Origin of the sequence: Streptomyces sp. NPDC088732, from assembly GCF_044751205.1 — a bacterium.
Taxonomy (GTDB): Bacteria; Actinomycetota; Actinomycetes; order Streptomycetales; family Streptomycetaceae; genus Actinacidiphila.
In genome coordinates this window covers 115,343-337,400 of the sequence record NZ_JBIVLI010000007.1, presented here as the reverse complement: position 1 = coordinate 337,400, position 222,058 = coordinate 115,343, and the positions used below count along the sequence as shown (strand labels likewise).

The 222,058-nt window shown below is 71.2% G+C and carries 210 protein-coding genes, 1 tRNA gene and 1 pseudogene (1 of these 212 only partly in view); 127 read left to right on the top strand and 85 right to left on the bottom strand.

Annotated elements, in window-relative coordinates:
- Positions 1–171: 171 nt before the first annotated feature.
- The 6 genes from ACIP9H_RS15610 to ACIP9H_RS15585 all read right to left on the bottom strand — a co-directional run bounded on the left by ACIP9H_RS15610 (position 172) and on the right by ACIP9H_RS15585 (position 6,720).
- Positions 172–1,101, bottom strand: a complete 930-nt coding sequence (locus ACIP9H_RS15610; RefSeq protein WP_401581114.1) for an RNA polymerase sigma factor SigF — start codon at positions 1,099–1,101, stop codon at positions 172–174.
- Positions 1,102–1,144: 43 nt separating this feature from the next.
- A complete protein-coding gene (locus ACIP9H_RS15605; RefSeq protein ID WP_319665704.1) occupies positions 1,145–1,558 on the bottom strand; it encodes an anti-sigma regulatory factor in 414 nt (137 codons plus the stop codon).
- Positions 1,559–1,764: 206 nt separating this feature from the next.
- Positions 1,765–2,274 carry a GNAT family N-acetyltransferase gene (locus ACIP9H_RS15600; RefSeq protein ID WP_360907187.1) on the bottom strand — a complete coding sequence of 170 codons (510 nt, stop codon included), beginning with the start codon at positions 2,272–2,274 and terminating at the stop codon, positions 1,765–1,767.
- Positions 2,275–2,284: 10 nt separating this feature from the next.
- On the bottom strand, positions 2,285–3,175 hold the full coding sequence (locus ACIP9H_RS15595; RefSeq protein ID WP_401580515.1) for a 1-aminocyclopropane-1-carboxylate deaminase/D-cysteine desulfhydrase: 891 nt from the start codon (positions 3,173–3,175) through the stop codon (positions 2,285–2,287).
- Between the two features lie 68 nt (positions 3,176–3,243).
- Complete coding sequence (locus ACIP9H_RS15590) at positions 3,244–5,946, bottom strand: SpoIIE family protein phosphatase (RefSeq protein ID WP_401959413.1); 2,703 nt, start codon at positions 5,944–5,946, stop codon at positions 3,244–3,246.
- Between the two features lie 147 nt (positions 5,947–6,093).
- Complete coding sequence (locus tag ACIP9H_RS15585; protein ID WP_401959401.1) at positions 6,094–6,720, bottom strand: histidine phosphatase family protein; 627 nt, start codon at positions 6,718–6,720, stop codon at positions 6,094–6,096.
- A 264-nt stretch (positions 6,721–6,984) separates the two neighbouring features.
- Between ACIP9H_RS15585 and ACIP9H_RS15580 the strand changes: the two genes are divergently transcribed.
- Positions 6,985–7,224, top strand: coding sequence for a hypothetical protein (locus ACIP9H_RS15580; protein ID WP_401580509.1), 240 nt, complete (start codon positions 6,985–6,987; stop codon positions 7,222–7,224).
- Here ACIP9H_RS15580 and ACIP9H_RS15575 read toward each other — a convergent pair.
- Together ACIP9H_RS15575 and ACIP9H_RS15570 are read right to left on the bottom strand one after the other, a co-directional pair.
- Positions 7,188–8,510: an RNA polymerase sigma factor gene (locus ACIP9H_RS15575; protein ID WP_401580507.1), complete on the bottom strand. Its 1,323-nt coding sequence runs from the start codon at positions 8,508–8,510 to the stop codon at positions 7,188–7,190. The two genes, ACIP9H_RS15580 and ACIP9H_RS15575, sit on opposite strands and share 37 nt — an antisense overlap.
- A gap of 61 nt (positions 8,511–8,571) precedes the next feature.
- Positions 8,572–8,937, bottom strand: coding sequence for a YciI family protein (locus tag ACIP9H_RS15570; protein ID WP_401959399.1), 366 nt, complete (start codon positions 8,935–8,937; stop codon positions 8,572–8,574).
- A gap of 346 nt (positions 8,938–9,283) precedes the next feature.
- On the opposite strand from ACIP9H_RS15570, the gene ACIP9H_RS15565 reads away from it, so the two are divergent.
- The 3 genes from ACIP9H_RS15565 (at position 9,284) to ACIP9H_RS15555 (ending at position 12,241) form a co-directional block, all read left to right on the top strand.
- Positions 9,284–10,615 carry a polysialyltransferase family glycosyltransferase gene (locus ACIP9H_RS15565; protein ID WP_401580504.1) on the top strand — a complete coding sequence of 444 codons (1,332 nt, stop codon included), beginning with the start codon at positions 9,284–9,286 and terminating at the stop codon, positions 10,613–10,615.
- Positions 10,616–11,244: 629 nt separating this feature from the next.
- On the top strand, positions 11,245–11,691 hold the full coding sequence (locus tag ACIP9H_RS15560) for a helix-turn-helix domain-containing protein (protein ID WP_401580502.1): 447 nt from the start codon (positions 11,245–11,247) through the stop codon (positions 11,689–11,691).
- 289 nt (positions 11,692–11,980) lie between these two features.
- Positions 11,981–12,241: a hypothetical protein gene (locus tag ACIP9H_RS15555; RefSeq protein WP_360907169.1), complete on the top strand. Its 261-nt coding sequence runs from the start codon at positions 11,981–11,983 to the stop codon at positions 12,239–12,241.
- 77 nt (positions 12,242–12,318) lie between these two features.
- Here the strand turns inward: ACIP9H_RS15555 and ACIP9H_RS15550 are convergent, their stop codons facing one another.
- On the bottom strand, positions 12,319–12,684 hold the full coding sequence (locus tag ACIP9H_RS15550) for a hypothetical protein (protein WP_401580500.1): 366 nt from the start codon (positions 12,682–12,684) through the stop codon (positions 12,319–12,321).
- Positions 12,685–12,979: 295 nt separating this feature from the next.
- Entirely contained in the window at positions 12,980–13,330 is a 351-nt protein-coding gene (locus ACIP9H_RS15545) for a hypothetical protein (RefSeq protein WP_401580498.1), read from the bottom strand.
- Positions 13,331–13,603: 273 nt separating this feature from the next.
- Here ACIP9H_RS15545 and ACIP9H_RS15540 point away from each other — a divergent pair, with 273 nt between their 5' ends.
- From ACIP9H_RS15540 to ACIP9H_RS15505, 8 genes are all read left to right on the top strand, one after another.
- Positions 13,604–13,819 (top strand): hypothetical protein, encoded by a 216-nt coding sequence (locus ACIP9H_RS15540; RefSeq protein WP_319665718.1) that lies wholly within the window; start codon positions 13,604–13,606, stop codon positions 13,817–13,819.
- A 44-nt stretch (positions 13,820–13,863) separates the two neighbouring features.
- Positions 13,864–14,076 carry a hypothetical protein gene (locus ACIP9H_RS15535; protein ID WP_360907163.1) on the top strand — a complete coding sequence of 71 codons (213 nt, stop codon included), beginning with the start codon at positions 13,864–13,866 and terminating at the stop codon, positions 14,074–14,076.
- Positions 14,077–14,143: 67 nt separating this feature from the next.
- On the top strand, positions 14,144–15,988 hold the full coding sequence (locus ACIP9H_RS15530; protein WP_401580497.1) for a hypothetical protein: 1,845 nt from the start codon (positions 14,144–14,146) through the stop codon (positions 15,986–15,988).
- A gap of 60 nt (positions 15,989–16,048) precedes the next feature.
- Positions 16,049–16,741 (top strand): hypothetical protein, encoded by a 693-nt coding sequence (locus tag ACIP9H_RS15525; RefSeq protein WP_401580495.1) that lies wholly within the window; start codon positions 16,049–16,051, stop codon positions 16,739–16,741.
- 127 nt (positions 16,742–16,868) lie between these two features.
- On the top strand, positions 16,869–17,171 hold the full coding sequence (locus tag ACIP9H_RS15520; RefSeq protein WP_401580493.1) for a transposase: 303 nt from the start codon (positions 16,869–16,871) through the stop codon (positions 17,169–17,171).
- Positions 17,168–17,863: an IS3 family transposase gene (locus ACIP9H_RS15515; RefSeq protein WP_401581111.1), complete on the top strand. Its 696-nt coding sequence runs from the start codon at positions 17,168–17,170 to the stop codon at positions 17,861–17,863. The genes ACIP9H_RS15520 and ACIP9H_RS15515 overlap by 4 nt, the downstream gene beginning before the upstream one ends.
- A complete protein-coding gene (locus tag ACIP9H_RS15510) occupies positions 17,860–18,102 on the top strand; it encodes a hypothetical protein (protein ID WP_401580492.1) in 243 nt (80 codons plus the stop codon). Before ACIP9H_RS15515 ends, ACIP9H_RS15510 begins: the two co-directional genes overlap by 4 nt.
- Positions 18,103–18,339, top strand: coding sequence for a hypothetical protein (locus ACIP9H_RS15505; protein WP_401580490.1), 237 nt, complete (start codon positions 18,103–18,105; stop codon positions 18,337–18,339).
- 96 nt (positions 18,340–18,435) lie between these two features.
- Here ACIP9H_RS15505 and sodN read toward each other — a convergent pair whose 3' ends face one another.
- Positions 18,436–18,831: a superoxide dismutase, Ni gene (gene sodN, locus ACIP9H_RS15500; RefSeq protein WP_018563636.1), complete on the bottom strand. Its 396-nt coding sequence runs from the start codon at positions 18,829–18,831 to the stop codon at positions 18,436–18,438.
- A gap of 138 nt (positions 18,832–18,969) precedes the next feature.
- Between sodN and sodX the strand changes: the two genes are divergently transcribed.
- Positions 18,970–19,404, top strand: coding sequence for a nickel-type superoxide dismutase maturation protease (sodX, locus tag ACIP9H_RS15495; RefSeq protein ID WP_401580488.1), 435 nt, complete (start codon positions 18,970–18,972; stop codon positions 19,402–19,404).
- On the opposite strand, the gene ACIP9H_RS15490 is transcribed toward sodX, so the two are convergent.
- Positions 19,308–19,937, bottom strand: coding sequence for a CGNR zinc finger domain-containing protein (locus ACIP9H_RS15490; RefSeq protein WP_401580486.1), 630 nt, complete (start codon positions 19,935–19,937; stop codon positions 19,308–19,310). The two genes, sodX and ACIP9H_RS15490, sit on opposite strands and share 97 nt — an antisense overlap.
- 79 nt (positions 19,938–20,016) lie before the next feature.
- On the opposite strand from ACIP9H_RS15490, the gene ACIP9H_RS15485 reads away from it, so the two are divergent.
- The gene (locus tag ACIP9H_RS15485; protein WP_401580485.1) at positions 20,017–20,790 is read left to right on the top strand and encodes a class I SAM-dependent methyltransferase; all 774 of its coding nucleotides are present in this window, start codon (positions 20,017–20,019) and stop codon (positions 20,788–20,790) included.
- A gap of 95 nt (positions 20,791–20,885) precedes the next feature.
- Here the strand turns inward: ACIP9H_RS15485 and ACIP9H_RS15480 are convergent, their stop codons facing one another.
- The 3 genes from ACIP9H_RS15480 to ACIP9H_RS15470 are packed head-to-tail and all read right to left on the bottom strand — an operon-like array spanning position 20,886 to position 23,598.
- Positions 20,886–21,674, bottom strand: coding sequence for an amino acid ABC transporter ATP-binding protein (locus ACIP9H_RS15480; protein ID WP_401580483.1), 789 nt, complete (start codon positions 21,672–21,674; stop codon positions 20,886–20,888).
- Positions 21,674–22,630 (bottom strand): amino acid ABC transporter permease, encoded by a 957-nt coding sequence (locus ACIP9H_RS15475; RefSeq protein WP_401580481.1) that lies wholly within the window; start codon positions 22,628–22,630, stop codon positions 21,674–21,676. The genes ACIP9H_RS15480 and ACIP9H_RS15475 overlap by 1 nt, the downstream gene beginning before the upstream one ends.
- Before the next feature lie 26 nt (positions 22,631–22,656).
- Positions 22,657–23,598: an ABC transporter substrate-binding protein gene (locus ACIP9H_RS15470; RefSeq protein WP_401580480.1), complete on the bottom strand. Its 942-nt coding sequence runs from the start codon at positions 23,596–23,598 to the stop codon at positions 22,657–22,659.
- 495 nt (positions 23,599–24,093) lie between these two features.
- Here ACIP9H_RS15470 and ACIP9H_RS15465 point away from each other — a divergent pair, with 495 nt between their 5' ends.
- Complete coding sequence (locus tag ACIP9H_RS15465; RefSeq protein WP_401580479.1) at positions 24,094–25,323, top strand: NADP-dependent malic enzyme; 1,230 nt, start codon at positions 24,094–24,096, stop codon at positions 25,321–25,323.
- Between the two features lie 99 nt (positions 25,324–25,422).
- Entirely contained in the window at positions 25,423–26,385 is a 963-nt protein-coding gene (locus ACIP9H_RS15460; protein ID WP_401580478.1) for a zinc-binding dehydrogenase, read from the top strand.
- Between the two features lie 66 nt (positions 26,386–26,451).
- Here the strand turns inward: ACIP9H_RS15460 and ACIP9H_RS15455 are convergent, their stop codons facing one another.
- The 3 genes from ACIP9H_RS15455 to ACIP9H_RS15445 form a co-directional block, all read right to left on the bottom strand.
- A complete protein-coding gene (locus tag ACIP9H_RS15455) occupies positions 26,452–27,357 on the bottom strand; it encodes a helix-turn-helix transcriptional regulator (RefSeq protein ID WP_401959392.1) in 906 nt (301 codons plus the stop codon).
- Between the two features lies 1 nt (position 27,358).
- Positions 27,359–28,234, bottom strand: coding sequence for a DUF4097 family beta strand repeat-containing protein (locus tag ACIP9H_RS15450; protein ID WP_401580474.1), 876 nt, complete (start codon positions 28,232–28,234; stop codon positions 27,359–27,361).
- A 259-nt stretch (positions 28,235–28,493) separates the two neighbouring features.
- Positions 28,494–28,673 (bottom strand): DUF6104 family protein, encoded by a 180-nt coding sequence (locus ACIP9H_RS15445; protein WP_360907133.1) that lies wholly within the window; start codon positions 28,671–28,673, stop codon positions 28,494–28,496.
- A 166-nt stretch (positions 28,674–28,839) separates the two neighbouring features.
- Between ACIP9H_RS15445 and ACIP9H_RS15440 the strand changes: the two genes are divergently transcribed.
- The 9 genes from ACIP9H_RS15440 (at position 28,840) to ACIP9H_RS15400 (ending at position 41,886) form a co-directional block, all read left to right on the top strand.
- The gene (locus ACIP9H_RS15440; RefSeq protein ID WP_401580472.1) at positions 28,840–29,181 is read left to right on the top strand and encodes a CU044_2847 family protein; all 342 of its coding nucleotides are present in this window, start codon (positions 28,840–28,842) and stop codon (positions 29,179–29,181) included.
- Positions 29,178–31,256, top strand: a complete 2,079-nt coding sequence (locus ACIP9H_RS15435) for a trypsin-like peptidase domain-containing protein (RefSeq protein ID WP_401580471.1) — start codon at positions 29,178–29,180, stop codon at positions 31,254–31,256. The genes ACIP9H_RS15440 and ACIP9H_RS15435 overlap by 4 nt, the downstream gene beginning before the upstream one ends.
- 151 nt (positions 31,257–31,407) lie before the next feature.
- Positions 31,408–32,445: an AAA family ATPase gene (locus ACIP9H_RS15430; protein ID WP_401580469.1), complete on the top strand. Its 1,038-nt coding sequence runs from the start codon at positions 31,408–31,410 to the stop codon at positions 32,443–32,445.
- Positions 32,446–32,451: 6 nt separating this feature from the next.
- Positions 32,452–35,700 (top strand): SAV_2336 N-terminal domain-related protein, encoded by a 3,249-nt coding sequence (locus ACIP9H_RS15425; RefSeq protein ID WP_401959389.1) that lies wholly within the window; start codon positions 32,452–32,454, stop codon positions 35,698–35,700.
- A gap of 71 nt (positions 35,701–35,771) precedes the next feature.
- Positions 35,772–35,996, top strand: coding sequence for a YxD-tail cyclophane-containing RiPP peptide (locus ACIP9H_RS15420; protein WP_401580465.1), 225 nt, complete (start codon positions 35,772–35,774; stop codon positions 35,994–35,996).
- A 138-nt stretch (positions 35,997–36,134) separates the two neighbouring features.
- A complete protein-coding gene (locus ACIP9H_RS15415) occupies positions 36,135–37,406 on the top strand; it encodes an FxsB family cyclophane-forming radical SAM/SPASM peptide maturase (protein ID WP_401580463.1) in 1,272 nt (423 codons plus the stop codon).
- 64 nt (positions 37,407–37,470) lie between these two features.
- The gene (gene fxsT, locus ACIP9H_RS15410; protein WP_401580461.1) at positions 37,471–40,452 is read left to right on the top strand and encodes an FxSxx-COOH system tetratricopeptide repeat protein; all 2,982 of its coding nucleotides are present in this window, start codon (positions 37,471–37,473) and stop codon (positions 40,450–40,452) included.
- Between the two features lie 14 nt (positions 40,453–40,466).
- Complete coding sequence (locus ACIP9H_RS15405; protein WP_401580459.1) at positions 40,467–40,655, top strand: hypothetical protein; 189 nt, start codon at positions 40,467–40,469, stop codon at positions 40,653–40,655.
- Between the two features lie 25 nt (positions 40,656–40,680).
- Positions 40,681–41,886: an FxsB family cyclophane-forming radical SAM/SPASM peptide maturase gene (locus ACIP9H_RS15400; RefSeq protein ID WP_401959386.1), complete on the top strand. Its 1,206-nt coding sequence runs from the start codon at positions 40,681–40,683 to the stop codon at positions 41,884–41,886.
- A 90-nt stretch (positions 41,887–41,976) separates the two neighbouring features.
- Here the strand turns inward: ACIP9H_RS15400 and ACIP9H_RS15395 are convergent, their stop codons facing one another.
- The 4 genes from ACIP9H_RS15395 to ACIP9H_RS15380 form a co-directional block, all read right to left on the bottom strand.
- Complete coding sequence (locus tag ACIP9H_RS15395) at positions 41,977–45,855, bottom strand: multifunctional oxoglutarate decarboxylase/oxoglutarate dehydrogenase thiamine pyrophosphate-binding subunit/dihydrolipoyllysine-residue succinyltransferase subunit (RefSeq protein ID WP_401580452.1); 3,879 nt, start codon at positions 45,853–45,855, stop codon at positions 41,977–41,979.
- Positions 45,856–46,063: 208 nt separating this feature from the next.
- Positions 46,064–47,158 (bottom strand): ATP-binding protein, encoded by a 1,095-nt coding sequence (locus ACIP9H_RS15390; RefSeq protein WP_401580450.1) that lies wholly within the window; start codon positions 47,156–47,158, stop codon positions 46,064–46,066.
- Complete coding sequence (locus ACIP9H_RS15385; RefSeq protein WP_401580448.1) at positions 47,155–47,901, bottom strand: response regulator transcription factor; 747 nt, start codon at positions 47,899–47,901, stop codon at positions 47,155–47,157. Before ACIP9H_RS15385 ends, ACIP9H_RS15390 begins: the two co-directional genes overlap by 4 nt.
- Positions 47,902–47,962: 61 nt before the next feature.
- The gene (locus tag ACIP9H_RS15380) at positions 47,963–48,646 is read right to left on the bottom strand and encodes a spermidine synthase (protein WP_401580446.1); all 684 of its coding nucleotides are present in this window, start codon (positions 48,644–48,646) and stop codon (positions 47,963–47,965) included.
- Between the two features lie 135 nt (positions 48,647–48,781).
- On the opposite strand from ACIP9H_RS15380, the gene lon reads away from it, so the two are divergent.
- Positions 48,782–51,223 (top strand): endopeptidase La, encoded by a 2,442-nt coding sequence (gene lon / locus ACIP9H_RS15375; RefSeq protein ID WP_401959383.1) that lies wholly within the window; start codon positions 48,782–48,784, stop codon positions 51,221–51,223.
- Between the two features lie 270 nt (positions 51,224–51,493).
- Positions 51,494–51,916, top strand: a complete 423-nt coding sequence (locus ACIP9H_RS15370) for a MarR family winged helix-turn-helix transcriptional regulator (protein WP_401580443.1) — start codon at positions 51,494–51,496, stop codon at positions 51,914–51,916.
- A 279-nt stretch (positions 51,917–52,195) separates the two neighbouring features.
- Here the strand turns inward: ACIP9H_RS15370 and ACIP9H_RS15365 are convergent, their stop codons facing one another.
- Positions 52,196–53,050 (bottom strand): hypothetical protein, encoded by an 855-nt coding sequence (locus ACIP9H_RS15365; protein ID WP_401580442.1) that lies wholly within the window; start codon positions 53,048–53,050, stop codon positions 52,196–52,198.
- Positions 53,051–53,439: 389 nt separating this feature from the next.
- On the opposite strand from ACIP9H_RS15365, the gene ACIP9H_RS15360 reads away from it, so the two are divergent.
- The 5 genes from ACIP9H_RS15360 (at position 53,440) to ACIP9H_RS15340 (ending at position 58,820) form a co-directional block, all read left to right on the top strand.
- Positions 53,440–55,947, top strand: a complete 2,508-nt coding sequence (locus tag ACIP9H_RS15360) for a nitrate- and nitrite sensing domain-containing protein (protein WP_401959380.1) — start codon at positions 53,440–53,442, stop codon at positions 55,945–55,947.
- Positions 55,947–56,483, top strand: coding sequence for a roadblock/LC7 domain-containing protein (locus ACIP9H_RS15355; protein ID WP_401959376.1), 537 nt, complete (start codon positions 55,947–55,949; stop codon positions 56,481–56,483). Before ACIP9H_RS15360 ends, ACIP9H_RS15355 begins: the two co-directional genes overlap by 1 nt.
- Positions 56,483–56,887, top strand: coding sequence for a DUF742 domain-containing protein (locus ACIP9H_RS15350; RefSeq protein ID WP_401580437.1), 405 nt, complete (start codon positions 56,483–56,485; stop codon positions 56,885–56,887). The genes ACIP9H_RS15355 and ACIP9H_RS15350 overlap by 1 nt, the downstream gene beginning before the upstream one ends.
- A 1-nt stretch (position 56,888) precedes the next feature.
- Entirely contained in the window at positions 56,889–57,491 is a 603-nt protein-coding gene (locus ACIP9H_RS15345; RefSeq protein WP_401580436.1) for a GTP-binding protein, read from the top strand.
- A 93-nt stretch (positions 57,492–57,584) separates the two neighbouring features.
- Positions 57,585–58,820, top strand: coding sequence for a styrene monooxygenase/indole monooxygenase family protein (locus ACIP9H_RS15340; RefSeq protein WP_401959373.1), 1,236 nt, complete (start codon positions 57,585–57,587; stop codon positions 58,818–58,820).
- A 513-nt stretch (positions 58,821–59,333) separates the two neighbouring features.
- Here the strand turns inward: ACIP9H_RS15340 and ACIP9H_RS15335 are convergent.
- The 8 genes from ACIP9H_RS15335 to ACIP9H_RS15300 form a co-directional block, all read right to left on the bottom strand.
- On the bottom strand, positions 59,334–60,119 hold the full coding sequence (locus tag ACIP9H_RS15335) for an alpha/beta fold hydrolase (protein ID WP_401959372.1): 786 nt from the start codon (positions 60,117–60,119) through the stop codon (positions 59,334–59,336).
- Between the two features lie 98 nt (positions 60,120–60,217).
- Positions 60,218–61,222, bottom strand: coding sequence for a zinc-dependent alcohol dehydrogenase family protein (locus tag ACIP9H_RS15330; RefSeq protein WP_401580431.1), 1,005 nt, complete (start codon positions 61,220–61,222; stop codon positions 60,218–60,220).
- An 85-nt stretch (positions 61,223–61,307) separates the two neighbouring features.
- Positions 61,308–61,892, bottom strand: coding sequence for a TetR/AcrR family transcriptional regulator (locus ACIP9H_RS15325; protein WP_401580429.1), 585 nt, complete (start codon positions 61,890–61,892; stop codon positions 61,308–61,310).
- A gap of 123 nt (positions 61,893–62,015) precedes the next feature.
- Positions 62,016–63,164 carry an NlpC/P60 family protein gene (locus tag ACIP9H_RS15320; protein WP_401580427.1) on the bottom strand — a complete coding sequence of 383 codons (1,149 nt, stop codon included), beginning with the start codon at positions 63,162–63,164 and terminating at the stop codon, positions 62,016–62,018.
- A gap of 128 nt (positions 63,165–63,292) precedes the next feature.
- On the bottom strand, positions 63,293–64,861 hold the full coding sequence (locus tag ACIP9H_RS15315; protein WP_401580426.1) for a chitinase: 1,569 nt from the start codon (positions 64,859–64,861) through the stop codon (positions 63,293–63,295).
- A 131-nt stretch (positions 64,862–64,992) separates the two neighbouring features.
- On the bottom strand, positions 64,993–65,259 hold the full coding sequence (locus ACIP9H_RS15310; protein WP_360907087.1) for a hypothetical protein: 267 nt from the start codon (positions 65,257–65,259) through the stop codon (positions 64,993–64,995).
- Positions 65,260–65,293: 34 nt separating this feature from the next.
- Positions 65,294–66,046, bottom strand: coding sequence for a TetR/AcrR family transcriptional regulator (locus ACIP9H_RS15305; RefSeq protein ID WP_401580424.1), 753 nt, complete (start codon positions 66,044–66,046; stop codon positions 65,294–65,296).
- A gap of 31 nt (positions 66,047–66,077) precedes the next feature.
- On the bottom strand, positions 66,078–66,980 hold the full coding sequence (locus tag ACIP9H_RS15300; RefSeq protein WP_401580422.1) for a diiron oxygenase: 903 nt from the start codon (positions 66,978–66,980) through the stop codon (positions 66,078–66,080).
- Positions 66,981–67,032: 52 nt separating this feature from the next.
- Here ACIP9H_RS15300 and ACIP9H_RS15295 point away from each other — a divergent pair, with 52 nt between their 5' ends.
- Positions 67,033–68,130 carry a ferritin-like domain-containing protein gene (locus ACIP9H_RS15295; protein ID WP_401580421.1) on the top strand — a complete coding sequence of 366 codons (1,098 nt, stop codon included), beginning with the start codon at positions 67,033–67,035 and terminating at the stop codon, positions 68,128–68,130.
- Positions 68,131–68,133: 3 nt separating this feature from the next.
- Here the strand turns inward: ACIP9H_RS15295 and ACIP9H_RS15290 are convergent, their stop codons facing one another.
- Together ACIP9H_RS15290 and ACIP9H_RS15285 are read right to left on the bottom strand one after the other, a co-directional pair.
- A complete protein-coding gene (locus tag ACIP9H_RS15290) occupies positions 68,134–69,600 on the bottom strand; it encodes a penicillin-binding transpeptidase domain-containing protein (protein WP_401580419.1) in 1,467 nt (488 codons plus the stop codon).
- Entirely contained in the window at positions 69,597–70,997 is a 1,401-nt protein-coding gene (locus ACIP9H_RS15285; protein ID WP_401580417.1) for an FtsW/RodA/SpoVE family cell cycle protein, read from the bottom strand. The genes ACIP9H_RS15290 and ACIP9H_RS15285 overlap by 4 nt, the downstream gene beginning before the upstream one ends.
- 95 nt (positions 70,998–71,092) lie before the next feature.
- Between ACIP9H_RS15285 and ACIP9H_RS15280 the strand changes: the two genes are divergently transcribed.
- The 3 genes from ACIP9H_RS15280 (at position 71,093) to ACIP9H_RS15270 (ending at position 73,817) form a co-directional block, all read left to right on the top strand.
- Positions 71,093–71,776, top strand: coding sequence for a pentapeptide repeat-containing protein (locus ACIP9H_RS15280; RefSeq protein ID WP_401959368.1), 684 nt, complete (start codon positions 71,093–71,095; stop codon positions 71,774–71,776).
- Between the two features lie 92 nt (positions 71,777–71,868).
- Positions 71,869–72,456 carry a pyridoxamine 5'-phosphate oxidase family protein gene (locus ACIP9H_RS15275; protein WP_401580415.1) on the top strand — a complete coding sequence of 196 codons (588 nt, stop codon included), beginning with the start codon at positions 71,869–71,871 and terminating at the stop codon, positions 72,454–72,456.
- A 152-nt stretch (positions 72,457–72,608) separates the two neighbouring features.
- Entirely contained in the window at positions 72,609–73,817 is a 1,209-nt protein-coding gene (locus ACIP9H_RS15270; protein ID WP_401959366.1) for a transglycosylase family protein, read from the top strand.
- Positions 73,818–73,867: 50 nt separating this feature from the next.
- On the opposite strand, the gene ACIP9H_RS15265 is transcribed toward ACIP9H_RS15270, so the two are convergent.
- Both ACIP9H_RS15265 and ACIP9H_RS15260 read right to left on the bottom strand, forming a co-directional pair.
- A complete protein-coding gene (locus ACIP9H_RS15265) occupies positions 73,868–74,314 on the bottom strand; it encodes an SRPBCC family protein (protein WP_401580411.1) in 447 nt (148 codons plus the stop codon).
- A 106-nt stretch (positions 74,315–74,420) separates the two neighbouring features.
- Positions 74,421–75,482 carry an ATP-grasp domain-containing protein gene (locus tag ACIP9H_RS15260; RefSeq protein WP_401580409.1) on the bottom strand — a complete coding sequence of 354 codons (1,062 nt, stop codon included), beginning with the start codon at positions 75,480–75,482 and terminating at the stop codon, positions 74,421–74,423.
- 294 nt (positions 75,483–75,776) lie between these two features.
- On the opposite strand from ACIP9H_RS15260, the gene ACIP9H_RS15255 reads away from it, so the two are divergent.
- A complete protein-coding gene (locus ACIP9H_RS15255; protein ID WP_401580407.1) occupies positions 75,777–76,781 on the top strand; it encodes an alpha/beta fold hydrolase in 1,005 nt (334 codons plus the stop codon).
- Positions 76,782–76,837: 56 nt separating this feature from the next.
- Here the strand turns inward: ACIP9H_RS15255 and ACIP9H_RS15250 are convergent, their stop codons facing one another.
- Both ACIP9H_RS15250 and ACIP9H_RS15245 read right to left on the bottom strand, forming a co-directional pair.
- Positions 76,838–77,542, bottom strand: a complete 705-nt coding sequence (locus ACIP9H_RS15250; RefSeq protein WP_401580405.1) for a 4'-phosphopantetheinyl transferase family protein — start codon at positions 77,540–77,542, stop codon at positions 76,838–76,840.
- A complete protein-coding gene (locus ACIP9H_RS15245; protein ID WP_360907065.1) occupies positions 77,539–77,946 on the bottom strand; it encodes a RidA family protein in 408 nt (135 codons plus the stop codon). The genes ACIP9H_RS15250 and ACIP9H_RS15245 overlap by 4 nt, the downstream gene beginning before the upstream one ends.
- A gap of 151 nt (positions 77,947–78,097) precedes the next feature.
- Here ACIP9H_RS15245 and ACIP9H_RS15240 point away from each other — a divergent pair, with 151 nt between their 5' ends.
- Positions 78,098–78,313: a DUF6296 family protein gene (locus ACIP9H_RS15240; protein ID WP_360907063.1), complete on the top strand. Its 216-nt coding sequence runs from the start codon at positions 78,098–78,100 to the stop codon at positions 78,311–78,313.
- Positions 78,314–78,492: 179 nt separating this feature from the next.
- Here the strand turns inward: ACIP9H_RS15240 and ACIP9H_RS15235 are convergent, their stop codons facing one another.
- On the bottom strand, positions 78,493–79,008 hold the full coding sequence (locus ACIP9H_RS15235) for an FBP domain-containing protein (RefSeq protein ID WP_401580402.1): 516 nt from the start codon (positions 79,006–79,008) through the stop codon (positions 78,493–78,495).
- 749 nt (positions 79,009–79,757) lie between these two features.
- Between ACIP9H_RS15235 and ACIP9H_RS15230 the strand changes: the two genes are divergently transcribed.
- The 3 genes from ACIP9H_RS15230 (at position 79,758) to ACIP9H_RS15220 (ending at position 85,871) form a co-directional block, all read left to right on the top strand.
- Positions 79,758–80,831: a terpene synthase family protein gene (locus ACIP9H_RS15230; protein WP_401580401.1), complete on the top strand. Its 1,074-nt coding sequence runs from the start codon at positions 79,758–79,760 to the stop codon at positions 80,829–80,831.
- 39 nt (positions 80,832–80,870) lie between these two features.
- A complete protein-coding gene (locus ACIP9H_RS15225) occupies positions 80,871–81,869 on the top strand; it encodes a LuxR family transcriptional regulator (RefSeq protein ID WP_401580399.1) in 999 nt (332 codons plus the stop codon).
- A gap of 255 nt (positions 81,870–82,124) precedes the next feature.
- Complete coding sequence (locus tag ACIP9H_RS15220) at positions 82,125–85,871, top strand: S8 family serine peptidase (RefSeq protein ID WP_401580398.1); 3,747 nt, start codon at positions 82,125–82,127, stop codon at positions 85,869–85,871.
- A gap of 69 nt (positions 85,872–85,940) precedes the next feature.
- On the opposite strand, the gene ACIP9H_RS15215 is transcribed toward ACIP9H_RS15220, so the two are convergent.
- The 4 genes from ACIP9H_RS15215 to ACIP9H_RS15200 all read right to left on the bottom strand — a co-directional run bounded on the left by ACIP9H_RS15215 (position 85,941) and on the right by ACIP9H_RS15200 (position 89,354).
- The gene (locus tag ACIP9H_RS15215; RefSeq protein WP_401580396.1) at positions 85,941–86,798 is read right to left on the bottom strand and encodes a serine hydrolase; all 858 of its coding nucleotides are present in this window, start codon (positions 86,796–86,798) and stop codon (positions 85,941–85,943) included.
- A 203-nt stretch (positions 86,799–87,001) separates the two neighbouring features.
- Positions 87,002–87,631 (bottom strand): alpha-ketoglutarate-dependent dioxygenase AlkB, encoded by a 630-nt coding sequence (locus ACIP9H_RS15210; protein ID WP_401580395.1) that lies wholly within the window; start codon positions 87,629–87,631, stop codon positions 87,002–87,004.
- 37 nt (positions 87,632–87,668) lie between these two features.
- Positions 87,669–88,562 (bottom strand): sigma-70 family RNA polymerase sigma factor, encoded by an 894-nt coding sequence (locus ACIP9H_RS15205; protein ID WP_401580393.1) that lies wholly within the window; start codon positions 88,560–88,562, stop codon positions 87,669–87,671.
- 75 nt (positions 88,563–88,637) lie between these two features.
- Positions 88,638–89,354, bottom strand: a complete 717-nt coding sequence (locus tag ACIP9H_RS15200; RefSeq protein WP_401580392.1) for a DUF2470 domain-containing protein — start codon at positions 89,352–89,354, stop codon at positions 88,638–88,640.
- Between the two features lie 296 nt (positions 89,355–89,650).
- Between ACIP9H_RS15200 and ACIP9H_RS15195 the strand changes: the two genes are divergently transcribed.
- Entirely contained in the window at positions 89,651–90,856 is a 1,206-nt protein-coding gene (locus ACIP9H_RS15195; protein WP_401580390.1) for a helix-turn-helix transcriptional regulator, read from the top strand.
- On the opposite strand, the gene ACIP9H_RS15190 is transcribed toward ACIP9H_RS15195, so the two are convergent.
- The 3 genes from ACIP9H_RS15190 to ACIP9H_RS15180 all read right to left on the bottom strand — a co-directional run bounded on the left by ACIP9H_RS15190 (position 90,819) and on the right by ACIP9H_RS15180 (position 93,757).
- A complete protein-coding gene (locus ACIP9H_RS15190; RefSeq protein ID WP_401580389.1) occupies positions 90,819–91,373 on the bottom strand; it encodes a hypothetical protein in 555 nt (184 codons plus the stop codon). The two genes, ACIP9H_RS15195 and ACIP9H_RS15190, sit on opposite strands and share 38 nt — an antisense overlap.
- A 79-nt stretch (positions 91,374–91,452) precedes the next feature.
- Positions 91,453–92,739: an MFS transporter gene (locus ACIP9H_RS15185; RefSeq protein WP_401959359.1), complete on the bottom strand. Its 1,287-nt coding sequence runs from the start codon at positions 92,737–92,739 to the stop codon at positions 91,453–91,455.
- Between the two features lie 49 nt (positions 92,740–92,788).
- Positions 92,789–93,757, bottom strand: a complete 969-nt coding sequence (locus ACIP9H_RS15180; RefSeq protein WP_401580386.1) for a GlxA family transcriptional regulator — start codon at positions 93,755–93,757, stop codon at positions 92,789–92,791.
- A gap of 150 nt (positions 93,758–93,907) precedes the next feature.
- Here ACIP9H_RS15180 and ACIP9H_RS15175 point away from each other — a divergent pair, with 150 nt between their 5' ends.
- From ACIP9H_RS15175 to ACIP9H_RS15165, 3 genes are read left to right on the top strand one after another with little or no spacing between them, the layout of a single operon-like run.
- Complete coding sequence (locus ACIP9H_RS15175) at positions 93,908–94,546, top strand: HD domain-containing protein (RefSeq protein ID WP_401580384.1); 639 nt, start codon at positions 93,908–93,910, stop codon at positions 94,544–94,546.
- A gap of 25 nt (positions 94,547–94,571) precedes the next feature.
- On the top strand, positions 94,572–95,828 hold the full coding sequence (locus tag ACIP9H_RS15170; RefSeq protein WP_401959356.1) for an MFS transporter: 1,257 nt from the start codon (positions 94,572–94,574) through the stop codon (positions 95,826–95,828).
- 21 nt (positions 95,829–95,849) lie between these two features.
- On the top strand, positions 95,850–96,770 hold the full coding sequence (locus ACIP9H_RS15165) for an NADP-dependent oxidoreductase (RefSeq protein WP_401959354.1): 921 nt from the start codon (positions 95,850–95,852) through the stop codon (positions 96,768–96,770).
- Positions 96,771–96,788: 18 nt separating this feature from the next.
- Here the strand turns inward: ACIP9H_RS15165 and ACIP9H_RS15160 are convergent, their stop codons facing one another.
- The 3 genes from ACIP9H_RS15160 to ACIP9H_RS15150 all read right to left on the bottom strand — a co-directional run bounded on the left by ACIP9H_RS15160 (position 96,789) and on the right by ACIP9H_RS15150 (position 98,636).
- Complete coding sequence (locus tag ACIP9H_RS15160) at positions 96,789–97,262, bottom strand: VOC family protein (protein ID WP_401959352.1); 474 nt, start codon at positions 97,260–97,262, stop codon at positions 96,789–96,791.
- Between the two features lie 86 nt (positions 97,263–97,348).
- Positions 97,349–97,612 (bottom strand): hypothetical protein, encoded by a 264-nt coding sequence (locus ACIP9H_RS15155; RefSeq protein WP_401580375.1) that lies wholly within the window; start codon positions 97,610–97,612, stop codon positions 97,349–97,351.
- Between the two features lie 127 nt (positions 97,613–97,739).
- The gene (locus ACIP9H_RS15150) at positions 97,740–98,636 is read right to left on the bottom strand and encodes a LysR family transcriptional regulator (protein WP_401959351.1); all 897 of its coding nucleotides are present in this window, start codon (positions 98,634–98,636) and stop codon (positions 97,740–97,742) included.
- A gap of 252 nt (positions 98,637–98,888) precedes the next feature.
- Here ACIP9H_RS15150 and ACIP9H_RS15145 point away from each other — a divergent pair, with 252 nt between their 5' ends.
- The 3 genes and pseudogenes from ACIP9H_RS15145 (at position 98,889) to ACIP9H_RS15135 (ending at position 101,039) form a co-directional block, all read left to right on the top strand.
- Positions 98,889–99,677 (top strand): SDR family NAD(P)-dependent oxidoreductase, encoded by a 789-nt coding sequence (locus tag ACIP9H_RS15145; protein WP_401959349.1) that lies wholly within the window; start codon positions 98,889–98,891, stop codon positions 99,675–99,677.
- Between the two features lie 49 nt (positions 99,678–99,726).
- Positions 99,727–99,939 (top strand): annotated as a pseudogene (locus ACIP9H_RS15140) (carboxymuconolactone decarboxylase family protein); the annotation flags it as partial.
- A 230-nt stretch (positions 99,940–100,169) separates the two neighbouring features.
- On the top strand, positions 100,170–101,039 hold the full coding sequence (locus tag ACIP9H_RS15135) for a hypothetical protein (protein WP_401580367.1): 870 nt from the start codon (positions 100,170–100,172) through the stop codon (positions 101,037–101,039).
- 72 nt (positions 101,040–101,111) lie between these two features.
- Here ACIP9H_RS15135 and ACIP9H_RS15130 read toward each other — a convergent pair whose 3' ends face one another.
- Complete coding sequence (locus tag ACIP9H_RS15130; RefSeq protein ID WP_401580365.1) at positions 101,112–102,491, bottom strand: S8 family serine peptidase; 1,380 nt, start codon at positions 102,489–102,491, stop codon at positions 101,112–101,114.
- 921 nt (positions 102,492–103,412) lie between these two features.
- Complete coding sequence (locus ACIP9H_RS15125) at positions 103,413–103,637, bottom strand: DUF397 domain-containing protein (protein ID WP_401959412.1); 225 nt, start codon at positions 103,635–103,637, stop codon at positions 103,413–103,415.
- 784 nt (positions 103,638–104,421) lie between these two features.
- On the opposite strand from ACIP9H_RS15125, the gene ACIP9H_RS15120 reads away from it, so the two are divergent.
- The 3 genes from ACIP9H_RS15120 to ACIP9H_RS15110 all read left to right on the top strand — a co-directional run bounded on the left by ACIP9H_RS15120 (position 104,422) and on the right by ACIP9H_RS15110 (position 108,597).
- Positions 104,422–104,634 (top strand): hypothetical protein, encoded by a 213-nt coding sequence (locus ACIP9H_RS15120; protein ID WP_401959347.1) that lies wholly within the window; start codon positions 104,422–104,424, stop codon positions 104,632–104,634.
- A gap of 11 nt (positions 104,635–104,645) precedes the next feature.
- A complete protein-coding gene (locus ACIP9H_RS15115; RefSeq protein WP_401959346.1) occupies positions 104,646–105,413 on the top strand; it encodes a hypothetical protein in 768 nt (255 codons plus the stop codon).
- A 637-nt stretch (positions 105,414–106,050) separates the two neighbouring features.
- Positions 106,051–108,597: an N-6 DNA methylase gene (locus tag ACIP9H_RS15110; RefSeq protein ID WP_401959344.1), complete on the top strand. Its 2,547-nt coding sequence runs from the start codon at positions 106,051–106,053 to the stop codon at positions 108,595–108,597.
- A gap of 375 nt (positions 108,598–108,972) precedes the next feature.
- On the opposite strand, the gene ACIP9H_RS15105 is transcribed toward ACIP9H_RS15110, so the two are convergent.
- Together ACIP9H_RS15105 and ACIP9H_RS15100 are read right to left on the bottom strand one after the other, a co-directional pair.
- Positions 108,973–109,812 (bottom strand): hypothetical protein, encoded by an 840-nt coding sequence (locus tag ACIP9H_RS15105; RefSeq protein WP_401959342.1) that lies wholly within the window; start codon positions 109,810–109,812, stop codon positions 108,973–108,975.
- A gap of 46 nt (positions 109,813–109,858) precedes the next feature.
- On the bottom strand, positions 109,859–110,947 hold the full coding sequence (locus tag ACIP9H_RS15100) for a DUF1152 domain-containing protein (RefSeq protein ID WP_401959340.1): 1,089 nt from the start codon (positions 110,945–110,947) through the stop codon (positions 109,859–109,861).
- Positions 110,948–111,032: 85 nt separating this feature from the next.
- Between ACIP9H_RS15100 and ACIP9H_RS15095 the strand changes: the two genes are divergently transcribed.
- From ACIP9H_RS15095 to ACIP9H_RS15025, 15 genes are all read left to right on the top strand, one after another.
- On the top strand, positions 111,033–111,773 hold the full coding sequence (locus ACIP9H_RS15095) for a GntR family transcriptional regulator (protein WP_401959338.1): 741 nt from the start codon (positions 111,033–111,035) through the stop codon (positions 111,771–111,773).
- A 279-nt stretch (positions 111,774–112,052) separates the two neighbouring features.
- Positions 112,053–112,499 (top strand): ATP-binding protein, encoded by a 447-nt coding sequence (locus tag ACIP9H_RS15090; protein WP_401959337.1) that lies wholly within the window; start codon positions 112,053–112,055, stop codon positions 112,497–112,499.
- 101 nt (positions 112,500–112,600) lie between these two features.
- Positions 112,601–113,329, top strand: a complete 729-nt coding sequence (locus tag ACIP9H_RS15085; protein WP_401959335.1) for a GntR family transcriptional regulator — start codon at positions 112,601–112,603, stop codon at positions 113,327–113,329.
- Between the two features lie 137 nt (positions 113,330–113,466).
- A complete protein-coding gene (locus ACIP9H_RS15080; RefSeq protein ID WP_401959334.1) occupies positions 113,467–113,820 on the top strand; it encodes a hypothetical protein in 354 nt (117 codons plus the stop codon).
- A 5-nt stretch (positions 113,821–113,825) separates the two neighbouring features.
- Positions 113,826–115,202 carry an FtsK/SpoIIIE domain-containing protein gene (locus ACIP9H_RS15075; RefSeq protein ID WP_401959333.1) on the top strand — a complete coding sequence of 459 codons (1,377 nt, stop codon included), beginning with the start codon at positions 113,826–113,828 and terminating at the stop codon, positions 115,200–115,202.
- A gap of 81 nt (positions 115,203–115,283) precedes the next feature.
- A complete protein-coding gene (locus tag ACIP9H_RS15070; protein ID WP_401959331.1) occupies positions 115,284–115,490 on the top strand; it encodes a hypothetical protein in 207 nt (68 codons plus the stop codon).
- 3 nt (positions 115,491–115,493) lie between these two features.
- Entirely contained in the window at positions 115,494–116,117 is a 624-nt protein-coding gene (locus ACIP9H_RS15065) for a DUF2637 domain-containing protein (RefSeq protein WP_401959330.1), read from the top strand.
- A 16-nt stretch (positions 116,118–116,133) separates the two neighbouring features.
- Positions 116,134–116,319 carry a hypothetical protein gene (locus ACIP9H_RS15060; RefSeq protein WP_401959328.1) on the top strand — a complete coding sequence of 62 codons (186 nt, stop codon included), beginning with the start codon at positions 116,134–116,136 and terminating at the stop codon, positions 116,317–116,319.
- Positions 116,319–116,510, top strand: coding sequence for a mobile element transfer protein (locus ACIP9H_RS15055; protein WP_401959326.1), 192 nt, complete (start codon positions 116,319–116,321; stop codon positions 116,508–116,510). The genes ACIP9H_RS15060 and ACIP9H_RS15055 overlap by 1 nt, the downstream gene beginning before the upstream one ends.
- Positions 116,511–116,520: 10 nt before the next feature.
- The gene (locus ACIP9H_RS15050; protein WP_018563555.1) at positions 116,521–116,715 is read left to right on the top strand and encodes a hypothetical protein; all 195 of its coding nucleotides are present in this window, start codon (positions 116,521–116,523) and stop codon (positions 116,713–116,715) included.
- A gap of 14 nt (positions 116,716–116,729) precedes the next feature.
- Positions 116,730–117,011, top strand: coding sequence for a SpdD protein (locus tag ACIP9H_RS15045; RefSeq protein WP_401959324.1), 282 nt, complete (start codon positions 116,730–116,732; stop codon positions 117,009–117,011).
- Complete coding sequence (locus tag ACIP9H_RS15040; RefSeq protein ID WP_401959323.1) at positions 117,008–118,462, top strand: replication initiator; 1,455 nt, start codon at positions 117,008–117,010, stop codon at positions 118,460–118,462. Before ACIP9H_RS15045 ends, ACIP9H_RS15040 begins: the two co-directional genes overlap by 4 nt.
- Positions 118,463–118,482: 20 nt before the next feature.
- A complete protein-coding gene (locus tag ACIP9H_RS15035; RefSeq protein ID WP_026251821.1) occupies positions 118,483–118,656 on the top strand; it encodes an AlpA family transcriptional regulator in 174 nt (57 codons plus the stop codon).
- Entirely contained in the window at positions 118,653–120,026 is a 1,374-nt protein-coding gene (locus ACIP9H_RS15030; protein ID WP_401959322.1) for a tyrosine-type recombinase/integrase, read from the top strand. The genes ACIP9H_RS15035 and ACIP9H_RS15030 overlap by 4 nt, the downstream gene beginning before the upstream one ends.
- 1,252 nt (positions 120,027–121,278) lie before the next feature.
- Positions 121,279–121,869: a hypothetical protein gene (locus tag ACIP9H_RS15025; protein WP_401959410.1), complete on the top strand. Its 591-nt coding sequence runs from the start codon at positions 121,279–121,281 to the stop codon at positions 121,867–121,869.
- A gap of 57 nt (positions 121,870–121,926) precedes the next feature.
- Here the strand turns inward: ACIP9H_RS15025 and ACIP9H_RS15020 are convergent, their stop codons facing one another.
- Together ACIP9H_RS15020 and ACIP9H_RS15015 are read right to left on the bottom strand one after the other, a co-directional pair.
- Complete coding sequence (locus ACIP9H_RS15020; protein ID WP_401959321.1) at positions 121,927–122,574, bottom strand: hypothetical protein; 648 nt, start codon at positions 122,572–122,574, stop codon at positions 121,927–121,929.
- A 194-nt stretch (positions 122,575–122,768) separates the two neighbouring features.
- The gene (locus ACIP9H_RS15015) at positions 122,769–124,469 is read right to left on the bottom strand and encodes a DUF6119 family protein (protein WP_401959319.1); all 1,701 of its coding nucleotides are present in this window, start codon (positions 124,467–124,469) and stop codon (positions 122,769–122,771) included.
- 233 nt (positions 124,470–124,702) lie between these two features.
- Here ACIP9H_RS15015 and ACIP9H_RS15010 point away from each other — a divergent pair, with 233 nt between their 5' ends.
- Entirely contained in the window at positions 124,703–125,599 is an 897-nt protein-coding gene (locus ACIP9H_RS15010) for an FkbM family methyltransferase (protein WP_401959409.1), read from the top strand.
- A gap of 76 nt (positions 125,600–125,675) precedes the next feature.
- Positions 125,676–126,242: a hypothetical protein gene (locus ACIP9H_RS15005; RefSeq protein WP_401959318.1), complete on the top strand. Its 567-nt coding sequence runs from the start codon at positions 125,676–125,678 to the stop codon at positions 126,240–126,242.
- A 20-nt stretch (positions 126,243–126,262) separates the two neighbouring features.
- Here ACIP9H_RS15005 and ACIP9H_RS15000 read toward each other — a convergent pair whose 3' ends face one another.
- Both ACIP9H_RS15000 and ACIP9H_RS14995 read right to left on the bottom strand, forming a co-directional pair.
- Positions 126,263–127,018: a glycosyltransferase family 2 protein gene (locus ACIP9H_RS15000; protein ID WP_401959316.1), complete on the bottom strand. Its 756-nt coding sequence runs from the start codon at positions 127,016–127,018 to the stop codon at positions 126,263–126,265.
- Positions 127,019–127,082: 64 nt separating this feature from the next.
- Entirely contained in the window at positions 127,083–127,874 is a 792-nt protein-coding gene (locus ACIP9H_RS14995) for a GntR family transcriptional regulator (protein ID WP_401959314.1), read from the bottom strand.
- Between the two features lie 577 nt (positions 127,875–128,451).
- Here ACIP9H_RS14995 and ACIP9H_RS14990 point away from each other — a divergent pair.
- The 13 genes from ACIP9H_RS14990 to ACIP9H_RS14930 all read left to right on the top strand — a co-directional run bounded on the left by ACIP9H_RS14990 (position 128,452) and on the right by ACIP9H_RS14930 (position 139,715).
- On the top strand, positions 128,452–128,748 hold the full coding sequence (locus ACIP9H_RS14990; protein WP_401959312.1) for a hypothetical protein: 297 nt from the start codon (positions 128,452–128,454) through the stop codon (positions 128,746–128,748).
- Entirely contained in the window at positions 128,745–129,716 is a 972-nt protein-coding gene (locus tag ACIP9H_RS14985) for a DUF2637 domain-containing protein (RefSeq protein WP_401959310.1), read from the top strand. The genes ACIP9H_RS14990 and ACIP9H_RS14985 overlap by 4 nt, the downstream gene beginning before the upstream one ends.
- Positions 129,713–130,336, top strand: coding sequence for a GGDEF domain-containing protein (locus ACIP9H_RS14980; protein WP_401959308.1), 624 nt, complete (start codon positions 129,713–129,715; stop codon positions 130,334–130,336). Before ACIP9H_RS14985 ends, ACIP9H_RS14980 begins: the two co-directional genes overlap by 4 nt.
- Positions 130,336–130,722: an RRQRL motif-containing zinc-binding protein gene (locus ACIP9H_RS14975; protein WP_401959307.1), complete on the top strand. Its 387-nt coding sequence runs from the start codon at positions 130,336–130,338 to the stop codon at positions 130,720–130,722. Before ACIP9H_RS14980 ends, ACIP9H_RS14975 begins: the two co-directional genes overlap by 1 nt.
- A 233-nt stretch (positions 130,723–130,955) precedes the next feature.
- The gene (locus tag ACIP9H_RS14970) at positions 130,956–133,208 is read left to right on the top strand and encodes a cell division protein FtsK (RefSeq protein ID WP_401959306.1); all 2,253 of its coding nucleotides are present in this window, start codon (positions 130,956–130,958) and stop codon (positions 133,206–133,208) included.
- Positions 133,209–133,348: 140 nt separating this feature from the next.
- Positions 133,349–133,600, top strand: a complete 252-nt coding sequence (locus ACIP9H_RS14965; protein WP_401959304.1) for a hypothetical protein — start codon at positions 133,349–133,351, stop codon at positions 133,598–133,600.
- Between the two features lie 16 nt (positions 133,601–133,616).
- Positions 133,617–133,808 carry a hypothetical protein gene (locus ACIP9H_RS14960; RefSeq protein ID WP_401959302.1) on the top strand — a complete coding sequence of 64 codons (192 nt, stop codon included), beginning with the start codon at positions 133,617–133,619 and terminating at the stop codon, positions 133,806–133,808.
- A 12-nt stretch (positions 133,809–133,820) separates the two neighbouring features.
- Complete coding sequence (locus tag ACIP9H_RS14955; RefSeq protein WP_401959301.1) at positions 133,821–134,288, top strand: hypothetical protein; 468 nt, start codon at positions 133,821–133,823, stop codon at positions 134,286–134,288.
- A gap of 86 nt (positions 134,289–134,374) precedes the next feature.
- Entirely contained in the window at positions 134,375–135,097 is a 723-nt protein-coding gene (locus ACIP9H_RS14950; protein ID WP_401959299.1) for a DNA methylase, read from the top strand.
- On the top strand, positions 135,094–135,981 hold the full coding sequence (locus tag ACIP9H_RS14945; RefSeq protein ID WP_401959298.1) for a bifunctional DNA primase/polymerase: 888 nt from the start codon (positions 135,094–135,096) through the stop codon (positions 135,979–135,981). The genes ACIP9H_RS14950 and ACIP9H_RS14945 overlap by 4 nt, the downstream gene beginning before the upstream one ends.
- Positions 135,982–136,162: 181 nt before the next feature.
- Positions 136,163–137,713 (top strand): YfjI family protein, encoded by a 1,551-nt coding sequence (locus ACIP9H_RS14940; protein ID WP_401959296.1) that lies wholly within the window; start codon positions 136,163–136,165, stop codon positions 137,711–137,713.
- 359 nt (positions 137,714–138,072) lie between these two features.
- Positions 138,073–138,264 (top strand): helix-turn-helix transcriptional regulator, encoded by a 192-nt coding sequence (locus ACIP9H_RS14935; RefSeq protein WP_401959295.1) that lies wholly within the window; start codon positions 138,073–138,075, stop codon positions 138,262–138,264.
- The gene (locus ACIP9H_RS14930) at positions 138,261–139,715 is read left to right on the top strand and encodes a tyrosine-type recombinase/integrase (protein ID WP_401959293.1); all 1,455 of its coding nucleotides are present in this window, start codon (positions 138,261–138,263) and stop codon (positions 139,713–139,715) included. The genes ACIP9H_RS14935 and ACIP9H_RS14930 overlap by 4 nt, the downstream gene beginning before the upstream one ends.
- Positions 139,716–139,769: 54 nt before the next feature.
- Here the strand turns inward: ACIP9H_RS14930 and ACIP9H_RS14925 are convergent, their stop codons facing one another.
- Positions 139,770–140,822 carry a DUF4365 domain-containing protein gene (locus ACIP9H_RS14925; RefSeq protein WP_401959291.1) on the bottom strand — a complete coding sequence of 351 codons (1,053 nt, stop codon included), beginning with the start codon at positions 140,820–140,822 and terminating at the stop codon, positions 139,770–139,772.
- Between the two features lie 551 nt (positions 140,823–141,373).
- Positions 141,374–141,445: transfer RNA gene (locus tag ACIP9H_RS14920), tRNA-Arg, on the bottom strand.
- A 209-nt stretch (positions 141,446–141,654) separates the two neighbouring features.
- Here ACIP9H_RS14920 and ACIP9H_RS14915 point away from each other — a divergent pair.
- From ACIP9H_RS14915 to ACIP9H_RS14795, 25 genes are all read left to right on the top strand, one after another.
- Positions 141,655–142,080 carry a response regulator gene (locus ACIP9H_RS14915; RefSeq protein WP_401959290.1) on the top strand — a complete coding sequence of 142 codons (426 nt, stop codon included), beginning with the start codon at positions 141,655–141,657 and terminating at the stop codon, positions 142,078–142,080.
- A gap of 66 nt (positions 142,081–142,146) precedes the next feature.
- A complete protein-coding gene (gene nrtL / locus ACIP9H_RS14910) occupies positions 142,147–143,121 on the top strand; it encodes an ArgS-related anticodon-binding protein NrtL (RefSeq protein WP_401959289.1) in 975 nt (324 codons plus the stop codon).
- Between the two features lie 19 nt (positions 143,122–143,140).
- Positions 143,141–144,532: a diaminopimelate decarboxylase gene (gene lysA / locus ACIP9H_RS14905; RefSeq protein ID WP_401959287.1), complete on the top strand. Its 1,392-nt coding sequence runs from the start codon at positions 143,141–143,143 to the stop codon at positions 144,530–144,532.
- A 126-nt stretch (positions 144,533–144,658) separates the two neighbouring features.
- Positions 144,659–145,993 (top strand): homoserine dehydrogenase, encoded by a 1,335-nt coding sequence (locus ACIP9H_RS14900; protein ID WP_401580328.1) that lies wholly within the window; start codon positions 144,659–144,661, stop codon positions 145,991–145,993.
- A 7-nt stretch (positions 145,994–146,000) separates the two neighbouring features.
- Positions 146,001–147,089 (top strand): threonine synthase, encoded by a 1,089-nt coding sequence (thrC, locus tag ACIP9H_RS14895; RefSeq protein WP_401959285.1) that lies wholly within the window; start codon positions 146,001–146,003, stop codon positions 147,087–147,089.
- Between the two features lie 263 nt (positions 147,090–147,352).
- On the top strand, positions 147,353–148,276 hold the full coding sequence (thrB, locus tag ACIP9H_RS14890) for a homoserine kinase (protein ID WP_401580325.1): 924 nt from the start codon (positions 147,353–147,355) through the stop codon (positions 148,274–148,276).
- Positions 148,277–148,669: 393 nt separating this feature from the next.
- Positions 148,670–150,616: a transcription termination factor Rho gene (rho, locus tag ACIP9H_RS14885; RefSeq protein ID WP_401580323.1), complete on the top strand. Its 1,947-nt coding sequence runs from the start codon at positions 148,670–148,672 to the stop codon at positions 150,614–150,616.
- A 348-nt stretch (positions 150,617–150,964) separates the two neighbouring features.
- Positions 150,965–152,092 carry an LCP family protein gene (locus tag ACIP9H_RS14880; protein ID WP_401581104.1) on the top strand — a complete coding sequence of 376 codons (1,128 nt, stop codon included), beginning with the start codon at positions 150,965–150,967 and terminating at the stop codon, positions 152,090–152,092.
- A gap of 123 nt (positions 152,093–152,215) precedes the next feature.
- On the top strand, positions 152,216–152,440 hold the full coding sequence (gene rpmE / locus ACIP9H_RS14875) for a 50S ribosomal protein L31 (protein ID WP_319659968.1): 225 nt from the start codon (positions 152,216–152,218) through the stop codon (positions 152,438–152,440).
- 115 nt (positions 152,441–152,555) lie between these two features.
- On the top strand, positions 152,556–153,644 hold the full coding sequence (gene prfA / locus ACIP9H_RS14870) for a peptide chain release factor 1 (RefSeq protein WP_360909893.1): 1,089 nt from the start codon (positions 152,556–152,558) through the stop codon (positions 153,642–153,644).
- A 14-nt stretch (positions 153,645–153,658) separates the two neighbouring features.
- The gene (gene prmC, locus ACIP9H_RS14865) at positions 153,659–154,504 is read left to right on the top strand and encodes a peptide chain release factor N(5)-glutamine methyltransferase (protein ID WP_401580322.1); all 846 of its coding nucleotides are present in this window, start codon (positions 153,659–153,661) and stop codon (positions 154,502–154,504) included.
- Between the two features lie 31 nt (positions 154,505–154,535).
- Positions 154,536–155,183, top strand: a complete 648-nt coding sequence (locus ACIP9H_RS14860; protein ID WP_401580321.1) for an L-threonylcarbamoyladenylate synthase — start codon at positions 154,536–154,538, stop codon at positions 155,181–155,183.
- Positions 155,180–155,803, top strand: coding sequence for a protein-tyrosine-phosphatase (locus tag ACIP9H_RS14855; protein WP_401580319.1), 624 nt, complete (start codon positions 155,180–155,182; stop codon positions 155,801–155,803). Before ACIP9H_RS14860 ends, ACIP9H_RS14855 begins: the two co-directional genes overlap by 4 nt.
- A gap of 128 nt (positions 155,804–155,931) precedes the next feature.
- The gene (gene glyA / locus ACIP9H_RS14850; RefSeq protein ID WP_401580317.1) at positions 155,932–157,233 is read left to right on the top strand and encodes a serine hydroxymethyltransferase; all 1,302 of its coding nucleotides are present in this window, start codon (positions 155,932–155,934) and stop codon (positions 157,231–157,233) included.
- A gap of 117 nt (positions 157,234–157,350) precedes the next feature.
- A complete protein-coding gene (locus ACIP9H_RS14845; protein ID WP_401580315.1) occupies positions 157,351–158,652 on the top strand; it encodes an MraY family glycosyltransferase in 1,302 nt (433 codons plus the stop codon).
- Between the two features lie 254 nt (positions 158,653–158,906).
- A complete protein-coding gene (locus tag ACIP9H_RS14840; protein WP_401580313.1) occupies positions 158,907–159,320 on the top strand; it encodes a hypothetical protein in 414 nt (137 codons plus the stop codon).
- A 210-nt stretch (positions 159,321–159,530) separates the two neighbouring features.
- On the top strand, positions 159,531–160,361 hold the full coding sequence (atpB, locus tag ACIP9H_RS14835) for a F0F1 ATP synthase subunit A (protein ID WP_360909958.1): 831 nt from the start codon (positions 159,531–159,533) through the stop codon (positions 160,359–160,361).
- Positions 160,362–160,439: 78 nt separating this feature from the next.
- Entirely contained in the window at positions 160,440–160,682 is a 243-nt protein-coding gene (gene atpE, locus ACIP9H_RS14830) for an ATP synthase F0 subunit C (RefSeq protein WP_018563527.1), read from the top strand.
- Between the two features lie 43 nt (positions 160,683–160,725).
- Positions 160,726–161,271, top strand: coding sequence for a F0F1 ATP synthase subunit B (locus ACIP9H_RS14825; protein ID WP_401580310.1), 546 nt, complete (start codon positions 160,726–160,728; stop codon positions 161,269–161,271).
- Positions 161,268–162,083 carry a F0F1 ATP synthase subunit delta gene (locus tag ACIP9H_RS14820; protein ID WP_401580308.1) on the top strand — a complete coding sequence of 272 codons (816 nt, stop codon included), beginning with the start codon at positions 161,268–161,270 and terminating at the stop codon, positions 162,081–162,083. Before ACIP9H_RS14825 ends, ACIP9H_RS14820 begins: the two co-directional genes overlap by 4 nt.
- 88 nt (positions 162,084–162,171) lie before the next feature.
- Positions 162,172–163,743: a F0F1 ATP synthase subunit alpha gene (atpA, locus tag ACIP9H_RS14815; protein ID WP_360909875.1), complete on the top strand. Its 1,572-nt coding sequence runs from the start codon at positions 162,172–162,174 to the stop codon at positions 163,741–163,743.
- A gap of 2 nt (positions 163,744–163,745) precedes the next feature.
- A complete protein-coding gene (locus ACIP9H_RS14810; protein WP_401580306.1) occupies positions 163,746–164,663 on the top strand; it encodes a F0F1 ATP synthase subunit gamma in 918 nt (305 codons plus the stop codon).
- A 2-nt stretch (positions 164,664–164,665) separates the two neighbouring features.
- Positions 164,666–166,108 (top strand): F0F1 ATP synthase subunit beta, encoded by a 1,443-nt coding sequence (gene atpD, locus ACIP9H_RS14805; protein ID WP_360909871.1) that lies wholly within the window; start codon positions 164,666–164,668, stop codon positions 166,106–166,108.
- Between the two features lie 122 nt (positions 166,109–166,230).
- A complete protein-coding gene (locus tag ACIP9H_RS14800) occupies positions 166,231–166,608 on the top strand; it encodes a F0F1 ATP synthase subunit epsilon (protein ID WP_360909956.1) in 378 nt (125 codons plus the stop codon).
- Positions 166,609–166,702: 94 nt separating this feature from the next.
- The gene (locus ACIP9H_RS14795; RefSeq protein WP_401581101.1) at positions 166,703–167,155 is read left to right on the top strand and encodes a DUF2550 domain-containing protein; all 453 of its coding nucleotides are present in this window, start codon (positions 166,703–166,705) and stop codon (positions 167,153–167,155) included.
- A 109-nt stretch (positions 167,156–167,264) separates the two neighbouring features.
- Here the strand turns inward: ACIP9H_RS14795 and ACIP9H_RS14790 are convergent, their stop codons facing one another.
- The gene (locus tag ACIP9H_RS14790; RefSeq protein WP_401580304.1) at positions 167,265–167,918 is read right to left on the bottom strand and encodes a response regulator; all 654 of its coding nucleotides are present in this window, start codon (positions 167,916–167,918) and stop codon (positions 167,265–167,267) included.
- Between ACIP9H_RS14790 and ACIP9H_RS14785 the strand changes: the two genes are divergently transcribed.
- Positions 167,917–168,300, top strand: coding sequence for a hypothetical protein (locus ACIP9H_RS14785; protein ID WP_401580302.1), 384 nt, complete (start codon positions 167,917–167,919; stop codon positions 168,298–168,300). The two genes, ACIP9H_RS14790 and ACIP9H_RS14785, sit on opposite strands and share 2 nt — an antisense overlap.
- 29 nt (positions 168,301–168,329) lie before the next feature.
- Here ACIP9H_RS14785 and ACIP9H_RS14780 read toward each other — a convergent pair whose 3' ends face one another.
- A complete protein-coding gene (locus tag ACIP9H_RS14780; protein ID WP_401580300.1) occupies positions 168,330–168,902 on the bottom strand; it encodes a cob(I)yrinic acid a,c-diamide adenosyltransferase in 573 nt (190 codons plus the stop codon).
- A gap of 171 nt (positions 168,903–169,073) precedes the next feature.
- Here ACIP9H_RS14780 and ACIP9H_RS14775 point away from each other — a divergent pair, with 171 nt between their 5' ends.
- The 3 genes from ACIP9H_RS14775 to ACIP9H_RS14765 all read left to right on the top strand — a co-directional run bounded on the left by ACIP9H_RS14775 (position 169,074) and on the right by ACIP9H_RS14765 (position 173,242).
- A complete protein-coding gene (locus ACIP9H_RS14775; RefSeq protein ID WP_401580298.1) occupies positions 169,074–169,922 on the top strand; it encodes a 3-hydroxyacyl-CoA dehydrogenase family protein in 849 nt (282 codons plus the stop codon).
- A gap of 203 nt (positions 169,923–170,125) precedes the next feature.
- On the top strand, positions 170,126–170,449 hold the full coding sequence (locus tag ACIP9H_RS14770; protein ID WP_018563514.1) for an STAS domain-containing protein: 324 nt from the start codon (positions 170,126–170,128) through the stop codon (positions 170,447–170,449).
- 213 nt (positions 170,450–170,662) lie between these two features.
- The gene (locus tag ACIP9H_RS14765; RefSeq protein ID WP_401580296.1) at positions 170,663–173,242 is read left to right on the top strand and encodes an ATP-binding protein; all 2,580 of its coding nucleotides are present in this window, start codon (positions 170,663–170,665) and stop codon (positions 173,240–173,242) included.
- Between the two features lie 83 nt (positions 173,243–173,325).
- Here the strand turns inward: ACIP9H_RS14765 and nucS are convergent, their stop codons facing one another.
- Positions 173,326–173,988: an endonuclease NucS gene (gene nucS, locus ACIP9H_RS14760; protein ID WP_401580295.1), complete on the bottom strand. Its 663-nt coding sequence runs from the start codon at positions 173,986–173,988 to the stop codon at positions 173,326–173,328.
- 186 nt (positions 173,989–174,174) lie between these two features.
- On the opposite strand from nucS, the gene ACIP9H_RS14755 reads away from it, so the two are divergent.
- Positions 174,175–174,567: an SCO5389 family protein gene (locus tag ACIP9H_RS14755; protein ID WP_319659947.1), complete on the top strand. Its 393-nt coding sequence runs from the start codon at positions 174,175–174,177 to the stop codon at positions 174,565–174,567.
- A 54-nt stretch (positions 174,568–174,621) separates the two neighbouring features.
- On the opposite strand, the gene ACIP9H_RS14750 is transcribed toward ACIP9H_RS14755, so the two are convergent.
- A complete protein-coding gene (locus ACIP9H_RS14750) occupies positions 174,622–175,647 on the bottom strand; it encodes an LLM class flavin-dependent oxidoreductase (protein WP_401580293.1) in 1,026 nt (341 codons plus the stop codon).
- A gap of 214 nt (positions 175,648–175,861) precedes the next feature.
- Here ACIP9H_RS14750 and ACIP9H_RS14745 point away from each other — a divergent pair, with 214 nt between their 5' ends.
- Positions 175,862–176,185 carry an ATP/GTP-binding protein gene (locus ACIP9H_RS14745; protein ID WP_360909850.1) on the top strand — a complete coding sequence of 108 codons (324 nt, stop codon included), beginning with the start codon at positions 175,862–175,864 and terminating at the stop codon, positions 176,183–176,185.
- A 16-nt stretch (positions 176,186–176,201) separates the two neighbouring features.
- On the opposite strand, the gene ACIP9H_RS14740 is transcribed toward ACIP9H_RS14745, so the two are convergent.
- The 7 genes from ACIP9H_RS14740 to mce all read right to left on the bottom strand — a co-directional run bounded on the left by ACIP9H_RS14740 (position 176,202) and on the right by mce (position 185,806).
- On the bottom strand, positions 176,202–177,074 hold the full coding sequence (locus ACIP9H_RS14740) for an ABC transporter permease (RefSeq protein ID WP_401580291.1): 873 nt from the start codon (positions 177,072–177,074) through the stop codon (positions 176,202–176,204).
- Positions 177,071–178,159: an ABC transporter ATP-binding protein gene (locus tag ACIP9H_RS14735; protein ID WP_401580289.1), complete on the bottom strand. Its 1,089-nt coding sequence runs from the start codon at positions 178,157–178,159 to the stop codon at positions 177,071–177,073. The genes ACIP9H_RS14740 and ACIP9H_RS14735 overlap by 4 nt, the downstream gene beginning before the upstream one ends.
- 208 nt (positions 178,160–178,367) lie before the next feature.
- Positions 178,368–179,138, bottom strand: a complete 771-nt coding sequence (locus ACIP9H_RS14730) for an ABC transporter permease (protein ID WP_401580287.1) — start codon at positions 179,136–179,138, stop codon at positions 178,368–178,370.
- A 1-nt stretch (position 179,139) separates the two neighbouring features.
- Positions 179,140–180,150 carry an ABC transporter ATP-binding protein gene (locus tag ACIP9H_RS14725; RefSeq protein WP_401580285.1) on the bottom strand — a complete coding sequence of 337 codons (1,011 nt, stop codon included), beginning with the start codon at positions 180,148–180,150 and terminating at the stop codon, positions 179,140–179,142.
- Between the two features lie 116 nt (positions 180,151–180,266).
- Positions 180,267–181,199, bottom strand: a complete 933-nt coding sequence (locus ACIP9H_RS14720) for a cellulose-binding protein (protein WP_360909840.1) — start codon at positions 181,197–181,199, stop codon at positions 180,267–180,269.
- Between the two features lie 103 nt (positions 181,200–181,302).
- Positions 181,303–185,199, bottom strand: a complete 3,897-nt coding sequence (gene scy / locus ACIP9H_RS14715; protein WP_401581098.1) for a polarized growth protein Scy — start codon at positions 185,197–185,199, stop codon at positions 181,303–181,305.
- Between the two features lie 178 nt (positions 185,200–185,377).
- Positions 185,378–185,806, bottom strand: a complete 429-nt coding sequence (gene mce / locus ACIP9H_RS14710) for a methylmalonyl-CoA epimerase (protein WP_401580283.1) — start codon at positions 185,804–185,806, stop codon at positions 185,378–185,380.
- A 172-nt stretch (positions 185,807–185,978) separates the two neighbouring features.
- Between mce and ACIP9H_RS14705 the strand changes: the two genes are divergently transcribed.
- Both ACIP9H_RS14705 and meaB read left to right on the top strand, forming a co-directional pair.
- Positions 185,979–187,154, top strand: coding sequence for an acetyl-CoA C-acetyltransferase (locus ACIP9H_RS14705; RefSeq protein WP_401581096.1), 1,176 nt, complete (start codon positions 185,979–185,981; stop codon positions 187,152–187,154).
- 286 nt (positions 187,155–187,440) lie between these two features.
- Positions 187,441–188,397: a methylmalonyl Co-A mutase-associated GTPase MeaB gene (gene meaB, locus ACIP9H_RS14700; RefSeq protein ID WP_401580281.1), complete on the top strand. Its 957-nt coding sequence runs from the start codon at positions 187,441–187,443 to the stop codon at positions 188,395–188,397.
- 38 nt (positions 188,398–188,435) lie between these two features.
- Here the strand turns inward: meaB and ACIP9H_RS14695 are convergent, their stop codons facing one another.
- The 5 genes from ACIP9H_RS14695 to ACIP9H_RS14675 form a co-directional block, all read right to left on the bottom strand.
- Positions 188,436–188,912 carry a MarR family transcriptional regulator gene (locus tag ACIP9H_RS14695; RefSeq protein WP_360909834.1) on the bottom strand — a complete coding sequence of 159 codons (477 nt, stop codon included), beginning with the start codon at positions 188,910–188,912 and terminating at the stop codon, positions 188,436–188,438.
- A 64-nt stretch (positions 188,913–188,976) separates the two neighbouring features.
- Positions 188,977–189,756 (bottom strand): AIM24 family protein, encoded by a 780-nt coding sequence (locus ACIP9H_RS14690; protein WP_360909832.1) that lies wholly within the window; start codon positions 189,754–189,756, stop codon positions 188,977–188,979.
- Positions 189,753–190,403 carry an AIM24 family protein gene (locus ACIP9H_RS14685; protein WP_401580279.1) on the bottom strand — a complete coding sequence of 217 codons (651 nt, stop codon included), beginning with the start codon at positions 190,401–190,403 and terminating at the stop codon, positions 189,753–189,755. The genes ACIP9H_RS14690 and ACIP9H_RS14685 overlap by 4 nt, the downstream gene beginning before the upstream one ends.
- Positions 190,403–191,041 carry an AIM24 family protein gene (locus ACIP9H_RS14680; RefSeq protein WP_401959274.1) on the bottom strand — a complete coding sequence of 213 codons (639 nt, stop codon included), beginning with the start codon at positions 191,039–191,041 and terminating at the stop codon, positions 190,403–190,405. Before ACIP9H_RS14680 ends, ACIP9H_RS14685 begins: the two co-directional genes overlap by 1 nt.
- Positions 191,042–191,044: 3 nt before the next feature.
- Entirely contained in the window at positions 191,045–191,881 is an 837-nt protein-coding gene (locus ACIP9H_RS14675) for a DUF2127 domain-containing protein (RefSeq protein ID WP_401580275.1), read from the bottom strand.
- A 223-nt stretch (positions 191,882–192,104) separates the two neighbouring features.
- Here ACIP9H_RS14675 and ACIP9H_RS14670 point away from each other — a divergent pair, with 223 nt between their 5' ends.
- Together ACIP9H_RS14670 and ACIP9H_RS14665 are read left to right on the top strand one after the other, a co-directional pair.
- Entirely contained in the window at positions 192,105–192,467 is a 363-nt protein-coding gene (locus ACIP9H_RS14670) for a DUF3817 domain-containing protein (RefSeq protein ID WP_401580273.1), read from the top strand.
- Entirely contained in the window at positions 192,464–192,760 is a 297-nt protein-coding gene (locus ACIP9H_RS14665; protein WP_401959272.1) for an MTH1187 family thiamine-binding protein, read from the top strand. The genes ACIP9H_RS14670 and ACIP9H_RS14665 overlap by 4 nt, the downstream gene beginning before the upstream one ends.
- A gap of 83 nt (positions 192,761–192,843) precedes the next feature.
- Here the strand turns inward: ACIP9H_RS14665 and ACIP9H_RS14660 are convergent, their stop codons facing one another.
- Positions 192,844–193,818 carry a DUF5937 family protein gene (locus tag ACIP9H_RS14660; protein WP_401959270.1) on the bottom strand — a complete coding sequence of 325 codons (975 nt, stop codon included), beginning with the start codon at positions 193,816–193,818 and terminating at the stop codon, positions 192,844–192,846.
- Positions 193,819–193,902: 84 nt separating this feature from the next.
- On the opposite strand from ACIP9H_RS14660, the gene ACIP9H_RS14655 reads away from it, so the two are divergent.
- Positions 193,903–195,120 (top strand): MFS transporter, encoded by a 1,218-nt coding sequence (locus ACIP9H_RS14655; RefSeq protein WP_401959269.1) that lies wholly within the window; start codon positions 193,903–193,905, stop codon positions 195,118–195,120.
- Positions 195,121–195,177: 57 nt separating this feature from the next.
- Here the strand turns inward: ACIP9H_RS14655 and ACIP9H_RS14650 are convergent, their stop codons facing one another.
- Positions 195,178–196,803, bottom strand: coding sequence for a M4 family metallopeptidase (locus ACIP9H_RS14650; RefSeq protein ID WP_401580268.1), 1,626 nt, complete (start codon positions 196,801–196,803; stop codon positions 195,178–195,180).
- A gap of 414 nt (positions 196,804–197,217) precedes the next feature.
- Here ACIP9H_RS14650 and ACIP9H_RS14645 point away from each other — a divergent pair, with 414 nt between their 5' ends.
- The 3 genes from ACIP9H_RS14645 (at position 197,218) to ACIP9H_RS14635 (ending at position 200,006) form a co-directional block, all read left to right on the top strand.
- On the top strand, positions 197,218–197,724 hold the full coding sequence (locus ACIP9H_RS14645) for a MarR family winged helix-turn-helix transcriptional regulator (protein ID WP_401580266.1): 507 nt from the start codon (positions 197,218–197,220) through the stop codon (positions 197,722–197,724).
- A gap of 86 nt (positions 197,725–197,810) precedes the next feature.
- The gene (locus ACIP9H_RS14640; protein ID WP_401580264.1) at positions 197,811–198,146 is read left to right on the top strand and encodes a DUF3817 domain-containing protein; all 336 of its coding nucleotides are present in this window, start codon (positions 197,811–197,813) and stop codon (positions 198,144–198,146) included.
- A 159-nt stretch (positions 198,147–198,305) separates the two neighbouring features.
- Positions 198,306–200,006, top strand: a complete 1,701-nt coding sequence (locus ACIP9H_RS14635) for a methylmalonyl-CoA mutase (RefSeq protein WP_401580263.1) — start codon at positions 198,306–198,308, stop codon at positions 200,004–200,006.
- A gap of 102 nt (positions 200,007–200,108) precedes the next feature.
- Here the strand turns inward: ACIP9H_RS14635 and ACIP9H_RS14630 are convergent, their stop codons facing one another.
- Complete coding sequence (locus ACIP9H_RS14630; protein WP_401580262.1) at positions 200,109–201,272, bottom strand: DUF3103 family protein; 1,164 nt, start codon at positions 201,270–201,272, stop codon at positions 200,109–200,111.
- Positions 201,273–201,575: 303 nt separating this feature from the next.
- Positions 201,576–202,190, bottom strand: coding sequence for a TetR/AcrR family transcriptional regulator (locus ACIP9H_RS14625; protein WP_401580260.1), 615 nt, complete (start codon positions 202,188–202,190; stop codon positions 201,576–201,578).
- Between the two features lie 189 nt (positions 202,191–202,379).
- On the opposite strand from ACIP9H_RS14625, the gene ACIP9H_RS14620 reads away from it, so the two are divergent.
- The 4 genes from ACIP9H_RS14620 to ACIP9H_RS14605 all read left to right on the top strand — a co-directional run bounded on the left by ACIP9H_RS14620 (position 202,380) and on the right by ACIP9H_RS14605 (position 206,612).
- Positions 202,380–203,336 (top strand): tetratricopeptide repeat protein, encoded by a 957-nt coding sequence (locus tag ACIP9H_RS14620; protein WP_401580258.1) that lies wholly within the window; start codon positions 202,380–202,382, stop codon positions 203,334–203,336.
- Positions 203,337–203,974: 638 nt separating this feature from the next.
- On the top strand, positions 203,975–204,601 hold the full coding sequence (locus ACIP9H_RS14615) for a DUF6230 family protein (protein ID WP_401580256.1): 627 nt from the start codon (positions 203,975–203,977) through the stop codon (positions 204,599–204,601).
- 96 nt (positions 204,602–204,697) lie between these two features.
- Positions 204,698–205,300, top strand: a complete 603-nt coding sequence (locus tag ACIP9H_RS14610) for a DUF6114 domain-containing protein (RefSeq protein WP_401580254.1) — start codon at positions 204,698–204,700, stop codon at positions 205,298–205,300.
- Positions 205,290–206,612 carry a hydrogenase expression protein HypF gene (locus tag ACIP9H_RS14605; protein ID WP_401959265.1) on the top strand — a complete coding sequence of 441 codons (1,323 nt, stop codon included), beginning with the start codon at positions 205,290–205,292 and terminating at the stop codon, positions 206,610–206,612. Before ACIP9H_RS14610 ends, ACIP9H_RS14605 begins: the two co-directional genes overlap by 11 nt.
- Positions 206,613–206,729: 117 nt before the next feature.
- On the opposite strand, the gene pyk is transcribed toward ACIP9H_RS14605, so the two are convergent.
- From pyk to pta, 3 genes are all read right to left on the bottom strand, one after another.
- Complete coding sequence (pyk, locus tag ACIP9H_RS14600; RefSeq protein WP_401580250.1) at positions 206,730–208,154, bottom strand: pyruvate kinase; 1,425 nt, start codon at positions 208,152–208,154, stop codon at positions 206,730–206,732.
- A gap of 108 nt (positions 208,155–208,262) precedes the next feature.
- Positions 208,263–209,414 (bottom strand): acetate kinase, encoded by a 1,152-nt coding sequence (locus ACIP9H_RS14595; RefSeq protein WP_401580248.1) that lies wholly within the window; start codon positions 209,412–209,414, stop codon positions 208,263–208,265.
- Positions 209,411–211,543 (bottom strand): phosphate acetyltransferase, encoded by a 2,133-nt coding sequence (gene pta / locus ACIP9H_RS14590; RefSeq protein ID WP_401959262.1) that lies wholly within the window; start codon positions 211,541–211,543, stop codon positions 209,411–209,413. Before pta ends, ACIP9H_RS14595 begins: the two co-directional genes overlap by 4 nt.
- Before the next feature lie 176 nt (positions 211,544–211,719).
- On the opposite strand from pta, the gene ACIP9H_RS14585 reads away from it, so the two are divergent.
- Complete coding sequence (locus ACIP9H_RS14585) at positions 211,720–212,745, top strand: ATP-dependent 6-phosphofructokinase (RefSeq protein WP_401580244.1); 1,026 nt, start codon at positions 211,720–211,722, stop codon at positions 212,743–212,745.
- Positions 212,746–213,022: 277 nt separating this feature from the next.
- Here ACIP9H_RS14585 and ACIP9H_RS14580 read toward each other — a convergent pair whose 3' ends face one another.
- Together ACIP9H_RS14580 and ACIP9H_RS14575 are read right to left on the bottom strand one after the other, a co-directional pair.
- Entirely contained in the window at positions 213,023–213,706 is a 684-nt protein-coding gene (locus tag ACIP9H_RS14580; protein WP_401959260.1) for a response regulator, read from the bottom strand.
- On the bottom strand, positions 213,703–215,343 hold the full coding sequence (locus ACIP9H_RS14575) for an ATP-binding protein (protein ID WP_401580239.1): 1,641 nt from the start codon (positions 215,341–215,343) through the stop codon (positions 213,703–213,705). Before ACIP9H_RS14575 ends, ACIP9H_RS14580 begins: the two co-directional genes overlap by 4 nt.
- A 142-nt stretch (positions 215,344–215,485) precedes the next feature.
- Between ACIP9H_RS14575 and ACIP9H_RS14570 the strand changes: the two genes are divergently transcribed.
- Positions 215,486–216,850 (top strand): cation:dicarboxylate symporter family transporter, encoded by a 1,365-nt coding sequence (locus ACIP9H_RS14570; protein WP_360909950.1) that lies wholly within the window; start codon positions 215,486–215,488, stop codon positions 216,848–216,850.
- Positions 216,851–216,974: 124 nt separating this feature from the next.
- Positions 216,975–217,697: a poly-gamma-glutamate hydrolase family protein gene (locus tag ACIP9H_RS14565; RefSeq protein WP_401580237.1), complete on the top strand. Its 723-nt coding sequence runs from the start codon at positions 216,975–216,977 to the stop codon at positions 217,695–217,697.
- Positions 217,698–218,520: 823 nt separating this feature from the next.
- On the opposite strand, the gene glgB is transcribed toward ACIP9H_RS14565, so the two are convergent.
- Positions 218,521–221,181 carry a 1,4-alpha-glucan branching enzyme gene (glgB, locus tag ACIP9H_RS14560; RefSeq protein WP_401580236.1) on the bottom strand — a complete coding sequence of 887 codons (2,661 nt, stop codon included), beginning with the start codon at positions 221,179–221,181 and terminating at the stop codon, positions 218,521–218,523.
- A gap of 37 nt (positions 221,182–221,218) precedes the next feature.
- A protein-coding gene (locus ACIP9H_RS14555) for a maltokinase (RefSeq protein ID WP_401959257.1) crosses the window boundary here: on the bottom strand, positions 221,219–222,058 show its 3' portion. It continues 621 nt past the right edge of the window; 840 of the gene's 1,461 nt are visible here — the last part of the coding sequence; its start codon lies off the right edge, out of view; its stop codon occupies positions 221,219–221,221.

Genomic DNA, 222,058 nt, shown 5'->3' with positions numbered 1-222,058 from the left:
CCGTGAACGTCTCCACCCACACGCGCTCAGCCCGTAACACCCCAGCCATACAGAGAAGATGCCCAGCTCAGAGCCTTGTGCAACACCCTTTAGGGACCGTTTCGAAATCCCCCAGCTACCGCTGGGAGGTGCCCCCGGCGTCGGCCGCCCGGAGGGCGACCGACGCTGCCGTCACTCCTCGACGAGGAGCTTGTCGCGCAGCTGCGCCAGGGTGCGGGCGAGCAGCCGGGAGACGTGCATCTGGGAGATGCCGACCTCCTGCGCGATCTGCGACTGCGTCATGTTGCCGAAGAAGCGCAGCAGCAGGATCTTCTTCTCGCGCGGCGGCAGCTGCTCCAGCAGCGGCTTGAGGGACTCCCGGTACTCCACGCCCTCCAGGGCGTCGTCCTCGGCGCCCAGGGTGTCGGCCACGGCCGGCGACTCGTCGTCGGTGTCGGGCACGTCGAGCGAGAGCGTGCTGTAGGCGTTGGCGGATTCGAGGCCTTCGAGGACCTCCTCCTCCGTGATCTTCAGATGCTCCGCCAGCTCGTGCACGGTCGGGGCCCGGCCGTGCCGCTGGGAGAGCTCGCCGGTCGCCGTCGTGAGCGCCAGGCGGAGCTCCTGGAGCCGCCGCGGGACGCGCACGGCCCAGCCCTTGTCCCGGAAGTGGCGCTTGATCTCGCCGACCACGGTGGGGGTGGCGTACGTGGAGAACTCCACCCCGCGGTCGACGTCGAACCGGTCGACGGACTTGATCAGGCCGATCGTGGCGACCTGGGTGAGGTCGTCCAGCGGCTCGCCGCGGTTGCGGAAGCGCCGGGCCAGGTGCTCCACCAGCGGCAGGTGCATCCGCACCAGCTGGTTGCGCAGCTCGGCCCGCTCCGGGGAACCCAGCGGAAGCTTGCCCAGCTCCACGAAGAGCGCACGCGCCCCGGCCCGGTCGTGCGGGTCGTGGTGCCCGTGCTGCTCCTGTTGCTCCTGCTCCATGCGACCCGCCTGATCCGCCAGATCCGTCTGCTCGGGCGCGTCCTTGTCGTCGGGACGGTCCGCCGGTCCACCGCCGGGATGGGGCCGTGCCTCGTCCTGTCGCGCCGCAGGGGCGGGTACGGGGCGGCCCCTCACCCCGGGCGTACTGCCTTCCAGATCGTTCACGGCGATTCCCCCGTTACAGCTGTCCCGGTCCTGCACCGCGCTTCTTGTGCAGAGCGATGCTCACGGTCTTGTCCTCGGCCACGCTGGAGTCCACCTCGCCGGCCAGGGCGGAGAGCACCGTCCAGGCGAAGGTGTCGCGCTCCGGGGCGCGGCCGTCGGTCGTGGGAGCCGACACGGTCACCCACAGTGCGTCCCCGACCAGGCGGAAGACGCAGCTCAGCACGGACCCCGGGACGGCCTGCTGGAGCAGAATCGCGCACGCCTCGTCAACGGCGATGCGCAGGTCTTCGATCTCGTCGAGGGTGAAGTCCAAGCGGGCCGCGAGGCCGGCGGTCGCCGTACGCAGCACCGAAAGATAGGCCCCCGCCGCGGGCAGCCGGACCTCGACGAAGTCCTTCGACCCGGGCTCGCCTGCGATCTCGGACACCCTCACCTCCAAGGTGGCACTCGCACTGCCCTCATCGGCACTGCACTGATCTGGTTCGGTTCGCCAGCGACGCTATCGCGATCCGTACCCCGGTGTCGCCCGGACGGAGCACGGCCGCCGCCATGAATGAGCCCCGGCCCGGCACCCCATGGCTGTCACCCATAGTAGGCGCATGCGCACGCACCGTGGGTAGGGGGCGAGGGGTCTCAATTCGAAAGAGAAGTCGCTTTGTTGACACGGGCCTGCTCCGCGAGGGTGCGCAGCGGTTCGCCGGTCAGCCGCTGCACCGTCCATCCGTCCTGGGGACGGGCGCCCATCGCACGGTAGAACGCGATCGACGGCTCGTTCCAGTCCAGCACGGACCACTCGAAGCGCTCGTAGCCCCGCTCGACGCAGACGGCGGCCAGCTCGGCGAGAAGCGCCTTGCCGTGGCCGCCCCCGCGCGCGGAGGGGCGCACGAACAAGTCCTCAAGGTACACGCCGTGGGTGCCGGTCCAGGTGGAGAAATTCAGGAACCACACGGCGAAGCCGACCACGGCGCCGGTGTCGTCGTCCTCGGCGATGAACGCGAAGACCGCGGCCCCGGGTCCGAAGAGCGCCTCGTGCAGCTGCGCGGGGGTCGCCCGCGCGCTGTCCGGCTCCCGCTCGTACTCCGCGAGTTCGCGGATCATCGAGTGGATCTCCGGGATGTCGCCGGGCGCCGCGGATCGGATCATGCGGCCAAGGCTAACCGCTCGGCCGGCCCGTCACGACGGCGGCGAGGACCGTCCCCTCGGCGAAGGCCCCTTCGGCGGCCAGAGAGAACAGGCCGTGCAGCATCTTGGCGACGTACACGGGGTCCGGCACGAAGCCGTGGCGCGCGCCGAAGTCCTCCGCGAAGGCGTCGAGGGCGGGCGTGCGGCGGGCGTAGCCGCCGTGGTGGAAGCGCTCCTCCAGGTGCCAGTCACCGCGCCGCCCGCCGAAGGCCGCCTCCTGGAGGCGGCCTATGTCCTCCCGCAGGAATCCGCCGCCCTTGAGGACGGGAAAGCCGATCGCGCGCTGCTCCGGACCCAGTCCCGCGGCAAGCCCCGCCAGGGTGCCGCCCGTGCCGCAGGCGACGCCCACGACGTCCGCCGCGCCGCGCAGTTCCTCGCCGAGTGCCACGCACCCTTGTGCCGCCAAGGCGTTGCTGCCGCCCTCGGGCACCACATAGGCGGGGCCGAACCGCTCCAGGAGCCCCGCCAGGACCTCCGGCTCGTCCTTGCGGCGGTAGGTCGCGCGGTCCAGGAAGTGCAGGCGCATGCCGTCGGCGGCGGCACGGGCGAGCGAGGGGTTCAGCGGGCGCCGGACGAGCTCCTCGCCGCGCACGACCCCGACGGTGGCCAGTCCCAGCAGGCGGCCCGCGGCGGCGGTCGCGCGCAGGTGGTTGGAGTAGGCCCCGCCGAACGTCAGCAGCACCTGGTGTCCCTGGTCCGCCGCGGCGCGCAGGTTCAGGTGGAGCTTGCGCCACTTGTTGCCGGGCACCTCCGGGTGGATCAGGTCGTCCCGCTTGACGAGCATGCGCAGCCCGCGCCCCGTCAGCCGCTCGTCGCCGGTCAGCTCGACAAGAGGGGAGGGCAGCCGGACGTCCACGATCACCGCCCCAGTGTGACGTCACCGGGAACCGGCCGGGAGTCGGGAGCAGCCCCCGGCGGGGCCGCTCCGGCTCAGCGGGCGGCCGTGTCGAGGGCGTTCGCCAGCCCCGCGGCCGCCTCCCCGGCGTTCCACTCCTGCAGCGGCTGCTCGGCCCACAGGACCTTTCCCTCGGGGGTGTAGCGGGTGCCCCAGCGTTCGGCGATCTGGGCGACGAGGAACAGGCCCCGGCCGCCCTCGTCGGTCGTGGCCGCGTACCGCAGGTGCGGCGAGGTGCTGCAGCCGTCGGAGACCTCGCAGGTCAGGGCGCGGTCGCGGAGCAGCCGTACGGAGATCGGCGGGGAGCCGTAGCGGATGGCGTTGGTGAGCAGTTCGCTGAGGATCAGTTCCGCGCCGAAGCTCAGCTCGCACAGGCCCCATTCCTCCAGCCGCTCGGTCACCGCGGCCCGCATGCCCGCGACGGCGGCCGGGTCGAGCGGTACGTCCCACTCGGCGACGTGGCAGGCCGGGGTGCGGCGGGTTCGGGCGATCAGCAGGGCCACGTCGTCCTTGGGCCGGCCGGGCAGCAGCGCCTCCAGCACGGCCCGGCAGCTCTCCTCCGGCGGCCGCTCGGGGTGCGCGGCCAGCGCCCGGCGCAGCATCTCCATGCCGACGTCCAGGTCGCGCGCGCGGTCCTCGATGAGCCCGTCGGTGTACAGCACGAGCTGCGTGCCCTCGGCGAGCTCCAGTTCGGCGGTCCTGAACGGCATGCCGCCCAGCCCCAGCGGCGGGCCGGCGGGCAGGTCGGGGAACTCCACGGCGCCGTCCGGGCGCACCAGTGCGGGCGGGTGGTGCCCGGCCCGCGCCATGGCGCAGCGCCCGGTGACGGGGTCGTAGATCGCGTAGAGACAGCTGGCGCCCATGACGCCGGCGCCGATCTCGGTGTCGGACTCGTCCTGGTCGATCCGGCCGACGAGGTCGTCGAGGTGGCCCAGCAGCTCGTCGGGCGGCAGGTCGAGGGTGGAGAAGTTGTGCACCGCGGTGCGCAGCCGGCCCATGGTGGCGGCGGCGTGCAGTCCGTGGCCGACGACGTCGCCGACGACGAGCGCCACCCGGTTGCCCGGCAGCGGGATCACGTCGAACCAGTCGCCGCTCACGCCCGACTGGGCCGGCAGGTAGCGGTGGGCGACGTCCAGGGCGCTCTGCTCCGGCAGGGCGCGCGGCAGCAGGCTGCGCTGCAAGGTGACGGCCAGGGCGTGCTCGCGGGTGTAGCGGCGGGCGTTGTCGATGTTGATGGCGGCACGCGCGACCAGTTCCTCGGCCAGCGAGAGGTCCTCCTCGTCGAACGGCTCCGGCTTCTGCGAGCGCCAGAAGTTGACCACGCCCAGGACGACGCCGCGGGCCTTGAGCGGGGTCGCGATGAGCGAGTGGATGCCGTAGCGGACGATGCTGTGCGTCCGCTCGGGGTCCTGGGCGAGCCAGCCGGGGTCCTCGCCGAGTCTGCCCACCACCTCCGAGCGCCCGGTGCCGAAGCCGCGCGCCTGCGGGGTGGACGGCAGGAAGTCGATCAGCGTGCCCAGCGGGTACAGCGGGGCGTCGTCGCGGATGCCGTTGACGGCGGTGCGGCGCATGTCGACCGCGTTCACTCCGGTGGGCTCCTCGCCGTGCAGGACGGGGTCGGCGAGGTCGACGGTCACGTAGTCGGCGAAGCGGGGGACCGCGACCTCCGCCAGCTCCTCCGCGGTGCGGACCACGTCGAGGGTGGTGCCGATGCCCAGCCCGGCGTCGTAGAGCAGTTTGAGGCGTTCGCGGGCGACCTCGGCGCGGCCGGCGAGCGCCTGGAGCTCGGTCGAGTCGCGCAGCGTCACCACTGAGCCCGACAGGACGCCGTCGGCGTGGTTGAGCCGCTGGTTCACCGCCAGCAGCCGGTCGCCGGCCGGGAGGAACTCGTCGGTCGCCTCGCGGCGGGAGACCAGCAGCTCGACCATGGCGGGTTCGAGGTCCGCCAGCTCGGTGACGTACCGCCCCTCGGTGTCGGCCGGCAGGTGGAGCAGGCGCGCGGCCTCGTCGTTGACCAGCAGCAGGCGGCCGTCGGCGGCGACGATGAGCACGCCCTCCCGCACGGAGTGCAGCACTGTGTCGTGGTGCTCGTACATGCGGCTGATCTCGGCGGGGTCCAGGCGGTGGGTCTGCCGCCGCAGCCGCCTGGAGATGAGTGCCGTCCCCGCCATGGCCAGGGCGAGCGCGGCGGCGCCTGCGCCGAGGATGATCGGCAGCTGCCGGTTCACCACGACCGTCACATTGGTGACCTTCATGCCGGCCGCGACCAGGCCGACGATCCTGCCGCGCGGGTCCTCCACGGGGTCGTGGACCGGGACGACGGCCTGCACCTCGTGACCCAGCGGCCCCCGGACGCTCTCGGTGTAGACCTTGCCGTGCAGCGACGGCTCTATGGTGCCGACGAACCGCCGGCCGATCCGCGCCGGCATGGGGTGCGTGTAGCGGGTGCCGTGGGTGTCCATGACGACGATGAAGTCGACGCCCGCCTCCTTGCGAGCCAGTTCGGTGACCGGTTGCAGCACCTTGGAGGGGTCGGGGCTTCTCAGTGCCTGCGGCAGCCCGGGGGAACGGGCGAAGGTGCGGGCCGCGGCCACCGAGCGGTTGACGGCCTCGCGCTCGCTGTCGTGCCGCGACTGGAGCACCAGGGCGAGCACTCCGCAGGCCACGAGCAGCACGACGACCGCCACCTGGAGGACGAAGACCTGCCCGGCGACGCTGCGGGGACTCTTCTCGCTCAGTGATCGCACCGGTACGCACCGAATCAGCCGAAAAGGTCGGCCATGTCGCCTTTGTAGCACTGCGGATGAGGCGCTGCCAGAGGCCGAAAGGGCCGTCGGCGGGCCCGGTGGCGCCCGGAGGCGTGCGGGAGCGTGCGGGGGACCGCCTCAGAAATGCAGTTCGGCGGGGAAACCCGTCCAGCGCAGTTCTTCCGGGAGGTGCCGCATGTCGTTGTAGAGCAGGACGGAGTGCGGACGGCCCGGCGTGTAGCGGATGACGGTCAGGGCGGCGTTGGCGTGGTCGAGGCCGAGCCAGCGCCACGGCGGCGCGTCCAGGGCCGCCGAGACCAGCCTGCCGATCAGGAAGTTGTGGGTGACCACGAGCTCGTGGGCGGCCTTGCCCGCGGCCGGCGGCCCCGCGAAGCGCGCCAGCGCCTCCCGCCCCAGCTCCGGCCCCCACGCCCGCTCCTCCGGGCCGAAGCGGTCCAGGAACCGGGAGAGGTAGTACGCGCTGTCCGACGGCAGCTCGGACTCCTGCGGGATGTAGGGCGGGTAGTCGCCGGCCAGGTCGTTCGCCCCCACCGGCACCGCGCCGCCCAGCCGTTCGCCGATGAGCGCGGCGGTCTGCGCGGCACGGGGGAGCGGGCCGTGGTGGACGGCGGCGATCGGGGTCCCCTTGAGACGCTCGCCGAGGAGTTCCGCCTGCCGGAAGCCGTTCTCCGTCAGGCCGCTCTCGTCGGGCAGCGCCTCCGCGTGGCGGGTCAGATAGAGATAGCGGCTCGCCGTGCCGGTCATGCCGGGCCCCTCTCGGGTGTCGGGATGCTGGGCGTGGAGACGCCGCCCGTGCGGGCCCGGTTCCGCCGTGCCGCGGGGCGTCACCCCGCAGGATGATGCCACGCGCCGTCCGGCGGGCCGACAGCACTGCCGTCAATTCGCCCCGGCCGCACGGTGGTTGGCGTCCTGTCCGGCCGGACAGGACGACTGCGCGCCGGGGGCGGGAAACCGCCCGCGGCGTACGATGGAAGGTGAATTCTCGGCGAGCCGACGCGGGAGGCCGCGATGCGAACGCCCGGAACACCCGCCCTGCCGCGCAGCGGCCGCCACTGGGCCGTCGCCGCGGTCCTCGCCGCCCTTGCCGTGGTGGTCGCCCTGAGCGTCGGCGTCCCCTTCGCCGCGGTGTTCATCCTCGCGGTGGCGCTGATGTGCCCGCTGCTCATGATGATCATGCTGCACGCGCTCCGCGGCCCGCGTCGCGGCGGCTTTCAGCCCCGGCCGCCGGATTCGCCGCCGCGGGTCTGACCGGCCGCCGAGGCCCGTCCCAGCAGCAGGGCGCGCTCGCGCTCGTTGCGGGTGAGTTCCGCGGCGCGCAGGAATTCCGCGCGTGCCTCGTCGTGGCGGCCCAGGCGCTCCAGCAGGTCGCCGCGGACACTCGGCAGCAGGTGGTACTCGCGCAGCGCGGGCTCGCCGGTCAGCCGGTCCACGACGGCCAGCCCCTCCTGCGGCCCGTACGCCATGGTGACCGCGACCGCCCGGTTGAGCTCCACCACCGGCGAGGGCGCCCGCACCGCCAGCACCCCGTACAGGTCCGCGATGCGCCGCCAGTCGGTGTCCTGCGCGCGGGCCGCCTGGGCGTGGCAGGCGGCGATGGCGGCCTGGAGCGCGTACGGCCCCGGCGGGCCGCCGGCCGCGTCGGAGCGGGCCAGGGCGGCGAAGCCGCGGCGGATCAGCAGCCGGTCCCAGCGCCGCCGGTCCTGGTCGATCAGCAGCACCGGCTCACCGTCGGGGCCGGTCCTCGCCGCCGCCCGGGACGCCTGGATCTCCATCAGCGCGACCAGGCCGTGGACCTCGGGCTCCTTCGGCATCAGGCCGGCCAGCAGCCGCCCCAGCCGCAGCGCGTCCTCGCAGAGCGCCGGGCGCATCCAGTCGTCCCCGGCGGTGGCCGAGTACCCCTCGTTGAAGACCAGGTAGATGACCTCCAGCACCGAGGACAGGCGCTCGACCCGTTCCGGTCCCTGCGGCTGCTCGAAGGGCACCTCCGCCTTGGCCAGGTTGCGCTTCGCCCGGACGATGCGCTGCGCGACGGTCGCCTCGGGCACCAGGAAGGCCCGTGCGATCTCGGGGGTCGTCAGGCCGCCCAGCAGGCGCAGGGTGAGCGCCACCCGCGCCTCGGTGGACACCACCGGGTGGCAGGCGGTGAAGACCAGCCGGAGCAGGTCGTCCTCGATGTCGTCGTCGGCCGCCGCCTCGGCCGCCGCGAAACCGGCCTCGGACTCGGGCGGGCGCGCCTCCAGGGCGTGCCCCAGCTCCTCCAGCTTGCGCGCGAAGACCTCCTTGCGGCGGACGAGGTCGATCGCGCGGTGCTTGGCCGCGGCCGTGAGCCAGGCGCCGGGGTTGGCGGGGACACCGTCCCGGGGCCACTGCTCCAGGGCGGCCACCAGGGCGTCCTGGGCGAGTTCCTCGGCGACGCCGATGTCGCGCACGACGCGCGCGACAGCGGCGATCACCCGGGCCGACTCGATCCGCCACACCGCGTCGATCGCTCGGCGGGCGTCATCGGAGCCAGAAGCCGTACCGGTCACAGCCACCCATCAGAGCAGCCGCCCCCGGGAGCCGCAACCCGTTCGGCGGAGCGGCGCGGCCGCGCCCTCAGGCCAGCTCGGGGGCCTCCTCCACCTCGCGGACCTCGCAGGTGAGCTCCCATTCGTCGCCGTGCACCTGGAGGAAGCGCTTGGTCCACTCCAGCGCCTCCTCCTTCGACTTCGCCTGGATGATCGCGTAGCCGCCGATGAACTCCTTCGACTCGGTGAAGGGCCCGTCGACGACGGTCAGCTTCCCGTGGTCCCAGTGCATCCGGAAGCCCTCGGCGGGCGGGCGCAGCCCGGCGGTGTCCAGCAGCACGCCGGCCGCGGACATCTCCTCGATGAGCTTGCCCATGTCCTGCATCAGCTGCTCGCTCGGGCCGCCTGCCGGGACCTTGTCCTGGTCGATCAGGATCAGGGACATGAAACGCATTGCCGTACTCCTCTGTCTTGGTGCAGGCGGGGCCGCTGCCCCGCTTCTGCATACGCGTCGAACGGGCGGCACGCGGATCGACACGTCGGCCGAAGATTTTTTCCGGGCCGGTCCCGGCGGGGTCGGCGAGGGCCCGCGGGGCCCTCGCCGCGAGGGCGGCGCAATCGGGTGACGTGCACGTAAGCCCGCCCGTACAGGGGTCACCCGGTCCGGTGATATCCGGCGGCCGGGCTTGGTCCCGGGGGATCCCGGCCGTGATGCTGAGGAGAGAGCGGCTGCGCCCCGGACCAGACGCCGCGCCGGGTGCGCGGCGGGCGTGTGCCCGGCATGAAGGAATTTGTCCCAGATGATCCAGATTTTCTTCGCGGCGACGCAGTACGCGGCGGCGACCGTCACGGCGGCCGTCCGGGCGGGGCTGTTCGGCCCGCGCGAGGGGCACCGGCGCCTCCTCGTGGTGAGCAACACCTCGGCCATCCCCGAACTGACCACACCATTGGACCGGATGGCCGGATTCGAGGAACTGCGCCCGGAGTTCGACGCGGTGCACTTCTGGAACGAGACCGTCGCCCCGCACCACCCGGTCGGCTGGTCCCCCCGCGAGCAGGACCTCACCCTGTGGGAGCGGTCGCTGCGCCTGGCCTGGGACCTCGGGGACGAGCCGGTGGAGATCGCCTGCGAGTCCCTGCAGGCCAACCCCTCCCGCGCGGCGGCCGAGATCTTCGCCGAGAGCACGATCCATGTGTACGCGGACGGCCTGATGAGCTACGGCCCCACCCGCGACCGGCTCCCCGGCGGCATCGCCTGCCGCATCGCGCGCCTGCTCCACCTCGACCTGCTGCCGGGACTGCGCCCCCTGCTGCTCTCGGAGTACGAGGTGGAGGCGGTGCCCATCCCGGTCGAGTCCTTCCTGCGCACGCTCTCCGGCATCGGCGCCGCCGCGCCGGCCGTGTCCGGCCGGTACACCGCGGTGCTCCTCGGCCAGTACCTGTCCGCGCTGGACCTCATCTCCGAACAGGAGGAGGAGGAGCTGCACGCGCGGATACTGCGCGGCGCGGTGGCCGCGGGCCACACCTCGGTGCTCTTCAAACCGCATCCCAGCGCACCCGCGCACCTGTCGCGCTCCATGGAGCGGGCGGCCGCGGAGCTCGGGGCCGAACTGGCCGTCCTCGACGCGCCGGTGCTCGCCGAGACCCTCTTCGAACGGGACCGTCCCGAGCTCGTCGTGGGCTGCTTCTCGACGGCGCTGGTCACCGCCGCGTCCTTCTACGGCATCCCGGTCGCCCGGGTCGGCACCGAACTGCTGCTGGAGCGGATCAGCCCGTACGAGAACAGCAACCGCGTACCGCTGACGCTGATCGACGCCGCGCTGCCGGACCTGGAACGCGACACTGAGGTGGTCGGCAAGCCCCTTGCGCTCACCGGGGAGTTGGTCGCGGAACGCCTCGCGCCGCTGATCCGGACCGTGGGCTACTGCATGCAGGCGCGGGCCCATCCCGGGCTGCGTCCGGAGGCGGAGGCCTGGCTCACCCGTCATCAGGCGGGCCCGGCGCGGTACTTCAAGCGCCGCCGCCTGACGAGCCTGCGGCTCCCCGGCGGGGCCCCGGTCCGCGCCGAGGCGCTGCGCCGCCATCCGGCCGTGCGGCGCATCGTGCGCACGCTGCGAGCCGTCAGGTCGTGAGCGCGGGCCCCGGGCGAGGGGCGGCCCGGGCACGGCCCGCGGGATCCGTCGCACCGGTCCTTCCCGGATCCGCCGCGGGCACAACAGCGAACGTCAGCTGTCGGCATCTGCTGCGCCCCATGCCCATGACGTTGAATCACTTGATCGGATGGGGCAAAAGCGGCCAGTTTTGGGCATCCGGGTTGCGCCGGGGTTGATCACCTCTAGATTCCGTCCGGATGCGGCGGGTGCCGGGCGTGACGTGCCGTGTCGCGGAAGCGTTGAAGGTGGGGACGATGCGCCCGGGGTGCAGTTTTGGTGATGCTCGGGAAAATCGCCCCGGGGCGCGTGGAATCGCTGTCAGGATTTCCGGGGTCGGAACGTCGCCGGAAGGAGGGCCGGCCCGGGCGGACGGATGGTCCGCGTTGCGCTGTCCAGAAGTATTGGACGGCACGTCTGGTCACGTCGGACGCTAGTGGCTGGGGCGGCTCGCGGCAAGCATTTCGCGGCATTTGAGTCCGGACGGTGCCGCGTGGAAGGGTGAAGGTGCAGGTGAGGGCAGCCGCAGCCGGGGCGTGCCGCGGTGGCCGCTATAGACTCGATCTCACCCGGACGGGTCAACCGACGTGCTAGCAGGAAGAATCCACCCCGTGGGCAACGCACTGCAGGAACTGATCAGGCGCCGGCTGGAGCAGCGGGGCTGGTCGTACGGCGAGGTGGCGCGCCGGGGAGGCGTGCCGCGGTCGACCGTGCACCACCTGGCCACCAGCGCGCGGGTTGCCAGGATGCCGCAGCAGTCCACTCTGGACGGGCTGGCCCGGGGCCTGGAACTGCCGCTGGACGCCGTGCGCAGAGCCGCCGCCGAGGCCTGCGGGATCCACCTGTACTTCGCGGACGGCGCGGCCGCCGGCGGTGAGGGCGGTGCCGCCCCCGACCCGGAGGTCGCCACCCTGATCGCCAGCGTCCAGCGGCTGTCCGAGGCGGATCGCCGCCATGTCGCCGCACTCGTCGAGTCCTTGCTGCGCAGCGCCCCTGAACCGGACGCCGGACCCGGGTCCGGCGCAGGTCCCGCGGCCGCCCCGGAGTCGTCCGGCTGATCGCCCGTCATGACCGCCGGCGCGGCGGGAAGATGGGGGAGCCGTTGGTGGATGGACAGGTACTGCCGATGGCCCGGGCGGTCTGATGCAGCAGTGTGCTGATTTGGCCCTTGCCGGGGTCCGCTGACCGGGGCATCCCCTCCAGAACGGCATGGGCATGCCGGTTCTGCCGTGCCGGGTGGTGGTGAAGTAACCCAAGAACGGACAAAGAGCGGAGGGAACGGGGATATTCTCTCCAGTCCCGGGACGAGTGGGTGGGCCCCCGGAGCCTCCGGTGAGAGGGGTGCACGTGCTTTTCGTTCAAGGGGCGTCCGCGACCGCAGTCGTCCGCCACCGGACAGGAGAGTCCGTTGTTCTGCTTTCCGGCGAACTCCCCTCCGTTCTGACCCCGTCGAGTCTGAACGAACTGCTGAATCTGGCTGCCGCGGTACTGACCCCGGAGGAGATGGAGCTGTTCCGGAGCTGTCTGACCGCGCTGCGCTGCGGGGAGAAACTCCAGGAGCGCCGCATCGAGGTGAGCGGCGCGGTCCTCACCGTCTACAGCAGCTGATCCGCCATCATGGCGGGCAGGGGCGGGGCCCCCGGGGGAATGCGCCCCCCGGGGGCCCGCCTCATGAGCCCGCGGGATCAGAAACGCCCGCCACGGAAACCGTCGCCGCAGCCGCAGTCCCTCCCGTCGCGTCCGAACACGAAGCGTTCGCCTCCGAAGCCGAACCGGTCACCTCCGCGGTTGTCCCAGCCCCGGCCGTGGCCCCAGCCGTTGCTCCAGCGGTAGTAGGTCCACAGCCGGACCCCGCCCCGGTGGTGGCCCCCGCACCAGTTGCCGTTGTGGCCCCGGCCCCAGCCTCCGTCGCCGCGGCCCCAGCCGTCACCCCGGTCCCAGCCGCCGGAAACGGCGTGCGAGGGCGCGGCCACGGCCGTGCCGGTGAGCGGCACGATCACCGCGACGGCTGCCAGGGCGGTCGTCGCAGCGGCCCGAGCGATTTTTCTCATCGGTTTTCTCCTCACAGTGGATGAATTGCCGGATGGCCCGCCGAACGTTACTCGGCGACTGGACGGAATTCATTCGGCGACGGGTGCCGGCGAGGCCGATCGGGCGACCTGGGAAGGAAGTTGTCAACGAGATGCAAAACCGCCCGTGAGCTTTGCCGTCGACTCTGTTGAGGGCTTTCGGTGAACGGTCCCGGGAAACACCCTCCAGGGTGACCGGTATTCGGCATGTCGGGCGCCGGAGGCGTTTTTGGAAATGCCCCGGAAATTGAGTCCGTAAAATTCCCTGTCGTGTGTTTCAGCTGCTGTGGACGGTGAGGACCGCGCCGCTCACCTCGATGCGGCGCTCCTGGAGTTTCTCCCCGCAGCGCAGCGCGGTCAGACAGCTCCGGAACAGCTCCATCTCCTCCGGGGTCAGTACCGCGGCAGCCAGATTCAGCAGTTCGTTCAGACTCGACGGGGTCAGAACGGAGGGGAGTTCGCCGGAAAGCAGAACAACGGACTCTCCTGTCCGGTGGCGGACGACTGCGGTCGCGGACGCCCCTTGAACGAAAAGCACGTGCACCCCTCTCGCCGGAGGCTCGGTCGGCTCTTGCACCTCGGAGATCGAGAGGATAGCCACCGATTCGCCGGACTTCGCCGCTTCCATGGGGACTTCCTCAGTTCGGGAAGCGAGCGGATTGACCCGTTCGGGTGATAACGGGGTGGCCCGGTGGTGCGGCCGGCCGGCCGCACGACGGCCTCCCACCAGTTGTTTCCCGTACCAGGCTGCACAGTTGACGCTGCGTCGGCACAGGCGAGGACGCTTGCCCGGGGTGGGGTGCGCAGCTACTGTCCAACGCCGTCAGACAGTTCGTCCGGTGTGGATGGACGGATTCTGGGATCCGTTGCCTGCCCACGCCCCTCGTCCGAAGGAACCTTCATGCTCGACATGCGAGAGCTGGACACCGAGTCCGCGGAGCTGCTGCCCGGCCGCGAGGCCCTGGGCAAGCTCAAGTTCAGCTTCGTCAAGACGACGCACGTGACCAAGCACGTCGCGCACGTCGACGCCCACAACCAGTCGCTCGGCGTCAACGTCGACTCCCCGTACGCCGTCGCGCAGTCGCAGGCCACGCAGGCCATCAGCATCTGCCAGTAGCCCGCGGCCGCTCGCCCCCCATCATCCGAGAGAGGTACCCGTTCATGAACAACGACCAGCTCGACGCCGAGTCCGCGGAGCTGCTGCCCGGCCGCGAGGCCCTGGGCAAGCTGAAGTTCAGCTTCGTCAAGACCACCCACGTCACCAAGCACGTGGCGCACGTCGAGGCCCACAACGACTCGCTCGCCGCGAACGTCGACTCGCCGTTCGCGGTCGCCCAGTCCGAGGCCACCCAGGCGATCAGCATCCGCCAGTAACCACACCCCGTGTCCGTGCGGACCGCGCCCGGCGCGGTGCGGTCCGCCTCGGGAGGAAGAGCAGACGGTGCCCCACAGTCACAGGGCGGGCAGCCCCGGCCCCACGGGAACGGCGGTGTACGAGGCGGATGCGAGCCCGCCCGCGTACGACACCGGCTTTCCGGTTCCGCGTCTCGGCGCGGGACTCCAACTCCTGGGCGAGTACCAGGGATCGGGCTTCACCGAGCCCCGCTACCTGGTCCGCCGGGGAGACGGGCAGGTCGTGCAGCTGAGCAGGCTGCTCTACCTGGTCGCCGGCGCCATCGACGGACGCCGGGACACCGAGGCCGTCTCGCACCGGGTGAGCGGCCGGTTCGGCCGCGAGGTCAGCGCGGACAACATCCACTACCTGATCGAGCACAAACTTCAGCCGCTCGGCGTCACCGTGCCGTTCGGCCAGGAGGACGACAAGGTCAGCGGCCCGACCGCGGACCTGCTGCTGGTCCTGAAGGGCCACCGCGTGGTGCTGCGCGAGCGGCAGGTAGCCCGGATCGCGAGCGCCCTGGCCTGGCTGCACCGCCCACCGGTGGTCGCCCTGGTGCTCGGCGCCGCCGTCGTCATGGAGCTGTGGCTGTTCCTGGTGCACGGGGCGATGACACCGGTGCTCGAGGTACTGGAACAGCCGGTGCTGATGCTGGTGGTGTTCGCGCTGACGGTGGCCTCGCTGGTCTTCCACGAGTTCGGGCACGCCTCCGCCTGCCGCTACAGCGGCGCCCGGCCGGGCGCCATCGGCTGCGGGCTCTTCCTGATCTGGCCGTCCATGTACACCGACGTCACGGACGTGTACCGGATCGGCCGGGCCGGGCGCATGCGCACCGACCTGGGCGGCGTCTACTTCAACGTCGTCTTCATACTCGCCCTGGCCGCCGGGTACTTCGCCACGGGGCAGTCCTTCTTCCTCGGCGCGATCTATCTGGCGCACTTCGAGATCGTCGAGCAGCTGATGCCGGCGGTGCGGCTCGACGGCTACTACATCCTCGGTGACCTGGCCGGGGTTCCCGACCTCTTCGGCAAGATCAAGCCCATCCTGCTCAGCATGCGGCCGGGCCGCCCGGTGCACCCGGACGTCGCCGACCTCAAGCGCTCCGCGCGGGTCATCGTCACCGCGTGGGTCGTCACCATGGTGCCGCTGCTGCTGGCCGAACTCGGCTACGTGCTGTGGAACCTGCCGCGGCTGCTGGCCACGAGTCTGCGCTCGCTGGCCGAGCAACTGGCCGGGACCTGGTTCGCCTTCGCCGACGGCGAGATCGCCGCGGGCCTCGTCGGCATCCTCGGCAGCCTCATGCTGATCTGCCCGCTGGCCGGCGCGGCCTACCTGTCGGTCCGCCTGGGCGGGCGGGCGGTACGTGCCGTGGTCCGGGCCACCGAGGGCAACCTGCGGCTGCGGCTGGCCCTCTGCGGGGTCGTGCTGGCGGGAGGCGCGGCGCTCTGCGGCGCGTGGCTGGGCGGCGTGACCCCCAAGCCGCTGCCGCCGCAGCCGCCGATCGCCCCGATCCTGCAGCCCGGGGTGCCGGAGGTCCGGCCGCTCCGCACGGTGGCCCCCTCGCCGCTGCCCAGCACGACCCCGCCCTCGCTGCCCCCGGCGGCGAGCACCGCGCCCCTGGCGGCCGAGCCGTCCGCGTCACCGTCGCCGAGCGCCTCCTCCTCCGCTCCGGCGACGCCCAGCGCCTCCCCCTCGGCCGTCAGGACCTCCGCCTCGCCGCAGCCCACCCGCAGCGGCCCGACCCCCAGCGGCAGCAGTACCAGCGCGACGGCCGGGCCCAGTCCGTCCGAGGGCTCGCCCAGCGCCTCGCCCTCGGACTCGGTGACGCCGTCGGTGCCGCCCTCCACCCCGCCGTTCACCTTCATCAGCCCCCCGCCCTTCCCCTCGTGACGCGCGGCCGGTCCCCTCCCGTCGCGCACCCCCTTCCGCACACCCGTACAGGAGAAGCACGTGACGCACCGAAAGCCCCGCACGGGCACGTTCGGCCGCAAGGCCGCCGGGCCGGTCATGCTGGCCGCCGCAGGACTGGCCGCCCTCGCCACCGCGGCCCCGGCCGGAGCGGTCGCGGCACCGCGGTCGGGCATCCCCCGCGATGTCGCCGCCGCCGTCGACGAGGCCCACACCCTGGCCAATCGCGCCCACCGGGTCCAGTACGACGACTCGTTCGCGATCCACGAGTACGGCCCGCTCGTCGCCGCCGTCGCGCACAACCGGGCGGTCGCCGCCTCCGCCGGCTGCTCCCTCGACCGGCCGTGCCGGTCGGTGGCGCTGTCCTTCCAGATCGTCACCACGTCCGGTGTCGACATCCGGCGGATCACCGCCACGAACATCAGCCGCGCCGTGAACGAGCACTGCGCCGGCTGCCAGACCTTCGCCGGCGCGTACCAGTTCATCGTGGCGACCCCGCGCCCGCTCGTCCTGGGCCGGGCCGACCGCGCCCGGCTCGCCGACGTACGCCGCCGGCTGTCCGCACTGGAGCACTGCGACGACCCGGCCGGCGTGGTGGAGAGCCGGGCCGACGCGCTGGCCGCCGAGGTCAAGGCGATCCTCGGCCGGGCGGCGGACGCCGTGCCGGCGGCGCGCGGCGTGAGCCCGCTGAGCGCCTTCCAGCCCACCGTCAGCATGCGGCGCCACGTCAGCTGAAACGTTTCCTGAACGCACCGACCCACCGACTCCCGGACCGGGGCCCGCCCGCACACACCCCCTTACCCCCAGGGCGGGCCCCGGTCCGGGGCACACCCCGAACCGGCTCCCCCCGGAGGAAAAAGAAGTGCCCACTCGTCGTTACCCGCCCGAGCTGCGCAGCAAGGCCCTCGATCTGCTGACCGCCGGCGAGCCCGTACGGAAGGTCGCCGACGCGCTCGAGCTCAGCGACCAGACGGTCTACCAGTGGCGGCGCACCCACCTGCCGCACCTGGGCAGGAAGCGCCGGCTGCCGACGACCGGCGCCGAGCTCAGCGCGGCGCGCAGGCGCATCAGCGAGCTGGAGACCGAACTGGCCGTGCACCGGCGCGCGACGGAGCTGCTGCGCGATGTGGTGTCCCCAAAAGGCGTTTCGAGGCCGTGCACATGATGGCGGGGGAGGGGCTGCCCGTACGCACCGCCACCCGCGTGCTCGGCACCTCCGAGTCGGGCTACTTCACCTGGCGCAACCGCACCCCGTCGGCGCGCTCCCTGCGCCACGCATGGCTCACCGACCTCATCACCTCGATCCACACCGCCTCGCGCGGCACCTTCGGATACCGGCGCGTCCACGAGGAACTGCTGCTGCGGCACGGCGTCTCGGTCAGCCACGGCACGGTGGAACTGCTCATGCGCCGCGCCGGTCTCCAGGGACGGTCGGGCGTTCCCGGCCGGCTGTGGGTGACCGACGCCGTGTCACTGCCCACCCGGCAGGGCGACGTGCTGTGCGTGGTCGTCCTGGAGGCCCACAGCAGGCGGCTGATGGGCTGGAGCACCGGGCCCGGGCCCGCGGCCGGTGTCGCGGCGGACGCCCTGAGCAGGGCCGTACTGCGCGACGCGGCGCCCGCCGAGGCCGGCCCGGAGAGCGAGCGTGCCCCCCTCGTCACGCTCGTCTTCACCGACCGGGCGCACGCGGGCGGCCTGGCCCCGCCCACCGGCCTGGTCGCCGACCGCGCCGACCACGCGGTGGTCGCGGCCTTCTGGTCCCGTGTGTACACCGAACTCATCGGCCACCGGGAATGGAACAGCAGGCCCGAACTCACCGGCGCCCTGTCCGACTACTTCGAGGGGATCCGCGCATGACCGTGGAACGACCGACGCCGCCGCTGCCGATCTCCTCGTCGCTGCGGCAGCAGATCCGGCCGGGGCAGATCCTGCCCGCCACCCAGGCCCACCAGGTCATGCTGCACTGCGCGCTCGACGCCGCCGGTGTCCGTATGCGCGGCGACGACGCCTGGGCCGTCGCCCGGATCGCCGAACTGGACTATCCGACGGTCAACGCCGTGATCGGCTGGCTGCGTTCCGGACCGGCGGTGTCCTAGATGCGCGCCCGCTTCCGTGTGCGCCGGCGTCCGCGTCCGCTCCGGCGGGGCCGCGGTGTCCTGCCGCGCGCCGCCGGTCTGGTCCGCCGCCTCGCCGGGCCGCGCCGCCGTCCGCCGGCCGTCGAGCCGCTGCTGCCCATGACGGTCCTGTGCGTCATGGACGAGCTGGAATTCCTGCGCCGCGTGCGCGGCACCCCTTCCCCGGTGCCGCCGCCGGCCGTGCTCGACCGCGGCTGAACACGCCCGGGACCGCGCGCCGCCTGACGGCGCGTGTCCCGGGAACGGCAGCGCCCGGCCGCCGAAGCGGCCGGGCGCCCACCTGCCGACGCCAGGTCAGGCCTTCTTCGTCTCCTGGAAGATGGCGTCGATCTGGTCGATCAGGTCCAGCAGCTTCTGGCCCGTCGCCGGGTCGGTCGACGCCTTGGCGGCGCTGCCGGCCTTCAGCGCGTCGTTGAAGAGCTGGTGCAGCTGGGGGTACTTCTCGAAGTGCGGGGCCTTGAAGTAGTCGCTCCACAGCACCGAGAGGTGGTGCTTGACGAGCTCCGCACGCTGCTCCTTGATGACGATGGCGCGCGCGCGGAAGTGCGGGTCCTCGTTGGCCTGGTACTTCTCCTGGACCGCCTTGACGGACTGCGCCTCGATGCGGGCCTGGGCCGGGTCGTAAACGCCGCAGGGCAGGTCGCAGTGGGCGCTGACCTTCACCTTGGGCGCGAACAGGCGAGCGAGCATGACTGTCCTTCCTCGTGATCGTCTTTCCACGAGCGAGATTACTCCCTGTCCGGGTGGTTTTCTCGGGGCCCCTTGGTGCTTAGGACAAAAGTCTGGTGACACCCTGGGCTGGTGGAGGACGGGACGAGGAGGCTGAGCATGCGGGAACCGGGGGCTGGGCAGAGGAGGAGAGTGCCGTTCCAGCTGGTCGAGGTCACGGGTCCGTCGATGGCGCCGACACTGGTCCACGGCGACTGGCTGCTCGTGCGTCATGTCGCGGGCGCCGACGAGGTCCGTGAGGGCGAGGTCGTGGTGATGCGGCATCCGCTGCAGCAGGACCTGCTCATCGTCAAACGCGCCGTGGAGCGGCGCGAGGGCGGCTGGTGGGTGCTGGGCGACAACACCTTTGTGGAGAACGACAGCCGGGAGTTCGGCACCGTCCCGGACGAGCTGGTGCTCGCCCGGGGGCTCGGCCGGTTCCGGCCGCCGATCGAGGTTCAGCGGTCGGTGGCCGGGGTGGCGGGCTGGGTGGCGTCGTCGGTGCGGCCGCTGAGGGCCGACCGGTCGTTCTCCAGGCGCTTGCGGGCGCGGTAGGCGGCCACGTTGGCCCGGGTGGCGCAGCGGTCGGAGCAGTAGCGGCGCGAGTGGTTGGTCGACGTGTCGATGTAGGCGTTGCGGCAGGTGGTGGCCTGGCAGATGCCGAGCCGGTCCACCCCGAGGACGGTGAGCTGGAACGCCAGGCCCATGCAGGCGGTGGCGGCGTAGGACGCGGTCGCCGTCGCCGCGTGCTCGGCCAGGTGCATGTGCCAGTCCGGCCGGCCGCTCTTGTTCAGGTGCTGGTGCCCGGAGATCTGCGGGCTGACCGGGAACTCCAGCAGCAGTGAGTTCAGCAGGTCGACGGCGCGGACCTCGTCGCCCTCGGAGGCGGACTCGAAGACGCCCCGCAGGCGGGTGCGCACGCCGCGCAGCCGCTGCACGTCGGCCTCGGTGATGCGGCTCGCGGCCTGACTGGCCGGCCCGAACAGCTCCCGTACGGCCTCCACCGAGGTCAGGGTGTCGGTGCCGCGCTCGGGCTCCTCGCTGTTCACCAGGCGCGAGGCGAGGTCTGAGTAATGGGCCAGTTCCACTTGTAGTCCTTACGCCCGCGCTCTAGGGTTGGTAATGGCTGATCTGGCTTTCAGGGTATTACATCTGGAGGGGATGCGGATGTCCGGAACCACCACGACCACCACCGGGGCCGCCGGCTGGCAGGCCTGGCAGGACAGCTGGGACCGGCAGCAGGAGTGGTACCTCCCGGACCGCGAGGAGCGTTTCCGGATCATGCTCGACATGGTCGAGGCCCTGGTCGGCCCGGAACCCCGGGTGCTGGACCTCGCGTGCGGCACCGGCAGTATCTCCGACCGCCTGCTGCGCCGCTTCCCCGGGGCGACGTCCACCGGGGTCGACCTCGACCCGGCGCTGCTCACGATCGCCCGGGGGCACTTCGCCGGTGAACGGCGCGTCGAGTTCGTCACCGCCGACCTGCGCGACCCGCAGTGGCCGGCCCGGCTGCCGCACGGCCGCTACGACGCCGTCCTCACCGCCACCGCGCTGCACTGGCTCAAGCCCGGGCCGCTCGGCGACCTGTACGGCACCCTCGCCGGGCTGCTGCGCGACGGCGGCGTCCTGATGAACGCCGACCACATGCCCGACGCGTCCACCCCGCGGCTCAACGCCGCCGTCCGCGCCCTCGACCACGCCCGCCGCGACCGCGAGAAGGCCGCGGGCGCGCTGGACTGGGAGCAGTGGTGGGCCACCGCCAAGGCCGACCCGCTGCTCGCCGGCCCCGTCGAGGAGCGTTGGGCGATCTACGGCTCCCACGCGGACGGTGACGAACTGCCGCCCTCCTGGCACGTCGCGGCCCTGCGCCAGGCGGGTTTCGGCGAGGCACGGGAGATCTGGCGTTCGGCGACCGACGCGATCGTCCTCGGCCTGCGCTGAGCCGGCCCCCCGTACGCCCCGGCACGCGGAACGGCGAGGGACGGCGCCGCCGGGCGCCGTCCCTCGCCGTGTCGTGTCCCGCCCCGGGGCTCCGGTCAGAGCACCTTGGACAGGAACGCCTTGGTGCGGTCGTGCTGCGGGTTGGCCAGCACGTCGCGGGGGTGGCCGGACTCGACCACCACACCGTCGTCCATGAAGACCAGCGCGTCGCCGACCTCGCGGGCGAAGCCCATCTCGTGCGTCACGACGATCATGGTCATGCCGTCCTCGGCGAGCCCGCGCATCACGTCCAGCACGTCGCCGACGAGCTCGGGGTCGAGCGCGGAGGTCGGCTCGTCGAAGAGCATCAGCTTCGGCTCCATCGCCAGCGCGCGGGCGATGGCCACGCGCTGCTGCTGGCCGCCGGAGAGCTGCGAGGGGTAGTGGCCCGCCTTGTCGGCGAGGCCGACCCGGTCGAGCAGGCGGGTGGCCCGCTCGCGCGCGACGGCCTTGGACTCCTTCTTCACGCGCACCGGTGCCTCGATGATGTTCTCCATCGCGGTCATGTGCGGGAAGAGGTTGAAGCGCTGGAAGACCATGCCGATGTCGCGGCGCTTGGCGGCGACCTCGCGGTCCTTGAGCTCGTAGAGCTTGTCGCCCTTCTGCCGGTAGCCGACGAGTTCGCCGTCGACCGACAGCCGGCCCGCGCTGATCTGCTCCAGGTGGTTGATGCAGCGCAGGAACGTGGACTTGCCCGAGCCGGACGGGCCGATCAGGCAGAACACCTCACGGGGCGCGACCTCCAGGTCGATGCCCTTGAGGATGTGGGCCGGGCCGAAGTACTTGTGCACCGCTTCGGCCTTGACCATCGGACGGCCGCCGGTGCCCTTGCTGAAGTCGGTCATCAGGCACCTCCCGCCACCGGGCCGCGGCGGACCGGGGCCAGGTTCTGCTTGATCCTCTGCCACGGGGTGGGCGGCAGGTTGCGCGTCGTGCCCCGGGCGTAGCGGCGCTCCAAGTAGTACTGGCCCACGGAGAACACCGAGGTGAGCACCAGGTACCAGACCGCGGCGAGGAAGAGCATCTCGACCGTGGCGCCGGTGGTGTTGCCGATGTCCGTGGTGGAGCGCAGCAGTTCCGCGTACTGCGCGGCCTGCGCCGCCAGCGACGAGGTCTTCAGCATGTTGATGAACTCGTTGCCGGACGGCGGCACGATGACCCGCATCGCCTGCGGCAGCACCACACGGCGCAGGTTCTGCCCCTGGGTCATGCCGAGCGCGTGCGAGGCCTCGGTCTGACCCTCGTCGACGGACTGGATGCCCGCGCGCACGATCTCCGACATGTACGCGGCCTCGTTCAGCCCCAGGCCCAGCAGCGCGGCCATGAACGGGGTCATGAACTGGTTCATCTCGTCCTTGTAGAAGCCGAGATTGATGACCGGGAAGATCAGCGCCAGGTTGAACCAGATCAGCAGCTGGACGTAGACCGGGGTGCCGCGGAAGAACCAGATGTAGCCCCAGGCCACCGAGGAGGTGACCGGGTTCTTCGACAGCCGCATCACCGCGAGCACGATGCCCAGCACCAGTCCGACGAGCATGGACACCACCGTGATGATCACGGTGTTGCGCAGGCCCTTGAGGACGGCGGAGTCGAACAGGAAGTCCGGGATCGCCTGGTAGTTGATGTTCGCGTTGGCGAAGGCGTTGACGAGCAGGCCGAGCACCGCGAGCACCACCAGGGCGGCGACCCAGCGGCCGTAGTGCCGCACGGGGATCGCCTTGATGGCCTCGGGGTGGGAGGCCACGCCGGCCGGGGGCCCGGCCGGCGTGCTCTCGTCCTTGGGTTCCGATGTGTCTGACATGGGGAGTGCCCTCTTGCCGTCGTGGCTCAGGAGCCGCCGTTGACCTTGGCCTCGGTGACGGCGCCGTCGGAGACGCCCCACTTCTCCATCACCTTGCTGTAGGAGCCGTCCTTGATGATGGCGTCCAGCGCGGCCTGGAGGGCGTCACGCAGCTGGGTGTTGGACTTCGACACGGCGATGCCGTACGGGCCGGCCTCGACCTGCTCGCCCGCGAGCTCGAAGTTCTGGCCGCCGCCGGAGGTCTTCACCGCGTAGGCCGCCACCGGGAAGTCGGAGACGTCCGCGACAACGCCGCCCGCCTTGAGGCGGGTCTGCGCGTCCGCGTCGGTGTCGAAGGGCTGGATCGCCATCGGCTTGTCGCACTTCTGCGCCTTGAGCAGGTCCTGCGAGGTGGTGCCGCGCTGCACGGCGACGTTCTTGCCGCACAGGTCGGCGAGCGACTTGATGCCCTCCGGGTTGCCCTTCCTCACGATGATCGAGGAGCCCGCGGTGAAGTAGTCGACGAAGTCGACACCCTCGCCGACCTTCTTGCCGGTGGCGGAGTCGACGCCGTCCTGGCGGTTCTTGGTGTCGCTCATCGCGGACATCACCACGTCGTAGCGCTTGCCGCGCAGACCCGTGAGCAGGGTGTCGAACGTGCCGTTGTTGAACTCGAACTTCACGCCGAGCTGCTCGCCGAGCGCGTCGGCCAGGTCCGGGTCCATGCCGACGGTCTTGCCGCCGTCGACGAACTCCACGGGCGCGTAGGCGATGTCGGAGCCGACCTTGATCACACCGGCGGACTGCACCGACGCCGGCAGCTTGTCGAACAGCGGTGCCTTGGAGGCGCTGGTGGAGGGCGACGCGGAGGATCCCTTGTCCGTCTGGTCGCCGCAGCCGGTGAGCACGAGGGCACCGGCGACCGCGATCGCTCCGACGGCGGCGAAGCGGCTCGTCACGGTCGAGCGACGGGGGGTGGGTGCGGTCATTGCTGGTTCCTCCTGCGGGAGTCCTGGATCAGGCGATCATCCGGGTACATGTATGCGGTTGTCGCTACAGCGTGTGATCCCCGCATCTTGCCATCCGGGCATGTCTTCGGAGGTGTCCGGTTGTGTCAAAATCGCATAACGGGCGATCCCCTGGATCTCATCGGGCAGGTACACCAAGGCCGGACCGCGCTGGGGTCGCGTCGCGACGTTGCGTGCGTCACGTTTCCTGTCCCGCTATGCGGACAACTTGTCGCGTTCCCTGCGGAACCCCCCGGTGTGCGACACCGCGGAACGACGGAGTTGACTCGTCGGCGGAAACCCTCTTCCGGTACAACGGATCGTCACCCCTCACCTGGGGCCCTCGGCGCGCGTGCGGCGCGTCCGGCGTCCGGGCTGCCCGGGACCACTGCGCGCCCGGGCGCGGAAGCCGAGCCCACCTATCCCCTGTCGCGGGGGGTAGTACCCTCATAGACAATTCCGACAAAGGGGTCAACAGTGGCAGCGGAGATTCTGAATCCTCGCACCGACGGCAGTGAATCCGGCGACAGCGCAGGCAGCGAGGGCCCCGAGAGCCCGGTGGACCCGGCCTTCGCACTGCACCGCGGCGGCAAGATGGAGGTGTCCGCGACCGTCCCCGTGCGGAACGCCGACGACCTGTCGCTCGCGTACACCCCGGGCGTCGCGCGCGTGTGCACGGCCATCGCCGAGAAGCCCGAGCTGGTGTACGACTACACGTGGAAGTCCCAGGTGGTCGCCGTCGTCACGGACGGCACGGCCGTGCTGGGCCTGGGCGACATCGGCCCCGAGGCCTCGCTCCCCGTCATGGAGGGCAAGGCGATCCTCTTCAAGCAGTTCGGCGGCGTCGACGCGGTGCCGATCGCCCTCGCCACGACCGACGTGGACGAGATCGTCGAGACCGTCGTGCGCCTCGCGCCGTCCTTCGGTGGGGTGAACCTGGAGGACATCTCCGCGCCCCGCTGCTTCGAGATCGAGCGCAAGCTCCAGGAGCGCCTGGACATCCCGGTGTTCCACGACGACCAGCACGGCACGGCCGTCGTCACCCTGGCCGCGCTGCGCAACGCCGTCCGGCTGACCGGCCGTACGCTCGGCGAACTGCGCGCGGTGATCTCCGGCGCCGGCGCCGCGGGTGTCGCCATCGCCAAGATCCTCGTCGAGGCGGGCATCGGCGACGTCGCCGTCACCGACCGCAAGGGCGTGGTGCACGCCGGGCGCGAGGACCTCAACTCCGCCAAGCGCGAACTGGCCGCGTATACCAACAGGACCGGCCTCACCGGCTCGCTGGAGGAGGCCCTGGAGGGCGCGGACGTCTTCATCGGCGTCTCCGGCGGCACCGTCCGCGAGGAGGCCGTCGCGGGCATGGCCAAGGGCTGCTTCATCTTCGCCATGGCCAACCCGACGCCCGAGATCCACCCCGACGTGGCGCACCGGTACGCCGCCGTCGTGGCCACCGGCCGCAGCGACTACCCCAACCAGATCAACAACGTGCTCGCCTTCCCCGGCATCTTCTCCGGCGCCTTCCAGGTGCGGGCCTCCCGCATCACCGAGGGCATGAAGATCGCCGCCGCCGAGGCGCTGGCCGCCGTCGTCGACGGCGACCTGTCGGCCGACCGGGTGATCCCCTCGCCCTTCGACGAGCGGGTCGCCCCCGCGGTCGCCGCGGCCGTCGCCGCGGCCGCCCGGGCGGAGGGCGTCGCCCGGCGCTGAGCCGGCTGCCGCAACCAGCCGTCGCGCCGTCGCGCAGCGGCGCGTGTCACATCCCGGTACGGTTCCGCCGGGGTGCCGCGCGCCGCTAGCGTCATGGCCATGTTCGCTGCCTACGCCGCCCGCATCGACCGCGACCAGCCCCTGAACGGCCTCGAACTCGGGGACCGCCCCGAGCCGGAGGCCCGCCCCGGCTGGAGCACCGTCACCGTCAAGGCCGCCTCCCTCAACCACCACGACCTGTGGTCGCTGCGCGGGGTGGGCCTCGGCGAGGAGAGCCTGCCGATGATCCTCGGCTGCGACGCCGCCGGGATCGACGAGCACGGCAACGAGGTGGTCGTCTACCCGGTCGTCGGCCTCAGCGGCCACGGCGTCGGCCCCGACGAGCCCCGCTCCATCCTCACCGAGCGGTACCAGGGCACCTTCGCCGAGAAGGTCTCCGTCCCCACCTGGAACCTGCTGCCCAAGCCGAAGGAACTCTCCTTCGAGGAGGCCGCCTGCCTGCCCACGGCATGGCTGACGGCCTATCGGATGCTCTTCACCAACGCCGGTGTCCGGCCCGGCGATTCGGTGCTCGTCCAGGGCGCCGGCGGCGGCGTCGCGACCGCGGCGATCGTGCTCGCCAAGGCCGCGGGCCTGCGGGTCTACGCCACCAGCCGCGACGAGGCCAAGCGCAAGCGCGCCGAGGACCTGGGCGCGGACGCCGCCTTCGAGCCGGGCGCGCGACTGCCCCGGCGGGTGGACGCCGTCATCGAGACCGTGGGCGCCGCCACCTGGTCGCACTCGGTCAAGTCGCTGCGGCCGGGCGGCACCCTGGTCATCTCCGGCGCGACCTCCGGCCCCAACCCCCAGGCCGCGGAGCTCAACCGGATCTTCTTCCTGGAGCTCAAGGTCGTCGGTTCCACCATGGGCACCAAGGACGAGCTGGAGGACCTGCTGAGCTTCTGCGCGGTCACCGGGGTCCGTCCGGTCGTCGACACCGTGCTGCCGCTGGACCGGGCCCGCGAGGGCTTCGAGAAGATGGCCGGCGGCGACCTGTTCGGCAAGGTCGTCCTGACGGTCTGAAGGCGCCCGCTGCCCCGCCGGGTATCCCGCACGGACGCCCCCGTGGCGCCCGTGCGGGACGGCCGGTCAGTCCTTCTGGTCCTTGCGCCCGCCGCGCAGGACGACGCCGATGTGCGCGGCCGCGGTGGACAGGTGGCGGCGCACCTCGCGGAGCTGCTCGGCGTCGACGCCGTTGTCGCGGGCCGCGTCCCGGACGTCGTCGCGGAAGCGGTCCAGCAGGCGCTCCAGGTCGCGGGCCGGGTCGCCGGTCGCCGCGGCGTCCTCCGCCCCCCATTCGGGGGCCTCGGCGGGCTCGGGCTTGACGTACGGGGGCCAGGTGGACGTGCGGCCGAACGAGCCCAGCTCGCGGGTGAGTTCGGCGAGGCCCTCGCGGACGCCGGCCTGCCAGTCGCCGCGCCGGACGTGGTCCTGGACCTCCTCCTGCACGCGCCGCGCGATGCGCTGCACCTCGTCGCGGGCGGCGTCCTGCGCCTCCTTGGCGGCGCGCTTGGCGTTGCGGGCCTCCTCACGGGCCTGCCGGATCTCCTCCTTCGACCGGCGCACCTGCTCCTTCCAGTCGGACTGGGAGTTCCTCGGCTGCGTGCGCGTCGCCTGCTGGGTGGCGGCCCGGATCTCCCGGCGCAGGTCCCCGGCCGCGCCGCGGACGTCCTCGCGGATCTCCGCGGCCAGGGAGGACACCGAGTCGCGGATCTCGTTCTCCAGGTCGGCCAGTTCGTCGCCGCGGGAGGCGAGTTCTGCGCGCCCGGCGTCGGTGATGGAGTACACCTTGCGGCCGCCCTCGGTGGAGTGGGTGACCAGGCCCTCCTGCTCCAGCTTCGCCAGGCGCGGGTAGACGGTGCCGGCGGAGGGGGCGTACAGGCCCTGGAAGCGCTCCTCCAGGAGGCGGATGACCTCGTAGCCGTGGCGCGGGGCCTCGTCCAGCAGCTTCAGCAGGTAGAGGCGGAGCCGGCCGTGGGCGAAGACGGGGGCCATGTCAGACACCCTTCCGGAACGGATCCGCCGCGTCCGTGCCGTACCCGCTGTCCGGGGAGGGTGGCCGGCGCAGCAGGGCGATCGCGCCCGAGACGGTGGTCGCCTTCAGGCGCGTGCCGCCCGCCCCCATCCGGCCGGAGATCCGCTTGGCACCCCACTGGCCGCTGACCCGCAGCTCGTCGAAGGCGCAGGAGACGTGGCCGCTGGTGGTGTTGGCGTCCACCTCGGCGTCGGCCGGGTCAGGGATGCGGATGGCGATCTCGCCGGAGACCGAGGTGAGGCGGACCTCGGAGCCGCTGCGCGGGTCCAGGTCGAGCACCATGTTGCCGCTCACCGAGTCGGCCTTGACCTGGCTGCCGCTGCCCTCGACCACGGTGAGGTCCCCCGAGACGGTGTTCACCCGCAGGTCGCCCGAGACCGCCTGGGCCTCGACGTTCCCGGCCACCGTCTCGGCCGTCACCGGCCCGGCCTGCCCGACGAGCGTGATGTCGCCGTTGACGCCGCGGACCGCCGTACGGTCGGAGATCCCCGAGACGACCGCGCTGGCGCCGACGACCCCGACCGAGACCTGGGTGCGCTGCGGCACGGCGAGCGAGACGACGGCGTGTCGCTGCCAGCCCTTGCGGTCGAGCCACTTGAGCAGGCCCTTCCACGGCAGGTCCTCGTAGGAGACGGTGAGGGTGCCGCCGTCGTGGGTCACGATCAGCGGCGGCCCCTCCAGTTCGCCGACCTCCAGCCGCGCCGGGCCCTCATCGACGCCGACGACGTTGACGGCTCCGTTGACGATGCGCACGTGCAGGGTGTCGACGGCTCCGTCGAAGACCAGCTTGTGCGGCTCCGTGACCTTCCACTCCCGTGTGCCGGGTGTTCCGCTCATTCCGCCCCTCCTCGGGGTCGCCGGGCGCGGGGGCCGCGCCGACACCGACAACGCAACATATCGCGTCTCTCGATAGACACGATATATCGCGTAACGGGGAAGTCAAGCGTCCTCGCGCATCGCGCGGCGCCGAGTCCCGGCCGGACCGGGGTACTTGGCGACCGGTTGCCCAGGGCTACCGGTGAGCTGGATCATGCCCGCGCGGCGGGCGCGGGAAGCGCGGGGGCGCACGGGGCCGCCGCGGCCGGGCGGCCGCCGGTCACTCGTCCTCGTCGTCGTCCAGCCGGGCGAGCCAGGTGGCCAGCCGCTCCACGGGGATCTCGAACTCGGGGTTGAGGTCGACGAACTCGCGCAGCCGCTCGGCGAGCCACGCGAGAGTCACCTCCTCCTCGCCCCGGCGGTTGTCCAGCTCCTCGATGCCGCGGTCGGTGAAGTACATGGGGGTGCTCCGGAGGACTCGGTCGGGCCCGGCCGGCCCCAGGTGGGCCGGCCGACCGCTGACGGACGTTTCGCCCGGTCAGGATAGGCGGAATCGGGATTCTCCCGTGCAATGGCCCTCACGGCGATAGCCTGATCATTCGTCATCTCGTGGGGCGGAGGGTTCGATGGGGGAGCGGGCGCGGCCGATCCGGCTGCCGGACGGCACACAGATATGGGCCCGGGTGTCCAGGCTGGACGACGAGGCCGACGGTGCGTACGAGGACGAGTGGGAGGACGTCGGCCTCTGGGACACCGTGAGCACCAAGGTCGAGGGGCTGCGGGAGATGGTCGGCGGGGTCGCCGCCTCCGTGCGGGAGGCCGCCGCCGCGGCCAAGCCGCAGGAGTGGAGCGTCACCTTCGGGGTGGAGGTGGCCGCCAAGCCGGGCAAGGCGATCGCGCTCCTCGCCGACGGCGAGGCCAAGGCGAATCTGTCGATCACGCTCACCTGGCGGGACGCGGGGCAGTGACGGGCCCCCAGGGCCCGGGTGACCGTTTCGGCCAGGGTCACCTCGGCGAACTGCTGCGCCTGGTCGGGGAGGCCACCGTCGGCATCCGCGCCCTGCCGGGCCCCGGCGGCGCGGGACGGGGCAAGGGGTGGGGGAGCGGCTTCCTGGTCGCACCCGGCTGGGTGCTCACCTGCGCGCACGTCCTCGTGCACTCCGACGGGCGGCGCCGCGGCACCGGCCGCGACGAGGACATCGGCGTCGTGGTCGGCAGCCGGGTCGTCCGCGGCCGCCTCGCCTACCACCTGGCCGGGGAGTCCGCGGCCGTGCCGGCCCGCTGGGACGACGGCACCGACTCCGAGCCGTACCCGCGCGCGGCGATGGGCATCCATCCCGACCTCGCCCTGATCCGCCTCCTGGAGGACGTGCCGGACCAGTCGTGCGTCTGGCTCACCGACCGGACCTGGGTGCCGATCGGCGACGCCCACATCTTCGGGCGCCAGGACGACAGCGACGACGACCCGGCCGCCGGGCCCTGGGAGATCGACTGCCGCCTCGCCGGCCAGGACCGCGGGCAGTTCCTGCTCAACGCGGCCGCACGGCCGCGTCCCGGCGTCTCCGGCGGGCCGCTGGTCGACATGGAACGCGGAGAGGTGGCCGGGGTCGTCAAGGCCCGGGGCCGCGAGGGCACCACCACCGTGCTGGCCGTCCCGATGTCCGCGCTGCGCGCGCTCAGCGCCGCCCACCACGTGCCGGGCGCCCCCGACCTCGGACCGGCGCCCTACGACACCCTGATGCGGCTGCACGACCGGTGGCACGCCGACCGGCAGCGGCCCGGCGGCGGTACGGCCCGCACCTGGGCGGACGTCCAGAAGCACCTTCCGGCCGTCGCGCACGGCCGGAGCGCGCTGGACCGGCTGCGCGCGCTGGAACTCCTCGCGAGCCTGCCCTCCCCGCGCCACGCGGGCCAGGTGGAGCGGATCGCGGCGGAGGCGATGGGCGCCGCCGGCCGCATCTGGCCCCAGCCGCTGCCCACCTGGCGCGACGGCCACGGGGTGCTCTACGACCCCGATCCGGGCCGCGAGTCGCGGATGACGCTGCGCTATCTGCTGTTCGCCGCGGCGGAGGCGGAGCGCACCGCCCGCGACGCGGAGGACGCGGCGGGACTGGGCCACGCCGAACGGCTGCGGGAGTGGGCCGAGGAGCGCGCCCGCGACCTGGACGTCGATGAGCGCGACGCGCTCGGGCGCGAGGAGCGCCGGCTGCCCTCGTCGGTGCTCGTGGAGTTCGAGCCGCGTGCCTACGACGAGGGCACCCCCGTCTTCGACTGGGCCATCCGCCTCGGCTGGGGCGCGGGCGAGTGGACCATCGCCAGCGTCGGCAACGACGACCCCCGGGGGTTCCCCTTCGACTACGCAGTCCGGATGGTCGAGCGAGGGCTGCGCGAGGTGCTGGACGGCGCGGACGGCCCCGGCGGCACCCCCGCCCGGCTGGAGGTGGCGCTGCCGGACGAGCGGCTCGGCACCGCGGCCCACCGCTGGCTGGTCGCCCAGAAACGCGCGGTGGGCCTCGGCCGCGCCGTCGTGGTGCGGGACGTGGGGCGCCGCGGTGTCCCCGACCCCCGCTGGGAGGCCCGCTGGCGGCGGCTCACCGGCGCGGACCGCCTTCAGCCGCTGCGTCTGGCGCGCGCGGGCAGCGTGCTCGGCCGGCACGAGATCGACGCCGGGGCCGACGGGGCGGTGCCCGTGCTCTGCCTCGCCGTCGGCGACGGCCCGGGCTCGGACGCCGCCGGGGTCACCCTGGAGAGCGGCTACGCGGTCGCGGTGTGGCGCGCCGACGGGCACCCGCCCGAGCGCTGTGCCGAGGACTGCGACCTCTTCCACTCCCGGATCACCGCCCTCCTCGACGGCGGGACCAACGGCGCGGCCGGCAACGGGGCACTGCGCGAACTCCCTGGGAAGCTCGGGCAGTTGAGGGAAGCGGCCAAGGACGGGACGACCGGTGCCGGATGGGTGGCCCAGGTGATCCTGCTCTATGACGATCCGGGCAATCCACTGCCCCAACTCCTCGGCCCGCCAGTACACTTCCCTGCTTTGTGAGGCCGGTGACCCGACCGGAATCCGTCGTGACCTTCCGTATACGTGGGTACTGTCTTAACGTCCCTGTTGAGAGCGTGGACGCCGTCCGACCGCACCCACCGCCCGACCCTCTACGACGACCTGCTGGCGCGCCAGCGATGAGGAGTGCGACGTGAGCGAGTGGCTGATCTACCGTGGCGCGGGCGCTCCGCACGACGGGATCACCGAGCTGCCACCGCCCCCGCCCTGGCGGGATTTCGACGGAGAGCCCCTCGTGCCGGCCCCCGCCCCGCTGGACCCCGCCTCCGAGCGCAGGCTCGGGGTGCAGCGCCGCCAGGCGGTCCTCCACCGGCCCGGCAACCAGGAGCGCGAACTGGTCAACGCCGCGCTCTACCTGCGCCGCCCGCTGCTGGTGACCGGCGAGCCCGGCAGCGGCAAGAGCACGCTCGCACACTCCGTGGCGTACGAACTGGGCCTGGGCAGGGTGCTCAACTGGCCCATCGTCAGCCGCAGCACGCTGCGCGACGGCCTCTACCAGTACGACGCCATCGGCCGCCTGCAGGACCTGCAGATCGAACGCAACGCCGGTGGCTCCGCCTTCGCCGAGGACAGCCGCGGCGACGAACCGGGCGGCGGCATCGGCCGCTACATCCGGCTCGGCCCGCTCGGCACCGCGCTGCTGCCCTCCCGGCGGCCTCGGGTGCTGCTCATCGACGAACTCGACAAGAGCGACATCGACCTGCCCAACGACCTGCTCAACGTGCTGGAGGAGGGCGAGTACACCATCCCGGAGCTGGAGCGCATCACCGACCGCGCGCGCGAGGTGCCCGTGCGCTGCGACGACGGCACGGTGGTCACGATCCGCGACGGCAAGGTGCGCTGCAACGCGTTCCCCTTCATCGTCCTCACCAGCAACGGCGAACGGGACTTCCCCGCACCGCTGCTGCGCCGCTGCATCCACCTGCAACTGGCCACCCCCGACAAGGACCGGCTGGCCGGCATGGTCCGGGCGCACTTCGGGGAGGCCGCGGCCGAACGCTACGACACGGTCATCGAGAGCTTCCTGGCCCGCTCCCCGGGCGACGTGCGGGCCGTCGACCAGCTGCTCAACGCCATCCACCTCATCCAGCAGGCCGGCTGGACCGACGAGGAGGAGACCCGGCAGCGGCTCACCGCGGAACTCCTGCGCCCGCTCGACCGGACGAGGTGACCGGCCGTGCCCACCGGGACCGGTGAGGCCGGCCGCCGGCCCCTCACGGACCTCGTCGGGCGGTTGCGGGCGGCGGGGGTCGACCTCGACGCCGAGGGGATCGCCGACGCCCTGTGGCTCGCCCAGTGGGTCGACCCGGGCCGCGCCGCCGCCGGGGCGGGGGCCGCGGGAAACGGCCGCGGCGGATCCGAGCCACCAGATCAAGCCAATCTGCGGCCGGACCGCGACGCCACCGGCACCGGGCCGGAGCCCGGCACCGGGCCGGAGCCCGGCACCGGCACGGACACCGGCCGGACCGCGCCCGCCGGAACGCCCGGCACGGACCCCGGCCGCCGCACCGTCGACCTGCTGCCCGTGCGCACCGGCGGCCCCACCGACAGCCGCGGTCCGCTCAGCGAGATCGCGGTGCCCGCCGCGTCCGCCTTCCCCGCGCTGCTCCCGCTCCAGCGAGCGCTGCGCCCCATGCAGCAGTACCGCCCGCCGGTCGCGCCCGCGCGCACCGAACTCGACGAGGACGCGACCGCCGAACGCACCGCGGGATCCGGCCTGGTCTGGCCCGTGCTGCGCGGCGTACGGCGCCACGAGGCGGACCTGCAGCTCCTCATGGACGGCTCGTCGTCGATGGCCGTGTGGGAGCAGATGCTGCAGGAACTGCGCGAGGTCGGCGAACGCGTCGGCGCCTTCCGCAATGTGACGGTCCGCTACCTGCGGCCGCACGCCACCGGCGTCGGCGCGGCCGCCGCGCCCGGCCCCGACGAACGCCTCAGCCCCGCCGACCAGTTGTACGACCCCACCGGCCGCCGGCTCAGCCTCGTCGTGAGCGACTGCGCGGGCCCGCTGTGGCAGGACGGCCACATGCACCGCCTGCTGCGGCGCTGGGCGGAGCACGCGCCCGTCGCCGTCCTCCAGCCGCTGCCGCAGCGGCTGTGGTCGCGGACCTTCCTGCCCGCCGTGCCCGGCGTCCTGCGCCGCCGGCCGGGCACCTACCGCGCGCCGGAGTTCCGCCCGCAGCGGCGGCGGTCCGCCGTACCGGTGCCGCCCGGGGCACTGCCCGTACCCGTGCTGTCCGCGGTCCCGGCCGCCCTGGGCTCCTGGGCCCGGCTGGTGTCGGGCACCGCCGGGGTCACCCTGCGCGGCGCCGCGGCATGGGTCGCCGCCGACGGCGGACCCGGCATGCCCGTCGTGCCCGAGCAGCGCGACCGGGACCCCGGGGAACTGCTGCACGCCTTCGAGACCTCCGCCTCGCCGCAGGCCCGCCAGCTCGCCGTGCAGCTGTCCGCGGCGCCCCTCGCGCTGCCCGTGATGCAGCTCGTGCAGCGCGCCATGCTCCCCCAGACCGGGCCGACAGAGCTCGCCGAGGTCCTGCTCAGCGGCCTGGTCGTGCCGGTCGGCCCGGCCGGCACGCCGGCGGGCGCGGGGGACGCGGGCGAGAGCCCCTGGTACGACTTCCTGCCCGGTGTGCGCGACCTGCTGCTGCGCCGGCTGACCGCGGGCGAGGCGGCGCTCGTGCTCAAGCACTGCTCCCTGTACATCGAGAAGGCCTTCGGCCGCAGCGCCCGCAACTTCCCCGCCGTGGCCGTGGCCTATCTCTCGGGTGCCGGCCGCGAACCCGAGACCGGGCCCGACGCGGTGCCCGAACCCTTCGCGCGGGTCTCCGAGCGCGTGCTGCGCCGCTTCGAGCCCTCCCTCGACTTCTCCGCGGCGCCCACCCGGCAGGACCCGGAACCGGACACCCCCGCCGGTCCCGCCGCGCTCGGCGCCGCCCGGCTCGACCGGTACGAACGCGGGGGCTCCGTCCGCGACCTGCTGGAGGCCGTGCGCCTGCTGCGCGCCGCGGCCCCCGCGTCCGCCCCCGGGACCGCCGGCAGCAGGCTCGCCGACGCGCTCCGCCACGCCTGGCGCGAATGGGGCGACTCCGAAGTCCTCGACGAGGCCGAACGGGCCGCCAGGGGCGGACTCACGGCCGGCGGCGGCCCGTACGCCCGTCTTGCCCTGGCCCGCGTGCTCGTCGAGCGTGCCGCGGCGGACATCGCCACCGGACGTCCCGACGCGGCGCTGCGCGTCCTGCGCGAGGCCGCCGGCCACTGCCGGGCCGCCCTGGACGGCGAAGCCGGCGCGGGCCCGTCGCTGCTGCTGACCTGCGCCCTGCAACTCGCGGAGTGCCTGCGGACGCTGCACACCCTCGAAGCCCCGGGGCCGGCCCGCGACGCGCTGCTCCAGGAGGCCGAGGAGGTGTGCAACGCCCAGCTGCGCAGGTGGCGTTCCGCGGAACTCCCCAGCTCCCTGCTGCTGGGCCGCGGGCGCGTGCTGCTCGACCGCGCCCGCGCCACCGGCGAGCAGGCCTTCGCCGTGCGGGCCGCGGCAGACCTGCGCACGGCCGTCGGCCTCATGCGCGCCGACCAGGTCCCGGCGGGGGAACTGCGCCGGCCGCTGCTCGACCTCGCCGAGGCGCTGACCCTGACGCCCGGCGACCGGGGCGCCGACGAGGCGCACGACCTGCTCACCGAGGCCGCGGCCATCGCCCGCGAACTCGGCGACGGACCCGCCGAGGCCGAATGCCTGCGGCGCGTCGCCGAGACCTGCCGGGCCCGCTGGGACCGCACCGGCGACGCCGCTCACCTGCGCGCCGCCGACGCCGCCCTCACCCGCGCCCAGCGCCTCGTCCCGCACGACGCGCCCGTCCACGGGGAACTGCTCGTCGCGCGGGGCGAAGTCGCGCTGAAACGAGCCGAACTGGACCCGCGGAACACCCGCGTCGTCACCGAGGCCGTGCACGTCCTGCGCGAGGCCGTCGCCGAGACCGCCTCCCACGCCCCGCACGCCGCAGCCCGGCGGCTGCTCTTCGGCCAGGCCCTGCGGCTGCGGCACGAACGGCAGGGCGGCCTCGCCGACCTGCACGAGGCCGCCTGGATACTCGAACTCGCCACCCGGGCCGAGGACGACGGGACCGCCGCCCGCGCCTGGCTGGAGCTCGGCGACGTCCAGGGCCTCCTCGCCCGCCGCACGCTCTCCGTCGCCCCTCTCACCCGCGCCGCCGAGGCCTACGCCGAGGCGGCCCGGCAGGCGCCCGGGCCGCTCCTCGCGGCCCGGGCCCACCACCGCCGCGCCGACGTCCTGGAACGCACCGCGGGCGCCGCCGTGGCCCTGTCGGCCTACCTCAAGGCCGCCGACGCCTGGGAAGCCGCCGGTGCCGCCGACACCGACGAGGCCCAGCGCACCGACGACCGGATCAGGGCCCTGCGCCCACCGCATTGACGCCACATGTGTTTCCCGGGACGTCAGTTCGGGCATCCCCGTCCAGCAGGCCATCCCCAGAGGAGAACAGAGTGCACAGTCCTCCGACGAGCGGACCGCCGGAGGAGCGGCAGGAGCGCACGGAGCCGCTCCCGGACTTCTCCGGAGTCGACGTCCCGTCGCTGCGGGACGCCACCGGGCACCCGGTGCTTTCCGCGGTCGTGGCCGATCTGCTCGACCACTGGCCGGAGGAGGGGGACGCGGTGGCGTACTACGACGACAGCCCCGGCGGGCAGGTAAGGCACCGGCATACCTGATAGGTCGTCAACTGCTGTCCTGCGCGGCTGGATTGCACCTTGCCGTGCCGCGTCCGCCGCGCCGACGCTTGCCCTGTGCATGAATCGTCGCCGGGCCGGGTAGGAACCGGGACCTCAGGGAGACCGACAGGGGGCAACGTGGTCGGCGCAGCCGGTACGCCCCCGACCGAGGACGAGGCGGCGCGGCACGCGCCCTGGCCGCTGCGGCTGCTCGACGTCCCGGCCCTGCGCAGGGCGGGTACACCGGCCGTCCCCTTCCGGCAGTTCGTGCTGAAGGTGCACAGCCGCTGCAACCTCGCCTGCACGTACTGCTACATCTACCAGGGCGCCGACACCAGTTGGCGGGCCCGCCCCACGAGTGCGGCGTCCGGCACCATGCGCCGGACCGTCGCACGCATCGCCGAGCACGTCGCCACGCACGGACTGCGCCGGGTCCAGGTGGACCTGCACGGCGGGGAGCCGCTGCTGAGGGGGCCTGAGCCGCTGCTGGCGATCGCGGATCTGCTGCGTTCCGCCCTGCCGTCCTCCTGCGCCGTCGACCTCGCCGTGCAGACCAACGGCACATTGCTCACCGAGCAGGTGCTCGCACGCCTCACCGGCGCCGGCATCCATGTGGGACTGAGCCTGGACGGCGGCACCCCGGCGCTGAACCGGCGGCGCGTCGACCATGCGGGCCGCTCTTCCTGGGCGGCGGTCGCGCGGGCCGCCCGCCTCCTGAGGGAGCACCCGGAGGCTTACTCCGGGCTCCTCGCCACCATCGACCTCGCCGGCGAACCGGAGGAGACGTACACCTCGCTGGTCTCCCTGGGGCCTCCGTTCCTCGACCTGCTCCTCCCGCACGCCAACTGGAGCAGGCCGCCCCCCGGCGGCGACGGAGGGTCCGTGCCGTACGGCCGATGGCTGTGCCGGGTCTTCGACCTGTGGTGGCAGGCCGCGGTTCCGGGGCCGCCGGTGCGGCTCTTCCGGGAGATCGTCGGGCTGCTGCTGGGCCGCCCCGGAACGAGCGAGTCCGTGGGGCTCTCCCCCGTGGTGGCCGTCGTCGTCGACACGGACGGCTCGATAGGACAGGTCGACTCGCTCATGGCCGCGTACCACGGCGCCATGCACACCGGGCTGAGTGTCTTCACCGACCCGTTCGACGCCGCCCTGGACCACCCGGGGATGGCGGCCCGGCAACTGGGGGCCGACGGCCTCTCGGCGGCCTGTCGGCGATGTTCCCTGGTCAAGGTCTGCGGCGGCGGCAACTACGCGCATCGCTTCTCGGAGGGCAGCGGTTTCCTTCACCCGTCCGTGTACTGTTCCGATCTTGAATTTCTGATCCGCCACATCGCCGACCGGCTTGCGGCGGCCCTCCCGGCGGACCGTACGGGCCATTCCGGTCTCAACACGACTGCCTGCAAATCTGTCTGACGGTGCACCACATCCACTAGGGTTTTGAGCCCTACGACGACGCCTGCTCGCAGAGGGAGACGGCATGGCCGAGCAAGCCCGGACACCCGGCCCTGGCGAGCACTTCACCATCAGTTATGCGGGCTTCAACCGGCCCTGGGCCGCCTGGATCTCCCACCAGCTGGAGCAACTGGGACACCGGACCGCGATGCTGCGCTGGGACCCGGGTGCCGAGGGTCTGCTGAGCGACGCCCTGCAGGATCTGCTGCGGGCCCCCGGACGGGTCCTGCTCCTCCTCGACAACTGGTACTTCCGGCTCGGTCCGCGGACCCGGGAGGAGTGGACCGCGGCGCTGCGCGAGGTCGTCCCGCCGAACAGCGACCGGTTCGCGGCGGTGAGCGTCGCGACCGAGCCGCTGCCGGCCACGGTCGCCGCCCTGCGCCCCGTCGACCTTCACGAACTCGCCGCGTCCGAGGCACGCCGCCGCATCCTTCGCCGGCTGGACATCGACCCCGCGAGGATCCCGGCGAACGGCGCCGAAAAGGCGCCGCGCTTCCCCCTCGACCCGCCGGAGATCCGCAGGACCCCCCGGCGCAACGACCGCTTCACCGGGCGCGACCCCCTTCTGGAGAAGCTCCACGACCTGCTGACGTCGGGCGGTGACGAGGGGTCCCAGTGCGCCCTCTACGGCATCTCCGGAGTGGGCAAGAGCCAGATCGCCCAGGAGTACGCGCACCGCTTCGGCAACGCCTACGACATCGTGTACTGGGTCAGTGCCAACTACCGCGGCACCGCGCGCGAGCAGCTCGCCGAGCTCGCCCCGCAGCTGAACCTCCAGGTCGGCCAGGAGATCGGCGACCGCATTCGCGCGGTCCACGAGGCCTTGCGCACCGGCCGCCCGTACGGGCGCTGGCTGCTGATCTTCGACGGCGCCGACTACATGGACCAGGTCGAGGACCTGATCCCCGAGGGCCGCGGCCATGTGCTGCTGACCACCCTCACCCGCGACTGGTCCGCTGCCGGACGCACTCAGGAGATCGAGGTCCGTCCCTTCTTCCGCGGTGAGAGCGTCGCCTACGCGTTGCGCCGGGCCCCCCGCCTCAGCGCCGAGGAGGCCGACGACCTGGCCGAGGCCGTGGAAGACCTGCCCCTGCTCCTCGCGCAGACCACGGCCTGGCTCGACACCAACCCGATGCCCGCCAAGGAGTACATCGCGCTGATCAAGCGCGGCGAACCCAACCAGCTGGGGATCGGCATCGGTGACAACTACCCGATGAGCTTCCAGACCAGCTGGTCGATAGCTCTCAACACGCTTCGCGAGCGCACTCCCGGGGCCGCCGAACTCCTCAAGCTCCTGGTGTTCTTCTCGCCGGACGCCATCCCGGTCCGGCTGATCCAGTCGGCCCGCGCCCGCGACCTGCCCGAGCATCTCGCCACGCTCGTCGCCGACCCGATCGGCTGGCACACCGCGCTGCGTCGCCTGTCGGAGGCCACCGCTGTGCGGCTGGACTACGAGACGAGCCCCGGCCAGGAGACCGTGGTGGACACCGTGCAGATGCACAAGCTCTACCACGGCTTCCTCCGCAACGACCTTGGCGAGGACGAGCGCGACACCCTGGCCCTGGCCGCCTGCCGGATCCTGGTCCGCGCGGACCCGCGCCGCCCCACGGAACCCGGGGAGTGGCACCGCTACGCCGAGCTGTTCCCGCACCTCAAGCACTCCGGGGCGCTGGAGAGTGGCGACGAGGACGTGCAGGACCTCGTCCTCAACTGCATCAACTACCTCAGGACGCGAGGCGAGTACCGCACCGGGCTCGCCCTGTGCGAGCAGGCGCTGGCACGGTGGCGCGGCCGCATCCCGCCGACCCGCCGCATCATGCTGATCGCGATGACGCTGCACACCAACCTGCTGCGCAGGTCCGGCCGTTACCGCGAGGCCGAGGCGGTGGGCCGTTCGGTGGTGCACGCCTTCGCGGACCGGACCCCGGACGACCCCGACCTGCTGACCGCCCGCAACGCACTGGGCGGTGCCCTGCTGGCCCTGGGCCGGTTCCGTGAGGCACGCGAGCTCTACGACGACATGCACCGGCAGTACCAGCACACCGTCGGACCCGAGAGCCCGCGCACGCTCCAGGCGCGGGAGAACCTGGGACTCGCCCTCGGACTCCTCGGCCGCTACGAGGAGGCGCTGGAGGCGCACGACGACAACGTGGTCGTGCGCACCAGGCTCTACCGGGCCGACAACCCCGACACGCTCCGCTCCGGCCTGTCCTCCGCCTGGATGCAGCGGCTGCTGGGTCGGTACACCGAGGCCATGTCCAAGCAGGAGCTCAATGTTCGCCTGCACCGGCAGCGCCTCGGCGCGAACAACCCCGAAACACTGAGGGCCGAGCACAACCTGGCCCTGTGCATGCGTCGTCAGGGTGATCTGGCGGGCGCCGAGGCCCTGATGAGCAGCGTGGTGGCACGCTGTGCCCAGGTGCAGGGGCCCCGTCACCCGGAGACGCTGATGGTGCAGGCGGACTTCGCCACCTTCACTCGTGAGCACGGCAATCTCGACCAGAGCCGCGAGCTGTCCGAGCGGGTCGCGGAGCGCTACCGCGAACTGGTGGGCGAGGATCATCCGTACGCCATCGGCACCTACGGCAACACCGGTCTGGTGCTGTGGGAGTACGGAGAGCGCGAAGCCGCCCTCGACATCGCCGAACGCGCACTGGTCGCCATGCGCCGGTCCGTGGGCGACGACCACCCCTGGGCTCTGGGCTGCGCCCTCAACACCTCGGGCGCCCGGCACTTGGCGGGCCACGAGGAGGACGCCCTCGAGTTGAGCCGCCACAACCTCCAGCAGGCCGTGCGCATCATGGGCGACACCCACCCCCTGACGCTTTCCTGCAAGGCGGCCGTCGCCGACGACCTGAGGACCCTGCGGCGTGCCGAGGAGGCGAACAAGCTGGAGCGGGAAGCCCTGCAGCAGCTGACCGACACCCTTGGCCCCCAGCACCCGCACACCATGTCCGTGCGCCGCCGCGAGCGGCCGTACTGGGACTTCGAACCCCAACCCATCTGAAAGGCGCGACGACGATGCACGACACCCATGAGCCGGTCCCCTCGGACGAGGCGCTGCCGGACCTGTCGGGTCTGGCGTTGAGTTCGCTGGCCGGCCATGCGGGACGCCCCGCGCTCAGCTCGCTGGCGTCGGTGCTGCTGCCGCGGGCCGAGGCCGGCGGGACGATGGTGGCCTTCTACGAAGACGGCATTTTCATCGCCTGATCAGTCGTTCGTTCGCGCAGCCCTTATGTGGCCCCTGCAGACCCTGGACGTCGCCGAGGTGCGGCGTGCGGGCATCGCCCCTGTGCCGTTCCGGCAGTTCGTGCTGAAGGTGCACAGCCGGTGCAATCTGGCGTGCACGTATTGCTATGTCTACCGGGGTGCGGACGAGAGCTGGCGGGACCGTCCGGCGCGGGTGCCGGAGGACGTGGTGGCCCGGACGGCGGAGCGGATCGCGGAGCACGCGCGGACGCACAACCTGTCCGCGGTCCACGTCAATCTGCACGGCGGTGAGCCGTTGCTCGCCGGCCCCGCCCCGCTCGTCGGGTACACCGAGACGGTGCGCCGGGAGGTGCGGGCCCGGGTGCCGGAGTGCCAGGTGCACGCCTCCGTGCAGACCAACGCCACGCTGCTGACGGAGACGGCCGTCGCGACGCTGGCGGACGCCGGGATCCGCATCGGGGTGAGCCTGGACGGGGGGACGGCCGCGCTCAACCACCGTCGCGTGGGCCACAACGGGCGTCCGTCCTGGCCCGCCGCGACCCGCGGGCTGCGGCACCTGGCCCGGCGCCCGGAGGCCTACGCGGGGGTGCTGTGCACCATCGACCTCGCCTCCGACCCCGTCGAGGTCTACGAGTCGCTGGCGGCACTGGAACCCCCCTCGATGGACCTGCTCCTGCCGCACGCCAACTGGTCGGCCCCGCCGCCCGGCAAGCCGGCCGGCCGCGCGCCGGCCCGGGGCGGCGCGACCCCGTACGCCGACTGGCTGATCCGCGCCTTCGACCGCTGGTTCGAGGAGACGGCCGGCGCGCCGCCGGTCCGGCTCTTCGCCGAGATCGCCGGGCTTCTCCTGGGACTGCCCAGCGGCGCCGAGGCCGTCGGCACCTCACCGGTAGCGGCGGTGGTCATCGACACCGACGGCGCCATCGAGCAGGTCGATTCCCTCAAGACCGCGTACGAGGGCGCCCCCGCCACCGGCCTCGATGTCTTCCGCAACGCGTTCGACGACGCCCTGGACCACCCCGGTGTCGTCGCCCGCCAGCTCGGCAGGGACGCCCTCGCCCCCACCTGCGGCACGTGTCCCGTCGTGGACGTCTGCGGGGCGGGCAACTACGCCCACCGCTATCTGGCAGGGCAGGGTTTCCGCAACCCTTCCGTCTACTGCGCCGATCTGGAGAAGCTCATCCGGCACGTGGCGTCCCGACTCCGGGACGCGGCGGGCCAGATGTCCTGACGGATCGTCACGCATTGGTCCGCGAAACACCCGAGGGGCCCCGCACTCGGTGAGTGCGGGGCCCCTCGCGTGGTGTCGCTCAGTGGTGCCTCAGAGCTCGAAGACCTCGTGCACCAGCTGCTCCTGCTCCGCCTGGTGGCGCTTGGCGGAGCCGACCGCCGGCGACGAGGAGGCCGGGCGCGAGACGCGACGCAGCCGGTCGGCGTTGTCGGGGGCGGCGCCCAGGACCAGGTCGAGGTGGTCGATGAGGTTGAGGGCGATGAAGGGCCAGGCACCCTGGTTGGCCGGCTCGTCCTGGGCCCAGATGTACTTCTGGGCCTTGGTGAACGGGGCCAGGGCGGCCTGGATCTCCAGGCCCGGGAGCGGGTAGAGGCGCTCGATCCGGATGAGGGCGGTGTCGAAGGCACCGCGCTTCTCCCGCTCGGCGACGAGGTCGTAGTAGACCTTGCCGGAGCAGAAGACGACCTTGCGGACCTCTTCCGGCCTGACGGCGGAGTCGCCGATGACCGGCTGGAACTGACCGGAGGTGAACTCCTCGGTCGTCGACGTCGCCGCCTTCAGACGCAGCATCGACTTCGGGGTGAAGACGATGAGCGGCTTGTGGTGCGGGTTGTGGACCTGCCACCGCAGGAGGTGGAAGTAGTTCGCCGGGGTGGTCGGAACCGCCACCGTCATGTTGTTCTGCGCGCACAGCTGGAGGAAGCGCTCGATGCGGGCGGACGAGTGGTCCGGGCCCTGGCCCTCGTAGCCGTGCGGGAGGAGCAGGGTGACGCCGGAGGTCTGGCCCCACTTCTGCTCGGCGGAGGAGATGAACTCGTCGACGACGGTCTGCGCGCCGTTGACGAAGTCGCCGAACTGGGCCTCCCAGGCGACGAGCGCGTCCGGGCGGGCGAGCGAGTAGCCGTACTCGAAGCCCATGGCCGCGTACTCGCTGAGCAGCGAGTCGTAGATGTTGTAGCGCGCCTGGTCCTCGGAGAGGTAGAGCAGCGGGGTGTAGTCCTCGCCGGTCTCCCGGTCGACCAGGACGGCGTGCCGCTGGCCGAAGGTGCCGCGGCGGGAGTCCTGGCCGGCGAGCCGGACCGGGGTGCCCTCCATCAGCAGGGAGCCGATGGCGAGGGTCTCGCCCATGGCCCAGTCGATGGTGCCGTCCTCGACCATGGCCGCGCGGCGCTGCAGCTGCGGCAGCAGACGCGGGTGGACGGTGATCCGCTCCGGGATGTTGACCTGCGAGGCCGCGATCCGCTTGACGGACTCCTGGCTGATCGCGGTGGCGACCGGGACCGGGAACTCCGGCCCGGCCGGCGTGTCCTGCTCCGCCTGCGAGGTGGCGGGCGCGGTGGCCTCGCGGACCTCGGTGAAGACCTTCTCCAGCTGGCCCTGGTAGTCCTGCAGGGCCTGCTCGGCCTCTTCCAGGGTGATGTCGCCGCGGCCGATCAGGGACTCGGTGTAGAGCTTGCGCACCGAGCGCTTCTTGTCGATCAGGTCGTACATCAGCGGCTGGGTGAAGGACGGGTTGTCGGCCTCGTTGTGACCGCGGCGGCGGTAGCAGATGAGGTCGATGACGACGTCCTTGTTGAACGCCTGGCGGAACTCGAAGGCCAGCCGCGCGACGCGGACCACGGCCTCCGGGTCGTCGCCGTTGACGTGGAAGATCGGTGCCTCGATCATGCGCGCGACGTCGGTGCTGTACATCGACGAGCGCGAGGACTCCGGGGCGGCGGTGAAGCCGACCTGGTTGTTGATCACCACGTGCACGGTGCCGCCGGTGCGGTAGCCGCGCAGCTGCGACATGTTGAGGGTCTCCGCCACGACGCCCTGGCCGGCGAAGGCCGCGTCGCCGTGGAGCACGACCGGCATGACCGTGAAGTCGGTGCCGCCCTTGCCGATGACGTCCTGCTTGGCGCGGGCGATGCCCTCGACGATCGGGTCGACCGCCTCCAGGTGCGAGGGGTTGGCGGCCAGCGAGACGGTGATCTGCTCGCCGTCCAGACCGGTGAAGGTGCCCTGGGCGCCCAAGTGGTACTTCACGTCGCCGGAGCCGTGCATCGACTTCGGGTCGAGGTTGCCCTCGAACTCGCGGAAGATCTGCGCGTACGACTTGCCGACGATGTTGGCCAGCACGTTCAGCCGGCCGCGGTGGGCCATGCCGATGACGACCTCGTCCAGGCGCGACTCGGCGGCCGCGTCGATGACGGCGTCGAGCAGCGGGATGACGGACTCGCCGCCCTCCAGCGAGAAGCGCTTCTGGCCGACGTACTTGGTCTGCAGGAACGTCTCGAAGGCCTCGGCGGCGTTGAGCCGGCGCAGGATCCGCAGCTGCTCGTCGCGCTCGGGCTTGGTGTGCGCGCGCTCGACGCGGTCCTGGATCCACCGGCGCTGCAGCGGGTCCTGGATGTGCATGAACTCGATGCCGACGGTGCGGCAGTACGAGTCGCGCAGCACGCCGAGGATGTCGCGCAGCTTCATCAGGGACTTGCCGGCGAAGCCGCCGACCGCGAACTCGCGCTCCAGGTCCCACAGGGTGAGCCCGTGCTCGGTGATGTCGAGGTCGGGGTGCTTGCGCTGCTTGTACTCCAGCGGGTCGGTGTCGGCCATGACGTGGCCGCGGACCCGGTAGGAGTGGATCAGCTCGAAGACGCGGGCGGCCTTGGTGACGTCGTCGTCGTGGCTGGCGTCGATGTCCTTGAGCCAGCGGACCGGCTCGTAGGGGATGCGCAGCGCCTCGAAGATGTCGTCGAAGAAGTTGTTCTCGCCCAGCAGCAGCTGGTTCATGATCCGCAGGAACTCGCCGGACGCGGCACCCTGGATGACCCGGTGGTCGTAGGTGCTGGTCAGCGTCATGACCTTGGCGATGCCCAGCTTGTTCAGGGTGTCCTGCGACGTGCCCTGGAACTCGGCCGGGTAGTCCATCGAGCCGACGCCGAGGATCACCGACTGCCCGGGCATCAGGCGCGGCACCGAGTGGACGGTGCCGATGCCGCCGGGGTTGGTCAGGGAGACCGTGACACCCGTGAAGTCGTCCATGGTCAGCTTGCCCACGCGGGCGCGGCGGACGATGTCCTCGTAGGCCTGCCAGAACTCGAAGAAGTTCAGGGTCTCGGCCTGCTTGATCGCCGCGACGACGAGCTGCCGGTCGCCGTTGGGCTTGACCAGGTCGATGGCCAGGCCCAGGTTGACGTGCTCGGGCTTGACCAGCGTCGGCTTGCCGTCCTTCTCCGCGAAGGACCAGTTCATCGCGGGCATGATCTTCAGCGCCTGCACCATGGCGTAGCCGATGATGTGCGTGAAGGAGACCTTGCCGCCGCGGGCGCGCTTGAGGTGGTTGTTGATGACGATGCGGTTGTCGAACAGCAGCTTCACCGGGACGGCGCGCACGGACGTGGCCGTGGGCAGCTCCAGCGAGGCGTGCATGTTCTTCGCCACGGCCGCGGACGGACCGCGCAGCGTCACGAACTCCGGGCCCGCCGCGTTCGCGGCGGCCGCTGCCTTGGGGGCTGGGGTCGGCTGCTGCGCAGGGGTGGGCTTCACCACGGCCGGCTTCGGCGGGGCGGGAGCCTCGGCGACCGGCGCGGGGGCCGGGGCAGCCGGCGCCACGGGGGCAGGCGCGGCCGCGGCCGGGGTCACCGGCGCGGGGGCCGGGGCCACCGGGGCGGGCGCCGCCGGAGCCGGAGCTGCCGGGGCGGGCGCCGGCGGGGCGGCCGGAGCTGCTGCGGGGGGCGTCTGAGGACGGCCCGTGGCGACCGCGGAACCCGTATCCGCTCCCGGCTTGTAGTCGGCGAAGAAGTCCCACCAGGCTCGGTCGACCGAGTTCGGGTCCTGGAGGTACTGCTGGTAGATCTCATCGACAAGCCACTCGTTCGGCCCGAAGCCCGCGGCAGGGTCCTGGGCCTGCCCGTCGGTTTCGGTCCTGGGGGTACCGCCCGGCCGGAGGCTGGGGGAACTCGAGCTATTGGGGGACTGTGGCGACACGGCGGTAACCGCCCTCTTCCGCTTCACAAGGTGATGGACAGCGGGAATAAAGGCTACGCCTATCGGACCGGTTCCTGCAGGCCCGGGGGCCAGTCGTCGCCTAAGTCACATCGAAAGGGCGGTTTCGGCGCGGAGATTGGCGGGAAAGAGGTCCCGAATCGACAGTCTCGCTCCGGGTGGATCACCCCACCCGGCCGAACGGCGCACGTCAGGCCGGTGCCGGCGCGGAACCCGGAAGGGTGACGCGTATGCGGCAGCCGCGCGGGGACTCGGCGACCTTGATGTCGCCGCCGTGCAGGTCCACCGCCCAGCGGGCGATCGCCAGCCCCAGTCCCGTACCGCCGTCGCCGGGACCCGCGGTGCCGCGGTTGAAGCGCTCGAAGACACGGGTGCGCTCCGCCTCGGGGATGCCGGGGCCCTCGTCCAGCACCTCCAGGTCCAGGCTGCCGGGGCCGGCGCCGCGCCGGGCGCGGACGGTGACCCGGCCGCTGGGCGGGCTGTGCTTGACGGCGTTGTCGACCAGGTTGGCGACCACCTGGTGCAGCCGTTCGGCGTCCGCGTACGCGGTGAGCTCCGGCGGCGAGACGTCCAGGTGCAGATGGACGTCCTTGCGCGGCCGGGCGCCCGGCCCGCCGTCCTGGAGCCCCAGGCTGGCGGCCTTGATCACCGCCGACAGGTAGGGCCACACCTCGAAGCGCTTGGCGTCCAGCGGCACGATGCCGCTGTCGAGGCGGGACAGGTCCAGCAGGTGGGCGACGAGCAGGCTCAGCCGCTCGGCCTGCTGGAGCGCGGTGCGCATGGTCTCCGGATCGGCCTCGGAGACGCCGTCGACGACGTTCTCCAGGACCGCGCGCAGTGCCGCGATCGGTGTGCGCAGTTCGTGTGAGACATTCGCCACCAGCTCCTTGCGGTGCCGGTCGACGGCCTCCAGGTCGGCGGCCATGCGGTTGAAGGCGTCGGCCAGCTCGCCGACCTCGTCGCGGCGGCGGGCGTTGACGCGGCGGCCGTAGTCGCCGCGGGCCATGCCGATGGCCACCGAGGTCATCTCCCGCAGCGGCGCGGTCAGCCCGTGGGCGACCAGCTGGGAGATGAGCAGCGAGGCGATGATCGAGAAGATCGTGATGATCCTGATCTCGGTCGCGGAGTGCATCGCGACATAGATGAGGAAGGTGGTGATCGCCACCGAGGCGATCACCAGGAACTGCAGCGCCGCCTTGATGGACCGGAACGGGTCCCACGGCCGCAGCGCCGCCCACGCACGGTCCCGCAGGCTCGGCGGGGGCGGCGTGCTGTAGGGGCTCACGGTGTGGGCGTCTCGAGGGCGTAGCCGACGCCGTGGACGGTGCGGATGCGTTCCGCGCCGATCTTCCGCCGCAGTGCCTTGACGTGGCTGTCGACGGTGCGGGTGCCCGAGGCGTCCGCCCAGTCCCAGACCTCCGCGAGCAGCTGCTCGCGGGAGAGCACGGCGCGCGGCTGCTGCGCCAGGCACACCAGCAGGTCGAACTCGGTGGGCGTCAGGTGCACGTCCGCGCCGCGGACCCGGACCCGCCGCTGGGCGTTGTCGATCTCCAGGTCGCCGAGCTGCATGTTGGCGCCGCGCGGGTCGCGGGCGGCGATGGTGGCCCGCTCGACGCGGCGCAGCAGGACGTGCACGCGGGCGACGAGCTCGCGCAGCGAGAACGGCTTGGTCATGTAGTCGTCGGCGCCCACACCGAGGCCGACCAGCATGTCGGTCTCGTCATCGCGCGCGGTGAGCATCAGCACCGGCACGGGCCGTGCGGCCTGCACGCGGCGGCAGACCTCCAGGCCGTCGTAGCCGGGCAGCATGACGTCGAGCACGAGCAGGTCGGGCTGCCAGGCGGCGGCGGTCTCCACCGCGGCCGGGCCGTCGCCGGCGGTGCGGACCTGGAAGCCCTCGGCCCGCAGGCGTACGGCGATGGCGTCGGCGATCGTCGCGTCGTCCTCGACCACCAGTACCCGGCGCTGTGCGCCGGGGGTGGCCGCGACCGCTGCGGCGTCGCCCGGAGTCGGCTGAGTGGTGTCCATGTGCGGTCCCCCATGGTCGTTTGCGTTGCGCAGCAGCGTACGGGGCACGACGGTATCGCGGCTATGCGGGTGTGGTTGCCAGGTGCACGACATCCGGAACGCCCCGGTCCACGGGGGTCTCCATCGTGCGGACCTGCGTGAACCCCGCGGTCCGCAGTGCGTCCTCGAACGCGGCGGACGGCTGGGCCGACCATACCGCCAGTACGCCGCCGGGTGTGAGCCGCGCCCGGCAGGCCGCCAGGCCCGCGGGACCGTACAGCCCGCGGTTGTCCTCGGTCACCGTCCAGTCGGGGCCGTTGTCGATGTCCAGGCACAGGGCGTCGTACGTCGCGTCCGCGTCCCGCAGGTACGCGACCAGGTCGCCCTCCAGCACCGTCACCCGCGGATCGTCCAGCGCGTGCTCCGAGAAGGGCGCCAGCGGCCCGGTGCGGTGCCAGTCGACGACGGCGCGCTCGCGCTCGGCCACCGCGATCCGTCCCCAGCGCGGCTCGCACGCCGCGCGGGCCAGGGAGAAGCCCACGCCCAGGCCCCCGATCAGCACCGACAGGTCCGCGGCGTCCGCCGGCAGGGCGGCCAGGGCGGCGTCGACCAGCAGCCGCTCGGAGCGGCCGTCGGAGGTGTCCATGAGGAAGGTGCCGTTGGCGATGATCTCGAACCGTGCCGCGTGCCGGCGCAGGACCACCTCGCCGTACGGCCCCTCGCGGCGGTCGAGCGTGACGGGCCGTTCCTCTTCGTTCGCGCGCATGGGCTCAGCGTAATGAGGAGCAGGTCAGCGGCCGGTCGGCAGTCGATCGCTCAGAGCGAACACGGACCGGGGAACACCAGGGGCATCAGAAGCATTGAGTCTGCATAGCTCAACTTGATTGCTTAGGGAGAGATAATGGCTCAATCGTCTTCGTCGGCGTTCGCGCCGCTCACCCTGCCCGTGCTGCCGCTCGACGACGCGGTGGTCCTGCCGGGCATGGTGGTGCCCGTGGACCTCACCGACGCCGAGGCGCGCGCCGCGGTCGAGGCGGCCCAGGCCGCGCAGCGGTCCGGACTGCCCGGTGTCGGCAACAAGCCGCGGGTGCTGCTCGTTCCCCGTGTGGACGGCGACTACGCGGGAGTGGGCACGCTGGGCACCGTCGAGCAGGTGGGACGGCTGTCGGACGGCGATCCCGGGGCCGTGATCCGCGGCGTCAGCCGCGTGCGCATCGGCGCCGGCACGACCGGACCCGGCGCCGCCCTGTGGGTGGAGGGGACCGAGCTCGCCGAGCCGGTGCCCGCCGAGGCGCCCGGCACCGTCGCGGAGCTCGTCAAGGAGTACAAGGCGCTGGCCACCAGTTGGCTGCGCAAGCGCGGGGCCTGGCAGATCGTGGACCGCGTCCAGCAGATCGACGACGTCTCGCAGCTCGCCGACAACGCCGGCTACTCCGGCTTCCTCACCACCAAGCAGCGCATCGAGCTGCTGGAGACCACCGACCCGGTCGCCCGGCTGAAGCTCGCCACGCAGTGGCTGCGCGACCACCTGGCCGAGCAGGACGTCGCGGAGACCATCCGCAAGGACGTCCAGGAGGGCATGGAGAAGCAGCAGCGCGAGTTCCTGCTGCGGCAGCAGCTCCAGGCCGTCCGCAAGGAACTGGCCGAGCTGAACGGCGACCCCGAGGACGAGGCGGACGACTACCGTTCCCGCGTCGAGGCCGCCGACCTGCCCGAGAAGGTGCGCGAGGCCGCCATGAAGGAGGTCGAGAAGCTGGAGCGGTCCAGCGACGCGTCCCCCGAGGGCGGCTGGATCCGCACCTGGCTCGACACCGTCCTGGAACTGCCGTGGAACACCACGACCGAGGACGCCTACGACATCCCCGGCGCGCGGGCGGTGCTGGACGCCGACCACGCGGGCCTGGAGGACGTGAAGGAACGCATCACCGAGTACCTGGCCGTGCGCAAGCGCCGCAGCGACCGCGGTCTCGGGGTCGTCGGCGGCCGGCGGGGTGGCGCGGTGCTGGCCCTGGTGGGCCCGCCCGGCGTCGGCAAGACCTCGCTCGGCGAGTCCGTGGCCCGCGCGATGGGACGCAAGTTCGTGCGCGTCGCGCTCGGCGGCGTCCGGGACGAGGCGGAGATCCGCGGCCACCGGCGCACCTACGTCGGCGCGCTGCCCGGCCGGCTCGTGCGCGCCATCAAGGAGGCCGGGTCGATGAACCCGGTGGTCCTGCTGGACGAGATCGACAAGGTGGGCTCCGACTACCGCGGCGACCCGTCCGCGGCCCTGCTGGAGGTCCTGGACCCGGCCCAGAACCACACCTTCCGGGACCACTACCTGGAGGTCGAACTGGACCTGAGCGACGTGGTGTTCCTCGCCACCGCCAACGTCCTGGAGGCCATCCCGGAGCCGCTGCTGGACCGCATGGAACTGGTGCGGCTGGACGGCTACACCGAGGACGAGAAGGTCGTCATCGCCCGCGACCACCTGCTGCCGCGCCAGCGCGAGCTGGCCGGGCTCGGCGAGGACGAGGTCACCGTCGACGACGCGGCCCTGCGCAAGCTGGCCGGGGAGTACACCCGCGAGGCGGGCGTGCGCACCCTGGAGCGGTCGATCGCCCGCATCCTGCGGAAGGTCGCGGCCAAGCACGGATTCGGCGAGCGCGAGCTGCCCTTCACCGTCACCCCGGAGGAGCTGCGGGACCTCATCGGGCGGCCGCACCACGTGCCGGAGTCGGCGCAGGACCCGCAGGAGCGGCGCACGGCGGTGCCGGGCGTGTCCACGGGCCTGGCGGTCACCGGCGCCGGCGGCGACGTCCTCTACATCGAGGCGTCGCTGGCCGACCCGGAGACCGGCGGCAGCGGGCTGCAGCTGACCGGACAGCTGGGCGACGTGATGAAGGAGTCCGCGCAGATCGCGCTCTCCTTCCTGCGCTCGCACGGCGCCGAACTGGAACTGCCGGTCGGCGACCTGAAGGAGCGCGGCGTCCACATCCACGTCCCCGCGGGCGCGGTCCCCAAGGACGGCCCGAGCGCGGGTGTCACCATGACCACCGCGCTGGCCTCGCTCCTGTCGGGACGCCGGGTCCGCACCGACGTGGCGATGACCGGCGAGGTGTCGCTGACCGGGCGCGTACTGCCCATCGGCGGCGTCAAGCAGAAGCTGCTGGCGGCGCACCGCGCCGGGATCACCACCGTCGTGATCCCCAAGCGGAACGAGGCGGATCTGGACGACGTCCCCGCCGAGGTCCTGGAGAAGCTGGAGGTCCACGCGGTCTCGGACGTCCGGCACGTGCTGAAGCTGGCCCTGGAGCCCGCCGTCACCGACGCGGACTCCGGCCTGGAGGCCTCGATCGCGGCGTGAGCGGGGCCGCGTCCGGAGGAGAGAAGAGAGCGGAAGAGAGCGGCCCCTCCCCTGCGCCCGGGGAGGGGCCGCTCTCGCGCCCGGAGGCCGCCGCGCCCGGTGGGGAAGTGACACCGGCGACGGATGTGCCCCTGGTCACGCCGTTGATCCACGTCTGCGAAATACTGGGGGCGCCGCGCACACCGCGGCGCCTGAAGCGAAGTTTCCGTCCTGAAAGCGGGTGACCGCGTGGCCGACACGGCCGGGTCCCACGGAGGTGCCGACCCAGTGATGGAGGCGCTCGAACGCGAACTGACCGTCCTGTTCCGGCGGGCCCGGGCCTCGCAGGGCGAAATGGCCCGCGAGGTCCATCCCGAGCTCGAACCCGCGGCGTACGGGCTGCTGGCCCGGCTGTCCGAGACCGGCCCGCAGCGGGCGACCGTGCTGGCCGGGTACTTCGGCGTCGGCAAGGCGACGATGAGCCGCCAGCTGCGTGCCCTGGAGGAGCTCGGGCTGATCCACCGCGAGCCGGACCCGGCGGACGGCCGGGCCTTCCTCGTCCATCTGACGGAGGAGGGCGAGGCCCGCTTCACCCGGGTCCGGCTCGCCCGCCGGGCCCGCTACGTCAGCCGGCTGCGCGGCTGGGACCGGACCGAACTGTCGGAACTGGCCAGGCTGCTGAGCCAGCTGAACGACTCGCAGGAAGGCGCCTGAGCGCACGCCGGCAGCGGCGTCGGCGTCCGACCGCTTCGATGACGGCGAAGGCCCCCTGTGCGGTGGGGCCGTCCGGGACCGCACCGCACCGGGGGTCTTCACGTCCGGCCGTCGTGCCCGGCGGACCGTTCACGGCGGGCGGCCGGGGCCGGGGTGTCGCGCTCGTCCTGGCTCGAGCCGTACGGCGGTGGTCTCCGACAGGCGGCGCGGCGCGGCTCGGCGCTCGGGCAGGTCGCGGGCGCGGGCGGACCGGATCAGCCGCGTGGACGGCGCCGTACTTCAGTACCGCTGGAGCTCCACGAACACTGCGGTGGCGTCGTCGCTCTTCTTGCCACGCGGGAAGCGCGTGCGGTCCGGGTCGGCGGACTCCGCCGCGCGGACCCGGCGGACGAGTTCGTCGGGTCCGGCCTTGCGCAGCAGGTCGACCAGGCCGGCCCGGTCGGTCTCGCCGAAGACGTCGGCCAGGCGCGTCGCGCCGTCGGTGAGGGCGGCGACGGCCCGCACCGACGACCGCGGCCGCACACCGGTGACGGCTCGGGCCGCCACCTCCGGGTCCGCGGCGGCCGTGAAGAAGCCGCCCTCGGCGTTGCGGAGCGCCTCGACGGCCTCGGCGTACACCGCCGCGGCCCGCGCGCGCTCCTCGCTGCCGCGCGGCAGCGCGCGGACGGCGGCGCGCAGCGCGGGCACGGGTTCGGGCAGGCGGTCCAGCCGGTCGTCGAGCACGGCGTCCACCGCGCCGGACGCGTCCTCGATGAGCAACTCCGAGTCGGATAGCACCAGATGCTCCACGCTGTCCGCATTCCACCGGACCGCCACAACGGTCGCCTGAGGGGTGCGCCGGTGATAAAGGTCACAGGTCGCGCGGTGCGTGTCGGCGGTCCGCGCGATGGCCTGCGCGAGACACTCCGCCAGGGGCGGCGCCGAGGGCGAAACGGACAGTTCGATCATGGAACCGCCCAGCTCGGAGACGTACCAGGGCACGGTGTGGCGGCAGCCGGTGGGACCGTCGGGCGGGGTGACGCCGTCCAGCAGGACCAGTGAACCGCCGCCGCCTGATGCGGGCATGGCGATCGCCACGAAGTCCTCGTTCGGGCGATCGGGGGTGCCGGGCTCGGTGGCCGTCTCGACGCGCATGCGTCCAGTGTGCGGCACCCGCTCGCGCGGCCTGTTCGAACCCCCGCGGGGGCCCGCCGCGGGGTCCGGGCCGTGAAGGCGCGCATCCTGCCAGGACCGCGCGGAGGACGCCAGTTCCGTGCCGTGACCGCCGGCGGACCCGCGAGCGGCGGTCCCGCGCGGGAGTTGAACGTCAACTTGTCGGTGCGATTCACTCGTTCGAGTGTCGAGGTGAGGGACGCACATCTGCATTCCGGGTCGGCCTGAGATGGTCGGGACGATGCCGGGAAGAGGCCAGACGTTGCCGTGCTCGGCGCTCGGCCGATGTGTCGTCATCTCGGGACAACTGGACCAGGCAGACGGGATAGCGAGCACCGGTGCGAACACGACGTAACCCGCGGACCAAGCGCGTGCGGCAGAGACTGCTCGGTGCTCTGCTGATCTGCGCCGTCACCGTTCTGGCCGCCTCCGCGCCGGGGGTGGCGACGGCCGTACGGGACCTCGCGGAGTCCCAGCGGCTGCTCGGCATGGCCCGGCTCCAGGGGCAGGCGGTCTCCCTCGGCCACGCACTGGCCGACGAGCGCGACGACACCGCGGTGCTCGTCGCCACCGGCCGGTCCGCCGAAGGCGCCACGGGCGTCCCCGGGACCGAGCGGGAGCGCGTCGACCGGCAGGTCCAGGAGGTCCTCGCGGCCGCCGCGGACGCCGACACCGCCGACGCCCCGGCGTTCGCCGCCGCGCTCACCGAGGCGCGCCACCGGCTCGGCGAACTGCCCGAGATCCGGCGGAAGGCGCTCTCCGGTTCCGGCGGGGCCGTCGCCGCCGTCCTGGCGTACCAGCCGCCCATCGACGCGCTGAACGCCCTGGGCGCGGCCGTCGCCCGGTCGCTGCCCGCCCGCGGCGCCTCCGCCGACACCACCGCGCTGCCCTTCCTCGCGCGCGCCGTCGACCACGCCTCGTTCGAGCGCGGCCTGCTGGTCGGCGCCCTCGCCGCGGGCGGGTCGCAGGCCGAACTGGTCGGCGCCGCGCAGACCGCGGCGGTGGGGGAGAGGACCGCGCTTGCCGACTTCCGCGCCGCCGCGTCGTCCGCCGCCGCCGAGCAGTACGACCAGACCGTCACCGGTTCCGACGTCACCACCGCCGACCGGCAGCTGAAGTCGCTGCTGGACGCGGGCTCGCTCTCGGCCTCCGACCGGAAGCTGAAGTCCGCCTCCGTGCAGAGCGCGCTCTCCGCGCGGATCGACCTGATGCGCGGGGTCGAGTCCTCGCTCGCCGCGGCCTCCGCCGACCGGCTCGCCGCGCTGCGCTCCGACGACGTCACCGGCCTCGAACTGCACGTCGCCCTGGCCGGCGTCTGCTTCCTGCTGGTGCTCGGCACCTGCGTCTCCACCGCCCGCTCGATCACGCGGCCCGTCGCCGCCCTCAACCGGTTCGCGCGCGGCGACGTCCCGGCCGACGAGCAGGTCAGGGCCGTCGGCTCGGACGAGTTCGCGGCGGTGGCCCGCGCCGTCAACGCGCTGCGGGCGGAGACCGCGGGCCTGCGGGAGCGGATCGCCGCGCAGGACGCGGAGCACACACGGGTGCAGGGCGTCCGCGACGCCCTCGCCGCCGAACGCGACCTGCTGCGGAGCCGGCAGGAGGCACTGGCCGCGGAGGTCGCGAGCGTGCGCGGCAGCGTCAGCGCCACCTCCGTGAACCTCACCCTGCGCACGCTCGGCCTGGTCGAGCGGCAGCTCACGCTCATCGAGAAGCTGGAGGAGCTGGTCCACGACCCGGACGAGCTCGCCCAGCTGTTCCGCCTGGACCACCTCGCCACCCGGATGCGCCGCAACAGCGAGAACCTGCTGCTGCTCGCGGGCACCGAGCACGGCCACACGAACGCCCGGCCGGTACCGCTGGTGGACGTCGCGCGCGCCGCGGTCTCCGAGATCGAGAAGTACGAGCGGGTCCGCATCCAGCAGCTGCCCGCCGGCCGGATCGCCGGCTTCGCCTCGGACGACCTGAGCCACCTCGTCGCCGAGCTGCTGGAGAACGCCACCACGTCCTCGCCGCCGGACACCGAGGTGCAGCTGTCCGGCTGGATGCTGGAGAGCGGCGAGCTGATGCTGTCGGTCGAGGACGAGGGCATCGGCGTCCCGGCCCACCGGCTGGAGGAGCTCAACGCCCTGCTGGCGCAGGCCGACCCGGCCGCGCCGACCTCCGAGACCACCGGCATGGGCGTGTACGTGATAGCCCGGCTCGCCGCCCGGCACGGCATTCGCGTCCAGCTGCGCGACGCCAAGCGCGGCGGGACGACCGCGGTCGTGGTCGTCCCCGCGTCGGTCACCGCGCCCGCGGAGGACCCCGAGGGCCCGCAGACCCCGGTCGAGGCCGCGGTCGCCGGCGAGCCGTGGCAGCCCCGCGCCGTCCGGCCCCGGCCCCGGTCTGCCCCGCTGCCGGCCCCGCGGGAGGAGCGGGACGCAACGCCGGCCGGCGGGGACGAGCAGGAGCCGGCCGCCGGGGCGGAGGCGGGCGGGAGCGAGCCGATCGAGCACGCTTGTGCCGACCAGCCGCTGCCCGAGCCCGCGCCCGAGCCCGCGCCCGTTCCCGCGCCGGCCGCCGAAACCGCGCCGGGCGGCAACTCGTTGACCGCCAAGGGACTGCCGCAGCGGGTCCCGAGAGCCACCGGACTGTCGGGCGAGCCCCAGGTCCGTGACGCCCGCCAGGGGAAGGCGGTGGACCCGGAGGAACTGCGGCGCAAGCTCGGCGGCTTCGCCCAGGGTCTGCGCGAGGGGCGCGCGGACGCGGACGCCGAGACACGTGAGACACGGCGCGACGCGGTCGCGCCCCAGGGGACGACGGACACAGCGGAAGAGAAAGTCAGCTCGGGGGGACCACAACAAGTCGAAGCCGAAGGCGTCGAGGAGGCACGCGGTTGATGTCGGCCAGAACGGACACCCAGAGCGAGCGGGACCTGAGTCACGAGGCACGCAACCTCCAGTGGCTGCTGCGCAATTTCGTGGACGACGTGCCGGGCGTCCGCTCCGTGGCCGTCGTCTCGTCGGACGGGCTGCTGCTGCTGAACTCGGAATCGGACGATTCCGAGGAAGGCACGGACACGCCGGACGCGCCGGAGGGGTCCGCCGCCGACGGTGACGATGCCGCCCGGCCCAAGGGCCCCGCGGGCACGTTCGCGGACCTGGCGACGGTGGTCTCCGGCATCGCGTCGCTCACCGACGGCGCCGCCCGCCTGATGGAGGGCGGCGGGGTCCGGCAGACGGCGGTCGCGATGGAGAACGGCAGCGTGTTCGTGATGTCGATCAGCGACGGTTCCCTGCTGGGCGTCCACGCGGACACCGAGTGCGACATGAGCGTCGTGGCGTACCACATGGCCCTCTTCGTCGGCCGGGCCGGCCATGTGCTCACCCCGCAACTCCGCACGGAGCTGCGGCAGGCGATCGAGGGAGCCCGCTGATGCCCCGGCACGCCGCGACGCTCCCGGTGCGCGGTGCCGGGCGCCGCTCGGCCCGGGTGCGCCCCTACGCGCTGACCGGCGGCCGGACGTCCTTCGGGCACGTGCTGCTCGTGGAGACCTTCGTGGCCACGATCGACGGTGCGCAGGAGCGCCGGGAGCTGACCTCCGGGAGCTGGGCGGAGCGCGTGATGCCGGAGATGCGCGCCATCGTCGAACTGTGCCGCCGGATGCGGTCGGTCGCCGAGATCTCCGCGCTGCTGCGCATGCCGCTGGGCGTCGTCCGCGTGCTGCTCAGCGATTTGGCCGATCAGGGAAGGATCCGCGTGTACGGGACCGGGCACGGGCCCGGTACCCCCGATCGCGCGCTGCTGGAGAGGGTGCTCGGTGGACTTCGCAGGCTCTGAGATGGCGTCGGTGACGGAGGAGGAGGGCCTTCAGGAGTGGCAGCTCGACGTCAGCCGCGCGCCCACCTCGACCAAGATCGTCGTGGCGGGCGGCTTCGGCGTCGGCAAGACCACCTTCGTCGGCGCGGTCTCCGAGATCACCCCGCTCACCACCGAGGCGGTGATGACCCGGGCCAGTGAGGACATCGACGACCTCGGCTCGACCCCGGACAAGACCACGACCACGGTGGCGATGGACTTCGGCCGGATCACCCTCGACCGGGAACTGGTGCTGTACCTGTTCGGCACGCCCGGCCAGCAGCGGTTCTGGTTCATGTGGGACGACCTGGTGCGCGGCGCGATCGGCGCGGTCGTGCTGGCCGACACCCGGCGGCTGGCGGACGCCTTCCCGGCGCTGGACTACTTCGAGAGCAGCGGCCTGCCGTACGCGGTGGCGGTGAACCACTTCGAGGGCACGACCGCCTACGACGAGATCGACGTCCGTGAGGCGCTGGCCGTGCCGGACGAGATCCCCGTGCTGATCTGCGACGCGCGCGACCGCTCCACGGTGATCCAGGTGCTGCTGGCGCTGGTCAAGCAGGCCCTGGTCGCGCACCCGGACTAGCAGCCCCAGCCCTCCGGAGGTGCCTCGCGGCGCCGCCGGAATCCCGTCCCACCTCACCCATCTCCCCAGCACCGTACGAGAGAGCGTGCCGTCTTGCGCAAAATATTGATCGTGGGGGCCGGGCAGTCCGGCCTCCAGCTCGCCCTGGGGCTGCAGTCCCACGGGTACGAGGTCACCGTCATGTCCAACCGCACGTCGGACGAGATACGCGAGGGGCGTGTCATGTCCACCCAGTGCATGTTCGACACGGCCCTCGGCCACGAGCGCGACCTCGGCCTCAACTTCTGGGAGGACCAGACCCCGCGGATCGAGGGCCTGGGCGTCTCGGTGGCCGCCCCCGACGGATCCCGTCCGATCGACTGGCTCGGCCGGCTCGACGCGTACGCCCAGTCCGTCGACCAGCGCGTGAAGATGGCCGGCTGGCTGGAGACCTTCGGCGAGCGCGGCGGCAAGCTGGTCGTACACGGGGTCACCGTCGGCGACCTGGACTACTTCTCCCGTGCGTACGACCTGGTGCTGGTCGCCGCCGGCAAGGGCGAACTCGTCTCGCTGTTCGGCCGGGACGCCGCCCGCTCCCCGTACGACAGCCCCCAGCGCGCGCTGGCCGTCGCCTATGTGCACGGCCTCGCCCCGCGGCCGGAGCACCCGGACGTCCACGCGGTGCGGCTCAACATGGTCCCGGGCGCCGGCGAGCTGATCGTCATCCCGGCGCTGACCACCTCGGGCCCCTGCGACATCCTGTTCTGGGAGGGTCTGCCCGGCGGCCCGCTCGACGTCTTCGACGGCGTGAAGGACCCCGCGGAACACCTGGGCATCACGCTCGACCTGATGAAGCGTCACCTCCCGTGGGAGTACGACCGGGCCCGCGACGTCGAACTCACCGACGCCGGCGCCACTCTGGCCGGCCGCTTCGCCCCGGTCGTCCGCCGCCCGGTCGCCGAACTGCCCTCGGGCGGCCTCGTCCTCGGTGTCGCGGACGTCGTGGTCGCCAACGACCCCATCACCGGCCAGGGTTCCAACAGCGCCTCCAAGTGCGCCGCCGCCTATCTCGCGGCGATCGTCGAGCGCGCGGACCGGCCCTTCGACCGGGAGTGGATGGAGTCCGCCTTCGCCCGCTTCTGGAACACCGCCGAACCGGTCACCAAGTGGACCAACGCCCTCCTCGGCCCGCCGCCGGAGCACGTCCTCGGCCTGATCGGCGCCGCGGGCCAGTTCCCCGCGGTGGCCGACCGCTTCGCGAACGGCTTCGACGACCCCTCCGACTACGAGGCGTACTTCTACGACCCGGAGAAGACGGCGGCCTACCTCGCCTCGGTCGCGGGAGCCTGAGCACCGCCTGAAGCCGCCGGTCCGTCCGTGGGCCGCTCGCGAACGGCCCGCGGACGGACCGGAATCCGTTGACGGATCAGGGTGCCCCCACCAGGCTCACGGGCATGGCGGACGGCGGGTTGCGGGAACGGGGCCTGGACGACTGGTACGGCCCGGGCACCCGGCTTGTGCGACGCGTACGGCGCTGCCGGCTGCCCCGGCATTCCTGATGGCGTCCCTGTGCCGGCGGTTCTCCCTCATCGGGGTGGTGCTGAAGCCCGGGGCGATCGTGCGCTGCGGTGTGTCGCGGCACGTTGTCGTGCCCTGCGCCTCGGTGGTGCGACTGCGCCGTGACACATGGCGCGACGGACTCGTCCTGCGGACCCACGCGGGGGAGGAGGTCGCCTTCTTCCGCTTCGGCGGGTCCTTGTGGGACCTGTTCCACGACTTCTCGCGCGTCTGCGGCGACGCGATGCGGCCGCATGCCGGCTCAGCCCGGGGCCGGGCCGCGTCCCCCGGACCCGCCGGGACCGGTCAGCGGGCGAGGAACGGGACGAGCGCCGCGAGGAGTTCGGCGGGCGCGTCGAGTGCGACGAGATGGGCCGCCGTGGGGAATTCGGCCAGGGAGGCACCGGGGATCTCGGCGGCGTACCGGCGGGCGATGTCGCGGAAGTCGGCGACGTCGAGGCCCCCGAATCCGACCAGCGTGGGAACCGTGATCGTGGCGACGTCACGGTCCGTGCCGCCCTGGGAGTGCCGTCCGACGGCCTCCTGATGCGTCAGCGAGATCCGCAGCGGCTCCCGGAGCGCTTCGGCCAGTTCCGGGGCGACGTCCTCCCAGCCGCGGTTCGGGCCGCGAAGCCACATGTCCAGGTTGACGCGGACGGCGCCGTCGAGGTCGCCCGCGGCCAGGGCGGCCGTCTCGGCCTCGTCGTACGCGACCATCTCCGCCGACCAGTCGTACCCCCGCCACGGCGGGGCGAGCAGCGCGAGCGAGTGGACCCGGTCCGGGTGGGTGAGGGTGAAGTCCGCGGCCACGCGGGCGCCCCAGGACGCGCCGACGACCCGGACCCGGTCGTGACCGAGGTGGTCCAGGAGCCCGAGCAGGTCGTCGGTCTCGCTGAACGGGCCGGTCGGCGGCGCGGATTCGCCGAAGCCGCGCAGGTCGTACCGGATGACGGTGTGCCGCTCGGCGAGGCCGGGGGCGACCGCGTCCCACATGCGGTGGTCGGCGATGCCGGCGTGCACGAGGACGACGGGCGGGCCTTCGCCGGTGACGGTGCAGGAAAGATGACCGAGGTGATCCTTGAGTATGAGCATCGCGTGCATACTCGCGGGCCGGCGCCGCACGGGCCACCGAATTACCTCGGGCGTCCGGCCGTCGGCCCGGGGCGGGGCCCCGGGCCGGATCCGGGTGCTCAGCCGGTGACGTCGACCACGATCCTGCCCGCGGCGGAGCCCTGTTCGACGGCGGCGTGCGCCTCGGCGGCCGTGGCGAGGGTGAACCGCCGGGGGTCGACCCGCGGCCGCAGGGACCCGGCGTCGGCCAGGGGCGCCGCCTCGCGCAGGATCGCGCCGTGGTGCTCGCGCCCCCGGCCGGTGAGCAGCGGCAGCAGCGTGAAGACCCCGGAGTAGGTGGCGCCGCGGAAGGACAGCGGCGCGAGGCTGTGGGTGCCCCAGCCCAGCGCGCTCACCACGTGGCCGGTCCAGGTGCGCGCGGCGGCGAAGGACGCGTCGAGGGTCGCGCCGCCCACCGTGTCGTAGACGATGTCGAAGCCCTCGCCGCCGGTGTGCTCGGCGACGTAGTCCTCGACCGGGGTCGTGGTGCGGTCGATCGGGGTGGCGCCGAGTTCCGCGATCGTCCCCAGGCTGTGGGGGGCGCCGGTGGCGAAGACGCGGGCGCCGCGGGCCTGCGCCAACTGCACGGCGATGTGGCCGATGCCGCCGGCGCCCCCGTGCACGAGCACGGTGTGGCCCTCGCGCACCCCCGCCCGGTCCACCAGGCCCTCCCAGGCGGTGACGAAGACCAGCGGCAGGGCGGCGGCCTCGCGCATGCCCAACGAGGCGGGCTTGCGGGCCAGCAGCCGGGCGTCGACGGCCGCGTACTGCGCGAGCGAGCCCTGGAGGCCGCCGACGCCGCCGGTCAGCCCGAGGACCTCGTCGCCCGGGGCGAACCCGGTGACCTCCGGGCCGACCGCTTCGACCACTCCGGCAAGGTCCAGGCCCAGCACCGCGGGCAGCCGGCTGCGGGCATGGGCGGCCTTTCCGGCGCGGATCTTGGTGTCCAGCGGGTTCACCCCGCTGGCCTCGACCCGGACCAGCACCTGGCCGGGGCCGGCCACCGGGACCGGGAGTTCGCCCAGCGCCAGGGGACCGCCGAAACGTTCCAGCACCACCGCGCGCATCGAGGGCTTCGCAGGCATGGTCTCTCCATTCGAACAGACAGGTCTGTTTTGTTGAGCTCGGGAAGGGCCCTCGTCCGCAGCGGGGACGAGGGCCGGTGGGGGGTCAGGCGGCCGGCGGGCAGGCCCGCTCGACGATGGCACGGGCGGCGGCCTTGGCGGCGGCCGGCATGGCGGGGTTCTGTTCCAGCTTGCCCGCGGCCAGCGTGCCGTCGATCAGCAGCGTGAGCTGGAGGGCCAGCTCGTCGGGGTCGCCGGCCCCGGCCGCCTCGGCGAGGCCGCGCACCCACGCGCGGACGGTCCGCTTGTGCTCGGCGGTCACCTCGTGCGGCAGGCTCCCCGGCTCGCTCTCGGCGGCGGCGTTGATGAACGGGCAGCCGTGGAAGCCGTGCCGCCGGAACGACGCGTCGACCGCGTCGAACAGGCCGGTCAACTGCTCACGCGGATCGTCGCCGGCCGCCAGCGCCGCGGCACGCAGTCTGCCCCGCCAGGAGTCGTCGACCCGGCGCAGATAGGCGGCGGCCAGCTCGTCCTTGGAGGGGAAGTGCACGTACAGCGTCGACTTGGCCACGCCCGACTCCGCGATGATGCGGTCGACGCCCACACCGCGCAGCCCGTGGGCCGAGAACAGCTCCTCGGCCGTGGTGAGGATGCGTTCGCGCGCCGGGAGGCGCCTGGCCGTGGCGGGCATGCCGATCACCTGCTTCTGCCGGGGACCCGGCGGGCCCGTCCCGGCAAAACTAACAGACAGGTCTGTCCGATGCGTCGTGGCGCCGGTCACACCGGTCCCGCCGTACACGCACGCGAGCCGTCGTCAGCCGGCGGAGCCGCCGTTCGAGGCCCGGTCCTTCGCGGGGTCCGGAGCGGTCGGCGAGACGTAGTGCTGCATCGACGGCTCGTCGGGGTCCGGGCGGACCGCGCCGAGGATCGGGTTGGCGGCGATCGGGGAGATCTTGACGACGCTGCCCGGGCGGGGCGCCTGGATGACCAGGCCGTCGCCGATGTACATCGCGACGTGGGTGGCGCCCGGGAAGAAGATCACGAGGTCGCCGGGGCGCAGCAGGTTGAGCGGGATGTGCGGCAGCTGCTTCCACTGCTCCTGGCTGGTGCGCGGGATCGGGGTGCCCGCGTGCAGCCATGCCTGCGAGGTGAGTCCGGAGCAGTCGTACGCCTCCGGGCCCTCGGCGCCCCAGACGTAGGGCTTGCCGATCTGGGCGTAGGCGAAGCTCAGTGCGCTGTTGCCGATCTTGGAGGGCGCGAGCGAGAGGTTGCCGAGCTGCCCCGAGCGCAGGAACTCCTCCTGGGCCCGGTTGATGCCCTGCTGTTCCAGCCGCTGGAGGTCGGCGAGCTGAGTGCCCGTCAGGCCGGCGAGGATCGCCTCGACCTGCCCGAGCTGGTCCTCGATCTCCTCCTTGGCCTCGCGCTGCCGGTCCGCGAGCTGCAGCGAGCCGTCCAGTGCGTGCTGCTGCGCGCGGCTGAGCGCGGCGATCCGCTTCTCGCCGTTCTCCAACTGGGCGACCAGTTCGGCCTGGGTTCCGACGGCGCGGTCGAGCAGGTGGCCCTGGGTGAAGGCGTCCTGCGGGTTCCCGCTCAGCAGCAGGCTCAGGTAGGGGGAGACCCCGCCCTCCTTGTACTGCTCGCGGGCGAGCTGCCCGGCCAGCGCGCGGGCGTCGGCCAGCGCGGTGCGCTCCTCGGCGAGCTGCCGGTCCAGGCGGTCGGCCTTGCCGCGGTTCTCGGTGAGGTCGGACTCGGCCTGGTCGTAGGTCTCCGTGGCCTGCTCCGCCCTGAGGTAGAGGTCCTGGAGCCGTTCCAGCAGGACGACCAGGGTCGGGCCGTGGGGATACGGGTCGTCGGGCATCGCCTGCGCGTTCTGCGCGGGCAGTCCGAGGGCCGCGGCGGCCAGCAGCGTCCCGCAGATGAGTGCCCTGCGCACCCACTCCTTGGGCCTGCTTGCTGCTGACATCCCTTCACCTCCGACTGTATTACCGGCTGCTTGCCGGTAGATCCTTACATGATCGGGTCGGCTGCGACAGGGTGACCGGGCCGGAATGGGTGGCTCCGTGGCAATTGGAGCCACCCGTTTTCTCCGTGTCAGCCAAAGTACGAATCGAAGTTCTTCTGGAATTCCCAGTTGCCGAACTTGTCCCAGTTGATCGACCACGTCATCAGACCGCGCAGATTCGGCCATGTTCCGTGCGGGGTGTAGGAGCCGCAGCCGGTCCGCTTGGTCAGGCAGTCGAGTGCTTTGTCGACATCCGCCGGAGTTGTCCAGCCATTGCCCGCGTTGGAGGTCGCGGGCAGTCCTACGGCGACCTGGGAGGGCGCGAGCGCCGGGAAGACATTGGCCGTGTTGCCCGCCACCGGGAATCCGGTGAGCAGCATGTCGGTCATCGCGACATGGAAGTCGGCGCCGCCCATCTGGTGGTACTGGTTGTCCAGGCCCATGATCGGCCCGGAGTTGTAGTCCTGGACGTGGAGCAGCGTCAGGTCGTTGCGCAGCGCGTGGATGACGGGAAGGTAGGCGCCCGCCCTCGGGTCCTGCGCGCCGTTGGGACCCGGACCGTAGAACTGGTAGCCGAGCTGCACGAAGAAGGTCTCGGGCGCCATCGTCAGCACGAATCCGCTGCCGTACCGGGCCTTGAGGGTCTTCAGCGCGGAGATCAGGTTGACCACGACCGGTGTGGTCGGGCTCTTGAAGTTCGTGTCACCGGCGTTGAGGGAGAGCGAGTGGCCCTCGAAGTCGATGTCGAGGCCGTCCAGCCCCCAGGTGTCGATGATCCGGCCGACGGAGGCGACGAAGGCGTCGCGGGCGGCGGTCGTCGTCAGCTGCACCTGCCCGTTCTGGCCGCCGATGGAGATCAGCACCTTCTTGCCCTGCGCCTGCTTCGCCTTGATCGCGGCCTTGAAGTCCGCGTCGGACTCCACGTTCGGGCACTCGGCGGCGGAGCAGCGGGTGAAGCGGATGTCGCCCGAGGTGACCGTGGTCGGTTCGCCGAACGCGAGGTCGATGTAGTCCCAGCTCGCCGGGACGTCGGCCATGCGCACATAGCCGGAGCCGTTGGCGAAGCTGGAGTGCAGATAGCCGACCAGGGCGTGGGAGGAGGGGCCCGGGGGCGTGTCCGTCGGAGTGGGCGTGGGGGTCGGGGTGTCCGTCGGCGGCGGTGTGGTCACCGGGCCGCCGGGGCCGGTGAGCGAGGCGTCGTCGGCCCAGAACGTGGGCTGGGCGTACCAGCCGTGGACGTAGACGGTCGCGCTCGTCTGGCTCGCGCCGGTCGTGAAGCTCACGCTGAGCTGCTGGTACGCCCCGCCGGTGCCCGGGGTCCAGGTGCCGGCCCCGCCGTCCACGCCGATGTAGACGTAACTGCCCTTGACCTGGGTGGAGTAGGTGTACGTGGTGCTGGGCGCCACGGTGACCGTCTGCTTGCACTGTGCGGTGCCGGACGAGCCCGGGGTGCCGGCCAGTGCCCAACTGCCGGTCTTCGCCTGGCCGGTGACCGCCTGGGTGGTGCCCGTGTCGCAGCTCCAGCCGGTCAGACTGCCGTTCTCGAAACCGCCGTTGACCAGGAACTCGCCCGCGTGCGCGGAGGGCGCGAGGGCGACCAGCCCGCCGAGGGCGGCGGTGAGGGCGAGGGTCGCCGTCGCGGCGACGAGGGATCTCATGGGGACCGCTCCTTCGGGGGCGAGGAGATGTGCGCATGACAACTCGCAGCAAACAGGTCTGGACCAATCCTGTCAATGGTCCGGACCGGAACGCGGCGCGGTCGCCCCCGCGCGGAGCCGGGCGGCGGCGCTCAGGCCCCCCGCTTCGACCAGGGCCAGCGCGGCTTCTCCGGCCGGTTCCCCTCGGGGTCGTAGACGAAGACCCACCGCGTGCGGCGCTGCTCACGCGTCCCCGGGCTGGGCTCGCGGTGGTAGACGTGCACGACCGGGGCCGCGCCGTCCGGTTGCGGCACCGGCACCTCGTACACCTTCGGGGGCTGCCCGGTGATGCCGGTCAGCACCCCCAGCACGCGGCCGTCCAGCGGCCCCCCGACGAATTCCGTGTCCTCATGCCTCACGGGGTCAGCGTAGGCCCTTCGATGGGGCCCGTGTTCACGGAATGGCAGGTGGGAGCAGATGTGCGACGGCCTGTGCGAGCGGTGCGACCCGGCGGGCCAGGTCGCCGGCGGGACTGCCCGGGCTCTCCCTCCCCAGGGCGGCCAGCGCGACCTCGGCCGTCTCCTGGTCGGTGGTGGAACTGACCAGCAGCAGCGCCGTGAAGTGGTCCACCAGCCACCGCCTCAGCTCCTCGGCCGGCGGCTGCTTGCCCTCGTCCAGCCAGGTCAGCGACACCGCCTCCACGCTCGCGATCCACGAGCGCACCATCATCGCCAGCCGCGGGCCGGGCCGCGGCGCGCCCAGGTGCATGAGGATCTGCTCGGCGGCGCTGCGCCGCACCTCGTCCACGATGGCGCCGGTGCGGCTGGTCTCGGCGACGCTGCCGCCGCGCAGCAGCGCGGAGTACGCGGCGCCGTGCTCGTCCACGTACGACAGGTAGCGGTCCAGCGCGTTCGACAGGCGCTGGGTCATCTCGCCGGCCGCGGGCTCCACGAAGCACTCCCGCAGCTCGTCGGCGGCATTGCGCATGGCGGCCTCGTACAGCTGCTGCTTCCCGCCGGGGAAGTAGCGGTAGACCAGGGGGCGGGAGACGCCGGCGGCGGCGGCCACGTCGTCGACCGACACGTCCTCGGGGCGGTGGTGCCCGAAGAGGTCCACGGCCGCGGCGAGCAGTTGGGCGCGACGCTGCTCGACGCTCAGCCGGCGGTAGGCGGGGGCGGCGGGCGCCGGCGTCGAACTGCCGTTCATGACCGCCAGCGTATCCGGCCCGCCCGCCGTCCTACCCGAGAAGCCCCGAGGTGCGCCACATCCGGCGTATCCCGCGGCCCTCGAACATGCCGACCTCCTCCAGGAAGTCCATCAGCTTCTTCGCCGCCTGCCGCATCACGTCGCGCCGGTGCGGGCTGGTGCGGGCCAGCTCGGCGGCGTACCGCGGGTCCAGCCCCACCGAGGCGTACACCTGCGGGCTGATCAGCGACCGCGCGATGACCCGGGCGGCCTCGGCGGAGGAGACCCGGGTGAAGGCCAGTTCCCAGCGGGGCGCGGTGGCCATCTGACGGCGCAGTTCCTCGCGGGCGTAGCGGATGTGCCGGGCCTCCTCGACGACGTGGATGCGGGTCACGCCGCGGGTCAGCGGCTGCACGCGCTCGTCCGGGAAGGTCAGGCGCTGCATCCAGTCGAGGATCTCCTCGGCCAGCAGGGTGCCCGTGAACGCGCCGGGCGTGGTGGAGACGGTCTTCAGCACCCGGCCGAGGTTGTGGTCCAGCCGGGTCGGCCGGTAGACGGGCGTGCCGAGCTTGGTCACCAGCCGCGCGAACATCTTCGAGTGGCGGCACTCGTCCGCGATCTCGGTCAGCGCGTAGCGCACGTGCCCGCTGGTGGGGTCCAGGTCGTAGGAGTGCCGCAGCAGTAGCTGCATCAGGATGATCTCGAACCAGATGCCGATCGAGGCCAGCGAGGCGGCCTCGTGCCGGCTCAGCTCGATCCGCTGCTCCTGCGACATGTGCTTCCACAGCGGGGTGTCGTACAGGGAGACCAGTTCGGGGGGCCAGAACCACCCGCCCTCCTCGAAGGGGGCGTCCCAGTCCAGCTCGGTGTCCGGGTCGAAGGAGTGCTTCGCGGAGGCGTCGAGCAGCCGCTCCGCCACTTTTTCTCGCGTTGCAAGAGGGGTGCCAGCGGTCATGCTCTTATGAGACTGTGTGTCAGCAAGCTCGTCAAGAGTCGAGGAGGCGCCAATGACGTCGCAGGAACACCTGTGGGAGATCCCGGCCTCCGGAGCGGCCCGCTTCTCCTGGGAGTACGACGACGGGCGCGACCGGCTGCTCGCCCTCTACCAGAAGGGCAAGGACAAGCAGTGGGACGCGGTGACCCGCATCGACTGGGACCTCGAGGTCGACCCGTACGACCCGCTCGGCGTCCCGGACCAGAACCTGACCGTGTACGGCACGTCCCACTGGGACAGGATGTCCGAGCAGAACAAGCGCGACCTGCGCCGCGCCTACGCCTCCTGGCAGTTCAGCCAGTTCCTCCACGGCGAGCAGGGCGCGATGGTCTGCGCGGCCCGCATCGTGGAGTCGGTCCCCGACCTGGACGCCAAGTTCTACTCGGCGACCCAGACCATGGACGAGGCCCGGCACGCCGAGATCTACTCGCGCTTCCTGCGCGAGAAGGTCGGCATGGTCTACCCGGTCAACGACTCGCTCCAGGCGCTGCTCGGCGACACCCTGCGCGACGCGCGCTGGGACATGCCCTACCTCGGCATGCAGGTGCTCATCGAGGGCCTGGCGCTGGCCGCCTTCGGCATGCTCCGCGACACCACCGACAAGCCGCTGCCCAAGCAGATCCTCACCTACGTCATGCAGGACGAGGCCCGGCACGTGGCCTTCGGGCGGATGGCGCTGCGCGACTACTACCGGCAGCTGTCCGACGCCGAACTGCGCGAGCGCGAGGAGTTCGTCATCGAGGGCTGCTACCTCATGCGCGACCGGCTGCGCGGCGCCGAGGTGCTGGAGGACTTCGGCATCCCGCGCCAGGAGGCCGAGGAGCTGAGCGAGCGGTCGGAGTATCTGACGCTCTTCCGGAAACTGCTGTTCAGCCGCATCGTGCCGTGCGTGAAGGACATCGGCCTGTGGGGCGAGCGGCTCCAGCGCGCCTATGTCGACATGGGCGTCCTGGAGATGGGCGACTCGAATCTCGACCTGCTGATGGCCCAGGACGAGGAGATCGCCGAGAGGCTCGACGCCGAGCGCTTCGCCAGGGAGGAGGACGCGCGGGTCGCCGAGGTCGCCGGCGCCATCGCGCTCGGACGGCAGGGAGACGGCGGCGGGGCGTGAGCGTCAGCCGCGGCGCAGCACCGCCTCCATCACCGCGCGGGCGACCGGCGCCGCGTTGCCGCCGCCGCTGATGTCCGCACGGTCGGCCGCGGCGTCCTCGACGACGACCGCGACGGCGACCCGCGCCGGGCCGCCCGCCGCGTCCTTCGCCCAGGCGATGAACCAGGCGAAGGGGGTGCCGCGGTTGTTCTCGCCGTTCTGCGCGGTGCCGGTCTTGCCGCCGACCACGGTGTCCGGGATGGCGGCGTTGCGTCCGGTTCCCGACCGGACGACCTCGGTCATCATCGTCTGCATGTCCCGGGCCACCACCGCGTCCATCACCTGCCCGTAGGCCCGGTCGCCGGTGAGCGCGACCGGCAGCCCGGAGCTGTCGGTGGTGCGGTCCACCAGGTGCGGGTACATCAGCGTGCCGTCGTTGGCGACCGCCGCGGCGACCATCGCCATCTGCAGGGGCGTGGCGCGGGTGTCGTACTGGCCGACGGAGGACAGGGCCAGTTGCGCGTCGTCCATGCGGCGGTCGAAGACGCTGACCGCCGCGTGCGAGGGGATGCCGAGCGAGTCGTCGTTGAAGCCGAAGGCCTCCGCCGTCTCCCGCATCGCGGTCAGGCCGACGTCGTCGCCGAGCTTGCCGAAGACGGTGTTGCAGGAGATGGCGTACGCGTACAGCAGCGGCGCGTCCTCGCAGTCCTCGGCGTCGGACTCGTTGCGCAGCGAGGTGGTCGAGCCCGGCAGCCGGTAGGGGTTGGGCGAGTCGGTCGGTTCCTCGATGTCGGTGATCGTGCCGCTGGTCAGCGCCGCCACCGCGGTCACCGTCTTGAACGTCGAACCCGGCGGGTACGTCTGGCGCAGCGCCCGGTTGAGCATCGGCTGGTCGCGGTCGGAGATCAGCGACTCCCACGCCGCGGTGACCTTCGGACCCGTCCCGGCGATCCGCCCGGGGTCGTACGAGGGGGTGCTCACCAGCGCCAGGATCCGGCCCGTGGCCGGGTCGAGGGCGGCGACCGCGCCCTTCTTGCCGCCCAGCGCCTCGTACGCGGCCCGCTGGGCGGACCGGTCGATGGTGGTCCGGACGTCGCCCGCGGGCTGCGGCTGCCGGGTGATGGCGTTCCACACCGGCAGGGTGGCCAGTTGCGGGGAGGTGCCGGACAGGACGGGGTCCTCGGCGGCCTCCAGCAGCGTCGTGCCGTACGTCTGGGAGGCGAACCCGGTGACGGGCGCGTACAGGGGGCCGTCGGTGTAGGTGCGCTCGTAGCCGAGCGGGCCGCTGGTGGCGCGGGAGCCGGTCACCGCGTGCTTGCCGGCGAAGATGTCGCCGCGGGGCCGCTCGTAGCGCGCGATGGCCACCCGGCGGTTGGCCGGGTTCTCGTTGTAGGCCGGGGCGCTGAAGACCTGCAGGCGGGTGGCGTTCACCAGGAGCGCGACGAAGAGCAGCATGCAGAAGGCGGCGGCCCGGCGGGCGTGCGGGATCACCCCGGCACCGCCGGGACCGGGCCGGGGACGGGCCGCCGGGCGGTGTCGCTGAGCAGCACCAGCAGCGCCACCATCACCCAGTTGGTGACGACGGAGGAACCGCCCTGCGCCAGGAACGGCATCGCCATGCCGGTGAGCGGGATCAGGTCGGTGACCCCGCCCGCGATCACGAAGACCTGGAGCGCCCAGATCGAGGCCAGCCCGATCGCCAGCAGCCGCCCGAACGGGTCGCGGATGGCGAGCCCCGCGCGGTAACCCCGCGCCACGAGCAGCCCGTAGAGCAGGAACAGCGCGGTCAGCCCGGTCAGCCCCAGTTCCTCGCCCGCCGTGGCCAGGACGAAGTCGGACTTGGCGGCGAAGCCGATGAGGGCCGAGTGCCCCTCGCCCAGGCCCGTGCCCAGCAGGCCGCCGGCCGCGAACGCGAACAGCGACTGGGCCAGCTGCCCCGGTCCCTGCCCGGCATCGATGCTCGCGAAGGGGTGCAGCCAGTCCTGCACCCGGGAGTGCACGTGCGGTTCGAGGGAGCCGACCAGGAACGCGCCCGCGCCCGACAGCAGCAGCCCGATCGCGATCCATCCGGTCCGCCCGGTCGCGACGTACAGCAGGATCACGAACAGCCCGAAGAACAGCAGGGATGTGCCGAGGTCGCGCTCCACCACCAGCACGCCCACGCTGATCGCCCAGACCGCCAGCACCGGCCCGAGCACCCGGCCGGTCGGCAGCTGCAGCCGCCGGAAGCGCCAGATGTGGCGGCCGGTGTGGGCGAGCGCGCTGCGGTTGTCCGCCAGGTACGCGGCGAAGAACACCGCGAGCAGCACCTTGGCGAACTCGCCGGGCTGGATGGACAGTCCCCCGAAGCGGATCCAGAGCTTCGCCCCGTTCACGGCCGGGAAGAGGATCGGCGCGATCATCAGCGCGAGCGCGGCCACCACGCACACGTACGCGTACACCGACAGCGCCCGGTAGTCCCGCAGCGCGAGGACCACCAGGAGGAACAGCGCGACCCCGGCCCCCGACCAGACCAGCTGCGCGGGCGCGGCGGAGTCCGGGGTGGACAGGTCCAGGCGGTGGATCAGCACCAGGCCCAGGCCGTTGAGCAGCACCGCGATCGGCAGCAGCAGCGGGTCGGCGTACGGCGCGCGCAGCCGGACCGTCAGGTGCGCCAGCAGGGACAGCGCCCCGAGGGCGGCCCCGTAGCCCGCGGCGCCGGGCGGCAGGGTGCCGTCCCTGGCCAGGCCGACGTTGCAGTAGCCGTACACCGAGATCAGGACCGCCGCGCACAGCAGCCCCAGCTCCACACCGCGGCGGCGGTGCGGCGGCGCACCGGGCCCGGGCTCCTCCAGGCTCCGCCGGGGGGACTCCCACTCGGGCGAAGCATTGGGGGAGGGTGCACTCATGGGCGAAAGGTATCAAAAGGACATCATTCGCCCATGGTGTTCGGCCGCTGCCGGGTCCTCATGGCGCTGTCGGTGGGGGCGGCTACCGTGGCGGCATGACCCACAAGGCGCCGACTTCTCTGGACGAGCTCCCGTACGCCCATGTGCTGGAGCCCTTCGCCGAGTCCCGGCTCTTCGTCGAGGAGCGGTACGACACGCTGCACTTCGCCGGGCTCACCCTCGACGACCAGGACGCGGGCGGCGCCCAGTTCCTCGAGTGCGCCGTCACCGACTCCGTCCTCAACGGCGGCAGCCTGCGCCGGGGGCGGCTCAACGAGGTGTGGCTCCAGGGCGACCGGTTCGTCGGCACCTCCTTCGCCGAGACCAACTGGACGGACGTCACCGCGGACTCGTGCGTGTTCGCCGGGGTCGAGGCCTTCGGGGCAGTGCTGCGGCGCGTGGTCTTCCGCCGCTGCAAGTTCGACTCCGTCAACCTGCGCGGCGGCTCGCTCCACGAGGTCGTCTTCGAGGACTGCGTCCTGCGCGACGTCGACCTCGGCGGCGCGCGGCTGAAGGAGGTCGCCTTCCCGGGCACCCAGCTCGAACGGCTGCGCATCGGCCAAGCCGAACTCAAGAGCACGGACCTGCGCGGCACCACCCTCCTCGACCTCGCCGACGGCCACGAGTACCTGCGCGGCGCGATCATCGGCAGCGCTCAGCTGCTCGACCTCGCCCCGGCCCTGGCCGCCGCCCTCGGCATCGAGGTCCGCGACGACGACCGGGGCACCACCCGCCGCTGACCGCGCGCCCGCGCACCCGGCAGGGGCGCGGTCACCCCGACACGACCGGCGCAGGGCCGCGGAATCCGTGCCACCGCCGGAGAATCGCGGACATGGGAAAGACTTATGCACGCATCGACGGGCGCCTGCGCGCCTTCATCGAAGAGCAGAAGATCTTCTTCACCGCCACCGCGCCCCTGTCGGGCGACGGCCGTGTCAACCTCTCGCCCAAGGCCCTCGACGGGTCCTCCGCCCTCCTCGACGACCACACCTTCGTCTACGCCGACCTCGGCGGCAGCGGCGCGGAGACCATCGCCCACCTCAGGGAGAACGGCCGCATCACCCTGATGTGGTGCGCCTTCACCGGGCCGCCGTCCATCGTGCGCGTCCACGGGCGCGGCGAGGCGGTGCTCCGCGACGACCCCCGCTGGGACGCGCTCGTCCCGCACTTCTCCGACGAGGTCCGCAAGCGCACCGACGTGCGCGCGATCATCGTCGTCACCGCCGAACGGATCAGCGACAGCTGCGGGTTCGCCGTGCCGTACATGGACTTCCGCGAGGAGCGGGACCTGCACACGCAGCGCTTCTCGCGCGAGACCGACGCGTCCTTCAACGACTACTGCGCCGCCAAGCCCCATGTCGGTACCAGCCTCGACGGCCTCCCGGCCCTCCCGCTCCCGCTGCCACCCCGGACCTCCTGACCCGGCGCCCGTGCCCCGCCGACGGCTCAAGTCGACGCGGTGCGGTGGTGATTGGGGCGCACGGGCGATTCCCGAACGCGCTCTTGCGGCGACAGGATCCCTCTGTCGTACTTGTACGGCCGTATGTCCGGAACCGGAGAGGTGGTCCCCCCATGCCCGTACGGCCCGTACGAGGTCGCCACCGCAGACCCCAGCCGCCCGGCCGCCTCTCGCAGATGTCCGTGGCCGTGACGGCCGCGTCCGGTGCGGGGCTGGCGCTGCCGCTGATCGCCGCGACCGGCGCGGGGGCGGCGACGGCCGGCACCTGGGACAAGGTCGCGCAGTGCGAGAGCAGCGGCAACTGGAGCATCAACACGGGCAACGGCTACTACGGCGGGCTCCAGTTCACCCCGTCGACGTGGAAGGCCTACGGGGGGACGAAGTACGCCTCACGCGCCGACCTCGCCACCAGGGACCAGCAGATACGCGTCGCGGAACGCGTGCTGGACGGGCAGGGGCCGGGGGCGTGGCCCGTGTGCTCGCAGCGCGCCGGGCTGACGCGGGGCGGACCGGAGCCGCGCACGAAGCTCCCCGCGCAGAAGAAGACGCGGACGGAACAGCCCTCCGCGCAGGAGAAGGTGACGAAGCCTCAACGGCAGCCGGAGCACCGGCAGGAGGGCCACGAGGCGTCCTACCGGGTCGTCAGCGGGGACACCCTCTCCGGCATCGCCGAGGAGCAGGACGTCCGCGGCGGCTGGTCGCGGCTCTACGACGCGAACCGCCCGGTCGTCGGCGCCGACCCGGACCTCATCTTCCCGGGCCAGGAACTGGCGCTGCCGGGCGGCACGGCCAAGGCGGCGCCGCACACCAAGCCGCCGGCCACGTCCGCGAAGCCCGCGGCGAAGGCCAAGCCCGCGGCCGGGCCCAAGACCAAGGCCAAGGAAAAGGCCAAGCCCAAGGCCAAGCCCGCCGCCGCCACCGCGTTCGTGGCGCCGGTCAGCGGATCGCTGGGCACCCCCTACCACCGGGCCGGCGCGCACTGGGCCAGCGGTTACCACACCGGGCAGGACTTCGCCGTCCCCACCGGGACCTCGGTGAAGGCCGTGGCCTCCGGCACCGTCGTCGAGGCGGGCTGGGGCGGGGCGTACGGCTACCAGGTGGTCGTCCGGCACGAGGACGGGATGTACACGCAGTACGGCCACCTCTCGTCGCTGACCGTACGGGCCGGGCAGACGGTGTCCGCGGGACGGCAGGTGGGACGCTCGGGGTCCACGGGCAACACGACCGGGCCGCACCTGCACTTCGAGGTCCGCACCGGCGAGGGCTACGGGACGGACGTGGACCCGGTGGCCTACCTGCGCCGGCACGGAGTGCGCATGTGATGTGCGGCGGGGCGGCCCGTGCGGACCGCCCCGCGGCACGCCGCCGCACGTCAGCGTTCGCGCTCCACCAGGTCCTTGAAGCGCCGCAGGTCGTCGCGGACCGTCCGTTCGATCGCGCTGACCTGGGCGAAGCCCTTGGGGCCGCCGAAGGCCTCGCGTACCTCGCCGGCGTCGTACTCCATGCGGACCTGCACCCGGCTGTGCTGCTCGTCGATCGGCAGGACCGAGCACGTCCCGCTCATCTCCGGCGTGCCGCTGGTGCGCCAGGCCATCTCACGGGTCGCACCGCGCGCCTGCGGCCGGTCGGAGATCTCCGCCTCGATGGAGGCGTCCTCGCCGCCGCCGCGGGCCACCTCCAGCCGCGCCCTGCTCTCCCCCTCGGCCGCGGCGTCCAGGACGCCGCCGACGAACTGCGGATACTCGCCCACACTGTGCAAGTGCTTCCACGCCACCTCGGACGGAACGCCGAGGTCGATCTGTTCCTCGAGTCTGCTCATGGACTGCCACCTGCCTTCCTTCCTCCAGCCTGCGCCCGCGGCGTCGCCCCCGCCACGTTGCCCGTGCGGTGCCCCGGGCGGCGGTCCGCCCGGGGCACCGCACCGGTCAGGCCACGCTGCCGATGGACTCCGGCGTGACGGTGGCGGGCGTCGTCGGCATCACGGCGGGAACGCTGTCCGGGACCTCGGTGACCGCCTCGGTCACCGCGACCCGGCCGCCGAGGCGCGGCGCGGCGGTGAGGCCCGCGTCGCCCTCCAGCAGGAGGCGTACGGCCGCCCAGGGCAGGTTCACCCCGGTGAAGGCCGTCTGGAAGATCCCGGCGGAGGGCCGGGGGTTGGCCTCCAGCAGGACCGGCTCCCCGAAGCGGTGGCGCAGCTGCACATTGGAGAGGTACGCCAGGCCGAAATGGGCGATCAGCCGCCGGGCGATGCCGGTCATCTCCGGGTCGTCCAGCAGCAGCCGGTAGCGGCCCTCCTTGGCACGCGGGATCGCGGCGAGCAGTTCGCCGCCGCGGGTGGACAGGCAGTCGACGCTGACCTCGGGCCCCTCCAGGTAGGGCATGACGATCAGTGCGGGCACCTGCTCGCCCTCGTCGGCGGCCTGCTTCATCGCCTGGGCGACCGCGTCGACCGAGGCCATGGGACGGGCCGGGGCCAGCAGGTCGCGCAGGACCATCGGCCGGTCCTCCAGGATGCGGAACCCGAAGGCGGAGAACTCGCCCGCGGGCTTGAAGCAGAGCGTCTCACCGGTCGCCGACAGCTCCTCCACGGCTGTCCGCAGCCCGTCGGCGTCCTTCACCACCCGCCACGGCGGCACCGGGATGCCGGCGGCGAGCGCCTCCTCATATGTACGGCTCTTGTTGGTCAGCACTTTGACGGAGCGGGCCGGGGAGCACATCAGCCGTGTGCCCACGGCGGCGAACTCGTCCGACAGTCCGGCCAGTGCGCTCAGCCGCCGGGGCGGGATGAGCACGTCGATCGCGTGGCGGCGGCAGAAATCGAGGGCGAATTGGGCGTACACCGGGTCGGCGACGTGCCGGGGTTCGACCTCGGCGACGTCGCAGGCCGCGAGCGCGGCCGCGGTGGGATCGACGTTGGTGCCGTAGATGCGCACATCCACGGCATCGGGGTTCGCGCGCAACATGGCCATCACCTGTGTGGTGGCCACCCCCGCGCTGCTGAGCCATATTCGGAGGGCTATCGGACGCTCCCCTCAGTGCCGGGACGGCCGGCCCGTGGGCATGCAGGCATGCTGCGGCACGGGCTTCCGCCGTTCGGGATCATGTGTGAGGCGGATCATACTGCCGTTCGATGACGCCGGTGTTTCCGGTCCGCGGAGCGCAAGGGAAGGGCACACGGCGTGCCGTCACCCGACCGCCGCACGGGGCGGGCGGCGCGGGGGCGGCGGGCGAACGCTGGAAGGCGACCTCCATCCCTTCCGTGAAAGAGGGACGACGCTCCCATGGACATCGACACCGATCCGATCCCCCGCATCCCGCCCCGCCCGCGCCGCATACGCACGGCCGCGCCCCTGACGGCGGTGCTCGCCGCGGCGGCCCTGGCCGCCGCCCCCGTCGGCGCCGCGGCAGCCCCCGGCGACGGCCGTACGGGCTCCGGCAAACCCACCGTGGTGCTCGTGCACGGCGCTTTCGCCGACGCGTCCAGCTGGAACGAGGTCGTCCGCCGCCTGGAGGGCGAGGGGTACGACGTGATCGCCCCCGCCAACCCGCTGCGCGGCCTGACCAACGACTCCACGTACATCGCCAGCGTGCTCAGGAGCGTCAAGGGCCCGATCGTGCTGGCCGGCCACTCCTACGGCGGCGCCGTGATCAGCGAGGCGGCCGCCGGCAATCCCCAGGTCAAGGCGCTGGTGTTCGTCTCCGCCTTCATGCCGGACCGGGGCGAGACGCTCGCCGCACTGGGCGCGAAGTTCCCCACCACCGGCCTGGACGGCGCCCGGCGCACGGTGCCGTACCGCGACGCGACGGGCAGTGGTGTCGACGTGTACGTCCGCGACTCCCGCTTCCACAGCGTTTTCGCCGCCGACCTCCCCGCGGCGCAGGCCCGGCTGATGGCCGCCGAACAACGGCCCATCGCCACCGCGGCGTTCACCCAGGCGGCGACCGGCGCGGCCTGGCGGACCGTGCCGTCGTGGGCCCTGGTCGCCACCGAGGACCACGCCATCAACCCCGCCCTGGAGCGCTTCGAGGCCGAGCGCGCCGGCTCCCGCACCGTGGAGGTCGCCTCCTCGCACGTCGCGATGATCTCCCATCCCGACGTGGTGACCCGGCTCATCCGCGAGGCCGCGGCCTCCGCCGCCGCGCCCGCCGCGGCGACCACCGGCGCCCCCGCCCTGGCCGCCACCGGCTGGCGCGAGACGGTCCTGACCGCCATCGGCGGCATCGCGGGCGCCGCGCTCATCATGGGCGGCGTCGCCCTCGCCCTCGCCCGCAAGTCCCGCGGCTGACCGCCTGCGGTGGGCGGGACGGTGCGCACCCGCCCACCGCGGTGGCCCGCGGTTCGTCAGTCCTCGCGCACGGCGATCGCGGCCATGTGCTCCGGGCCCGCGGCGACGTCGTGGACCCGCCAGCCGGCGGGGCCGGGCGGCGGAGTGGCGTCGGTGCCGAGGTAGTCGGCGGAGGGCTCGCGGGACAGGCCGGTGCCCAGTGCCTTGAGGTAGGCCTCCTTGCGGACCCAGGCGCGGGCGAAGGCGGGCGCGCGGTCCGGTTCCGCGAGGGCCTCCAGCTCCGCGACCTCGCGCGGGTGGAGCGACTGCCACACCCCGTCCGGGGCCGCCCCGCGGGGCACCTCCTCCACGTCGGCCCCCACCGTGACCGCGGCGAAGGCGAGCAGCGACAGCCCCCGGGTGTGCGAGAGCGAGAAGTGCGGCCGGCCCTGCGGCACCGCGGGCCGGCCGTGGGGGCCGCCGCAGGTGGGGCAGGTCTCGCGGACGAACGCCACCGCGCCGGGGGCGGTGCCGAGGTAGGCGCCCAGCAGCATCCGCAGCGCCACGTGCGCGCAGACATAGGCGTCCCGGTCGCGGTCGAAGCGGAACGCCGCCGCGCGCCGGCGTTCGTCGGCGTCCAGCACGTCCGGCGCGAGCCGGGCGGCGTCCACCGCGGTGGCGGCGGTGTCCACCAGCCAGAGCCGGGGCGGCCCGCCGGGTGCGGGCGGCGCCGGGTCGGGGGGCGGGGCCCCCGGGTCGAACGGCTGCGGGACGAGCGTCACGGCCGTACGTCCCGCACGATCGCGTAGGCCTCGACCTCCAGCAGCAGCTCCGGCCGGAAGAGGGCGGCCACCTGCACCGCGGTGCTGGCGGGCGGGCGGGCGGTGTCGATGTGGGCGTCCCGCGCCGCGCGCACGGCGGGCAGGACGGCGACGTCCGTGACGAAGAAGGTCAGCTTGGCGACATCGCCCCAGTCCGCCCCGGCCGCCGCCAGGCAGCGCCCGAGGTTCGCGAAGACCTGGCGGGCCTGCGCCGCCGGATCGCCGGGGCCGACGACCTCGCCGTCGGCGTCCAGCGCGATCTGGCCGGAGATCGCCACGAAGCGGCCCTCGCCCATGACGACGTGGCTGTAGCCGCCGGCGGGGGCGATCCCGTCCGGCGCGGCGATGTGGGTGAGGTGCGACATCGGGTTCCCCCCTGGGACGTACGGGCGACGGCGGTCCATGATCCCGCACGGTCCCGCGGGGCCGCCATCGGCTACGTCACAGCGGATGTCATGGGAGAGTGATTCTCTGGGCATAAATGGTCATAAGGTGCGGAGACAGGAGGTTCCCCACATGTCCCACTCCGAAACGTACGAACTCACGTTCCCCGTTTCCGGTGACACCGTGGTCGTCCGGCGCACCGAGCGCAAGGGTGCCGGAGGGCATCCCGTCTACAGCGACGACACCGGCATCGTGCAGGCGGAGATCAGCGACCGCGGCGAGGTCCGCATGCTCGCCACCGGCGGGCACCAGCGTCCGGACATGCCTTCGCGCGCCAGGCCGAACTGAGCGGCGACCGCCCCGTTCCCGAAGCGCCGCCCGCCGGGCCCCCGGCCACCGGAGCGCCGTCCGCACCCTCTCCGCGGCGCCCACTGCCGGAGGCGGCCCGGCGGGCGCGCCCATGTCCTTCGCCGCCCTGCCGGGGCGGGTCCCGTCTCACCGCTGACGTCGGCCGCACGGGTGGGCGGTCAGGCCGGTGCCTGCGCGCCGTCGAAGACCCTGTCCAGGAAGGCCGCCAGATTGGCCCGTGCGCGCGCCACGCGCTCCTCCGGTGTCAGCGTCTCCTCCATGCGCCGCACCAGGGCCGAGGTCTTCTTGCCGCGGACGTACAGCGAGCAGGCGAGGTCCGCGCAGATGTAGGTGCCGACGGTGTTGCCCTGGCGCCCCGCGGGGCCGACCTTCGGCGCGGCGAGCAGGTCGACGCCCGAGCCGGCGTGCGAGGTGAGGCAGATGGAGCACAGGCTGGTCCTGAGCAGGCTCCTGCTCGCCGAGGAGGGCGCCCGCATCGACAGGCCCACCAGGCAGCCCTGCCGCTCGGCCACCAGGTAGCCGCGGTCCGGGGCCCCGGGGTCGCGCCACCCGAGGAAGTCGAGGTCCGCCCAGGGCAGCCCGTGCAGGTCGCGCGGCAGGTTGGCCCGGCGCGCCTCGCCCTTGGAGCAGTTGACGAACGCGTCGCGGATCTCGTTCTCGGTGAGCGGGTCCATGGTGCCGGAAGCTAACACCGGCGCGCGGGGGCTGTCGCGGGGATTTCGGGCGTCTCCGTGTCGCTCACCGCATACGACGGCGCCGGGTGTCCCCCCGCGGGACCTCCCGCCGCCGTCGCCGCCCCCAGTGCCGGCCCGCTGCTGCTGCAGTCACCGCTGTCGCCCGAGATCCGGCCGAGGTCGGTGCCGCCGGAGAAGAGGGCGCTGCCGCCGGCGCCCGGCTCGGCGCACACGCCGGTCCGGACGTGCCCGCTCGACTGCCGCGCACCCGGGAGTTCTTCCGGTCGCCGGCGCCGTGCGCCGCGCGGCAAGCATGTTCACGCCAAACGCCGCCGAGTATTCCCGGGCGTTCCGGCGACCGGCAGGGCCGGACCGGGGTCTGCGCAGGCGTCGCACAGGACATCCCGAGTCCCTTGGAGGAACCTCTCCCGGGCCGGCGGAACCCGGCCATCCGCTTCTCCCGGAGCGTCGCGGTCCGCCCGGACCTGCCCGGGGCGCCCCGGCGCCGCGGGTGTCGGCACAGGCCGGAGCCCGTCAACGGCCGCCGCCGCGAGGGGTGTCCAGGGCCGCCGGAGCGCTCCCGGGGCGTCCCGGGAGATCCCGGCCCGCTCTGCGGAATTCATGGCCAAAGCCCGGGCTTTTCCTGCCTGATTCCGGCGTTCCGCGGACGGGGCAGGGGTATGAGGCGGTCGGTGGGGATGGCCGAAAAGCATTCCTGGCCCGCCGTACGGGGCCGGGAGGGGGGGCACGTGGTGGACAAGGCGACGGCGTACGCGCACACGCACACTCCGGCAACGGAGGCTCCCGGGGGCACCCTGCCGGTCGCGGCCGCGGCGGCGGTCCGCATCCCGGGGCCCTCGGCGTTCAACTCCGCCCTCTGGCAGGTCGAACCGCAGGTCGCGGCCTGGGCGCTGCACACCGGACTGCTGTCGGAACAGACCGCGGAACAGGCCCGCCGCGAACGGCACGCGGCCATGGCCGCCCATGTGTGGCCCTGGGCGCCGAGCCGCCGGCTCACCGAACTGGCCCGGCTGACGCTGTGGATGTTCGCCGTCGACGACCGCAGTGACGCCCTGGCGCGCGACCCCGCGGCGGTCCACGCCGAACTGGACGCCATGATCCGCACCGTCGCCCTCGCGGCACCGGCCGGCGCGGCCCCGGCCCCGCCGGCGGTCCGCGCCCTGGCCGACATCGTGCCGCGGATCGGCGCGGCGATGGGACCGGCCTGGCGCGACCGGTTCGGCGCGCACCTGGCCGCCTGGCTCCGCACCAACCAGGACATGCTCCGGCACCGCGCCGACCACGCCGTGCTCACCCCGGAGGCGTACGCCGCCTGGCGGCGGGTCTCCGGTGCGACGGGCTGGTTCTTCGACCTCATCGAGTACGCCGAGGACGCGGAGCTCACACCGGCCGAGTGGTCGGCGCCGGCCTGCCGCAGGCTGCGCGAGGCGGCCGCCGACGTCATCGGCTGGACCAACGACCTCTTCTCGCTCGACAAGGAACTGGCGAGCGGCGAGACCGCCAACCTCGTGCTCGTGCTCCGCCACCACCGGCGGCTGCCGCTGCGCGAGGCCGTCGCCGAGGCGCAGCGCCTGCACACCCGCCGTGTCGCCGAACTCACCGCCGCGGGCCGCGCCCTGCGCGCCGAGCCCACCACGGCCGTCCGCCGTGCCGCGATCCGCCGCTACACCGACGGCATCCACGCCTGGGCCCGCGGCTTCCTCGACTTCTCGCGCGCCTCCGCCCGCTACGCCGCCGGCGGGACCCGGGCACAGGGGCGAAATTCGGTCCCTGGCCGCAACAATGGCTTGTTAGGTTCGTGACGGCTTCGGGGGCGCGGTCGGTGAATGGGGAGGGTTCTGATGGAGGATGCTGCGCCGCTCGGTCTTGTCGGGGTGGACTCCGAGGCGGAGAAGGCCTACCGCCACCTGCTCGCACGCGGTGGCGGGACCGTCGGCGACGTGGCGGCCGCCTTCGGTGTGAGCTATCCCGAAGGGCTGGCGCTGCTGGAGCGGCTGCACCGCTTCGGGCTGGTCAGCCGCCGTCTGTCGGGCGAGTTCCTCACCGTCGACCCCCGGCACGCGCTCGGCTCCCTGGTGGAGTCGCGGGAACGCCAACTGGCCTCCGTGCGCGACGCGGCGGGCTCGCTCGGCGCGATCTTCGACACCGCGAAGCGGGCCAGGAACGGCAGCCACGGGACCCTCGTGATCAGCGCGCCGGAGGAGATCGGCGACCGCTACTACCGGCTGAAGCAGGCCGCGCGCGCCGAGATCTGCTGTCTGGACCGGCCTCCGTTCCTGCTCGTCCCGAACGGGCCGCTCGACGAGGCGGCGGTGGGCCGCGGGGTGCGGGTACGGGCCGTCTACGCGGCCGCCAGCTTCGTCGCGGACGGCGGGCGGCAGGAACTCGGCAGCCTGGTGTCGCGGGGGGAGGAGGCCCGGATCATCCCGACGCTGCCGATCAAGCTCGCCATGGCCGACCGGTCGGCCGCGATGGTGTCCCTGAGCCTGGCGGCCGACGACAACGCGTGCCTGTACACCGAGGCGCCCCCGCTGCTGGAGGCCCTTTCCGAACTCTTCGAGCGCTACTGGGCGGCCGCCTCCCCGCTGGCGGGCACCCCCGGCCCCGGTGACCCGCTGCCCGCCCCGGCCGGCGCCCCGCAGGAGGACCGCAAGCCCACGGACGAGGAACGCAATCTCCTCGCGCTGTTCGCGGCCGGCGTCAAGGACGAGGCGATCGCCCGGCAGTTCGGGATCTCGTCGCGGACCCTGCGCCGCCGTATTCAGGACCTTTACGCGGAATTGGGGACGACCAACCGATTCGGTGCCGGTGTCGCGGCGGCACGCCGCAACTGGGTCTGAGCACGGCGGCCGCAGCCCGCGTCACCGCAGCTCAGCGCAGTGCGTCGCACAACAAGCCCTTTGCTGCGCTCAATTGACGGAGCATCAATACGCGTCAATATGTTTGTAACAAAGCCGGGGAATTGCCGTGGGGGAACGGCCGTCTGTCCAGGTGCGGACATTGGCACTCAAGGGACATGACCTCTTCTTTACAGCGAGGCAAAAGGGTGGCTGACTACGCACATCTTTCGCACGCCTAGCCTCTTGAGGTTCCCCTTGCGTATACCTCCGTCCCCCAGACGCGGGCTGACTGTCGCGGTCGCCGCCCTCGTGGCGCTGACCGCCATCGGGCCTGCCGCGTCGGCCGAGACGCGCACGCCTCCCGCCCCCGCCCCCCAGCCCTCCGCACGTCCCGGCACCTCGGGCACCGTCACGCTGATCACCGGTGACAAGGTCGCGGTGACCGTCGCCGACGGCGGCACCACCGCGACCGTGTCCGACGCGCAGGGCAGGCCGGGCGGCGCCCACGTCATGTCGGTCGGCCCCGACACCTACGTCTACCCGGACGCGGCGCTGCCCTGGATCGCGTCGGGCGCGCTGGACGAGCAGCTGTTCAACGTCAGCGAACTGCTCAGGGACGGCTACGACGACGGCCACAGCGACCGGCTGCCGCTGATCGTCACGTACACCGACGCCGCCGCCCGCGCCCGCAGCGCGCAGACCCCGGACGGCGCGCGGAAGACACTGACGCTCAGCAGCATCCAGGGCGCCGCGATGTCGGCCGAGCACGCGCGGGCGACGGACTTCTGGTCCTCCCTCACCGGTGCCGCCGCCAAGACCGCGCCGGGCGGGCAGCCCTCCGGGCGGCTGGCGGGCGGGATCGCCAAGGTGTGGCTGGACGGCAAGGCCAAGGCGACGCTGTCCGACACCACCGCGCAGATCGGCGCGCCGGAGGTCTGGGCGGGCGGCGACACCGGACAGGGTGTGGACGTCGCCGTCCTGGACACCGGCATCGACGCCGCGCACCCGGACTTCGCGGGGCGGATCGCCGCCTCGCAGAGCTTCGTGCCGGGCCAGGACGTCACCGACCGGCACGGCCACGGCACGCACGTCGCCTCGACGGTCGCGGGCACCGGCGCCGCGTCCGACGGCAAGGAGAAGGGTGTCGCCCCGGGCGCCTCGCTGCACATCGGCAAGGTCCTGGACAACGACGGCAGCGGCCAGGACTCCTGGATCCTGGCCGGCATGGAGTGGGCGGCCCGCGACCAGCACGCGAAAATCGTCAGCATGAGCCTGGGCGGTGCCCCCACCGACGGCACCGACCCGCTCAGCCAGGCCGTGAACAAGCTCAGCGCGGAGACCGGGGCGCTGTTCGTCATCGCCGCGGGCAACTCCGGCCCGGAGCCGTACTCGATCGGCGCGCCGGGCGCGGCGGACGCCGCGCTCACCGTCGGCGCGGTCAACGGCCCCGGCAAGGGAGTGGACCAGCTGGCGGAGTTCTCCAGCCGCGGCCCGCGCGTCGGCGACAACGCCGTCAAGCCCGACCTGACCGCCCCCGGTGTCGACATCCTCGCGGCCCGCTCGCAGTACGCCCCGGAGGGCGAGGGCGCGTACCAGACGATGAGCGGCACCTCCATGGCGACGCCCCATGTCGCGGGCGCCGCCGCCCTGCTGGCGGCGAAGCACCCGGACTGGAGCGGTCAGCAGCTCAAGGAGGCGCTGGTCAGCACCACCGCGAGCACCCGGCGGTTCAGCCCCTACCAGGGCGGCAGCGGCCGGCTCGACATCGCCGCGGCCGTGAAGGCCACCGTGGTCGCCTCCGGCGCCGCGTTCGCCCAGGTCCGCTACCCGTACACGCCCGGCCAGACGGTCCGCAAGGACGTCACGTACACCAACAGCGCGGCCGAGCCGATCACTTTGGACCTGGGCCTGATCGCGGACAACATCCCCGCCGGGCTGTTCACCCTCACCGACAGCCGCCTGACCGTGCCCGCGCACGGCACCGCCACCGTCGGCGTCATCACCCACCTCGACCTGGCCGCCGACAACGCCGCCTACACCAGCCAGCTCACCGCGACCGGCCCCGACGGCGCGGTCCGCGCCCGGACGCCGGTCGGTGTGAACAAGGAGGGCCGGCGCGTCAAGCTGTCGGTCACCGCGAAGGACCGCAAGGGCCGCGGCCTGCCCGGCACCCTCGTGCTGAAGGACGTCGACCGCAACACCATCCCCAAGGTCTACACCGTCGGCTCCTCCGGCACCCTGGACCTCAGCCTGGTCCCCAGCGACTACGCGGCCTGGATGTACGCCGACGTCCCCGGCATCGACGGCACGCACACGCTCGGGTTCGGGCTGTTCTCCGCGCCGCAGGTCGACCTGAGCACGGACCGCTCGCTGCGCTTCGACGCCGCGGACCTCCGCAAGGCCGCGGCGATCACCCCGCAGCCGACCGCCAACAGCTTCCTGCGGGTCGACCAGTACCGGTCGTACGGCGACCTGTTCCCGTTCATGGACAGCTACATGCCGGAGTACTGGCGGTACGACAGCCTCTGGGCGGCCCCGACGTCCAAGGTGACGCACGGCTCGTACACCTTCGCCACCCGCTGGCGGCAGATCCAGCCGCCGCTGACGTTCTCGTCCGGCTCCCAGAGCTACGACGCCGTGACCCTGCAGAGCATGTCGCCCGTGCTGCCCGAGGGCAGCGGCACGTACCGGGCGGTGTGGGCCGGGGACGGCTCGGCCGCGGAGTTCGCCAAGGCCAAGGTCCGCGGTCAGGTGGCGGTCGTCCGCCGCAGCGACGCGGTGTCCGCCCCCGACCAGGCCGCAGCTGCGGCGAAGGCCGGCGCGAAGCTGCTGCTGATCCTCAACGACGGCTACGGGAAGCTGGACCCGTGGGCCGACCTGCCCGACGCGGCCCCGCTGCCGGTGGCCTCGCTCGGCACCGACGACAGCGTCCGCCTGCGCGGCCGGCTCGGCCGGGCCGGGACGGGAACGCTGAAGGTCGTCTCGCACCCGCACCCGCGCTACCTGTACGACCTGGTCCGGCACTACGGCGGCGCGATCCCGCGGACGCTGACGTACCGGCCGGGGCCGGGCGAACTCGCCCGGATCGACGAGTCGTTCCGCGACACCAAGCAGGGCGAGGCGGTCGCACTCCGCGACGACCTGGCCGTGGACACCGGCAGGCCGATGGGCAGCCGGCCGGCAGCGGTCGCGGCTCAGGGGACGCTCACCTCATGGGTCACCGCGGGTCCCGGTGCCGCGTGGGTCTCCAGCGCGGCGGTGAGGGACCTCGGTCTGGGCGGCACGCCGCGCTCGTACAAGGCGCGCGGCACGTACCGGGAGACCTGGTTCGCCCCCGTCGCGCGCCCGCGGCTCCTCAACGACTCCACCCGCACGTCCCCCTTCCGGGTCGGCGACATCATCAGCCCGTCGTCGATCAGCGCCTGGGGTGACTCCGGCGGCCACGCCGGTGTCGTCTGGGCCGACGGGGACACCTCGAAGGTCTCGCTGTACCAGGGCGACCAACTGCTGGGCGAGACGGTCAACGAGGGGATCTTCGCCGTCGAGGGCCTGCCTGCGGAACCGCTGCCCTACCGCCTGGTGGTGGAGGGCAAGCGCGACCTGCCGGGCCGGCCGTACTCCACCCGCACCCGCACCGACTGGGGATTCACCTCCGGCACCACGGACTACACGGTCCTCTCGCCGCTGCCGCTCATCCAGCTGGACTACGCGGTGGCGACCGACCTGTCCGGCCGGGCCGGGCGGCGGACCGCGCTGTCCGTCACCCCGTCGCACCTGGCGGGCGCGACCGGCGCGGGCGCGATCCGCACGGTGACGCTGGACGTCTCCTACGACGACGGCGCCACCTGGCACCGGACCACGCTGTGCCACCGGGGCACGGCCTGGACGGCGCAGCTGAACGCGCCGCGCACGGCCCGGTTCGCGAGTGTGCGGGCGACCGCGAAGGACGCCGCGGGCAACACCGTCAGCCAGACCGTCGTCCGCGCCTTCGGCCTCAAGTAGGGCCGCAGGCAAGGCCAATGGGCCCCTGTCCGCCGTCGTGCGGGCAGGGGCCCGCGGTCCGTACGGCTGTCAGCCCGCGGGGCTGAGGTCCTTGTGGACCGCGCGGGCCACCGCCTCGACGGTGGCGACGCCGGAGGCCATGGTCGCGTTGTCGTGGGTGAGCACCGCGAGGCTGTAGTCGTGGCCGCCGCCGGTGAAGGCGCCGAGGCTGTGCACCCGCCAGCCGTGCGTGGCGCGGGGGAGCCAGCCGTTCTTGACGTGGACCACGGCAGTGGCGGGCGCTCCCGCCGGGGTGCCCCAGCGCTGCGAGGCGATGACCTTGCCCATCAGCTTGAGGGTGTAGGCGCGCGCGTTGTCGTTGAGCACGCGGTTGTGCGCCGTGACCAGGTCCAGCAGCTTCTGCTCGTCGCCGGCCGTGATCTGGGTCAGGCCCCAGTAGCCGCCCGCGCCGGGCACGGTCCGGGTCATCCCGGCCGCGGACAGGAAGCCCTTGATCTTGTCCGGGCCGAGTTGCTTCCACAGCGTGCTCGTCGCGTCGTTGTCCGACTGCGTGATCATCTTCGACGCGAGACCGGTCTCCCGCGCGGTGAGGTAGCGGCCGTGCTGCGTGGCGTCCCGCAGCAGCGCCGCCAGGACGGTGACCTTGACGGTGCTGGCGGAGTCGAACGCCTGGTCCGCCCGGAGCGTGCACACGGTGTTCGTCGTGCGGTCGTGCAGGGACAGCGCGGTGAGGGCGGTCCTGCCCTTGAGGGACGCCGCGATGTCCCGCTGGAGCTTCGCCGCCAGCCCGGGCTTCCCCGAGACGCAGACCGGCTGGGGGGTCGCGGCGACGGCGTTGCCGGCTCCGGCCGCCACGACCGCGGGAACCGCCAGGCCGGCGACGACCGAAGCGGCCCAGAAGCGCCGGGATATTCGTATATGTCCCATTTGTGCCCGCCCATTTCCTGGTAGCCGACGGCCGGTTCGGCTGACCAGTGTGGGCGCACTGATGTACGGAGCGGGATGTGACATCGGCTACGCCGGGCCCCGCGGGCGGGGACTCCGGCGGCCTCTTCGGAGCCGTCACGACAGGGCCCCGGCGCGAGCCCGTACGGGCCTGCCGGGGCCGGGGGAGAGGTCCGGCGCGCGGACTAGCGCACGCCGCGCGGCCGGAACTGGATGCTGATCCGCGGGCCCACCGCGCGCACGCTCTTGGGTACCGCGTGCTCCCAAGTGCGCTGGCACGAACCGCCCATGACGACCAGATCGCCGTGCCCGAGCGGCAGCCGCAGCGCCGCCGCACCGCCGCCGCGCGGACGGAGCGCGAGATCGCGGGGGTCGCCGACGGACAGGATCGCGACCATCGTGTCGTGGGTCGCCGACCGTCCCGTGCGGTCGCCGTGCCAGGCGACGCTGTCGCGTCCGTCGCGGTAGTAGCAGAGCCCGGCTGTGACGAAGGACTCCCCGAGTTCGCGGGCGTAGTGCGTATCGAGGGCGTCCCGGGCCTCGCCGAGGACGGCGTGCGGCAGCGGCGCGCCCTCCGCGTAGTGGCAGAGCAGGCGCGGGACGTCGACCTCGCGCTCGTACATCTGCCGCCGCTCGGCCTTCCACGGGACGGAGCCGGCCAGGTCCTCGAAGAGGGCGTCGGCCCCCTGGAGCCAGCCGGGCAGCAGGTCGATCCAGGCGCCGGCGCCCAGGACCGTCCGCCGCACGCCGTCCAGCGGGCCGAGACGGATGTCGTCGGTCTGGTCGAAGAGCGAGCCCTGCAGCGGTGCGGTCATGGATCCAGCGTAACTCCCCATTCGAACATGTGGGCTATTAATCGAACGTGGCGAGGCCGGACCGCTCCAGTGCCGCCAGGCGCGCGGGGTCGGCCAGGATGTCGATCTCCACGATCCGCCCCCCGCTGACCGTCAGGCTCATGACCGCCGTCAGCCGCCCCTCCGGCGCCGTGACGATGCCGTACGCGCCGTTGACCAGGGCAAGGCGTGTGTGCGCCGCGAAACGCCGGAACAGCATCGCCCGCCCGGCCACCGTGCGCGCCCCGCGTGCCGTCGGCGACAGCCCGGACGCACCCGCCCCGGTGTCCGCCCGCAGCACCACGTCCGGATGGAGCAGCCCCACCAGCGCCTCGAAGTCCCCCGCCCGGGACGCCGCCATGAAGGCGCCGACCACCTCGCGCTGCCGTGCCAGGTCCGCATCGGGCGCCGGGGCCCGGCCCCGCACCCGGCGCCGCGCCCGGCTGGCCAGCTGGCGGGCGGCGGCCGGGGTGCGCCCCACCATCGGCGCGATCTCCTCGAACGGCACCGCGAACATGTCGTGCAGCACGAACGCCAGCCGCTCGGCCGGCGTCAGCGTCTCCAGCACCACGAGCAGCGCCAGCCCCACCGAGTCCGCGAGCAGCGCCTCGTGCTCGGGGTCCCCCGGGCCGTCCTGCGGGGCCACCACCGGATCGGGCACCCGGACCTCCAGCGGCTGCTCGCCCCGCGAGGTCCGCGCGCGCAGCATGTCCAGGCACACCCGGCCGACGACCGTGGTCAGCCAGCCGCCCAGGTTGGCGATGCCGTCCGCCCTGGTGCGGCTGAGCCGCAGCCATCCCTCCTGCACGGCGTCGTCCGCCTCGCTCAGCGAGCCCAGCATGCGGTAGGCCACCGCCCGCAGGTGCGGCCGGTTCTCCTCGAAGCGCCGGGCCAGGAACTCCTCGTCGTCCATCGGTGACCTTCCCTCGTCGTCTCCCGTCGGGGCCATGACGAAGCCAAGCAGGCCGATGTGACAGCGCGGGGCGGCTCACCACCCCGGCATCAGGCGGCCGAGGTGGGAGGAGCGGCGCGCCCCGCTGAGCAGCGCCTGGATACGGCCCCCGGCCTGGTCGGCGCTGTCCAGCGGCGACGTGAACGGCAGCCGGACGTCGCGGTGGACGCGGGGGTACTCGATGCGCAGGGTGATCCCGTACCGGTCGACGGCCAGGGGGAGCACACGCTGCGCCCCGGGCGCGGGCAGCGGCCGCACCAGGCGCATCAGCAGCGGCACGAGCTCGGTGTGGTCGTCGAGCAGATGCGTGAGCATGCCCGCCTCGCACGTGGCCAGCGGGTCGGCGGCCACCGCGACCAGCTCCTCCAGCTCGACCGTGCTCCGCCCGTCCCCGGTCTCCAGGACGGCCTGGGCGAACTCCATGCACTGGCTGTCGGCCGCGTCGGCGCGGTAGGGCGCGGCCAGCCGGCCGGTCACCGTGACCCGGGCGCGCACCCGTTCGCGGACCGGGGTGGGGGCGACATCGGTGAACTCCAGCGCGGCGGGCACCGATTCGGGGCGGGGGAGGGCCGTGTCCAGGGGGTGCAGATGGAGGTGGCCGGCCAGGTCGGCGGCGGTGAGCCGGGAGACCTCCGCGCGGCCGTCGGCGGTGACCACGGTCATCGAGTGCGCCGAGGCGAGGACCGACCGGATGCGCTCGGCGCTGGACGGTGCCAGGGGCGCGGCGAGGGCGGTGTGGAACATGCTGCGCATCCGGATCTCCACTCACGAAGGTCAGCTTAGGTTTGCCTAACCTAACCTACATCCGGATCGCCCGCAGGCGCAGCCCCTGCGTGCCTCGCTTCCCTGGTGACTCCGTACGGGCACGGGCGCCCGCTGCGGCGCCCGTGCCCCCGTACCCCCGTGTTCCCCCGTGCCCCCGTACCCCGTCCGTCCGCCGCGCGGCGCCGGAGCGCCCCCCTCGCGCGGCCGTGAACGGGACATCAGGCTACGCGGGCATTTGTGCCAATCCCATCCCAGATGTCTGGGGGTGCGCCTAGCCTGCTGACGTGACCACCGCTCCCCGCCCCGGCCCGGGTTCACGTCCCCGCCCCCGTACGGACCGGCCCAGCCCCGCCGCACGCGCCGCCCTCGCCGACGACCTCGCCCGCCGGCTGCGCGGAGCCGAACACCCCGGCGCCCTGGACGTTCTGCGCACCGCCGCCGACACACTGCTCGGCGTGGTCGGGGCGGACGTGTGGTGCGCCGTCATGCTCGACCCGGCGACCCTCCTCGACACCGGCGGCCGCCACGAAGAGGGCTTCCCCCAGGCGGTGATGCCGCGGCTCTTCGAGATCGAGCACACGGAGCAGACCGGCGTCGACCACCTGCGCGCGCTGACACGCCGTCCGGGCAGCGCGAGCCTGCTCAGCCGGTCCATGGCCGGACGGCTCGACGAGAGCGTCTACTACCGCGACATCCTGCGCCCCACCGGCCTCGCCGACGAACTGCGCGTCCTGCTCCGCCACGGCACGCGCACCTGGGGGCTGTTCGTCCTGTGCCGGGCCCCCGGTTCGGCGCCCTTCACGGCCGCCGACGTCGCGCTGGCCGACTCGTTCAGCACCCCAGCCACGCAGGCGCTGCGCCGCTCACTGCTGCTGTCCGGCATCGACCGGGGGGACGTACCGGACGCCGCGGGACTGCTCGCCTTCGACGACGACCAGGGGCTCCGGCTGCGCACCGCCACCGCGGAACGCTGGCTCGCGCTCGTCCAGGAGTCCCACCCCGCCGCCGCCCGCCCGTACCCGCTCACCCTCACCGCGCTGCTCAGCAAGGCCCGCGCGGCGGGCCCCGGCGCGCACGTCCAGTCCCGCGCCCTGACCCGCACGGGCCACTGGATCACGCTCAGCGCCTGGCGCGAACCGGCCCCCGACACGCCCGAGTCCACCGGCTCGGACGCCGTGCTCACCTACGTCAGCCTCGCCCCCAGCCACCCGGGCGAACTCACCGCCATCGTGCTCGACGCCTACGGACTGACCCCGCGCGAACGCGAGGTCGCCCAGCACGTCCTGCTCGGCCGTTCGACGGCGGACGTCGCCGACGCCCTCCGCATCGCCGAGTACACCGTCCAGGACCACCTGCGCAAAGTCTTCGACAAGGCCGGCGTCCGCAGCCGCCGAGAGTTCACCGGCGACCTCTTCCGGCGCTGCTACCTCCCGCGCCTGCCCGCGCCCCCGCTCACCACGGACGGCCGGATGCGGAACGACGCCTCCTGAACCACCGCCGGGGCGGGGGCGCCAACTCCTCCTCCAAGGTGCGCAGCAGGGTCGCGCCCGGGGTGAAGTCGTACGACTCCAGACCCCGGACGTCGAGGTCCCGGCGCAGGTACACCATCGTCAGATCCCGCCACCGGTAGAGGTCATGGGGCCGCTCCCCGGTCCGCCGCCACGCGTCGCAGCCCGCCCGCAGCCCGAGCAGCGCGCCGCGTGTCGTCCGGTCGGCACACAGCCCGCCCGCCGAGTACAGCCAGTCGTTGAGTTCACGTGCGACCTCGCCGGCCGCCTCGGGCGCCACCGCGCCGTCGAGCGTCGACAGCGCCCGCAGCACCTCGAACGCCCGCGGGTACGCCGCGAGACGGGCCCTGTGCACCTCCAGCGCCCACGCGGTCTTGAGGTCCGTCCGCCACTTCTGCCGCTCGCGCCTGATCTGCGCCCACGTCAGCAACCCCGTCCCGGCGCCCACCACCAAGGCCACCAGCCCCGACACCGCCGCCGCCACGACCTGCTCGTCCACGCCCCGCCCCTCCCCGCCCCCGAACCCACCCCCGTCGCCGCGGGGTGCGGTTCCAGGATGCGGCACGACCGTGTCCCGTTCAGGCCCCGGCGGACTTCGCCGTCTCCTGCCCGCGCGGCCCGGCCGCGGCCGGGCCGGCGCCGGGGGACCGGAAGGCGCGCCAGGGCAGGAGCAGGGCGCTGCCGAGGCAGAGCACGCCGGCGAGGAGGACGGCGAAGCGGACTCCGGCCAGGGCGGCGGCGGTTGCGCCGATCGCCAGCCCCAGCGGCTGGGCGGTCCGGGTGCCGACCGACCACGCCGTGACCACGCGCACCATGAGGTGGTCGTCCGTCGCCGACATGCGGTAGGCGGCGAACGAGGGGTTGAAGACGCCGGCGGCCGTCAGCAGGCAGGTGTCGGCCGCGACGAGCACGGCCAGGCCCGCGGACCCGGGCGGCACCCACGCGAGCAGCACGAGCCAGGGCGTCCGCACCACGCCGAACAGCAGCAGGAGCCGGTGTGCGCCGAGCCGGCGCGAGACCGGGGCGGTCAGGCGGGACCCCAGAATCCCGCCGAGGCACGGCAGTCCGAGCGACAGCCCGTACTGCCACGGTGTGAAATGCAGCTCCCCGAGCATCAGGACGGCCAGCAGCGGACTGCTCATCATGACGGCCCCGCTGAAGAGCAGTGCGTTCCAGAAGAGCGGACGCAGGCCCGGATGCGCGGCGATGTACCGCCAGCCGGCCAGGAGTTCGCGTGTCCGCCCCGGAGCCGCCGCAGGCACCGGGGGCTCCGGCTCCGGGCGCCGGATCCGGCCGACCCCCAGCGCGGACAGGAGGAAGGAGACCGCGTCGACGCCCATCGACACCGTCGCCCCGAAGACGCCGACCAGCAGCCCGCCGACCGGCGGCCCCACGCTCAGGCTGAGCCAGCTGGTCGTCTCCAGCCGCGCGGCCGCCCGGAGCCGGTCCTCGGGCGCGACGAGCCCTTTGAGGTGCGCGGTGCTCGCCGCGCCGAAGGCGATCGCTGCCGTCGCCTGCACGACGCCGACCGCGCACAACTGGGCGAAGGTGAGGACACCGAGGGCCGCCGCGACCGGAACGCTGAGCAGCGCGGCGAACCGCAGCAGATCCGCCGCGATCATGACCGGGCGTTTCCGCCGGTGCTCGATCCGTACCCCCAGCGGCAGGGTGACCGCGGCCGCCACGACCGCGGACAGTGCGGCGAGCAGGGAGACCTGGGACGCCGGGGCGTCCAGGGCCACCACCGCGACCAGCGGCAGCGCACCGGAACCGACCGCGCTGCCCGCCGCGCTCACGGCATAGGCGGCCCACAGGCGGCCGAAGTCCCGTCGTGCATAAGTCGATTGCTCGTCCCGTGAAGCCACGGCGGGTGAGCCTACGGCCTGCCGCGGCCCCTGCGGCGGCCCGCCGGTCCTACCGGCCGCGCCGGGCGCTGCTGAAGCGGCGCTGGTACGCGGCGGGGCTGATGGACAACTCCCGTGCGAAGACCCGGCGGAGACTCTCGTAACTCGGGAACCCGGCCAGCAGCGCGGCCTGCGTCGCGGAGTGCCCCTGGTCGAGCAGGTTCTTCGCGATGTCGAACCGGATCGCCTCGACGTAGCGGGCCGGGGTGGTGGCCAGCTCCGTCCGGAACAGCCGGGTGAGATGGCGGGGGCTGAGGTTGAGGTGCCCGGCGAGTTCACCGAGGGAGTGGTTCCCCGCGGGATCGGCCGTCACCAGGTCGACGATGCTCCGCAGGGCCGGGGACCGGGGCGGCGGGCCCTCCAGGGGCGCCGAGAACTGCGACTGGCCGCCCGCCCGTTGCAGGTAGACCACCAGGGCGCGGGCCACCTTCCGGCTCAGCTCCGGCCCGTGGTCCTCCTCGACGAGGGCCAGCGCGAGGTCGATCCCCGCGGTGACGCCCGCCGAGGTGTACGTGCTGCCGTCGCGCACGTAGATGGCGTCGGGATCGACGCTGACCCTCGGGTGCCGGGCGGCGAGTTCACGCGCGACCTTCCAGTGGGTCGTCGCCCGCTTGCCGTCCAGCAGCCCGCCGGCGCCCAGGACGAACGCCCCCGAGCAGACCGACGCGACCCGCCCGGCCCGGCCCGCCAATTCCTTCGCGGCCTCGACCAGGTCCGGCGTAATGGGCGTCCTGGGATAGACGATCCCGCCCGGCATCATGAACGTGTCCGGGTCCGGCTCCGCGGCGGGGCCGCCGTCGACGGCGATCCGGATGCCGATCGACGAGGCGACGTCGGTCCCGGTCGTCGACAGCAGCACGATCCGGTAGTCCGCGCCCAGCCGGTTCGCCTCGCCGAACACCTCCGCCGGCCCGGCCACGTCCAGCAGCGCGACCCCGTCGTAGACGAGGATCGCGACCCGGTGCGTCCCGGAGCTCACAGTCCTACTCCTCGGTGGTGGTGATGTCGGTATTCGAGTGGTTCCTGGCCGGACCGAGGCGGCGGCGGAGCCGGGCGCTAGGCATCGTGGAGAACAGAGGCACTGCCCACTTCTCAGCGTCTCCACTGTCTCACCGAAAGCGCGTGCACCATGACCGACACCATCGCAGCCGTCGAAACACCCGATACCGCGGCAGTCGCGGAGGCCACCGCATTCCTCCAGGAAACGGCCGGCCCCCTCATCGTCCACCATTCCCATCGCGTTTTCCTCTTCGCCTCCCTCCATGCGCGCGATCTCGGTCTCCGGCCCGATCCGGAGCTGCTCTTCATTTCCTCGATGTTCCACGACACGGGGCTCGCGACGCCGTTCTCCGACGCGGAGCAGCGCTTCGAGCTCGACGGTGCCGACCACGCCCGCAAGTTCCTGCTCGACCGCGGGTTCCCGCACAGTGCCGTCGAGGTCGTCTGGACGGCGATCGCGCTGCACACGACGCCCGGGATCCCCAGCCGGATGGGCCCGGTGACGGCCGCCATGAACTACGGCGTCCTGACCGACGTGCTCGGCTGGGGACTGGACAGGCTGGACGCCGGCCAGGTGGACGAGATCGTCGCCGCCCATCCGCGCGGAGAATTCAAGAAGGGATTCCTCCAGGCATTCGTCGACGGACTCAAGAACCGCCCGGACACCACTTACGGGACAATCAATGCGGACATCCTCGAACGCTTTGTCCCGGGATTCCACCGCACCTCGATGGTCGAGCGCATCGCCGACGCGCCCTGGCCGAATTGACGTCGGGGAAACCGGAGGACATCCGATGACACCGCCGGCTTCGGTCCGCGACCGCCGCCGTCCGGGACGGCAGGCCGGCTTCACCGTGTTGGCGGTCGCCACCGTGGTGATGATGGCGACCGCGAGCGCGCCCTCGCCGTTCTATCCGCTGTACCGGGAGCGCTGGGGACTCTCGGTCACCATGGTGACGGTCGTCTTCGCCGTGTACGTCGCGGGACTGCTCGCCGCCCTGCTGACCGTGGGACCCCTGGGCGACCGCCTCGGACGCCGCCCGGTCCTGCTCGCCGCGCTCCTGCTGGCGGCGGTCGGCACCGCCCTCTTCTGGACGGCGAACGGCGCCCCGTCCCTGGTCGCCGCCCGGGTGGTGCAGGGCGTCGCCACGGGAACGGCCACGAGCGGCCTGGCCGCGGGGCTGGTCGAGTTCTCGCCCGCGGGACGCCCGCACGCGGGGACCACGGTGACGTCGGTCGGCACGAACGCCGGGCTGGCCGCCGGCGCCGCGGCGGTCGGGCTGCTGGTGAGCCACGTCGCCCACCCCGACACGTACGTCTTCGCCACCCTCACCGCCGCCTTCCTCGTCCTGGCGGGACTGGTCCTGCTGATCCCCGAGACGGCCGCGCCGGGCGCCGCCCCGACGGCCGCCCGGCGCCTCGGCCCGCGCGTCCCCCCGGCGGCCCGGCCCCGGTTCCTGGCCGCCGTGCCCGCCCTCGTCGCGGGATGGGCGGTGACGGGGCTGTTCCTCGCGCTGACCCCGTCCCTGGTGACCGGCGTCCTGCACGTGACCTGGGGCGCCGCGGGCGGCCTCGACATCGCGGCGCTGTTCCTGGCCGGTGCGGTGGGGGGCGTGTGGTCGCTGCGCCGCACGGCCCGGTCGGCGACGCTGCTGGGAGCGGTCCTCCTGGTCCTCGGGGCGGCGGGCCTGGCGGCGGCGGTCGCCGCGTCGTCGGCGGCCGGCTTCGCGTGCGGTGCAGTCCTCGCCGGCCTGGGATCGGGGATGACGTTCCACGGGAACCTGCGCGCGATCGGGGCGGTCACCACCGCGGACTCGCGCTCGCAGGTGTTCTCGGCCGTCTACGTCGTCAGTTACGCGGCCCTGAGCCTTCCGGCGCTCGCGGCCGGACTCCTGGCACCCGCCTGGGGACTGAGGACCACGAGCTTTGCCTTCATCGGGTTCGTCGGCGTGCTGTCCGCCGTCGCCCTCGCCCACGCACGGGACGCCGACTCGGCCGGGACAGCCGGGACACCCGCGACAGCCGACTCCGCCACAGCGAACATCCACTGACCACCGGACACAGGAGCAGCCATGCAAGCCCTCACCACGTCGGACCGCGAGGCAGGCCTCGGCGGACTGGCCCTGGCCCACCTGCCGTACCCCCACGCCGCCGAGAACGACGTCGTCGTCCGCGTGCACGCCGCCGGCTTCACCCGCGGGGAGCTCGACTGGCCGGCGACGTGGTCCGACCGCGCCGGCCGCGACCGCACCCCGACCGTGCCCGGGCACGAGGTCTCGGGTGTCGTGGCGGCCCTCGGCTACGGAACTACCGGCCTCACGGTCGGCCAGCGGGTCTTCGGACTCACCGACTGGGCCCGCGACGGCTCGCTGGCCGAGTACGTCGCCGTGGAGGCCCGCAACCTCGCCCCGCTCCCCGCCGACGTCGACCACACCGTGGCCGCCGCACTGCCGATCTCCGGACTCACCGCCTGGCAGGGCCTGTTCGACCACGCGCGGCTCACGAGCGGTCAGACCGTACTGATCCACGGCGCGGCGGGCGCCGTCGGCTCGGTCGCGGTGCAGTTCGCGCACGAGGCGGGAGCGCGCGTGATCGGCACCGGCCGGGCCGCCGACCGGGACACCGCGCTCGCGCTGGGCGCGCACGTCTTCCTGGACCTAGACGCCGGCGAACTCGCGGACGCCGGGGAGGTGGACGTGGTCTTCGACGTGATCGGCGGGGACGTCCTCGCCCGCTCGACCGCGCTCGTGCGCGCCGGCGGCACGGTCGTCACCATCGCGGAGCCGCCCACCGTCCGGCCCGACGACGGGCGGGCGCTGTTCTTCGTCGTCGAACCCGATCGCGCGCGCCTCGCGGACCTGGCGCAGCGCGTCCTGGACGGGCGCCTGTCGGTGCGGGTGGGCGCCGTCCGCCCGCTGGCCGAGGCGGCCGCCGCCTTCGCCCCGGACCGGCGCGTCAAGGGCAGGACGATCATCCGGGTCGCGGAGGACTGACGGCCGCCGCCCGCGGTGTCACCGGCCGGGCAGGCGCTCCGTGATCTCCTGGAGCAACCAGCCGTTCCCGTCCGGGTCGCTGAAGGTGGCGTACGAGGCGTAGGAGGTGCGGCCGGGTTCGGGACCCTCGATCCGTTCCTGGCCCGCACCGCGGTGGACGGCCTCCCCGCCCTCGTGCCCGTGGTGGAGAACTCCCCCGGCGTCGTGGAACACCTCGCTCATCCCGACGCCGCGGCCGACGAGTTCCTCGCGCGCCTTCTCGACGTCCGCGACGATGAGGTACAGGCCCTGGACGGTGCCGGGGGCGGTGGAGATCGTTCCCTTGCCGAAGATGATGGAGCACTGCGATCCGGGCGGTGTCATGTGGACCAGCCGGTATTCGTCGCTGAACGTGGTGTCGACGTCCAGGCGGAATCCCGCTGCCTCGTAGAAATTCTTGGCCCGGTCGACGTCGGAGACGGGCAGCACGATGGCTTCGAGCTTCAGATCCATTTCTTTCACCTTCGGGGAAGAGGAATCCGGAAGAAGGCCGCCGGTGGGTGCCCGCCCGGGGCACGGAGGTCAGGACGGCACGGCGCTCACGCGCGGCTCCCGGCCGCACGCTCCGCGGCGTAGCAGACTCCGCAGGTCAGCCGCCGGGCCTCGACGGCCGGGGCGGAGGCGCCCTGCGGGCCGGTGACCGGGGCGCCGGAGACATGCAGGTGCCCGCCGCAGATACCGGCCCCGCAGCGGGCGCAGGCGGCCACGGCGATGGCCGGATCGAGGGTGACCGCCACGGTCGTCGCACGACTCTCCAGCACGCAGTCGTAGCACTGCACAACGGCTCGCCTTTTGTCGCTCACGGGGAATCCGACCCCACAATTTTACACCCGGCCGTTTCCGGTCGCATGTCCGCGATTTCCATCCCGGAATTCCAGGAATATATTGGCAGCCGTTTCGAAACCCGAATTCCGGAATGTGCGCCGGCCCTTACTTCCCCGATTCCTCCGGGTCCTCCCCGGACCGGACGAGCGCGGTGACCAGGTCGTCCAGATCGGCGCCGAGCGGGGTGTCGCAGTCCCACACGGCCTCGTAGGCGATCTCGACGGGCGCCCCGGCCCGGAGGAGGGGGCGGCAACTGGCGTGCTCGTGCGCGACCTTGGACCGGGGCAGCAGCGCCGACCCCAGGCCGATCGCCGCCCATTCGTCGACCGCCCGGAAACTGGCGGCCTCCCCGGGGTAGGCGTGCAGCGCCAGGTCGCCGCCGCGGAAGAGCTCCGTGGTGAAAGTGGTCAGCCCGCAGGTGCCGGGGCCGAGGATGTAGGTGGCGTCCGCCACGGCCTTCAACTCGACCGGGTCGTCGTCGCCGGAGGCGACGGGATCGACCACCACCACGGGTTCCCGCGCGACGACCCGGTGCCGGAACGCCGGCATCCCGGCCACGGCGGGCACAAGGACGATGTCCAGGCGGCCCGCCCGCAGGTCGCCGCTCAGCGGTTCGAGGTCCGCTTCCCGCAGCACGAGGTCGCGTGGACGCTCCAGGGAGCGGGCGGCCTGGAAGACCCGGGCCACCAGATCGGCCCCGATCAGCGGGGACACGCCCAAGCGGATCGTCTCGGCGACCGGGCCGGCCAGCCGCCTGCTGTCGGCGACCAGGACGTCGAGGGAGTCGAGGACGTCGTCGATCAGGGGCAGGATCCGCGCGCCGTGCGCCGTGGGCCTGACCCCGCGCGGCGAGCGGTCGAAGAGCGTGACGCCGAGCTCCTCCTCCAGCCGCGCGACGCCGTTGGACAGGGCCGGTTGCGTGACGCCGTAGGCCCGTGCGGCGGCGCTGAAGGACCCGGTCCGTGACACGGCCTGGACGTAGCGCAAAGCCTCGATGTTCACGGTGACGATTATTCCCTATGGGCGATAACCGACCGCTATACCCGCATTCGCCGAGATCCTCTACCGGGGCTCCGCGGGCCGCCCTACTGTCTGAGGCGTTCCCCCTGTACGCGGCCGTACCGACTCCGGTCCCCGGACGCCGGCGGAACACCTCTCCAGCACACGGGAAGGGCGCGGCGCCCTGTCCCCGCCCATGGGCGATGCGAGCCCCCGCGGCCCCGTGCACCCCCCACACGCACCAAGGAGCACGTCATGTCCAGCAGCACCCTTGACTTCACCGGGCGGAAGGCCGTCGTCGTCGGCGGCACCAGCGGCATCGGGCTGGCCGTCGCCCGCCTGGTCGTCGAGGGCGGCGGCACCGCCGTCGTCACGGGCCGTTCCGAGAGGAGCGCCGCCAAGGCGGCGGCCGAACTGTCCCGCCACGGCGACGCCACGGGCCTGGCCGCCGACCTGATCGACCGCGCCGCCGTGGACCGGCTGCGCGGCACACTGACCGAGGAGCACGCCGACGCCACGCTGCTCGTGAACTCCGCCGGGATCTTCGAGCCGAAGGCGTTCCTGGAGCACACGCAGGACTACTACGACCGCTACCAGGCCATCACCCGGGCCTTCTACTTCATCGCGCAGACCGTGGCCGGCAACATGATCGCCCGCGGCAGCAAGGGGGCCTTCGTCAACATCGGCGGCATGCTGGCCCACCAGGCCATGGCCGCCACCCCGTCCTCGGCGTACTCCGTGGCGAAGGCCGGGCTGCACTCCCTGACCCAGCACATGGCGATGGAGCTCGCGCCGTACGGCATCCGCGTCAACACGGTGGCGCCCGCGGTGGTCCGCACGCCGATCTACGAGGCGTTCATCCCGAAGGACGACATCCCCGCCGCCCTCGACGCGCTGAACACCTTCCACCCCCTCGGCCGCGTGGGGAACCCGGAGGACGTCGCTCCCACGGTGGCGTTCCTGCTGTCCGGCCAGGCGGACTGGGTGACCGGCGCGACATGGGACGTCGACGGCGGCGTCAGGGCCGGCCGCAACCAGTACTGACAGGAGCCGACGTGTCCTACCACGAAGCACATACGCCCCGGAGGCCTTCAAGGCGTTCATGGCCTGGGACACCCAGGTCCTGCGCGGCAGCGACAAGGCCGTCCCGCCGAAGTACACCGAACTTATGCCGGTGGCGGTGGCGTTGACCACCCAGTGCGCGTACCGCATCGAGGCCCGTATTAAGGCCGCGCACGCCGCGGGCGCGACCCGGCGGGAGCTGGCGGAGACCGTGATGATCGCCGCGGCGCTGCGCGCGGGCGGCGGCTACGCGCACGGCTTCATGGCCATGAAGTTCTTCGACCAGGCCGAACGGACCCCCGCCCCCCGACACGTACGCGAAGGCCGCCGCCGGGATGCCCGGCGGCGGCCGTCGTCGCACAACTCGCCCTCGCACGCGGGTAGTCGTGCCCAGGAGCCGCCGGGCTCACCGCGAGTCGCAGACGACCCCGCGGCCCGTATCGCCGTCGCCTGGTGGGAACTAGTATCGCGGCCATGCCGAGCCCCGGGGAGAACGGCCGCAGTCACAGGGCGGCCCCGGCCCCCTGGCGGGCCACTGTGGTGGACCATGACCGTACGGTCGGCCGACCACCCGACGAGCGGACCCACACCGAAGGACAGCCGCTCGCACGGCGGGAAGGCGTACGCATCCACGGTGCGGTCGGGGAAATCAGCTGCGTCGACGCCTCGGGCCGTACCCGCTGGACCCAGCCCATCGCCGGACGTCCCAACGCCGCCCACTTCTCCGGCGGCAGGGTCCTGGTCACGACGGACTCCCTCGACTACACGCCCTGGGGTTTCCTCGGCCCGGCCCTGCTGCTCGACCTGGCGAACGGCGCCCTCATCGCCGAACTGCGCGGGGAACGTGGCGCGGCCCTCCGCGGCGGCCGCTTCCTGCTCGGCCTGGAGGGCTACTCGTTCTTCGACACCTGGGAGCACGACCGTGACGGCACCGTCGTGGACTCCTGGCGCAGCTACGGCCACTACGTCGTCGGCACCGGCGTCCGCGTGGTGGAGGCCGACCGCGCCCTGCCGACCCGCAGCCGGGTGGTCCGGTTGCTGCCCGGCGGTGGCATCGAACGCGGCCCGCAGCTCACCGACCCGCAGGTCCCGCGGCCACTGGTCCTGGAGGACGGCACCATCCTGGTCCTCGACGCCGGGGCGCTGCGCGCCGTCGACCGCCGACTGGAGCACACCGTGCTCGCCGAACTGCTGCCGGTCGACCCCGCCCGGCTCTCAGGCCACGCAGGGGCGTTGCGCCGTGACGGCGACCACATCACCGCGGTCATCGCCGAGCCCGACCCAGGTGATCCCACCCGGCACACCGTTCACACCTGGACCATCGCCCTCCACCCGGGCCCCTGACAGCGGCCCACACCTGCCGGCGCGGGGCCCGGCAGTGCTGCGCCAGGCCCCGCGCCGCGGGACGGGATGCGGTCAGCCCTCCTTGGCGAGGGCCGGGACGAAGCGGGCCGCGTCGATCGTTCCGACGCCGGTCGCCATGTCGTAGCCCTTCACCGCGGTGTAGCCGGTGACGCCCGCGTAGCTGTTGTTCGTGCCGTCCTTCACGTCCACGATTCCGGTGGACGGGTCCGTCGAGGAGCGTGCGTACAGCGAGTACAGGGCCTGGTGGATGTCGCCCAGCCGGTGCCCGGCGGCCTGGTCGGCCAGTGCCACGATGCCGGCGAAGAGCGGGCTGGCCTCGCTGGTGCCGACGTAGACGTCCCAGCCGACCCGCTTCGGGTTGAAGCTGGAGTACACCCAGGCGCCGCCCTTCAGGGAGGCGGACATGGACAGGTCGGGGGTGCCGCGGTGGTCGCCGACCCGCTGCACGCCGTTCTGGTACGAGGGGCGGGAGAAGACGTGGGACAGACCGCCGCCGCCGGCACCGGCGTCGTTGTAGACGCTGTCCGGCGCGATCCGGTCGCCCTTGGCGTCCAGGTGCAGCTGGGTGCCGCCGACGGAGACCACCAGCGGGTCGGCGGTCGGCCAGGCGTTGACCCGGTACGGGTAGTGGGATGTGCCGTCCGACGTGGTGTTGGTGGCGCCGCTGTCGCCGGAGGCGGCGACGAGGGTCACCCCGTGCTTCTGGGCGTCCTTGAACGCGTACCGCAGGTTCTCGATGCTGGAGAAGTCACCCCGGTTGAAACCGGGGAAGCTGTTCTCCGCCACGCCCCAGCTCTGGCTGATCACATCGCCCACGCCGCGGTCGATGAGGGCCTTCTCGGCGTCCATGACCTCGCGCAGGCCGGTGGTGCCGTCCCCGATGCGGCCGACGCCGGTCTCCGCAAGGACGATGTGCGCGTCGGGGGCTACGGCGTGCGCCATCTCGACGTCGAGGGTGGTCTCGCCGGCCCAGGCGATCTGGTCGGCGTCGCTGGTGTCGAAGCGTGGGACCTTGCCCCACTTGACGACGTCGACGTGGGTGCTCTTGATGCCGAAGCGGGCACTGTAGACGTCCAGGTCGTGCTGGACGGTGGGCGAGCCGAAGGGGTCGACGATCACAATCGTGCGGCCCTTGCCGGTGATGCCCGCCCGGTACAGCGGTTCGAGGTCGTACGCCTGGCGGAACTGGCTCGCGGAGTAGCAGGCGATCTGCCACTTCTCCCGGCACTCCGCGGTGGTCATCAGGTTGTGGGCCGCGTTCTTCGACTCCTGCCCGGCAGCGCGCGCGGGCTTGGCTCCCGGCGCCGGCCGCACGGGCGCGGCGACGGCGGCGGACCCGGACAGAAGCGTTGCCGCTGTCGCGACACTGGTGAGGCTGGTGATCCAAGCTGCGGCGACCGCAGTGCGCCGCCGCGCATGAATCCTGCGCATAGATGCTCCTCGTAGTGGACTAGACCACGTTCGGCCGTTGCCCGCGATCTCACTCCGAGGACGCCCACGGGGCAAGGGAATGCCCGTGTGGGACTTGTCACTGCTTGGTCTGATTCGATGGCGTATGCCCGCACGGGCCGCGCCGCATGGAGGCGCGCACGGCGCAGGCTCCAGCCGTGCGGGAAAGGGACATTGAGGTGTCAGGCTGCTTCCGGCCGGGCCGCTGTCGCGTTCACCCGATATCACCGATTTGGCACTTATGTGAGACGCCTCACGACGCGACCGGCAGTACTGAACCGGTCACCCGAAGACCGCATCACAGCGGGCGCACGGCGCGGAGCCGAGGACATAGGTCAGCTTGTGCGCGATGCCGGGCCGGCCGTCCGCAAGGGCGCAGGAGTGCAGGACGAGACGGCGAGGGGCTCCAAGGGCAGCTTCGCCGCAGTCTCGTTCATGTACAGGTAACCATGCTCGCCGAACACAATGAAGTCCTCGGCTTGGCAAGCGGTTCGGGGGCCCAGACGTTGACGCCCTCAAAATGAGGCGGGCGGCCAGCAAGTAGAAGTAGTCCGTGGGGGTATCGACGAGTCAGGGGTCCCGCAGGGCTTCCGCGATCAGCACCACGAGGTCGGCGATCGCTGGGCACGGGTCACCAGAGGGTCCTCATCCCATACGGCCGATCCCCTTCTGGCCACGATGCGCGGCCAGGACCAGGGCACCCGACGACTGGCCGCCGACCACTGACGCGCCAGCAGCGGTGCCCTGAGGGCATGGCCGAGACCAGAGGTCGCTCCACCGGGGATGCGCGCGTCCGGACCACAAACGCGAGCAGGCCAGAGACATCTTCCACGGTGCCGTAGGTGTGGTGGAGCCGGGACCAGTCCGTCCAGCAGAACTGGGGGAGTGGCCAGTTACGACGGGTCAGAACTCGCCGTCGCGCACGCCGAGTCGAAACGCCGCCCACCCCTCCGCGGTGAACCGCAGCGCCGGCAGTTCCGGGTTCTGCGAATCCCGGAGCGCAACGGCCCCTCCGCCGAGGTCCGCGACCTCCACACACGTCTTCGTCCACCGGTTGGTGTAGCTGCTGGTGACCCAGTCCGCACCACTCAGGTCGAGGGCATACAGCTCAGCCTTCACGCCGTCCATCATGGAATCTCCCGTTGCTACGGCATGGACGATCTCTCCCTCCAGCATCACCCCGACGCCCCGTACATGCATCCCGCCCCCCTCTCGGCCCCCCGGGGGCTGTCAGGTGACCTTGGCTGGTCGCGAGGTCTTCTGGCGTCTCGTGCGAGGTACCCCCGGCAGGATCCGACCCTGCACACACGGCTCCGGAGGCCTCTTATGGCATGCGCGTTTCAGCAGGTGACAGGCTTCGAGTTGGGTCTCTCTGCCTTTCCAGTCCACAGGGAGTCCGCACGTTGATGGGTGTGGACCTGCGATGCGCCCGCCGGCGAGTTGAGGCTCGACCACGCTTGGGGATGAGTCGCACAGGTGGACGTCGGAGATCTCAGAGCTAGCCGTCATTACCAGTTTGTACGGATGCTGTCGCGAGCCGCTGCTTGACCTCGCCGCCCGCAAGAGGATCGTTGTGCTAGCTGTCTGAGCGTCTGACGAGTCGGCGTGTGACGTCGCTCGCAACAGTCGAGTTTGCTCCTGTGACCGCCTCTGACCAGCCAGCACTACACAACGTAACCGCCTTCAGTCGCCCGATCGGCTTGACGCACTACGCTCCGTCGCTATGCTGATCTCCGATCACGGAGCGTAGTGCGTCAAGCCGATCGGGCGATAGTGTTTGGGGAAGATTTTACTATTGGCCGCACTTCAAGACCTGGGCGAATGTCAAATTGTCCAGTTTGCGACTTTTCGAGTGCGGATTGATCTTCACTAACGAGGTGTACTACACCCCATCGTCGTCTATCCTCATCTCATGACGACTCTCATGGATCCTCAAGTGCGCGCGCAGATGCGCGCACGCCGTGTTGAGCTCTCCAAGAGGATCGAGGAGCCAACGCCCGAAGAGCGTCGAGTGCAGGAACGGATCAAGGACTCGTTCAGCGGGCTAGATGGAAGCGATGCCGCTTACCTTGCCCTCCTGACGGGCGCCTCGCGTGAGGACCTCCGTCGCGTCGGCGCTGCCTGAGTGTCGCGCACGTGACCAACTCGTCACCCATTCGTCCTACTCTGCGTTGCCTGCAAGCCGATTTGGGCCTGTCGCTGCCGCCGCCGAGTGTGCCCCTCCACAAGGTTGATCACCCCCTGGTGCAGCGCGCCCAAAAGCAGGCTGATGTGGCGCCGGCTGAAAAGATCGTCAGTATCGACGACACCGTACTCCTCAAGTACAAACCTGGCGGATCGCGGTGGCGTGGCGCTGTCTGGGAAGAGCGCGAGTCCATATCTTCTTGGCTGGTGGCTGCGGGTCAGCGCAAAGACGGAGCCAAGGACGACTTTTATCAGCAGCTGTGTGACGAATGCACACGGAAGCGCACTTCGCTGAATCGGCTAGGGCTGGAGCCTGCTCCGGGTAAGCGCACCTATAGCAGGCATCTCCTGCCTACGTCGGATGACCGGCTTCGTCTGGAAGTCGAGCATGCAGACCAGCGGCTTCAGGAAGCCCGCGATGCTGTACCCAAATTGGTAAAAGAAGCTCGAGAGAGCCCCGATAGTGCAGTTCGAGGCGAAGTTTTCGGCACTGAGGTCGAGGCATACGTCTATAGAGCTGTAGGTAGTTACGATGAACTGTATTTGGGGCTACGAGTAGTTGGCCCCGCACCTGAGCAGGTGCATGACATCATTTTGAAGCTGGCAGTTCCTGAGGCTATGGCTGAAGACTGGGCGCCAATCGAGGCACCACATCGCGGGAACGGGCCGGGTGAGATTTTTTATTTCACTCTGCTGGAAGTTCCCGAACTGAACGCTTAAGGGCAGGGCGCTCGAAGTCCTGACGTTTCTTCATCATGCACGGGGGTCCATCTGAATGACACCCGCGAAGGCAGCTTCCATTTGGGCTGAGCGGCTGGCCTGATACGACTCGTTGTTCAGCGTCAGGGGGGACGCTAGCACCCGCCCGGGGACCCACCAGGCGGGTACAAGCTGGATCAGCGAGCGTGCGCTGAGTGGCAGCCGTGCGCCGCATGTTGAACTGTCCACCGCGCTCGGACAAACCGATGAGGGAAGGCACGCCCGACCGCGGTCCCCCTCCAGCAAGCAGTCCTGTAGGTGGGTCATCGAACGTGCACCTACGCTGGCTCAGCGCCGCGTCTGTTACCCCATCTACGCTCGCGGCCACCACCAACGGGCCGGCGAGGGCCGTGCGGGATGTCCACCAGAGATCGGCGGGTTGCGGAAGCACCTACTGATGTATGTCCGGGGAGTTGGCCAGCACGGCATCGTGCCTCGCTGACTGGCAAAGCCCGTCGGCGGCTACAACGCTGCACAAGGTCCGGCGAAGCAGAGTTGCGATCCGCTTACGGGCGAGCTGTTCTCCCGAGACGGAGTGACAGGCCGTCAACTCGCAACGTACGCTGCGGGTTGACTGGATCAGGTGGAGGGGTACCAGGTGTCGAGCGTACGCAGTGAGACCGAGACTGTAATCAAGCGAATCTTGCCCTACTTGGAGCGGCGAGGTTACTCGATCTCGGATGACATTGCCTTTGAGGCTCCAGTACAACTGGAAGAGAGCCGCAAGCGTGGCTTTGTCGACCTTTTGGTAACTTGTGGGGCCAAATCTCCCAAATTTGTAATCGAGGCTAAGCGTTTGGCTAAACCTCTCTCGGAGAAGGATCGCGAACAGGCGCTCCAGTATGGGCGGGCATTGAAAGTTCCCTTCGTGGTAGTTACGAACGGGAGGATGATGCAGTGCTATAACACGAAGAATGGCCTCTTGATTCGCTGGGGCGGGACGAGCGCGGATAAAATTCCGAGCAAATCGCAACTTGCGTTGGTCATGAGGACGTTGAACGCAGACCCTAGTGCGACAATAGTGCCCCTAGAGAAAGTCGGAGACGATGCCACTCTGCCCTTCCGGCCGGGGCTGACTCTGAAGCAACTCAACGCTCTTTTCTCGCGTTGCCACAACAAGATTAGGAATATCGAGAAGGATGAAGAGAATGCCTTTTCCGATTTCTCCAAGCTTCTATTTCTCAAGTTGATTGAAGAAAAATCAGAAGATCCGTACGAGAACTTTCCGATTCCTTACAGTTACAGATTTCATAAGCTGGCCGGCATGCCTGAATCTGACAGCGATCAGGTTCGGACTGCAATCCATTCCATGCTGAACAGCGTTCGGAAGGATAAAAGCTACGGGGATGTCATGGCCGAGCCGGTTCGTCTGCGGAATCCGCGGACGTTCCACGAGATAGTTAAGGAGCTATCTTCTGTGTCCTTCACGGACAGCGGCTTGGACAGTAAGGGCGCAGCCTTCGAATACTTCGTGCGAGCAACCTTGAAGGGTAAGCGTCTCGGGCAGTATTTCACCCCCCGCCCTCTGGTAGAGATTATGGGGGAGATTGCAATCGGCCCTAAGGTGGTTAATGCACTGATGGCCTCCGAGGACGTGAGGGTCCTGGACCCGGCTTGCGGTACTGGTGGGTTCCTGGTTTATCTTCTCAAAGATTCCACGGAGAGACTTCGACGCCATTTGGATGATGGGCGGATCCTCGATAGCACTTATAAGAACATTGTCGAAAAGATTAGGAAGAACGTCTTTCATGGCGGAGATGCCAATGAAGGAGTTGCGGCCGCAGCCAAGATGAATATGATCATCGCTGGCGATGGGCACACCAATATTAGCGCGGGTGATAGCCTCTCCTCGCAATCTAATATTTGGTCGTTCGTTGAGCCGCAATACGATCTGATTTTGACCAATCCTCCATTTGGAACTTCGGAAGCTTCTACGCTTTCACCCGAAGACCGCGCCAAGTACCCTGTTGGTGCGACCACTCGGGGGCAGTACTTGTTCTTGCAGAGAATGACTCTGGCTACCAAGCCGGGCGGTGTGATCGCCACAGTTATCGATGAGGGCCTACTCAATACGGAGACAGGCTGGGAACTCCGGAAATGGCTACTTCAGGAGAACAAGATATTCTGCATTCTCCGTCTACCGGACGAGACCTTCAAGCCTAATAAGATCACTGTTCGTTCGAGTGTCATCTTCATGCAGCGGAGGGAGACGCCAGACGTCGATCTTGAGGATGACTACGCAATCACGTTCTGTGATTTGGAAAGCCTCGGCTACACCGGGGCCGGGGATAAGGTGCGCGGTTTCGACTTGGCTCGCCTGAAATCGGAGCTTTCTGAGCGCATTGGCGTACGGAAGAGCGGCAAGATCGACCATGGTTATTACTGGAAGGCTTATGATGTAGCGGCGTCCTTGGTGTCTTCCAGTTCATCTTTCCGATTGGACCTCAAGCACTGGGATCCGCTGGCACGTAGGCACACCATTGAGTTGATGGATTCGGGGGCATGTACTGTCGAAACCCTGAATCAAATCGATACTAAACGAGGGAAAAGTCCGGCCCCTGAGAGTTATGTGGACGAGAGCGAAGGCTATGCCGTCGTTATCAAGGCCGGTTCATGTTTGACAAAGTACGGAACTCTCTCCTTGGAAGGGGCCGACTACGTAGAGAAGGATACGTACGATGAGATCCCCGAGCGGGCGAAGGTGCGATCGGGTGACGTGCTTCTGGCATCGACCGGTGAAGGGACCTTGGGGAAGGCGACTGTGTACGACCGCCCCGAACCAGCTGTCGCAGATGGTCATGTAACGGTTATTCGCGTGGATCCGGAAGTCATCGATCCATTTTACTTGGCGGACTACCTTAGATGTGGATTCGGCAGCGTTCAGATCAAGCAGCTGTTCACCGGTGCAACCAACATGATCGAACTTACGCCCGAGCATGTTAAGTCCATCATTGTTGATATGAAGAATTCGGTCGTAGAGCAGCGAGAATATTCTACGAAACTTCGAGCGGCGGAAGCTGGCTATCTGTCCTCCATGGCCGCAGCCACTAATGGCTTGGACACGGCTAGGGCCGTGTTTACGGGCAGTCAGACGTTTGAGGCTACTGTGCACTCCATTGCGGAGGCCCAGCAGCGCCCGGCTTAGAGCGATTTTTCCGCTACCACTGCCGGCTCGATAGCGGCGGAGCGGGTTTGGCCGGTGGCCTGCCTGGGCTGGGGCCGGGCATGAGCAGGGGGCCGTACGCTTGTTGGCAACTCGGGCAGGCTTGCCCCTGCCCGCAATGTGTCCGAGTGGCCCCCTGGTCTTGCCTGGCGCGGGTCCCGGACCGGGGAGGTGGCTAAAGCCGTGGAGCCGACCGCCCCAGCCACTGCGGGTTTCGCCCATCGACCCTTCGCCGTTTGGCGGGCGGCCGGCGGCCGGGCCGGAGCGGGGCGAAGACAGGAGCGCGGCCCGAGGCGCCGGGCCGCGCGCCGCCGCGCTGTGCGCGGCGGGAGCGCCTTGAACCCGTAAGGAAGGTTGTTACTCACCGCCGAGTGAGGTGCGCTCCAGCGGGATCATGCGCTCTACTTCCAGGACGCAGGCACGTGGGTTGAGGTAGCCAGCGTGGCTGAACATGGACTCCAAGACTGCTCTGAGAATGAGGTCTACGGTCCCACGCAGCTTGAGGGACTGGAGGCTGTTGGCAGCGAAGCCAGTAGATGGACAGTAGGGCCACCGATTCTCCGCCTTGTCCATCGTGCCCGAAGCCAGCACGTCGAGACAGGTCCATGGGACCTGTCCAGTGTCGGTTGACACGGTTCCAGAGATACCGATGCGCCAGTCCACGCGACGACGAGTCTCGCCCACTCGTTGCTGATGAAGGTTTCGGTACTCGGCGCCCTGCACCACTCTGTGCATGCGGTGGATGACGCCGATCACCTCCGTGAGTGGTAGCGGTCCCGCCTCGTCGCCTTGGATGGTGCCCTCAAGCCCCCAGTGGAGGTCGATGAGCCCGGACGAGCGGACTTCCAGCAGGTGCCGTTGTGAGCGACGCTGCTCGACGTCGTCCTTTACGACGAAGCGGACGAGGTCGGGCCCGGAGTAATCGACGACGTACTGCAGGTTCTCAAGTACTTGTAGGGCCACCGCTTGAGCACGAGCCGGGAAGTCACTGTCTGGGAGCGATTTGACGGCCCGACTAGGCGCAGCGCAGACCCTTGCCGCGAAGCGGTGTGCGTACGGACGATCCATTCCGTAGCAGGCGGAGATAGCCGAGTGGTCTCCTCGCTTCTTCTGCGCAAGCCACACTCTCCCTGCTCGCAGCCCTCTGAAGATCGAGGCTGCGTCCTTGGCTGCAGAGTCGATGGAACCGAAGATCACGGGCCGCCTCTTTGAGTGGTACCTGCTGACTGTGCTGCAACTATCTCTATGCCGGAATCTTCCAGAGTGGCGGAGCGTACTGGTCTGGGCGATTGGTGATCAATAGAGATCGGAAGTCGGAGCGTTGGGCGGGATCGAGGCCCAGGACCTCTGTGAGCCGGCGGAACGTGGTGTGGGTGATGCCGCGACTGCGCGCCTCTGCTTCAAAACGGCTGAGTTCGCTGAGGGCGATGTCGACGTCGAGGGACGCGGCACGCTGGTCGGAGAGCCACAGTGCCTTGTTCCGCTCGTAGTCGATCTCGGAGTACCCACAGATCTCGCGACTGTGCTGCTCGGCCTCTTCGAGACTGCTCGTTGATACGAGGGCACGGGACAGCGTGTTGCGATGCAGCGCGTTGTCGAGGTCAGCCTCGTGGACCGTCGGGCTCTCGTCGGTCAGCGGGACGGGGAGGCCGGCGTCTCGGATTTCGCAGAGGCCGCGGACACCTTGTGCTGCGGCGGCGAGCATCGCGGTCGCCTCGGAGGGGTGCCACTCCAGAACCGTGCTTACCGGCGTCACTTGGTTGGCCGTGAATGTGTGGACGGCGCGTCCAAGGCTGTCTTGGAGGTCCCCGGCAGGGATCTCTCCGTCTAGACCGGGACCAGCAATTAGGAGTCGCACGGGAGCCTTGAGCTGTGCGCAGGCAGCCAGGGTGAGGGCGTCGGCGAGAGGGCTCTTGAGCGTAGGCTCATCGCCCCGAGCGAGGATGTCGCCGCCCACGTCCAGGATGTCGACGGACTCTGGGGAGAGCTCAGTAATGAGCTCTTCGAGTTGCTGAGCCATGCCAACGGCGCCGCGGCGAGGGTCGATCAGCGTCAGAGTATGCGGGAGTTCGGCTGCCAGGCGGGGCAGGGTGGAGCCGGCGGGGGCGACAGGCTCGGCATCTGCGGGGACGGCGTACACGCTTGGCGTCAGCTGTCGCAGCCCGGTGAAGTCGGCCGGGCTGCGGGGCCCCGGCACTGGGTCGACGATCAGGCGGTCCCAGGCGTAGGTGAGGATCACCGCCGGGTCCTCAGCGCCATACAAGGCCGCGTCCAACATTGCGGCGGCGACAGCGTCGCCCCCTCCTCCGGCTGCCACGATCAACCGCGTCACGTGGCCAGCGTACGGGTTCGGCTATTGGCCACTCACCCTATAGTGGCCAGAGGTAATAGCCACTTGATGGGGATGGGAGGCTGCGATGCCGCAGATCGAGGAGGCTCAGCCGAAGTACCTCCAGATCGCGCACCACATCCGCGATCAGATCTTGCGCGGTGACCTCAGGCCGGGGGACGAGGTGCCGTCGGAGCGGCAGTTGGCGACGGACTGGAACGTGTCGCGGCCGACAGCTGCCCGTTCGCTGGAGGCGCTGAGCAATCAGGGCCTGGTCGAGAAGCGGCAGGGGTCGGGTACGTACGTCCGCGGCGTGGAGGTCAACCGGCGGGCCCGGGAGCTCTACGGGCGGGCCCGGCAGACCGGGAAGATCTACACGGCTGGCGAGTATGCGGTGATCACGTCGGCGGGATGGCTCGATGCACCGGACTATGTTGCCGATGCCTTGGGCTTGGCGAAGGAGCGGCGGGCCGTGCATCGCCGGCGGGTGACCAGCAACCAGACCGGACCTATCACCTTGTCGACGTCCTGGTTCGCGCCGGACATGGCTCAACGGGCACCCAGGCTCATGGACCCCGAGCGTATCCAGGAGGGCACGCTCCTGTACGTGGAGCAGATGACGGGGCGCCAGGGGAGCTATGCGGAGGACCGCATGAGCGCCCGCACCGCGACGGAGGAGGAGACGGCGGACCTCGGCCTGGAGGCTGGATCGGCTGTCCTGATCGTGCACCACGTGGTCTACGACCTGCAGGACCGGCCGTTGGAGTTCGCCGAGGCCACCTACCCGCCCAACCGGTGGGCGTTCGAACAGGGTTACCCGCTGACCTGATCGATTCGAGCCAAGTGCCCTGAACCCCTTGCCTGACCTAAGTGGCTAATGCCACTATCCACGAAGTGGCTAAGGCCACTTCGATGGAAGGGGCGCGGTGTGACCGGTGAAAGGCCGTTAGGGAACCGGGGGTCTGCCTGCCGGGGGTGCCGCGGTCGGGGCTGGAAGTTCGTCAGCTCCCGGACGTCGTTGGCGTTATCCGTTGCCAACGGGCGCCCCCGCGCCGGCTCCAAACGGCGCTGCCTTGACTGTGATGGGACCGGCGAGGAGTAACCGCGGATGGATGGCATCAGCAAGGGGCGCCGTGACCACGGCGCTGACGACGGCGAAGTGCTCGGCTCCATGACCCTGTACCCGCTGCCTGAGTCGGTGTGCCGGGCTCGTCGCTGGTTCAGGCACTTCATCGCCAAGCACGAGGTGGCCTGTTCGGTCGACGACTGTGTCTTGATGATCTCGGAGCTCGTGACGAACGCGATCCTCTACGGGCGAGCCGAGGAGGAATGGCTTGTGCGGGTGGAGTGGCGACGGGATGGGAAGTCCTTGCGGGTGGAGGTGCACAACCCGGGCTTCCCGGCAAGTGTCCGGCTGCGGTACCCGGCGGCCAATGAGGCCCATGGCCGTGGGCTGGGCCTCGTCGATGCTTTGTCGGACTCCTGGCGTGCCGGCCCCAGTCGCTTCGGCGGGACGGTTGTGTCGTTCGAGATGGCCGACGCCTGGCCGTCGTGAGCGGGATGCGATCTGGCCTGTGGGCCAGCTAGCGTGCTTGTCGGCCAGCTAGGTACGCTGGTTGACCAGTTGACTTGCTCATTCCCGACTAGGCGGCGCCCGTGGCGTACGAAGTGGCTGCACCGAAGTACGTGCGGCTCGCGCAGACGATCCAAGGTCGGATCGAGGACGGCACTTATCCGCCGGGGTCGCTGGTGCCGAGCGAGAACCAGCTTGTGCAGGCGTTCGGAATGTCGCGGCCGACTGTCGTCAGGGCTCTTGAGCTGCTCAAGCGGGACGGTTGGCTGGAGTCCCGGCAGGGCTTCGGAACGATCGTGCGTGGCCGTCCGGAGGTCGTCGAGCAGCGTGACCGCCGAGGCCGCGAAGCCTTGGAGCGGGACGAGTCGCGGACTTCGGGGCGCCTCGTCGAGGTGGGGGAAGTCCAGGTCCCGCGCCGAGTTGCGTCCTTGCTCGGCCTGCCGCAGGGTGCCAAAGCGCTCGTGCGTCGCCTTCTGGTCGAGGAGGACGGCGAGCCCGTGGAGCTTGCTTCTTCCTACTTCCCGGCCGGCTTGGTCGAGGGGACTGAGCTAGGCAGCTCCGAGCTTCTGACCGAGAGCCCGCGGGCGCATCTGGAAGCGCGCAAGAAGGTGCGCTTCGATCACGTCACCGAGCGCGTCTCGGCGCGTCTTGCGGGCGACGAGGATGCGGGCCTGCTGGGGCTGACCGCGGGGGACCCCGTGCTCGGCGTCCTAGTGGTCGCGCGTGATGCCTCCGGGAGGGCGTTGCAGATCGTCGATGTCCTGCTTCCCGCTGATCGGCAGGAACTTGAAGACACCTATCGGCTCAACTGACCTGCGGATAGCCGTCGGTTGAGGTCTGCTGGCCCTTCAACTCCACTTGACAAGTCAACCTGGCGTCCTTAGCTTCGAACTTGCTAAGTCAACCTGTCATGTGACGGGTTGATGTGACCCGCCAAAGGAGATCTGTTGTGCGTGTGATCCGTGTCGAGACCTCGGCGGCGACGATCCTGCTGACCGAGGCACCTTCGCCCAAGGTCCGGGACCGGCAGACCGGCGAGATCGCCAAAGACGCCGTAAGCGGCGAAATCCTGATGACCGTCGGCGTCGTCTACATCGACGAGGGGGAGTCCTCGCTGATCCAGGTCACCGTGCCGGAGAGCGGGGTGACCGAGGGACTGGCTGTGGGCTCGCCGGTCGCGCTGCCCGGCCTGGTGGCCCGTCCGTGGGAGAGCGTCTTCAACGGGCAGAGCCGCCACGGCATTGCCTACCGGGCTCTTGCCGTGGCGCCCGGTGTGTTCGCGACGGCCGGGCAGGAGGCCTGACGCCGGTGTCCGACCTGCTGACGCTCATGGAGGTGGGTGGGCCGCTCGCTGCGATAGGCGGCGCGGCCTACGCCCGGCACGCGCATCCGGCGGCGTACTGGTCCACGGTCGGGCTGCCGTTATCGGTGGCCCGGCTGCTGGCCTCGTACTCCTCCACCATGGAGGCATGCGGCCTGACGGTCGAGCCGTCCCGCTGGCGGGCTCTGGCCATCAGGGCGACCACTCGTCGCGAGGTCCGTCCTGTGCCGCCGCGCCGCGGGCTGGTTCGTCCGACATCGACGGGCCTTTGCATGCGGCTTCGCTTGGCCCCGGGGCAGGAGCCGGCAGATGTGGCCGCCTCTACCGAGCGACTACGTCACGCCTGGGGCGTCCATGCGGTCCACGTCCGGGACATCAAGCCTGGCGTCGTCGAACTGCGGCTGGTCGGCTACGACGTGCTGCGGAAGGTGCGGATGCCCCGGAAGACGGACGCCGACTTCCTCAAGATCCCGGTGGCGCTGCGGGAGGACGCGACCGCCTGCGTCCGTGACTACCGCGTCGTGCCGCACCAACTCGTCCTCGGCGCGACCCTGTCGGGCAAGTCCATGTTCCTCCGGAACCTCTTCACCGGACTGGCCCGACAGTCTGTCGTCCTCGTGGGGATCGACTGTAAGCGCGGAGTGGAGTTGGCGCCCTTCGCCGCTCGGCTCTCGGCTTTGGCGACCGATCCGGCGCAGGCGGCGGAACTCCTGCCGGCGCTCGTCCAGGAGATGGAGGACCGCTACGACCTGATCAAAGCCCGGCAAGGAATTGCCCCCGGCGCGTCGGACGAGGAGATCACCTCGGACATTTGGGGTCTCCCCGAGGGCATGCGCCCGGCCCCGATCGTGCTGTTCATCGACGAGGTGGCCGAACTGTTCCTGGTGGCGACCCGCAAGGACGAGGAACGGCGTGACGAGATGGTCACGCACCTCATCCGGCTCGCTCAACTCGGCCGCGCCGCAGGCATCTACCTGGAAGTGTGCGGCCAGCGCTTCGGCGCCGAACTGGGCAAGGGAGCCACCATGCTCCGGGCCCAGCTCACCGGCCGCGTCTGCCACCGGGTCAACGATGAGGCCTCCGCGAAGATGGCGCTCGGCGACATCGCCCCCGAGGCCGTCGAAGCCGCCTGCGCCATCGCCCCGGAACGCCCCGGTCTCGCCGTCGTCGGTGACACCTCCGGTGGCTGGTCTCGCATCCGCACCCCTTACCTGTCCCTCGCCGAAGCGGCCGCGATCTGCCGCGAGACGGCCGATCTCGCACCGGACGTGCACAGGCTCGTGCCGTTCCGCCCTGACGTGCCCACCGCTGCACTGCAGAGGCTCCCGACGCCGGCCCCGCTGCATCGTCCGGTGACCGAGTAGCTGCTCTTCACCCCTCTGCAGGCGCGAGTAATTCGCGCCTTGTCCTTACCCAGCCACGCCCTGAGTCCGGAAGGAGAACCTGTGTCCCGCCCCTCCGTATCCGAGGTCTCCGCCTTCGTCGCCGACCTGGTCGCTTACCGCAAGTTCGGTGCCGGTGATCTGTCCGAGTTGATGTCGCGCAAGGCCGACTTGCTGGAGCGCATCGCCGCCGAGTCCCCAGGTGACCCCGCAAAGGCGGAGATCGCTGCCGAGGCCCGTGCCTACGCCGACCGGCTGCGGGGCGAGTAGTCCATGCGTGCCCTTCTGGCCCGGGTCGATGCAGTGCTGGTTCAGGCGGTCATCGCTGCCGCACTGTCCTTCGCCCACCTGCACGACGTCGCTGCTGCAGCTGGGCAGGACGGCTGGAAGGCCTGGGCCTACCCCATCTCCGTCGACCTCCTGCTGGTGGCGGCCTGGCGGCGGTTGCGATCCGGGAGTTCCCGGGCGGCCGGCTGGTGCTGGTTCCTGATCTCCCTGGTCGCCTCACTCGGCGCCAACGTCGCCACCGCGGGACTGCTCGACCTGGCCGACGTACCGGCCTGGCTGCGCATCCTCGTCGCGGGCTGGCCGGCGGTTGCCTTCCTCGGCGGCACGCTGCTCGCCCACACGGCGCCGATGCCCTCCATCGACGACGAACCGCACGACGACGCGGACGCCGAGCCGCTGCCGGAACCACGGGCCGCACTGCCCTCACCCCCGGCGAACCCTCCCACCCGGACGCAGGCGGAGATTCCGCCCGCCCTCGTCCAGCACGCCCGCAAGATCGCCGACGACCACCGGGCCCGGACCGGAACCGCCATCGACGCGACCACGCTTCGCGCCCGGCTCGGCGTCGCCGCCCCACTCGCCGAAGCCATCGCCGCCCAACTCACCTGACCTGGAGCAATCGCCCTTGCGCCCGACCACCCTGCGCGCCCTCAAGCGCGCCGCAGAACTCGTCCGACAGAACCAGTTCACCGAAGCCGTGCTCGTCGCCGAGCCGGTCATCCTCGCCGCCGACAACGCCGAGGGAGCCGAGATCCGCCGCTGGCTGACCGAGCACGTCCACGACTTCACCAGCCACCAGGAGGCCTCTTGATGCCCGCCAATCGCCGCTTCCGCAACGTCCGCCGCATCGGCCCCGTGCAGGTCGCCACCTACTTCGACGGACGCGGCCGCACCAAGCACACCGCCGCATGCACCGTCCCGCGCTGCGGCTTCTCCACCGACTACGACAACCGCCCCGCCGCCGAGCTCGCCGCCCGCACCCACCGCTGCTCGGCCCGCTGAGGAGGCGCCCGTGACCGTCACCCTGCCGCTCGTCGCCGTCCTGGGAGTCATCGCTTGGGCCGCGATCAAGTTCCTCGGCGTCCGTATGTGGGTCGCCGTGGTGATCGCCCTCTTCGGCTTCTACCTCGCTGACACCTTCCTCGCCCCCGCCATCGACTCCGGCACCCGCTCCGGGGTCGAGATCGTCAACGGCACCCACGACTGAGAGGAGACCCACCCATGCTCCGCCCCAAGATCCCCGTTATGCCCGACGCCCTGGCCGTCCGGGACGACCACGCGCAGGCCTGCTCCTGCCGTCACTCCGCAACCCACGTGGCTACCCGGGCGCCTGCCCGCGCCGTCACGCCCTACGTGAGTGCCGGGGCCGGCCTCGTCGTGGCCCTGGTCGTCGTAGGCAGCGTCCTGACCGCGCTGCTGGCCACCGTCGCCCTCACCGCCGTGGCCGTGGCCATTGCTGCCCTGGTCCTGCGCTCCCTGTTCAACACAACCACCGAACGATGACGGTCCGCCGGGGCGGCAACACGCCGCCAAGCATCCGACCGCCCCGGCAGGCCCAGCCCCTCACGACCGAAATCGAAAGGACAGAGGACATCATCACCCGCCCCGCAACACCCCCAGTAGCCGAGCTCGGGCAACTCGCCTCCCTCGGCACCCTCCCAGCCCTCGCCCGACAGCTGTCCGGGCTCGGCGGCTGCGCACGACCGGTACGACTCGACGGCTACCGAACGGAACACCGAGTCGACCCGGCAACCGGCGAGATCGGACCGGTCCTGCACCACCTCGACTCGACGACGCTCCCCGCCGGCCGACTGCTCGTGCCGTGCAAGAACCGTCGGGCCACCCGATGCACCGCCTGCGCGGAGACCTACCGCCGCGACACCTACCACCTGATCACCGCAGGCCTGCGCGGCGGCAAGGGAATCTCCGAACATGTGGCCACGCACCCCCGGGTGTTCGCCACCTTTACCGCGCCGGGCTTCGGGCCCGTCCACAACCGGCCCGCCGACAGCCGTGGGGGAGTGCGCCTCTGCCGGTGCGGCCTGCTGCACCACCAAGAGGACGACGCCCTCGGCACACCGCTCGACCCGGACACCTACGACTACGAGGCAGCCGTGCTGTGGAACGCGCACGCCGGAGCCTTATGGCGGCGCTTCTCCATATACCTGCGCCGGGAGGTCGCCAAGCGCGCTGGACTGACCCAACGCACCTTCCGCGACCACGCGCGACTGTCCTTCGCCAAGGTTGCCGAGTACCAGAAGCGCGGCGCCGTCCACTTCCACGCGGTCATGCGCCTCGACGGCCCGGAGGGCGGCTCCACACCGCCCCCGGCCTGGGCCACCGCCGAGCTACTGGCCGACGCGATCCGGGCTGCTGCCGCTGTGGTCTCCGTCGACGGCCCGGCGATCGACGGCCGCGCGCACACCTTCGCCTTCGGCCGCCAACTCGACGTCCGCACCATCCGCAGTGCGGACTTCGACGGTGGCACAGAGCTGACCGAGCGCGCTGTCGCGGCCTACATCGCCAAATACGCCACCAAAGGCGCCGAGACAGCCACCGGCACCCTCGACCGCCCGCTGCGGCTGCTGGCCGAGCTGGGGCATCTGCGGCTCTCCGAGCACGCACGCCGCATGATCCGCACCGCCTGGACCCTCGGCGCACGCCCCGAACTCGAAGAGCTCCGGCTGCGCGCCTGGGCCCACATGCTCGGCTTCCGCGGCCACTTCTCCACCAAATCCCGCCGCTACTCCACGACCCTCGGCGCCCTACGCAATGCCCGCGCCGAATGGCGTCGCACGGAGGCCCTGACCGCGCTCGGCGTCGACCGTCACGACGAGACGACGCTCGTCCTTTCCCACTGGGTCTTCGCCGGCACCGGGCTGACCCCGGGCGAAGCCTGGCTCGTGGCCTCACTCGCACCCGCCCTCGGAACGGAAGGAGAACCCACACCGTGACTGGCAGCCGCGACGAGCTGATGACCGTCCCGCAGATCCTCGCCGAGCTCGGCGGGGTGTCCCGACGCACCTTCTATCGCTGGCGCGAACTGGGCCACGGCCCGGACGCCTTCAAGCTGCCGAACGGCGAGCTACGAGTGTGGCGCAGCGACTTCGTTGCCTGGCTTCGGCAATTGGAGGGGACCGCGGCATGAAGTCTCTGCAGGTCAAAATCTGGGGCGTCCGTAAGCGGCCCTACAAGACACCGTCATACGACGTGCGCTGGTCGGTGGCTGGCCAGGTTTTCTCCGAGACGTTCAGGACGAAGGGCCTCGCCGACCACTACCGCTCCAAACTGCTGCGGGCCTCGCATGACGGTGAGGAGTTCGACGTCGAGAGCGGCCTCCCCGAGTCGATGGCGGAGAAGAAAGCCTCACTGACCTGGTACGAATTCGCGCTCAAGTACCTGGCCATGAAGTGGCCGCACGCAGCGCCGAACACTCGCGTCAGCATCAATGAATCCCTGGCATCGGTGACCGTGGCACTCCTTGACGAGCGTCCTGGCCGTCCGGCCGCGGAGGAGTTGCGGAAGGCCCTGCGCAACTGGGCATTCGTCCTGCCAGGGCCAACTGATCGGGAACTCCCACCGGACATAGAAAACGTCCTTCACTGGGTCGCCAAGGCCTCGCGCCCTCTCGCCGATCTCGGTGAGCCCGTGATCGCTCGCACCGTACTGGACTCCCTCAAGCTCAAGCTCGACGGCACTGCCGCAGCTGCCGAGACCGTGCGTCGGAAGCGACGGACCCTCGTCAACGCCATGCATTATGCCGTCGACCTGGGCGAGTTCTCCGAGAATCCGCTCGGCGGCGTGAGGTGGCAGAAGCCCAAGGTTTCCAGCGAAGTAGATCCTCGGGTCGTCGCCAACCCTCACCAGGCCCGCTCCCTGCTGTGCGCCGTGTCCTACGTCGGCGGCTACCGGCGTGCCCGTGGTCGACGTCTGGTGGGCCTGTTCGCGGCGATGTACTTCGGGGGCCTGCGCCCGGCCGAAGTGGTCGGGCTTGCCGAGACTGATCTCACGCTGCCAGCCGCCGGGTGGGGCTCCGCCCTGCTGCACCGAACGCGCCCCAGTGTCGGAAAGCTGTGGACGGATTCGGGGGAGAGCCACGACGACCGCGGGCTGAAGAACCGGCCGGCCGAGGATGTGCGGCGGGTTCCGATTCCTCCGCATCTCGTGGCGATCTTTCGGGAACACCTCGACACCTTCGGGACCGCCGACGATGGGCGGCTGTTCTTCAGCGAGGGCGGGGGAGTGGTCTCCTCGTCCTCCTACTACCGGGCCTGGCAGGAGGCTCGCGTGCTTGCGTTACCGCAGGCCGTGGCCGCCTCACCGCTCGCGCGCCGTCCCTACGATCTGCGGCACTCGGCGCTGTCGACCTGGCTGAACGCCGGCGTGGACGCCACGGAGGTTGCCGAACGGGCGGGCAACAGCGTGGAGGTGCTGCTCAGTCGCTATGCGAAGTGCATCGACGGGCGGCAGGAGGTTGCAAACCTCCGCATCGAGGAGTTGCTGCGCGAATACGAGTAGGCGTCTTGTTAGCCGGGCAAGCAGAGCGCCCCGCCGGGCAAGCATTGGCGGGGCGCTCTGCATACAGTGGACGGCGTTGAGATCAGTGACCACCCCGGTCTAGTGGCGAAGTTCGAACCAGGCTGCGACCAGGCTGACGGCGATCGTGCCAGCCTTGTACGCGGCACCCCGTACCGCGTAGTCCGTGAGTATCCCCCGATGGCTACCCACCCACTTGCGAACGCGACGGACGGCGGTGGTCAAATTCTGATTGATTATGGACCGCCGAGGCCTAGACTTCATATGTCGATCCTTTCTGCGTCTTCAGGGCGTGCGGGGACGGCGTGCAGGGAGCCCTTCCGTCAAGGTTTCGCGGCCAGTCGGGGGCTCCCTTGGCACGTCTGCAACTTTACAACTTTGAGGCAGGCAAGTGGGGTTGACTGCGACGAGTTTATGGCTCTGCAGTTGACCGGCGTTGACTGCAGTTTAGGAATTTAACTTAAGGTGGCGTAAATATCCGATAGCCTTTCAACTCTTGATGAAGGCTTTGGTGGCGGTCTTCTCCCTACCCTCGTCGGAGCGCTGAGCCTCAGTTGCGCGCTCGTGCTAGCCAGCCGTTGATGGGGTGCGGGGCTCAGCGCCCCCGAACGTGTGTATGTCACTGAGGGCGCCGAACGCATGGCCGACCATGTGTAAGTGCTGCTGAGCCAGTACGCCAAGTGCATCGACGGCCGGCAGGAGCCGCGAACCGCCGGATTGGGGACCCGCTGCGCGAGAACGAGTGACGATCGACGCGCTTCCGCGTGGACTGGCCCTTGGACTCGTCTGGGTGCCTTCGTCATTTCCGCCACCGGACCTGGGCCGATGCCGCAAGATCCCGTCCACGGATAGTCCACAGACCCCGTCCTACGCCCACTTTCGGCGGCACACGCCTGCGCATACGCAAAGACCCCGCACTCAGCGTCTTGGCTGGTGGCGGGGTCTTTTGGCACCTCGTGCGAGGTGCCCCCGGCAGGATTCGAACCTGCGCACACGGCTCCGGAGAGCGCGCTTGTGACATGAACGAACGCCGCGCTGACCTGGGGCGGAGCCACATGGGCAGCGTTCATGCCTCCGCGCCACACGCCCCTCACACGCGTTCGGGCATCCTGTTCGACAAGGATCGCGTGTCCTGGTCGGCGATCTTCGGTCCGCGCCCTCAAGGCTAGTGGGCCCCAACAAGACCGGTTGCACTACAGACCAGAACGGCCGTTAGTGTGCCACGGTGATCGACATGAACGCGTCCGAACTCGGAGTCGAAGCCGCCCGTCGCCTGAAGCAAGCCGACTGCTGCGAGATAGAGCCCGGACTGAGTGACAACGAGTTCGAGCGCATCGAGGCGGAGTACGGATTCCAGTTCGCCGACGATCACCGCGCCTTCCTCGCCGCTGGCCTACCTGTCTACTCGCCACCCGAGGAAGGAGATACCTGGGCCAATCCCTGGCCGGACTGGCGCAATGGTGATCCCTCCGACCTGCGCTCCCATGTCGCATGGCCGACCAGGGGAGTGATGATCTCAGTCGAAGAGGGGTACTGGCGCGCTGAGTGGGGCGCACGACCCGCGCAGCAGCAAGTCGCCCGCGCCGTCGCCGAGCGCCACCTAGCAGTCGCGCCGCGACTGGCCCCCCTATATGCACACAGGTTTCTTCCAGCGGCTCGTGGAACCTACGGGCAGCCCATCCTGTCGATTTGGGGCACGGACATCATGTACTACGGGATGGACTTGGCCCATTACATCGAGCAAGAGTTCAACGAAGATGCCGAGCGGGACTGGAGCTGGAAGCCGAAGGCGACCGTTTCCTTCTGGCGGGACTTCGTGAGGTAGATTCAGGCCCTGTTGATTGCCCATGCGGACCGTGAGGCCCTAGACCAGTTCAGGAGGTCAGAGCCCCTCCGTTGAAATACTGTCGAGCTCTCGGTCTAGTCGACTCTTGGATGGGGCACCGGCGGCCCAGTCGGCCGCAGAGGGTGCTAGCTCAAGGATTTTGCTAGTCACGAACTCGCAGGCGGCCACGAAGTCTTCAGCAGCACCTCGGCTGACGGAAACACCTTCGTGATTAATTTCTGCGCGCATATATTGAAGCTGACGACACATCATGTATACATTTTCGGAGAGGCCTTGCGGTATCAGCAACTTCAACATACTCGCAAGGTCCTTAGGCCGTCCGCGACGACTATCGACCGGGGCTGTAGCGACTGCATGCCGAGCCGTCAACTCGACGGCACGATAGGCAAGCAGTACGCCTGCCTCCGGCGACACGCTAACCAGAGCCCGTGGATCGCTGGCGCCAGGTAGGGACAGGGGCGCTGGCTCGGTCGCGACGCCATCCTGTGCCTGTGCCATCTGGCGTTGTTGGTCTAGCTTGCTCGCCTGATCTTCGAAGTTGAAGGTACCGGCAAACGTCTCAGCTGATTTGAGGCGATCAAGGAGGTTTGCAACGTTTATACGGAATCGCCATGCCAGCCATGCGAGAAAGGCCGGCCAGACGAAAACCTTTGCGTATTCCAGCACCAACTTGGCAACGTTCACCGACACATTCTGCCTCTCGTTGGCCCGCGATGTCTGTGGTTTGACTTGACTCGTTCCAGCGAGACGTGGCGACGGAGAGCTTGCCTGGCAGCGCTTGACTGTGCCTGACCAGCATGGCAGCGGAGTGGAGTGGCGGGTGCGTGCCAGGTGATTCCATTCGCTCGTCACGAGTCTGCTGGTCGCACCGGGCAGGACTACTCCAGGGAAAGATCCTCCCTGAGAATTCTGGGAGTGTCCTGGATCTCAAGAACCTCTAGTTCGACGTCAAGCTCGGCAAGCCGTTGAGCGCATCGGACAAGAGTTACCTGAGAGAACGTGAAGAGCGCTTCTGGCGTGGCCGGCCGGCCGCCAAAGGCAAGGACGACTTTCGTTGGCTGGAAGTCGTGAGGGATCTCGCGTTTTCCGTGGCTCTCTCGCCTAACGACCTCCTGCATCTTTGGAACCGTGTCTGGTTGGCGCCGTAGCGCTTCGACGGCGACTAGGGCTTGATTGAAGAGATGGCTTGCCGAGACGGACCCATCCATACGTTTCACGTGTATGAGCTCATTATCCGGACCTAGGAGATCGCAGACTTCGAAACCTCTCGGATGCTGCGCTGTGTGCAGCAACCGCGTATCCAAGCGCAGATAACGCGGATCATCGTGTTGAACTGCGAGATTGTATCTGCCCTCGGTGGCCCTGCCAATATTTCCCTTGGGTTCTTTCACTTCACGTGGCCAGTCGGAGATTGAGAGGCTACTCGTCTTGGCTAGGATCTTTTCGACTTTCAGGCGCAGCAACTTCAGGTATGCGCCCCCAATGTCGAACCAGCGGCCTTGGTGAAATACGTACCTCTTCCCCTCGTGGTCGGTTTGAAAGGTGATCCACTTATCCCCGTGAATGGCTCTAGAGATGGAAAATCCATCACTGTTGAGACCTTGAACGGTGATTCGCTTCAGGGCGTCAAAGCGAGTTGGTGCGTCGCGGTGGGCGAGCGGTTGTAGGAGGTGGTGCAGTTCCAGATCCTCGGGTTGCTCCTCGCGAGCTGCGCCTGCTCCCCGGATCCTGTAGCTATCGGCTTCTCCGTGCTCACCTTCCTGCCATTCCGCTGGCCATGTAAGGGCAATCAAAGGTGATGCGGGTTCGAGGGCTTGGGACAGTAGCCTCTCAAGTTGATTGAGCTCAGGAGCGCCAGGTCGCAACGGGCGGGTGTGCTCGAAGTGTTCAAGTCCTTTAGCTGGTGGTTCATTCTCGACTGTGTCATGGAGGTAGCGCAGGTCGGCAAGCAAGTCTTGAGGATTCTTGGCAAGCGGCAGGCTTAGCCCGTCGGCCCCCCTGACCGTTGCGTAGCTGTCTGCTTTGCCGGCTGCTGCGGTCAGCCCAGAGACCGAAATTCGCCCGACTAGTCGGCTTATTACCTCGCCAATTTCTTCAACGCCGAAGGCATCCAAGGAAGCTCCGGATGGAACGCTCGTGCGTGCAGTTCTGGCAAGCGTATCCATTGTATGGCTCGTTAGCGATCGAACTTGGTCTGCACTCGCTTTACGTATAGCGAACCGCAGTCCGAATCCGGGGTCGAGTAGCATGGGATTCAAGAGAATGTGCCCGAATCCCCAGGTTAGCGCGTAGTCGTGCTCTTGCAGGGGAATTATGAGGGCTGCGGCAGAGGTTATATTTCTTAGCTGGGGATTTTGACCCACAAGTGAGATTAGGTGAGGCATCCACCGGGGCTCGTCGGTGCTTATCTTCCCGGTGACGAGGAGCGATTGAGTGCCACCTATGGACACCTTGCGCATCTGGAAATCGTCCTCATTCTCTGCATATTTCTCCTGTATGCAGAGTTCGAGGGGCTCATCTGTGGGCCGGGAAAGTCGGTAGACCGTCGCCTTCTTAGCCGGTGCTTGCTGGCGCGCCATGACCTTACCCCCAAAGTCAAGGATCCGCCCATGTGCGGAAGGGGTACTATGTTTCCATATCTTCCGCTGACGTCACAGATGTCTGACAGTGTCAATCCGATACTGTTATCCGAATCTTTGATCGAATTTTTGGATGCCGCAGCGCGCGTCGTACGGGGTCAGTCACCGGGAGATCGGCCCACCACGCAAGGCCCGTATACCGTGGCAACGTGAAGCAGTTACCGCAGCCAGGCATGAATCTCATGCGCACATACGTCCGGCACGTTCGCGTAGGCCCAGGCCGCGCGACGCTGGCGCGCAAGGTGCTCAACGCAGACTTGCGCGACCACCCACGTGAGGTTGAGACCGTGACTCGGTTCGGGGCTCGGATGCGGCTGGACACGCGCGACCTCATCCAGCGGTATGTGTACCTGTTCGGGATCTGGGAACCGCATCTGACCCGCTGGGTGGCGGGCAGCCTTCGCCCGGGTGACACCTTCGTGGATGTCGGGGCGAACGTTGGATATTTCTCGTTGCTGGCGGCATCCCGTGTCGGCGTGACAGGGCATGTGGTCGCGGTGGAAGCATCCGCCGCGGTTCACCGCCGCCTGATCGAGCACCGCGATTTGAACGGCTACGGGGCCATAGTCCGCGCCGTGAACGCTGCTGTCTCCGACAAGCGGGAGACGCTGCGCTTCGTGCTCGCCAGTTCGCAGAACATTGGGGCCAACAGCATCGTCCCGTACGACGGGCCGGCAGAGTCTTCCTTCGAGATGACAGCACAACCGCTGGGGGAACTGCTGCGGGCCGACGAACTCCGGTCCGCGCGGGTCATCAAGGTGGACGTGGAAGGAGCGGAGGGCGCCGTGGTGCGGGGCCTAGCCGGTCTGCTCGATCAGCTCCGACCGGATGCAGAGGTGGCCATCGAGGTCAGCCCCGAACGGATGGCCGCGCTTGGCGATGACGCCGGAGACTTGATGGACACGTTTAGGCGCCACGGGTTTCACCCCTATCGCCTGCCCAACTCCTACGACCCCGGGGACTATCCGCAAGCCATCCGGCGGCCGGTGGTGCCGATGCGCTGGCACGGTCCGGTTATCGAGGAGAGCGAGTTGGTCTTCTCGCGCGTTGACGCGGAAAGGCTCGGCTGACCTCGCCTCCCCTTCATCTGGCGGGCTGACTGCCCTAGGCTCACGACCCGTTGGACAGGTCGTGCAGGGGGGCTACGTGGATCTGCTCGGACAGCTCGTCACGATCCTCGCCGTGCTGGTCGGCGCGTTGTCGACTCATTGGGCGAACCATCGGATGGAGCAGACCAAGCTGCGACAGATGCTGTTGACGAGGTGGGATGAGAAGAAGCTGGAGACGTACGGCGAGTACGTGACCTACGTCCGGGCGTCCATCCACGCCGCTGTGTTGCTGTACGAGACCACAGAGGGGCTACGGGACGAGCCCCGGGACGTACGTGACTTGCGGGGAAATCTCACAGACCTGGGCGTGGCACAGTCCAGCGCGTTCGAGCGGGTCATGCTGCTGGCTGAGGACAGCGTGGTTGCCGCCGCTCACGAAGTGCAGGAAGCCGTCGCCGCTGTGGTCTGGCAGGCTCGCGGGGTCGTGGACGGGACTTTGGAGGACTGGCGCAAGCGCAACGCGGATGCGTTCGCGGCCATCAACCGGTTTCATCAGGAAGCACGGGACGACCTCGGAGTGAGCGGCAACTTCGCCGGCGAAGAACACACCGCACGCGGTCTGTTGCTTCCCGGTGCGCGGACAGAGGCCGCCGATGAATCATGACGGCCCCCATCTGCGGGAAATCAAGCCTGGCCGGCGTCCCAATCGAGGCCAGTCAAAGCCCGTGCGCGCTCTTGGACCACGGCCATGCGCGCCTCGCGCTCGCCGGGGTGGACGTGTGCTGTCTGGCCTGTGCTCTGGCCGGGCCACTTCCGGTACAACAGCCCGGTTTCCGCGCTGAACCACCCTCGGCTCACCGCGTTCAGCGCAAGGAGTAGACCGGTGTCCTCAGACGCGGGCAGGGCCATCCATCCGCCGAGAGCAAAAAGCATGTCTCTCCGAACGATGAGGGTCGCTGGATGTACCTGGGCCCGGTAGTCGTTCGCCTTCCAGTGGTCGAGTACAGCGCCGCGTTCGATGACGCCTTCCGCGGGGTCTTGATCGAAGCCGACAGTGGAGCCGTCAGGGAGCAAGTCGAGTACCCGCGAGGTCGCCCAGTGCACGTCAGGATGAGCGATGAGCGCCGCGAGATCCCGGGCAAGGCAGCCAGGGGTCAGGCGGTCATCGGCATCCAGCACCTTTACGAACTCTCCCCTCGCACGGGAAAGCCCCAGCGTCCGCGCCATCGCTGCGCGGCCAGCCCGACCCTGGCCGAAGCTCACACGAGGGTCGTCAGGAACGAATGGTGCGACGGCTTGGGTCTCTCCGTCTTCCTGGATGACCCATTGCCAGTCCCATCCTTCGGGAAGGTCTTGGTCAAGGAGGGAGCTGTACGCCTCAGGCAGGAAGTGGGCACTCGGTTCGTGCACAGCGGTGATGACGGTGATCAGTCTGTCCATGGGGCCACCTCGTCAGCGGGTCGGGTGCCGCACGGGATTGCGGCGCGAGCGAGTAGAGCCACGCTCACCATCGAGTGAGCGAGGTGGGGAAGTACAGCTCGGTCCGGTCTCCCGGAAGGATGACCTCGGAGTAGTCCACTACTCGGCCGGCCGTGTCGATCGACGTTTTGCGAAGCACCATGACCGCGATTCCTCCCGCCGACAAGCCGAGTTCCTCGGCTTCCTCGGGGGTGGGCGGCCGGGCAGTCACACGCTCCTCTACTCGGTCCACTTCGATGCCGATCGTGTGTAGCTGGCTCTGGCTGCCGCCGGGCCACGGCTCACGGCTTGCATCGGTCAACTCGGGGTTGACGGACACCATGTCGTACACGAGATACGACGTGACCAAGTTGAAGGGGAAGTCCTCCGCCTGGTACCGCGTTCGATACTCCCTGCGGAGCAACTTGGTTCCCTCAGGGACGCCGAACACTGCGGCCAGGTGAGGCGTCGCCGCATCCTCAAAGTACGCCGCGCTGAACACCAGGTCACCGACAGACAGCCCGGTGTCGTGCTCCGTGGCCCCCGTCTCCAGCCGCTCTTCGAGCGGCTTGCGTGCACGGTCCTTCTCCCACTGGTGGCGCTCGCTGGTGCGAAGCACCAACCGTCGAGGCCTGCGAACGAAGTTGCCTCGCCCGTGCTGCTTCTCAACGAGTCCTTCCGCGGCCAGTACGCGCAACGCGTGCTGAATGGTCGGGAGGCTGAACTTGAAGCGCTCGACGAGCTTGGTCTCCGAGGGGAGTCGTTCGCCTGGCCCCGGCTCACCTGCCCGGATCTCCTGCCGAAGTGTGTCGGCGATCTTCTCGTATGCCTTGGCCATGCGGTGGTCACCTTCCCTGTTCGTTGCGCCCGCACAGCATAACTCCTCATGAGGTGTTGACGAGAGGTGCACTGAGAGTCCATGCTCGTTGCAATTCCACAGCAGGAGTTGAGGAGAACACCTGCTGACGAGTTGGGTGGTCCTTGTATGGGCTGCCCTGATCAGGGCGGGGACGCTGCAATCCCGTCAAAGGCCAGAGGACAGGGCTTCGGCTCGACTGGCGAGGTGGCCCGGTGACCGCGTGCAACGGCCGGAGAGTGGAGATCGCGAATCTCCCTTGCAGTGAGTTTTCCCGTTCTCGTCTACCGCAGGAGATCCAACACCCGAGCGCATTGAATGCCGACGCGATGGGCCTGTCGGCGGCGCTGTGCGGTACCTCGGTCCGCGCTCTCTCTGGCTTCGCGGCGCTGACGCTGCGGCCGGCTGCCTCTCCCGCCCGTCCGGGCCCTGTCTTCGGGGTGCCTTACGGGCGGGGGCGTGGGGAGTCGGAGTTGCCGACTTCAACAACGGCGCACGGCCCCGGGTCGCACCCCGGGGCCGTGCTGTGGGCCGTTCCCAGCTAAGGAGTACACGACCCGTGAAAAGTATCGTTGCTGGTCATGTGGCTGTCACTGCCACGGAGTTTGCGGAACTTGCACTTGGTACCCCGGTTGATCTGTGGCTGGGGGTTGAGGGTGAGAGCGAGATGGAGCGGGCGGCGCGTTTGGCGGCGGCTCGGGACATCCTTGCGGACGATCCGACGCTGCCGGACCGGCTGAGCCAGGTCGCGGCTGAGGCGATCGAGGCGTACGCCCCGGAGCTGTTCGCGGCGGTGACCCCGGTGCGGTCGGCCGTTCGTCGCCGGCCGCGCCGGGGCGGGGCGGTGGCGGCATGAGCATCCCGGACACGGAGCGTCCGGCGCTTCCTCCGCTGTCGGGTCCGGAGCGGCTGCTAGTCGCTGCGGCGGGGCTGTTGGGGGTGGGGGTCGGCGGTATCGGGCTCGCCATGAGCTTTGACACCGTGTCCGCGGCCGGTGCCCGGTGGGGCTTCGCCACCCCGCAGATGCTGCCGTTGGCTATTGACCTGGCGATTCCGGTGTTCACCGTGATCAATCTGCTGTTGATCCGGAAGGACATGGCGCTGGGGTGGGTGCGGTTCGTGCCGTGGGCGCTGACGCTCGTGACCTGCTGGTTGAACATCGCGGCCGGTCATTCGGTGTCGGCGAAGGTCGCGCACGGCACGATGCCGCTGCTGTGGGTGGTGCTGTCCGAGGTCGTTGCACACGTCTACGCGGCGCGGATCGGCGCGGTTACGGGCCGGCGGATGGAGAAGATCCGCCGGTCGCGGTGGCTGCTGGCCCCGGTGAGTACGTTCGTGCTGTGGCGGCGGATGACGCTGTGGGAGATCACCTCCTACGGCGATGCGCTGGCCCGGGAGCGGGAGCGGCAGTTGGCCCGCGCGGATCTGCGGGAGCGGCACGGCCGGCGGTGGCGGTCCAAGACCGACCGCCGTACGCGGGTGCTGCTCAAGTTGGGGGAGACGGCCCCGGCGGACACCACCCCGACACCCACCCCCGCTCCGGCTGAGACGACGCCCGTTCTTCCGGCTGCTGCGCCGTCCGGGCCGAAGCCCGCGCCGCGCAAGCGTCCCGCCAAGCCCGCCGCGAAGCCGGTCCGCCGGAGCGTCGATGACGTGCTGACCGAAGCGCGTGAACTGACCGCGGCGTGGCCGGTGGAGCATCTGACGGCGGACCGTATCCGGCAGGCCGTGAGCTGCGGCGCCGCGCATGCCCGCACGGTCCGTGAGGCGCTGCGCTCCGAGCGCGAGGGCGGCGCGGGCGAGCCGGGGGCGGTGGCGGCATGAACACCCTGATCGCCGCTACGGTGGCCGGTGGTCCGCTGCTGGCCGGGTGGTCGGTGCACCTGTGGTGGCTGCGTCGTCGGCTGGAGTCGGCCCGCCGTGACCCGCTGACCGGCCTGTGGACCCGCGAGGGCTTCGCCCGCCGCGCCGCGGTACTCCTGCGCGACCCGCGCGCGGTCGTGGTGCTGGCGGACGTGGACCACTTCAAGCACGTCAACGACACCCACGGGCACGCTGCCGGGGATGCGCTGCTGCGGGCGACCGCGGGCCGCCTGGCCCACTACACCGGCCCTACCGGGGTGGCGGGCAGGCTCGGGGGTGATGAGTTCGCGGCGGTGGTGATCGACCGGCACGGCATGGCCGGTGACATGCTCGCCGTCCTCGGGTCCGTGCTCGCCCGGCCGGCCGAGGGCTTGGACCCGGCGGTGCACACCACGGTCTCGCTCGGGTGGGCGCGGGTCGCAGACTTCCCCGGCGAGGGTCTGCCGGAGTTGCTGCGCCGCGCCGATGAAGCCATGTACGCGGCCAAGCGTGCCCGTGCCGGCGTGCGTCGGGCGGGGATCGGGCGGCTGTTCGCCACCGTGGCCGGCCGCCGTTCCGGGCGCCGCGGGGCGGTGGCGTGATGTCCCCGGCGTTCGGCAAGTGCTACGACCCGACCGGAGCCCAATGGGGCATCCCTACCTACCCGTGGCGCTTGGCGCCTGAGGGCTACGCCACCCGCCGCCAGCTCCGAAGTAAGGGGCTGCGGCCGGGCGGTCAGCCGGTTGCTGCTCAGCTCATGCGACAGGCCCGGCGACGGAAATCGGGCGTCATGGTCGCCTACCTGTACCGGATCGACCTGGCCAAGCCGGTGCGTCCGATGACGCCCGCGAAGTGGGCCGCGCACGCCGCGGCGATGACCGCCCGCCGCACGTGTCCGCAGTGCCGGACCGACGCCGGATACGTCATCCCCGGCTCACTCGGCACGTGCGTGCCCTGCGCCTACCCCGAGGAACAGCGCGCCGCCTGACCTGCCCCATGGGCCTTTGGGGTGGTCACCCGCCCGGATTCGAACCGGGGTATCGCATCGGGCAAGCCCGCGTGCGAGTCCTGGGCCGCTGGACGACGGATGACCGGTCGCAGCGTATCCGCCCAACCGGGCACCACGCCCCTCAATTCCCAAGCAATGCGCGGGTCCGACCGCTCAACCTCTCACAGCGACGGCCGGACCCGCTTCCCCTGCCATTTCTGGAAGGAAGCTCAGTGAAGCACGAGGATGAGAACGACTTCTTCAACCGGTTGGAAGCCGACCTGTCGTCCGACTTCGGCGGCGACGTGGTGGACCTGGGCAAGGCCCGCGCCGCCCGCGAGTCGGCCGACCCCCGCCCCGACATCGACACCGACGCGGCGGCCGACAGGTCGGCCGACCCTCGGGCGTTCGAGTCGGACGACCGGTCGGACAACGAGTCGGGCGACGGCGGGCCGACGATGGTGGACGGTCCGGGGCCGACGGGTCCGGGTGTGATGGACCGGGTGCGGGGTGGGCAGCGTCGGGCGGTCCTGCCGGCGTGGGTCAGGTCGCGGCCGGAGTTCGTGAACGCGGCCGGGTGGCTTGCCGGATACGCCGGACACTCCGCTGCGTTCCACGCGGTGCGGGTGCCTTGGTACGCGGCGGTGCTCACGGCCCGTGCGCCGGTGGGGTTCGCCAAGTTCGCCGGTGCCTCGCTGCGCTGGGTATCGGATGCCGAGGGTGATCCGCTGCGGCGGGCCGCGGCCCGCCGTGAGGACGCCGGGGAGTACCTGAATCTGTCGCGGCAGCGGGACCGGCGGGTGAAGCTGCGCGGCATCCTGTTCACCCTCGGCGCCGTGGTTGGCCCGATCCTGGCGCTCGCGCTGTGGGTGCTGGCCCCGACCTGGCTCCTCGCCGTCGCTGTGGCTGCGCTGGTGACGGTGTTCGGGTTCGCCGGAGCGCCGGCCGACAAGCCCGTCGTCTCCCGCGCCGTGGTCGCCACCGAGGTGGAACGCCTCACCTCCACCGTCGTGGAACGCGCCCTCGGGGCACTGGGCATCGCCGAGGTGAACAAGGCACTGGGCAAGGGCGGCGAGGGCATCCGCTTCCCCGCACCGATCACCCGCGACGGCCCCGGCTGGCGCGCGGATGTCGACCTGCCCTACGGCGTGACGGTGACCGACATCCTCGACCGCCGGGACCGGCTCGCTTCCGGCCTGCGCCGCCCGCTGGGCTGTGTGTGGCCGGAGCCCGTCGCGGACGAGCACGCCGGCCGGATGATGCTGTGGGTCGGGGACAAGGCCCTGAACAAGCTGCCCCCGGTCGCCGGGCCGCTGGCCAAGTCCGGGAACGTGTCGCTGTTCAAGCCGGTCCCGTTCGGCCTGGACCAGCGCGGCCGGCCCATCGATATGACGCTGATGTACGACAACGTCCTGATCGGGGCCATGCCCGGCATGGGCAAGACGTTCTCGCTGCGTCTGCCGCTGCTCGCCGCCGCCCTCGACCCGCTGGCAGAGCTGCTGGTGTGGGAGTTGAAGGGCACCGGCGACCTGAAGCCGCTGGCCCGCGTCGCGGCCGACTACGGCTCCGGTCCGGACGACGCCACCGCCGCAGCCGCTTTGGACTCCATCCGCTACGTCTACGGCGACCTGGAACGCCGGGCGAAGGTGATCAGTTCGCTGCCGAAGGACAAGTGCCCCGAGAACAAGGTCACCCCGGAGCTTGCCGCCATCAGGTCGTTGGGGCTGCATCCGCTGGTCCTGGCGATAGACGAGTGCCAGGAGCTGTTCTCCCATCCCGAGTACGGCAAGGAAGCCGGCGCGCTGTGCACCGGCATCATCAAGCGCGGCCGGGCCCTGGGAGTGATCCTGCTGCTGGCGACGCAGCGCCCGGACAAGGACAGCCTGCCCACCTCGATCAGCGCGAACGTGGGCACGCGGTTCTGCCTGCGGGTCATGGGCCAGATCGAGAACGACATGATCCTGGGCACCTCCGCTTACAAGAACGGCATCCGGGCGACGACGTTCACCAAGTCCGACAAGGGCATCGGCTACCTCGCCGGAGCCACCGACGACCCGCAGATCGTCCGCACCTACTACCTCGACAACCCCGCCGCCGACCGGATCTGCGAGCAGGCCCGCACCGCCCGCACCAACGCCGGCACCCTCACCGGCCTCGCCGCAGGCCAGGTACCCGAGCGGCGGGAAGCGGCGGACACCCTGCTGGACGACGTGCTCGCCGTCGTCCCCTCCGGCGAGGCGAAGGTGTGGAACGACGTGGCCGTCGACCGGCTCGCCGAACTGCGACCCGAGCTGTATGGGCCGTGGGGCGAGATGGAGCCGGCCGACAAGGCACGCCAGCTCACCACCGCGCTCAAGCCCCATGGCGTGTCCACGGGGCAGGTCGCCCGCCGGATCAACGGCAAGACCGTCAACCGGACCGGCTTCGAGCGCGCCCACATCGCCGCAGCGATTGCGGAACGTGACCGGAAGCGCTCCGCGGGATGAGCGACCGGGACCTCTAGCGCTAGGGGCCCAACCCTCTAGCGCTAGAGGTCCCGCTAGCACCCCGCGCCCTATCTGATCAGGACGCTAGCCGTCAGCGGCCCCGCCTGCGAAAACCCCGAAAACCCGCCTGGAGGCACCCTGTGACCCTCCCCCTGCTCGCTATCGCACTCCTGCTCGCCGTCACGCTCGGTTACGTCGGCGTGTGTGCTGCTCAGCCGTTCGCGCGCTGCCGGCACTGCAACGGCTTCGGCTTCGCGACCACCACCGACCGCAAGGGACGGCCGCAGCGCGGCAAGACCTGCCGCCCCTGCAAAGGCCACGGCCTCCGCATACGCACCGGCCGCCACCTGTACAACCTCGCCCGCGCCCTCCACCGCGACGGCACCCGCTGACCCGAACGGAGACCCCATGGTCCTGACCGTCTCCGCGGCGCTGCTGCTCGGCATCGCCGCGTACTTCACCGTCCGCACCAAGGCCGCCAACGGCGCCGCCGCCGTCGTGCTGTTCCTGTTCGGGTTCTTCACCGCCGGAACCGGCGCCTACGGCCCCATCCACGACCTGTGCGCCGCACTCGCGGCCAGCCTCGCCGACCTCCGCTGAGGAGATTCCGCCATGACGCACCACAGCACCCACCCGGCCACGGCGGACGCAGCCGTGGAAGTCCACCAACCCATACCGCTCACACCCGTGCAGCCGTACTCGGCCCCGCTCGTGCCCACCGCATCCGGCGCCGTCCCGGCAGTGCAGAGCGTGCAGCTCCCGGACGGGCGGATCGTCACCGGCTACACCCTCACCCCGCACACCCCGGCCTCCGAGCCGGAGCATCGGGCGGGCGCATCGCCGCTCGCAGTGAACATCGCTCTGTCCGGTGTCGGGTTCGCGGCCGTGTGCGGCGGACTGTTCCTGCTGACCTCGTTCATCGCCGCACTCGCGGCCCTGGTCCAGCAGCTCGCCATCCTCGCGGCCGTCATCTTCGGTGGCGCCATCGCCGCCCAGGTACTCCGCTCCGGCAAGACAGAGAGCGGGACGACGGTCAACATCCGCAAGGCCGTCTTCAAGCGCAACCACTTCCACGGCTGACTACGCCGGAGCGGGCCGCCCCATCTCGCCAAAGACACGCGGCCCGCTCCGTCTCAGTCCTCATCACAGAACTGGAGACCTCCAGAATGACCCAACCCCTGTCCATTCGGCGAGCCTTAACCCGGCCGCGCCTGCTGGACCTGTTCTCCTGCGCCGGTGGCGCCGCCATGGGCTACCACCGCGCAGGGTTCGACGTGGACGGCGTGGACATCGCCGACCGCCCCCGCTACCCCTTCCCCTACCACCAGGGCGACGCGTTGGAGCAGCTCGCGGCGCTCATCGCGTCGGGGGAGATCGAGCGGTACGCGTTCGTCCATGCCTCCCCGCCCTGCCAGGCCGGATGCGCACTGACTGTGGGCACGAATGCCTCCCAAGGATGGGGCGGCACCCACACCGATCTCGTGGCGCCCACGCGGGAGCTGCTGGACGCGACGGGCCTGCCATATGTGATCGAGCAGCCCAACGGCCGCGCCGAAATCCGCAAAGACCTCTCCCTCTGCGGGGAGATGTTCCGGCTCGGAGTCCTGCGTCACCGGAACTTCGAGCTGGGCCGCTGGACCGTGGCGCGGCCAGCCCATCCAAGGCACCGCGGCTACGTACGCGGCTACCGCCACGGCATCTACCGAGACGGCCCCTACGTCGCCCCGTACGGCTCCGGCGGAGGAAAGGCCACCGTCCCGGAGATGCAAGCCGCGATGGGCATCACCTGGACTGACATCCGCGAGGAACTGACCGAAGCCATCCCGCCCGCCTACACCCACTGGATCGGCCACGCCTATCTCACCGAGGCCGGGGCGGTGGCAGCATGACCAACTTGCTCAATGCCGCCCTGGACGCCGCCGGACGAGGCTGGCCCGTCTTCCCGCTCCACGCCGGCCGCAAGACACCCGCCCTGCACGGGGAACGTCACTGCCCCCGCACCGGCGACTGCACGACCGGGCACATGAAGTGGGAGCAACGCGCCACCACCGACCCCGAGCGCATCCGCGCCGCGTGGTCGCAGAGGCTGTTCAATGTCGGCATCGCCACCGGCCCGTCCGGGCTGCTGGTCGTGGACCTGGACACTCTCAAGCCCACAGACAAGAAAGGAACGCCTGACGGCGTAACCGCCTTTGCGGCGCTCTGCGAGCGCGCCGGACAGGTGGTCCCCACCACGCGCACCGTGCGGACTGCGGGCGGCGGGCGGCATCTGTACTTCACCGCGCCGCAAGGGGCGAGGCTGGGCAATACTGCTGGCGCCCTCGCGCCGAAGATCGATACCCGGGGCTGGGGTGGGTACGTCGTCGGGCCCGGCAGTGCGACGCCACACGGCACGTACACGGTCGAGGACGACGCCCCAGTTGTAAATCTCCCCGAATGGCTACAAACAGCCTTACAGCCCCCGCAGCGGGCCTTCGTGGAGCCCATCCTGTCGATGGATGCCCGCACAACCACTTACGCCCGTACGGCGCTTGAGCGGGAAACCGCAGCTATCGCCGCCGCGACCGAAGGCGAACGGGAAGCCACGCTGTTCCAGGCGGCCCGCAGGATGGGCCGGTTCGTCGCCTGGGGCGACCTTGCGCGCACCGAGGTAGAGCAGGCATTTCAGTGCGCGGGCGAGGCGGTGGGCCTGAAGCCTCACGAGTGCCGCTCCACGCTGCGCAGCGCCCTCAACTGGTCCATCCGCACCGCCCGCCCCCGGGATACGGCGTGACCGGCCCCCGGCCTCCCCAACTGAAATGCCAAACATGCCCGCATCGGCAGCAAGTCGCCCGCCGGTGCGCGGTGCCGGTCGCAGTTGGCGGGCGACAGGTCGCCGCCCGAAGGGCGTCCACTCAGCTTGTCGCCCTGACTGTCACCTGCCCCACTAGCCGCCTGGAAGGGAGGAACGCCGTATGAACGCGCAGCCTGTGGAGGACGGCGCCGACATGTGGGCCGCTTTCCCTGCCGAAGACCCCGTCCCGGCCGACGCCCCATGGGAGGAGCCGATCCCGCTTCAGCAACGCCGGCAGCTCCCTGGGTTCCCTGTGCAGAAGTTTCCCGCGTGGCTGCGGAACTTCACCGCCGCCGTGGCGGAGGAGACGCAGACCCCTGTAGACCTTGCCGGGTGTGTGGCCCTGGCGGTGCTGGCCACCGCCGCGGGCGGCCGGGCCGTGGTGCACGTCCGTGGCCGCTGGCGCGAACCCACCAACCTCTACACCGTGTGCGCCTTGCCTCCGGGCAACCGTAAATCCGCGGTGTTCGCCGCCATGAGCGACCCTCTGTTTGACGCGGAGAAGAAGCTCAAGGAACGGGCAGCGCCGACCATCATCGAAGCCGCCCTCACCGCGCGGCTTGCGCGCGAGGCAGCCGACAAAGCCGCCACGAAAGCCGCCGGGGCCACCGGAGGCGGACGCGACCAACTAATCTCCGAAGCGGTCGGCATGGCCCAACAAGCCGAAGCCCTCCGCACCCCTGCCGAACCCCAGCTCCTCGCCGACGATGCCACCCCCGAAACCATCACCTCGCTAATGGCCGAGCAGGGCGGACGAATCGCGGTCATGTCCGCCGAAGGCGAGATCTTCGACATCATCGCCGGCCGCTACTCCGGCGCCCCCAACATGGGTCCTTTCCTCGCCGGGCACGCCGGAGACCGCCTGCGGGTGAACCGGCAGACTCGCAAGGAGTACATCGACCACCCGGCGCTGACCATGGGACTGTCCGTGCAGCCAACCGTGCTTGACGGGATGGCCAAGATCAAGGGCGCCAAAGGCCGCGGACTGCTCGGACGGTTCCTCTACTCCCTGCCCGAATCCCTGCTGGGACGCCGGAAGATCCTGCCCGATCCCGTCCCCGATGAGGTCGCGGCAACCTATCACCACAACGTCGTCGCGCTCACGCTCGCTCTCGCGGACTGGACGGACCCCGCCGTCCTCCAACTCACCCCCGACGCGGACTCCGTCATCCAGGAGTTCCAGGGGCGAATCGAACCCAAACTCGCCGCACGTGGCGGCTCATTGGGGCACGTCGCGGACTGGGCATCCAAGCTCACTGGCGCAGTCGTCCGCATCGCCGGACTGCTGCACCTGGCAGAGCACCTGGACCCCGAGCATCACCGGCCGATCACCGCGAGCACCGTGCGGGCCGCCTGCGCCATCGGTGAGTACTTCGCCGCTCACGCGCTGGCGGTGTTCGACCGGATGGGAGCCAACGAGACCGCAGAACGAGCCCGCAGCATCCTGGACGTCCTTAAGGCCAACCAGTGGCCCGAGGTCAGCAAACGCACCCTCATGGTCAAGCTCTCCCGCACCGAGTTCCCTACTGCTATGGACCTCGACCCGGCCCTGAGCCTGCTCGAAGACCACGGCTACCTTCGCGCGTTGCCAGTCATCCGCACCGGCACCCGTGGCCGGCCACCATCTCCCCGCTACCTCACGCACCCGCGCCTGACCGACCGTGACACCTGAGCCCCGCCACGCAAACCGCGAAATACACAGAAACACGGCCTCACCGCGCTGGCCAGCGAAAACCATGCGCAGTGCGGTAGTGGCCCCACCGCCACAGAAATCTCGGGAACGCCTACACAAATAGCCGGCGCTCCAGGGCCACACCCGGGCGGGCCCCGCACCCGCCCGGACCGGCCAACGGCTGTCCCGGACCAACCGCACCCATTTCTGTGGTACTTCCGGGGATTTCTGTGTCAGCACCGCCCAACCCCGCACAGTCCACATCACCGCAGGTCAACGCCCTACCCCGGACTTCTGTGTATTCCGTGGTTTCCGTGGCGGCAGCCTGCTTCCCCCGCTCTCTCGCCCATGGAGGAGTCGTGGCCAAGCCCCGCGACGAGATGTTGACCATCCCTGAAGTCATCGCAGAGATCGGCGTACCGCGAGCGACGTTCTACCGCTGGCGGCAGCTTAGGAAAGGCCCGAAGGCCATCAAGCTCCCGAACGGCGCGGTGCGCATCCGGCGGTCGGACTTGGAGCGCTGGATCGAGACCTTGGAGGAAGCCGCGTGAACCACAGCACGACCGGCGAGACCCCGGGTACCTGCCGTGGCGGGCACCCGGAAAAGAGGGACGAGCCCACGCTTTCCACGGACGTGCGCGTGTGGAAGGTGAGCAGGATTTCCAGTAAGAGGGCTCCCCACCAACTGCGTTGGGTTGTTGCCGGCAAGGTCTGGCACGCCACTTTCCCCACAGTGGCCCTAGCGGAGAGCCGCCGCTCGGAGCTGTGGCAGGCCATGCGCCGGGGCGAGGCATTCGACGTGGACACAGGTCTCCCCGAATCCGAACTTCGGGCTGCCGAGGCGAAGAGGAACATCAGGCTCGATTTGTCGTGGTGGGATTTCTCCCGCGAATATACGGCGGCCCGATGGCGCACTACGGCAGCGAAAACGCGCGAGGGCATTGCTGACAGTATGGCCACGGTCGCCCTGGCCATGATGGGCGCGGCCGCGAAGGCACCGTCCCTAGAAGAGGTGCGGCTCGCCGTGCGCTGGAATGTCGTGCCGGCACATAAGAACGCAGAGCCCCCTCCGGAACTACGAGCCGCCTGCGCGTGGCTGTCCGCACATTCACTGCCGTTGTCGGCCCTGAGCGATCCTAAGGTCTTACGGGATATTCAGTACCGACTTGCCTTCAAGCTGGACGACATGCCTGCGGCGGGGGAGACATATAAGCGCCGCCGGCGTGGGTTCAACACGGCTATGGAATACGCGATCGAGGCGGGCTACCTCGATGAGAACCCGATTGCGAAGCTGAAGCGGACCGCGTACAAGAGTGACGGAGTGGTGGATCCCCGTGTGCTGGTGAACCCTGCGCAGGGAGCCCAACTCCTGACCGCTGTTTCGTACGTTGGCTCAGTCCATAGGAACCGAGGTCGAAGACTGGTCGCGTTCTTCGGCTGCCAGCTCTACGCAGCGATGCGGCCGGCCGAAGCTGTGGGGCTCAGGAAATCGGACTGCTACCTCCCCGAGAAGGGCTGGGGCACCCTCACCCTTCGCGAGACGCGTCCGGTGTCCGGAAAAAAATGGACTGACACAGGTAAGAGACACGATAAACGGGGACTCAAAGCGCGCGAGGCTAAAACGGAGCGGCCCGTGCCGATCCCGCCCGTGCTAGTTGCCCTCCTGCGCGAGCACATCGCAGAGTTCGGCACGGCCGCAGACGGACGCGTGTTCGCGAACGAGCGTGGTGGGTTGCTCGGCAGCTCCAGCTACTGGCGTGCCTGGCAGGAGGCGAGGGGGCTGGCCCTCCCGCCAGACAAGGTGGCCTCGCCCCTGGCCCGGCGCCCCTATGACCTCCGGTCCACCTGCATCACCAACTGGCTTCGTGCTGGCCTGCCCGTCGCCGAGGTGGCACGGCGGGCTGGCAATTCTCCGGAGGTAATCCACCGCAACTATGCCGGTTGCCTTGACGACAGTGAGGAGGACAACAACAGGAGGATAGAAGAAGTAATGGGCTGGTGACCAGATCGGGTGATGCGTCGTGCAGTCGATCCCTAGGGAATCGACTGCACGAAATCATTCTTCAACCTGTGCGGACTGCCTCGCCTTGGCGACGCGTCGACGGCGGCTGACTTCGAGCCTCAAGTAATGGCCGCCAATAAATAGCGCAGTGAACTTGGTGATTTGCGGCAATGCGATGATGTAGGATTCTTCGAATGCTGACGGGACTGGCCACGGAGATGTGAGGTAGTGAGGGTAGGACACGTAGCTTCCGCTCAATATCAGAGCGTAAGCAGCGCCCCGCATAAGTGCTGCGCGCCTTGGGTGGCTATCCTTCCTGCCGACCATGAGGAAGAACCAGATAAGCCCGTAAAAATTGACCAGCCAGCTGACTGTCATGAACGATCCGTGCTTGGTGCTCACTGCCTGATATAGGCCAGGCAGCATCAAAGCGTGTACGCCAATCATGAGCCCGTATGTGGCGAACGTGAGCAGTCTCGGGACGAAGTTTGGATGCTTTTCAAGGAAGTCTTCGTGCTGTTCAAACAGGGGGATGGGGTGTCCGCCGATTGGTGCTGATGCGAAGTGCTGTTCTCGCTTGTGCTTCCGTTCATCGAGAGCCTTGCTGATGGCGCCACGTATTCCGCTGTATGGCTGGTGGTTCTCGCCGAGCGTGTCAGAGATGTATTGGCGAACTTCCTCGACCATGTTTTCGATGCCGAGTTTGTCCAGTGTTGAATCGTCGCTTACTGGTACACTTTTGGGCCTCTTGCCCTTCGAGACTTCGTTCCTTAGGTATTCCGTCATGTTGACCCAGTAGCAGGCCCTCATTTCGGGGTCGTAGACAACGCCAATTACGGGAATCCTGCTTCGAGTCCAATCCTCGACGTGTTCTCGGCAGGGAATTGCATACCCCGCTGCCCGTCGATACTTGACGCCGCTTTTGATCTGTACGGCCGCCAAGTCCCCTGTCCTGCGCCCGAGCTGAGTAAAGCTGAGGTAGCAGTCTTCGCCGTAGTCGTTCCCGCCATCGATTTCCTGGACGATGTGCCCAGCAGCCTCCATGGCCGCCTTGAAGGCGTTTACCCCCGCGCGCTCCGTCTTTTTAGTCCCGAGTACCTTCGCCATGTCGCCCCCCTGGTTCGCTGCCGTGGTGTTCAGCAAGGTAGCTACCCCGACTGACAGATCGGCGAAGCTGATAGGGGCGCTCGGGCTCGATCCGGCGGATCATTGGCGAGCCAGAAGCGGATCGCTGCTGCGGTGACTGTGCCGTGGAAGACGTAGGCCCGCCTGGCGTATCGGGCCGACTCGATCCTCCGGCGGGCGTAGGGTGCGGCGACGCGGGCACCTTTGCCCTTGCATTGGCGGGCCGTCTCATCCGATGTACCGCGGCGAGGATCAGCCTGTGCGCAGCAGCACAAGGATCCGCCTGATCAAGCCCACCGACGCCGCTTCGTTCGCCGCGCATCGTGTGCGAGAGATGGAGGCTTTTCGGCGGGAGCTGGCGGGACGGGCTGCTTTGGGAGCGGATCCTCGGCGACTAGCGGCAAGCTCACACGCCGCTCACACGGGGCTGGTGCGTAACAACGACAAAGGCCCAGACTCAGTGGGACTGAGGCTGGGCCTTCACGCTGGCACTTTGGCTGGTCAGCGCCCTAATCGCGCTGTTCCGGCTTGAGTGCCCCCGGCAGGATTCGAACCTGCGCACACGGCTCCGGAGGCCGTTGCTCTATCCCCTGAGCTACGGGGGCGTGTCGTCCGCCTCGGCGGTGACGGGTGAAACCTTACCAGTACGCAGGGGGTGACCGTGTACAGGGTTTCCCGGGGCGTCGGGCCCGCGTCGGCCCCATGCCCATCCGGCGTCAGGCCCGCGTCGACACTGCCACCTCCCGTCCCCCGGTCGGGGAAGAAGTGGGGAAAACGCGGACGCATCCCATGTCGCGCGCCTAGGCTTCACTGTGTGCCGGGCGCGTCCGGCCGGGTGCTTGTGGTCGACGACAACAAGGTCATCCGGCAGTTGATCAGGGTCAATCTCGAGCTGGAGGGCTTCGAGGTCGTGACCGCGGCCGATGGTGTCGAGTGCCTGGACGTCGTGCACCGCGTGCGCCCGGATGTCGTCACCCTGGACGTGGTCATGCCGCGCCTGGACGGGATACGGACCGCGGCCCGCCTGCGTGCCGATCCGCGCACCCGCGAGGTCCGCATCGTCGTGATCAGCGCCTGCACCCAGGCCGAGGTCGAGAGCGGTGTCGCCGCCGGCGTGGACGCCTTCCTGGGCAAGCCGTTCGAGCCCGCCGACCTGGTGCGTGTCGTCCGGGCCCTCGCCGACCCCGGCAGGACCGGGGAAGAGGAAGAGGCCCCCGCCGCCAGCCCCGGCGGCGCCTGACCGAAGGCGCCCGACGGGTGAAACCGGTTCGCGTGGCCACCCCCCTCCTCGCCTAGGCTTGCCAGCGTGACCCCCGCCGAGCTCTCCTGCACCGTGCTGAGCGCGGTGCGCCGTGCCGTCGAGGCTGGTGAGCTCCACCTCGCGGGGCCTGTCCCGGACCGGGTTGTCGTACGCCGGCCGCCCCGCCCCGGATGCGGGGACTGGGCCACCAACGTCGCCCTGCAACTGGCCCCCCTCACCGGCGCCCCGCCCCCCGCCGTCGCCGACGTCATCCGGGGCCACCTGGCCGCCCTCCCCGGCATCGCGCGGGTCGACGTCGCCCACCCCGGGTTCCTCAACATCACCCTCGAAGGGGAGTCCCACGACGCCCTCGTCGGCCTCGTCCGCGAGCAGGGCCCGCGCTACGGCATCGGCCGCCACCCCGCCCCCGCCCCCCAGGGGCACGCCGACGCCCGCGCCAACGCCTTCGCCGCCGCCCTGCACCGGCTCCACGCCGCCACCGGCATCGCCCCGCCCGCCCGCCGCCCGCACCCCGTGCGGCAGACCGCCGACGACCTGCTGCGCACCCTCGGCCCCGACGCCACCGCCTGGGCCCTGCTGCGCCCGCCCGCCGAGGACGCCCCCCGCACCGACCCCGCCGAGCTCCTCGCGCAGCGCGAGAGCAACCCGCTGTTCCGGGTCCGGTACGCTCACGCCCGGGCCCGGGCCCTGCTGCGCAACGCCCACGATCTGGGCATCGGCCCCGGTGCGACCGAGGACCTCCGCCACCCCGCGGAGGCCGAACTGCTCGGCCTGATCGCCGACTTCCCCCGCACCGTGCAGGCCGCGGCCCGGCACGGCGCGCCGGACCGGCCGGCCCGGCACCTCGAGCACACCGCGGACGCCTTCCTCCGCTTCCACGACACGTGCCCGGCGCTGCCCAAGGGCGACGAGAAACCCTCGGCCGTTCACGGCACCCGGCTGGCCCTCGCCGACGCCGCCGGGACCGTGCTCGCCAACGGCCTGACCCTGCTCGGCATCAGCGCCCCCCGACACCTGTGACAGCAGAGAGCACCCGACGATGAGCCGTTCCGCACACCCCGCAGGCCCCCGCTACGCCGACGTCCTCCCCGAGGGCCACTACGCCGCGCCGCCCGCCGACCTCAACGCCCTCGACCCGCGCGTATGGGCCCGTACCGTCACCCGGGACGCCGGCGGCGTCACCACCGTGGGCGGGCTGGACGTCCGGCAGCTGGCCGAGGAGTTCGGCACCCCCGCCTACATCCTGGACGAGTCCGACTTCCGGGCCCGCTGCCGCGCCTGGCGCGAGGCCTTCGGCGACGGCGCCGACGTCTTCTACGCCGGCAAGGCGTTCCTGTCCCGCGCGGTGGTGCGCTGGCTGCACGAGGAGGGCCTGAACCTCGACGTCTGCTCCGGCGGCGAACTCGCGGTGGCCCTGTCGGCCGGCATGCCCGCCGAGCGCATCGCGCTGCACGGCAACAACAAGAGCGGCGAGGAGATCCACCAGGCCGTCGAGGCCGGGGTGGGGCGCATCGTGCTGGACTCGTTCCAGGAGATCGTCCGGGTCGCGGACGCCGCGCAGCGCCTGGGCCGGCGGCAGCCGGTGCAGATCCGCGTCACGGTCGGCGTGGAGGCGCACACCCACGAGTTCATCGCCACCGCCCACGAGGACCAGAAGTTCGGCTTCTCCCTCACCGGTGGCGACGCCGCCGAGGCGGTGCGCCGCGTGCTGCGCCTGGAGTCGCTGGAACTGGTCGGCATCCACTCCCACATCGGCTCGCAGATCTTCGACACCTCGGGTTTCGAGGTGGCCGCGCACCGCGTGATCGGGCTGCTGAAGCAGATCCGCGACGAGCACGGTGTGGAGCTGCCCGAGATCGACCTCGGCGGCGGCCTCGGCATCGCGTACACCGCGGACGACGACCCGCGCGAGCCGTACGAGATCGCCAAGTCGCTGGGCGAGATCGTCGCCCGCGAGTGCCGGGCGGCGGAGCTGGCCGCGCCGCGGCTGTCGGTGGAGCCGGGCCGGGCGATCGTGGGCCCGACCGCGTTCACCCTCTACGAGGTGGGCACGATCAAGCCGCTGGAGGGGTTGCGCACGTACGTCAGCGTGGACGGCGGCATGTCGGACAACATCCGCACGGCGCTGTACGACGCCGAGTACAGCGTCGCCCTGGTGTCGCGCAGCAGCGAGGCCGAGCCGATGCTGGCGCGGGTCGTGGGCAAGCACTGCGAGTCCGGCGACATCGTCGTACGGGACGCCTTCCTCCCCGCCGACCTGGCCCCCGGCGACCTGCTGGCGGTGCCCGCGACCGGGGCGTACTGCCGCTCGATGGCGAGCAACTACAACCACGCGCTGCGGCCGCCGGTGGTGGCGGTCGGGGACGGCGCGGCCCGGGTGATCGTCCGGCGCGAGACGGAGGATGACCTGTTCCGTCTCGACGTCGGCTGACGTGGAGTCCCGTACAGAAAAGGCTTGGTCTCGCGATCCGGACACGTCGTGGAATCTCCCGTCCGGTGCGTGAGACTGGGACCGTCCAAAGAGCTCGAAAGAGCCGAAAACGCGAAGCGAGGTCGGATGATGCGTACGCGTCCGCTGAAGGTGGCGCTGCTGGGCTGTGGAGTGGTCGGCTCCGAGGTGGCGCGCATCATGACGACGCACGCGGACGACCTCGCCGCGCGCATCGGCGCACCGGTGGAGCTCGCGGGCATCGCGGTGCGCCGTCCGAACCGGGTGCGCGCGGGGGTGGCTCCCGGGCTGCTGACCACGGATGCGACGGCCCTGGTCAAGCGCGGGGACATCGATGTGGTCATCGAGGTCATCGGCGGTATCGAGCCCGCCCGCTCGCTGATCACCACGGCCTTCGAGCACGGCGCGAGCGTGGTCTCCGCCAACAAGGCGCTGCTGGCCGCGGACGGCACGGCGCTGCACGCCGCGGCCGTCGAGGCGGGCGTCGACCTCTATTACGAGGCCGCGGTCGCCGGTGCCATCCCGCTGATCCGCCCGCTGCGCGAGTCGCTGGCCGGCGACCGGGTCGACCGGGTGCTCGGCATCGTCAACGGAACGACCAACTTCATCCTCGACAAGATGGACTCCACGGGCGCGGGCTACTCCGAGGCGCTGGACGAGGCCACCGCGCTGGGGTACGCCGAGGCCGATCCGACCGCCGACGTCGAGGGCTTCGACGCGGCCGCCAAGGCCGCGATCCTGGCGGGCATCGCCTTCCACACCCGGGTGACGATCGGCGACGTGCACCGCGAGGGCATCACCGAGGTCACCGCGGGCGACATCGCCTCGGCCAAGGAGATGGGCTGCACGGTCAAGCTGCTGGCGATCTGCGAGCGCAGTGCCGACGGCAGTTCGGTGACCGCCCGCGTGCATCCGGCGATGATCCCGCTGACCCACCCGCTGGCGAATGTGCGCGGTGCCTACAACGCGGTCTTCGTGGAGGCGGCGGCCGCCGGCCGGCTGATGTTCTACGGTCCCGGCGCGGGCGGTTCGCCGACGGCGTCCGCGGTGCTGGGCGACCTGGTGGCCACCTGCCGCAACAAGCTGGCGAACACCACGGGCCCGGGGGAGTCGGCGTACGCGCGGCTGACCGTGCGCCCGATGGACGACGTGGTCACGCGCTACCACATCAGCCTGGACGTGGCCGACAAACCGGGTGTCCTGGCCCAGGTGGCCACGGTGTTCGCCGAGCACCAGGTGTCGATCGACACCGTCCGCCAGCAGGGCAGGGAGCAGGCCGGCACCGACGACGGCGGACGTGTCGCCGTCGACGGCGGTGAGGCGTCCCTCGTCGTCGTCACCCATCGCGCACCGGACGCCGCGCTCGCGGCCACCGTCGAGGCCCTGCGCAAACTCGACACCGTACGGGGCGTCGCCAGCATCATGCGCGTCGAAGGGGAGTGATCCAGCGATGAACGCAGTCTCGGCCGTCCGCGGCCCCGCCACCCACCAGTGGCGCGGCCTCATCGAGGAGTACCGGGAGCGTCTGCCGGTCACCGCGCGGACCCCGGTGGTCACCCTGCTGGAGGGCGGCACACCGCTGGTGCCCGCCCAGGTGCTGTCCGAGCGCACGGGCTGCGAGGTGTACCTGAAGGTCGAGGGCGCCAACCCCACCGGTTCGTTCAAGGACCGCGGCATGACGATGGCCATCTCCAAGGCCAAGGAGGAGGGCGCGCAGGCGGTCATCTGCGCCTCCACGGGCAACACCTCCGCGTCGGCGGCGGCCTACGCGGTGCGCGCCGGGATGGTGTGCGCGGTGCTGGTGCCGCAGGGCAAGATCGCGCTGGGCAAGATGGGCCAGGCGCTGGTGCACGGCGCGCGCATCCTCCAGGTGGACGGCAACTTCGACGACTGCCTCGACCTCGCGCGCGGACTGTCCGACAAGTACCCGGTGGCGCTGGTGAATTCGGTGAACCCGGTGCGCATCGAGGGCCAGAAGACAGCCGCGTTCGAGATCGTCGACGCGCTCGGCGACGCTCCCGACATCCATGTGCTGCCGGTGGGCAACGCGGGCAACATCACGGCCTATTGGAAGGGGTACCGCGAGTACTCCCGGGACGGCATCTCCACCCGCAACCCGCGGATGTGGGGCTTCCAGGCCCTGGGCGCGGCCCCGATCGTGCTGGGCCACCCGGTCCTGAAGCCGCAGACGATCGCCACCGCGATCCGGATCGGCAACCCGGCGTCCTGGCGGTACGCCGAGGAGGCGCGGGACGAATCCGGCGGTCTCATCGACTCGGTGACGGACCGTCAAATCCTGTCCGCCTACCGGCTGTTGGCCGCGCAGGAGGGCGTCTTCGTGGAGCCGGCCTCCGCCGCGAGCGTCGCGGGACTGCTCAAGGCGGCCGAGGAGGGCAGGGTCGACCCGGGCCAGCGCATCGTCTGCACCGTCACCGGCAACGGCCTGAAGGACCCGGGCTGGGCGGTGGAGGGCGCGCCGCAGCCGATCGTCGTCCCGGTCGACGCCGACGCGGCCGCCGACCGGCTCGGGCTGCTCTGACCCGCTCCGGCAGCAGGGGCGCACGGTCCCGCTCGCGACACGCATCACGCGCTGTCCGTGCGCCCTATGTCGCAGCAGAACCTTCCTTCGATAGGCTGGCTTCACACCGGCGCCACTGCACGCCGTTCTGGCCCATGCCAATGGCATCGTCCCCGAGCAGGGGACGGTCCTGGTACGGTCCCCCAAGTCCCCGCCCCCGTACGGCAACGATGCCCTCGTGCCGCGGGGCGGAACGCACTTGAAGCAAGGAGAGTCATCGAACGATGGCCGGACCCGCCTTCCGCGCCGCCGCCGTCCGAGTGCGCGTCCCCGCGACCAGCGCCAACCTCGGACCGGGCTTCGACGCCTTCGGCCTGGCCCTCGGGCTCTACGACGACGTCGTGGTCCGGGTGGCCGACTCCGGTCTGCACGTCGACATCGCCGGCGAGGGCGCGCAGACGCTCTCCCGCGACGAGAACCACCTGGTCGTACGGTCCCTGCGGACCGCCTTCGACCTGCTGGGCGGCCAGCCGCGCGGCCTGGAGGTCGTCTGCGCCAACCGCATCCCGCACGGCCGCGGCCTCGGCTCCTCCTCCGCCGCCATCTGCGCCGGCATCATGGCCGCCCGCGCGGTGACGATAGGCGGCCAGGAACGGCTCGACGACGCCGCCGTGCTGGAGCTGGCCAACGAGATCGAGGGCCACCCCGACAATGTCGCCGCCTGTCTGCTCGGCGGCTTCACCCTCGCCTGGACGGAGGGCGGCTCCGCGCACGCGGTCCGGATGGACCCCGTGGAGTCGGTCGTCCCGGTGGTGTTCGTGCCGTCGAGGCCGGTGCTGACCGAGACCGCGCGGGGACTGCTGCCGCGCACCGTTCCGCACGTGGACGCCGCGGCCAACGCGGGACGCGCCGCACTGCTCGTCGAGGCCCTGACCAGGCGCCCCGAGCTGCTGCTCCCCGCCACCGAGGACCGGCTGCACCAGGAGTACCGGGCGCCGGCGATGCCCGAGAGCGTGGCGCTGGTGAACCTTCTGCGCGCGGAGAGCGTCCCTGCTGTCATCTCCGGCGCGGGACCGACGGTGCTGGCGCTGGCGGCGGAGGACACCGCCGACAAGGTCTCCCTGCTCGCGGGGGAGGGGTGGGCGGCCAATCGCCTGACCCTCGACGCGGCGGGGGCGAGTGTGCTGCCGCTCGCCGTGGGGCAGTGACACGATTGCCGGTCGAAGAGAGGGGGAATGTTTGGTGGATCGGGTAGTGTTAATCTCATTGCTGCACTCGCGGACTCAGGTACTCAACCACTGTTCCTGTTGTCCGGGTGCTCTGTGTCCCGCATCGGGACCGCCATTCTTCCGGGAGCCTCCCACACCGCATAGGCAGCCTGCCTGAGCAGTGCCGAGCACGCTCCGGAGTCGGCGCGGGTGACATTTCACCCGAGAGTGAACTCTCACCTCGCCGGAACTGTGTTTTGACTCGTTCCATTATTTCTCCGCCATCAGGCGGACCACCGCCCCGGGTCCGGACAGTCATATGGACCGGATCCGGACAGCACAACCGGTCGCCGAGCCAGACAGGCCGACGTCCGCTCCAGGGAAGGACCCTTCGTGAGCGACACCACCGATCTGATGGGCGTACGCGCAGACAGCCCTGTCGCCGCGTCCGATGCTGCCGCGCCTGCCACCGGTGCTGCCACTGCCCCCGCCGCGCGGCGTCGCCGCGCGGGTACCGGTCTGGAGGGCATGGTTCTCGCCGAGCTGCAGCAGCTCGCCTCCGGTCTGGGCATCAAGGGCACCGCGCGGATGCGCAAGAGCCAGCTCATCGAGACCATCAAGGCCGCGCAGTCCGGCGGCCCCAAGGCCACTGCCGGCGAGGGCGCCGAGCCCGCCGCCGACAAGCCGAAGCGCCGCGCCACCTCCCGCACCCGTACGGGTGAATCCGGTGAGGCCCCGGCCGCCACGGGCACCGAGCAGCCGAAGCAGATCGAGATCCCCGGCCAGCCGGCCGGCGAGAAGACCGCTCCCGCGGCCAGGGCGGAGCAGTCCGCGGAGGGCCGGGGTGAGGCGCGTGCCGAGGCCGCGGCCGACACGGCCGAGGGCCGTGCCGGCGGCGACGCCAAGGGCGGCGAGGACCGCCGCGAGAGCCGTCGCGACCGCCAGCGCGACCGTCAGCGCGACCGCCGCAAGGGCGGCGAGGACGGCGGCGGCCAGCAGCAGCAGCGTCAGCAGGGCGGCGGCGGCCAGCAGGGCCAGCAGCAGCACCAGCAGCAGGGCGGCGGCCCGCAGGGTGGCGGCGCGCAGGACGACGACGAGTTCGACGGCAGCGGCCGCCGGCGCCGGGGCCGTTACCGCGACCGCCGCGGGCGCGGTGGCAACCGCCGCGAGGACTTCGCGAGCGAGCCGCAGGTCGCCGACGACGACGTCCTGATCCCGGTCGCGGGCATCCTGGACATCCTCGACAACTACGCGTTCATCCGGACCTCCGGCTACCTGCCCGGCCCGAACGACGTGTACGTCTCGCTGGCCCAGGTCCGCAAGAACGGCCTGCGCAAGGGCGACCACGTCACCGGCGCCGTCCGGCAGCCGAAGGACGGCGAGCGCCGCGAGAAGTTCAACGCGCTGGTCCGCCTGGACTCGACCAACGGCATGGCCCCCGACTCCGGGCGCGGGCGGCCGGAGTTCAACAAGCTGACGCCGCTGTACCCGCAGGACCGGCTCCGACTGGAGACCGACCCGGGCGTGCTGACGACCCGGATCATCGACCTCGTCGCGCCGATCGGCAAGGGCCAGCGCGGTCTGATCGTGGCCCCGCCGAAGACCGGCAAGACCATGATCATGCAGGCGATCGCCAACGCGATCACCCGCAACAACCCCGAGTGCCACCTGATGGTCGTCCTCGTCGACGAGCGTCCCGAAGAGGTCACCGACATGCAGCGGTCGGTGAAGGGCGAGGTCATCTCCTCGACCTTCGACCGCCCGGCCGAGGACCACACCACGGTCGCCGAGCTCGCCATCGAGCGGGCCAAGCGCCTGGTGGAACTCGGACACGACGTCGTGGTCCTGCTGGACTCCATCACCCGCCTGGGCCGCGCGTACAACCTCGCGGCGCCCGCCTCCGGCCGCATCCTGTCCGGTGGTGTCGACTCGACCGCGCTGTACCCGCCGAAGCGCTTCTTCGGCGCGGCGCGCAACATCGAGGACGGCGGCTCGCTGACCATCCTGGCCACCGCGCTGGTCGAGACCGGCTCGCGCATGGACGAGGTGATCTTCGAGGAGTTCAAGGGCACCGGCAACATGGAGCTCAAGCTCGACCGGAAGCTCGCCGACAAGCGGATCTTCCCGGCGGTCGACGTCGACCCGTCCGGTACCCGCAAGGAGGAGATCCTGCTCGCTCCCGACGAACTGAGCATCGTCTGGAAGCTGCGCCGGGTGCTGCACGCGCTCGACTCGCAGCAGGCGATCGAGCTGCTGCTGGACAAGATGAAGCAGACCAAGTCCAACGCCGAGTTCCTGATGCAGATCGCGAAGACGACCCCGGGCACGAACAACGACTGACGTCCGGACGAACCACGGGGCGGGTCCCGGCACTTGAGTGCCGGGACCCGCCCCTTTTCCGTACGCGGCCGGCGGAGCCGCCCCGCGGGCCCGCGGCATCCGGGTGACCAGCGGGGACCGGCGCGGGCGCCGGGAGAGGGCCGACCGTGTGGCTCTGGGACCACGGGTCCCGGCGCGTCCTGGGACAGGGCGCACCGGGACCCGCTGTCATGGCTGGGTGCACGATCGCCAGGAACCCCGAGCCGTCCCCGGACGTCTTCCAAGGGGGGACATTTCGTCCCATGACCGATGACCACGACCACGGGGGGCACCCGAAGCCACGACGAGCCGACGAGAACCGAGGAGCTCATGGGCCACGAGGCGGACCACGGACGACGGACGTCATCGCGGCGGCGCAGGAGCGCCCGCGGGCGCGCGCTGCGCTACACGGCCTGGGGCGTGGCGACCGTCCTGCTGCTGGCCACCGCGGCGGTCGGCTGCCTGTACCTGAAGCTCAACGGGAACATCCGCGGCATCGACATCAACGCCCTGCTGGGGCGTGACCGGCCCCGCGACGTCGACAACGGCTCGATGGACATCCTCGTCCTCGGCTCCGACTCGCGGTCCGGCGCGAACGCGAAGGCCGGCGGCGGCCAGGACGACGGCACGGCCCGTTCGGACACCGCGATGATCGTCCATGTCTACCCGGGCCACCGCAAGGCCGCCGTGGTCAGCATCCCCCGGGACACCCTCGTCGACCGGCCCTCGTGCGCCGGGCCGGGCGGCGGCACCGTGCCCGCCGTGGCGAACGAGATGTTCAACGAGGCGTACGCGGTCGGCGGCCCGGCCTGCACGGTCAAGACCGTCGAGACGATGACCGGCATCCGCATGGACCACTACATGGAGGTCGACTTCACCGGCTTCCAGCGGCTCATCGACGCCCTCGGCGGGGTCAGCGTCACCACCAGCCGCGCGATCAGCGACAACGAGAGCCATCTGCACCTGCCGGCCGGCACCCACCACCTGGACGGCAAGCAGGCCCTCGGCCTGGTCAGGACCCGGCACGGGGTCGGCGACGGCAGCGACCTCGGCCGGATAAGGCTCCAGCAGGCCTTCCTGAAGGCGCTGGTCGACCGGGTCGACAAGATCGGGGTGCTGGGCTCGCCGACGCGGCTGTACAAGATCGCCAGTACCGCCACCGGCGCCATCACCACCGACTCCGAGCTGGCCTCGGTCAAGAAGCTGGTCGACCTGGGGGAGAGCCTGAAGGACCTGGGCTCCCGGCACATCTCCATGGTCACCATGCCGGTGCGCTACGACCCGGCCGACCCCAACCGGGTCGTCCCGCTGACCGCGCAGACCCAGCAGATCTGGGCCGCCCTGCGCGCCGACCGCCCGATCCCGCGCTCGGCGACCAAGGGCTCGGCCGCCGACGAGGTGGACACCGGCGGTGTCGTCAGGAGCACCCCGCAGGCCCGGGACGGCGGCCAGGAATAGTTCCGGGCCGTCCCCGGTTTGGGGAGATGCGGCCAGTGCTGGCAGACTGGTACGTCGGCCCCGGTTCACGTGACGCAAGCCCGTGCCACGACCCGGGACCCTCCCGATCACTAGGAGTTCCCCTTGAAGCGCGACATCCACCCGGAGTACGTCGAGACCCAGGTCAGCTGCACCTGTGGCAACTCGTTCACCACGCGTAGCACCGTCGGCGGCGGCGTCATCCGTGCCGACGTCTGCTCCGCGTGCCACCCGTTCTACACGGGCAAGCAGAAGATCCTCGACACCGGTGGCCGCGTGGCCCGCTTCGAGGCCCGCTTCGGCAAGGCGGCCGGGTCCGCCAAGAAGTAGCGACCCGAAAGCGCCGGTCCACGGCCGCCCGGATATCCTCCGGCGGCCGGACCGGCGCTTTGTCGTCCACAGGCTGGTTCACCGGCGTTCACCCATTCGCAGAGCAGGGATCCTGATGTTCGAGGCGGTCGAGGAACTGATCGGCGAGTACGCCGACCTCGAGAAGAAGCTTGCCGACCCCGGAGTCTTCGCGGACCAGGCCAACGCGCGCAGGCTCAACAAGCGCTACGCCGAGCTGACCCCGATCGTCGGCACGTACCGGGGCTGGAAGCAGACCGGCGAGGACATCGACACGGCCCGCGAACTCAGCGCCGACGACCCGGACTTCGCCGCCGAGGTCAAGGAGCTGGAGAAGCAGCGCGAGGAGCAGACCGAACGGCTGCGCCTGCTGCTCGTGCCGCGCGACCCCAGCGACGACAAGGACGTGATCCTGGAGGTCAAGGCGGGCGAGGGCGGCGAGGAGTCCGCGCTGTTCGCCGGCGACCTGCTGCGCATGTACCTGCGCTACGCCGAGCGCGTGGGCTGGAAGACCGAGATCATCGACTCCAACGAGTCCGACCTCGGCGGCTACAAGGACGTCCAGGTCGCGGTGAAGACCAAGGGCGGGGGCGGCGCCACCGAGCCCGGCCAGGGTGTCTGGGCGCGGCTGAAGTACGAGGGCGGTGTGCACCGCGTGCAGCGTGTGCCCGCGACCGAGTCGCAGGGCCGCATCCACACCTCCGCCGCCGGTGTGCTGGTCACCCCGGAGGCCGAGGAGGTCGAGGTCGAGATCGGCCCCAACGACCTGCGGATCGACGTCTACCGCTCCTCCGGCCCCGGCGGCCAGTCGGTCAACACCACCGACTCCGCGGTGCGCATCACGCACCTGCCGACCGGCATCGTGGTCTCCTGCCAGAACGAGAAGAGCCAGCTCCAGAACAAGGAGCAGGCGATGCGCATCCTGCGTTCCCGGCTGCTGGCCGCCGCCCAGGAGGAGGCCGAGCGCGAGGCCTCCGACGCCCGCCGCAGCCAGGTCCGCACGGTCGACCGCAGCGAGCGCATCCGCACCTACAACTTCCCGGAGAACCGCATCTCCGACCACCGCGTCGGGTTCAAGGCGTACAACTTGGACCAGGTCCTCGACGGTGAACTCGACGCGGTCATCCAGGCGTGCGTCGACGCCGATTCGGCTGCCAAGCTGGCCGCCGCGGGCGACGGAAGCTGAACCGGAGGCGACAAGTGAACCTGCTGCTCGCCGAGGTCGCGCAGGCGACCCAGCGGCTGGCCGACGCCGGCGTGCCCTCGCCGCGCTTCGACGCCGAGGAACTGGCGTCGTACGTGCACGGCGTCAAGCGCGGCGCCCTGCACACCGTCTCCGACGCGGACTTCGACGCGCGCTACTGGGAGGCCGTCGCCCGCCGCGAGGCCCGCGAGCCCCTGCAGCACATCACCGGCCGGGCGTTCTTCCGCTACCTGGAACTCCAGGTGGGGCCGGGCGTCTTCGTGCCGCGTCCGGAGACGGAGTCCGTGGTGGGGTGGGCCATAGACGCCGTGCGCGCCATGGACGTCGCCGAGCCGCGCATCGTCGACCTGTGCACCGGGTCCGGCGCCATCGCGCTCGCCCTGGCGCAGGAGGTGCCGCGCAGCCGGGTGCACGCCGTGGAGCTGTCCGACGAGGCCCTGGTGTGGGCCCGCAAGAACGTCCAGGGCAGCAAGGTCGACCTGCGCCAGGGGGACGCCCTCGCGGCCTTCCCCGACCTCAACGGCCAGGTGGACCTGGTGATCTCCAACCCGCCGTACATCCCGCTCACCGAGTGGGAGCACGTGGCGCCCGAGGCCCGTGACCACGACCCGGAGATGGCGCTGTTCTCCGGCGAGGACGGCCTCGACACCATCCGCGGCATCGAGCGCACCGCGCACCGGCTGCTGCGGCCCGGCGGCGTGGTCGTCATCGAGCACGCAGACACCCAGGGCGGCCAGGTGCCCTGGATCTTCACGGAGGAGGCCGGCTGGGCTGACGCCGCCGACCACCCCGACCTGAACAACCGCCCCAGGTTCACCACTGCCCGCAAGGCGACGCCGTGAGCACGGCGCCGCACGTCATGGAGGTCTGCTGATGGCACGGCGTTACGACTGCTCGGACGCGACGGACCGGGTGGCCGGACTGCGCGAGGCCGCGTCCGCCGTTCGCCGCGGCGAGCTCGTGGTGCTGCCCACGGACACCGTCTACGGCATCGGCGCGGACGCCTTCAACGCCGAGGCCGTCGGCGACCTGCTGGAGGCCAAGGGCCGGGGCCGCAACATGCCCTCGCCCGTTCTCGTCGGCTCCCCGAACACCCTGCACGGCCTGGTCACGGACTTCACCGAGCAGGCCTGGGACCTCGTCGACGCCTTCTGGCCCGGCGCGCTGACCCTGGTCACCCGCCACCAGCCGTCCCTCCAGTGGGACCTGGGGGACACCCGCGGCACCGTGGCCGTGCGTATGCCGCTGCACCCCGTCGCGATCGAGCTGCTGAACACGACCGGCCCGATGGCCGTCTCCAGCGCCAACCTCACGGGACACCCCTCGCCGCAGGACTGCGACGCCGCCCAGGAGATGCTCGGCGACTCCGTGGCCGTCTACCTCGACGGCGGGCCCACGCCGGCGGCCGTGCCCTCCTCCATCGTCGACGTCACCGGCAAGGTGCCGGTACTGCTGCGGGCCGGGGCCCTCAGCGCCGAGCAGCTGCGCGAGGTCGTACCCGACCTGGAGGTAGGCAATTGACGCCGCCCATACCCGGGCAGCGCGATGACTACTTCCGCATCCTTCACGTCTGCACCGGCAACGTCTGCCGCTCGCCGATGGCCGAGCGGCTGACCCGCCACGAGCTGACCCAGCGGCTCGGCGACGGGGCCTCCGGCATCATCGTGGAGAGCGCGGGCACCTGGGGCCACGAGGGGGCGCCGATGGAGGCGCACGCGGCCACGGTGCTGGCCGAGTACGCCGCCGACCCGAGCGGCTTCCTCGGCCGCGAACTCCTCGACGACCACGTCATCGACGCGGACCTGGTGCTCACCGCGACCCGGGACCACCGCGCGCAGGTGATCTCGATGGGGCACGCGGCGGGGCTGCGGACGTTCACGCTCAAGGAGTTCACCCGGCTCGTGCGGGCGATAGACCCCACGACGCTGCCGGAGGGCAGCGTGACCGAGCGGGCCCGCTCGCTGGTGCGTGCCGCGGCGGCGCTGCGCGGCTGGCTCCTGGCGCCGACGCCGGACGCGGACGAGGTGTACGACCCGTACGGGGCGCCGCTGACCTTCTTCCGCTCCGTCGGCGAGGAGATCCACGGGGCGCTGGACCCGGTGCTGACCGCGTTGACAGGGGTGGCGGCCCCTACCCGGTGAGGTCCTGCCGGAAGGTTTCCGCACAGGTCGCGGCCCGACATCCACCGGCGGAGCACAAGACGGCGCGAAACGGCCGGAACGGTGCAAGAGTGGCAGGTGAGTCCCTTCCAGCCGCCCCGGAGCGCCCCATGCCTACCGCGGAAGCGTCGTCAGCCCACATAACCACCACCGCGCTCCCGGCCGGGGACACCGGCTTCGCCCGGCTGCGCGACCAGGACCCCGAGCTGGCGGACATCCTGCTCGGGGAGACCCAGCGGCAGGCCTCCTGCCTCCAGCTGATCGCGGGGGAGAACTTCACCTCGCCCGCGGTGCTGGCCGCCCTCGGCTCGCCGCTGTCCAACAAGTACGCCGAGGGCTACCCGGGGCACCGCCACCACGCGGGCTGCGAGCTGGTCGACCTTGCGGAGCGGCTGGCCGTGGAAAGGGCCACACGGCTCTTCGGAGCCGCCCACGCGAACGTGCAGCCCTACTCCGGCTCCTCGGCGGTCCTGGCCGCCTACGCGGCCCTCCTGGTCCCCGGGGACACCATCCTGGCGATGTCCCTGGCGCACGGCGGGCACCTCACGCACGGATCGGAGTCCAACTTCTCCGGCCGCTGGTTCCGCATCGCCGGGTACGGCGTGACCGAGGGCGCCACCTTCGAGGAGGGCGGCCGCATCGACTACGACCGGCTGCGCGTCCTCGCCCACCAGCACCGCCCGAAGGCGATCGTGTGCGGCGGCATCGCCTACCCCCGCACCATCGACTACGCCGCGTTCCGCGAGATCGCCGACGACGTCGGCGCGTACCTGATCGTGGACGCCGCGCACACGCTGGGCCTGGTGGCCGGCGGGGTCTCGCCCAACCCGGTGCCGTACGCGGACGTGGTGTGCGCCACCACGCACAAGACGCTGCGCGGGCCGCGCGGCGGGCTGATCCTGTGCGGGGCCGATCTCGCGCAGCGCATCGACCGGGCGGTCTTCCCGTTCTCGCAGGGCGGCCCGCACATGCACGCGATCGCCGCCAAGGCCGCGGCCTTCGCGGAGGCGGCCCGGCCGGAGTTCGCGCTGTACGCGCACCAGGTGGTCGCCAACGCCCGTGTGCTCGCCGACGCCCTGGCCGGCCAGGGCATGCGGATCGCCACCGGCGGCACGGACACCCATCTGATCGCCGCCGACGTGTCGGCCTTCGGGGTCACCGGGATGCGCGCCCGCGGGCTGTGCGCCGGCGCCGGGATCGTGCTGGACAAGTACACGCTCCCCTACGACAAGGAGCCCTGCGCCGCGGGTTCCGGCATCCGCCTGGGCACCGCGGCGGTGACCACGCAGGGCATGGGCGAGCAGCAGATGCCGCAGGTCGCGGACGTGATCGCGCGGGCGCTGCGGGAGGAGCGCGGACTGGCGAACCGGGTCGCGGAACTGGTGGGCGACTTCCCCCCGTACCCGGTCTGACCGGGCACGGGCGGGCCCCCGCGCGTACCCGGGGAGTGACATGTGCAACCCTGGGTACCCGCTGTGAGTCTCTGACTGTGTTTCCAGTCGCCACCCGGACGCGAATAGGGTGTGCCCGTGCGCGAGTACCTCTTGACCTTGTGCGTGGCCGCTGCCGTCACCTACCTCCTGACGGGGCCGGTGCGGAAGTTCGCCATCGCGGCAGGTGCCATGCCCGAGATCCGCGATCGCGACGTCCACCGCGAACCGACGCCGCGGCTCGGCGGCATCGCCATGTTCGGCGGCCTGTGCGCCGGCCTGCTGGTGGCCGCGCACCTGACCAACCTCAAGAGCGTCTTCGAGCTCTCCAACGAGCCGCGCGCGCTGCTGTCCGGCGCGGGACTGATCTGGCTGCTGGGCGTGCTCGACGACAAGTGGGGCGTGGACGCGCTGATCAAGCTGGGCGCCCAGATGATCGCGGCCGGTGTCATGGTCCTTCAGGGCCTGACCGTGCTGTGGCTGCCCATCCCGGGCAAGGGCATCGTCGCGCTCAGCCCGGTGCAGTCGACGCTGCTGACCGTCGCCCTGGTGGTGATCACCATCAACGCGGTGAACTTCGTCGACGGCCTGGACGGGCTCGCGTCCGGCATGGTGTGCATCGCCGCCATCGCGTTCTTCATGTACGCCTACCGGATCTGGTACGGCTACGGCATCGAGGCCGCGGCGCCCGCGACGCTGTTCAGCGCGATCCTGATCGGCATGTGCCTGGGCTTCCTGCCGCACAATCTGCATCCCGCGCGGATCTTCATGGGCGACTCCGGCTCGATGCTGATCGGCCTGGTGCTGGCCTCGGGTGCGATCTCCATCACAGGCCAGACCGACCCCGACGCGATCACCAACCTCACCGGGTCCACCCGGGACACCACGCACTTCATGGTGCCGGTCTACATGCCGCTGCTGCTGCCGCTGACGCTGATCGCGATCCCCGCCGCGGACCTGGTGCTGGCCATCGTGCGCCGCACGTGGAACGGCCAGTCGCCGTTCGCCGCGGACCGCGGCCACCTGCACCACCGGCTGCTGGACATCGGCCACTCGCACAGCCGGGCCGTGCTCATCATGTACTTCTGGTCGGCGCTCATCGCCTTCGGCGCGGTGGCGTTCTCGGTCAACTCCTCCAGCCTGTGGATCGTGCTGGGCATCGTCATGCTGAGCGCGATCGGACTGATCGCGCTGCTCATGCCGCGCTTCAACCCCAAGGCCCCGCGCTGGGCCGAGTCGTTCGTGCCGCCCCGCTACCGCCGCACGCGGATCGAGGCGCACGCCGCGGCGAGCGCCGCCATCGCCGCGGGGGAGGCGCCGGGTGTCAACGGCGCGACCGCGCTGAGCGAGATCGACCGGCAGCTGGTGGAGGCCGGCCGTTCGGCGGGCAGCGGTCACTGAGCCGCGGGCCCGATAGCACACGGGTGTCCGGCCGTCAGCCGGACGCCACGGGTGCTACTCCGGTCGTGTGACAGGTCGCACACGAACCGGGTAAAGACCTCATCAAATAGTTTGTGATACCGTTCACGAAAGCCCGGAAGCAAGCCGAAAGACCGAGTGCGATGGTCTTCCGGCGTGAGGCATGTCCCCGCCGCCGGGCTACGCTCGTCCACGACGACCCCTGTACTCCCAACCTCGCCGGAGGAGCTGCCGCCATGCAGTCCAACGACGTCCGAACGCTTCTGAATTGCGCCGTGCCCGCCGCAGCCGCGGGAGTGATCGCGGTCGCTGTCGCAGCCGTGCTCGCGGGCGGCAAGGGGGCGATCGGCGCGGGATTCGGCGCGGTGGTCGTGATCACCTTCATGGGAATCGGCCTGACGGTGCTTCAGCGCACCGCCCGTTCCTACCCCACGCTGTTCCAGGCGATGGGCCTGATGCTCTACACGGTGCAGCTGCTGCTGCTGGCGATCGTCCTGGCGGTGTTCAAGCACACATCGCTGTTCGACACCCAGGTGTTCGCGTTCAGCCTGCTCGGCACGACGTTGGTGTGGATCGCCGCCCAGGCCCGTGCGCACATGAAGACCAAGATGCTGTACGTCGAGCCCGGATCCGCCGGAACGTCGTCGTGAACCCAGGGGCCGGTGCAAGAGGGCTGCCGCTCGTTTGCTATCGTCCGGTCTCAACTGCGGCAGAGCTGGCGCGGGCGGCAGTCATGCCTTCGCAACAGTCGTCCGGCTCGATGTCCGACCGCCGCCCCCACATCTGCTTGACCAGTCCAGTGCCGTTCCGCGGGCCTACGCCGCGCCGACACAACGAGGTTGCCGTACCCATGCGCCACGCTGAAGGAGCTCGCGGTGAGTGATGTAAAGACGCTCGCTTTCGAGACGAACTGCCACATCTTCGACGGGTGCGGCTTCCCGGCCCCCGGCCTGCACTCCTTCCTCTTCAAGCCGTTGATCGGCGACGGGGACGGCAGCGTCTACTTCAACAAGACGATGCTGCTCGCGCTGCTCGGCAGCATCGTCATCGTCGGCTTCTTCTGGGCCGCCTTCGCCAAGCCGAAGGTCGTCCCCGGCAAGCTGCAGATGGTGGCCGAGGCCGGCTACGACTTCGTGCGCCGCGGCATCGTCTACGAGACGATCGGCAAGCGCGACGGCGAGAAGTACGTGCCGTTCATGGTCTCGCTGTTCTTCTTCGTGTGGATCCTGAACCTGTGGTCGATCATTCCGATCGCCCAGTTCCCGGTCACCGCGATCATCAGCTACCCGGCCGCGCTCGCCGCGATCGTCTACATCACCTGGATGTCGCTGACGTTCAAGAAGCACGGCTTCGTCGGTGGCTGGAAGAACATCACCGGCTACGACAAGAACCTCGGCCCGGTCCTGCCGATGGTCGTCGGCCTGGAGTTCCTCTCCAACGTGATCGTCCGCCCGTTCACGCACGCGGTGCGACTCTTCGCCAACATGTTCGCCGGGCACGTCCTGCTGCTGCTGTTCACCATCGCCAGCTGGTACCTGCTCAACGGCATCGGCATCGCCTACGCGAGCGTCTCGTTCGTGATGGTCATCGTGATGACCGCCTTCGAGCTGTTCATCCAGGCCGTCCAGGCCTACGTCTTCGTCCTCCTGGCCTGCTCCTACATCCAGGGCGCGCTGGCCGAGCACCACTGAGCACCGTTCACCGCTCGGCACCCCCGATTGTCCGGTGGCCAACCCCCACCGGTCCGTGAAAGAGAAGGAAGAAACAGCATGTCCGCTGTGAACCTCGCCGCCACCCAGATCCTCGGCAACCTGGGCTCCATCGGCTACGGCCTCGCGGCCATCGGCCCCGGCGTCGGCATCGGCATCATCTTCGGCAACGGCACCCAGGCCCTCGCCCGTCAGCCCGAGGCTGCCGGCCTGATCCGCGCCAACCAGATCCTCGGCTTCGCCTTCTGTGAGGCGCTCGCCCTGATCGGTCTGGTCATGCCGTTCGTCTACCCGACCTCCTGATCCGGGCTGACGAGCCCAACCCCTTTCGACGGAAGGCACTGATGTGAACGCCCTGGTACAGCTGGCGGCCGAGGAGGCGGAGAACCCCCTCATCCCGCCGATCCCAGAGCTCGTCATCGGTCTCATCGCCTTCGCCATCGTCTTCTTCTTCCTGGCCAAGAAGCTCATCCCGAACATCAACAAGGTTCTGGACGAGCGCCGCGAGGCCATCGAGGGCGGCATGGAGAAGGCCGAGGCCACCCAGGCCGAGGCTCAGCGGACCCTCGAGGAGTACAAGCAGTCGCTCGCCGAGGCTCGTCACGAGGCCGCGCGTCTGCGCCAGGAGGCGCAGGAGCAGGGTGCCGCGCTCATCGCCGAGATGCGTGCGGAAGGCCAGCGGCAGCGCGAGGAGATCATCGCCGCGGGCCACGCGCAGATCGAGGCGGACCGCAAGTCCGCCGCGCACGCGCTGCGCCAGGACGTGGGCAGGATCGCCACCGATCTGGCAGGCAAGATCGTCGGTGAGTCCCTGGAGGACACCGCCCGGCAGAGCCGTGTGATCGACCGCTTCCTCGACGAGCTCGAGGAGAAGGCCGAGGCCGCGCGATGAACGGAGCGAGCCGCGAGGCACTGGCCGCCGCACGCGAGCGTCTCGACGCGCTGGCGGACAACACGTCCGTCGACGCGGCGAAGCTCGCCGAGGACCTGGCCGCCGTCACGGGGCTGCTCGACCGCGAAGGCACCCTGCGCCGGGCGCTGACCGACCCGGCGCAGTCCGGTGAGGCCAAGGCGGGCCTGGTGCAGACGGTGCTGCGCGGTCAGGTCGGCGGGGAAGCCCTCGACCTGTTCTCGGGCATGGTCCGCAGCCGGTGGTCGCAGTCGCGGGACCTGACCGACGCGCTGGAGGAACTCTCCTTCGGCGCCGACCTGATCGCCGCGGAGCGCGCCGGCCACCTCGACGACGTCGAGGACGAGCTGTTCCGCTTCGGCCGGATCGTCTCCGGCAGCACTGATCTGCGGGCCGCGCTGACCGACCGCGCCGCGGGCGCCCAGGCCAAGGCCGGGCTGCTCCGCTCGCTGCTGGGAGGCCGGTCCAACCCGGTCACCGAGCGGCTCGTGGTCCGTCTTGTGACCCATCCGCGAGGCCGTAGCCTGGAGGCAGGGCTCGACGCCCTGTCCAAGCTGGCGGCGGCGCGCCGGGGCCGTACGGTCGCGGTCGTCGTCTCGGCGGTACCGCTGAGCGACCGGCAGAAGCAGCGTCTCGGCGCCGCGCTGGCCACGATCTACGGTCGGCCGGTGCACCTGAACCTCGACGTGGACCCCGAGGTCCTCGGCGGAATCCAGGTGCGGGTGGGCGACGAGGCCATCAACGGGACCATCGCGGAACGCCTCGAAGAGGCGGCCCGGCGGATGGCCGGCTGAACCAGCCACCAACTCAAAGAGCAGTACAGCGGCCCGAGTTGGGCCGTAGCGAATACTTCGGGCCCAACAAGGAGAGCAGGGAACCCAGATGGCGGAGCTCACGATCCGGCCGGAGGAGATCCGGGACGCGCTGGAGACCTTTGTCCAGGCGTACAAGCCGGACGCGGCCTCGCGCGAGGAGGTCGGCACGGTCAGCATGGCCGGCGACGGCGTTGCCAAGGTGGAGGGTCTGCCCTCGGCCATGGCCAACGAGCTGCTGCGCTTCGAGGACGGCACCCTCGGTCTCGCCCTCAACCTCGAGGAGCGCGAGATCGGTGCGATCGTCCTCGGCGAGTTCAGCGGTATCGAGGAGGGCCAGCCGGTGCACCGCACCGGTGAGGTGCTCTCCGTCGCTGTCGGCGAGGGATACCTGGGTCGCGTCGTCGACCCGCTCGGCACCCCGATCGACGGCCTCGGCGAGATCGAGACCGACGGCCGCCGCGCGCTGGAGCTCCAGGCTCCCGGCGTCATGGCCCGCAAGTCCGTCCACGAGCCGATGCAGACCGGCCTCAAGGCCGTGGACGCGATGACCCCGATCGGCCGCGGTCAGCGTCAGCTGATCATCGGTGACCGCCAGACCGGCAAGACCGCCCTGGCGATCGACACGATCATCAACCAGCGCGACAACTGGCGTTCCGGCGACCCGAAGAAGCAGGTCCGCTGCATCTACGTCGCCATCGGCCAGAAGGGCTCCACCATCGCGGGCGTGCGCGCCTCGCTGGAGGAGGCCGGCGCCCTGGAGTACACGACCATCGTCGCGGCTCCGGCGTCCGACCCGGCAGGCTTCAAGTACCTCGCCCCCTACACCGGCTCGGCCATCGGCCAGCACTGGATGTACCAGGGCAAGCACGTCCTCATCGTCTTCGACGACCTGAGCAAGCAGGCCGACGCCTACCGCGCCGTCTCCCTGCTGCTGCGCCGTCCGCCGGGCCGCGAGGCCTACCCGGGTGACGTCTTCTACCTGCACTCCCGTCTGCTGGAGCGCTGCGCCAAGCTCTCCGACGACATGGGCGCCGGCTCGATGACCGGTCTGCCGATCGTCGAGACCAAGGCCAACGACGTCTCGGCGTTCATCCCGACCAACGTCATCTCCATCACCGACGGCCAGTGCTTCCTGGAGTCCGACCTGTTCAACGCGGGCCAGCGCCCGGCGCTGAACGTCGGTATCTCGGTCTCCCGAGTCGGTGGCTCGGCGCAGATCAAGGCCATGAAGTCGGTCGCCGGCCGCCTGCGCGTGGACCTCGCCCAGTACCGCGAGCTGGAGGCCTTCGCCGCCTTCGGTTCCGACCTGGACGCCGCCTCCAAGGCGCAGCTGGAGCGCGGCAAGCGCATGGTCGAGCTGCTGAAGCAGGGCCAGTACGCGCCGTTCCCGATCGAGGACCAGGTCGTCTCCATCTGGGCCGGCACCACCGGCAAGCTGGACGACGTCCCGGTCGAGGACATCCGCCGCTTCGAGCGCGAGCTGCTGGACTACCTCCGCCGCGAGAAGAAGGACCTCCTGCAGGGCATCGTCGAGACCGGCAAGCTGGGCGACGACACCATCGAGGCCCTGACGGACGCGGTCACGGAGTTCAAGAAGCAGTTCGAGACCTCGGACGGCAAGCTCCTGGGTGAGGGCTGAGCATGGGCGCCCAGCTTCGGGTATACAAGCGCCGCATCAAGACCGTCACCGCCACAAAGAAGATCACGAAGGCGATGGAGATGATCTCCGCGTCCCGGATCGTCAAGGCCCAGCGCCAGGTGGCGGCCTCGTCCCCGTACGCCGATGAGCTCACCCGCGCGGTGGCCGCGGTCGCGAGCGGTTCCAACACGAACCACCCGCTGACCACGGAGACCGAGAACCCGACCCGCGCCGCGGTGCTGCTCGTGACGAGCGACCGCGGTCTGGCCGGCGGCTACTCGTCCAACGCGATCAAGGCGGCCGATCGGCTCACCGAGCGGCTGCGCGCGGAGGGCAAGGAGGTCGAGCACTACATCGTCGGCCGCAAGGGCGTCGCGTACTACGGCTTCCGTGAGCGTCCCGTCACCGCCTCGTGGACGGGATTCACCGACAAGCCGGCCTACGCGGACGCCAAGGCCGTGGCAGACCCGCTGATCGACCAGGTCCTCAAGGACACGGCCGAGGGCGGCGTCGACGAGCTGCACATCGTCTTCACGGAGTTCGTGTCGATGCTGACGCAGTCCCCCGTCGAGCGGCGGCTGCTGCCGCTCTCCCTCGACGAGGCCACCGGCGGCCAGGCCCGCAAGGAGGGGGAGATCCTTCCCCTGTACGACTTCGAGCCGTCGGCGGAAGGCGTCCTGGACGCCCTGCTGCCGCGGTACGTCGAGAGCCGGATCTACAACGCGCTGCTGCAGGGTGCCGCTTCCGAGCACGCCGCCCGCCGCCGCGCGATGAAGGCCGCGACCGACAACGCCGAGGAGCTCATCAAGACGCTCACGCGGCTTGCCAACCAGGCCCGCCAGGCCGAAATCACCCAGGAAATCAGCGAGATCGTCGGTGGCTCCAGCGCCCTGGCCGACGCCTCTGCGGGGAGTGACTAAACATGACCACCACTGTTGAGACGGCCGCTGCCACGGGCCGCGTCGCCCGGGTCATCGGCCCGGTCGTCGACGTGGAGTTCCCCGTCGACGGCATGCCCGAGATCTACAACGCCCTCACCGTCCAGGTCGCCGACCCGGCCGAGAACGGCAAGCTGAAGACGCTGACCCTCGAGGTCGCCCAGCACCTGGGCGACGGCCTGGTCCGCGCCATCTCCATGCAGCCCACCGACGGCCTGGTCCGCCAGGCCGCGGTCACCGACACGGGCACGGGCATCACCGTCCCGGTCGGCGACTTCACCAAGGGCAAGGTGTTCAACACCCTCGGTGAGGTGCTGAACGTCCCCGAGGAGAACGCCAACGTCGGTGAGCGCTGGACGATCCACCGCAAGGCCCCGAAGTTCGAGGACCTCGAGTCGAAGACCGAGATGTTCGAGACCGGCCTGAAGGTCGTCGACCTGCTGACCCCGTACGTCAAGGGCGGCAAGATCGGTCTGTTCGGTGGCGCCGGTGTCGGCAAGACCGTCCTCATCCAGGAAATGATCATGCGTGTGGCGAAGCTGCACGAGGGCGTTTCCGTGTTCGCCGGTGTCGGCGAGCGCACCCGTGAGGGCAACGACCTCATCCAGGAGATGGAGGAGTCCGGCGTTCTCGACAAGACCGCGCTGGTCTTCGGCCAGATGGACGAGCCCCCGGGCACCCGTCTGCGCGTCGCCCTGGCCGGTCTGACCATGGCGGAGTACTTCCGCGATGTGCAGAAGCAGGACGTGCTGTTCTTCATCGACAACATCTTCCGCTTCACGCAGGCCGGTTCCGAGGTCTCCACGCTGCTCGGCCGCATGCCGTCCGCGGTGGGTTACCAGCCGAACCTCGCCGACGAGATGGGCCTCCTCCAGGAGCGCATCACCTCGACCCGTGGTCACTCGATCACCTCGATGCAGGCGATCTACGTCCCCGCGGACGACCTGACCGACCCGGCGCCGGCGACGACCTTCGCGCACCTGGACGCGACGACCGTTCTGTCGCGTCCGATCTCGGAGAAGGGCATCTACCCGGCGGTGGACCCGCTGGACTCGACGTCCCGCATCCTGGACCCGCGCTACATCGCGCAGGACCACTACGAGTGCGCCATGCGCGTCAAGGGGATCCTGCAGAAGTACAAGGACCTCCAGGACATCATCGCGATCCTCGGTATCGACGAGCTGGGCGAGGAGGACAAGCTCACCGTCCACCGCGCCCGCCGCATCGAGCGCTTCCTGTCGCAGAACACCCACGCGGCGAAGCAGTTCACCGGTGTGGACGGCTCCGACGTCCCGCTGGAGGAGTCGATCCACGCGTTCAACGCCATCGCCGACGGTAAGTACGACCACTTCCCTGAGCAGGCGTTCTTCATGTGCGGTGGCATCGAGGACCTCGAGCGCAACGCCAAGGAGCTCGGCGTCGGCTGACGCCTTCGCCCGACGGCTCACCGTGGCAGGGGGCGGACCCTGTGTCCGCCCCCTTGCCGCACCCCCGTTATCCTTTGTTTCATGCACCCGCCGGACGGCGGTGGGTGCCGACCCGAGGAGCCATCTTGGCTGAGCTGCACGTCGAGCTGGTCGCCGCGGACCGCAATGTCTGGTCCGGCGAGGCCACTCTTGTCGTCGCACGCACCGAGTCGGGCGACATCGGCGTCATGCCGAACCACGAGCCGCTGCTCGGTGTGCTGCAGACCGGCCCGGTGACCATCCGCACCACCGACGGCGGCACCGTTGTCGCGGCGGTGCACGGCGGCTTCATCTCCTTCGCGGACAACAAGCTGTCGATCCTCGCGGAGATCGCGGAGCTGGCCGACGAGATCGACGTCCAGCGCGCGGAGCGGGCCCTGGAGCGTGCGAAGGCCGACGCCGACGCGGTCGGCGAGCGGCGCGCCGAGGTCCGTCTCATCGCGGCGACCGGTTCGCGCTGAGCATCCGGCCCACTGGGGCCATGAGCCGCGGGAGGCCCGAGAGGGCTTCCCGCGGTTGCAGTATCCCTGTACGTGACGTTGAGCGAGGAGGTCGATAGGCGTGATCCTCGCTTTTCAGCTGTGCGGGGCCCTTGTCGCGGTGGCGCTGCTGGGGCTGTTCGTCTTCGGCCTGCGGCGGCGGCTCATCCAGCGTCCCGGCGGCACCTTCGACTGCAGCCTGCGCACCGCGCCCGGCGGCGTGGACGCCCCCTCGGGCAAGGGCTGGGCGTACGGCGTCGCGCGCTACAGCGGTGACCGGATCGAGTGGTTCCGGGTCTTCTCCTACGCCCCCCGACCGCGGCGGTCCCTGGAACGCTCCGCCATCGAGGTGCTGCACCGGCGGCTGCCGCAGGGCCAAGAGGAACTGGCGCTGCTGTCCGACGCCGTCGTCCTGGTCTGCGAGCACCGCGGCACCCGGCTCGAACTCGCGATGAGCGAAGACGCCCTCACCGGCTTCCTCGCCTGGCTGGAGGCCGCCCCTCCCGGCCAGAGGGTGAATGTGGCCTGAGTAGAGGGTGCCCCGCTGGTGGGGGTCCCCCCGGACGGAGTCCGGGGGAGGGTGAATGTGGCCTGAGCCCCGCTGTCCGGGGGAGTGACCTGAGGCGTGAGCGCCCCCGTCACGGCTTCGCCGGCAGTCCCCACTCCTGCGCGAGAATCGCCGCCTGCACGCGGCTGCGCAGTTCGAGCTTGGCGAGTATCCGGCTGACATGGGTCTTGGCCGTGGCCTCCGCCATGCCGAGCCGGGCCGCGATCTCCGCGTTCGACAGTCCCTGGCCGACACAGGCGAGCACCTCCCGCTCGCGCGGGGTGAGGCCGTCCAGCAAGCCGCGGTCCGCCTCCCGCACCGCGCGCGCCGGCCGGGCGAACTCCCCGATCAGGCGCCGCGTCACCGCCGGGGCGATCATCCCCTCGCCGCGTGCCACCAGGCGCACCCCCTCGATCAGCCGGTCGGCCTCGGTGTCCTTCAGCAGGAATCCCGCGGCCCCGGCGCGCAGCGCGCCGAAGACGTACTCGTCCAGGTCGAACGTGGTCAGCACCAGCACGTCCGCCAGGCCCTCGGCGACGATCTCGCCGGTGGCCCGCACACCGTCGAGCCGGGGCATCTGCACATCCATGAGGATCATGTCGGGTCGCAGCTCGCGGGCCGCGCGGACGGCGGCCTCCCCGTCGGCGGCCTCACCGACCACCTCGATGTCCGGCACCGAGCGCAGGATCAGCACCAGCCCCGCCCGGACCGCCGACTGGTCCTCGGCGACGACAACCCGGATCATGCCTCCCCCTCCACGGGCAGCGCGGCGCGCACGCGCCAGGTACCTGGGCTTCTCCGTCGCGTACGGGCACTACCTGGTGCGCTGGGCCGACGCCCGTGTCGCGTACCGCTTCGCGGGCGGGCCGAGGCCGCAGGGCCCGCCGAAGTTCGGCCGGGCGCGGGCCGTGCACGAGTGGCGGATGTGCGGGCGCACGGCTCTGGCGGCGGTGCCGGCCGCGCTGCTGCTGGAGTGCGCGGTCCGGCTCGTCGGCGACGCGGATCGCACGGAGGCGCTGCGGCAGTGGCAGCTGCGGTTGGCGTGGGTCACCGGGCTCAACGCCGCCTTCGCGGCGTCGTACACGCTGTGGCCGCGGCGCGAGCCCGCCACGGGCCCGCGCCGATGACGTGCTGTCAGGGTCGGCGGCTCAGCGGCTCAGCGGTTCTCGCCGGGCACCCACAGGACGTCGCCGACCTCCTTGTTGGCCGTGCGGGCCAGGATGAACAGCAGGTCCGACAGGCGGTTGAGGTAGGTGGCGGTGAGCGGGTTCATCGTCTCGCCGTGCTCCTCCAGCGCCGCCCACGTGGAGCGTTCCGCCCGCCGCACCACCGTGCACGCCTGGTGGAGCAGCGCGGCCCCCGGGGTGCCGCCGGGCAGGATGAAGCTGCGCAGCTTCTCCAGCTCCTCCAGGAAGCGGTCGCACTCCGCCTCCAGCCGGTCCACATAGCCCTGTTCGACGCGCAGCGGCGGGTACTTGGGGTCGGGCACGACCGGCGTCGCCAGGTCCGCGCCGACGTCGAAGAGGTCGTTCTGGACCCGCACGAGGACGGTCGCGACCTCCGCGGGCAGCCCGCCGAGCGCGAGGGCGACACCGATCGCGGCGTTGGCCTCGTTGGCGTCCGCGTAGGCCGAGATGCGGCTGTCGGTCTTGGCGGTGCGGCTCATGTCGCCGAGGGCGGTGGTCCCGTCGTCCCCGGTCCGCGTGTAGATGCGCGTCAGATTGACCATGGGGCCGAGCGTAGTCCCCGGCGGTGCCCGGCCGCCGGTGTCCCACCGCGGGCCCGGTCGCTCCGTGATTGCGACGAAGGACACACGGTGACCCGGGTCTCCAACTGCTGCGCAGGGCTGTGAAGCACCGTTAAGGTCCCGGCAACAGCATCGAGAAGATAGGTGTGTGCCGTGGCGAAGAAGCTCGCCGTCGTCGGAGCCGGCCTGATGGGCTCCGGAATCGCGCAGGTGTCGGCCCAGGCGGGCTACGAGGTCGTCCTGCGCGACATCACCGACGAGGCGCTGGCCCGCGGCAGGAGCGGTATCGAGGCGTCGTACGAGCGGTTCGTCGCCAAGGGCAAGCTGTCGGCGGAGGAAGCGGCCGCCTCCCTGGGCCGCATCACCACGACCACCGACCTCGACGCGGCCGCCGACGCGGACATCGTCGTCGAGGCGGTCTTCGAGAAGATCGAGGTCAAGCAGGAGATCTTCCGGGCCCTGGACAAGATCGCGCACCAGGATGCGGTGCTCGCCTCCAACACCTCCGCCATCCCGATCACGAAGATCGCGGCCGTGACGGAGCGTCCGGAGCGCGTGGTCGGCACGCACTTCTTCTCCCCGGTCCCGATGATGCAGCTGTGCGAGCTCGTACGCGGCTACAAGACCAGCGACGAGACCCTGGAGCGGGCCAAGGCCTTCGCGGAGGAGGTCGGCAAGACCACCATCGTGGTCAACCGCGACGTCGCCGGCTTTGTCACCACCCGCCTGATCTCGGCGCTGGTCGTCGAGGCCGCCAAGCTCTTCGAGTCCGGCGTCGCCTCGGCGGAGGACATCGACACCGCCTGCCGGCTCGGCTTCGGCCACGCCATGGGCCCGCTGGCCACCGCCGACCTGACGGGCGTCGACATCCTGCTGCATGCCACCGGCAACATCTACACCGAGTCGCAGGACGAGAAGTTCGCGGCGCCGGAGCTGATGCGGCGCATGGTCGACGCGGGCGCGCTCGGCCGCAAGAGCGGCGAGGGCTTCTACCGCTACTGACGGGCGGTCAGTCCCGGTGGGCGCCCGAGGGCCCCGCCGGGGCGATCACCCGAGGGAGGGTGGGCCTGGCGGGCGCATCACATCACTCTCCAGAGTGAATTCGGTATCGGTTCGCTCACAGACGGCAACCTCTTCGTACGACGGACCGTCAGTTACGTAGAACCACGGTACTTTCCCACCCATTCACTCCACGGGGAGGCTTCATGCACATCAGGGGCGACCACGCCGAACTGGTTGTCGGGGGTCGCCTCGACGTCCGTACCGCGGCGGACGCCCGCAAGGTCCTGCACTCCGCGGTGGACGGCGGCCACGGGGACCTGGTGCTCGACCTGACCGAGCTGGACTCGTGGGACGCCACCGGACTGGGTGTGATCATGGGTGCGCACCGCCGCTGCGGACGGGCGGACCGCCGGCTGGTGCTGCGGGGCGTCCCGGCGCAGATGCAGCGGCTGCTGGTCGCCACGCGACTGCACCGCATTCTGGTCATCGAGGGGGGTATCGCGGCAGAGGCACTGCCGCGTACCTAGCGGGGCGTGCCGCAACGGAACTGGCAAGCCCGGACAGATTTGGACGCATGGGCGGCATGGCGGCCCTGAGGTTCGCACATACTGTGGGAAGGTTTAAGGTTCGGTTCCGGCGTGCCACACCCCGTACGCCGAGGAGGGGAGCCGGACCGGTCCAGCTGCGGACGTGCGGGCCCGGTACGGCCCCGCTGCGACGCGAATGGGGGGCGGAGACTAATGGACCCACACATCGGACCCGACATGTCCGGCGACGAGTACGGCGCACAGCAGGACTCCACGAGCTTTCCCGAGCGGCCGGCACCGGCCGGGCCCGAGGACGGCACGCAGCCCGTGCCGCGCGCGACGCGGCCCCTGCGTGACCCGCTGGCCCCCGAGGTCGGCTCGGGCACGGCGGACGGCGACGCACCCCGGGTCGTCCAGCTCGTCGTCGGCGACTGCCTGCTGACCCTCAATCCCGTCGACGGCAGCGAGGTGAGCACCCTGCCGGCCGCCGGGCTGCCCGCCCCGGTACGCCGCGACGCGGATGCGCGGGCCGCGCGCACCACCGGCACGCACCCCGCCGTGCCTCCGGGCCCGCGCGGGCCCGAGCTGCCGCTGCTGGAGCGGGAGGAGGAGCGCGAACGGCTCACCCGGCTGCTGTCCCGCGGCCGTTCGGTCCGGGTCACCGGCCCGTCCGGCGCCGGCCGCAGCGTGCTCCTCGACGCCGTGGCCGAGGTGTCCGCCGGCGTCGCCCCCGACGGTGTGATCCGGCTCTCCGGCTACCGCCGCACGCCCAGCGACCTGTTGCAGGAGATCTTCAGCACGGTCTACGGCACCGAGGACGAGTCCTCGCAGGCAGACGACGTCGCGGGCTACCGCCCCGACCGCGGGCGGCTCACCGAGCTGCTGCGCGAGGTCGGCGCGGTCGTCGTCCTGGACGACCTGGAGTTCGGCGGCGCGGCCCTGGAGGAACTGCTCGCGGCCGCACCCGAGTGCGCCTTCCTGATGGCCGCGACGCCCGACGTCGCCGCGCCCTCCTCCGACTCCGCGGTCGAGGAAGTCTTCCTTCCCGGGCTGACCCGGGTCGCCTGCCTCGAACTGCTCGAACTGGCCGCGGGGCGGCCGCTGCAGGAGGAGGAGACCGCCTGGGCGGCGGACCTGTGGTTCGAGTCCGAGGGGCTGCCGCTGCGCTTCGTCCAGGCCGGCGCGCTGCTGCGGCAGCGCGACGTGCTCGCGGCCGAGATCCTCGCCGCCGACGAGTCCGTCTGGGGCGGCACGGATCCGGACGACGAACTGCCCGTCGACGCGCCCTTCGACGCGATCGCCGGGCCTGGGGCGCCGGTGTCCTCCTCGCACGTGCCGCTGCCCTCGCTCGCCGAGAGCGCCGCCCCCGCCGCGCTGCTGGCCTCCCGGCTCAGCGGCGCCGCCCAGGAGACGCTGCGCTTCGCGGTGGCCCTGGGCGGGGAGTGCCCGCACCAGTCGCACCTGCCCGCGCTGGTCGGCGAGACGCACGGCGACGCCGCGCTCGGCGAACTCGTCGCCGTGGGGCTCGTCGCACCGGTCGACCGGCACCACCGCCTCGCGGCGGGCGTACGCACGCAGCTCGCCGCCCCCGGTGAACTCGCCGAGGACGCCGCCGCGGAGGGCGCCCCGCAGGCCCTCACGGCCGCCCAGCACTACACCTGGTGGGTCGGCCATCCCTCCGTCACGCCCGAACGCGTCGCCGCCGAGGCGGAGGCGGTCCTGGCCGCCCTCAGCGCCTGCCGCGACGGGGGCCACGCCAGCGCGGCCGTCCTCCTCGCGCGCACGGCGGCACCGGTGTTCGCCGCGTCGCTGCACTGGAGCGCCTGGGAACGCGCCCTGCGCGCCGGCCAGGAGGCCGCGCGGCAGTCCGGAGAGGTCGCCGAGGAGGCGTACTTCCTGCACGAACTCGGCGTCCTCGCGCTCTGCCTCGGCGGTTTCGACCGTGCGCGCAGCGAGCTGGAGGCCTCCATAGCCCTGCGCGCCGCGCTCGCCGACCGCCAGGGCACCACGGTCGGCCGCCGCACGCTCGCCCTGGTCCTCGACCGCTCGGGCCACATCGCACCGTTCACCACCCCCGACAGCGCCGCGACGGCCACGAGCGGCCTCGCGCTGCCCGAGTCCCCCGCGACGATCATCAGCAAGCGCCTGGCCGTCACCGCGCCGCGCCGCCGCGGCCTCACCGCCTCCCGCCGCAACCTCGTCGCCGCCGGCGCGGGCGCACTGCTCGCGGCGGTGCTCGGCACCATCGTCACCCTCGGCACGACGGCCTCCGGCGGTGACCAGAACACCCCGATGAACGTCAAGCCCCTGGAGACCGCGCAACCCGACAACGCCGACGACGGCCTCCCGGCGGACGGCGCGTCCCCCACCCCGGGCTCCACCCACCGCGGGCCCTCGCCCTCCGTCAGCGGCAGCGGCCCCGCCACGGACCCGAGCGCCCCGGGCACGGGCACGGGCGGCGGCACGGGCGGCGGGGTGGACCCGGGGACGGGCACGGACGGCGGGAGCACGACGGGGGAGCAGGGCGGCAACACGCCGTCGCACACCACGACGCCGCCCAAGGGCGGCACGCCGCCGACCCTGAAGCCGACGCCGTCGTCGACGCCGAGCTCGTCGACGCCGAGTTCCACGCCGCCGAGCAGCCCCTCGACGACGCCCGGCACCCCGACGACGCCGACGGACACCCCGACCGGGCCGGAGGGCACCACGACCGCCAGCGGCCCGTCGACCGACACCCCGGTGACGGCGACCGAGGGCGCCCCCGGCACCGCCGGGACGACGCCCGTCATCTGAGGCCGTCCGCAGCGCAGCGTGGCCCCGTCGTCTGGAGACGACGGGGCCACGGCGCTGTCGGGGGGCCGCCGCGCGGCCCGGTTTCAGAAGAGGCGCAGCTTGTCGTCCTCGATGCCGCGCAGCGCGTCGTAGTCGAGCACGACGCAGCCGATGCCGCGGTCGGTGGCGAGCACGCGGGCCTGCGGCTTGATCTCCTGGGCCGCGAAGACGCCCTTCACGGGCGCCAGCAGCGGGTCGCGGTTGAGCAGTTCCAGGTAGCGGGTCAGCTGCTCGACGCCGTCGATCTCACCGCGCCGCTTGATCTCGACCGCGACGGTCGTGCCGTCGGAGTCCCGGCCGAGGATGTCGACGGGTCCGATCGCGGTCGGGTACTCGCGGCGGATGAGGGTCCAGCCGTTGCCGAGGACCTCCATGCGGTCGGCGAGCAGTTCCTGGAGGTGCGCCTCGACGCCGTCCTTGATCAGGCCCGGGTCGACGCCGAGTTCGTGGCTGGAGTCGTGGAGAACGTCCTCGATCGTGATGATCAGCTGCTCGCCGGCCTTGTTGGTGACCGTCCAGACCCCGTCCTCGCCCTCCTTGAGCGTGCAGGGCGGCGACATCCAGTTGAGCGGCTTGTAGGCGCGGTCGTCGGCGTGCACGGAGACACTGCCGTCGGCCTTCACCAGGAGCAGCCGGGTCGCCGAGGGGAGATGGGCGGAGAGCCTGCCCGCGTAGTCCACGGAGCAGCGGGCAATGACGAGACGCATGGTCGGCAACGCTACTCGCTACCGGGCGCGGTTGGAAAATGGCCAGTTGTGAGCGCTCCCACCTAGTGTCGTGGGACCTCTCCGCCTACGGTTGTGAGTGGAGGCCGTCGTGCGGGAGAACACTTGACGGCTTCTCTCCGTAGTCCGTCTGACTCCTCGGACAGGGGGGTCACGAGAGGAGTACTCATGTCGCTCGACGTCTCACCGGCCCTCCTCGAACAGGCCGAGCGAGGCGAGGTCGACGAACGGGAATTCGTCGACTGCGTCCGGACTTCCCTGCCTTACGCATGGGACATGATCAGCTCTCTGGCGGCGCAGCTCAAGGTGGACGGCGGAGAGTTCGCCGACAACCAGGTGCCGCCGCCGGACGAGCACGCACGCGGGCAGTTGCTCCGCGCTCTGGCGAGTGACGCGATCCGGGGGGCACTTCAACGGCATTTCGGGGTGCGACTGGCATTCCAGAACTGCCACCGGGTCGCGGTGTTCCCGCTGGACCCGGCGGTCGATGAGCGTTACGCGAAGTTCACCTCCGTACGCGCACAGTTGCTGAACCAGTCCCCGGAGCTGCGGGACTGCTGAGATCGGCCACAGTGCTCCCGCAAGTGGCCGACGCTTTGCCGCTTGATGTTTCAATCAGGCCAATTGCGGGAGCACTTCCGCTCCGAGCCGTGCCACGTTCTGCTCCGTGGCCGCGAGGTCCCCGGAGCCCTCGACGAGCAGGGCGAAGCGGCGGATGCCCGTGCGTTCCGCGGTGGCGGCCAGGCGGTCGGCGCACAGCGACGGCGGCCCCACCGGGTGCAGGTCGCAGAGGAGTTCGGTGTAGGCGAGGGGATCGCGCATCGAGCGGGCCCGGCCGTCGACCGTGCGATGGGCGGCCAGCCCCTGCTGGAGCCAGCCGGGCATCGCCTTGGTCAGCGCCTCGACGGCGTCCGCGCGGTGGTCCGCGATCTGCGCCACACCCGCGGACACATGCTCCGCGGCCGCCACCATTTCGGGTGAAAGCCCCGCATCGCGCGCCTCGGCCTGCCACATTGCGACCATGGCCGCCTTGTCCTCGTCCCCGCAGTGCATGCCGAGCAGCATCGGCAGGCCGCGCCGTGCAGCCAGCCGCACGCTGGACGGCGAGGTGCAGGCGACCACGACCGGAGGGCCGCTGGGGTCCTCGAACTCGTCGGCCCGGGGGACGACGTCCACCTCGCGGAAGGCGAATCGTTCCCCCGAAGCGCCGACCCGGGGCTCGCGCAGCCAGCGCAGCAGCAGGTCGAGCGACTCGGGGAAGCCGCTCTCGAAGGCGGCCAGGCCGGCCCCGAAGACCTCCAGGTCCACCCACGGCCCGCCGCGGCCCACGCCGAGCGTGAACCGGCCGCCGGACGTGATGTGCAGCAGCGCCGCCTGTTCGCCCAGGGACACCGGATGGGCGGTCGGCAGCACGCTCACCGCCGTGCCCACCCCGATCCGCCGGGTCCGCCCCAGCAGCAGCGCGGCCAGCGTCACCGCCGACGGGCAGACCCCGTACGGCACGAAGTGGTGCTCCGCGAGCCACACGGAGTCCAGCCCGGCCGCCTCCGCCGCCTCCGCGGAGCGCACCGCCCGGTGCAGTGCCTCCCCGGCCCCCTGTCCCGGGAACTGGGCGGCGAGAACGAAAGTACCGACGCGCATCGTGCTTCACACCTTTCTCGGTGGCCGACGCGGCTCCCCTAACTGTCATTAACGCCTGACACGTGCCAAGGGCACGGGCCAACCGCAGCGATTTCATGATTTTCAAGGGGATGGTGGGAATGGGGGGTTGTGGGACGCGTACCCGAGCCGCCCCGGGCTACGCGTAGGCTTGACAGCAGGTCCGTTGTCCCCGACCCGCATGAGGTGTGTGCTTGTGTCCCCGCGCCGAAACCGCCCGCGAGGCACCACCGGAAGTCCGCAGGAGACGGACGGCCCCGGCTGGGGTCGCGGCGGGGAGCGCACCGAGAGCTGGCAGGGCGAGGAGTGGACGGTCCGTCCGCTCGCCGGGAGTTCCGGCGGCAAGCGCTACCGCTGCCCCGGCTGCGACCAGGAAATCCCGCCGGGCGTGGGGCACTTGGTGGTCTGGCCGGAGTACGGCGGCGTGGACGACCGGCGGCACTGGCACACCGCCTGCTGGAACGCCAGGGACCGCCGGGGCGTGCGGCCCCAGCGGTCCCGGAACGCCCCGCGGCACTGAGCCGCGGGAGCGGAGGTCACACGTCGCGCTTGGCGAGCACCGCGTACGCGCCGCCCAGGGCGACGGCGGTGACGATCGCCAGCACGATCAGCTGGCGCACCCCGTCGGCGCTGCCGTTCTCCAGCATCGGCATCTGGTAGAGCGAGGCGATGGCGTTGGGGGAGGAGTACTCGATCAGTTTGTCCTGCAGCGCGTGAAGGCTGTCCGGCATGAAGATCGCGACGATCAGCGGCAGCAGGACCACGCCCATCATCGTCGTGATCGCGCCCGCAGAGTGCCGCAGCAGGGTGCCCACGGCCAGGGACAGCAACCCGAGCAGGGCCACGTAGAGGCCGACGCCGACGGTGGCGCCGAGCCACTGGGAGCCGCTGGCGGTGGTGAGACCGTGCTCGACGACGAGACGCGAATGGCTGTAGAAGGCGTCCTCGTCGTTCGCCGGCCGGCCGCCGAAGGCCGCGTTGTTCATGAGCGCGGTGAGGGTGCAGGCCACGGTGGTGACGGTGAAGCTCAGCGCGAAGAAGACGATCGCCTTGGCGGCGAGGATCCGGCCGCGCTGCGGGCCGGCGGTGAACGTCGTACGGATCATGCCGGTGCCGTACTCGGAGCTGATCACGAGCACGCCGAGCGTGATGACGCACAACTGCCCCAGCAGCACGCCGAACAGGCCGAAGGCGAGCACCGGGTCGGTGACGTAGTCGTGGGAACTCGCCCCGACCACCAGCAGGTTGATGCCGAGGATCAGCACGAGCAGCATGCCGAGCGTCCACAGCGTGGAACGCACGGTCCGGATCTTGGTCCACTCGGACGCGAGCGCATGGCCCAGATGGGTCTTCTGCACAGGGATCGCCGAGGAGAACTGCGGGGCCGGGTGCTGGACGGGGGCGGTCATCGGGCGTCCTCGACGGGCAGGGCCGGCCGGTTCGGCCGGGTGGATGGGACCGGCTGCGGGATCGGCTGTGCGTACGGATTCGGCTGGGGCTGCGGCTGGGAGTACGCCTGCGGGGCTCCCCAGCCGCCCGCCACCGGCGCGCCCGGCTGCTGGAGGCCCTGCCGCGGGTCCTCGGAGGAGCGGTAGTCCACCGCGCCGTTGGTGAGCCGCATGTACGCCTCCTCCAGTGAGGCCTGGTGCGGGGACAGTTCCCACAGCCGTACACCGGCGTCGTGCGCGAGGTCGCTGATCCGCGGCAGCTCCAGGCCGGTCACGTGCAGCGCGCCGTCCTGCTCCTGCTGCACCTGGGCGCCCGCCCCGGCCAGCGCTTCGGTCAGCTTCTCCCGGTCGGCCTCGACGTCGGGGGTGCGGACCAGGGCGAAGCCCGTGGAATTGCGGGCGATGAAGTCCTTCACGCCCATGTCGGCGAGCAACTGGCCGCGGCCGATGACGATCAGGTGGTCGGCGGTCAGTGCCATCTCGCTCATCAGGTGCGAGGAGACGAAGACCGTACGGCCCTCCGAGGCGAGCTTGCGCATCAGGTGGCGCACCCAGTGGATGCCCTCGGGGTCGAGTCCGTTGACCGGCTCGTCGAAGAGCAGCACCTCGGGGTCGCCGAGCAGCGCGGCCGCGATGCCCAGGCGCTGGCCCATACCGAGGGAGAAGCCCTTGGAGCGCTTGCCGGCGACCTCCTGGAGGCCCACGACGCCCAGCACCTCGTCGACACGGCGGGCGGGGATGCCCGACAGCTGGGCCAGGCTGAGCAGGTGGTGCCGGGCGCTGCGCCCGCCGTGCACGGCCTTGGCGTCCAGCAGGGCGCCCACCCGGCGCGGCGCGTTGGGCAGCTTGCGGTACGGCTCACCGCCGATGGTGACCTGGCCGGAGCTCGGGCTGTCCAGCCCCAGGATCATCCGCATCGTGGTGGACTTGCCGGAGCCGTTCGGCCCCAGGAAACCGGTGACCACGCCGGGCCGTACCTGGAACGACAGGTTGTACACGGCCGTTTTGCTGCCGTAGGTCTTGCTGAGGCCCACTGCCTCGATCATGCTCCGCCCCTCGACGACCAGTCCTCGGGGCGGGTGCCCCCATGGGTATGAGGAGGCCGGCGGAGCGGAAACGGTTCCCGTCCCGGAAGAGCGGAAACGTTTCTCCCGCCTCCGGGCCCCGGGCTCCCAGGACGGCGAAGGCCGCCGCACCCGGGCGGGGTGCGGCGGCCTTCGCGAGCCGCGGTCCGGGCGTGGCGCCCGGCACCGGTCAGGCGTCGCGCTTCTTCAGCACCAGGTAGCCGCCGATGAGGGCGGCGACCACCCACAGGGCCATGATGCCGAGACCGGCCCAGGGCCCGTACGGACGCCCGTCGTCGACCGCGACCACCTGGAGGACCTTGGAGCCGGCCTGGTCGGGGAAGTAGTGGGCGACGTTCTTGGCCTTGGGGACGTTCGCCAGGATCGACGAGACCAGGAAGAAGAAGGGCATCAGGATGCCCAGTGACAGCATGGGGCTGCGCAGCATCATCGCGACGCCCACGGAGAACAGCACCATCAGCGTCATGTAGAGACCGCCGCCGACGACGGCCCGCAGGACCCCGGTCTCCGAGAGGGAGGTGCTGTGCGAGCCGAGCAGCGCCTGGCCGACGAAGAAGGTCAGGAAGCTGGTGGCCATGCCCACGACGAGGGCCAGGGCGCCGGTGACCGCGACCTTCGACAGGTAGAACGTGGCACGCTGCGGGACCGCCGCGAGCGAGGTGCGGATCATGCCCGTGCTGTACTCACCGGTGACGACCAGCACACCGAAGACGATCAGGGCCAGCTGGCCGAGGATCAGCCCGGCGAAGCTCGTGTTGGTCGGGTCGAAGTTCTGCAGGTCCTGCTCGGAGGCGTTCCCCCACTGGGAGGCGATCAGCAGGCAGATGAGTCCGCTGATGACGACGGTGACGAGGAGTGCGGACGCCAGCGTCCACACCGTCGAGCGGACCGACTTGACCTTGGTCCACTCGGACTGCAGAACCGCGCTCGTTGCCGCCATGTCAGGACTTCTCCTTCTTGTTCTGCCAGTCGGCACCCCAGGCCGCTCCGGGAGCCGCCGCGGGAACGGCGGAGCCCGCCGCCACGGATTCGTCCGCCGACTGCCCGGGGATGCCCGCCTGGTACTCCACCGACTCGGCGGTCAGCCGCATGAAGGCCTCCTCCAGGGAGGCGCGCTGCGGGCTGAGTTCGTGCAGCACGACCTGCTTCTCCGCGGCCAGCTCGCCGATCTTGGCGGCCTCCGCGCCCTCGATCTCGAACGCGCCCTCGTCGGTGATCACGGACGGGATCGACGCCCCGGTCAGCGCGTCCTTGAACTTCTCCGGCTCGGGGGTGCGGACCCGCACGAAGGAGCGGGAGTTCTCGGCGATGAAGTCGGCCATCGTCGTGTCCGCCATCAGCTTGCCGCGGCCGATCACGATCAGGTGCTCGGCGGTCAGCGCCATCTCGCTCATGAGGTGGCTGGAGACGAAGATGGTGCGGCCCTGGGCCGCCAGGCTCTTCATCAGGTTGCGGATCCAGTGGATGCCCTCGGGGTCCAGTCCGTTGACCGGCTCGTCGAACATCAGGATCTCGGGGTCGCCGAGCAGCGCCGCGGCGATCCCGAGGCGCTGGCCCATACCGAGGGAGAAGCCCTTGGAGCGCTTCTTGGCGACCGAGGAGAGGCCGACGGTCTCCAGCACCTCGTCGACCCTGCGGGCCGGGATGCGGTTGGACTGGGCCAGGCACAGCAGATGGTTGTACGCCGTGCGGCCCCCGTGGATGGCCTTGGCCTCCAGCAGCGCGCCGATGTGCCTGAGAGGTTCGTTCAGCTCGCGATAGTGCTTGCCGTCGATGCGGATGCTGCCGCTGGTCGGATTGTCCAGGTCCAGCATCATGCGCATGGTGGTGGACTTGCCGGCGCCGTTGGGACCGAGGAAGCCGGTCACCACGCCGGGCCGCACCGTGAAGGTGAGGTGGTCCACGGCGGTCTTGTCACCGTACCGTTTGGTCAGCCCCTGCAGCTCGATCATGCCGCATAGGGTACTGGTGCCCCGGCGGCCGGTGCACGCGGAATACCGGCCCCCGATTGTGCCCGAGCCCCCTGCCAGGAGGCAGGGGGCTCAGTCGGTCCGGACGCGGGGCGCGTTCAGCGCTGGGCCGGGACGCCGCGCGAGACGGGCTCGTCGTCGGCGGGGGCGCCGGCCGCGGCGACGGCGGCACCGGTCAGGGTGGCCAGCATCTCGCGGACGTTGGTCAGCTGGGCGTTGATGCTGTCGCGGCGGTTGGTGAGGGCCGCCAGCTCGCGCTCGGATTCGCTGCGGATGCGGTCCGCCTTCGCGTTCGCGTCCGCGACGATGTCCTCGGCCTGGCGCTGCGCGGTCTCGACCGTCTGGCGGGCGCGGCGCTCGGCGTCGGTGCGCAGCTTCTCGGCCTCCAGGCGGAGCTGCTCGGCGCGGTGCTCGATCTCGGCGAGGCGCTTCTCGGCCTTGGCCTGACGGGACGCCAGGTCGCGCTCGGACTGCTCACGGCGCTTGGCGAGGTTGGTCTCGAAGTCGGCCGCGGCCTGGGCCGCCTTGGCGCGGGTCTCCTCGAAGAGGGCGTCCGCCTCCTCGCGCTTGGCCTGCGCGTCCTTCTGCGCGTCCGCGCGCATCTGGCCGGCCTCACCCTTGGCCTTCTCGACGATGCGCTCGCCCTCGTCCTCGGCCTTGGCCTTGCGCTCCGTGGCGTAGGACTCGGCGTCGTTGCGCACCTGGGCGGCGGCGGACTCGGCCAGCTCGCGGTGCTGCTCGGCGGCGCGGCGCGCCTCCTCGCGCAGGTCCTTCGCCTCCTCCTCGGCGAGGCGGAGGATCTTCTCGACGCGTGCGCCCAGACCCGCGTAGGACGGCTCGGCGTCGTTGACCTGCGCCTGAGCGTTCTGGGTCTCGAGGTGCAGTTCCTCGATGCGCTTCTCCAGCGCATTGATCCTGGCGAGTGCGCTGTCACGGTCGGCGACCAGCTTGGTGATGCGGTCGTCCACCTGCCCGCGGTCGTATCCGCGCCGCACGAGCTCGAAGCCGAAGGGGGAGGAAGTGTCGCTCATGGGGTTCCTGTCAATTCAGACCGGGTGGGGTGTTAGAGGGAATCCTAGGGGCCGGGGCGGCGTGTCATCGAGTCAGTGTCCAGTAACTGTGCACAATGACCGCTCAATCGAGTGGTGCATCGTCGGACCGCTTGCCCCCTGTTCGGGTGGTTCCGGACGCCGCCCCGGCAGCGACCGTGTTCTTACCGTTCTGTGTGCCGTTCTGACTGTTGCCCTTTCCCCCGTCGAGCGGCGTCTGGAATGACTCCAGTGCCTCAAGGACATCCTGCACGCGGGTGATCTCCGCGTTGATGTCCTGGCGCCGCCGGGCCAGCACCTCCAGCTCGCGCTTACCCTCCGTGACGATCCGCTCGGCCTCGGTCCGCGCCTCGGCGCGCTGCCGCTCCGCGTCCCGCTCGGTGTCGGCCTTCTTCTGCTCGGCTCCCTTGAGGAGCTCCTCCGCCTTCTTCACCGCCGCGATGCGCACCTTGCTGGCCTCGGCACTCGCGGTCGACCGGGTGTCCTCGGCCTTCGCCTCCGCGTCGGCGACCAGCTCGCGGGCCTTCGCCTCGGCCCTGGACAGCTGCTCGGTGGCGGCCTCCACCAGCTTGTCCACCCGCTCGCCCGCCGACTTCATCGTCGTGGCGGCCTCGTTTCGGGCCCGCTCGTGCAGCTCCTCGACCTCGGACTCGACGCGCTGACGCAGCTCCTGCGACCGCTCCCTTATGGCGGTGGCGTCCCGGCGGGCCTCCTCCAGCATGGTGTCGGAGTCGGTACGGGCCCGCTCCACCAGGCCATTGCCCTCGTTGGTGGCCTCGTTGACGATCCGGTCGGCCTCCTTGCGGGCGGCGCCCACCATGGTGTCGGCCTGCTCCTCGGCCGAGGCGCCGATCTTCCGCGCCTCCGCCTGCGCCCCGGAGATCAGCTCGTCCGCCTGCGCGGCGGCCTCGCCCCGGCGCTTGTTGGCGTCCTCGCGGGCCTCGTCGCGCATCCGGTCGGACTCCGCGCGGGCCGCCTCCGCGTCCCGCTCCGCCGACTCCAGCGCGTCCTTGGCGAGGATGCCCAGCCGCTCGGCCTCCGTCCGCGCCTTGCCGATGAGCTGGTCCGCCTGCTGAGCGGCCTCCGTACGGCGCTTGTTGGCCTCGTTCCTCGCCTCGTCCAGCAGGCGGCGGGCCTCCGACTCGGCGGTGCCCAGTGCCTCCTCGGCGGCCCTGCGGCGCTCCACGGCGTCCCGCTCGGCGCCCTCCAGCGCGTCCTTGGCGAGGATGCCCAGGCGCTCGGCGTCGCGCTGCGCCTTGCCGAGCATCTCCTCGGCCTGCGCGCCGGCCTCGGCCCGCAGCCGGTCCGCCTCCTCGACGGCCTCCGACAGCAGCCGGTCCACCTGCTCGGCGGCGTCCACCCGCAGCCGGTTGGCCTCCTCGCGGGTCTCCGCACGCAGCGCGTCGGCCTCCTCGATCGCCTCCGTGACGGTGCGATCGGCCAGCTGACGGGCGGACTCCGCCTCCTCCTGCGCCTCACGGCGCATCCGGGACGCGTCCTCGCCGGCCCGCTCGCGCTCGGCGTTGGCCTCCGCATGCAGACGGTCGGCGCCCTCCTGGGCCTCGCTGCGCAGCCGCTCCGCCGCGTGCTCCGCGGCCGAGCGCAGCCCGGCGATCTCCTCCTCGGCCTGCTCGTGCAGCCCGTTGACGGAGTCCCGCACCTGCTGGGCCGTCGTCTCGGCGGCGCCGATCAGCTCCGCGGAGTGCCGCTCGGCCTCGGCCACCAGGCGCTCTGCCTCGGCGCCGGCCTCCTCCACCCGCTTGCGGGCGCTGGCCAGCAGCTCGTCGCTCTCCTGGCGGGCCTGCGCCCGCTCCTGCTCGGCCTCGCCGCGCGCCGAACCCAGCAGCTCCTCGGCCTCGCGGCGGCGCCGGCCGGCCTCCTCCTGGGCGGCGGACAGCGCCTCGGCCGCCTCGGCCCGCAGCCGGCCGGCGGTGTCCTGGGCCTCCGCCCGCACGCGGTCGGAGGTCTCCTGCGCCTCGACGCGCAGCTGCTCCGCCTCGGCGGCGGCGTCACCGCGCAGCCGGACGGCGGCCTGCTCGGCCTCGGCACGGCTCTGCGAGGCGTCGGCGGCGGCCTCGTCGCGCAGCCGCAGGGTGTCCTGCTCGGCCTGCTCCTGAAGGGTGCGCACCCGATCGGCCGCCTCCGCGCGCAGCGCGGCGACCTCCTCGGCGGCCTCCCGGCGCAGCCGGTCCGCCTCGGTACGGGCGTCGCGCAGCGCCTCCTCGGCGGCGGTGATGCGCCGTTCGGCCTCCTCGCGCTGCCGGACCAGATCGGCCTCGGCCTCGTCGCGCAGCCGCTCGGCGCCCCGCTCGGCCTCCTCGCGCAGCGCCGCGCCGGCCGCCTCGGCGTCCTCGCGGACCTGGTCGGCCTGGGCCTGCGCCTCCTCGCGCACCTGCCCGGCCTCGCCGTGGGCACGCTCCAGCAGCTCGTCGGCCTGGCGGCGGAGCCCCGCGGCGCGCTCGATGGCCTCGGTACGGACCCGGTCGGACTCGGCGTTGGCGGTCTGCCGGTGCGCGGCGGCGTCCGCCTTGGCCTTGGTCAGCAGCTCCTCGGCGGAGCGGGCCGCCTCCTCGATCTGCTGGACGGCCTCGCGCCGGGCCTCGCCGCGGATGCGCTCGCCCTCGGCGACCGCCTCGGCACGCAGCTGCTCGGCCTCGCCGCGCAGCCGGCGCGCCTCCTCCTGCAGCTCGACCGTCTTGGCCCGGTACTCCTTGGTGTCGTCCTTGGCCGTGCCCAGCAGCTGCTCGGCCGACTCCTCGGCCTGGCCGCGCAGCCGCTCCGCCTCGGACTCCGCCTCGCGGCGGATGCGCTCGGCCTCCTCGCTCGCCGCGCGGGTGGTGGCGCGGGCGTCCTCGGTGGCCTTGGTCAGCACCTCCTCGGCGGTGCGGGCCGCCTTGGCCAGCGCGGCCGCCGCGTCCTCGGCCGCCTCGGACTTGGCGGTCTCCTGCGCCTGGGCCAGCACCCGGTCGGCCTCGGCCCTGGCGTCCGCCACGACCTGCTCGGCCTCGGCCTTGGCGGCCTCCGCCTCCTTCGTCGCCTCCGCGACGAGGCGGGCGACCTCGGCCTTGGCGGTGCGGGTGCGCTGCTCGTTGTCGGCGTCGACGACGGACAGCCGCTTGGCGGCGTTGCTCGCCGCCTCCTCACGGAGCCGGTCGGACTCGCTCTGCGCCTCGCGGAGCTTCTCGTCGGCGTCCCGCAGCTTGTCCTCGGCGACCCGGGTCAGCTCGGCGGCCTGGGTACGGGCGCTCTCCGTGTCGCTGCGGGTGGACGTACGCAGCTGCTCGGCCTGGGACGTGGCCTCCTGGGCCTGGCTGGCGGCGGCGTTGAGCAGGCGCTCGGCGTCGGCGCGGGCGCGGCGCAGCAGTTGCTCCGCCTCGGCGCGGGCGGCCGCCCCCTCGGACTCCAGCCGGTCGCGGGCGCCCTCGGCGATCCGCTGGGCCTCGGTGCGGGCGGCGGCCAGCGCCGACTCCGACTCGGCCCGGGTCTCCTCCATGAGCCGCCGGGCCTGGGACTCGGCGCGGGCGCGCAGCTGCTCCGCCCAGGCGACGTTCTCGTTGACGTGGCTCTCGACGTTGGTCCGGCGCTCGGCCAGCTCCTCGTCCAGGCGGCGGCGCCGGGCGACGGCCTCGGCATGCCACTCCGCCTCCGCACGCGACTGGTGCTCGGCCTGCTCCTGGAGCAGCCGCTGGGTGGCCGCGCGGGCCTCGCGCAGCTCCCGTTCGGCGTCGGCACGCAGCTGGTCGGCCTGGATCTGGGCGTTGCGCAGCAGCTGGTCCGCCTGCAGGCCCATGTTGTCGTAGGCAGGACGGGTCGCCAGATTGCGTCGCGCCTCGTGCAGCTTGGCGCGCAGCACCTCGACCTGGTATCCGAGGTCGTCGGCATGCTGGACGACCTTGTCCCGCTCCTTACGAAGCCGTTCCATCTCGGCCTCGAACTGCGAGAGGTGGTCTTCCTCAACCTCGTAGCGGTCGTAGCCCCGCACTCCGCGGTCCCATCCGTCTCCTGGTGTACCCACCCGCCAACCGAGTGAGATTCCCCGGGGCCCCGTTCACCGCGGAGCCTTACGGAGAATTGTGTCCGATCCCACGCCGAGGCGCGGGCAGGTACCCCAGCCCACCCCGGGGTCGCCCCGCCACTCTACCGGGGCGAGTCGCGTCCGGTCAGTGCTCCTTGGACGAGGTGACCAGCTCCGTGAGAACCCCGTGGCAGTCCTTGGGGTGCAGGAAGGTGATCCGGGACCCCATCGTGCCGGTGCGCGGGGTGTCGTACAGCACCCGCACGCCCTTGTCGCGGACGGCCGCGGCGTCGCCGTCCACGTCATCGGTGCCGAAGGCGATGTGGTGGACGCCCTCACCGTTCTTGGCCAGCCACTTCGCGACGGTGGAGTCCTCGCGGGTCGGTTCCAGCAGCTGGAGGTAGGACGCGCCCCCGTCGGAGGTCTCGTTGATCTTCAGCATGGCCTCACGGACGCCCTGCTCCTCGTTGACCTCGGTGTGGAACACCTCGAAGCCGTACGTGGCACGGTAGAACTCGACGGTCGCGTCGAGGTCGGAACAAGCGATACCGATGTGATCGATTCGAGTCAGCATGAGTCCAGTGGACCGCCGGGACGCATGGTCACGCAACGTGCCCGCGATCACACCGTCCGCCTCGTGACCGCCGCCGTACCCCTCAGTACATTGACACCACCCTCGTGAAACCATCGTTAACCCACCCTCCGTGCAAAGGGGCCGCGTCATGACCAGCCAGGCACGTACGTCCGTGATCGTCGCGGGCGCCCGCACTCCGATGGGCCGCCTGCTCGGCTCGCTCCGCAGCTTCTCCGGCGCCGAGCTCGGCGCCGTCGCCATCAAGGCGGCCCTGGACCGGGCGGGCATCGCCGGCGACCAGGTCGAGTACGTGATCATGGGCCAGGTGCTGCAGGCCGGCACCGGGCAGATCCCCGCCCGCCAGGCCGCGGTCAAGGCCGGCATCCCGATGAGCGTCCCGGCGCTCACCATCAACAAGGTCTGCCTGTCGGGACTGGACGCGATCGCCCTGGCGGACCAGCTGATCCGCGCGGGTGAGTTCGACGTCGTGGTGGCCGGCGGCCAGGAGTCCATGACCAACGCCCCGCACCTGCTGCCCAAGACCCGCGAGGGCTTCAAGTACGGCGCCGTCCAGATGCTGGACGCGATGGCCCACGACGGCCTGACCGACTCCTTCGAGAACATCGCCATGGGCGAGTCGACCGAGAAGCACAACACCCGCCTCGGCATCGCCCGCGCCGAGCAGGACGAGATCGCCGCCCTGTCCCACCAGCGCGCGGCGGCCGCCCAGAAGAACGGCCTCTTCGACGCCGAGATCACCCCGGTGGAGGTCCCCCAGCGCAAGGGCGACCCGGTGGTCTTCAGCAAGGACGAGGGCATCCGCGCCGAGACCACGGTCGAGTCCCTGGGCAAGCTGCGCCCCGCCTTCAGCAAGGACGGCACCATCACGGCCGGCACCTCCTCGCAGATCTCCGACGGCGCCGCCGCGGTGGTCGTGATGAGCAAGGAGAAGGCCGAGGAGCTGGGCCTGGAGTGGCTTGCCGAGATCGGCGCCCACGGCAACGTGGCCGGCCCGGACAACTCGCTGCAGTCGCAGCCGTCCAACGCCATCGCGCACGCGCTGAAGAAGGACGGCCTCACCGTGGCCGACCTGGACCTCATCGAGATCAACGAGGCGTTCGCCGCGGTGTCCGTGCAGTCCATGAAGGACTTGGGCGTGACACCTGAAAAGGTGAACGTCAACGGTGGCGCCATCGCCCTCGGTCACCCGATCGGCATGTCCGGCGCCCGCATCGTGCTCCACCTGGCGCTGGAGCTCCAGCGCCGCGGCGGCGGCACCGGCGCCGCAGCCCTCTGCGGCGGCGGCGGCCAGGGCGACGCCCTGATCATCCGCGTCCCCGCCAACTGACGCGCGCAGCGCCCGACCATCCGCGTGCCGGGCGGCACGCGGGCAGACCCTGCGGGCGAGTGAGCCCGAGGGGTGCGGCTTCGGCCGAGGTTGATCATTTGTGTGCCGGTCGGCTGGTCGGCATGTGGGCAGACTGTGTGGGCGAGTGAGCCGAAGGGGCGCGGCGCCCGCCGAAAAGGAGAACACGCGCAGGTCCCGAGGAACGAGGGACCGAGCATGATCGACTGTCGGCGGGTGCTCCGAGCGCCCCGGAGGCGAACCGAGCCCTCAAAGAAGAAGGAGCACGATGGACGTCCCCACCCTGGTGGAGCAGGCGCGGCAGGGCCGCCCGAGGGCGGTCGCGCGGCTGATCTCACTGGTGGAGGGGGCGTCCCCGCAGCTGCGTGAGGTGATGGCGGCCCTCGCGCCGCTCGCCGGCGGCGCGTACGTGGTCGGGCTGACCGGCTCGCCCGGTGTCGGCAAGTCGACCTCGACCTCGGCGCTGGTCTCGGCCTACCGGCGCGCCGGGAAGCGGGTCGGGGTGCTCGCGGTGGACCCCTCGTCGCCGTTCAGCGGGGGCGCCCTGCTGGGCGACCGGGTCCGGATGAGCGACCACGCCTCGGACCCGGGGGTCTACATCCGCTCGATGGCCACCCGCGGCCATCTCGGCGGTCTGGCGTGGGCCGCGCCGCAGGCGATCCGGGTGCTGGACGCGGCCGGCTGCGAGGTGATCCTCGTGGAGACCGTCGGCGTCGGGCAGTCGGAGGTCGAGATCGCGGCCCAGGCGGACACCTCCGTGGTGCTGCTCGCGCCCGGGATGGGGGACGGCATCCAGGCGGCGAAGGCCGGGATCCTGGAGATCGGCGACGTCTACGTGGTCAACAAGGCCGACCGGGACGGCGCCGACGCCACCGCCCGCGAGCTGAACCACATGCTGGGCCTGGGCGAGGCCCGGCAGGCGGGCGACTGGCGTCCGCCGATCGTCAAGACGGTGGCCGCCCGCGGCCAGGGGACCGACGAGCTCGTCGAGGCGCTGGAGAAGCACCGGGCCTGGATGGAGGAGCACGGTGTGCTGGCGGAGCGGCGGCTGCGCCGGGCCGCCCTGGAGGTCGAGCACATCGCCGTCACGGCGCTGCGCGAGCGGATCGGCGACCTGCACGGTGACCGCCGGCTCGGCGTCCTGGCCGAACGCATCGTCGCCGGCGCGCTGGATCCGTACGCCGCCGCCGACGAGCTGGTCGCGGGCCTGACCGAGCAGGCCTGACCGAGCGGCCCCGGGAACGGGCCGCCCGGACCGGCCGGTCAGGCGCGTCCGCGTACCGCGCGCAGGTGCTCGGCGACCGGGGCCAGCGCCTTGCGCAGCGCCGCCAGGTCCTCCGCCGGGAGCAGGTCGATGAAGTGCTCCCGCACGGCCGCCACGTGGTGCGGGGCGACCTTGCGCATGGTCTCCCAGCCCTCCTCGGTGAGGACGGCGTACAGCCCGCGCCGGTCGGACTCGCAGTTCTCCCGGCGGACCAGGCCCGCGGTCTCCATGCGGCTGATCTGGTGGGACAGCCGGCTCTTGGACTGGAGGGTCGCGCGCGCCAGGTCGCTCATCCGCATGCGGCGCTCGGGGGACTCCGAGAGGTTGACCAGGATCTCGTAGTCGTTGTACGTCAGACCGAACGGCTGCAGGTCCCGTTCGAGCTGGTGGGTCAGCAGCTTGCTGACCTCCAGGTGGGTGCGCCAGGTGCGCTGCTCGTCGCCGGTCAGCCAGATGGTGCCGTTCTCAGTCTCCATGCTGGAATTATACCCAGGATGTTGAAATCCGTATTAATTGGGGTCCGATTGCGTGTCCGCGCGGTCACAGTCCGAAACGGCGCTGCAGGTCGCCCAGTTGACCCGGCAGCCGCGGCGCGCCCGGTGCGCCGCCGTGGGCACCGGCCCCCGCGCCCGGTACGCCGGCCTCGTGCGGGACCGCGCCGGTCGCCTGCTCGGGCATCAGCACCTCCGTGGACTGCAGCAGCACCTGGCCCGCGCCCACGAACTCGAACTGGTGCTCCTCGCCCGAGGTGCCGCCGATGCCGGTCAGCGCCCGCAGGCCGCCCAGCACGCCGCGCATGTAGCCGTGGTCGTAGTGGTGGCAGGGCGACGGGCAGTCCGCCCAGCCCACCAGGGCCTGCGGGTCGACCCGGACCGGGGGCTCGACGAAGTGCACCGCGCCGTTGGACGCGGCGACGAACTTGCCCGTGCCGATGAGGGTCAGGAAGCCCGGGATGATCGACTGCTTGAGCGCCAGCCCCGGCTGGAAGGCCAGCAGGTTCCCCGACCGGATGGTGAGGTTGCCGTCCTCCAGGTCGTAGGAGTTCACGTCGAAGGCGCGGTCCGCGAGGATCATCTTGCCCTGGCCCTCGGCGACCACCCAGTCCGAAGCGTGCAGCGGGGAGTGGAAGTTGGCGCGGATCAGGCCGTCGAGGGCGCCGTGGCCGATGCCGTGGAAGGAGATCTGCCCGTAGTAGGCGATCATCTTCCCCTTCTGCAGGAACCACTGCCCCTTGAGGTCGACGCTGAAGGCGTACGGGTTGACGTTGTCGTCGACCGGCAGGGTGTACGGGTCGTGGACGACCGGGCCGTTCGCGGTCACAGCTTCTCCTCGCTTGCCTGGACGTAGACCGTGCCCTGCCCCGACAGCTCCAGCTGGAACGCCTCGCCGGAGCCGCGGCCCACCATGTCGCGCCAGCCGAGTGCGGTGGACAGCTTGTTGCGGACGTCGCCGCGGTGGGCGACGTACGCCTGGGGGTCGACGTGCACCGGACGCTGCGGGGTGATCGGCAGCTCGATCACGCCGCCGTGCGCCATGACCGCCACCGCGCCCTGGCCCTGAAGCGTCGTGGTGAACAAACCCTGGCCCGTGACCTGGCCGCGGATGACGCCCATGACGCCGCCCTGGGAGCCCATGAACATCGTGCTCTGCCGCAGTGTGCCGTCGAAGGCGAGCAGCCGGTCCGCCTCGACGTACAGGGTGTCGCCGGTCAGGTCGATGCAGTGCACATGGTGGCCGCCGTGCCCGAACATCACCGAGCCCTGGCCCTCGACGGTCATCAGCGGTGTCGCCTCGCCCGCCATCCGGCGGCCGATCATCGACCCGATGCCGCCCTGCCCGCCCTGCATGTTCGGGGTGAACGAGACGTTCCCGCGGTAGGCGAGCATCGCGCCCCGCTGGCTGAACAGCCGCTGCCCGGGCAGCACCTGGGCCTCGACCATCTTGGAGTTGATCCGCGTGAACGGCATCAGATCTGCCCCCCGATCGTGTTGCGCTCGCTGGGCTGGACGTACACCAGGCCGTCGCCCTCGAAGCGGATCTGGAAGGACTCGCCGCCGGACTCGCCGATCATGGCGCGCCAGCCGATGCCGGCCTGGAAGTGCTGCTGAAGGCGGCCCGTGTGCGCCACATAGGCGCCGGGGTCGACCTGGAGCGGCATGCCGGGGGCGACGCGCAGCACCACGGCCGGCCCGTCGGACATGATCGCCGCCTGGCCCATGCCCTCCACCGTGGTGGTGAACAGCCCGTTGCCCTGGGAGGCGCCGCGCAGCCCGGTGAAGGTGGTGCCGGTGCGCAGCGTCGCCTCGGTCGCCAGCAGATTGCTGGCCTCGACGTACAGCTTCTCGCCGTTGAGGCGGACGAGGTTGATCTCGCTCGCGCGGTCGGCGAAGTAGCAGGTGCCCTGCCCCCGTACCTCCATGACCTCCATCGACTCGCCGGTGAGCCGCCGGGTCACCATGCCGCGCAGACCCTCGCCGCCACCGGACATCTTCTTGAACTGCATCTGGCCGTCGTAGGCGACCATCGAGCCGTTCTTCGCCTTCACGGCGTCGCCGGCCATGTCCACGGCGAGCACCTTGCTGCCCTGCAATCGAAACTGAGCCACGGGTCAGACCGTATCCGTCCGGGAGGAACCCGTCACCAGGGTCCGCGTCACATGATGGTTGTCCGAAGTGCCGGAGGTGCCCGCCGTGCCCGCCGCCTCCTCGACCTCCAGCAGCGAGGCGCCGCGCCGCTCCGCCTCGAAGGCCGCGTGCCCGCCGCGCAGTCCGAACAGCCGCTTGGACAGCAGGATGTAGAGGACGGCGAGGATGTTGAGCAGCAGCGTGCCGATCTTGAGGTAGCTGACCTTCTCGGTGATCTCCCAGATCTCCAGCGGCAGGAACGCCGCTGTCGCGACCACGGTGAGGTACTCCGCCCACCGCTTGCCCGCCCACAGGCCGAACGCCTCGACGATCTCGATCAGCGCGTACAGCAGCAGCGCCCCGGCCACGATCAGCAGCGTGGAGTGCCGGTACTCGAAGGTCCTGCGGATGGTGTCGACCACGGGGGAGTGGTCGAGGTCGTAGTGGAAGTGCTCGAAGACCGGGCGGAAGACGGTCAGGTTCTCCTCGAAGAAGCGGCGCACCGCGTCCTGCGAGTTGCTGAAGCGCCACACCGCCCAGGCCGCCAGCACGATGAACAGGCCGCGCAGCAGCCGCTCCACGGCCAGGAAGCGCAGGATGAACAGATCGCGCAGCGCGCGGCCGCGCGGCACCTCGGGCGCCTGGTCGGCGGGGCCCGAGCCGTGCGGCTCGCCGAGTGCGAAGTCCCCGCAGCGCAGGCAGCGCCAGACCTCGCCCAGCGCGGTCTCGGCGCGCAGCCGCTCGCGCAGGTGCGTCTCGTCGGGCGCGTAGGTGACATGCCCGCGCCGGGCGCAGTGCCGGCGGTCCCAGTCCAGCTTCATCCCGTTTCTTCCTCGAGGGGGCGAGTTGTCGGTCGTCGGTCGTCGTGGAGGGGGACGCAGTCCGCCGCCGGATGGTTCACATGTTCCCGGACCCCGGCGCCTGGGTGCGGGATCGGCCGGGTGATAATGGTGACACCCTTTGTGATCGTGTTCACAAGGGCTGTCGGCGCCCGACAGCCGTACCGTGCAAGTGCTCGCAGTCGAGTCCCGTAAGAGAGGTCCCGTGGACATCAAGACCGCATCCGCCCTGAACCGGCTCCGCCTGGTCTCCGCCCCGGAGGCGGTGTCCTTCCTCCTGCTGCTGATCTGCTCGGTGCTCAAGCGCACCACGGACTTCAACGCGGTGCCCGTGATGGGCATGGTGCACGGCGTCCTGTTCATCCTCTACGTGGCGTTCTGGGTGTGGGCGTGGTTCCGCGCCAAGTGGCCGCTCGGCCGCGCCGCGCTCTACCTCCTGCTCTCCGTGCTGCCCACCGGCGGCTTCTTCGCCGAGCGCATGCTGCGCCGCGAGGCGGAGAACAGCGTCATCGCGGCCCGCGCCCGCAAGGAGCTCAAGGACGTCGGCCGAGGGGCGGTCGAGGCATGATCGTCGCGTTCTCCGTCAGCCCGGTCGGCGTCGGCGAGGACGTCGGCGAGTACGTCGCGGACGCGGTCCGCGTGGTCCGCGAGTCGGGGCTGCCCAACCGCACCGACGCGATGTTCACCTCGATCGAGGGCGAGTGGGGCGAGGTCATGGACGTCGTCCGCCGCGCCGTCGCCGCCGTCGAGGCCCGCGCCGGGCGGGTCTCCCTCGTCCTCAAGGCCGACATCCGCCCCGGCGTCACCGACGGGCTGACCTCCAAGGTCGCCACGGTCGAGCGGTACCTCGCGGGCGAGTAGCCGCGGGCGTTCCCGCAACGAACGCCGGGCGGGCTGGATCACCAGCCCGCCCGGCGTTCTTTGTGCGCCGGAGCTTGCGGCGTTCAGTCGGTCGTCAGGGCGGTGCCCAGAGGGGTGCGTTCGTAGAGGACCTGGTGGCCGTAGCGGCGGGAGGTGAGCAGGCCCGCGTCGCGGAGTACCGACAGGTGCGAGGAGACGGACGACAGGGCGAGGCCGTGGCGGTGGGCGAGCGCGGTGGTGGTCGCCGGTTCGCCGAGACCGCTGAGGATGGCGGCCCGGTTGGCGCCCAGCAGCCGGACCAGGGCGTCCGAGTCGGCGCGCGGGGTCTGCCAGAGGCCGCCGATGCCGCGCGCCGGGTAGACGACGGTGCCCTGCCAGGGCGGGTCGAAGCCCGAGGCCACGTCGGGCCAGACGAAGACGCTGGGCGCGAGGACCAGGCCGTCGCCGCCGAGGTCGCGGTCGTGCTGCGTCGGCCGGTGCAGCGTCAGGGTACCGTTCGCCCAGCTCAGCGAGGGATGCAGATCGGCGAAGAGCCCGGTCAGCCCGTCGTCCGCGAGACGGCGGGCGCGGAAGGCGATGTCGGCCTCCAGCACGGCGCGCACGCGCGGCCAGTAGGGGGCGACCAGCGCGTGCCAGGCCCGTTCGCACAGGTCCGCCAAGTCCCTTGTGGCGCGGGCCGGATCGGCGAGCATGGCGCGGCCGGACGGGGTGTCCGCCGCGCCCGGGGTGTCGGCGAGGGCGCGGGCGAGGTCGCCGCGGGCCGTGCCGGGGTCGGTGGCCCGTACGCGGGCCAGGTCCTGCTCGATGGAGGTCAGGGGGCTGTCCGGCGGCGGGGACAGGAAGTCCGGGGTGTGGCCGCGGCGCGGCATGAGCAGCCACAGCGGCGTGAGGTCCAGTTCCCGCGCCGCCGGCTGCGTCTGCCGCAGCCAGGGCAGGTGGTAGGCCTGCAGCCGGGGCTCCTTGAGGGCGCGGACCGCGCCCGTCACCTCCCACAGCGGGGATATCCCGAACCGGCAGCGCAGCAGGTCGTCCGGCCCGAACCGCATGTGCAGCGGCATCGGCGGCCTCCTCCCGGGCACTCTTGTTTCGGCTGGAGCCGAAAGACTACGGGCGGTGCGGTTCCGGCCGCCACGCTGCGGTCCATGACGCTCAATGCCGACGCCGTCCCCGCCGCCGCGTCCGGGGGCTACCGTGCCGTCTTCGCCGTGCGGGAGTTCCGGGCCGTCTTCGCGGCGCACGTGCTGTCCTTGCAGGGCACCGTCGTGTCCCAGATCGCGCTGTCCGTGCTGGTGTTCCGGCTCACCGCGTCGCCGCTGCTGTCGGCGCTCACCTTCGCGCTGGGCTTCGTGCCGTACGCCGTGGGCGGGACGCTGCTGGCGGGGGTCGCCGACCGCTTCCCGCCGCGCCGGGTGCTGGTGGTCTGCGACCTGCTGTGCGCGGCGTGCGCGGCCGCGATGGTGCTGCCGGGGACGCCGATCGCCGTCCTGCTCGCGCTGCGCGCGGTCATGGCGGTGATCGCCCCGGTCTTCACCGGGACGCGCGCGGCGAGCCTGGCCGACATTCTCCCGGGTGACGCCTTCGTCCTCGGGCGGTCGCTGATCCGGATCGTGGCGCAGGGAGCGCAGGTCGTCGGCTTTGGGCTGGGCGGACTGCTGCTGGCCGTGGTCACGCCGCGGGCCGCCTTGCTGCTCACCGCGGCCGCGTTCCTCGGCTCGGCGCTGCTGCTGCGCCTGGGGACGAGGCGGCGGCCGGCACGGGGCGCGCGCGAACGCGGTGACGGCGGCGGTACGGGACGGCTGCTCGCCCACCGCCGGGTGCGCGGGCTCCTGCTGCTCGCGTGGGTGCCGTCGTTCTTCTGCGTCGTCCCGGAGGCGCTCGCGGCGCCGTACGCGCAGTCCGTGGGGGCGGGGACGACGGGGCTCGGCCTCTTCATGGCGGCGATGCCGGTCGGCATGATCCTCGGGGAGGCCCTGGCGGGCGGGTACTTGAGCCCGGCGGCCCGTGGCCGGATCGCCGGCCCGCTGGTGGCGTGCACCCTGCTGCCCTACGCCGCCTTCCTGCTGCGGCCGTCGCTGCCCTGGTCCCTGGCCGCGATGTTTGCCGCCGGGCTCACCGGCGCCTGGACGCTGGGCGTGGACCAGTGGTTCGTCGACGCCGTTCCGGAGGAACTGCGCGGCCGGGCGATGACCGTGCAGTCGGCGGGCCTGATGACGGTCCAGGGCGCGGGAATGGCGGCGGCAGGTGCCGCCGCGGAGTTCGGGCCCGTCCATCTGGTGAACGGGTGGTCCTGCGTGATCGGCACCTTGTGCGTCCTCGCGGTGCTGCGGACCGTATGGGGCGGTCCGCAGCACCGCGAGTGATCGGGGTGCCGGCCGGGTCAACGGGTCAACGGGTCACCGGGCTGCACCGGCGCGCCGTCAGGCGACGTTGACCCCGGTCCAGGCGGCGGCGACCGCGTTGTACTCGGCGGAGCCGCTGCCGTACAGGTCCTTGGCCGCGTTCAGCGTCGCGGTGCGGGCCTTGGCGTAGTTGGTGGACGAGGTGAAGTACACCGTCAGGGCGCGGTACCAGATGGCCGCGGCCTTGGCGCGGCCGATGCCGGTGACGGTGGAGCCGTTCTTCGTGGGGCTGTTGTAGCTGACGCCGTTGATGGTCTTGGCGCCGCTGCCCTCGGAGAGCAGGTAGAAGAAGTGGTTGGCCACACCCGACGAGTAGTGCACGTCGAGGTTCTTCACCGAGGAGGACCAGTAGTCGGCGGAGGCACCGTCCTTGGACGGCTTGTCCATGTAGCGCAGCGGGGTGCCGTCGCCGTTGATGTCGATCTTCTCGCCGATGAGGTAGTCCGGGGTGTCCGAGGCGAGGTTGGCGTTGAACTCGACCATGGTGCCGAAGATGTCGGAGGTGGCCTCGTTGAGGCCGCCGGACTCGCCGGAGTAGGTCAGGCCGGCCGTGGCGCTGGTCACGCCGTGGGATATCTCGTGGCCGGAGACGTCGAGCGCGGTCAGCGGGTGGGTGTTGCCCGAGCCGTCGCCGTAGGTCATGCAGAAGCAGCTGTCGTCCCAGAAGGCGTTGACGTAGTTGCTGCCGTAGTGGGCGCGCGAGACGGAGCCCTTGCCGTCGTTCCTGATGCCCGAGCGGCCGAAGGTGTTCTTGTAGAAGTCCCAGGTGGCCGCCGCGCCGAACTGGGCGTCCACGCCCGCCGACTGGCGGTTGGAGGCGGAGCCGTTGCCCCACACGTCGTCGGTGTCGGTGAACGTGGTGCCGGTGCCGCTGGTGCGGTTGTTCAGGTCGGTGGTGGAGATGCCGCCGCGGCTCGCGTCCTTCAGCGTGTAGGTGCTGCCGGACTTGGTGGTGGTGAGGGTGACCGAGCCCACGTGGACGCCGGTGCCGGTGCCGGTCTGGATGCCCTCGTACTTCTGGATCACCGCGCCGGTGCCGGCGTCGGTGATCACGTTGAGCTCGCTCGGGGTGCCGTCGGCCTGGGTGCCGTGGACCACGGTCCGGTAGGCGAGCCGGGGCGTGCCGCTGACCGCCCAGACGACCTTCTGCGGGGTGGCGGCGGTACCGACGGTCTTCAGCGGTTCCTCGCCCTTGACCAGCGGCGTCTTCAACAGGCCCTTGACCGTGGCGGCGGCCTTGTCGCGGGCGGCGGAGGGCGTCACGGCGGGGGTGAGGGTGGCGGGGGCGATGCTCGCGGTGACGGTCCGCGAGACGGACCGGGTGGCGCCGTCGCTGCCCTGGTGGACCACCAGGTCGCCGCCGAGCACCTCCAGGCCCGCGTAGGTGCGGTCGTAGCGCAGGTGGCGGGTGCCGTCCGGGTCGACGACGACGTCCTTGACCGTCAGCCGCTCCTGGGAGCCCAGGCCGAGGGCGCCGGCCAGGGCGCCCGCCTGGCCGCGGGCGTCGGTGAGGGCCTGTGCGTGGGAGGCGGCGAGCGCGGTGGCGGACGGCGCGGGCCGTGCGGTCGCCGCGAGGGACTGGAGGCCGCCGGCCAGGAGTGCCGATGTGGCCACGAGGGTGCCGAGTGCCAGCTTCTTGCGCAATGTGACTCCTTGGGTCCCGCCGTGTGGGGACGGCAGGCGTGGTCCCCGGGCGGAACCGCACCCGGGGGATGTGGGGGGTGCGCGGTGTTCCGCGCGGTAAGGAGCCTCGCACCGAACAGGGCATTAATGACAGGTGCATTTCATCGATTGGCCGGTTGTCGTGAGCGTGACCGACGTCACGTCCCGGGTCATCCGGGCCAAAGGGTGGCAAGTCCGGCCCGGGAGTAGGGGAAACCCTCCCCGGGAGGGTGAGGTTTTCGGTCGGAACCCCTGGCCGGGGTGGCTGAAACACTGCGTTCACACAGGTGCGGCGGATGGCGGGTACGGTCGGTGCCCCGGCGCGCCTGACGTGCCGTCGTCCCGCCCCGCGAGACATGGCTGCCCGCCATGTGACCGGCGGGTAGGCTCGGCCCTGTGTCCAAGCCGCTCAGCCTGCCCTTCGACCCGATCGCCCGCGCCGACGAGATCTGGACCCGGCGCTGGGGGCGCGTGCCGTCCATGGTCGCGATCACGTCGATCATGCGCGCCCAGCAGATCCTGCTGAGCCAGGTCGACGCCGTGGTCAAGCCCTACGGACTCACCTTCGCCCGCTACGAGGCGCTGGTGCTGCTCGCCTTCAGCAAGGAGGGCGAGCTGCCGATGTCGAAGATCGGCGAGCGCCTCATGGTGCACCCGACGTCGGTCACCAACACCGTCGACCGCCTGGTGGCCGCCGGCCTCGTCGCCAAGCGCCCCAACCCCAACGACGGGCGCGGCACGCTGGCCTCCATCACGGCCAAGGGCCGCGAGGTGTGCGAGGCCGCCACCGACGACCTCATGGGGATGAAATTCGGCCTCCAGGCGTACGACGACGACGAGTGCGCGGAGATCTTCGCCCTGCTGCGGCCGCTGCGGATATCCGCGGGGGATTTCGAGTCGTAGCCGCGCTGCCCGGGGAGCCGGACGCCCGCCGGCCACGGGACGGCCCGGGGGAAAGTGCCCGAAGCGCACCGGTTAGGCTTCGGCGCATGAAGCAGAGTGTCCTGACCCGGTACCGCGCCCTCGCCTACGTGACGGGTGTGCTGCTGGTCCTGCTGACCGTCGGCGTGATCGCCAAGTACCTGCTGCACATCGACGGCGCCGCGGGCTTCACCCAGGTCGTCGCCATCGCGCACGGCTGGCTCTACGTCCTGTACCTGGTCTTCGCCTTCGATCTGGGATCCAAGGCGAAGTGGCCCTTCGGCAAGCTGCTGTGGGTGCTGCTGGCCGGGACCGTCCCCACCGCGGCGTTCTTCGTCGAGCGCAAGGTGACCCGCGAGGTGGCGCCGCTGGTGCTCCCCACGGGTGAACCCGTCAAGGTCTGACAACCACCTGACCTGCGGATACCCCCCTCCCTGTGCGGACGGGGGGTTTTGCCGTCGACAAATACTAGGACGTCCTAGTATTTTCGCCCCACAGGGGTAGACCTCCTTGTACAAGGACGTGCGAGGACGGCCCCGCACCGATGAGAGGCGGACACCGGCATGGACGCTGCAGCCATTGACGAGGGGCGCAGCCGCTGGCAGGCGCGCTACGACGCCTCCCGCAAGCGCGAGGCGGACTTCACCACGCTCTCCGGGGACACCGTGGAGCCGGTGTACGGGCCGCCGGCCGGCGCGGAGGTACCCGGCTTCGAGCGGATCGGCTGGCCCGGGGAGTACCCGTTCACCCGCGGTCTGCACGCCACCGGCTACCGGGGCCGCACCTGGACCATCCGCCAGTTCGCCGGCTTCGGCAACGCCGAGCAGACCAACGAGCGCTACAAGATGATCCTGGAGGCGGGCGGCGGCGGTCTGTCCGTCGCCTTCGACATGCCCACCCTCATGGGCCGGGACTCCGACGACCCGCGCTCGCTGGGCGAGGTCGGCCACTGCGGTGTGGCCATCGACTCCGCGGCCGACATGGAGGTCCTCTTCCGGGACATCCCGCTCGGCGACGTCACCACCTCGATGACGATCTCCGGTCCCGCGGTGCCGGTCTTCTGTATGTACCTGGTGGCCGCGGAGCGCCAGGGCGTCGACCCCGCGGTGCTCAACGGCACCCTGCAGACCGACATCTTCAAGGAGTACATCGCGCAGAAGGAGTGGCTCTTCGAGCCCGAGCCGCACCTGCGCCTGATCGGCGACCTGATGGAGCACTGCGCGAAGGGCATCCCCGCGTACAAGCCGCTGTCGGTCTCCGGCTACCACATCCGCGAGGCCGGCTCCACGGCCGCGCAGGAGCTCGCCTACACCCTGGCCGACGGCTTCGGCTATGTGGAGCTGGGCCTGTCGCGCGGGCTGGACGTCAACACCTTCGCCCCGGGGCTCTCCTTCTTCTTCGACGCGCACCTCGACTTCTTCGAGGAGATCGCCAAGTTCCGCGCGGCGCGCCGGATCTGGGCGCGCTGGATGCGCGACGTGTACGGCGCGACGTCCGACAAGGCGCAGTGGCTGCGCTTCCACACCCAGACCGCTGGCGTCTCGCTGACCGCCCAGCAGCCGTACAACAACGTCGTGCGCACCGCGGTCGAAGCGCTGGCGGCGGTGCTCGGCGGCACCAACTCCCTGCACACCAACGCCCTGGACGAGACGCTGGCGCTGCCCAGCGCCCAGGCCGCGGAGATCGCGCTGCGCACCCAGCAGGTGCTGATGGAGGAGACCGGCGTCGCCAATGTCGCCGACCCGCTCGGCGGCTCCTGGTACGTCGAGGCGCTGACCGACCGCATCGAGGCGGACGCGGAGAAGATCTTCGACAAGATCAAGGAACTGGGCGCCCGCGCCGTGCCCGACGGGCGGCACGAGGTCGGCCCGATCACCTCGGGCATCCTGCGCGGCATCGAGGACGGCTACTTCACCGGCCGGATCGCCGAGGCCGCCTTCGAGTACCAGCGTTCCCTGGAGAAGGGCGACAAGCGGGTCGTCGGCGTCAACTGCCACACCGGCTCGGTCACCGGGGACCTGGAGATCCTGCGGGTGAGCCACGAGGTGGAGCGCGAGCAGGTGCGGGTCCTGGCCGCCCGCAAGGAGCGGCGGGACGACGCCGCCGTGCGCAAGGCGCTGGAGGCGATGCTCACCGCGGCCCGCGAGGGCACCAACATGATCGAGCCGATGCTGGAGGCCGTGCGCGCCGAGGCGACTCTCGGCGAGATCTGCGGCGCGCTGCGCGACGAATGGGGCAGCTACACCGAGCCCGCGCGCTTCTGAGCACATCGGCGGCGCGAACGCCGAGGGCCGGCGGGAACCAGGAGGTTCCCGCCGGCCTCGTGCCGTCGCGGCGCCGTGGGCCCGCCGTGGCGCCGCTATGACTCAGAACTGCTGCACGAAGTACGGCTCGACGGTCATCCAGCCGTTGCCGCGGGCACCGTAGCGGGTGCCGTTGTCGCTCTGCGCCAGGGTGTACCAGGAGTCGACGTAGTCCGGGTCGTCGGTCCACCAGTCGTCCGGGATCGCGTCCAGGACCGCGTTCACCAGCGGGATGTAGGTGCCCTGGTCGGTGATGGTGAGCAGCGCCGTGGCGATGGCCTTGGCCAGGTCGCGGTAGTTGGTGCTGCCGTCCTCCTCCATCATCACCGCGTCGGCGAGGTTGTACTTGTAGTTCGACCAGTTCACCAGGATCTGGTTGGGCCGGTAGACCGTGCCGTCGTTGTCCAGGTACGGCATGTCGACGGGGTCGACGCGCACGGCGCCGTCCTGCCCGAAGCCGGTGACCAGGGTGTAGATCTCGGCGTCGCCCTTGACCCAGGGCTCCTCGTCGTCCGACAGCTCGACCGAGGTGATGCGGGTGGTCCAGAAGCCGCCCGTGGCCGCCGCCTGCGCCCGCGAGCCGGCCGCCGGGGCCTGCGCGCGGGACGGGGTGGCCTTGGCGGAGGCCACTCCGTAGCGGGTCAGCTCCTTGTTCATCACGGCCAGGCCGGCGGCCAGCGCCTTGGAGCCGTCGATGTCCACGACGTACACCGGGTGCGTGGGCGCCTTGCGGGCGTCCAGCGTGTGGGTACGGCCCTGGCTGTCCCAGGCGGTGACGGTGGCGGCGTCGTCGTCCAGGGAGGCGGCGGTCACCCACGGCGCCGCACCGGCGGCCAGCGCCGCGCGCATGGAGTCGTCGCCGAGGCGCAGCCGCAGCAGCGGTCCGACGCCGGCGTCCAGGCCCTTGGCGGCGGCGATCCGCCGGTCGGCGGCGGCCAGTTCGGTCTTCAGGGAGCCCCGGGCCTGGCCGGCCAGGGTGGTGACGGCGACGTCGCCGGAGGCGAGCGCGGCCTTGCCCACCCGGGCGCGCCAGGCGGTGTCGGTGAGCGAGCCGGCGATCGCACGAGCCGCCTGCTCCTCGGCCGCGGAGACCGCGGAGGCGGGCGTGTGGGGGTGCGGGGCGGCCGTGGCGGGCAGGGCGCTCACGGTCTGGCCGGCCGTCAGGGCGAGCAGTGAAGCGGCGAGGGAGACGACGGCGCCGCGCCGACGAGGGTGATGACGTCTCACGTGGATCGATCCTCCTGGGGGCGAGCGATCAACTGACGCACTGTCAGGTCGAAGCAGTGCGCAACTGTGCTGAGCTGGGCAGAACTTCATGAAGCTGTGCGGAAATGCGCGGAACTGTGCGGAACCGGTGAGGAATCTATGCGAGTAGATACCCGCGGGTAAGCATGGCGGTGCCATGACATCGCGGCAAGACCCCGGCGCCGCGGGATTGATGAACTTCCGGGAACGCCCGCAGGAAGACGTCCTGCCGAACGGCGGGCGAACGCAAGGGAGTTGCGTCGGCGGTGCGGCGGCCCGGGACGATCAGCCGGTGGCGGCCGACAGCCCGCCGAGCAGGACCGCGGTGAAGCGCGCCGCCCAGTCGGCGTCCACCGGCTCGCAGGAGACGAGCGTGCGGTGCACGACCGCCCCCGCGATGACGTCGAAGACGAGGTCGACCTGCGGCGCCGGGTCGCCCTCGTCGGGCGGGATCTCGCCGCGGGCCTGGGCGCGTTGCCGGCCCTGGACCACCAGCCGCTTCTGCCGGTCCACGATCGCCTCGCGGATCCGCTGCCGCAGCGCCACGTCGTGCGTGGCCTCGGCGACCACCGCCATCAGCGCGGTCTTGGTGGCGGGTTGCTCCAGCAGGGCCGCGAACTGCAGGACGACGCCCTCCACATCGGCCCGCAGGCTGCCGCGGTCGGGGAGTTCCAGTTCGTCGAAGAGCGCGGCCACCGCGTCCACGACGAGTTCGCTCTTGCCGGCCCAGCGGCGGTAGAGAGTGGTCTTGGCCACCTTGGCCCGCGCCGCGACGTCGCCCATGGTCAACTTGGACCAGCCGGTCTCGACCAGGGCCTGCCGCGCGGCGTCCAGGATCGCCCGGTCGGCCTCCGCACTGCGGGGGCGGCCGGTTCGTCGTCCTGTTTCACGCGGGCACATGGCTGGGCACCCTATCCCCGTTGCGCTGTGCGCGACCATGGAGTTACGCTACGGCGCGTATCGAAACAGTCGGCAGCCACGAGGCGTGGGCGGGGACCCCGCGTCGTGCTTCCGGCGTCAAGACGCGCCATGGCGGCGCTTCCGGGGGGCGATTCCCCGGGAACCGCGACGAGGGGGGAGGATTGGTCCATGCAGCCACGGAACATGTCCATGAGCGGCGTGGTCGACCTCGCCGCGGTGAAGGCGGCCGGTGAGGCCAAGGCAAAGGCCGAGCAGGCCCGCGCGGAAGCCGCCCGCACCGGGGGAGTACCCGCCCCCGCTTTGGTGACCGAGGTCACCGAGGCCACCTTCGAGACCGACGTCCTGCAGCGCTCCACCGAAGTCCCGGTCGTCGTCCACTTCTGGACCGACCGTGCGGACGCCAGCGTGCAGTTGCAGGACGCGCTGGAGCGGCTCGCCGCCGAGTACGCGGGCCGGGTCGTCGTCGCCAAGATCGATGTGTACGCGAACCAGCTGCTGGTGCAGCAGTTCGGCGTGCAGGGGATTCCCGCGGTGTTCGCGGTGCTGGCCGGCCAGGCGATGCCGCTCTTCCAGGGCGCGGCGCCGGAGGACCAGATCCGCGAGGTGCTGGACCAACTGGTCGCCGTCGCCGAGCAGCGCTTCGGCATCGTCGGCACCCCGGTCGAGGGCGGGGTGCCCGCCGCGCCGGCCGAGGAGCGCCCGCCGAGCCCGCAGGAGCTGGCGCTGACCGCGGCACACGACGCGCTCGACCAGGGCGACCTCGGCGGCGCGATCCAGGCGTACCGCAATGTGCTGTCCGGGGAGCCGGGCAATGTCGAGGCGAAGCTGGGCCTGGCCCAGGCGGAGCTGCTGCAGCGGGTGGAGGGAGCCGACCCGCACGCGCTGCGCAAGGCCGCCGCGGACCACCCCGACGACGTGCAGGCGCAGATCGCCGTGGCCGATCTGGACCTGGTGGGCGGACATGTGGAGGACGCCTTCGGACGGCTGGTGGACGCGGTGCGCCGCTCCACGGGTACGGACCGTGACGCGGCCCGGATGCGGCTGCTGGAGCTCTTCGAGGTGATCGGACCGGACGACCCGCGGGTGACCGCGGCCCGCTCGGCACTGGCCCGGGTGCTCTTCTGATCCCGTCGCGCCCTTGATCGCTTGAGGTCGCGCCGACCGTCCCCACCTCGAAAGACCTTTCGAGCCGAATGCGGCATCGGCCGCGCTTTACCAAATCTTGATGAAGTGCGGCCGATGTTACTTCCGGTAAGAGAGTGACGGACATCTGTCCGGATCTATCACCCCTTGAGGCAATTTCACACCCTCAACGCAACTACCCTGCGTAGTCGATCTGGTCCAGACCATACTGACTGGGTTATCGCACCGTTACCCGCTAGTAACGAAGCCCCTTGTGCAGCGGCCCCGAATGGACCACGATCGGCCAAGCTCGGTCCGTTGCCGAGGTGTCGGCATCCAGCCGCCCGCTCGTCGTACGGGTCCCCACCGGGCCGGGGCGCGAAGGCTGTGCCAGCAGCGGCCGCGTCACGTGGACAGGGGGGTCTCTGCCACCCGGCAGGGCCTGTCCAGCAGGTTGCGCGAGAGCGTGGCCAGTGGTTGTCGCTCGGGGGTGATCGCCGATTTCCGGACAACGCCGTCCGCCATCCCGCGTGACGGCCGTCTGTACGGCGCTCTCCTTCCCGAGGACGTAGCTCTTCTCCCATCCCGCCGCAATCCCCACGATTCCGGCCGGAGATGTACGTCCGAGAAGGAGGAAAGTCATGGAGTCGCTCATTCGCGGCGGTACCAGATGGAAGCGGTTCGCCGTTGTCATGGTGCCGAGCGTCGCGGCCACCGCCGCGATAGGCGTGGCCCTGGGCCAGGGCGCGCTTGCCGCGTCGTTCAGTGTGTCCGGCCAGCAGTTCAAGGTGAAGGCCGACAGCCTGCACGGTGAGGGCTTCGTCCAGTACGGAGCCATCGACGTCCAGCACGGCGGCAGGCCGATCCCGGTCGCGGTCTCCGCGTTCAGTAACGCCACGATCTCCGGCCTGTGCCAGTCCGTCGTGGTTCCGGTCCCCGTCTTCGGCGATGTGACGCTGAAGCTGGGCGCCGGCAACGGTGACAAGAAGGTGGAGGCGAAGAACCTCTACATCGACCTGGACCAGCTGAACGCTGACGCCACGTTCACCAACATCAACATCGGCGTGGCGGCCGGGGACAGCAAGAAGGGTCCCGGCATCAAGACCGGCGACCAGTCGGACCCGGGTTCCTTCGCGCAGGAGGCCGACTCGGCCGACCTGACCGACGTGAGGCAGACCGCCTGGGCCACCAGCGCGGGAACCTTCAAGCTCAGCGGGCTGAGCATGTCGGTCAAGAAGGGCTCGGGCGCAGGCTACGAGTGCTTCTAAGCACCACCAGGGGGGTGAGGGGCGCGGGACGCCCCTCACCTTTCCCCACCCACTCGCTTTTTTCTTTGTAACGCCAGTCCCAGGGAGCAGTTTTCCATGAGCGCCGAGACACATGGACTGAGCGGGTTCGACTATTGGCGGTTCCGGTTCCGCGTGTGGCGCGGGCAGCGGCCGTTCTGGGCGGGCCTGCTGACGGTTCTGGCCGGACTGCCCATCGCCTATTTCCCGTACGCCAACATCACCCTTGGCTCGCTCAGCCTGACCATGGCCACCACGGCCGGCTCCGGTTCGCTGATCATCGGCGTGCTGCTGGTCGTCCTCGGTCTGACCATGTGGTTCCAGTCGGCGGTCCGGGTGTTCGCGGGCATCGCCTCGATCCTGCTCGCCCTGGTCTCCCTGGTGGTCTCCAACTTCGGCGGCTTCTTCGTGGGCTTCGTGCTCGGGCTGGTCGGCGGAGCGCTCTCCGTGGCCTGGGCCCCGGGTGTCGCGCCCGCCGAGGGCGGACCGCAGGCGGCGGAACTGCCCGGTGGCGGCGCGGGGTACGACGGCGACACCGGCTACGTGCCCCCGCCGGACTCCCCCTACGCCAAGGCGTACGGCGAGTACCCCGCCGAGGCGCCGGCCGGCAGCGCTGCGCAGGAGCCGGAGGACGGCACAGAGCGAACCGCAGACGCGAACGGGAGGCACAGTGCGGGGTGATGAGGATCAGCCGGCTTCCGCTGCCGCTGGGAACGGCACCCGTGTGAGACCGGGGCCGCGGCACGCGGCCCCGCGGAAGTCGCTGCTGACCAAGCTGCAGATGCCGGCGGGCAAGGCGATAGCCCTGGCCGCGATGCCGACGGCGGTCCTGATGGGCATGGGACTGACCCCGAGGCTGGCCTCTGCCGACGAACTGCCGAAGAACCCGTTCTCCGGTACGAAGTGCGTGGAGCAGCCCGACGAGCCCTCGCCGTCCTCGACGCCGACGAGCAGCACGCCGAGCGGTGACACGAAGCCGGACAAGCCGCAGAAGCCGGAAACGCCGGAGACACCGAAGCCCTCGGTGACCCCGACGACCGGTCCGTCCGACCCCGGCTCCGGCACGGGCGCCGGCGACGGCAAGGACGACACCGGCAGCGGTGGTTCGACGGGTACGACGGGCACCCCGTCCACGCCCGCGACCCCGTCGGTGAAGCCGTCCTCCAAGCCGCTGGACCCGCTGGGCCTCGGCGACGCGCTGGGCGACCTGCTGGGCGTCAACAAGAAGGGCACCGAGTCCGCCCCGGCGGACACCGAGCCCTCCGCGACCGCCACGCCGACCCCGAGCGCCACGTCGCAGACCCCGCAGGCCGGCAGCACGAACACGTCGACCGGCAAGCCCGGCAAGCCCGGCAAGACCGTCAAGTCCGTCAAGGACACCACCGACGCGGTCAGGAAGGCGCTGTCCGAGGCCACCAAGGCCGCGGACGACGCCACCGGGAAGGCGACGCAGAAGCCGGCCGACACCCCGAGCCCCCTGGTCACGTCGGCGGACGGGAAGACCCCGTTCCCGTGCCCGACGCACGACGCACAGGCTCTGGCCGACGCCGCGTACCAGGAGACCCCCGCGCTCCTCGCGGACGACGCCTGGATACTGCACAGCAGTGTGCTGACCCTCACGGGCCTGGACTACAAGGGCATCGTCGAGGTGAAGACCTGGAGCGGGAAGACCAAGCCGGTACTGAAGTTCACGGCCTCCACCCTGGACATCAAGGACCTGCACCAGGAGGTCTTCTACCCGGGCGGCGTCGTCGGCCACGTCGAGGCCCGCAAGGGCAGCACGTCCACGATCCGCGGCGGCACGGTGACGATGTACACCGAGTCGCTGAAGGGCAACCTCTTCGGGCTCATCCCGGTCGAGTTCACGCCCGACACCCCGCCGCCGGTCAATGTGCCGGTCGCCTTCTTCACCAACGTCACGGTGAAGCAGGCCGGGCAGTTCGGCGGCACGCTCACGATCCCCGGTATGCACGTCTACAACACCAAGGGTTGATCGAACCCCGGACCCTTCGGGAGCCGCACACGGCGGAGGGCGCCCACCCCTTGCGGGGGAGGCGCCCTCCGCCGTTCTCCCGGACCCGCGGTGCGGGCCCGGGAACGGCCGGCCTGCTCAGACGGCGCGGTGGCCGAGGTGGTGCACCCGCACCAGGTTGGTGGTACCGGCCTCACCGGGAGGCGAGCCGGCGGTGATGATCACCGTGTCGCCCTCGGTGTAGTCGCTGAGCTTGAGCATCTCCTCGTTGACGATCTCGACCATCTCGTCGGTGGTGTTGACGTACTGCACGACGGTGGTCTGCACGCCCCAGGTCAGCGCCAGGTAGTTGCGCGTGGACTCGTCGGTCGTGTACGCGACCACCGGCTGCGGCACGCGGTAGCGGGCCAGCCGGCGCGCGGTGTCGCCGGACTTGGTGAAGGCGACCAGCGTCTTGGCGTCCAGGTAGTCCGCGAGCTCGGCGGCGGCACGGGCGACGGCACCGCCCTGGGTGCGCGGCTTGCGGCCGTTGAGCGGCCACAGGCCCTGCTTGAGCAGCTCGACCTCGGCGGCCTCGATGATCCGCGACATGGTCTTCACGGTCTCGATCGGGTACTTGCCGACGCTGGACTCCGCGGACAGCATGACCGCGTCCGTGCCGTCGAGGATCGCGTTGGCGACGTCGGAGGCCTCGGCGCGGGTGGGGCGGGAGTTGGTGATCATCGACTCCATCATCTGGGTCGCCACGATCACCGGCTTGGCGTTGCGGCGGCACAGCTCGATGAGCCGCTTCTGCACCATCGGGACCTTCTCCAGCGGGTACTCCACCGCGAGGTCGCCACGGGCCACCATGACGGCGTCGAACGCCGCGACGATGTCCTCCATGTTGTCGACCGCCTGCGGCTTCTCCACCTTGGCGATGACCGGCACGCGGCGGCCGACCTCGTCCATCACGCGGTGGACGTCGCGGATGTCCTTGGCGTCGCGCACGAAGGAGAGCGCGACCATGTCGGCGCCCATCCGCAGCGCGAAGCGCAGGTCCTCGATGTCCTTCTCGGACAGCGCCGGGACGTTGACGGCCGCACCGGGCAGGTTGATGCCCTTGTGGTCGGAGATGACACCGCCCTCGACGACCAGGCAGCGCACGCGGGCGCCGTCGACCTCGGTCACGCGCAGCGCGACGTTGCCGTCGTTGATCAGGACGGGGTCGCCGGACCGCACGTCGCCGGGCAGGCCCTTGTAGGTGGTGCCGCAGATGGTCTTGTCGCCCGCCACGTCCTCGGTGGTGATGGTGAACTCGTCACCGGCGACCAGCTCCACGGGGCCGTCCGCGAAGGTCTCCAGGCGGATCTTGGGGCCCTGGAGGTCGGCCAGCACACCGATGGCACGCCCGGTCTCCTCCGAGACCTTGCGCACTCGGTGGTAGCGCTCCTCGTGCTCGGCGTGGCTGCCGTGGCTGAAGTTGAAACGGGCCACGTTCATCCCGGCTTCGGCCAGCGTTTTCAGCTGGTCGTAGGAATCGACGGCGGGACCCAGGGTGCAGACGATTTTCGCTCGGCGCATGAGGACGATCCTATCAATTTGTTCCGCTCCGGAATTTTCCCGTGCGGGGGAGTCGTGGACGGTGCGGACGGCGGCCATAGACTAGAGCCTCCAGGTGACCTGGAGACGTCACCGACCGGTCACCAGCGCGTACGTCTGCCGGGCGATCTCGTGCTCCTCGTCGGTCGGGACCACTGCCACCGCCACCGTGCTGCCGGCGGCGGACACCAGCCGCGCCGAGCTCGCCCGCACCGCGTTGCGCACCCCGTCCAGTTCGATGCCCAGGACCTCCAGGCCCCGCATCGCGGCCTCCCGCACGGCGGCGGAGTTCTCCCCGACACCCGCGGTGAAGGCGATCGCGTCCACCCGGCCCAGGACGGCGGTGTAGGCGCCGACGTACTTGCGCAGCCGGTGCACGTAGACGTCGAAGGCCAGCTGTGCCGCCTCGTCGCCCTCCGCCATCCGCCGGCCGATCTCCCGCATGTCGTTGTCGCCGGACAGGCCCAGCAGACCGGACCGCTTGTTGAGCAGGACGTCCACGTCGTCCACCGACATCCCGCCCACGCGGGTGAGGTGGAAGACCACGGCCGGGTCGACATCACCCGAGCGGGTGCCCATGACCAGGCCCTCCAGCGGGGTCAGGCCCATGGAGGTCTCCACGCACACGCCGCCGCGCACCGCGGACGCGGAGGCGCCGTTGCCGAGGTGCAGCACGATCACATTGACCTCGGCGGGGTCCTTGCCCAGCAGCGCGGCCGTGGCCCGGCTGACGTACGCGTGCGAGGTGCCGTGGAAGCCGTAGCGGCGCACCTGGTGGGCGTCGGCGGTCTCCCGGTCGATGGCGTAGCGGTACGCGGCCTCGGGCAGCGTCGAGTGGAAGGCGGTGTCGAAGACGGCCACCTGCGGCAGGTCCGGGCGCATCGCGCGGGCCACCTTGATGCCGGTGATGTTCGCCGGGTTGTGCAGCGGGGCGAGCGGCACGAGCTCCTCGACGGCCGCCAGCACGGCGTCGTCGACCAGCGTCGGCTCGGTGAACCGGGTGCCGCCGTGCACCACGCGGTGCCCCACGGCGGCCAGTTCGGGGGAGTCCAGGCCGAGGCCGCGGGCGGCCAGTTCGTCGGCGACGGCCTTCAGCGCCTCCGCGTGGCCGGCGACCCCGCCGGGCTCACCGATGTGCTCCACGATCCCGGCCGCCGGGCGGCTGCCGTCGGCCATGTCGATGAGCTGGTACTTCACCGACGAGGAGCCGGAGTTGAGGACGAGGACGCGGGTCGCGGTCACAGTGCCTTCCTGGGGTCGGTCGGGGCGGCGGGGGCAGCCGGGCCTGCCGCCGCCTGCTCGCCCTGGGCCTGGATCGCCGTGATGGCGACGGTGTTGACGATGTCCTGCACCAGCGCGCCGCGCGACAGGTCGTTGACGGGCTTGCGCAGGCCCTGCAGCACGGGGCCGACGGCCACAGCGCCGGCCGAACGCTGCACGGCCTTGTAGGTGTTGTTGCCGGTGTTGAGGTCCGGGAAGATCAGTACGGTGGCCTTTCCCGCCACCTCCGAGCCGGGCAGCTTGGTCTCGGCGACCTGGGCGTCCACCGCCGCGTCGTACTGGATCGGGCCCTCGACCAGCAGCTCCGGGCGGCGCTCGCGGACCAGTTCGGTGGCCCGGCGCACCTTGTCGACGTCGGCGCCCGAGCCGGAGGTCCCGGTGGAGTACGAGAGCATCGCCACCCGCGGCTCCACCCCGAACTGGGCGGCGGTCTCGGCCGACTGGATCGCGATGTCCGCCAGCTGCTCGGCGTCGGGGTCGGGGTTGACCGCGCAGTCGCCGTACACCAGCACCTTGTCGGCCAGGCACATGAAGAAGACCGAGGAGACGATCGAGGCCTCCGGCACGGTCTTGATGATCTCGAACGCGGGACGGATGGTCGCCGCGGTGGAGTGCACCGCGCCGGAGACCATGCCGTCGGCCAGGCCCTGCTGCACCATCAGCGTGCCGAAGTACGACACGTCGGCGACGACGTCGTAGGCGAGTTCGTAGCTCACGCCCTTGTGGGCGCGCAGTTTGGCGTACAGCTCGGCGAAGCCCTCGCGCAGCGGCGAGGTCTGCGGATCGGTGAGCACCAGGCCGGGGACGTCCACGTCGATGCCGAGTTCGCCGGCCCGCCGGCGGATGGCGTCCTCGTTCCCCAGCAGCACGATGTCGCACACATTGCGGCGCAGCAGCACCTCGGCCGCGTGCAGGATCCGCTCCTCGGCGCCCTCCGGCAGCACGACGCGGCGCCGGCCGGAGCGGGCCCGCTCGATGAGCTCGTGCTCGAACATCATCGGGGTGACGCGCTCGCCGCGGACCACCGACAGCCGCTCGCTGAGCTCGGCGCTGTCGACATGCGTCTCGAAGAGGCCGAGTGCCGTCTCGGCCTTGCGCGGAGTGCCCGCGCCGAGCTTCGCCTCCAGGGCGAACAGCTCGGCGGCCGTCGGGAAGCTGCCGGTCGGCACGGACATCACCGGGGTGCCGGGGGCGAGCCGGGCGGCCAGCGCCATGATCTCGGGGCCGGGCACCTCGTCGAGGGTGAGCAGGATGCCCGCGATGGGCGGGGAGCCGGCCGAGTGCGCGGCGAGCGAACCGATGATGAGGTCGGCGCGGTCGCCCGGGGTGATCACCATGCAGCCGGGGGTCAGCGCGCGGATGAAGGTGGGCAGCATCGCGCCGCCGAAGACGAAGCCCAGGACGTCGCGGGAGAGCCCGCCGGCGTCGCCGAGCAGCACCTCCGCGCCGAGGGTCTCGACGATCTGGGAGACCGTCGGCGCCGACAGCGCGGGCTCGTCCGGCAGCACGTAGGCGGGGACCGGCAGCAGCCGGCGCAGCCGCCCGGCGACCTCGTCCAGGGCCTCCCGGGGCACCCGGTTGGCGATCATGGCGACGATGTCGCAGCCGAAGCCGCTGTAGGACTGGTGGGCGTTGCGCACCTCGTCCACCGCCGACTCCGCGGTCTGGTCGCGCCCGCCGACCACCGGGACCACCGAGGCCCCGAACTCGTTGGCGAGGCGGGCGTTGATGCCCATCTCGCCCGGCAGGTTCGTCTCGTGGAAGTCCGAGCCGAGCACGAGCACGGTCTCGTACTCCCGGGCCACCAGGTGGTAGCGCTCGACGAGCACGGCGATCATCGCGTCCCGGCCCTGCTCGGCCTGGAGCGCCGCGGCCTCCTCGTAGCTCAGGCCGAAGGCGGTCGCCGGGTCCTGGGTGAGCCGGAAGCGGCTGCGCAGCAGCTCGAACATCCGGTCGGGGGTGTCGTGCACCAGCGGGCGGAACACGCCCACGCGGTCGACCTGGCGGGTGAGCAGCTCCATGACGCCGAGCTCGACGACCTGCCTGCCGTCCCCCCGGCCGACCCCGGTTACGTACACGCTGCGCGTCACGCGCTCTCTCCGTTCCTGCCGGGCAGCATCTCTGGTCGCTCGCACATCACCCATTCGGGTGAGGGATGCCTCTTGACATTACAGTCCGCTGTGCGTAAGACGCGCGGTGGGTCAGGCACGGATCTACGATGCGAAAGAGGCGACCTGGGACGCTACCGGAGGGAGCGCGGAGCGCCATGCGTATCGGAGTCCTCACCGCGGGTGGCGACTGCCCGGGGCTCAACGCAGTCATCCGTTCGGTGACCCATCGCGCGTTGACCTACCACGGCGACGAGGTGATCGGGTTCGAGGACGGCTTCAAGGGACTGCTGGAGGGTCGCTACCGCACCCTGGACCTGAACTCCGTGAGCGGCATCCTGGCCCGCGGCGGCACGGTGCTCGGCTCCACCCGCCTGGAACGCTCCCGGCTGCACGAGGCCGCCGACAACTGGCGTACGGTGTGCGCGGACTACGGCCTCGACGTGCTCATCCCCATCGGCGGCGAGGGCACCCTCACCGCGGCCCGGCTGCTCGCCGAGGCGGGCATGCCGGTCGTCGGCGTGCCCAAGACCATCGACAACGACATCTCGGCCACCGACCGCACCTTCGGCTTCGACACCGCCGTCACCGTGGCCACCGAGGCCATCGACCGGCTGAAGACCACCGCCGAGTCGCACCAGCGCGTCATGGTCGTCGAGGTGATGGGCCGGCACGCCGGATGGATCGCCCTGGAGTCCGGGATGGCCGGCGGCGCCCACGGCATCTGCCTGCCCGAGCGGGCCTTCGACCCCGCCGACCTCGTCGCGATGGTCGAGGAGCGCTTCGCGCGGGGCAAGAAGTTCGCCGTGGTCTGCGTCGCCGAGGGCGCCCACCCCGCCGAGGGCACCATGCCGTACGTGCACGGCGAGATCGACGCGTACGGCCACGAGCGCTTCGCGGGCATCGGCACGCGGCTCGCCGTCGAGCTGGAGCAGCGTTTGGGCAAGGAGGCCCGCCCGGTCATCCTCGGCCACGTCCAGCGCGGCGGCGTCCCCACCCCCTACGACCGGGTCCTTGCCACCCGCTTCGGCTGGCACGCCGTCGAGGCCGCGCACAAGGGCGCCTTCGGCAACATGACGGCGCTGCGCGGCACCGCGATCGAGCTGGTGCCGCTGGCGGAGGCCGTGACGGTGCTCAAGCGGGTCCCGGAGGACCGTATGCGGGAGGCGGAGTCCGTGTTCTGACGGCACGTCAATACGCGTCCCCGCCGGTGCTGTCGGCCGGCGTGCCGTCGAAGCCGCGCGCCTTCGGCAGCGTGACAGCGTCGCGAGGGGCCGCGATCGGGGGCGGTGCCGCCGGCGGAGGCGGTGACGTGACGGTGTCCAAGCGGGTCCCGGAGGACCGGATGCGGGAGGCGGAGTCCGAGTTCCGACGGGTCGTCAACGCGTGCTGCTGCGGGTGCTTTCCGTCGTCACGCCGTCGAGGCCGCGCGGGCCCGACGGCTCGTCACCGCACGTGTGCTCAGCTCCTGCGGGCGCTCGCCCAGCGGTAGGTCAGCTCGGGCCGGCCCACCTGCCCGTACTGCGGGGCCCGCACGGCGCTGCCGACGTCGACCAGGTGCTCCAGGTAGCGGCGGGCCGTGATGCGGGAGACGCCGACCTGCTGTGCGGCGGCGGTCGCCGACAGGCCCTCCCCGGCGTCGCGCAGCGCGGCGGTCACCGCCTCCAGCGTCGGACCGCTCAGGCCCTTGGGGAGCGCCGAGGTCTCGGGGCTGCGCAGTGCCGCCAGCGCGCGGTCCACCTCGTCCTGCCCGGAGGCCTCGCCGCCCGCCAGTTCCTCGCGGTAGCGGGCCCAGCGCTCCAGCCGGTCGCGCAGCGCCGGGAAGGTGAACGGCTTGAGCAGGTACTGCACCACGCCCACCGAGACGGCCTGCCGCACCACCCCCAGGTCGCGGGCCGAGGTCACGGCCACCACGTCCGCGGTGTGCCCGGCGGCCCGCAGCTTGCGCACCACCTGGAGCCCGTGCCCGTCGGGCAGGTTGAGGTCGAGCAGGATCAGGTCCACCTGGTGCCGCTCCAGCGCGCGCAGCGCCGCGCCGCCCGACTGCGCGACGGCCGCGACCTCGAAGCCGGGCAGCCGCTCCACGTACAGGCGGTGCGCGTCGGCCGCCACCGGGTCGTCCTCGACCACCAGCACCCTGATCACGCCGGCACCCCCTGCCGCAGCGGCAGCCGTACGGTGAAGGCCGCGCCGCCGGTCTCGGCGCGGTCCAGGTCCACGGTGCCGCCGGCCCGCCGCGCGGCCTGTTCCACCAGGGCCAGGCCCAGTCCGCGGCCCTCGCTCTTGGTGGTCCAGCCGCGCCGGAAGACCTCGCGCACCGTGGCCGGGTCCACGCCGGTTCCGTTGTCGGTGACCCGCAGCAGCAGCACACCGCCGTCCGCGCGGGCGGTCACCCCCACGTGCGGGCGGGCCGGGCTCCGGCCGGCGCCCTCGATCGCCGCGTCGATGGCGTTGTCGATCAGGTTGCCCAGGACGGTCACCAGGTCGCGGGAGGCCAGCGCGGCCGGCAGCACGCCGTCGTCGATGCGGCTGTCCTCGCTGACGGTCAGTTCGACGCCGCGCTCGCTCGCCTCGGCCGCCTTGCCCAGCAGCAGTGCCGCCAGCACCGGTTCGCCGACCGCCGCCACCACGCGGTCGGTCAGCGCCTGCGCCAGTTCCAGTTCGGCGGTCGCGAACTCCACCGCCTCGTCCGCGCGACCCAGTTCGATCAGCGACACGACCGTGTGCAGCCGGTTGGAGGCCTCGTGGGCCTGCGAGCGCAGCGCCTCGGCGAAGCCGCGCACCGAGTCGAGTTCGCCGGTCAGCGCCTGGAGGTCGGTGTGGTCGCGCAAGGTGACCACGGTGCCCCGGCGTTCGCCGCCGAGCACCGGCGCGGTGCTGACCACCACGACCCGCTCCGCGGTCAGGTGCACCTCGTCCACGCGCGGTTCCGCGGCCAGCAGCGCGCCGGTCAGCGAGGTCGGCAGGCCGAGTTCGGCGACGTACGCGCCGACCACGTCCTCGGGCAGCCCCAGCAGTTCGCGCGCCGCGTCGTTGCAGAGCGCCACGCTGCGGTCCGCGTCCAGCAGGATCAGGCCCTCGCGCACCGCGTGCAACGTCGCCTGGTGGTAGTCGTACATCCGGCTCAGCTCGTCGGCGGCCATGCCGTGGGTGTGCCGGCGCAGCCGGGCGTTGGCGAGGTAGGTGCCCGCGCCGCCGACCGTCAGGGCCGCCAGCGCGAACCCGATCAGGGCGGTCAACTGGTCGCGCACCTGGCCTGTGATGGCCTGGACGGTGATGCCGATGCTGACCAGCCCCACGATGCGGCCGCCGTCGCGGACGGGGGTGACCACGCGCACGGACGCGCCGAGCGTGCCGGTGTAGGTCTCGGTGAACGTCCGGCCGTGCTGCGCCGGGCCTATGTGCCCGAGGAACGGCCGGCCTATCTGGCGCGGGTCGGGATGCGTCCAGCGGATGCCGGCCGGGCTCATGATCGTCACAAAGGCGACACCGGTGTCCTTGCGGACCTGCTCGGCGTACGGCTGGAGCGCGAGCGTGGGGTCCGGGCCGCGGATCGCCGCCGCGACGGAGGGCGCGTCGGCGACCGCCCGCGCCGCCGCCGTCACCCGGTCCTCGGCCGCCGCGACCGCGCGGCTGCCGGCGTTGACGTACACGAGCACGGCGATGCCCGCGACGACCATGGCCACGATGACGACCTGCATCGCGAAGAGCTGCCCCGCGAGGCTGCGCGGGCGCGCGCGGCGCCGCGATCCGGGGCTGCGGAAGGGGGTGAGGACCGGCATGCCCACCAGTGTGCACGCGGGCCGCGAACTCAATGAACGCAAACGTGACCTGGCTCACTGCGCGGGCGCATAGTCACCGGGAGTTATCCGATGGCGGGCGTCAGGGACGGCGCCCGGCTGGACCGAGGAGACAAAGGTGTCAGTGCCGGTGCAGAGCCGCAGCCAGGGTCGAAGGGACCGTACCCACTACCTCTACATCGCGGTGGTCGTCGCCGCGATCGCCGGCGCCGTCTTCGGCCTTGTCGCCCCCGACGCGGCGGTCGAGCTGAAGCCGATCGGCACCGGCTTCGTGAACCTGATCAAGATGATGATCTCGCCGATCATCTTCTGCACGATCGTGCTCGGCGTCGGTTCGGTGCGGAAGGCCGCCAAGGTCGGCAAGGTCGGCGGGCTCGCCCTCGGCTACTTCGTCGCCATGTCCTTCGTGGCGCTGGCCATCGGCCTCGTCGTCGGCAACATCCTCCAGCCCGGCGACGGACTGCACCTGACCGACGCCCTGAAGGACGCGGGCCAGGCCCAGGCCAAGGACGCCCCGGCCGAGTCGCTGCCGGACTTCATCCTCTCGATCATCCCGGTCACCTTGGTCTCGGCGTTCACCGAGGGCCAGGTGCTGCAGACCCTGCTGGTGGCGCTGCTCGTCGGCTTCGGCCTCCAGGCCATGGGCTCGGCGGGCGAGCCGGTGCTGCGCGGCATAGGGCACATCCAGAAGCTGGTCTTCCGCGTGCTGTCCATGATCATGTGGGCGGCGCCGGTGGGTGCCTTCGGCGCCCTCGCGGCGGTGGTCGGCTCCGCGGGCGTCGACGCGCTCAAGGCCCTGGCCACGATCATGCTCGGCTTCTACGTCACCTGCCTGATCTTCGTCGTCGTCGTGCTCGGCCTGATCCTGCGCCTCGTCGCGGGGGTCAACCTCTTCCAGCTGCTGAAGTACCTCGGCCGGGAGTTCCTGCTGATCGTCTCGACCTCCTCCTCGGAGTCGGCGCTGCCCCGCCTCATCGCCAAGATGGAGCACCTCGGCGTCAGCCGCCCGGTCGTCGGCATCACCGTGCCGACCGGCTACTCCTTCAACCTCGACGGCACCATGATCTACCTGACCATGGCCTCGCTGTTCATCGCCGACTCGATGGGCCAGCCGCTGTCCATCGGCCAGCAGATCACGCTCCTGCTCTTCATGATGATCGCCTCCAAGGGCGCGGCCGGCGTCACCGGTGCGGGCCTGGCGACGCTGGCCGGCGCACTCCAGTCGCACAAGCCGGCCCTCGTCGACGGAGTCGGCCTCATCGTCGGCATCGACCGCTTCATGAGCGAGGCGCGCGCCGTCACCAACTTCGCGGGCAACGCGGTCGCCACCGTCCTGATCGGCACCTGGACCAAGGAGTTCGACCGCGAGCGCGCCGAGCGGGTGTTCGCCGGCGAGCTGCCCTTCGACGAGACCACGCTCGTCGACGACGGCCACGGCGAGCCGTCCGCGCCGGTGTCCACCGAGAAGGAGCCGGCCCCGGCGGCCTGAGCGGCCGCCCCCCTCACGTCCCGCCGGGCTCTTCCCCCCGTCGCCCGGCGGGACCGCACGTTCCGTGTCCGGCGGTCCCGGCTCCCGGCGGGAGCCGGGGCCGCCGGTGCGTGATGATCGCCTCATGCCGACGCACACCGGGTACGCCTCAGCGGCATCCGACACGTACGCCACCAACACCGCGCTGTACGCCGACACCTCCCTGACCGAGGGCACCGACTGGGCCCGGCGCTTCCGCCGCCACACCACCGCCCGGCCCGGCGACACCGTGGTCCTCGCCCCCCACGCGGGCGGCATCGAGGCCGGCACCTCCGAACTCTGCCTCGCCGTCGCCGGGTACCACCCCGCGGACCTCGCGCCCACCCCGGCCGGCGGCCCGGTGTACGACTACTGGATGTTCGAGGGCCTGCGCCCCACCGGCAACGGCGCCCTCCACGTCACCTCCACGCGCTGCGACGACCCCGTCGCCCGCGCGCTGGCCGCGGGCAGCCTGCGCGTGCTCTCGCTGCACGGCTGCACCGCCGCGCAGGCGGGCCTCCCGGACGGCGCCCGGGCCGTCCTCGTCGGCGGCGCGGACACCCACTTCGCGGAACGGCTCACCGCCGCCCTCACCGCGGCCGGCATCCACGCCGTCGACGCCTCGGCGGCGAAGGAACTCGCCGGCCTCTCACCGGCCAACATCTGCAACCGCACCCGCCGCGGCCGCGGCGCCCAACTGGAGATCACCGCCCCGCTGCGCGCCGCGATGTTCGGCGTCAACACCCGCGCCGGGAGGGGGAGCACGACGCGCCCGGTCTTCTGGAACCTCGTCGGCGCGGCCCGCGCGGCGATCGCGTCGGTGTCCTGACCCTTCGGGTCGGGGCCCTGGGACGTGCGGGGGTCCGGGGGCTGACGGCGCCCCCGGCACGGCGGCGGTGCCGGGCACGCCTTGCCACGACGTGCCGCCCGGCCACACCGCCGGCGCGGAGCATGCCCGATCCGGGCCTCGGACCCGAACCCTGCCGGTCCCGGTGCCTGCCGAGCGGCCCGGCGACGGTTGGACAGGGCGAACCCCCGCCCTCGGGGGCACCCGGGTCTCGCGGGCGTGTACTGCCGAGGCGCCGGAGTTCCGCGCGTCCGTACAGCGTCGCGTGCCGGGGCGGCGGCGTACGACCAGCCCCCCGGGGGCCCGGTACGGCGTGCAGCGGGTCGAGGCGCGGTGGGGTACGCCTGCGGTCGGGCGGTCCCGTCACGTCCTGGCGTCGCCTGCAGGGAGGCCTGTGCCGTGCCGGTCCCGGTGCCCGGCGAAGGCCCCGCCAGGGCGGGGGCGGCCCGGGCGGTTGCCGGGCGTGGTGTGTCGCGGGGCCGCGAGCACGCCGATGCCGCGCCGGGGGCGAGGCAGGCGTACCCACGCCGGGGCGGGCGGCGCTCAGCCGCGGTCGACGGCACGCCGGGTGTCACCACAGGCGGACGAAATGCCCTACGACTGAGGAGTCGTGACGGTGCATCAGAACTGCGGCCCTGTCGTGCCCCCCGAAGGCGCCCGGCGCCGTTCCCCACGCCCGTGCGGGCCGTGAGCAGGACCACAGGGCGATGGTTCAAATTCGAACTTCTCTTGTGCGACCATCGCAGTGGGGAGAGGAACCGGGGACCCGGACAGCACCCGGCCCTCTCCCCGTGAAGCGGCCCCGTTACGCCGGCCGCAGCCAGACCGTGGCCAGCGGCGGCAGCGTGAGCTGCACACTCTGCCGGCGGCCGTTCCAGCCGACGGGCTCGGACTTCAGCGGCTCCGGATTGGTGACGTCGCCGCCCCCGTACGCCGCGGCGTCCGTGTTCAGCACCTCACGCAGCGCCTCCACGCCGTCCGGGACACCGAGCCGGTACCCCTGGCGGACCACCGGCGAGAAGTTGCTGACCGCGATCAGCGGGTCGCCGGCCGCGTCGAGGCGGACGAAGGAGAACACGTTGTCCTCGGCCGCGCCGCCGTCGATCCAGGCGAACCCCTCCGGCGAGGTGTCGCGCTGCCACAGGGAGGGCGTGCCCCGGTACACCGTGTTGAGGTCGCGCACCAGGTCGCGCACGCCCCGGTGGTCGCCGGCCGCCGAGTAGGTCTCGTCGAGCAGCCACCAGTCCGGGCCGTGGTCGTGCGACCATTCCGCGCCCTGGGCGAACTCCTGCCCCATGAAGAGCAGTTGCTTGCCCGGGTGGGCCCACATGAAGCCCAGGTAGGCGCGGTGGGTGGCGCGCTGCTGCCACCAGTCGCCCGGCATCCGGTTCACCAGCGAGCCCTTGCCGTGGACGACCTCGTCGTGCGAGATCGGCAGCACGTAGTTCTCGCTGTAGGCGTACACCATCGAGAACGTCATCTCGTTGTGGTGGTACTTGCGGTGCACGGGCTCGTGCTTGACGTACTCCAGCGAGTCGTGCATCCAGCCCATGTTCCACTTCAGGCCGAAGCCCAGCCCGCCGAAGCCGGTGGGGCCGACCTCGTGGGTGGCGCGGGTCACGCCGTCCCAGGCCGTGGACTCCTCGGCGATGGTGACCACGCCGGGGCAGCGGCGGTAGACGGTCGCGTTCATCTCCTGGAGGAAGGCGACCGCGTCCAGGTCCTCCCGCCCGCCGTACACGTTCGGCGCCCAGTCGCCGTCTTCGCGCGAGTAGTCCAGGTAGAGCATCGAGGCGACGGCGTCGACGCGCAGCCCGTCGATGTGGAACTCCTCGCACCAGTAGACCGCGTTCGCGACGAGGAAGTTGCGGACCTCGGTGCGGCCGAAGTCGAACTCCAGCGTCCCCCAGTCCGGGTGCTCGCCGCGCCAGGCGTGCTCGTAGACGTTCGCGCCGTCGAACTGCGCCAGCGCCCACTCGTCCTTGGGGAAGTGGGCCGGCACCCAGTCCATGATCACACCGATGCCCGCCCGGTGCAGGGCGTCCACCAGGAACTTGAAGTCGTCGGGGGTGCCCATCCGCGCGGTCGGGGCGTAGTACGAGGTGACCTGGTAGCCCCAGGACCCGCCGAAGGGGTGCTCGGCGACCGGCATCAGCTCCACGTGCGTGAAGCCCAGGTCGCGGACGTACGCCGGGAGCTGCTCGGCGAGTTCGCGGTACGACAGCCCCGGCCGCCAGGAGGCCAGGTGCACCTCGTACACCGAGAACGGCGCCTCGTGCACGGGCACGTCGCCGCGCCGGGCCATCCAGTCGGCGTCCTGCCACTCGTGGTGCGAGGCGGTGACCACGGAGGCCGTGGCGGGCGGCGTCTCGGTGCGGCGGGCCATGGGGTCGGCCTTGAGGCGGTGGGCGCCGTCGGGGCCGCAGATGTCGAACTTGTAGCGCTGCCCCTCGGCGACGCCGGGCAGGAACAGCTCCCACACACCGGTGGAGCCCAGCGAGCGCATGGGGAAGGCCGTGCCGTCCCAGTAGTCGAAGTCGCCGACCACGCGCACGCCGCGGGCGTTCGGCGCCCAGACGGTGAAGCGGGTGCCCGGCACCCCGTCGTGGGTCATCGGCTCGGCGCCCAGTGCCTTCCACAGCTGCTCGTGCCGGCCCTCGCCGATCAGATGCAGGTCGAACTCGCCGAGCGCGGGCAGGAACCGGTAGGGGTCGTGGACCTCCTGGTCCTGGCCGTCGTACGTCACGAGCAGCCGGTGGGCCGATGCGTCCGTCGGCGGCAGCACCCCGGCGAACAGGCCGTCGCCCTCGTCGCGCAGCACCGCCCGCGTCCCGTCGCCGGTGACGACCGCCACCGCCTGCGCGTAGGGGCGCAGGGCGCGCACCAGCACGCCGTCCGCCACCGGGTGTGCGCCGAGCAGGGTGTGCGGGTCGTGGTGCGAACCGTCCAGCAGGCGCCACCGGTCGCCGGCGTCCAGTGCCGGGGCGGGAGTTACGTCGGCGGGCGCGGCGGCCGGTGCCGGCCGGGTCGCCTCGGCCCCGGGCGGCGGCGCCTGGTGGCCGACCGCTGCGGTCGCGGGCACCGTGCGGGGCGCGCCGCCCGAGGCGGGCGGCCGGTCGGAGCCGGCGGGGTCGTAACCCCGCGCGACGGCCTCGGAGGTGGGGACGTTCGTCGCCGCGGACGGACGCTCCGCCTTGCGCCGGGAGTTCGACGACCCGGCGGCATCCGCGGACCGTCCCGTCCGGCCGGTCTGCGCTGCCTGCGCCGCCTGCCCGGTCTTCGGCGCCTTCGCCCCGCGCGCCGGCTTCGCCGGACGGGCGGACGGGCCCGGCGACGCCGCGGCACGCGGTGGCACTGAACCCTCGGGCCCGCCGCCGGGAGCGGAACGCGCGGCGGCGGACGGCCCGTTCCCGCCGGGGCCGGGGGTGCCGGGATCGGCGTCGGGGAACGGCTGACGATCGGTCACGATCAGGTCCTCCTCGGTAGGGCGCGGGGGTGCCCGGTCAGGGGGTGGCACCGCGGAGCGGCTGCGAGAGGCGCCGCACGGCGGCCATGGGGATGGGCAGCCAGGCGGGCCGGTGCCTGGCCTCGTAGAGCACTTCGTAGACGGCCTTGTCGGTCTCGTAGGCGCGTATCACCACGGGCTCGTCCCGGGGGTCGGTCCCGGCGGCCTCCGCGTATCCGGCGCAGAACGCGGCCCGCTGGGTCTCGGCCCATTCGGGCGCGCCGGGGGCGGCCGGATCGTGGTGCCGGGCCGCGTAGTCGAACGAGCGCAGCATGCCGGCCACGTCCTGCACCGGCGGCGCGGGACGGCGCCGTTCGGGGAGCGGCCGGGCCGGCTCCCCCTCGAAGTCGATGAGCACCCAGCCCTGGGCCTGGGTCAACAGGGCCTGACCCAGGTGGAGGTCGCCGTGGATGCGCTGGGCCGCCAGTTCCGTGCCCTGTTCGCCGAGCACCGCGAGGTCCTCGAAGGCGGCGCGCAGCCGGGCGCGGTACGGCCGGAGCGCGGGTACGGCGGCGGCCGCGGCGTCCAGCCGGTCGGCCATCGCCCCGGCGATGTGTTCGATCTGCTGCCGGCGCAGGGTGCTGGTGGGCAGGGCGCGCGCCAGCGCGAGGTGCACCTCGGCGGTCGCGCGCCCCAGCGCGTGCGCGTCGCCGGAGAAGTCGAGGTCCTTCTCCACGGCCTCCAACGCCAGTTCCCAGGCGCCGGACGAGCCGGGCAGATAGCGCTGCAGCACGCCCAGGGTGGCGGGCTCGTCGTACAGGCCCACCGCCTCGAACCAGGCGGCGGGCGCGGCGATCCGCCGCGACCCGGCGCGGGCCAGGGCCAGCGACAGCTCCAG

What these genes read in the sequence shown, in the direction of transcription:
- ACIP9H_RS15600 (WP_360907187.1), bottom strand. Translation starts at nt 2,274, where the DNA reads ATGATCCGATCCGCGGCGCCCGGCGACATCCCGGAGATCCACTCGATG.
- ACIP9H_RS15585 (WP_401959401.1), bottom strand. Translation starts at nt 6,720, where the DNA reads ATGACCGGCACGGCGAGCCGCTATCTCTATCTGACCCGCCACGCGGAG.
- ACIP9H_RS15580 (WP_401580509.1), top strand. Translation starts at nt 6,985, where the DNA reads ATGCGAACGCCCGGAACACCCGCCCTGCCGCGCAGCGGCCGCCACTGG.
- ACIP9H_RS15570 (WP_401959399.1), bottom strand. Translation starts at nt 8,937, where the DNA reads ATGCGTTTCATGTCCCTGATCCTGATCGACCAGGACAAGGTCCCGGCA.
- ACIP9H_RS15565 (WP_401580504.1), top strand. Translation starts at nt 9,284, where the DNA reads ATGATCCAGATTTTCTTCGCGGCGACGCAGTACGCGGCGGCGACCGTC.
- ACIP9H_RS15550 (WP_401580500.1), bottom strand. Translation starts at nt 12,684, where the DNA reads ATGAGAAAAATCGCTCGGGCCGCTGCGACGACCGCCCTGGCAGCCGTC.
- ACIP9H_RS15545 (WP_401580498.1), bottom strand. Translation starts at nt 13,330, where the DNA reads ATGGAAGCGGCGAAGTCCGGCGAATCGGTGGCTATCCTCTCGATCTCC.
- ACIP9H_RS15540 (WP_319665718.1), top strand. Translation starts at nt 13,604, where the DNA reads ATGCTCGACATGCGAGAGCTGGACACCGAGTCCGCGGAGCTGCTGCCC.
- ACIP9H_RS15535 (WP_360907163.1), top strand. Translation starts at nt 13,864, where the DNA reads ATGAACAACGACCAGCTCGACGCCGAGTCCGCGGAGCTGCTGCCCGGC.
- ACIP9H_RS15515 (WP_401581111.1), top strand. Translation starts at nt 17,168, where the DNA reads ATGATGGCGGGGGAGGGGCTGCCCGTACGCACCGCCACCCGCGTGCTC.
- ACIP9H_RS15510 (WP_401580492.1), top strand. Translation starts at nt 17,860, where the DNA reads ATGACCGTGGAACGACCGACGCCGCCGCTGCCGATCTCCTCGTCGCTG.
- ACIP9H_RS15505 (WP_401580490.1), top strand. Translation starts at nt 18,103, where the DNA reads ATGCGCGCCCGCTTCCGTGTGCGCCGGCGTCCGCGTCCGCTCCGGCGG.
- sodN (WP_018563636.1), bottom strand. Translation starts at nt 18,831, where the DNA reads ATGCTCGCTCGCCTGTTCGCGCCCAAGGTGAAGGTCAGCGCCCACTGC.
- sodX (WP_401580488.1), top strand. Translation starts at nt 18,970, where the DNA reads ATGCGGGAACCGGGGGCTGGGCAGAGGAGGAGAGTGCCGTTCCAGCTG.
- ACIP9H_RS15485 (WP_401580485.1), top strand. Translation starts at nt 20,017, where the DNA reads ATGTCCGGAACCACCACGACCACCACCGGGGCCGCCGGCTGGCAGGCC.
- ACIP9H_RS15480 (WP_401580483.1), bottom strand. Translation starts at nt 21,674, where the DNA reads ATGACCGACTTCAGCAAGGGCACCGGCGGCCGTCCGATGGTCAAGGCC.
- ACIP9H_RS15475 (WP_401580481.1), bottom strand. Translation starts at nt 22,630, where the DNA reads ATGTCAGACACATCGGAACCCAAGGACGAGAGCACGCCGGCCGGGCCC.
- ACIP9H_RS15470 (WP_401580480.1), bottom strand. Translation starts at nt 23,598, where the DNA reads ATGACCGCACCCACCCCCCGTCGCTCGACCGTGACGAGCCGCTTCGCC.
- ACIP9H_RS15460 (WP_401580478.1), top strand. Translation starts at nt 25,423, where the DNA reads ATGTTCGCTGCCTACGCCGCCCGCATCGACCGCGACCAGCCCCTGAAC.
- ACIP9H_RS15455 (WP_401959392.1), bottom strand. Translation starts at nt 27,357, where the DNA reads ATGGCCCCCGTCTTCGCCCACGGCCGGCTCCGCCTCTACCTGCTGAAG.
- ACIP9H_RS15450 (WP_401580474.1), bottom strand. Translation starts at nt 28,234, where the DNA reads ATGAGCGGAACACCCGGCACACGGGAGTGGAAGGTCACGGAGCCGCAC.
- ACIP9H_RS15445 (WP_360907133.1), bottom strand. Translation starts at nt 28,673, where the DNA reads ATGTACTTCACCGACCGCGGCATCGAGGAGCTGGACAACCGCCGGGGC.
- ACIP9H_RS15440 (WP_401580472.1), top strand. Translation starts at nt 28,840, where the DNA reads ATGGGGGAGCGGGCGCGGCCGATCCGGCTGCCGGACGGCACACAGATA.
- fxsT (WP_401580461.1), top strand. Translation starts at nt 37,471, where the DNA reads ATGGCCGAGCAAGCCCGGACACCCGGCCCTGGCGAGCACTTCACCATC.
- ACIP9H_RS15405 (WP_401580459.1), top strand. Translation starts at nt 40,467, where the DNA reads ATGCACGACACCCATGAGCCGGTCCCCTCGGACGAGGCGCTGCCGGAC.
- ACIP9H_RS15400 (WP_401959386.1), top strand. Translation starts at nt 40,681, where the DNA reads ATGTGGCCCCTGCAGACCCTGGACGTCGCCGAGGTGCGGCGTGCGGGC.
- ACIP9H_RS15385 (WP_401580448.1), bottom strand. Translation starts at nt 47,901, where the DNA reads ATGGACACCACTCAGCCGACTCCGGGCGACGCCGCAGCGGTCGCGGCC.
- ACIP9H_RS15380 (WP_401580446.1), bottom strand. Translation starts at nt 48,646, where the DNA reads ATGCGCGCGAACGAAGAGGAACGGCCCGTCACGCTCGACCGCCGCGAG.
- lon (WP_401959383.1), top strand. Translation starts at nt 48,782, where the DNA reads ATGGCTCAATCGTCTTCGTCGGCGTTCGCGCCGCTCACCCTGCCCGTG.
- ACIP9H_RS15370 (WP_401580443.1), top strand. Translation starts at nt 51,494, where the DNA reads ATGGAGGCGCTCGAACGCGAACTGACCGTCCTGTTCCGGCGGGCCCGG.
- ACIP9H_RS15365 (WP_401580442.1), bottom strand. Translation starts at nt 53,050, where the DNA reads ATGCGCGTCGAGACGGCCACCGAGCCCGGCACCCCCGATCGCCCGAAC.
- ACIP9H_RS15355 (WP_401959376.1), top strand. Translation starts at nt 55,947, where the DNA reads ATGTCGGCCAGAACGGACACCCAGAGCGAGCGGGACCTGAGTCACGAG.
- ACIP9H_RS15350 (WP_401580437.1), top strand. Translation starts at nt 56,483, where the DNA reads ATGCCCCGGCACGCCGCGACGCTCCCGGTGCGCGGTGCCGGGCGCCGC.
- ACIP9H_RS15345 (WP_401580436.1), top strand. Translation starts at nt 56,889, where the DNA reads ATGGCGTCGGTGACGGAGGAGGAGGGCCTTCAGGAGTGGCAGCTCGAC.
- ACIP9H_RS15335 (WP_401959372.1), bottom strand. Translation starts at nt 60,119, where the DNA reads ATGCTCATACTCAAGGATCACCTCGGTCATCTTTCCTGCACCGTCACC.
- ACIP9H_RS15330 (WP_401580431.1), bottom strand. Translation starts at nt 61,222, where the DNA reads ATGCCTGCGAAGCCCTCGATGCGCGCGGTGGTGCTGGAACGTTTCGGC.
- ACIP9H_RS15325 (WP_401580429.1), bottom strand. Translation starts at nt 61,892, where the DNA reads ATGCCCGCCACGGCCAGGCGCCTCCCGGCGCGCGAACGCATCCTCACC.
- ACIP9H_RS15320 (WP_401580427.1), bottom strand. Translation starts at nt 63,164, where the DNA reads ATGTCAGCAGCAAGCAGGCCCAAGGAGTGGGTGCGCAGGGCACTCATC.
- ACIP9H_RS15315 (WP_401580426.1), bottom strand. Translation starts at nt 64,861, where the DNA reads ATGAGATCCCTCGTCGCCGCGACGGCGACCCTCGCCCTCACCGCCGCC.
- ACIP9H_RS15305 (WP_401580424.1), bottom strand. Translation starts at nt 66,046, where the DNA reads ATGAACGGCAGTTCGACGCCGGCGCCCGCCGCCCCCGCCTACCGCCGG.
- ACIP9H_RS15300 (WP_401580422.1), bottom strand. Translation starts at nt 66,980, where the DNA reads ATGACCGCTGGCACCCCTCTTGCAACGCGAGAAAAAGTGGCGGAGCGG.
- ACIP9H_RS15295 (WP_401580421.1), top strand. Translation starts at nt 67,033, where the DNA reads ATGACGTCGCAGGAACACCTGTGGGAGATCCCGGCCTCCGGAGCGGCC.
- ACIP9H_RS15285 (WP_401580417.1), bottom strand. Translation starts at nt 70,997, where the DNA reads ATGAGTGCACCCTCCCCCAATGCTTCGCCCGAGTGGGAGTCCCCCCGG.
- ACIP9H_RS15280 (WP_401959368.1), top strand. Translation starts at nt 71,093, where the DNA reads ATGACCCACAAGGCGCCGACTTCTCTGGACGAGCTCCCGTACGCCCAT.
- ACIP9H_RS15275 (WP_401580415.1), top strand. Translation starts at nt 71,869, where the DNA reads ATGGGAAAGACTTATGCACGCATCGACGGGCGCCTGCGCGCCTTCATC.
- ACIP9H_RS15270 (WP_401959366.1), top strand. Translation starts at nt 72,609, where the DNA reads ATGCCCGTACGGCCCGTACGAGGTCGCCACCGCAGACCCCAGCCGCCC.
- ACIP9H_RS15265 (WP_401580411.1), bottom strand. Translation starts at nt 74,314, where the DNA reads ATGAGCAGACTCGAGGAACAGATCGACCTCGGCGTTCCGTCCGAGGTG.
- ACIP9H_RS15255 (WP_401580407.1), top strand. Translation starts at nt 75,777, where the DNA reads ATGGACATCGACACCGATCCGATCCCCCGCATCCCGCCCCGCCCGCGC.
- ACIP9H_RS15245 (WP_360907065.1), bottom strand. Translation starts at nt 77,946, where the DNA reads ATGTCGCACCTCACCCACATCGCCGCGCCGGACGGGATCGCCCCCGCC.
- ACIP9H_RS15240 (WP_360907063.1), top strand. Translation starts at nt 78,098, where the DNA reads ATGTCCCACTCCGAAACGTACGAACTCACGTTCCCCGTTTCCGGTGAC.
- ACIP9H_RS15235 (WP_401580402.1), bottom strand. Translation starts at nt 79,008, where the DNA reads ATGGACCCGCTCACCGAGAACGAGATCCGCGACGCGTTCGTCAACTGC.
- ACIP9H_RS15225 (WP_401580399.1), top strand. Translation starts at nt 80,871, where the DNA reads ATGGAGGATGCTGCGCCGCTCGGTCTTGTCGGGGTGGACTCCGAGGCG.
- ACIP9H_RS15215 (WP_401580396.1), bottom strand. Translation starts at nt 86,798, where the DNA reads ATGGGACATATACGAATATCCCGGCGCTTCTGGGCCGCTTCGGTCGTC.
- ACIP9H_RS15210 (WP_401580395.1), bottom strand. Translation starts at nt 87,631, where the DNA reads ATGACCGCACCGCTGCAGGGCTCGCTCTTCGACCAGACCGACGACATC.
- ACIP9H_RS15205 (WP_401580393.1), bottom strand. Translation starts at nt 88,562, where the DNA reads ATGGACGACGAGGAGTTCCTGGCCCGGCGCTTCGAGGAGAACCGGCCG.
- ACIP9H_RS15200 (WP_401580392.1), bottom strand. Translation starts at nt 89,354, where the DNA reads ATGCGCAGCATGTTCCACACCGCCCTCGCCGCGCCCCTGGCACCGTCC.
- ACIP9H_RS15175 (WP_401580384.1), top strand. Translation starts at nt 93,908, where the DNA reads ATGACCGACACCATCGCAGCCGTCGAAACACCCGATACCGCGGCAGTC.
- ACIP9H_RS15170 (WP_401959356.1), top strand. Translation starts at nt 94,572, where the DNA reads ATGACACCGCCGGCTTCGGTCCGCGACCGCCGCCGTCCGGGACGGCAG.
- ACIP9H_RS15165 (WP_401959354.1), top strand. Translation starts at nt 95,850, where the DNA reads ATGCAAGCCCTCACCACGTCGGACCGCGAGGCAGGCCTCGGCGGACTG.
- ACIP9H_RS15160 (WP_401959352.1), bottom strand. Translation starts at nt 97,262, where the DNA reads ATGGATCTGAAGCTCGAAGCCATCGTGCTGCCCGTCTCCGACGTCGAC.
- ACIP9H_RS15145 (WP_401959349.1), top strand. Translation starts at nt 98,889, where the DNA reads ATGTCCAGCAGCACCCTTGACTTCACCGGGCGGAAGGCCGTCGTCGTC.
- ACIP9H_RS15135 (WP_401580367.1), top strand. Translation starts at nt 100,170, where the DNA reads ATGCCGAGCCCCGGGGAGAACGGCCGCAGTCACAGGGCGGCCCCGGCC.
- ACIP9H_RS15130 (WP_401580365.1), bottom strand. Translation starts at nt 102,491, where the DNA reads ATGCGCAGGATTCATGCGCGGCGGCGCACTGCGGTCGCCGCAGCTTGG.
- ACIP9H_RS15125 (WP_401959412.1), bottom strand. Translation starts at nt 103,637, where the DNA reads ATGGACGGCGTGAAGGCTGAGCTGTATGCCCTCGACCTGAGTGGTGCG.
- ACIP9H_RS15120 (WP_401959347.1), top strand. Translation starts at nt 104,422, where the DNA reads ATGACGACTCTCATGGATCCTCAAGTGCGCGCGCAGATGCGCGCACGC.
- ACIP9H_RS15095 (WP_401959338.1), top strand. Translation starts at nt 111,033, where the DNA reads ATGCCGCAGATCGAGGAGGCTCAGCCGAAGTACCTCCAGATCGCGCAC.
- ACIP9H_RS15090 (WP_401959337.1), top strand. Translation starts at nt 112,053, where the DNA reads ATGGATGGCATCAGCAAGGGGCGCCGTGACCACGGCGCTGACGACGGC.
- ACIP9H_RS15065 (WP_401959330.1), top strand. Translation starts at nt 115,494, where the DNA reads ATGCGTGCCCTTCTGGCCCGGGTCGATGCAGTGCTGGTTCAGGCGGTC.
- ACIP9H_RS15055 (WP_401959326.1), top strand. Translation starts at nt 116,319, where the DNA reads ATGCCCGCCAATCGCCGCTTCCGCAACGTCCGCCGCATCGGCCCCGTG.
- ACIP9H_RS15045 (WP_401959324.1), top strand. Translation starts at nt 116,730, where the DNA reads ATGCTCCGCCCCAAGATCCCCGTTATGCCCGACGCCCTGGCCGTCCGG.
- ACIP9H_RS15040 (WP_401959323.1), top strand. Translation starts at nt 117,008, where the DNA reads ATGACGGTCCGCCGGGGCGGCAACACGCCGCCAAGCATCCGACCGCCC.
- ACIP9H_RS15035 (WP_026251821.1), top strand. Translation starts at nt 118,483, where the DNA reads ATGACCGTCCCGCAGATCCTCGCCGAGCTCGGCGGGGTGTCCCGACGC.
- ACIP9H_RS15030 (WP_401959322.1), top strand. Translation starts at nt 118,653, where the DNA reads ATGAAGTCTCTGCAGGTCAAAATCTGGGGCGTCCGTAAGCGGCCCTAC.
- ACIP9H_RS15025 (WP_401959410.1), top strand. Translation starts at nt 121,279, where the DNA reads ATGAACGCGTCCGAACTCGGAGTCGAAGCCGCCCGTCGCCTGAAGCAA.
- ACIP9H_RS15015 (WP_401959319.1), bottom strand. Translation starts at nt 124,469, where the DNA reads ATGGCGCGCCAGCAAGCACCGGCTAAGAAGGCGACGGTCTACCGACTT.
- ACIP9H_RS15010 (WP_401959409.1), top strand. Translation starts at nt 124,703, where the DNA reads ATGAATCTCATGCGCACATACGTCCGGCACGTTCGCGTAGGCCCAGGC.
- ACIP9H_RS15000 (WP_401959316.1), bottom strand. Translation starts at nt 127,018, where the DNA reads ATGGACAGACTGATCACCGTCATCACCGCTGTGCACGAACCGAGTGCC.
- ACIP9H_RS14995 (WP_401959314.1), bottom strand. Translation starts at nt 127,874, where the DNA reads ATGGCCAAGGCATACGAGAAGATCGCCGACACACTTCGGCAGGAGATC.
- ACIP9H_RS14985 (WP_401959310.1), top strand. Translation starts at nt 128,745, where the DNA reads ATGAGCATCCCGGACACGGAGCGTCCGGCGCTTCCTCCGCTGTCGGGT.
- ACIP9H_RS14980 (WP_401959308.1), top strand. Translation starts at nt 129,713, where the DNA reads ATGAACACCCTGATCGCCGCTACGGTGGCCGGTGGTCCGCTGCTGGCC.
- ACIP9H_RS14975 (WP_401959307.1), top strand. Translation starts at nt 130,336, where the DNA reads ATGTCCCCGGCGTTCGGCAAGTGCTACGACCCGACCGGAGCCCAATGG.
- ACIP9H_RS14960 (WP_401959302.1), top strand. Translation starts at nt 133,617, where the DNA reads ATGGTCCTGACCGTCTCCGCGGCGCTGCTGCTCGGCATCGCCGCGTAC.
- ACIP9H_RS14955 (WP_401959301.1), top strand. Translation starts at nt 133,821, where the DNA reads ATGACGCACCACAGCACCCACCCGGCCACGGCGGACGCAGCCGTGGAA.
- ACIP9H_RS14950 (WP_401959299.1), top strand. Translation starts at nt 134,375, where the DNA reads ATGACCCAACCCCTGTCCATTCGGCGAGCCTTAACCCGGCCGCGCCTG.
- ACIP9H_RS14945 (WP_401959298.1), top strand. Translation starts at nt 135,094, where the DNA reads ATGACCAACTTGCTCAATGCCGCCCTGGACGCCGCCGGACGAGGCTGG.
- ACIP9H_RS14940 (WP_401959296.1), top strand. Translation starts at nt 136,163, where the DNA reads ATGAACGCGCAGCCTGTGGAGGACGGCGCCGACATGTGGGCCGCTTTC.
- ACIP9H_RS14925 (WP_401959291.1), bottom strand. Translation starts at nt 140,822, where the DNA reads ATGGCGAAGGTACTCGGGACTAAAAAGACGGAGCGCGCGGGGGTAAAC.
- lysA (WP_401959287.1), top strand. Translation starts at nt 143,141, where the DNA reads ATGAGCCGTTCCGCACACCCCGCAGGCCCCCGCTACGCCGACGTCCTC.
- ACIP9H_RS14900 (WP_401580328.1), top strand. Translation starts at nt 144,659, where the DNA reads ATGATGCGTACGCGTCCGCTGAAGGTGGCGCTGCTGGGCTGTGGAGTG.
- thrC (WP_401959285.1), top strand. Translation starts at nt 146,001, where the DNA reads ATGAACGCAGTCTCGGCCGTCCGCGGCCCCGCCACCCACCAGTGGCGC.
- thrB (WP_401580325.1), top strand. Translation starts at nt 147,353, where the DNA reads ATGGCCGGACCCGCCTTCCGCGCCGCCGCCGTCCGAGTGCGCGTCCCC.
- ACIP9H_RS14880 (WP_401581104.1), top strand. Translation starts at nt 150,965, where the DNA reads ATGGGCCACGAGGCGGACCACGGACGACGGACGTCATCGCGGCGGCGC.
- prfA (WP_360909893.1), top strand. Translation starts at nt 152,556, where the DNA reads ATGTTCGAGGCGGTCGAGGAACTGATCGGCGAGTACGCCGACCTCGAG.
- ACIP9H_RS14860 (WP_401580321.1), top strand. Translation starts at nt 154,536, where the DNA reads ATGGCACGGCGTTACGACTGCTCGGACGCGACGGACCGGGTGGCCGGA.
- glyA (WP_401580317.1), top strand. Translation starts at nt 155,932, where the DNA reads ATGCCTACCGCGGAAGCGTCGTCAGCCCACATAACCACCACCGCGCTC.
- ACIP9H_RS14840 (WP_401580313.1), top strand. Translation starts at nt 158,907, where the DNA reads ATGCAGTCCAACGACGTCCGAACGCTTCTGAATTGCGCCGTGCCCGCC.
- atpE (WP_018563527.1), top strand. Translation starts at nt 160,440, where the DNA reads ATGTCCGCTGTGAACCTCGCCGCCACCCAGATCCTCGGCAACCTGGGC.
- ACIP9H_RS14820 (WP_401580308.1), top strand. Translation starts at nt 161,268, where the DNA reads ATGAACGGAGCGAGCCGCGAGGCACTGGCCGCCGCACGCGAGCGTCTC.
- atpA (WP_360909875.1), top strand. Translation starts at nt 162,172, where the DNA reads ATGGCGGAGCTCACGATCCGGCCGGAGGAGATCCGGGACGCGCTGGAG.
- ACIP9H_RS14810 (WP_401580306.1), top strand. Translation starts at nt 163,746, where the DNA reads ATGGGCGCCCAGCTTCGGGTATACAAGCGCCGCATCAAGACCGTCACC.
- atpD (WP_360909871.1), top strand. Translation starts at nt 164,666, where the DNA reads ATGACCACCACTGTTGAGACGGCCGCTGCCACGGGCCGCGTCGCCCGG.
- ACIP9H_RS14785 (WP_401580302.1), top strand. Translation starts at nt 167,917, where the DNA reads ATGCCTCCCCCTCCACGGGCAGCGCGGCGCGCACGCGCCAGGTACCTG.
- ACIP9H_RS14790 (WP_401580304.1), bottom strand. Translation starts at nt 167,918, where the DNA reads ATGATCCGGGTTGTCGTCGCCGAGGACCAGTCGGCGGTCCGGGCGGGG.
- ACIP9H_RS14780 (WP_401580300.1), bottom strand. Translation starts at nt 168,902, where the DNA reads ATGGTCAATCTGACGCGCATCTACACGCGGACCGGGGACGACGGGACC.
- ACIP9H_RS14770 (WP_018563514.1), top strand. Translation starts at nt 170,126, where the DNA reads ATGCACATCAGGGGCGACCACGCCGAACTGGTTGTCGGGGGTCGCCTC.
- ACIP9H_RS14765 (WP_401580296.1), top strand. Translation starts at nt 170,663, where the DNA reads ATGGACCCACACATCGGACCCGACATGTCCGGCGACGAGTACGGCGCA.
- nucS (WP_401580295.1), bottom strand. Translation starts at nt 173,988, where the DNA reads ATGCGTCTCGTCATTGCCCGCTGCTCCGTGGACTACGCGGGCAGGCTC.
- ACIP9H_RS14755 (WP_319659947.1), top strand. Translation starts at nt 174,175, where the DNA reads ATGTCGCTCGACGTCTCACCGGCCCTCCTCGAACAGGCCGAGCGAGGC.
- ACIP9H_RS14750 (WP_401580293.1), bottom strand. Translation starts at nt 175,647, where the DNA reads ATGCGCGTCGGTACTTTCGTTCTCGCCGCCCAGTTCCCGGGACAGGGG.
- ACIP9H_RS14740 (WP_401580291.1), bottom strand. Translation starts at nt 177,074, where the DNA reads ATGACCGCCCCCGTCCAGCACCCGGCCCCGCAGTTCTCCTCGGCGATC.
- ACIP9H_RS14735 (WP_401580289.1), bottom strand. Translation starts at nt 178,159, where the DNA reads ATGATCGAGGCAGTGGGCCTCAGCAAGACCTACGGCAGCAAAACGGCC.
- ACIP9H_RS14730 (WP_401580287.1), bottom strand. Translation starts at nt 179,138, where the DNA reads ATGGCGGCAACGAGCGCGGTTCTGCAGTCCGAGTGGACCAAGGTCAAG.
- ACIP9H_RS14725 (WP_401580285.1), bottom strand. Translation starts at nt 180,150, where the DNA reads ATGATCGAGCTGCAGGGGCTGACCAAACGGTACGGTGACAAGACCGCC.
- ACIP9H_RS14720 (WP_360909840.1), bottom strand. Translation starts at nt 181,199, where the DNA reads ATGAGCGACACTTCCTCCCCCTTCGGCTTCGAGCTCGTGCGGCGCGGA.
- mce (WP_401580283.1), bottom strand. Translation starts at nt 185,806, where the DNA reads ATGCTGACTCGAATCGATCACATCGGTATCGCTTGTTCCGACCTCGAC.
- meaB (WP_401580281.1), top strand. Translation starts at nt 187,441, where the DNA reads ATGGACGTCCCCACCCTGGTGGAGCAGGCGCGGCAGGGCCGCCCGAGG.
- ACIP9H_RS14695 (WP_360909834.1), bottom strand. Translation starts at nt 188,912, where the DNA reads ATGGAGACTGAGAACGGCACCATCTGGCTGACCGGCGACGAGCAGCGC.
- ACIP9H_RS14685 (WP_401580279.1), bottom strand. Translation starts at nt 190,403, where the DNA reads ATGCCGTTCACGCGGATCAACTCCAAGATGGTCGAGGCCCAGGTGCTG.
- ACIP9H_RS14675 (WP_401580275.1), bottom strand. Translation starts at nt 191,881, where the DNA reads ATGAAGCTGGACTGGGACCGCCGGCACTGCGCCCGGCGCGGGCATGTC.
- ACIP9H_RS14665 (WP_401959272.1), top strand. Translation starts at nt 192,464, where the DNA reads ATGATCGTCGCGTTCTCCGTCAGCCCGGTCGGCGTCGGCGAGGACGTC.
- ACIP9H_RS14660 (WP_401959270.1), bottom strand. Translation starts at nt 193,818, where the DNA reads ATGCCGCTGCACATGCGGTTCGGGCCGGACGACCTGCTGCGCTGCCGG.
- ACIP9H_RS14655 (WP_401959269.1), top strand. Translation starts at nt 193,903, where the DNA reads ATGACGCTCAATGCCGACGCCGTCCCCGCCGCCGCGTCCGGGGGCTAC.
- ACIP9H_RS14640 (WP_401580264.1), top strand. Translation starts at nt 197,811, where the DNA reads ATGAAGCAGAGTGTCCTGACCCGGTACCGCGCCCTCGCCTACGTGACG.
- ACIP9H_RS14635 (WP_401580263.1), top strand. Translation starts at nt 198,306, where the DNA reads ATGGACGCTGCAGCCATTGACGAGGGGCGCAGCCGCTGGCAGGCGCGC.
- ACIP9H_RS14625 (WP_401580260.1), bottom strand. Translation starts at nt 202,190, where the DNA reads ATGTGCCCGCGTGAAACAGGACGACGAACCGGCCGCCCCCGCAGTGCG.
- ACIP9H_RS14620 (WP_401580258.1), top strand. Translation starts at nt 202,380, where the DNA reads ATGCAGCCACGGAACATGTCCATGAGCGGCGTGGTCGACCTCGCCGCG.
- ACIP9H_RS14615 (WP_401580256.1), top strand. Translation starts at nt 203,975, where the DNA reads ATGGAGTCGCTCATTCGCGGCGGTACCAGATGGAAGCGGTTCGCCGTT.
- ACIP9H_RS14610 (WP_401580254.1), top strand. Translation starts at nt 204,698, where the DNA reads ATGAGCGCCGAGACACATGGACTGAGCGGGTTCGACTATTGGCGGTTC.
- pyk (WP_401580250.1), bottom strand. Translation starts at nt 208,154, where the DNA reads ATGCGCCGAGCGAAAATCGTCTGCACCCTGGGTCCCGCCGTCGATTCC.
- ACIP9H_RS14585 (WP_401580244.1), top strand. Translation starts at nt 211,720, where the DNA reads ATGCGTATCGGAGTCCTCACCGCGGGTGGCGACTGCCCGGGGCTCAAC.
- ACIP9H_RS14575 (WP_401580239.1), bottom strand. Translation starts at nt 215,343, where the DNA reads ATGCCGGTCCTCACCCCCTTCCGCAGCCCCGGATCGCGGCGCCGCGCG.
- ACIP9H_RS14565 (WP_401580237.1), top strand. Translation starts at nt 216,975, where the DNA reads ATGCCGACGCACACCGGGTACGCCTCAGCGGCATCCGACACGTACGCC.